The sequence below is a fragment of the Pseudomonas sp. Pseusp49 genome (assembly GCF_059491875.1).
The window spans coordinates 4940001-5170686 of sequence record NZ_CP168514.1 but is presented as its reverse complement, the minus strand read 5'-3'; the positions used below and the strand labels follow the sequence as shown (position 1 = coordinate 5170686).

Below are 230686 nucleotides of genomic sequence, written 5' to 3'. Positions count from 1 at the left end.
AACCGCCAAAACGGTGAGCAGCAGGGTGGCCATGCCTTGCTCGACGATGATTTTCCCGGCCAGCAAGGGGAAGCCGAACACTCCGATGAAGTACGACAGGCTGAACAGCAGCAGGGATTGCGCGGTGGTGCCAGTCGGCGCTTCATTGGCGGCCAGGCCGTTGATCACCGAGTAGGTCAGGCCGTAACCGATCCCGAGCATCACCGCCGCGAGCACGTAGCTGAAGCTGCTGTCGACGACAAAACCGAACATGACGATCGATGCCAGCATCAGCCCCGAAAGCAGGCACGAGGCACGCAATGGGTCGCGCTTGACCACGAACCCGGCAATCAGCATCCGGCCACTGATCGCCGCGCTCATGAAGCCGAGGAAGAACAGCGAGTAGTCGAGCGAGTGCGCTGCGGCATAACTGGTTTGAAAGCTCGACAGCCCGCCGAACACGCAGCCGCCAAGACCGACCATGATGATCGGGAAGACAGCTCTGGACGACAGCACCTGACCTGCTGCTCGCCAGGAAATGCGCGACACGCTGGTCGATTGGGTGTGTGCCTGTTTCAATTTTCGATCCAGGCGCCAGAACAGCAACACACCGATCAGGCTGGCCAGCGCCGCCAGATAAAACGCAGCGGTCACCGGATACCCGAGGGCACTCGCCGCGCGGCCGAGCAGCGGGCCACTGCCGATCCCGGTCATCATGCTGCCCGACAGGAGGGCGAAGTATCTGGCGCGCTGTGCGGGTGTCACCAGGCTTGCCACGATGATCGGCCCGAGGGTGTAGAACACGCCCCAACCCAGGCCCAGCAGCAGGCCAAAAAACAACAGCAGAGGGCCGAAGCCCGGGGTCAGGGCGAAGCCCAGGCTGGCCGCTACCAGCAACACACCGAACAGCGCCACCGACCGGGCGGCACCGAGCAGGTCGGACAAATGACCGGAAACGATCACCGCCGCAAAGGTGCTGAGCATCGCCGCCGAAATCACACTGCCGGCATCGTGTTCATTGCCGCCACGCGCGCTGATCAACAGCGACAGCAGGAAGGTCGAGCCGTAGGACAACGACAACAGGTAACTGGCAAGGCAAAACAGGCCGAACAACTTGCTTGAGACAGGGGGTGTTGCGGTAGACATGACACGGTTCCTTGACCGGATGAGTGAGCAGCGCCGCTATCTAACCACGCAGGGCCCGAATGTCAGGTCCAAGGTTATCGATGCCAGGGTTAGTGGCGACCGGAGTGAAGCCTCTGCGCTGTGGTGGCGATCCAGCTTTTGTGGCGAGGGAGCTTGCTCCCGCTGGCCTGCGAAGCAGGCCCTGTCGCGACCTGCTCTGTTTTTCCAGATAGATCGCATTGCCTGCTTTTGGGGCTGCTGCGCAACCCGGCGGGAGCAAGCTCCCTCGCCACAGGCAAGCCCCCTCGCCACAGGCCACGCGTCGCCTTAGTATGGCGTTTTCAACTTTAGACAAGGCACGTCCATGACGATCGAAATCCGCCCGGCGACCCCCAGTGATGCACCGCAAATCCTCGCGTTCATCACTGAACTGGCCGACTACGAACGTGCCCGCCATGAAGTCATCGCCAGCGTTGCCGATATCGAGCGCAGCCTGTTCAGCGAAGGCGCCACCGCCCATGGCCTGATCTGCCTGCGCGACGGTGCAGCCATCGGTTTCGCGGTGTTCTTCTTCAGCTATTCCACCTGGTTAGGTAGCAATTGCCTGTACCTCGAAGACCTTTACATCACGCCGGAACAGCGAGGCGGTGGCGCGGGCAAGACCCTGCTACGGCATCTGGCGAAAATCGCCTGCGCCAACGACTGCGGTCGTTTCGAGTGGAGCGTGCTGGAGTGGAATACGCCGGCCATCGACTTCTACAAATCCCTGGGCGCGCAGCCGCAGGAGGAGTGGGTTCGGTATCGGATGGACGGGGCCGTTTTGAGGGATTTTGCTGCGGGTAATTGATAGCCCTTAAAAGATCGCAGCCTTCAGCAGCTCCTACACCGGGACGAGCGTTCACCTTGTAGGAGCTGCCGAAGGCTGCGATCTTTTTTTGTTTTGTCTCATAATATGGGATTGATATTTATATATTGAGATTTCCCGGCATCCGGGTTTATAGTCCCGCTCACTCACTGCCAAAAACCAAAACAGGTGAAGCGATGCAGGCGCAATTGATCGCGCTCGACTGGGGGACAACCTCATTACGTGCTTACAAACTGGCTGAAGGCGGGCAGGTGCTCGAACAGCGTTCGCTGGCGTCGGGGATCATGCAGTTGCCCAAGGCGTCGCGAATCATCGGCGGCCGGGAATGCACCGATGGTTTTGAACTGGCCTTCGATGAGGCATGCGGTGACTGGCTCGATGCCCAGCCGCAATTGCCGGTGATTGCCTGTGGCATGGTCGGCAGTGCCCAGGGCTGGTGCGAAGCGGCGTACCGCGACACGCCGGCGAACGTCGCCACGCTCGGCACTTCCTTGCAAACCGTGCGCAGCCTGCGTGGCGTCGATGTGCACATCGTGCCCGGCGTCATCGAGCGTTCACGTTTGCCGAACGTGATGCGCGGCGAAGAAACCCAGGTGCTCGGTGTGCTGCAAAACCTGCCGGGCGAGGCGAGCGCGGACCTGCTGATCGGTCTGCCGGGCAGTCATTCGAAATGGGTGGAAGTGGCCGACGGCTGTATCGTGCATTTCGATACCTTCATGACCGGCGAAGTCTTCGCCGTGCTCAGCGAGCACAGCATTCTCGGACGCACCCAGCAACGTGGCGGGTCTTTCGATGGCGACGCGTTTGATCGCGGCGTGCAGGTCGCGTTGTCGGCGGACGCTGAAACCGGTCCGCTGTCGACCCTGTTCAGTGCCCGCAGCCTGGGCCTGACCGGCGAATTGAGCGCCACCGCTCAGGCGGACTATCTGTCCGGCCTGCTGATCGGCCACGAGTTGTCGGCCCTGGCCAATGTCCAGCGGCGTCGGCGCAACAGCGTGCACCTGCCGTCGATCATCCTTATCGGCAACACCCAACTCTGTTCCCGCTACCGCCGTGCGCTCGACGCCTGCGGTTTTGCCCGGGTGACCCTGGCCGAACAGGCCACCGAACGCGGCTTGTGGCAACTGGCGCTCGCCGCCGGTCTGCTCACGTCCACCGCATCCCGTTAAACCTGCTGGAGGTCTGACATGCTCAAACAAGCGCTGGCGCAAAACGGCCTGATCGCGATCCTGCGCGGCTTGCGTCCACAGGAAGCTGCCGCGATCGGCGAAGTGCTGTACGCCGCCGGATTTCGCGTCATCGAAGTGCCGCTCAATTCCCCTGACCCGTACGACAGCATCCGCATCCTGCGCAGTACCTTGCCTGCCGATTGCCTGATCGGTGCCGGCACGGTGCTGACGCCGGAACAGGTCGAGCAGGTGAAAGCGGCCGGGGGGCAGGTGATCGTCATGCCCCATAGCGATCCGAAGGTCCTGCGTGCGGCGAAAGCGGCGGGGCTGTCTCTGTCGCCCGGTGTCGCCACGCCAACCGAAGCCTTCGCGGCGCTGGCCGAAGGCGCGGACATCCTCAAGCTGTTCCCGGCCGAGCAAATGGGGCCGGCAGTCGTCAAGGCCTGGCTGGCGGTACTGCCGGCCGGGACGATCCTGGCGCCGGTCGGTGGCATCACCCCGGACAACATGCAGGTGTTTATCGACGCGGGCGTCAAAGGTTTCGGCCTCGGCTCCGGTCTGTTCAAACCGGGCATGACGCCTGCGCAAGTGGCGGCCAATGCCAAGGCCTATGTCGCTGCCTGGAAAGCCCTTCGCTAAGACTTTTTGGCGCTGCGAGCGCTGCATCCATAAGAGAGACAACAGATGAAAATCACCAAACTGACCACCTTCATCGTTCCGCCACGCTGGTGCTTCCTCAAGGTCGAAACCGACGAGGGCGTCACCGGTTGGGGCGAGCCCGTGGTCGAAGGCCGTGCCCACACCGTTGCCGCTGCCGTTGAAGAATTGTCCGACTACCTGATCGGCAAGGACCCGCGCAACATCGAAGACATCTGGACCGTGCTTTATCGCGGCGGCTTCTACCGTGGCGGTGCGATCCACATGAGCGCCCTGGCCGGTATCGACCAGGCGTTGTGGGACATCAAGGGCAAGGCGTTGGGGGTGTCGGTCAGCGACCTGCTGGGTGGTCAGGTGCGGGACAAGATTCGCGTGTATTCGTGGATCGGCGGCGACCGACCGGCGGACACGGCGCGTGCAGCCAAAGAAGCGGTCGAGCGCGGTTTCACCGCGGTGAAAATGAACGGCACCGAAGAACTGCAATTCCTCGACACCTTCGACAAAGTCGACCAGGCCCTGGCCAACGTCGCTGCCGTGCGCGATGCCGTCGGCCCGAATGTCGGCATCGGCGTGGACTTCCATGGCCGGGTGCACAAGCCCATGGCCAAGGTGCTGATGAAGGAGCTTGATCCGTACAAGCTGATGTTCATCGAAGAGCCGGTGCTCAGCGAAAACTACGAAGCGCTGAAAGAGCTGGCGCCACTGACCAGCACTCCGATCGCCCTCGGTGAGCGCCTGTTCTCGCGCTGGGACTTCAAGCGCGTGCTCAGCGAAGGCTACGTCGACATCATCCAGCCGGATGCGTCCCACGCCGGTGGCATCACCGAAACCCGCAAGATCGCCAACATGGCCGAAGCCTACGACGTGGCGCTGGCGCTGCATTGCCCGCTGGGTCCGATTGCCCTGGCGGCTTGCCTGCAACTGGACGCGGCTTGCTACAACGCATTCATCCAGGAGCAGAGCCTGGGCATCCACTACAACGAGAGCAACGACCTGCTCGACTACGTGAAAGACCCACGGGTGTTCGACTACGACCAGGGCTTCGTGAAGATCCCGAACGGCCCGGGCCTGGGCATCGAGATCAACGAGGAGTACGTGATCGAACGCGCCGCCATCGGCCACCGCTGGCGCAACCCGATCTGGCGCCATGCCGATGGCAGTTTTGCCGAGTGGTGATCCGGTTCTGATTCACCAATAACCCTGTGGGAGCTGGCTTGCCAGCGATGACGGCAGCACATTCAACATTGATGTGACAGTTCCACCGCTATCGCTGGCAAGCCAGCTCCCACAGGGTTCGGTGCAAGGCCACAGGCCGACCTCAATAACCATAAGAAGAGGCACCCCCCCATGCAACCGCAAACCCTCACCGGCCAGGCGTCGTTGGTGGCGCCCAGCCGCAAGCGTTTTTTCATCATGGTGCTGTTGTTCATCACCGTGGTGATCAACTACCTGGACCGCAGCAACCTGTCGATTGCCGCCCCAGCATTGACCAGTGACCTGGGCATCGACCCGATTCATGTCGGCCTGATCTTCTCTGCCTTCGGCTGGACCTACGCCGCCATGCAGATCCCTGGCGGCTGGCTGGTAGACCGGGTACCGCCACGCGTTCTTTACACGGTAGCGCTGTTGCTGTGGTCGATTGCCACCGTGATGCTCGGCTTCGCCGGCAGCTTCATCGCGCTGTTCGTGTTGCGCATGGCGGTCGGCGCCCTGGAAGCGCCGGCCTATCCGATCAACAGCCGCGTGGTCACCACCTGGTTCCCCGAGCGCGAGCGCGCCACGGCCATCGGTTTCTACACCTCCGGGCAATTCGTCGGCCTGGCCTTCCTGACGCCGGTGCTGGCCTGGCTGCAGCACGAATTCGGCTGGCACATGGTGTTCGTCACCACCGGCGCGGTAGGCATTCTGTGGGCAGTGATCTGGTACGCGGTGTATCGCGAGCCCCGGGACTTCAAAGGCGCCAATCAGGCGGAGATCGACTTGATCCGCGAGGGCGGCGGGCTGGTGGATATCCAGGCCGAACAGGCCAAGGTCAAAGCCAAATTCAGTTGGACTGACCTGGGCATTGTCCTGACCAAACGTAAACTCTGGGGCATCTACCTCGGGCAGTTCTGCCTCAATTCGACCCTGTGGTTCTTCCTCACCTGGTTCCCGACCTACCTGGTGAAATACCGCGGCATGGATTTCATCAAGTCCGGCCTGCTGGCGTCGCTGCCGTTTCTCGCCGCGTTTATCGGTGTGCTGTGTTCCGGTTTCTTCTCGGACTTTTTGATCCGTCGCGGTTACACGGTAGGTTTCGCCCGCAAGTTGCCGATCATCAGCGGCTTGCTGATTTCCACCTCGATCATCGGCGCCAACTTCGTTGAGTCGACGCCGTTGGTGATTGCCTTCCTCGCGCTGGCATTTTTCGGCAACGGCCTGGCGTCGATCACCTGGTCACTGGTGTCGACGCTCGCCCCGGCGCGTTTGCTCGGGCTGACCGGCGGGGTGTTCAACTTCATCGGCAACCTGTCGGCCATTGCCACGCCGATCGTGATCGGCTTCCTCGCCACGGGTGATTCCTTTGCCCCGGCGATCACCTACATCTCGGTGCTGGCATTGATTGGTGCACTGTCCTACATCTTGCTGGTGGGCAAGGTCGAGCGTATCAAGTTGTAGTCGTGGTATCCGGGCGACCATAATGCCGCCCGTTCCCTCGCTCAACGGTAAAGGCTGGATATGCAGGAAGACGCCCCAAAAATCGCCAAGGACGCCGCACCGACCGGCACCCAGACCCTGCTTCGCGGTTTGGGTGTGGTTCATGCCGTGGCCAGCGGCGCCCGCGACCTCAAGGAAATCGCCCGGTTGATCGGTACCACGCGCAGCACCACCCATCGCCTGGCCAGTTGCCTGGTGGACGAGCGTTACCTGCGGGTGGTGCCACAAGTCGGTTATCTGCTGGGGCCGAAGCTGATCGAGTTGGGGTTTCAGGCCCGTGAAGAGTTGCCGTTGGTGACCCTGGCCGGTCCGTATCTGGATGAGTTGTCGGCGTTGACCGGCGACACCATTCATCTGGCGATTCGTGAAGGCGACGAAGTGCTGTACCTGCACAAGAATCCGGGGCGCAATGGCCCCGAAATGCGTTCGCGGGTCGGCCATCGCATGCCGCTGGCGCGCACCGGGATCGGCAAGGCGCTGATGCTCGACGATTCGCCGCAAGAGTGGCAGCGCCTGTACCAAGTCAGCCTGCCGGTGGGTGGAAAAAACCAGTTCTGGCCGCAGCACCCGGAGCAATCCTGGGAGCAGTTCGAGCAGCGCATGGTCGAGTACGTGGCCGGTGGCTATGCCTTCGATCTGGAAGATAACGAGCCGTCGATCCGTTGCGTGGCGGCGCCGGTGCGCGATGCGAGCAAGCGCATTGTTGCCGGCATCAGCATCGCCAGTACCGTGCCGTACATGCCGCTGGAAAAAATGGCCGAGCTGATTCCGTTGATCAAGGGTGTTACGGCGCGGCTCTCGGCGGAGCTGGGTCTCAAGGTTTAAACGCAGAACACTGTGGGAGCGGGCTTGCCCGCGATAGCGGTGGGTCAGTCGACGGCAATGTTGAATGATGAACCGTCATCGCTGGCAAGCCAGCTCCCACAGGGAGTGGTGTTATGCCCTGGATCGCTGGCAACAAAAAGGCCCCCATTTCGGGAGCCTCGATGTTCAGCGGTCGGCTTACATGTTCGGGTAAGTCGGGCCGCCAGCGCCTTCCGGCGTTACCCAGGTGATGTTCTGTGCAGGGTCCTTGATGTCGCAGGTCTTGCAGTGAACGCAGTTCTGGGCGTTGATCTGGAAGCGCTTCTCGCCGTCTTCCTTGGTGATCACTTCATACACGCCGGCCGGGCAGTAACGCTGTGCCGGTTCATCGTACAGCGGCAGGTTCTTGGCCAGCGGGATGCTTGGATCGGTCAGCTTCAGGTGGCACGGCTGCTCTTCTTCGTGGTTGGTACCGGAGATGAACACCGAACTCAGTTTGTCGAAGCTGATCTTGCCGTCCGGTTTCGGGTAGTCGATCTTTTTGCAGTCGGCCGCCAGTTTCAGGCAAGCGTAATCCGGCTTGGTGTCGTGCAGGGTGAACGGCAGTTTGCCGCCGAAGATGTTCTGGTCCAGCCAGTTGAAGCCGCCACCGACGATGGCGCCGAACTTGTGGATCGCCGGGCCGAAGTTGCGGCTGGCGAACAGTTCGTCGTAGAGCCAGCTCTTCTTGAACGCGTCGACGTAGGTGGTCAGTTCTTCGCTGCCGTCCTTTTCAGCGAACAGTGCGTCAGCCACGGATTCGGCGGCGAGCATGCCGGACTTCATCGCGGTGTGGCTGCCCTTGATCTTGGCGAAGTTCAGTGTGCCGAGGTCGCAACCGATCAGCGCGCCGCCTTTGAAGACCATCTTCGGCAGCGAGTTCAGGCCGCCCTTGCAGATGGCGCGAGCGCCGTAGCTGATGCGCTTGCCGCCTTCCAGGTACTGCTTGAGCACCGGGTGATGCTTGAGGCGCTGGAACTCGTCGAACGGCGACAGGTAGGTGTTGCTGTAGGACAGGTCGACGATCAGGCCGACCACTACCTGGTTGTTTTCCAGGTGATAGAGGAACGAGCCACCGGTGTTCTCGGTGCCCATGATGTCCATCGGCCAACCGGCGGTGTGCACCACCAGGCCTGGCTGGTGTTTGGCCGGGTCGACTTCCCAGATTTCCTTCAGGCCGATGCCGTAGTGCTGGGCATCGGCATCGCTGTCGAGGTTGAAGCGCTTGATCAGCTGCTTGCCGATGTGGCCACGGCAACCTTCGGCGAACAGCGTGTATTTGCCACGCAGTTCCATGCCCGGGGTGTACAGGCCTTCTTTCGGGTTGCCTTCGCGGTCAACGCCCAGGTCGCCGGTGATGATCCCGCGCACCACGCCGTTCTCGTCGATTAGCGCTTCCTGAGCGGCGAAGCCCGGGTAGATTTCCACGCCCAGGTTCTCGGCCTGCTGGGCCAGCCAGCGGCACAGGTTGCCCAGGGAGATGATGTAGTTACCTTCGTTGTGCATGGTCTTGGGCACAAAGAAGTCTGGAACTTTCTGCGCGCTTTCAGCGTTCTTCAGCACGAAGATGTCGTCACGGGTGACGGGGGTGTTCAGCGGCGCGCCGAGTTCTTTCCAGTCCGGGAACAGTTCGTTCAGGGCGCGTGGTTCGAACACGGCACCGGACAGAATGTGAGCACCGACTTCGGAGCCTTTTTCGACCACGCAGACGCTGATTTCCTTACCGGCTTCGGCGGCCTTCTGCTTCAAGCGGCAGGCGGCGGAAAGACCAGCGGGGCCGGCACCGACGATGACGACGTCGAATTCCATGTATTCGCGTTCCACAGGTTATCTCCTACTCAAGGCTCAACAGTTTTTTTTCTAATTTGGAGGTTGGGTGTCGCATCCATGAATTCCGGCGCAACGCCGAAAGCGGACAATCGATTGACCACCTTTCTCTTTGGGTGGCGCATTATATCTACACCACTCTCAGCGTCCAATACAAACGTTTGTTTGAATTGGCTCAAAGCCAGAGAAATCAAAGTCACGCGGCTTATGAACGGCCATTTTGGCGTATTGACCGGAATAGGCGTTCCGGTCAAGATACGGGCGGTTTTGCGCTCGCCGTAGGCTGGCAGTTGGTTTCAAGAGCACCTCTAAAGACAGGGCGATGGCAGTAGAGAGTGATGCGCTGCGCGGGTTTGATGTGCAGTTTACACGCCGCGATGTTGAATGACTCGTCAGTCACCACTGACGAACGGTCATGCAGATCATGAGCGCTGGTCACTTGACACCTTTGCCGGCGTTTTTGGAGGTGCCCTTGCGCCCGATGAGCATCAACCGCCAGGTTCGCCTAGGCGACTTTCTTTTCACCGGAGAGTAACGAGGAATCCATGAAGGTTCTTGTAGCTGTCAAACGCGTTGTGGATTACAACGTCAAGGTTCGCGTCAAGGCGGACAATTCCGGCGTCGATCTTGCCAACGTCAAGATGTCGATGAACCCGTTCTGCGAGATCGCCGTGGAAGAAGCCGTACGCCTGAAAGAAAAAGGTGTTGCGACTGAAATCGTCGTCGTCTCCGTCGGCCCGTCCACCGCTCAAGAGCAACTGCGCACCGCGCTGGCTCTGGGTGCCGACCGCGCCATCCTCGTCGAGTCCGCCGAAGACCTGACTTCCCTGGCCGTTGCCAAGCTGCTGAAGGCCGTTGTCGACAAGGAACAGCCTCAGTTGGTGATCCTTGGCAAACAAGCCATCGATAGCGACAACAACCAGACTGGCCAGATGCTCGCAGCACTGAGCGGCTACGGTCAGGGCACGTTTGCTTCGAAAGTCGAAATCAGCGGCGACAGCGTTGCCGTGACTCGCGAAATCGACGGCGGCGCGCAGACAGTTTCCCTGAAACTGCCGGCCATCGTCACCACCGACCTGCGTTTGAACGAGCCGCGCTACGCGTCTCTGCCAAACATCATGAAAGCCAAGAAGAAGCCTCTCGAAGTGCTGACTCCGGACGCTTTGGGCGTTTCCACCGCCTCCACCAACAAGACCCTGAAAGTCGAAGCGCCGGCTGCACGCAGCGCGGGTATCAAGGTCAAGTCGGTGGCTGAACTGGTCGAGAAACTGAAAAACGAAGCGAAGGTAATCTAAATGACTATCTTGGTTATTGCTGAACACGACAACAAAGTGCTGGCCCCGGCCACGCTGAACACCGTTGCTGCTGCTGCCAAAATTGGTGGTGACATCCACGTTCTGGTTGCAGGCCAGGGCGCTGGCGCCGTGGCTGAAGCCGCTGCGAAAATCGCTGGCGTGAGCAAAGTCCTGAACGCTGACAATGCCGCTTACGCGCATCAGCTGCCGGAAAACGTAGCTCCTCTGGTTGCTGAATTGGGCAAGGGCTACAGCCACATCCTGGCTGCCGCTACTTCCAACGGCAAAAACATCCTGCCGCGCGTTGCTGCTGCCCTGGACGTTGACCAGATCTCCGAGATCATCTCGGTAGAAAGCGCCGACACCTTCAAGCGTCCGATCTACGCCGGTAACGCCATCGCTACCGTTCAATCGAACGCTGCGGTCAAAGTGATCACCGTGCGTGCCACCGGTTTCGACCCGGTTGCCGCTGAAGGTGGTTCGGCTGCTGTTGAAGCGGTTGCTGCTGCCCACGACGCTGGCATCTCCAGCTTCGTCGGCGAAGAACTGGCCAAGTCCGATCGTCCGGAACTGACCGCTGCCAAGATCGTCGTTTCCGGCGGCCGCGGCATGCAGAACGGCGACAACTTCAAACACCTGTACGCCCTGGCCGACAAGCTGGGCGCTGCTGTGGGTGCTTCGCGCGCCGCGGTCGACGCAGGTTTTGTTCCGAACGACATGCAGGTCGGTCAGACCGGCAAGATCGTTGCTCCACAGCTGTACATCGCCGTCGGTATCTCCGGCGCGATCCAGCACCTGGCCGGCATGAAAGACTCCAAAGTGATCGTTGCGATCAACAAGGACGAAGAAGCGCCGATCTTCCAGGTGGCCGATTACGGCCTGGTGGCGGACCTGTTCGAAGCCATCCCTGAGCTGGAGAAGCTGGTCTAAACCGGCTGCTTCACTTATAAAGAGCCCGGCCTTTTGGTCGGGCTTTTTTTTGCTCTCTGTAGGAGCGAGCCTGCTCGCGATGGACTTCAATGCGCCGCGTTTTTCCAGAATGAACGCGTCATCGTTAACGTCCATCGCGAGCAAGCTCGCTCCTACAGGGGAGGCATAACCGGGTATGAGTGGAGTGTGAAGCCATGGATCTGCGCCTTGTGTGGAGCTTGCTGGGGTTGACGCTGTTGCCGGCGCTGTCTTTCGCCGCAGGCAAATGTGAACGCCTGGTGGTCACCGGCAGCCCCGACGCGCCGCCGTACCTGTGGCAAGACCCGCAGAATCCCAAACACCTGATCGGTGCCAGCGCCGATTTGTTGCAGCAAGTGGCGGGGGAGTTGGGGCTCAAGGTTGAACTGCTGTATGCCGGCAAACGCGCCCAGGCCCTGGACGAAGTGCGCAGTGGACGCATGGACATGCTGGCGGACGCGACGTTGACCGTCAGTGAGCTGGAAACCCTGGATTACATCCATCCACCCTTGCTGGAAAACGACTACCTGGTCTGGACGCGCAAGGATTCGACACTGGTCTACAACCAGGCACCCGATCTGCACGGCCATCCGGGTGCGGTGTCGGAAAAGGCTCGATTGACCCCGCAATTCAGCATCTTCGCCGCACAGCAATTGACCCTCACGCGCACGTCCAACCTGACCCTGGCCTTTCAGAAACTATTGTTGGGTGAAGTCGAATTTGTCCTGGCCGGACGTTACTCGGGCATGGCGACTGCACAGGCACTGGGCATGGCTGGTGATCTGAGCGCGCGTTCGCAACCGGTCGACAAGCCTGGCCTGTTCCTGGCGATTTCCCACAACTCGGCCTGCAACGATCCGTGGTTGCGCGGACAGTTGGCCAAAAAGATGACAGAATTGCCCGCGTCCGGACTGACGGAAGCCGTGCTGCTGCGCAGTATCGAACGTTGGAAGGCACAACGCTCACAACCGCAGCAACCCTCGCAACAACCCGTCAGTACCCCAAAACAGTAGGGATATTTAGTGAGTATTCGACCTCTTTTCGCTGCCGTGGCCATTGTTGCCCTGGCCGGTTGTGCAACCGATCCGGCGCCGAATGAACAAATGCGCCTGACCGAACAGGCACTCGAACAGGCCAAGGCCGTGGGTGCCACCGCCGACGATGTGCCGGAAATGAAACTGGCCGAGGACAAGTACAACCGCGCCAAGGGCAACATGACTGACCAATCGTTCAAGAACGCGCGCATGCGCGCCGAACAGGCCGAACTGGATGCGCGCCTGGCTGAAGCCAAGGTGCTGACGGCCAAGAGCGAAGAACAGTTGAACGTGCTCAACACCCGCATCGCCCGTCTGCACAAGCAATTGGGAGATGCTCAATGAGCCTCAAGCGCAAAACCCTTGGCGGTTTGATCCTGGCCGCCAGCTTGACCGGTTGCGTCAGCCAGCACAGCGAGAACGCGTTGCAGCAGGCCGGAACCGACTTTCAGAAGGTCAAGGAAGACTCCAATGTGCTGCGAATCGCCCCCAAGGATGTGATCCGTGCCGGTGAGTCCCTGGCCCGTGCCGATCGCCTGTCCAGCTATTGGGGCAGTGGTTCGGACGTGGTGCATTACGCCTACCTGAGCCAGCGCTATAGCGCCATTGCCCGGGAACACACCAATCAGGCGCTCAATGAAGAGCAAGCGGCAAAACTCGAACTGGAACGCCAGCGCCTGCAACTGGCATTGCGTGAGTCCAAACTGTTCAGTGTGCAGCAGCAAGGCAAATGGCTCGAAGAGCAGATCCTGGCATTGACCACCTCCCAGACCGACCGCGGTCTGGTGATGACGTTGGGCGACATGCTGTTCGACACCGGCGAAGCGGAATTGAAACCTTCGGCCAACCGCGTGGTGTTGAAGATCGTGCAGTTCCTGCAACTCAACCCCAAGCGTGTGGTGCGCATCGAAGGTTACACGGACAGTACCGGGGGCAAGCAGGAAAACCTCAAGCTGTCTCGCGACCGCGCACAGTCGGTGGCTGACGTGCTGATGGACCTGGGCATCGACGACAAGCGCATCCAGGTCGAAGGTTATGGCGACGAGTATCCCGTGGACGCGAATGCGTCGGAACGGGGCCGTGCGCAGAACCGTCGGGTGGAAATCGTGTTTTCCGACGAAAACGGCCAGCTCGGCGCCGCCCGCTAAAGCTGCTCCAGGGTGACGCTATGCACCCTGTAGGAGCTGTCGAGTGAAACGAGGCTGCGATCTTTTGATCTTGCTCTTGATACTCAAGTGGGGCTGGAAAGATCGCAGCCTCGTTTCACTCGACAGCTCCTACAGCCCTAAAACCCGGCCTGCCATGCAGTGCCGGGTTTTTTTACGCTCCTGGTAGGAGCTGGCGGAGCCTGCGATCTTTTGATCTTGCTCTTGATACTCAAGTCGGCCTGGAAAGCCTGCCGATTACCGCACAAAACAGTACAGATTTTGCTGACACTGCACTGTACGGTCGACTATTGTGGTAACTGTCCCCGTACACTTCTAAACTGTTCCGGTATTGTTTCACACAAGAATAAAATGCCCGTGAAATCGAGTGCTGCGTCATGACCAATCTTTTGCTCTATCAACGTATTGCTCAACAACTGGCCGAAGACATCCGCCGTGGGGTCTATCAGCCGGGAGAGCGCGTGCCTTCGGTGCGCAAGATGAGCTCGCAGCTCAATGTCAGTCATGCGACGGTGTTGCAGGCGTATGCCAATCTCGAAGATCAGGGGCTGATCCGCGCCCGGCCGCAGTCGGGTTACTACGTGCACCAGACGCCGGCACTCACGGCGCCGACGCCGGATATCGCCCGGGTCGAGCGCCCCGGCCTCGTCACCCGTAGCAGCATCATTCAACAAGTGCTGGTCGAATCCCGTCGTGAAGGTGTCTTCCCGCTGGGCGCTGCGGTGCCGAGTGTCGACTATCTACCGGTGCGGGCGCTGCATCAGCAATTGGCCAAAGTCACTCGTTTCCATAGCCCGCGGGCCTTCAGTTACATGTTCAGCCCCGGTTTCGAGCCATTGCGCCGGCAGGTGGCGATTCGCATGCGCGATGCCGGCGTGGTGGTCGATCCGTCGGAAGTGGTGATCACCCACGGCTGCGTCGATGCGCTGCAGATGTCCTTGCGTGTGCTGACCCGTCCGGGCGATCTGATCGCAGCCGAGTCGCCGACCTATTACGGGTTGCTGCAACTGGCCGATCTGTTGGGCCTCAAGGTCATCGAGATCCCCAGCGATCCGGCCACGGGCATGAGCCTGGAAGCCCTGCAACTGGCAGCCAACCAGTGGTCGATCAAGGCGTTGGTGCTGACCACCCGGCTGAGTAACCCGTTGGGTGGCACCATGCCTGAAGAACGGCAGAAACAACTGCTGCGTCTGGCGTCGGACTTCGATATCCAGATTGTCGAAGACGATATCTACGGTGAGCTGATGTTCGAGCAAGGGCGCACCAAATCCCTCAAGGCCTATGACCGGCTGGACCGGGTGATCTATTGCTCGAGTTTCTCGAAAACCCTGTCGCCCGGGGTGCGGATCGGCTGGATGATTGCCGGCAAGTATCAGCAGGAAATCCAGCGCTTGCAGACCTTCAGCACGCATTCAGCGTGCAGCGTGACCCAGATGGGTATCGCCGCTTACCTGGAAAATGGCGGGTACGACCGGCATTTGCGCTTCATCCGTCAGGAGTACCGCAAGAACCTCAGTGCCTTCCAGCTGGCCGTGCAGCAGTATTTCCCGGAAGGCACGCAGATGACCCGGCCTACCGGTGGCTTCATTCTGTGGGTCAGTCTGCCGGGGCGGGTCAACACCCAGGAGTTGCACGTGCGGGCATTGCAGCAGGGCATCAGTATTGCGCCCGGGCTGATCTTCAGTAATACCGAGCAATTCAATCACTGCATTCGCCTCAATTGCGGCACGCCCTGGAATCGTGAAGCCGAGCGCGCGTTGATGACCCTGGGCATGCTGGCCACCCAACTCTGCCAGGAGATGGCTGGCGGTTTGTAACAGTCTGCTACTGCGCTTGTCTTGTGGGCTGCAACAGGCGAGCATAGGCACCTCTGCCGTTTGCACCCACCGTTGGATACATGAAACCGATTTTTCCTGCCGCCTGGCTTTTGCTCTGCCTGATTGCGAGTATTCAGCCGGTATCCTTCGTTGCGGCCGCCGAGCAGGATCAGCAGGCCACCGGCAGTTTCCACGTCGCACCGATAGAAACCGCACCCGCAAAAAAAGCCTCGCCGGCCAGTAAACCGGCGACGCCCGCGAAAAAGCGCCCACCCATTGCTTCCAAATCGAAAGCGGCCAGCGAAGTGGTAAAGACCGAGCTTCCATCCGCCAAGCTGGACCTGAGCTTGCCCAAGGATATGGTTCAGGAACTGAAACCCGTCGGAACGGTGCCGTTGTCCAAGCGCGAAGCGCTGCTGCCCCAGATGTTCGGTGACAAAAGCGGCAGCAGCCCGTTCCAGCTCAACGGCCGCCTGCTCAGCAATGAAATGCAGCTGCAACTGCGCAATGAAGAGCGCCGCGAGGTTGAAGGCGCGGCACTGGATTTCGAATTCAAGCAGTAACACCAACAAGATTGGCAAGCCGCAGAACAGACGCTTTGTCGGAGACTGGTCGGTCATGCCCGTTTGCGCGGAAAAACCCGCTCGCAGGTATTTTAAAACAACTGTTTTAGCGGGTACTCTGTGCCCCGTCCTTTTACACATTGCTCGTCGCGAGGAGCTTGTCGTCATGAAATGCCGTGAGGGCTGTGGCGCTTGTTGCATTGCCCCGTCCATCAGTTCACCGATTCCCGGTATGCCTAACGGCAAGGCCGCGGGGCAGCGTTGCCTGCAACTTTCCGCCGATAACCTGTGCAATATTTTCGGCCAGCCGGAACGGCCGGCGGTGTGTTCTGCCTTCGAGGCCGACCCCGAGGTGTGCGGAAGCAGCAGCGAAGAGGCCATCCGGTTGATTGGCTGGTGGGAGCAAATGACGGCGGCGTGATGTGTAGGCTCGCACCTGCGATCACCTGCGAAAGACCTGAAGGTGATCGCGGGTGCAAGCCCAACGAACGGAACTTCAACAATAAGGAATAAGACTATGGGTTCGCTGCATCGTATGGCTGTGCTGTGTGGTTTGACGGTTGTGCTGGCTACCTCGACGGCCCAGGCCGAAGACTGGAAAGTCAAGAAAGACGAAGACGGCATCAAGATCTCCCTGAGTGAAGTGGCCGGGTCCGACTACAAGGCCTACCAGGGCGTTACGCTGATGAAAACCACTATGGCCAAGCTGCGTGCATTGCAGGATGACGTGTCCGGAGCCTGCGCCTGGATTCACGAATGCAAAACCCAGAAGCTGCTCAAGCACGAAGGTGACCAGAGCTGGACCTACACTCAGTTCAACACCCCATGGCCGGTGACTCCGCGTGATTCGGTGCTGCACATCACCACCACCGAAGGTGCCGATGGCAGCCTGACCCGCAAGCTCGAAGGCGTACCGAAATACATTCCTGAAGAAAAAGGCTTCGTCCGGGTCGCCAAGGTCGACGGTTTCTGGAAGTTCGTACCCAAGGGCGACCAGATAGAAGTGACCTATCAGGTGCACACCGAGCCGGGCGGCAGCGTGCCGTCGATGGTGGCCAACAAGTTCGTGGTGGATGCCCCGTTCAATACCTTGAAAGCCCTCCGGGAGCGCGCCGAGAAGTAACGGCGTGTTGCTTTAAAGGCGACTTCGCAGCGCCCCGACCGGTTCGGGGCGTTTGCGTTTTTGGCCGGGCAGGGCGCTTTAATTTGTTTCCGGATATGCGTTGCACGAAATTTTCACCAAGTCTCCAAGACAATTCGCCGGCTCTCCCGCCACACGCAACGTATTCCTGAGTGCAGGATGAAACAGTCGGGATGAGGGTAGTAATCAATGGCAATACAGCCGTTGATCGTGCAACATTTGCGCACCGCGCAAACCCCCGGGCCTGGTACGGGCCGAAAAGAGGGCCAGGCGCAGCTGTATTTTTGAAACTTCAACTTCCAATGGGTCCTAAAACGACATGGCAATCCCGGACGCCCTGAATCAGCAGCGAGCTTCTAGTCGCCTGCTGCAACCGACCGTCAAATCGCATCTGGCCTACACGCTGTTGTGTGCCCTGGTCATGATGGTCATGTTCAGCCTGCTGCGCGTCGCGCTGCTGGTCTACAACCGCTCGATGATCCTCGATACACCGGCTTCGACCTTCCTCGAGGCATTCGCCAACGGTCTGCGTTTCGACCTGCGCCTGGTGGTGTATCTCAGTATTCCGTTGCTGCTGGCATTGTTCAGTGCCCGGGCCATGGCCGCACGCGGGCTGTTCCGCCTCTGGCTGACGGTCGTGTCCAGCATTGCGCTGTTCCTGGGCCTGATGGAGATGGACTTCTATCGTGAGTTTCACCAGCGCCTCAACGGCCTGGTCTTCCAGTACGTCAAGGAAGATCCGAAAACCGTGATGAGCATGCTCTGGTACGGTTTCCCCGTGGTCCGCTACCTGCTGGCATGGGCCGTGGGCACCTGGATCCTGAGCCTGGCATTCAAGGGCGCCGACCGTGCGACCCGCCCTCGTGGCCCGTTCAGTGGCGGCAGCATCGGTACTCGCCAGGTTGCGCCGTGGTACGCACGTATTGCGGTATTCGTGGTGTGCCTGCTGATCTGTGTGGTCGCCGCGCGCGGCACGCTGCGCCAGGGCCCGCCGCTACGGTGGGGTGACGTCTATACCACCGACTCGAATTTCGCCAACCAGTTGGGCCTCAACGGCACGCTGTCGCTGGTCGCCGCTGCCAAGAGCCGCATGTCCGAGGAACGCGACAATATCTGGAAGGCGACCCTGCCTCAGCCACAAGCCCAGCAAGTGGTGCGTGACATGCTGGTGGTACCGGCCGATAAACTGGTGGATGCCGACACCGCAGCGGTACGTCGCGATTACACACCGCCGGCCGACAAGACCCTGCCGATCAAGAACGTCGTTGTGATCCTGATGGAAAGCATGGCCGGTCACTCGGTGGGCGCGCTGGGCGGGCCGGGCAACATCACGCCGTACCTCGACAAACTGTCAAAGGAAGGCTTGCTGTTCGACCGTTTCTTCTCCAACGGCACCCATACCCACCAGGGCATGTTCGCCACCATGGCGTGCTTCCCGAACCTGCCGGGCTTCGAATACCTGATGCAGACCCCGGAAGGCAGCCACAAGCTGTCGGGTCTGCCGCAGTTGCTCAGTGCCCGTGACTTCGACGACGTGTATGTCTACAACGGCGATTTCGCCTGGGACAACCAGTCGGGTTTCTTCAGCAACCAGGGCATGACCAACTTCATCGGTCGTAACGATTTTGTGAACCCGGTGTTCTCTGATCCGACCTGGGGCGTATCCGACCAGGACATGTTCGACCGTGGCCTGGTCGAGCTCAAGGCACGGGAAAACGGCAAGCCGTTCTATGCCTTGCTGCAAACCCTGTCCAACCACACGCCTTATGCCTTGCCGACGCCATTGCCGGTCGAGCGCGTCACCGATCGGGGCAGCCTGAACGAACACCTGACCGCCATGCGTTACTCGGACTGGGCACTGGGTCAGTTCTTTGAAAAGGCCCGCAAGGAGCCGTACTTCAAGGAAACCCTGTTTGTCATCGTCGGTGACCACGGTTTTGGTAACGAACAACAGATCACCGAGATGGACCTGGGCCGCTTCAACGTGCCGATGCTGATGATCGCGCCGGGCATCCAGGAAAAATTCGGCCAGCGTGACCACACCGTGGGCACCCAGATCGACATCGTGCCGACCATCATGGGCCGCATCGGTGGCGAAGTGCGCCATCAGTGCTGGGGACGCGATTTGCTCAACCTGCCGCAAGGCGACCTCGGCATTGGTGTGATCAAGCCGTCGGGCAGCGAGCAGACCACGGCCATCCTCACCGCCGACCAGATTCTGGTTCTGCCGAAGGACAAGGACATGGCGCCGAAGTTGTATCAGTATGAATTGGGGGCCACGCCTCGCGCCGAAATCATTGCTGACGCGCCGCGTACCGCCGAGTTGAAACTCAAGCTCGAAGCGTTCCTGCAAACAGCGACCAAGAGCCTGCTGGACAACACCGCAGGTGTCGTTGACGGCACGCCGGACTAAGTTGTGACGCAATAGAAAAGAGGCCCTTTGAGGGCCTCTTTTTTTTGCCTGGCGGTTTTTATATTCGGCCGAGCAAGAGCAGGATCAACAGCACCACCAATACGACGCCGATGATTCCGGACGGGCCGTAACCCCAACTTCTGGAGTGCGGGAAGACCGGTAAACCACCGATCAGTAACAGGATCAGAATGATGATCAGTATTGTGCCCATGTCTATTTCCTTGTCGAAATGCAGTGGAATGACCATGCCAATCAGGTCAGCGGGAATGAAGTAAATTCGAGCTGCTTAAAAAATCCGACTCTCGCGCCTGCAGGAAAATTCCAAGTTTTTTTGAAGTATTTCGGACAGGTTCTTATTTCTTTTGTGATTGCCTTAGTTGCTTGTCACGCGCCCGCGGTTTGCTCGGGCCATTCAGCAATCTGATGGAGCGTGGGTCGGGCAATTTCCTTCGCTACACTCGATGCATCTTCCGAGAACAACAAGGCTGTTTGCTATGCAAAATCGCATGATGATCACTGGTGCAGGCTCTGGCCTGGGTCGCGAAATCGCGCTGCGCTGGGCGCGTGAAGGTTGGCAACTGGCCTTGTCGGACGTCAGCGAGCCCGGTTTGCAGGAAACCCTGAAGTTGGTCCGTGAAGCCGGTGGCGATGGTTTTATCCAGCGCTGCGACGTACGCGACTACAGCCAATTGACGGCGTTCGCCCAGGCCTGTGAGGTCAAGTTCGGCGGCATCGATGTGATCGTCAATAACGCGGGTGTAGCCTCTGGCGGCTTCTTCAGTGAGTTGTCCCTGGAGGACTGGGACTGGCAGATCGCGATCAACCTGATGGGCGTGGTCAAGGGCTGCAAGGCTTTCCTGCCGCTGCTGGAACAAAGCAAAGGCAAGATCATCAACATCGCCTCCATGGCCGCGCTGATGCAAGGCCCGGCGATGAGCAACTACAACGTGGCCAAGGCGGGCGTGGTGGCGTTGTCCGAAAGCCTGCTGATCGAGTTGGCGCATCAGGAAGTCGGCGTCCATGTGGTGTGCCCGTCGTTCTTCCAGACCAACCTGCTGGACTCCTTCCGCGGCCCGACCCCGGCCATGAAAGCCCAGGTCGGCAAGTTGCTGGAAAGCTCGCCGATCAGTGCCGCCGACATTGCCGACTACATCTACCAACAGGTCGCAGCCGGCGAGTTCATGATCCTGCCCCACGAACAGGGCCGCATGGCCTGGGCGATAAAGCAGAAGAACCCGCAATTGCTCTACAACGAAATGACCGTCATGGCCGACAAAATGCGCGCCAAGGCCAGGCAATCCGCAAGCTGATCTTGCCCGCAGCCAACGCTGTGGTTAGGGTGGCCGCCATCGGCCATCCTTGCGAGACGCTTGCATGCTCAATTACCTGTGGTTTTTCCTCGCCGCGCTGTTCGAAATTGCCGGTTGCTTTGCCTTCTGGATGTGGCTGCGCCAGGGTAAAAGCATGTGGTGGGTGGTGCCGGCGCTCCTCAGCCTGACCCTGTTCGCGCTGCTGCTGACCCGTATCGAGGCCACCTACGCCGGCCGCGCCTACGCTGCCTACGGTGGCATCTACATCATTGCCTCGATTGGTTGGCTGGCCGTGGTCGAGCGGATTCGTCCGCTGGGTTCGGACTGGCTCGGCGTGGCGTTGTGTGTGATGGGCGCGAGTATCATCCTGTTCGGGCCGCGATTCTCCGCATCCTGACAGCTCGTCCCTACAATCAACCTGCTTGTCAGACTTTTCCGTCAGCGGCGTGGCTCAGGGGCTGTCAGTCCGGTCCGGTTTGCTGTCGGAGCATTGTAGGCGTACGCCGGGCCGGGCATCTTCAGGGGCCAATAACCCCTGAAGGACACTCCTTATGCTCGTACTCAGTCGCGTTGTGGGCGAAACCATTTCCATCGGTGACAACATTTGCGTGCGCGTTCTCGCGGTCAACGGGAACCACGTTCGCTTTGGCGTCGAGGCTCCTCAGGACGTCAATGTGCACCGCGCCGAAATCTATGAACGCATCCAGAACAAACTGGCGAAAACCAAAGAACGCTGAAGCTTCAGTCAAACAGGTGCTTGGGCACGTCATGCTTGAGCATCAGTTGGCATTGCTCGCTTTCCGGGTCGAAGACAATCAGTGCCTGGCCCTTGGTCAGCGCCTGGCGCACGCGCAGTACGCGGGTTTCCAGCGGCGTGTCGTCACCATTGTCGGTGCCGTCGCGGGTCACGAAATCCTCGATCAGGCGGGTGAGGGTGTCGACTTCAAGTTGGTCGTGGGGGATCAGCATAGGCACCTCGGTTGGATCAATGGCGCGATGCTACGGTGAATGCGCTGTTGCGGCTAGCCTGGGCCATATGTGTGGTCAGTCAGGCCCCTTCGCGAAAAAGCCCGCTCCCACATTCGACCGCATTTTCATGGAAGTAACTCGGTCACTGTGGGAGCGGGCTTGCTCGCGAAGGCGATCTGTCAGGCAATGAAGAGTCTGACTTAGTTCTCCGACCGCTGCCCCACCAGGCTGTCCACCGACGGCACCCGCGTATCGCTTTCCATCTGTGTGTCATGTTCGAGCTGATGGCTGAACCGGTCCAGTGAGCCCTTGGCCGGTTGCGCATCGCTGGCAAACACCGGCGGGCTGAGGATGTACGCACCGAGCAGGCGGCTCAGGGCGGCGAGGCTGTCGATGTGGGTGCGTTCGTAACCGTGGGTGGCGTCGCAGCCGAAGGCAAGCAGGGCCGTGCGAATGTCGTGGCCGGCGGTGACCGCCGAATGCGCGTCGCTGAAGTAGTAGCGGAACAGGTCGCGGCGTGCCGGCAGCTCGTTGTCGCTGGCCAGGCGCAAGAGGTGGCGCGACAGATGATAGTCATACGGCCCGCCGGAATCCTGCATCGCGATGCTTACCGCATGTTCGCTGGAGTGTTGGCCGGGCGCGACCGGTGCGATGTCGATGCCGACGAATTCACTGACGTCCCAGGGCAACGCCGCCGCGGCACCGCTGCCGGTTTCCTCGGTGATGGTGAACAACGGATGGCAGTCGATCATCAGCTCCTGGCCACTGTCGACGATGGCTTTGAGGGCCGCCAGCAACGCGGCCACTCCAGCCTTGTCATCGAGGTGGCGGGCGCTGATATGGCCGCTTTCGGTGAACTCCGGCAACGGGTCGAAGGCGACGAAATCGCCGACGCTGATGCCCAGCGACTCGCAGTCGGCGCGGGTGGCGCAGTAGGCGTCCAGGCGCAACTCGATGTGATCCCAACTGATCGGCAATTCATCCACGGCGGTATTGAACGCGTGCCCGGACGCCATCAACGGCAAGACGCTGCCGCGGATCACGCCGTTGTCGGTAAACAGGCTGACTCGGCTGCCTTCGGCAAAGCGGCTGGACCAGCAGCCGACCGGCGCGAGGGTCAGGCGGCCGTTGTCCTTCACCGCACGCACTGCCGCGCCGATGGTGTCCAGGTGGGCGGAAACGGCGCGGTCGGGACTGTTCTTCTTGCCCTTGAGCGTGGCGCGGATGGTGCCGCGCCGGGTCAGCTCGAAGGGAATGCCGAGTTCTTCAAGGCGTTCGGCGACGTAACGCACGATGGTGTCGGTGAACCCGGTGGGGCTGGGAATGGCGAGCATTTCCAGCAGGACTTTTTGCAGGTAAGCGAGGTCCGGTTCGGGGATTTTGCTGGTCATGGAAACTCCTGATGAGTTGAGCGCATCGATGGTTTCGATGAGGGATTTGTGTTGTTTGTCAGTCCGTCTTCGTGAGCAAGCCCGCTCCCACAATTGACCGAGTTACTCCATGCAAATGCGGTCGAATGTGGGAGCGGGCTTGCTCGCGAAGGGGCCGGTCCAGGCAACGCATAGCTAAGAGACCGCCGGCTGGCTGTGCGGAAACAACAAATCCACAAAACGCTCCGCCGTGGGCTGTGGTTCGTGATTGGCCAGCCCGGCCCGTTCGTTGGCTTCGATAAACACGTAGTCCGGCTGGTCAGCGGCGGACACCATCAGGTCGAGACCGACCACGGGAATGTCCAGCGCCCTAGCAGCCCGTACAGCCGCATCCAGCAGCGTCGGATGCAGGATCGCCGTGACGTCCTCGAGAATGCCGCCGGTATGCAGATTCGCCGTACGTCGTACGAACAGATGCTCGCCGGCCGGCAGAATGCTGCTGTAGTCGTATCCGGCCGCCTGCAAGGTGCGAAGGGTTTCCGCGTCCAGCGGGATCTTGCTTTCGCCACCCGTGGCTGCTTGTCGGCGCCGACTCTGGGCTTCGATCAACTCGCGGATGGAGTGTTGGCCATCGCCGACCACTTCGGCCGGCCGGCGAATCGCGGCCGCGACCACTTCAAAACCGATCACCAGGATTCGCAGGTCGAGACCCTGGTGGAAGCTTTCCAGCAGCACGCGACTATCAAACTGGCGGGCCGCCTCGATGGCGTGCTGCACCTCCTCGATGGTCTGCAGGTCGACCGCCACGCCTTGGCCCTGTTCGCCGTCCAGCGGTTTGACCACCACGCGCCGGTGCTCATCAAGGAACGCCAGATTGTCATCGGCGTTGCCGGCCAGTTGCTGCACGGGCAGGTTCAACCCGGCAGCCTTGAGCACCTTGTGGGTCAGGCTCTTGTCCTGGCACAGGGTCATGCTGATGGCGCTGGTCAGGTCACTCAGGGATTCGCGGCAGCGTACCCGGCGTCCGCCATGGCTGAGGGTGAACATTCCGGCATCGGCGTCATCGACTTGTACATCGATGCCGCGACGGTGTGCTTCTTCGACTATGATCCGGGCGTACGGATTAAAGGCGGCTTCGGGGCCAGGCCCGAGAAACAGCGACTGGTTGATGCCGTTCTTGCGCTTGATGGCGAAGGTCGACAGGTTGCGAAAACCGAGCTTGGCGTACAGGTTCTTCGCCTGGCGGTTATCGTGCAGTACGGACAGGTCGAGGTAAGCGAGACCGCGACTCATGAAGTGTTCGATCAAATGCCGCACCAGCACCTCGCCGACGCCCGGCCGCGCACAATGCGGGTCGACCGCCAGGCACCAGAGACTGCTGCCGTGTTCCGGATCGTTGAAGGCCTTTGCATGATTGAGGCCCATGACGCTGCCGATGACCGCGCCGCTGTCATCGTCTTCCGCCAGCCAGTACACCGGGCCGCCCAGGTGGCGCGCAGTGAGCAGGGTGGCATCGATCGGCAGCATGCCGCGCGCCTGATACAGCTGGTTGATGGCCTGCCAGTCGGCGTCGCTCTGCGCGCGTCGAATGCGAAATCCACGAAACACCCGGGTCGCCTGGCGGTAGTCGCTGAACCACAGGCGCAAGGTGTCGGACGGGTCGAGGAACAGCTGCGCCGGCTCCAGCCCCAGCACCTGCTGGGGCGCGGCGACGTACAGCGCGATGTCCCGTTCGCCGGGCTGCTCGTTGAGCAACTCCGCGGCGAGGCTCGCCGCATCGGCAAAGGTGTGGCCGATCAACAGGCGGCCCCAACCGCAATGCACGGCAATCGGCGCGGCGCCGAGTTCACTGCCATCCTCGGCCAGACGTGCCTGCAAACGTTCGTAGGAAGGCGACTGGCCGCGCAACAGGCGTTGGCTGAAAGCCGTGGCGTGAGGTTTCATCGGTCAGATTCCTTGTTCACTGAGCCACAGGTTGAGGGCCGCCAGTTGCCACAGCTTGGAGCCGCGCAACGGCGTCAATTGTCCCTGCGGATCGGTCAGCAGACGGTCGAGCATTGCCGGGTTGAACAGGCCGCGATCCTGGCTCGGATCGAGCAGCAATTCACGCACCCACTCCAGCGTATCGCCCTGCAAATGCTTGAGACCCGGCACCGGGAAGTAACCTTTCTTGCGGTCGATCACTTCACTGGGAATCACTAGGCGCGCGGCTTCTTTCAAGACTTGCTTGCCGCCGTCCGGCAGTTTGAAACGCCCCGGAATCCTGGCCGACAGCTCGACCAGGCGGTAGTCGAGAAACGGCGTGCGCGCTTCCAGGCCCCAGGCCATGGTCATGTTGTCGACGCGTTTGACCGGGTCGTCCACCAGCATCACCGTGCTGTCCAGACGCAAGGCCTTGTCCACCGCTGCATCGGCACCGGGCTGGGCGAAATGGGCTTTGACGAAGTCACCGGCGGCGTCATTGGCGGTCAGCCATTTTGCCTGCACGGTCGCTGCGTAGTCGTCGTAACTGCGGTCGAAAAACGCGTCGCGGTACGCGGCATACGGATCGCTCGCACCGTCCACTTGCGGATACCAGTGGTAGCCGGCGAACAGTTCGTCGGCGCCCTGGCCGCTCTGGACGACCTTGCAGTGTTTGGCCACTTCGCGGGACAACAGGTAGAAGGCGATGCAGTCGTGACTGACCATCGGTTCGCTCATGGCGCGGAACGCGGCGGGCAGTTGTTCGATGATTTCTTTTTCATCGATGCGCAATTGGTGATGCTGCGTGCCGTAGTGCCGGGCGATCAGGTCGGAGTACTGGAACTCGTCACCGCGCTCGCCGCCGGCATCCTGGAAGCCGATGGAGAAGGTCGACAGATTATCCACGCCGACTTCCCGCAACAGGCCCACCAGCAGACTCGAGTCGACACCGCCGGACAGCAGCACGCCAACATCGACCGCCGCACGTTGACGAATCGCGACGGCTTCGCGGGTGCTGTCGAGTACCCGGTCGCGCCAGTCTTCAAGGGTCAGGTTTTTCTCGTCGTCGTGGGGGCCGTAGGCCAGGGTCCACCAGGTTTTCTGCTCGGTGCGACCATCGGCTTCGATGCGCATCCAGCTGGCAGGCGGCAGTTTTTCGATGCCCGCCAGCAACGTGCGCGGAGCCGGGACCACGGCGTGGAAATTCAGGTAGTGATTGAGCGCCACCGGATCGAGGACCGGATTGATGTCGCCGCCCTTGAGCAATGCCGGCAGTGCGGAGGCAAAGCGCAAACGCTGGCCGGTGCGCGACAGGTACAAGGGTTTTACGCCAAGACGGTCGCGGGCGATGAACAGGCGTTGGGCATCGCGCTCCCAGATGGCAAAGGCAAACATGCCGTTGAGTTTCGGCAGCAAGGCTTCGCCCCAGGCGTGATAGCCCTTGAGCAAGACTTCAGTGTCGCCACCGGAATAGAAGGTGTAACCCAGGGTTTCAAGTTCGGCGCGCAGTTCCGGGAAATTGTAGATAGCGCCGTTGAAGGCCAGGGACAGGCCCAATTGCGGGTCGATCATCGGCTGCGCCGAGCCGTCCGACAGGTCCATGATTTTCAGGCGCCGATGGCCCAGGGCAACCGGCCCCTGGCTATGAAACCCCCAGGCGTCGGGGCCGCGAGGGGCCAGGTGATGGGTGATTCGTTCAACGGCTGCAAGGTCTGCAGGTTGATGATCAAAACGTAACTCGCCAGCTAATCCGCACATAAATTCCTTACCGGTTTTTCCGTTGGGGAGGGTCAATCGCTACCGCGCCAAAATGGCGGGTACTCAGAAACTGACCCGCCTCGGCAAGGGGAGTTTTATATCGATGAGTTATAAGGGGGCGAAGCCGGGGCCGAGAGCGGCTGTGCGGGCGCTCTCGACGGCGGTATCGGCTATTTGCCCCGGATCAGGCGCCGTAACGCAAACCGGTTGGGATGACAGGCCTCGGCCACGCTTCTGGGCAACGGCAGGGGTTCGTTGTCCAGCCAGGCGGCCAGCAGTTCTCCGGACAGCGGCGCGGTGATCAGGCCGCGCGAGCCGTGGCCGCTGTTGACGTACAAGCCGTGGAGCCACGGGCATTCGACGTCCGGCACCTGTCGGGCGTCCTTGCCCAGCGCGGCATAGGCCTGAGCGAAGGCCTGAGTGTCGGCCAAAGGGCCGACGATTGGCAGGTAGTCGGGGCTGGTACAGCGAAACGCGGCGCGCCCCTGGAGGCTCTCGGGGTCGAGGCGGTCGATCTCCAGGCGTTCGACCAGATCGTGGGAAATCTCCTCGAGCATGGCCAGGTTGCCCAGGTGTTCAGCCGTGGTCGGCGTCAGGTCATCGCTGTTGAAATCGAAACTGGCCCCCAGGGTGTGTTCGCCCAAGCGTGCAGGGGCGACATAACCTTCGGCGCACACCACTGTGCTCAGGGCCTGGCTTTGCGGCGTTTGCGCCAAGCGGGTGATTTGCCCGCGAATGCGTTTGAGCGGCAACCCGGTACTCTCGGGGAAACGCTGGATTTCGGCGGCACCGGCGAGGACCACCACGGGTGCGCAGGCAAGCAATTGTTCGCCGCTCCAGGCTTGCCACTGATCTTCGACCTTGCGCAGTTCCAGCGCATCGCAATGCGTGAGCAGTTGGACCTGCGGATGTCCGGCCTGCCACTGGCACAGCGCCGGTGGGTGGACCCAGCCGCCTTGCGGATAGAACAGGCCCCCGTGTTCCAGCCCGATCCCGGCCACGGCCTGGGCCTCGGATTGATCCAGCAGGTGCAACAGGTCCGGCGCAAACGCCGCGGCCAATTGCGCCTGGCGTTCGGCTTCCTTGGCATTGAAGGCCAGTTGCAACACACCGCAATCGTCCCAGTCGCGGCCCCGTTGCAAGTGTCCGAGCAGTCGCCGGGTGTAGCCGAATCCGCTGACGATCATTTGCGACAGCGTCGTGCCATGGGCCGATAACTTCAGGTAGAGCACGCCCTGAGGATTGCCCGAAGCTTCCCGGGCGATGTCGTCGTGACGCTCCAGCAACGTCACTTGCCAGCCGCGTGCGGCCAGGCTGGCGGCGCTGGCACAACCGGCCAGCCCGGCGCCGATCACCAGTGCCCGGCGTTCGCCGCTCGGCGGTGCAGGTCGGGCAAACCAGGGCTTGTCGGGCGAAGGAGCGGGTGCGTCGTGGGGCCAGCCGAGGAACTCGCCACGCAGTATTTCCCATTTGTGGCCGATGCCCGGGGTGCGTTTCATCTTGAAACCGGCGGCGTTGAGCAGGCGCCGCACCCATCCCGTACTGGTGAAGGTGCTGATGGAGGCACCGGGCGCGGCCAGGCGCGCCAGTTCGGCAAACAGTTCGGCGGTCCACATGTCAGGGTTTTTCGCCGGAGCGAAACCGTCGAGGAACCAGGCGTCGATCCGGGCGTCGAGTTGGGGCAGTTGTTCCAGCGCGTCGCCGATCAGCAGGGTCAGGGTGACGCGGCCGTGGTCCAGCGTCAGGCGCTGAAAGCCCTGATGGATGGCCACGTACTGCTCAAGCAGTTGATCGGCAAACACCTTGAGTTCCGGCCACAGCGCCAGGGCTCGTTGCAAGTCGGCCGGGCTCAACGGGTACTTTTCGACGCTGACAAAATGCAACCGCGCACCGGTCGCGGCGTGTTGCTCGAACACCTGCCAGGCGCACAGGAAATTCAGCCCGGTGCCAAACCCCGTTTCACCGATGACCAGCCGCCCGCCGTCGGGCAAGGCCGCAAAGCGCTCCGCCAAACGGTTCTGCTCGATGAAGACGTAGCGGGTTTCGTCCAGCCCCGATTTGTCGGAGAAATACACATCATCGAACACTCGCGAATACGGGCGACCTTGGTCGTCCCAGTCGAGTTGGGCGTGGGGCAATACAGGTTTCATGGCAGGCTCGGCAACGGCAAGGGCGCCATTCTAGCCGATTGACCGCGTGGCCAAGCTCTTTGTGGCGAGGGGGCTTGCCCCCGTTGGGTCGCGAAGCGGCCCTGAAATCAGCCAACCGGGTCTGTCAGGTAAATCCGGTTGGCTGGTTTTACGACTGCTTCGCAGCCGAACGGGGCGGTGCGGCGATCCGACAAGCCCCCTCGCCACAGGTGTTGGTGGCGTTAGGTAAAAACTCTGCTGGCCTTCAGTTCAATCCGCTAGTCTTGCTCACATCTGGAAGGGAGCCATCCATGTTCGAATCCGCCGAAATCGATCACGCCATCGACAAAGAAACCTATGACGCCGAAGAGCCGGCCCTGCGCGAGGCGTTGCTCGAAGCACAGTTCGAATTGCAGCAGCAACGCCGCTTTCCGGTGATCATTTTGATCAATGGCATCGAAGGTGCCGGCAAGGGCGAGACCATCAAGTTGCTCAACGAGTGGATGGACCCGCGCCTGATCGAGGTCCGTACCTTCGATCAGCAAACCGACGAAGAACTGGCGCGTCCGCCGGCCTGGCGCTACTGGCGGATGCTCCCGGCCAAGGGGCGCATGGGGATTTTCTTCGGCAACTGGTACAGCCAGATGCTGCAGGGGCGGGTCCATGGCGAGTTCAAGGATCCGCGCCTCGACCAGGCAATCAATAGCGCCGAGCGCCTGGAAAAGATGCTCTGCGATGAAGGTGCGCTGATCTTCAAGTTCTGGTTTCACCTTTCCAAGAAGCAAATGAAGGCACGTCTCAAGGCGCTGGCAGACGACCCGCTGCACAGCTGGCGCATCAGCCCGCTGGACTGGCAGCAATCGGAAACCTACGACAGGTTCGTGAAGTATGGCGAGCGGGTGCTGCGCCGTACCAGCCGCGACTATGCACCCTGGCATGTGATCGCCGGGGCGGATGCCCATTATCGCAGTCTGGCCGTGGGGCGGATTCTGCTCGCGGGCCTGCAGGGCGCATTGCAACGGCCAACGATCCATCCGGAGAAGGTCAGCGCGGCGCCAGTGTTCCCCAGTGTCGATCAAGTGAACCTGCTCGACAGCCTGGACCTGAGCCTGCACCTGGAGAAGGAGGATTACGAAGAACAGCTGATCACCGAGCAGGCGCGTTTTTCCGGGTTGATGCGTGACAAACGCATGCGTCGCCATGCGTTGGTGGCGGTGTTCGAGGGCAACGACGCGGCAGGCAAGGGCGGGGCGATCCGCCGGGTGGCGGCGGCACTTGATCCGCGCCAATACAGCATCGTGCCGATTGCCGCACCCACTGAAGAGGAGCGGGCGCAACCCTATCTGTGGCGCTTCTGGCGGCACCTCCCGGCCCGGGGCAAGTTCACCGTGTTCGACCGCTCCTGGTATGGACGGGTGTTGGTGGAACGCATCGAAGGGTTTTGCAGCCCGGCAGACTGGCTGCGTGCCTACGGTGAAATCAACGACTTCGAGGAACAACTCGTCGACGCCGGTGTGATCGTGGTCAAGTTCTGGCTGTCCATCGACAAACAGACGCAACTGGAGCGCTTTGAGGAGCGCGAAAAGATTTCCTTCAAGCGCTTCAAGATCACTGAAGATGACTGGCGCAACCGTGAAAAATGGGATGACTATCGCGCAGCGGTCGGCGACATGGTCGACCGTACCAGCACCGAGATTGCGCCATGGACCCTGGTGGAAGCCAACGACAAGCGCTGGGCGCGAGTCAAAGTCTTGCGCACCATCAACCGGGCACTGGAGGAGGCTTTTGAAAAATCCGACCGGCATGAGCGCAAGAAGCAGAAGGACAAGGATTGAGGCGATGGTTGCGCATACGCGGGGTGAATGATTGTCGCGGTCGGTGAAGGGCTGGACTTATGCTCGGTCCACTCTCAACCGACAACAACAATGAGGTATGCCATGCGTGAAGTGGTGATCGTCGACAGCGTGCGGACCGGCCTGGCCAAATCCTTTCGCGGCAAATTCAACATGACCCGCCCGGACGACATGGCGGCACACTGCGTCGATGCCCTGTTGGCGCGCACCGGTATCGATCCGGCAAGCGTCGAGGACTGCATCGTTGGCGCCGGTTCCAACGAAGGCGCCCAGGGTTTCAATATCGGGCGCAATGTCGCGGTGCTGTCGCGCCTGGGCATCGGCACGGCCGGCATGACCCTCAACCGCTTCTGTTCCTCGGGCTTGCAGGCGATCGCCATCGCCGCAAACCAGATCGCTTCGGGTTGCAGCGACATCATCGTCGCCGGTGGCGTCGAGTCCATCAGCCTGACCATGAAAAGCGTCAACACCGACAACCTGATCAACCCGCTGCTCAAGGAGCAGGTGCCGGGCATCTATTTCCCGATGGGCCAGACGGCTGAAATCGTCGCGCGTCGGTACAACGTCAGCCGCGAAGAGCAGGACCTGTACGCGCTGCAAAGCCAGCAGCGCACCGCCGAGGCTCAGGCTGCCGGGCTGTTCACTGATGAAATCGTGCCGATGGCGGTGAAGTACCGCGTCGATGACAAGGCGACCGGCCAGGCACAGATCCTCGACGGCATTGTCGACCGCGACGACTGCAACCGCCCCGACACCACCCTGGAAAGCCTGGCCGGCTTGAAACCGGTGTTCGCCGAAGATGGCTCGGTCACGGCCGGCAACTCTTCGCAGTTGTCGGACGGCGCGTCCATGACCCTGGTGATGAGCCTGGAGAAGGCACTGGCGCTGGGGCTCAAGCCGAAAGCGTTCTTCCGCGGTTTTACCGTGGCCGGTTGCGCACCGGACGAGATGGGCATCGGCCCGGTGTTTTCGGTGCCGAAACTGCTCAAGGCCAAAGGCTTGCAAGTTGCCGACATCGATCTGTGGGAACTCAACGAGGCGTTCGCTTCGCAGTGCCTCTATAGCCGTAATCGCCTGGAAATCGACAACGCCCGGTACAACGTCAACGGCGGCTCGATTTCCATCGGCCACCCGTTCGGCATGACCGGTTCGCGTCAGGTCGGGCACCTTGTGCGTGAATTGCAGCGGCGCAATTTGCGGTACGGCATCGTCACCATGTGTGTGGGGGGCGGGATGGGGGCTACGGGGTTGTTTGAAGCGGTGAGGTAAGCCTCGGGTTTTGGTGTTGTCTTTCAGATAGCTTTCGCGAGCAAGCCCGCTCCCACATTTGACGGCATTCACCGTTCAATGTGGGAGCGGGCTTGCTCGCGAATGCAGGCGCCTCGGTCTTTCACATTGCGACCCGCACAGTTTCAATCGCGGCCAGAAGGCAACTGTGCCTGTGTACGCCACAGCTCTGCGCCTAGAATGACGGCTCCTGTCAGTTGGCTTCGGGGTTCACATGCACATTTCATCGGGTCGCTGGGTTTACGGTCTGTTCCTGGCCTTGCTGACCGCGTTGTTGTGGGGAATCCTGCCGATCAAGCTCAAGCAAGTGTTGCTGGTGATGGACCCGGTGACGGTGACCTGGTTTCGCCTGCTGGTGTCTGGCGGTTGCCTGTTCATTTACCTGGCGGCTACCAGGCGCCTGCCCAGCCGCAAAGTGCTCGGTCCTCGCGGTGGCTGGCTGGTGCTGATGGCTGTGCTCGGCCTGGTGGGCAACTATGTCCTGTATTTGATGGGCCTGAACCTGCTCAGCCCCGGCACCGCGCAACTGGTGGTGCAGATGGGGCCGATCATGCTGCTGATCGCCAGTCTGTTTGTGTTCAAGGAACGCTTCAGCCTGGGGCAGGGGATTGGCTTGCTGGTGCTGCTGATCGGCTTTGCGCTGTTCTTCAACCAGCGTTTGAGTGAATTGCTCACGTCGCTGACCGACTACACCGCCGGCGTGCTGCTGGTGCTGCTGGCGTCCACGGTCTGGACCTTCTATGCCCTGGGGCAGAAGCAATTGCTGACGGTGTGGAACTCGCTGCAGGTGATGATGGTGATCTACCTGTTTTGCGCGGCGCTGCTGACGCCCTGGGTGCATCCGCTCGAAGCGCTGCAACTGAACCCCTTGCAGGGTTGGTTGCTGCTGGCGTGCTGCCTCAACACCCTGATTGCCTATGGCGCGTTTGCCGAGGCCCTGGCCCACTGGGAAGCTTCCCGGGTCAGCGCGACGCTGGCCATCACGCCGTTGGTGACTTTTGCCGCGGTTGCCATGGCGGCATGGCTGTGGCCCGACTATGTGCATGCCGAGACGATCAATGGGTTGGGTTATGGCGGTGCGGTGCTGGTGGTGCTGGGGTCAGCGCTGGTGGCGTTGGGGCCGTCGTTGATTGCCGGGTTGAAGGCGCGGAAAGTGCGGATGGCAGCCAGTTAGACTGCGTCATCGTTCATCGCGGGCAAGCCACGCTCCCACAGGTTTTGCGTCGTCCACAATGTTCATGGAAGACTCGAAACCTGTGGGAGCGGGCTTGCCCGCGAAGACGGACTATCAGGCGCTACAGATTCAGCCCTTGGCCCCGGCCTCCAGCATGTTCTCCGGCCTCACCCACGTATCGAACTCCTCATCGGTCAGATACCCCAACTGCAACGCCGCCTCACGCAAGGTCAACCCTTCGCTGTAGGCCTTCTTGGCGATCTCCGCCGATTTGTCGTAACCAATGTACGGGTTCAGCGCCGTCACCAGCATCAAGCCACGTTCCAGGTGTTCAGCCATTTTTTCCGCATCCGGCTCCAGGCCGGCCACGCAATGCTGCTGGAAGTTGCTGCAGCCATCACCGAGCAATCGGATCGATTGCAGCAGGTTATGGATGATCACCGGTTTGAACACGTTCAACTGCAAGTGGCCCTGACTGGCCGCAAAGCCGATAGCGACGTCATTGCCCAGCACCTGGCAGGCCAGCATCGATAGCGCTTCGCACTGGGTCGGGTTGACCTTGCCCGGCATGATCGAACTGCCCGGTTCATTGGCCGGGAGCCTGACTTCGGCAAAGCCGGCGCGGGGCCCGGAGCCCAGCAGGCGCAGGTCGTTGGCGATTTTCATCAGGGTCACGGCGAGGGTTTTCAGTGCGCCGGACAGCGTGGTCAGCGGCTCATGGCCGGCCAGTGCGGCGAATTTGTTCGGCGCGGTGATAAACGGCAAGCCGGAGAGGGCGGCCAGTTCGGCGGCGATGGCTTCACCGAAACCGTGGGGCGAATTCAGCCCGGTACCGACCGCAGTGCCGCCCTGGGCCAGCTCGCAGACCGCAGGCAGTGCGCTGCGGATCGCCCGCTCGGCGTAATCGAGTTGCGCAATGAAGGCGGAGATTTCCTGGCCGAAGCTGATCGGTGTCGCATCCATCATGTGGGTGCGACCGGTCTTGACCAGCTTCATATGACGAGCAGCCAGCTCGGCCAGGCCGCCGGACAGCTCGCTGATCGCCGGCAGCAAGTGCTGTTGCACCGCCTGGACGGCGGCGATGTGCATGGCGGTGGGGAAGCAGTCGTTGGAGCTCTGGGAGCGATTGACGTGATCGTTGGGGTGCACCGGGGACTTGCCGCCACGGGGGTTGCCGGCCAGCTCGTTGGCGCGACCGGCGATCACTTCGTTGACGTTCATGTTGCTCTGGGTGCCACTGCCGGTTTGCCAGACCACCAGCGGAAACTGGTCGTCGTGGTCGCCGGCGAGCACCTCGTCGGCGGCCTGCTCGATCAGACGGGCGATATCGGCGGGCAGGTCGCCGTTGCGATCATTGACCCGCGCCGCGGCTTTCTTGATCAGCGCCAGGGCATGCAACACCGCCAGCGGCATGCGTTCGTTGCCGATGGCGAAGTTGATCAGCGAGCGTTGCGTCTGAGCACCCCAATAGGCTTCATCCGGGACTTCAACCTGGCCGAGGCTGTCGGTTTCGATACGGCTCATCTTGCTCACTCCTGTAGGTCCGATTGCGCAGTTTAGGCCGTGATCGACGGCCGTGGTTCCATCAGTCTGAATTTGACCATTCAACCCCTCTAAATCAGGTGCGACAAGGCTTGGGGTTGAGCGACACACTTTTTTAGGCGCAGAATGGAGGCCCTTGGGGTCTTACCTCGCCAGCTAGAAAAGGAAACTCGATGACTCGTCTTCGTGCCATCTGTACCGCCGTTGCTTTGGTCTGCGCCAGCGGCCAGGTTCTCGCCGACACCGCCAGCCATAACGCCAGTGCCGAGGCTTTCCTGACCATGGCGCACGCTGACAAACTGGGCACCCCGGTGTACATGCAAGTACAGCAGATGTTTGCCCAGCGTTTCGAACAGACCAAAGCCCCTGAATCGAAAAAAGCCGTACTGGAAACCTACCAGGCCAAGGCTAACGCCGCTCTGGACCAGGCCATTGGCTGGAACAAGCTGAAGCCGGACATGGTCAAGCTGTACACCAGCAACTTCAGCGAATCCGAGCTCAAGGACCTGGTTGCGTTCTACCAGTCGCCACTGGGCAAGAAAGTCATGGAAAAAATGCCCCAGCTGACCCAGCAATCGGCCCAGATGACCCAGTCCAAGCTGGAAAGCGCGGTGCCGGTGGTCAACAAGCTGCTGGCTGACATGACCGCCGAGCTGACCCCGAAAGACGCGGCTGCACCCGCCAAGAAAAAGCCTTAAGCGGAGTTCGGTATGACTATGCAACAACGCATCGAATCGACGCTGGCCCTGCTTCAGCCCGAGCATCTGCAAGTGCTGGATGAGAGCCACATGCACAGCCGTGGGCTGCAAACCCATTTCAAGGCCGTGGTGGTCAGCGCGCAGTTCGATGGCCTGAATCGGGTCAAGCGTCACCAGAAAGTCTACGGCACGCTCGGCGAGCTGATGGGCGAGTTCCATGCGTTGGCGCTGCATACCTACACGCCAGAGGAATGGGCACAGATCGACGCGGCTCCGGCCTCGCCGACCTGTGCGGGCGGAGAAAAGCAGTAAAAACAGCGGCAAGCTGCAAGCCGCAAGATTGACACGATCTGATTTTATCTTGCGGCTTGAAGCTTACCGCTTGAAGCTGTCTTTTTGTTAGAATGCCCAACGCGCCGCTCACCCGGCGCGTTTTTTTTCGCATCCGGTTCACCCCTTACGAGGGTAGCCACCTGGAGATTTACCCATGACACAACAGATTGTCGTGGCGGCACTGTATAAGTTCGTCACCCTGGAAGATTACGTCGCCCTGCGCGAGCCCCTGCTGCAAGCGATGATCGACAACGGCATCAAAGGCACCCTGCTGATTGCCGAAGAAGGCATCAACGGCACCGTGTCCGGCAGCCGCGAAGGCATCGACGGGCTGATGGCCTGGCTCAAGAACGATCCGCGCATGGACGACATCGACCATAAAGAGTCGTACTGCGACGAGCAGCCGTTCTACCGCACCAAAGTCAAACTCAAGAAAGAAATCGTCACCCTTGGCGTGGAAGGCGTGGACCCGAACAAGAAGGTCGGTACCTACGTCGACCCGCAAGACTGGAACGCGCTGATCAGCGACCCGGAAGTGCTGTTGATCGACACCCGTAACGATTACGAAGTCTCGATTGGCACCTTCGAAGGCGCCATCGACCCGAAAACCACCAGTTTTCGCGAATTTCCCGACTACATCAAAGCCAACTTCGATCCGGCCGTGCACAAGAAGGTCGCGATGTTCTGCACCGGCGGCATCCGCTGCGAGAAGGCGTCGAGCTACATGCTCAGCGAGGGCTTCGGTGAGGTCTACCACCTCAAGGGCGGTATCCTGAAGTACCTCGAAGAGGTGCCCCAGGAAGAAACCAAGTGGCAGGGCGACTGCTTCGTGTTCGACAACCGCGTGACCGTGCGTCACGACCTGAGCGAAGGTGACTACGATCAATGTCATGCCTGTCGCACACCGGTCAGCATCGAAGACCGCGCGTCCGAGCATTACGTGGCCGGCATCAGTTGCCCGCATTGCTGGGATAAGCTGAGTGATAAGACCCGTCGCAGTGCCATCGACCGGCAGAAGCAGATCGAGCTGGCCAAGGCTCGTAACCAGCCTCACCCGATCGGCTACAACTACAAGCAAGCATCCACCGAGGCCTGAACCATGTCTGCGCGCCTGCTCTATGTGATGGATCCGATGTGTTCCTGGTGCTGGGGGTTCGCCCCGGTGGCCAACGCGCTGGTCGAGCAGGCGCAAGCCGCGGGTGTGGATGTGCATCTGATCGTGGGTGGTTTGCGCACCGGTAGCGGTGCGGCGCTGGAGCCGACCACCCGACGCTATATTTTTGAGCATTGGCAGGCGGTCAACGAGGCCACTGGCCAGCCGTTCAAGCTCGATGGCGCGCTGCCCGACGGTTTTGTCTACGATACCGAGCCTGCCTGTCGGGCCTTGGTGACGGCGCGCAGCCTGGCGCCGGATTGCGCGTTGAAACTGCTCGGGCTGATTCAGCACGCATTTTATGCCGAAGGCCGTGATGTCACCCAGGCCGGTGTGTTGGTCGAGTTGGCAGAACAGGCCGGTTTGCCGCGCATCGAGTTTGCAGGTGCTTTCGATCGGGCTGATATGCACGCAGCCACCGCCGCTGACTTCACCTGGGTCCAGGACCTGGGCATCGCTGGATTTCCTACATTGCTCGCTGAGCGCAAGGGTCAATTGGCATTGCTGACCAACGGCTATCAGCCTCTGAGTGTGCTGTCCCCGCTGCTCGGCCGCTGGCTGGAGCGCGCTGCCTGTGCATGACCTGCCTGATGACGTCGCCACCGCTAAACGTGTCGACCGTCTGAGTTGGGCGGAAATCCGTCGTCTGGCCCTGCATCACAAGAAATCCCTGTGGATCGCCAACGGCGTGGCCGTGCTGGCGACCTTGTGCAGCGTGCCGATTCCCTTGCTCCTGCCATTGCTGGTGGACGAGGTGTTGCTGGGGCACGGTGACGCCGCGCTGAAGATCATGAACCATGCGCTGCCCGAAGGCTGGCAAAAAGCGGCGGGCTACATCGGCCTGATGCTGCTGGTGACCTTGACCCTGCGTTGCACGGCGTTGCTGTTCAACGTGGTGCAGGCGAAATTGTTCGCCGGGTTGGCCAAGGACATCGTCTACCGCATTCGCATACGCCTGATCGAACGGCTCAAGCGTATCTCGCTGGGTGAATACGAAAGCTTGGGCAGCGGCACGGTGACCACGCATCTGGTCACCGATCTGGACACGCTGGACAAATTCGTCGGTGAAACCCTCAGCCGTTTCCTCGTGGCCATGCTGACCCTGGTCGGTACGGCAGGCATTCTGATGTGGATGCACTGGAAACTGGCATTGCTGATCCTGCTGTTCAACCCGCTGGTGATCTACGCCACGGTGCAGTTGGGCAAACGGGTCAAGCACCTGAAGAAACTCGAGAACGACAGCACTTCGCGCTTTACCCAGGCGCTGACCGAAACCCTCGATGCCATCCAGGAAGTTCGCGCCGGCAACCGTCAGGGTTTTTTCCTCGGTCGCTTGGGGCAACGCGCCCGTGACGTGCGCGACTATGCGGTGAATTCGCAATGGAAAACCGATGCGTCGAACCGGGCCAGCGGTTTGTTGTTCCAGTTCGGCATCGATATTTTCCGCGCAGCGGCCATGCTCACGGTGCTGTTCTCCGACCTGTCCATCGGCCAGATGCTCGCGGTGTTCAGCTACCTGTGGTTCATGATCGGTCCGGTCGAACAGCTGCTGAACCTGCAATATGCCTACTACGCTGCCGGTGGTGCGCTGTCGCGGATCAATGAGCTGCTGTCGCGCGCGGATGAGCCTGAATACCCGGGCGGCGTCGACCCGTTCATCGGGCGCGAGACGGTCGGGCTGGAAGTACAAGGGTTGAGCTTCGGTTATGGCGATGAACTGGTCCTGAACCAGATGAACCTGTCCATCGCCCCCGGCGAAAAGGTCGCGATCGTCGGCGCCAGTGGCGGGGGCAAGAGCACGCTGGTGCAACTGCTGCTGGGCTTGTACACGCCGTTGGCCGGAACCATTCGCTTTGGCGGTTCGACCCAGCAGGAGATTGGTCTGGAAACCGTGCGGGAAAATGTTGCCGTGGTCCTGCAACATCCGGCGCTGTTCAACGACACTATCCGGGCCAACCTGACCATGGGTCGCGAGCGCAGTGACGAGGCTTGCTGGCATGCACTGGAAATCGCCCAATTGCACGGCACGGTGCGGGATTTGCCGAATGGCCTGGACAGCGTCGTCGGGCGCTCCGGCGTGCGTTTGTCCGGCGGACAGCGCCAACGCCTGGCCATCGCCCGGATGGTGCTGGCCGAGCCCAAGGTGGTGATCCTCGACGAAGCCACCTCTGCGCTGGATGCCGCCACCGAATACAATCTGCACCAGGCCCTGGCGCGGTTTTTGAGCAACCGCACCACATTGATCATTGCCCACCGCCTGTCGGCGGTGAAACAGGCCGACCGAGTGCTGGTGTTCGACGGCGGCCAGATCGCAGAAGATGGCGATCATCAGCAACTGATTGCTGACGGTGGTTTGTACGCCAAGCTATACGGTCACTTGCAGCGGTTGTAGCCGGATGTCATCAATATTATAAAAAAAAATCGTCGCGGCCGAATTCAGTGGCCGCGATACACCCTCCGGGCATAGCTTGTCGCTTGCCGGGATCGGAATCGCAACCTAGTCTAGCGTTAGCGATTTCGTCCGGAAGACGAGCAAGCAGTGCTAATGCAAGGGACCTCATGAATCAAACGCGGACTCTCGGAACGCCACGGTTGTTGGGCATTGTCTGGCCATTTATCGCCGTTGTGTTGTTTCAAGCCTTGCTGGGCGGCGTTAGCCTTTATGTGCTGTCGGCTGTTCGCGGCTATGTTGCCGGCGAAAGCCTTTGGTCCAAGGGCCAGAAAGATGCCATCTATTACCTCAACCTTTACGCCGACAGCGGCGACGAAGGGACATTTCATAAGTACCAGAACGCCATTTCCGTGCCCCAAGGCGGGCATGAATTGCGTGTGGCGCTGGATCAGCATCCGCCGAACATCGAAGCGGCGCGCCTGGCGATTCTCAAGGGGGGCAACCACCCGGACGACGTTTCCAGCCTGATCTGGCTGTACCTCAACTTTCGTCACTTCAGTTACCTCGAAAAAGCCATCGATCTGTGGACCGTGGGTGATGCCTATCTGGCCAAGCTCGACGACGTTGCCAGGGACATGCATCAGCACATCAATGCCAGGCCTGCCTCTGTTGCGGATATCCAGCGCTGGAAGGAGCAGATCTTCGCGATCAATGATGAAGTGACTCCGGCTGCGAAAGCCTTCAGTGATGCGCTGGGGGAAGGGTCGCGGGTCATTCTTCGTCTGCTGTTGCTGACTAACCTCGCCACTGCGCTTGGATTGATTGCACTGGCTCTGATGCGCACCCACAAGCTGCTCAAGCAGCGCCATGCCTTCGCCGATGCGCTGCAGCTTGAGAAAGAACGGGCGCAGATCACCCTGCAATCGATTGGCGACGGCGTGATCACCACGGATGTTTCCGGTGCGATTGCCTACATGAATCCGGCGGCCGAGGCATTGACCCACTGGAAGGCCGAGCAGGCGACAGGCTTGCCGCTGGCGGCGCTGTTCAACCTGTTGGACGAAGAGGCCCAGACCGATGGCTTCACCCTTATCGAGCATATTCTCAGCGGCCAGCTCAGTGGCGGCAGCGAGCACTCCAGGCTGATTCAACGCCTGGACGGCAGCACGGTGTCGGTCACGCTGGTGGGCGCGCCCATCCGCAATGCCGGCAAAGTCAGCGGGACTGTGCTGGTGCTGCATGACATGACCCAGGAGCGGCAATACATCGCCAATCTGTCATGGCAGGCGACGCACGATGCCTTGACCGGACTCGCCAATCGCCGTGAGTTCGAATATCGCCTGGAACAGGCGCTGCACAACCTGACCCGCTACTCGGGGCGCCATGCGCTGATGTTCCTCGATCTGGATCAGTTCAAACTGGTCAACGATACCTGCGGCCATGCGGCGGGCGACGAACTGTTGCGGCATATCTGCGCCTTGCTGCAATCGGGGCTGCGCGAAGGCGATACCCTGGCGCGCCTTGGCGGTGACGAGTTCGGCATCCTGCTGGAAAACTGCGCGCCGGAAGCGGCGGAGAAAATTGCCGAAAGCCTGCGCCAGACTGTGCAAAATCTGCATTTTGTCTGGAAGGGCCGACCTTTCGTCACCACTGTCAGTATCGGGCTGGTTCATGTCGCGCAGAATCCGACGACGCTCGAAGTCTCGCTGCGTGCTGCTGACATGGCGTGCTACATGGCCAAGGAAAAGGGCCGCAACCGGGTCCAGGTCTATCATCCGGATGACTCGGAACTGTCCCTGCGTTTCGGCGAAATGGCCTGGGTGCAACGTTTGCACATGGCGCTGGAGGAAGATCGATTCTGTCTGTACGCCCAGGAAATCGTCCCCTTGGGTCATGTCGAGCGGGACGGCGGGCATATTGAAATTCTGCTGCGTTTGCATGATGAAGCCGGGCGGATGATCTTGCCCGACAGCTTCATTCCGGCTGCCGAGCGTTATGGCCTGATGAGCTCGCTTGATCGTTGGGTGGTGCAGAACGTGTTCAAGATCATTGCCCAATGCCGGGCCGAGCAAGGCCAGGGCCCGCTGGCCATGTGTGCGATCAATCTGTCAGGCACGACGATCGGGGATGAAGCGTTCCTGGACTTCCTGCGTGAACAGTTTGTGACGCATTCGATTCCGCCTGAAATGATTTGTTTTGAAATTACTGAAACCAGTGCTATTTCAAATCTTGGCAGTGCCATTAGATTCATTAATGAACTCAAAGGCTTAGGATGCCATTTTTCACTGGACGACTTTTGTGCCGGAATGTCCTCATTCGCGTACCTGAAACATTTGCCTGTAGACTTCTTGAAGATCGACGGGAGTTTCGTAAAGGATATGCTGGACGACCCGATTAACCGCGCCATGGTCGAGGTGATCAATCACATCGGCCATGTCATGGGTAAACGCACGATTGCCGAGTTTGTCGAAACGCCCCAGATCGAGCAGGCATTGCTGGAGATCGGGGTGGATTACGCTCAAGGGTATGTGATTGAACGCCCGCATCTGTTTACCAGCGATAGCTTGTTGAGTCGTCCTGCCAGGCCACAGCCGATGTTGTTCAAGGCCCCTGGCACGTTCCGTTGAAATTCCTGCCGGTCTTACAATCACAATCAAAAGGAGCTCGACAGTGATCGACACATTCAACCGAACCGGACCGCTCATGGAAGCTGCAAGTTACCCTGCCTGGGCCCAGCGCCTGATCCAGGATTGCAGCGAGAGCAAGCGCCGGGTTGTCGAACACGAACTGTACCAACGCATGCGAGACAACAAACTCAGTGCGAAGACCATGCGCCAGTACCTGATCGGTGGCTGGCCGGTGGTCGAACAGTTCGCGTTGTATATGGCACAAAACCTGACCAAGACCCGCTTCGCTCGTCATCCCGGCGAAGACATGGCCCGTCGCTGGCTGATGCGCAACATCCGCGTCGAATTGAACCACGCCGATTACTGGGTGCACTGGAGTCGCGCGCACGGTGTCAGCCTGGAGGACCTGCAGGCACAGCAGGTTGCACCGGAGCTTCACGCGTTGAGCCATTGGTGCTGGCACACCAGTTCGGCCGACTCGCTGATCGTTGCGATTGCCGCCACCAACTACGCCATCGAGGGAGCGACCGGTGAATGGTCGGCGGTGGTTTGTTCCAACGGTATCTACGCCGCCTCGTTCCCCGAGGAGGATCGCAAGCGGGCGATGAAGTGGCTGAAGATGCATGCCCAGTACGACGATGCCCATCCGTGGGAAGCCCTGGAAATCATCTGCACATTGGCGGGCACCAACCCGAGCAAAGCCCTGCAGGTGGAACTGCGCCAGGCCGTTTGCAAGAGTTACGACTACATGTACCTGTTTCTCGAGCGTTGCATGCAATTGGAGCACGCAGAGCGGGCACCGGTCGTGCGTGAGCGGATGGCATTGGCCGAAGGCTGATTCAGCTATCACGCAATAAAACTGTGGGAGCGGCGGTGCGACGATTCGACTTGCTCGCGAAAGCGGAGTGTCATTCAGCTTAGATGTCAGCTGATACGCCGCCTTCGCGAGCAAGCCCGCTCCCACATTGTCTTGTGTCGCAGCTAATGACTCAGCCCGCCATCTCCAGCCGGTTACGCCCTTCGCGCTTGGCCACATACAGCGCGCTGTCTGCCCGTCGCAACAGGCTGTCGGCGGACTCGCCTGGCAACAGGGTCGAACAGCCGAGGCTGACTGTCAGCAAGATCGTCTGCCCGTCGACCAGGTACTCTTCGGATTGCACCGCAAACCGCAGCCGTTCACCCACCATGGCCGCGGCTTCGCGGCTGGTATTGGACAGCAGTATCAGGAACTCTTCACCGCCATAGCGGAACACCATGTCGACGTTGCGTAGCTGGTTTTTGATCGAGGCGGCAACCGCCTTGAGCACGTGATCGCCAGTGCTGTGGCCATGGGTGTCATTGACCAGCTTGAAATGATCGATGTCCAGCATCAGCACCGATAACGGTTGCAGATGGCGCCGGGACAGCTCGATTTCCCTCTGCAGCGTCTGGTCCATGGCGATGCGGTTACCGGTGCCCGTTAGCGGGTCGCGCAGTGCGCTCTGGGTGGCAGTACGGTAAAGCAGCGCGTTGCGCATCGGAAACAGCAGCGCGGCCAGCAGCGATTCGAGATTGCCCTGTTCCTGTTCGCTGAAACGTTGATTGCGGCGGAAAATCAATTCACCCAGGTGTTCGCCATCGTGGCTGAGGTTGTAACTGATGGAATGGTGGCCACGCTGGCCGAATTCCAGGCGCAGATCACTGCTTTTGTGCAGGTAACACAAGGCGTCCAACGGCACCAATCGCTGAATCTCGCGGTAGAAAGTCCCAAGAATGCGTTGCGGTTCCAGACTGGTTTGCAGTTGCAGGCCCAGTTGCTGGCGCATTTGCGCAAGGCTGACGGGTCGTTCCAGAAGAGGCGGCTGCTGACCAAAGCCCAGGCGCTGCAATTTGGCGCTATCGAAGTCAATTGCGTTGGTCTGGGAAGGTGGTTTCATTAGGCGTGCGCCCCTGAGCAGTAAGGCTGTCTTACAAGCAGGGTGAGAGCGGCTTAGGGCTGCGCGTCGTACTGGTCCATCAGTCCCGTAGGACATTTCGTACAAGTTTAATCTGCTTTCTGGAAGATGAGTAACGACTGCACTCACGCTTCACCCCGTCTGCTTTCACGTTGCGTGTCTGAGCAAACTTAGAGCGAAAGTCGTGCCATTCGGTTCATCAAAATAAAATTCGTATTAAATCAAATGGTTGTGCTTCGACTACTACCGGTATGGCGCAGCGTGTGACGGTTGTTTGACAGGTGCCGGGGTGTCTTCGAGTGCCGCGGCGGGAAGCCGGCGCGGCACCGATAAGCGACGTATGGTCGTTATTGGGCGTTGAAGGCCTGACCATTGATACCCGTGCTGTCCGGGCCCATCAGGTAAAGGTAGACCGGCATGATCTCCTCGGGCGTCGGGTTGTTCAGCGGGTTTTCCCCCGGGTAGGCCTGGGCGCGCATGCTGGTGCGGGTAGCGCCCGGGTTGATGCTGTTGGAGCGCACCGGGGCCACGGTATCGACTTCGTCAGCCAGAGTTTGCATCAGGCCTTCGGTCGCGAATTTGGAGACGCCGTAAGCGCCCCAGTACGCACGCCCTTTGCGGCCGACGCTGCTGGAAGTGAACACCACCGAGGCGTCCTGCGACAGCTTGAGCAACGGCAGCAATGTGCTGGTGAGCATGAACATGGCATTGACGTTGACTTGCATGACCCGCATGAAGTTTTCGCCGGAAAGCTGCTCGATCGGCGTGCGCGGGCCGATGATCGAGGCATTGTGCAGCAAGCCGTCGAGATGCCCGAATTCGTTTTCGATCATCGCCGCCAGCTCATCGTACTGATGGGGCAGGGCGGTTTCGAGGTTGAACGGGATCACTGCCGGTTGTGGATGCCCGGCGGCTTCGATTTCGTCGTAGACCTGGGTCAGGTTGGCTTCGGTCTTGCCCAGCAGCAGCACGGTTGCGCCGTGGGCTGCGTAGGTCTTCGCCGCTGCGGCGCCGATGCCGCGTCCTGCGCCGGTGACCAGGATGACCCGATCCTTGAGCAGTTCGGGGCGGGCGGAATAATCAAACATAAAAAACCTCTACATAATCCATCAATAGAGCTGAAAAGATCGCAGCCTGCGGCAGCTCTTACGCCGATCGCGGTCCCCTTGTAGGAGCTGCCGAAGGCTGCGATCTTTTGACGTTAATCAGCAGCCACAGAGGGCGCTATCCAAAACCTTGCGCAACTCCAGCGGATGATCCACCACCACGTCCGCACCCCAGTGACGCGGGTTATCGTCAGGGTGGATGTAGCCGAAGGTCACCGCAGCTGTCCGGGTGCCGGCATCACGGCCCGACTCGATGTCGCGCAGGTCGTCGCCAACGAACAGCACGCTGGCCGGGTCCAGGTCGAGCATCTTGCACGCCAGGATCAGCGGCTCCGGATCCGGCTTGCTGTTCTTCACGTGATCCGGGCAGATCAGCAGCGCCGAACGCTCGGACAACCCCAGTTGTTGCATGATCGGCTCGGCGAAGCGCAATGGCTTGTTGGTGACCACGCCCCAGATCAGGTTGGCTTTCTCGATATCGGCGAGCAACTCGGCCATGCCTTCGAACAGCTTGCTGTGTACCGCACAACCGACGAGGTAGCGCTCCAGGAACTCCAGGCGCAAGGCTTCGAAACCCGGCGATTCCGGATCCATGGCGAAGGTCACGGCGACCATTGCCCTGGCGCCGCCGGAAATCTCGTCGCGGATGTGCTTGTCGTTCATCGGGGGCAAGCCGCGGTCGGCACGCATCGCCTGACAGATCGCAATGAAGTCTGGCGCGGTGTCGAGCAGGGTGCCGTCCATGTCGAAAAGAACTGCTCTGATTCGCATCGGCTTACTCCTCGCGCAGGGTCTGGATCATGTAGTTGACGTCCACATCGGCGGCCAGCTTGTAGTGCTTGGTCAGCGGGTTGTAGGTCAGGCCGATGATATCCTTGACGGTCAGGCCGGCCATGCGACTCCAGGCACCGAGCTCGGAAGGGCGGATGAACTTCTTGAAGTCGTGGGTGCCACGCGGCAGCAGCTTCATGATGTATTCGGCGCCGACGATGGCGAACAGGTACGCCTTGGGGTTGCGGTTGATGGTCGAGAAGAACACCTGGCCGCCGGGCTTGACCATGCGGAAGCAGGCGCGGATGACCGAAGACGGGTCTGGCACGTGCTCAAGCATTTCCAGGCAGGTGACCACGTCGAACTGCTCGGGCATTTCCTCGGCCAGGGCTTCGGCGGTGATCTGCCGGTATTCGACGTTGACGCCCGACTCCAGTTGATGCAATTGGGCAACCGCCAGCGGCGCTTCGCCCATGTCGATACCCATCACGGTTGCGCCGCGCTGGGCCATGGCTTCGCTGAGGATGCCGCCGCCGCAACCGACGTCGAGGACTTTCTTGCCGGCCAGATTGACCCGCTCGTCAATCCAGTTGACCCGCAGCGGGTTGATGTCGTGCAGCGGTTTGAATTCGCTTTCGCGGTCCCACCAGCGATGGGCCAGGGCCTCGAATTTGGCGATTTCGGCGTAGTCGACGTTGCTCATGGTTTAAGTCCTCTGAAACTTGAAAAATCCTGTTGCCCCGGATGCGTTCCGGGGGGCTTACGATTCGGTACGGCCGCTGATGCGCTGGCCCCAGGCCTTCGCGACAGCGCCAAGCCGTTGTTCATCCAGGCGAGTCAGACGACGGTCGTCGAGCAGCTGCCTGCCAGCCACCCAAAGGTGTTTCACGCAGTCCCGACCGGTGGCGTATATAAGCTGGGAAACCGGGTCGTAGACCGGTTGCTGGGCCAGGCCTGAGAGATCGAACGCCACCATGTCTGCGGCCTTGCCGATTTCCAGCGAGCCGGTTTCGGCCTCGATACCCAGGGCACGGGCGCCATTGAGGGTGGCCATGCGCAAAGCGCGATGGGCATCCAGCGCGGTGGCCGAGCCGGCGACAGCCTTGGCCAGCAGGGCCGCGGTGCGGGTTTCGCCGAGCAGGTCCAGGTCATTGTTGCTTGCGGCGCCATCGGTGCCGACCGCGACATTGACCCCGGCCTCCCACAAGCGCTCGACCGGGCAGAACCCGCTGGCCAGCTTCAGGTTCGACTCCGGGCAATGAATCACGTTGCTGTTGCTTTCTACCAGCAGCGCCAGGTCTTCGTCGCTGATCTGGGTCATGTGGACTGCCTGGAAGCGCGGCCCGAGCAAGCCCAGGCGTGCCAGGCGGGCCAGCGGGCGCTCACCGCGCTGCTCGACCGATTGCTGCACCTCAAAGGCGGTTTCATGCACGTGCATGTGGATCGAGGCGTCCAGTTCCTCGGCGATCACCCGGATTTTTTCCAGGTTTTCGTCGCCCACGGTGTAGGGGGCGTGGGGGCCGAAGGTGATTTTGATGCGCTCGTGGTGCTTGAGATCGCCAAACAGTTCAACGCCCTGACGAATGGCTTCGTCCGCCGTAGCGGCGCCCGGAATAGGGAAATCGAGGATCGGAATCGCGATCTGCGCGCGAATGCCGCTGTTGTGCACGCGCTCGCTGGCAACCTTCGGGAAGAAGTACATGTCAGAGAAGCAGGTGATGCCGCCTTTGATTTGCTCGGCGATGGCAAGGTCGGTGCCGTCGCGCACGAAGTCCTCGTCGACCCACTTGGCTTCGGCGGGCCAGATGTGGTTTTCCAGCCAGGTCATCAATGGCAGGTCATCGGCCAGGCCGCGGAACAGGGTCATCGCCGCGTGCCCGTGGGCATTGATCAGGCCGGGGCTGAGCAGCATGTCGGGCAATTCGCGGATTTCGGTTGCGTTAAGCTTCAGTGCGGCGGAACGTGGGCCGATAAACACGATGCGTCCATCACGGATGCCCACGCCATGTTCCTTGAGGACGACACCAGCGGGTTCGACGGGTACCAGCCAGGTCGGCAGCAATAACAGGTCGAGCGCAGCGGCAGTGTTCGGCATCGAGGGTCGGTTCCAGTGCTTTTGTAAAGGATGGCGAAGTATACCCGAGCGTCTTCGCGGGGGGATCGCTATAATCGGCGGCTTTTGTTCATGAGTGCGGGGTGAGGGATGCGCGATCGACTGTTGGCTGCGGAAAAGGTAAAGGCCATCGATTGGCGTGATGGCGCTCTCCATCTGCTGGATCAGCGTGTTTTGCCGTTCGAGGAAACCTGGATCGCCTACACCAGTGCAGCCGGTGTGGCCGAGGCCATTCGCTCGATGGTGGTGCGTGGCGCGCCGGCCATCGGCATCAGTGCCGCTTATGGCATCGTGCTCGCGGCCCGTGCCCGGATTGCCGAAGGTGGCGACTGGTATGCGGCGCTGGAAGAGGATTTCATGCTGCTGGCCGACTCTCGTCCTACGGCGGTCAACCTGTTCTGGGCGCTGGGCCGCATGCACGACCGGCTTGATCGCCTGAAAGACAATGCCGATCCGCTGGAGGTGCTGGAGGCCGAGGCCATCGCCATTCACGAAAGTGATCGCGAAGCCAACCTGACCATGGCGCAACTGGGTGTCGACCTGATCCGCAAGCACCAGGGCAATGCCCAGGCGATCCTGACCCACTGCAACACCGGCGCGCTGGCCACGGGCGGCTTTGGCACAGCGCTGGGGGTGATTCGTGCTGCATTCATCGAGGGGATGGTCGAGCAGGTCTATGTCGACGAAACCCGCCCATGGCTGCAAGGCTCGCGACTGACCGCATGGGAGCTGGCCAATGAAGGCATTCCCGTGACCCTCAATGTCGACTCCGCCGCCGCGCATATCATGAAGACCAAAGGCCCCACCTGGGTCATCGTCGGCGCTGACCGGATCACCGCCAATGGCGATGTGGCCAACAAGATCGGCACTTATCAACTGGCCGTCAACGCCATGCACCACGGCGTGCGCTTCATGGTGGTGGCGCCGAGTTCGACCATCGACATGAACCTGGCCAGCGGCGACGACATTCCGATTGAAGAGCGTGATGGTCGCGAGTTGCTGGAAGTCGGTGGCAAGCGCGTCGGGGCCGATGTCCATGCCTTCAACCCGGTGTTCGACGTGACGCCGGCGGACTTGATCGATGCGATCGTTACCGAAAAAGGCATTGTCGAACGCCCGGATACGGCGAAGATGGCGCAGTTGATGTGCCGCAAGCGCCTGCACTAGGTCAAGGCAATCCCTGTAGGAGCTGCCGAAGGCTGCGATCTTTTGACTTTGATTTTTAAAAAACAAGATCAAAAGATCGCAGCCTGCGGCAGCTCCTACAGGTCCGTGTTTGCAAGTGAAAAATGCGCTTGATTGCCTGCTGATCGAAGCTCTAAGCCCCTCTCGTCCCCTTCAAGCCTGTCACCGGTCAACTAACTACTCTCCATGCGCATCTGGGGGATAGGTGCGTGGCGGCTCTTGTGATAACATCCGGCGGTTTCCAAGGTTGCCCTGCGGGGTGATCTTTACTGCGCAGATCCATGGCATAACTCGTTGATTTGTCGTAAGCCAATGCATGGCACCTAGCCTGCAGCGGCGAGCTTCGTTGGTCCTGACGAAGTTTCACCAGAAAAAGGAATCAGGCTTCTCATGGGCGAACTGGCCAAAGAAATCCTCCCGGTCAATATCGAAGACGAGCTGAAGCAGTCCTACCTCGACTACGCGATGAGCGTAATTGTCGGGCGGGCACTGCCGGATGCGCGCGATGGCTTGAAGCCCGTGCACCGGCGCGTGCTGTTCGCGATGAGCGAGCTGGGCAACGACTTCAACAAGCCGTACAAGAAATCTGCCCGTGTTGTCGGTGACGTGATCGGTAAGTATCACCCGCACGGTGATACCGCGGTGTACGACACCATCGTTCGGATGGCACAGCCATTCTCCCTGCGCTACCTGCTGGTAGACGGCCAGGGCAACTTCGGTTCGGTGGACGGCGACAACGCCGCGGCCATGCGATACACCGAAGTGCGCATGACCAAGCTGGCGCACGAGCTGCTGGCCGACCTGCACAAAGAAACCGTGGACTGGGTGCCGAACTACGACGGCACCGAAATGATCCCGGCGGTCATGCCGACCCGTATTCCCAACCTGCTGGTCAACGGTTCCAGCGGTATCGCCGTGGGCATGGCGACCAACATTCCGCCGCACAACCTCGGTGAAGTCATCGACGGTTGCCTGGCGCTCATCGACAACCCCGAGCTGACTGTCGACGAGCTGATGCAATACATCCCCGGTCCGGACTTCCCGACCGCTGCGATCATCAACGGTCGCGCCGGCATCATCGAAGCCTACCGCACTGGCCGTGGCCGCATTTACATGCGCGCCCGCTCGATGATCGAAGACATCGACAAGGTCGGTGGCCGCCAGCAGATCGTCATCACCGAACTCCCTTACCAGTTGAACAAGGCGCGTCTGATCGAGAAGATCGCCGAGCTGGTAAAAGAGAAGAAGCTCGAAGGCATCACCGAGCTGCGCGACGAGTCCGACAAGGACGGTATGCGCGTCGTGATCGAGCTGCGTCGTGGCGAAGTGCCTGAGGTGATCCTCAACAACCTCTACGCCCAGACCCAGCTGCAAGCGGTGTTCGGCATCAACATCGTCGCGCTGATCGACGGCCGTCCGCGGATCCTGAACCTCAAGGACCTGCTGGAAGCCTTCGTGCGTCACCGTCGCGAAGTCGTCACTCGCCGTACCGTGTTCGAACTGCGCAAGGCCCGAGAGCGTGGTCACATTCTTGAAGGTCAAGCGGTTGCCCTGTCGAACATCGACCCTGTCATCGCCCTGATCAAGGCGTCGCCAACGCCGTCGGAAGCCAAGGAAGCGCTGGTCAGCACCCCTTGGGAGTCCTCGGCCGTGGTGGCGATGGTGGAGCGTGCCGGCGCCGATTCGTGCCGTCCGGAAAACCTCGATCCGCAGTACGGCCTGCGTGACGGCAAGTACTTCCTGTCGCCGGAACAGGCGCAAGCCATCCTGGAACTGCGTCTGCACCGCTTGACCGGTCTGGAACACGAAAAACTGCTGGCCGAGTATCAAGAGATCCTCAACCAGATCGGCGAGCTGATCCGCATCCTCAACAGCGCCACGCGCCTGATGGAAGTGATCCGCGAAGAGCTGGAAGTGATTCGCGCCGAATACGGCGACGTGCGTCGCACCGAGATCCTCGATGCCCGTCTCGACCTGACCCTGGGCGACATGATCCCGGAAGAAGAGCGCGTCGTGACCATCTCCCACGGCGGCTATGCCAAGACCCAGCCTTTGGCTGCGTACCAGGCCCAGCGTCGTGGCGGTAAAGGCAAGTCGGCGACCGGCGTCAAGGATGAGGACTACATCGCTCACCTGCTGGTTGCCAACAGCCACACCACGCTGCTGCTGTTCTCCAGCAAGGGCAAGGTGTACTGGCTGAAGACTTACGAAATCCCTGAAGCATCCCGCGCGGCCCGTGGTCGTCCGCTGGTCAACCTGCTGCCGCTGGATGACGGTGAATACATCACCACCATGCTGCCGGTCGAGGAATACACCGAAGGTCACTACATCTTCATGGCCACCGCCAACGGCACCGTGAAGAAGACCCCGCTGGAATCCTTCAGCCGTCAGCGCAGTGTCGGCCTGATCGCGCTGGAGCTGGACGAAGGCGACGTGCTGATCTCTGCTGCCATCACCGATGGCGAGCGTGAAGTGATGCTGTTCTCCGACGGCGGCAAGGTTACCCGCTTCAAGGAATCCGACGTTCGCGCCATGGGCCGTACCGCCCGCGGTGTGCGCGGCATGCGCCTGCCGGAAGGTCAGAAGCTGATTTCCATGCTGATCCCGGAAGAAGGCAGCCAGATCCTCACCGCTTCCGAGCGTGGTTTTGGCAAGCGCACGGCGATCACCGAGTTCCCTGAGTACAAGCGTGGCGGTCAGGGCGTTATCGCCATGGTCAGCAACGAGCGTAACGGCCGTCTGGTTGGCGCCGTCCAGGTGCTCGACGGCGAGGAAATCATGCTGATTTCCGACCAGGGCACCCTGGTTCGTACCCGTGTCGACGAAGTGTCCAGCCTGGGTCGTAACACCCAGGGTGTGACCCTGATCAAGCTGGCCAAGGATGAAACCCTGGTCGGACTGGAGCGGGTTCAGGAACCTTCGGAAATCGAAGGTGAAGAACTGGAAGGTGAAGAGGGGGCTGTGTTCGAGGGTGAAGTCGTGATCGACGACGTTGCCGAAGACCAGCAACTCGACGCCGCTGCTGACGAAGAGCCACAGGAATAAGCGGGTAAGCAGGGGGCGGATGAAAATTCGCCCCCTTGTTGTTTGAATTGTCGAATTGTTCTCATGTAGGAGTTGTCGAGCGAAGCGAGGCTGCGATCTTTTGATCTTGCCTTCAGGAATAAAGATCAAAAGATCGCAGCCTCGCTTCGCTCGACAGCTCCTACAGATCAAATAGATTGATTGAAATCAGAGCGAGATTGGATGTGAGCAAGAGAGCCTATAACTTCTGTGCCGGTCCTGCGGCGCTTCCCGAAGCTGTCCTGCAGCGCGCCCAGGGTGAACTCCTCGACTGGCACGGCAAGGGTCTGTCGGTCATGGAAATGAGCCATCGCAGTGATGAGTTCGTGTCCATCGCCACCAAGGCCGAGCAGGATCTGCGTGATCTGCTGAATATCCCCTCGAACTATAAAGTGCTGTTCCTGCAAGGTGGCGCCAGCCAGCAATTCGCGCAGATTCCTCTGAACCTGCTGCCGGAAAACGGCTCGGCCGACTATATCGACACCGGTATCTGGTCGCAGAAAGCCATCGAAGAAGCTTCGCGCTACGGCCACGTCAACGTTGCCGGCACCGCCAAGCCCTACGACTATTTCGCCATTCCCGGTCAGAACGAGTGGAAGCTGTCGAAAGACGCGGCCTACGTTCACTACGCGCCGAACGAAACCATCGGTGGTCTGGAGTTCCAGTGGATTCCGGAAACCGGTGACGTTCCGCTGGTGGCTGACATGTCCTCGGACATTCTGTCGCGCCCGGTGGATGTTTCGCGTTTCGGCATGATCTACGCCGGTGCCCAGAAAAACATCGGCCCGAGCGGTATCGTCGTCAACATCGTTCGCGAAGACCTGCTCGGCAAGGCCCGCTCCCTGTGCCCGACCATGCTCGATTACAAGGTCGCGGCCGACAACGGCTCGATGTACAACACCCCGCCGACCCTGGCCTGGTACTTGTCCGGCCTGGTGTTCGAGTGGCTGAAAGAGCAGGGCGGCGTCGAGGCCATCGGCAAGCTCAACGAAGTCAAGCAGCGCACGCTGTACAGCTTCATCGATGCCAGCGGCCTGTACAGCAACCCGATCAACAAGTCGGACCGCTCGTGGATGAACGTGCCGTTCCGCCTGGCTGACGATCGTCTGGACAAGCCGTTCCTGGCCGGTGCCGACGAGCGTGGCCTGTTGAACCTCAAGGGGCACCGCTCCGTGGGCGGCATGCGCGCCTCCATCTATAACGCCGTCGACATCAACGCCGTCAACGCGCTGGTTTCGTACATGGCAGAGTTCGAGAAGGAACACGGCTAATGTCTGAGCAAGAACTCAAGGCACTGCGCCTGCGCATTGATGCCCTGGACGAAAAGGTCCTGGAGCTGATCAGTGAACGTGCGCGCTGCGCCCAGGAAGTCGCGCGAGTAAAGATGGCCTCGCTGGCCGAAGGCGAAGTGCCGGTGTTCTATCGTCCTGAGCGTGAGGCTCAGGTGCTCAAGCGTGTCATGGAGCGTAACCAGGGGCCGCTGGGTAACGAAGAGATGGCGCGGCTGTTCCGCGAAATCATGTCTTCCTGCCTGGCACTCGAGCAGCCGTTGAAAGTGGCTTATCTCGGCCCTGAGGGTACCTTCACCCAGGCGGCGGCCATGAAGCACTTCGGTCACGCGGTGATCAGCAAGCCGATGGCGGCGATCGACGAGGTCTTCCGTGAAGTGGCGGCCGGGGCGGTGAACTTTGGAGTGGTGCCGGTGGAAAACTCCACCGAAGGCGCGGTCAACCACACCCTCGACAGCTTCCTCGAACATGACATGGTGATCTGCGGCGAAGTCGAGCTGCGTATCCACCATCACCTGTTGGTCGGTGAAAACACCAAGACCGACAGCATCAGCCGCATCTACTCCCACGCCCAGTCCCTGGCCCAGTGCCGCAAGTGGCTGGACGCCCATTACCCGAATGTCGAGCGCGTGGCGGTGTCCAGCAACGCCGAAGCGGCCAAACGGGTCAAGGGCGAGTGGAACTCGGCGGCGATTGCCGGTGACATGGCGGCCGGCCTCTACGGCTTGACCCGTCTGGCCGAAAAAATCGAGGACCGCCCGGATAACTCCACGCGCTTCCTCATGATCGGTAACCAGGAAGTGCCGCCGACCGGCGACGACAAGACCTCGATCATCGTCTCGATGAGCAACAAGCCGGGTGCACTTCATGAGTTGCTGGTGCCGTTCCACGACAACGGCATCGACCTGACGCGAATCGAGACCCGTCCGTCGCGCAGCGGCAAATGGACCTACGTGTTCTTCATCGATTTTGTCGGCCACCACCGCGATCCGCTGGTAAAAGGTGTGCTGGAAAAAATCAGTCAGGAAGCAGTGGCACTCAAAGTGCTGGGTTCCTACCCGAAAGCAGTTCTCTAAGGGCGGTAGCAAATGAGTGGCAATTTCCTCGCTCTGGCACAGCCGGGCGTGCAACAACTTTCGCCTTACGTTCCGGGCAAGCCCGTGGACGAACTGGCTCGCGAGCTGGACCTCGATCCAGCCAGCATCATCAAACTGGCGAGCAACGAAAACCCGCTGGGCCCCGGCCCCAAGGCGCTGGCGGCCATCCGTGATGCGCTGGCCGAGCTGACCCGTTATCCGGACGGCAACGGCTTTGCGCTCAAGAGTCTGTTGGCCGAGCAGTGCCGCGTCGAACTTGATCAGGTTACGTTGGGCAATGGTTCCAACGACATCCTGGAACTGGTCGCGCGTGCCTATCTGGCACCGGGCCTGAACGCCGTGTTCAGCGAGCATGCGTTCGCTGTCTACCCGATTGCCACCCAGGCAGTCGGCGCACAGGCCAAGGTGGTTCCGGCCAAGGATTGGGGGCATGATTTGCCTGCCATGCTGGCGGCGATCGATGCCAACACCCGTGTGGTGTTCATCGCTAACCCGAACAATCCGACCGGGACCTGGTTCGACGCCGAGGCGCTGGACGAATTCCTGCAGGATGTTCCGGAGCATGTGCTGGTCGTACTGGACGAGGCTTACATCGAGTACGCCGAAGGTAGCGACCTGCCGGATGGCCTGGACTTCCTGGCGGCTTATCCGAACCTGCTGGTTTCCCGCACCTTCTCCAAGGCCTATGGCCTGGCAGCTCTGCGCGTGGGTTATGGCTTGTCCACGGCGGTAGTCGCAGACGTGCTGAACCGTGTTCGCCAGCCGTTCAACGTCAACAGCTTGGCCCTGGCCGCGGCCTGTGCGGCGTTGAAGGACGACGAGTATCTGGCACAAAGCCGTCAGTTGAACGAGTCCGGCATGCAGCAGCTGGAAGCCGGTTTCCGTGAGCTGGGGCTGAGCTGGATTGCGTCCAAGGGCAATTTCATTTGCGTCGATCTCGGTCAGGTGGCGGCCCCGGTGTTCCAGGGCTTGCTGCGTGAAGGTGTGATCGTGCGCCCGGTGGCCAACTACGGCATGCCGAATCACCTACGCGTCACCATTGGTCTGCCGGCAGAGAACAGCCGCTTCCTGGAAGCGCTGACCAAGGTTCTGGCTCGTGGTTGATGTCACTGCACTGCAATCTGCTGAACCTATGATCGGTCGCCTGGTGGTGGTCGGTCTGGGGTTGATCGGCGGTTCGTTTGCCAAGGGTTTGCGCGAAAGCGGGATGTGTCGCGAAGTGGTCGGGGTCGATCTCGATCCACAATCGCGCAAGCTCGCGGTCGAGTTGGGGGTGGTGGATCGCTGCGAGGAAGATCTGGGCGTTGCTTGTCAGGGCGCCGATGTCATTCAGCTGGCAGTGCCGATCCTGGCCATGGAGAAAGTGCTCGCGCGTCTGGCTGGCATGGACCTGGGGCAGGCGATCCTGACCGATGTCGGTAGCGCCAAGGGCAACGTTGTACGCGCTGCCACCGAGGCTTTTGGCAAGATGCCGCCATGCTTCGTGCCGGGGCATCCGATTGCCGGTTCCGAGCAGAGTGGGGTCGAGGCCTCCAATGCCGAACTGTTCCGTCGGCACAAGGTGATCCTGACGCCGCTGGATCAGACCGATCCGGCTGCTTTGGCAGTGGTCGACCGTTTGTGGCGCGCGCTGGGTGCCGATGTCGAGCACATGCAGGTCGAGCGTCACGACGAAGTACTGGCTGCGACCAGTCATCTGCCGCACCTGCTGGCGTTCGGCCTGGTCGATTCGTTGGCCAAGCGCAATGAAAATCTTGAGATCTTCCGTTACGCTGCGGGCGGTTTCCGCGATTTCACAAGAATCGCCGGAAGCGACCCGGTCATGTGGCACGACATCTTCCTCGCCAACCGCGAAGCTGTCCTGCGCACACTCGATACATTTCGCAGCGATCTCGACGCCTTGCGCGACGCGGTCGATGCAGGGGATGGGCACCAATTGTTGGGCGTTTTCACTCGCGCCCGGGTTGCCCGCGAGCATTTCAGTAAAATCCTGGCCCGCAGGGCCTATGTGGACGCTATGAATTCCAACGATCTGATTTTCCTGGCTCAACCTGGTGGCCGCCTGTCCGGTCGGATTCGCGTACCGGGTGACAAATCGATTTCCCACCGTTCGATCATGCTCGGTTCCCTCGCTGAGGGCGTCACCGAAGTCGAAGGCTTCCTCGAGGGCGAAGATGCCCTGGCGACCTTGCAGGCGTTCCGTGACATGGGCGTAGTCATCGAAGGTCCGCACCACGGTCGCGTGACCATTCACGGCGTTGGCCTGCATGGCCTGAAGCCGGCGCCGGGCCCGATCTACCTGGGCAACTCCGGTACGTCGATGCGTCTGCTGTCCGGCCTGCTGGCTGCGCAGGACTTCGACAGCACCCTGACCGGCGACGCCTCGCTGTCCAAGCGCCCGATGAATCGCGTGGCCAATCCGCTGCGTGAAATGGGCGCGGTGATCGAGACTGCTGCAGAGGGTCGTCCACCGATGACCATCCGTGGTGGCAACAAGCTCAAGGGCTTGACCTACACCATGCCGATGGCCAGCGCCCAGGTTAAGTCCTGCCTGCTGCTGGCCGGTCTGTATGCCGAAGGCAAGACCACCGTGACCGAGCCGGCTCCGACTCGCGACCATACCGAGCGCATGCTGCGCGGTTTCGGCTACCCGGTAAGCGTTGACGGTGCCACGGCATCGGTTGAGTCCGGTGGCAAGCTGGCCGCGACCCACATCGAAGTGCCGGGCGACATTTCGTCGTCGGCGTTTTTCCTGGTCGCTGCATCGATCGCCGAAGGTTCGGACCTGGTGCTCGAGCATGTCGGCATCAATCCGACCCGTACCGGTGTGATCGACATCCTGCGCCTGATGGGCGCGGACATCACTCTGGAAAACCAGCGTGAAGTCGGCGGCGAGCCCGTGGCTGACCTGCGTGTGCGGGCAGCTAAACTCAAAGGTATCGAGATTCCGGAAGCGCTGGTTCCATTGGCCATCGACGAATTCCCGGTGCTGTTCGTGGCCGCTGCCTGTGCCGAGGGGCGCACCGTGCTGACCGGCGCCGAAGAGCTGCGGGTCAAGGAGTCGGATCGCATCCAGGTCATGGCGGATGGTCTGCTGGCACTGGGCGTCAAATGCGAACCGACCCCGGACGGCATCATCATCGACGGCGGCCAGATCGGCGGCGGTGAAGTGCACGGTCATGGTGATCACCGTATCGCCATGGCGTTCAGCGTTGCTTCGCTACGCGCCAGTGCACCGATCCGCATTCATGATTGCGCCAACGTCGCGACGTCGTTCCCGAACTTCCTGGCGCTGTGCGCGCAGGTTGGCATTCGTGTGGCACAAGAGGCGCAGTCGTGAACAACATTGCACCGGTCATCACCATCGATGGGCCAAGCGGTTCGGGCAAGGGCACGGTAGCCGGGATTCTGGCCAAGCGCCTGGGCTGGAACCTGCTGGATTCCGGTGCGTTGTACCGCCTGCTGGCTTTCGCCGCGCATAACCATGGTGTCGACCTGACCAACGAGGAACTGCTGAAGAAACTTGCCGCTCATCTGGACGTGCAGTTCATCGCGGCGACGGACGGTCAGCTGCAACGCATCATCCTGGAAGGTGATGAAGTCAGCGATGTCATTCGCACCGAAAGCGTCGGTTCCGGCGCTTCCCAGGTGGCTGCGTTGCCCGCTGTGCGCGAGGCGTTGCTGCAGCGCCAGCGTGCTTTTCAGGAAGCGCCGGGCCTGGTGGCGGATGGGCGCGACATGGGAACGGTGGTTTTTCCTGATGCGCCGCTGAAGATTTTTCTGACCGCCAGTGCTGAGGAGAGGGCGCGCCGTCGATATTTGCAGTTGAAGGGCAAAGTCGAGGGTGTTAGTCTGTCGAGTCTGCTAGATGAGATACGTGCACGCGATGAGCGTGACACCCAGCGAGCGGTAGCCCCGCTCAAACCGGCGGCTGACGCCATACAGCTGGATTCCACGGAATTGTCCATCGACCAGGTGCTGGAACGCATCATGAGCGAGATCGCCATTCGCGATATCGCCGGGTGACCAAGAGGGCCGCAGGGGACCAGTCATAGTCCTGCGGTGGCTTCTTTTAAATGAAACTAACCCACACCGTCTGGGGTGTGGAGATGGGCGTTTTCTTCGCCCTCATCAACAGGAATTAAAATGAGCGAAAGCTTTGCGGAACTCTTTGAAGAAAGCCTAAAAACCCTGAACCTTCAGGCAGGCTCCATCATCACCGGTGTTATCGTTGATATCGATTACCAGGCTCGCTGGGTAACCGTTCACGCTGGCCTGAAGTCTGAAGCACTCATCCCGCTTGAGCAGTTCTACAACGACGCTGGCGAACTGAACATCAACGTCGGTGACGAAGTTCACGTTGCTCTGGACTCGGTTGAAGACGGCTTTGGCGAAACCAAGCTGTCCCGTGAAAAAGCCAAGCGCGCTGAATGCTGGATTGTTCTGGAAGCAGCCTTCGCAGCCGAAGAAGTGGTCAAGGGCGTTATCAACGGTAAGGTTAAAGGCGGCTTCACTGTCGACGTTAACGGCATCCGTGCGTTCCTGCCAGGTTCTCTGGTTGACGTCCGTCCAGTGCGCGACACCACGCACCTGGAAGGCAAAGAGCTGGAATTCAAGGTCATCAAGCTGGACCAGAAGCGCAACAACGTTGTCGTTTCCCGTCGCAGCGTCCTGGAAGCCGAGAACTCCGCCGAGCGCGAAGCTCTGCTGGAATCCCTGCAGGAAGGCCAACAAGTCAAAGGTATCGTCAAGAACCTCACCGATTACGGCGCATTCGTCGATCTGGGTGGCGTCGATGGCCTGCTGCACATTACCGACATGGCTTGGAAGCGTATCAAGCATCCTTCCGAAATCGTCAACGTTGGCGACGAGATCGATGTCAAGGTTCTGAAGTACGATCGCGAGCGCAATCGTGTTTCCCTGGGCCTGAAGCAGCTGGGCGAAGATCCATGGGTTGCTATCAAAGCCCGTTACCCAGAAAGCACTCGCGTTACCGCGCGTGTAACCAACCTGACCGACTACGGCTGCTTCGCTGAGCTGGAAGAAGGCGTTGAAGGTCTGGTGCACGTTTCCGAAATGGACTGGACCAACAAGAACATCCATCCTTCGAAAGTCGTACAAGTCGGCGACGAAGTGGAAGTCATGGTTCTGGATATCGACGAAGAGCGTCGTCGTATCTCCCTGGGCATCAAGCAGTGCAAATCCAACCCATGGGAAGATTTCTCTGGCCAGTTCAACAAGGGCGATAAAATCTCCGGCACCATCAAGTCGATCACCGATTTCGGTATCTTCATTGGTCTGGACGGCGGCATCGACGGTCTGGTTCACCTGTCCGACATCTCCTGGAACGAAGTGGGCGAAGAAGCCGTACGCCGCTTCAAGAAGGGCGACGAGCTGGACACCGTTATCCTGTCGGTTGACCCAGAGCGCGAGCGCATCTCCCTGGGTATCAAGCAACTGGAAAGCGATCCGTTCTCCGAGTACGTTCAAGAGAACGACAAAGGCGCCATCGTTAAAGGCATCGTGAAGGAAGTTGACGCTAAAGGCGCCATCATCACTCTGGCCGACGATATCGAAGCGACTCTGAAAGCCTCCGAAATCAGCCGTGACCGCGTTGAAGACGCGCGCAACGTTCTGAAAGAAGGCGAAGAAGTAGAAGCCAAGATCATCAGCGTTGACCGCAAGAGCCGTGTAATCCAGCTCTCGATCAAGTCGAAAGACGTTGAAGACGAGAAAGAAGCAATCCAGAGCCTGCGCGACAAGCCAGTAGCTACTGATGCTCCTGTGGCCACCACTCTGGGTGACCTGCTGCGTGCACAAATGGAAAAGCAGAACTAAGTTCTGACTTTCTGTAAAAAAGGGCGACTTCGGTCGCCCTTTTTTTGTATGCTAATTTTGATGCGTCCCGTGTAAATGTCATTAGCTCGCAAAATTATAGGCGCTATGAATTCAATCCTTCGACTCTCGGAGCAGCATTCTTGACTCCCTCACAAAAGATACTGATCACCGGAGCTACCGGCTTTATCGGGCAGGAGCTTCTGCAGCAACTCATAACAAAAAAGAATGCGGATCTCATTGCGCTGGTACGCAGTCAGAGTCAGAAAGTTCCGAGCGAAGTAGCTCAAGTCATAATCAACAGTAATGTATCCTGGGCTGATGCGCCTTTTCCTGAGGGGGTCACCACGCTGATCCACCTTGCCGGTCGCGCGCACGTATTGAAAGAAACCTCGAGTTCGCCTCTCGATCTCTATCGCGCAGACAATGTTGAGTTCACATTGAATCTGGCTCGAAAGGCACTGGCCACTGGCGTGAAGCGCTTCATTTTTATTAGCTCCATTGGCGTGAACGGATCAAGCACAACAAGCACGCCATTCGATGAGTCCTCAATACCTGCCCCCAAGGCGGACTATGCGATATCCAAGTGGGAAGCGGAACAAGGTCTGCGTGAGCTTCTGAAGGGTTCTGATATGGAACTCGTAATCATTCGTCCACCGCTTGTGTATGCTGGCCACGCCCCTGGAAACTTTCGGCGTTTATTGAAACTGGTTGCTACTGGCCTGCCGTTGCCACTTGCATCGGTCGATAATTGCCGCAGCATGGTGTCATTGCGAAACCTGGTGGATTTCATTTCTCTGTGTATTGAGCATCCAGCGGCTGCTAACGAAACGTTCCTGATTTCTGATGGGGTAGATCTTTCCACGCCCCAGATAGTCAAGCGCTTGGCGGAAGGAATGGGTAAGCGGATCTCGCTCGTGCCTATGCCGCCAGGACTTATGCGTTGGGGCGCTCGCGTTGCGGGGTTGGGAGGTGCCTTTGAACAGCTCTGTGGTTCTCTGGTAGTGGACTCCAGTAAAGCCTGCAATCTTCTCGGATGGCGCGCACCGCTCGGTGCAGATCAGGCGGTGATCGAGTCGGGCCGGGATTTCAAAACGATGCACACGAAGGGCGGGTGAGCGGTACTGGTTTCGCCTTCTGTGGATGATGTGACGGTTTCCTTGGGGCCCTTGGCTGGCCTCCTTGTTTTTCTTCAGCCGTGAAACTAGTGCCCATGGCAAGTGGTCCCTTTCTACATCAGCATGAATCGTTTATTTGCAGCTAGTCTTTTGCTTGAGGCGAGCGACAGTCGGGCGGCGTGCCTGACCTAAGGAAGCGAATGAGCAAGCTCATCGTAGTAATAGCGGTACTGATACTGGCTGGCTGCGGTACTAATGCCAAGACTCACGCGGTGCATGGGGTCAGTGGTATCGAGATTGATTGTTCGGGGCTGGGGTCGGGATGGGAGAAATGCCGCAAGCGAGCGAGCGAAGAGTGCAAGGCGGGCAGCTACAAAGTTGTAGCCAGGTCCGATGATGCCAAAGATGAGGATGGGGGCCTCTTTGGCTTCAACCCTGCAGGCTATTTGACGCGCACCATGTTGGTTATCTGTAGGTGAGCGTGAGAGTGCACGATCAGTGTTCCTCTGCTTTGGAAACGGGTATGCCTTTGCTGGTGGAAAATGTCAAAAACTCGGGCTGTTCAAATTGGTCGGGGCGTGCTAAAACCTTTGAAGCGCTTGATCTAGCTGCTTGAAAAAGAAGGGAAAAATATGACGAAGTCGGAGTTGATCGAACGAATAGTCACCCACCAAGGGCTGCTCTCATCCAAGGATGTGGAGCTGGCCATCAAGACCATGCTTGAACAAATGTCCCAATGTCTGGCTACCGGTGATCGCATCGAGATCCGTGGGTTTGGCAGCTTCTCCTTGCACTACAGAGCGCCGCGTGTCGGTCGCAATCCGAAAACTGGTCAGTCAGTCAGTCTCGATGGCAAATTTGTTCCTCATTTCAAGCCGGGGAAAGAGTTGCGTGATCGGGTGAATGAAGAAGAGGAAGGTTACGTTGAGGAGTAGTTGGCGTGCCGGGAGTCGCTTCATGCGGTTTGCGATCACGGGACTGGTGCTGTTGGTAGCGGTCGCGTGTTTACTTTTTGTGTTGGAAAATCAGCAGCTTGTTGTCGTTTCCTTTTTCGGTTTTTCATCCCCCGAGCTGCAGGTATCAATCGTTGGAGTCGTCGCATTCCTGGCCGGAATGATCATGGGCGGGTTGATGGTAGCCGTTTATGCCTTGAGATCCAGGAGGAGAGTGCGGCAAGTTTCTCATTAAGATTGAGGCTAGGTGTTCGAGTGCTCAGTCGGGGTTTTGCTAAGTCGTGTGCTGCGAACGCTCTTTGAGAGGGGGCGCGGTGCGGTTGCAGCTTGAGACCTAGAGTTTTACGTTGATGGTTCTCAATGTCTGTGGTCGTGGAATGTAAAATAATTTTATAAGTAAAAGGCTATCAGTATATGCAGGGCTACTCCAAAGAAAAAAATAATGCAGGTGATTTTGAGTTTCAACGGTTTGTTCGCGCTATTTCACGTCAGAAGTTTATCATTTTAGCTTTTGTTGTCCTTGGGGCTGTCGCTGCAGCGAGCTACGTTTTTCTCGCTACTCCAATTTATGAGGCGAAGGCTTTCGTAATTCCGCCAACTCAAAATGATATTGCCAACTTTAACTACGGGCGAACGAAAGATACGGAGTTGGCGCCTTATAGTGTTAAAGATGTCTACGAGATATACATTCGTCGTTTGCAGGCAGAGTCGCTGCGTCGGGATTTTTTTTACAAGGTCTATCTACCAAGTTTGTCCGAGGATCAGCGTAAAAAGTCCCAGGATGTTTTGTATGCCGATTTCTCTCAGGTGCTACGTGTCGTTTCTCCCATCAAGGAGGCCTCAGACAGATATTTGGTTGTCGTACAGACCAGTAACCCTGAGCAGGCCAGAAATTGGGCCGCAGCGTACATTGCCCAGGCCGGCGATCTGGCTAAAAATGAAATGATCAGGAATCTTTCGATCGAGTCTGAGGTTCGTGCTCGTAATTTGGAGCAGCAGATTAGCTCCGCAAGAGATGCCAGTCGCGTCGCGAAAGAGGACTCGATTGCCAGATTGGCTGAAGCCTTGCGCATTGCCGAGTCGATTGGATTGGCGAAGCCGCCCGCCATTACGCTGAGTCAGTCTGTTATTGCAGGTGGTGAGTCTGGTCAGCTTACGTACATGCGTGGCTCGATAGCGCTGAAGGCGGAAATCGAGAATATGCAGGCCCGCACGTCGGATGACCCGTTCACGGATCGTTTGCGTGAGCTTCAGGGTAAATACAACTTTTTCAAAGGGTTGAAAACTGACGCGGCGGCGGTGTCTGTCTATCGGCAGGACGGAGATGTCGAGCTGCCAGATACCCCGGTCAAGCCTAACAAGGCATTGATCCTTGTCTTGGGTATTATTTCAGGCTTTATTCTGGGTTTGGCGGTCGTATTGTTGCGTGGGTTCTTTGCAGTGAAATCGGAAGATTAAGCTTGATACCCTCTGTCAGTGATATTTCAGTGCCCTGTCGCCGAGCGATAGGGCATTAATTTAGCCCTCGAGCGAAGCTGGGTCCTGTTTCCTGGCGGGCAGTGCCAGGTGGATCGATTTTCGATTTGCCTGTCTGTCCGGATTCGACGAAATCAGGCGTGATATGTTTCTTGGCTCGTATTCGCCCGGCTCAGCGTTTTTTTCGATGGGTGGGGTCGAGCTTTGCTCCGCGGTGTGATATGCAGCGATGGTCGCGGATTGATCGTCGGCAGTTTCCAGTCGTTTCATTGGTGGCTATTATCCCGGACGGCGTGCTGCTCCTCGCAGTTACGCCAAGGGGGGGATATTCTTTCCCGGGCTGCTGAAAATGATTGTGGTTCCCTGCGGAGCTTTCGGTATAATTTCCAGTTTGCGCAGCTATGCCGTACGTTTCTGACGCGCGAGATGTGAAGTGGTTTAACGATCGACTTAATATTGATGAATGGCAAGGGAAAACAATGCTTAAACTCGAAGATGTAAAGTTGGCCATAGTGGGTCTCGGTTATGTGGGCTTGCCGCTGGCGGTTGAGTTTGGCAAAAAAATGCAAGTGGTTGGTTTTGATATCAGCCAGCGACGAATTGAAGCGCTGAAAGCCGGTCATGACGCTACTCTCGAGGTGTCTGATGAAGAGTTGCAGTCCGCATCAGGATTAAGCTTTAGCTCCGCGCTGGATGAGTTGTCTGCCTGCAACGTATTTATTGTTACCGTGCCTACGCCGATCGATGAACACAAGAGACCGGACTTGACGCCCTTGGTTAAAGCGAGCGAGTCCATTGGTCGTGTTCTGAAGAAAGGCGATATCGTTATTTATGAATCAACGGTCTATCCTGGCGCTACCGAGGAAGACTGTGTTCCGGTATTGGAAAAAGTATCCGGTCTCGAATTCAATGTTGATTTTTTTGCAGGCTATAGTCCGGAGCGCATAAACCCGGGCGATAAAGAGCATCGCGTAACTAATATTAAAAAAGTTACAGCGGGTTCAACTCCAGAAGTCGCCGATCTTGTCGATGCGCTGTATAACACGATCATTATTGCTGGCACTCACAAGGCCAAGAGCATCAAAGTTGCCGAAGCTGCAAAAGTTATTGAAAATACACAGCGCGATTTGAATATTGCGCTGATCAATGAGTTGGCATTGATTTTCAATAAAATGGGTATTGATACCGAGGCCGTTTTGGAGGCCGCCGGGACGAAGTGGAACTTCTTGCCATTTCGTCCGGGTCTGGTAGGCGGGCATTGCATCGGTGTAGATCCTTACTACCTGACGCACAAGGCTCAGTCTATTGGTTACCACCCTGAAATCATTCTGGCCGGTCGCCGTTTGAACGACAGTATGGGTGCCTACGTCGTCTCTCAACTAGTCAAGGCAATGCTCAAGCGCAAAATTCATGTTGATGGTGCACGAGTGCTGATTATGGGGTTGACGTTTAAAGAAAACTGCCCTGATCTGCGCAACACCAAAATCATCGACATCGTAAATGAACTCGCTGAATTCAATATTGTTGTTGATGTGTACGACCCGTGGGTAGATGCGGCTGAAGCAGTTCATGAGTACTCGATTACTCCTATCAGTCAACCAGAGGTCAATTCCTACGACGGTATTATTCTGGCTGTGGCACATAACGAGTTTTCCGCGATGGGCGCTGAGAGCATCCGGAGCCTGGGTAAAGCCGAACACGTTCTCTATGACCTCAAGTATCTGCTGGATGCCTCTCAGTCAGATCTGCGTCTGTGATCCTCAGGGTCTGTGAGGACCCTGATTCGTTATCACTGACATAAAAATGCCAAGTCGAGAATTACATGATCCGTTTCGAGAAAGTCAAAGCTGAAATTCAACAGTCTCCCAAGGTTTGGTTGATCACAGGTGTCGCCGGATTTATCGGCTCCAATCTATTGGAGACGCTGCTGCAGTTGGATCAGCGGGTTGTTGGGCTCGATAACTTTGCGACCGGGCATCAACGTAATCTCGACGAAGTGCAGTCGGTAGTGAGCCCGGAGCAATGGGCGCGATTCGTACTGGTGACCGGCGATATCAGAAATATTGAAGACTGCAGAAGGGCGATGACTTTTGATGCGACCACTGGTATCCCGGTGGACTACGTACTGCATCAGGCGGCGCTTGGGTCCGTCCCTCGTTCCATCAATGATCCAATTACCACGAACAGCACCAATATTGATGGCTTTCTGAATATGCTGGTCGCGGCGAAAGACGCGCAGGTGAAGAGTTTTACTTACGCAGCCTCCAGCTCTACGTATGGCGATCACCCGGGACTGCCTAAAGTTGAGGATGTTATCGGAAAACCGCTTTCTCCTTATGCCGTCACGAAATATGTAAACGAACTGTACGCTGAAGTTTTTTCCAGTACCTACGGTTTCAAAACCATTGGTCTTCGTTACTTCAACGTGTTCGGCAAGCGTCAGGATCCAAATGGCGCCTATGCAGCAGTTATTCCCAAGTGGACTGCGGCCATGATCAACAACGAGGAGGTTTTCGTTAATGGTGATGGGGAAACGAGTCGCGATTTCTGCTTTGTAGAGAATGCGGTCCAGGCCAATATTCTGGCTGCCTGTGCGAGTCCTGAAGCAAAAAATAATGTTTATAACGTCGCCGTTGGAGACCGCACGACATTGAATCAGGTCTTTGCTTGTATCAAGGGTGCTTTGTCCAATGTTGATGTCACAACTACGTCTGAAATGGTGTATCGGGATTTCCGTGCCGGTGATGTAAGGCATTCGCAAGCCAATATTGACAAGGCAAAGAATCTGCTGGGCTATCAACCTCTCTTCAATGTTGGCGAAGGTATGTTGAAAGCAGCTGACTGGTACGTTTCGTTCTTCGCAAGAAGTTAACTCTTGTGATTAAAGAGATCTGTGCTATTACAGTTTTGGCAAACAAACTTTGCATGTTTGTTTTGCTGTTCAGCTTGGCCCGAATGTTAGGGGTTGAGTTGTACGGCGTATTCTCTTACCACTACGCGATCGTAACAGGCATCGCGACTGTGGTGGGTGAGTGCTTGAGTGTGGCGCTAAGTCGCTATGCGGTAATGAATGCCGAAAATGTAAACTACAGGACTTCCTTGAGTCTCATGGCATGGGGCGGCATCGTTGTGGGTGCCCTCTGTGTCATTGTTTTCTCAGTGTTCCCGGCCCCCGCGTCCTCCTATGAGCTGAGTGCTGGCTACTTGATGGTCGGCGCGTTTTTCCTCGGGTTTGCCTGTGTTTGCAATTTGACCATAACCGGACTGATGTTCTCGCTTAACACCTCTGGAAGGTGGGTGGCTGCGTTGGCCGCTCATGGTCTGCTCGGATTGCTCCTGGTGCTGGCTATCGCGAAGGTTGAAGGGCGTATAGAGGGTGTCATTTTGACACTTGCACTCTGCACGTTGATCGCTCCTGCGTTCGGTTTTTTTATGATAAAGGCGAGCAGGTTCAGCCATGAAAACGGGGGAGGGCGTGAGTACTTCTCCTTTGCAAAGATGGCAACTCTGCTCTTCCGTTCTGGTGCGCCTGCCATCGCTGGAAGCATGCTTCTGGGGGCACCTGTTCATATCATTTGTCTGATGATATTTGCAAATTCAAGTTTGAATGTTTCTGAAGTGGGCTATTTCAACCTCTTTTTTCTTTTTTATATTCTGGTCACGGTTCTTCCGAGTTCGCTTGCTTCATATGCCATCGTCAAACTGGCCGGCCACGGCAAAAATTCCAGCAAGTTGTATTTGATGCTTGGTGCTGCAGTTTCGATTTGTTTGCCTTTGTTCATGGTTCTGACGCAGAGTTACTGGTTATGTATTCTGGGTAGTAATTTGTGCAGTAAAACCGACCTTCTGGCTTATGCAGTGTTGGCGGGAGGGCTTGGCCTTGTGACTACTATCATTACTCAGATCCTGCACAGCAAAAACCTGACCAAGGTTGTTTTTCTGGCTAGTTGCGTTTATGCGATCGTCTATCTGTCGTCGACGGTTTTTACGGGTATGAAGGGCGATATGTTGGCGATTGATCTTTTCAGGTCATTCATACTGGCCCTGGCTGCACAAATTGTAGTGCTTGCGTCCTTGGGTGGACGTAAGTTGCTGCAATGAAAAATATATTCGATTTGAGACATGCTCACGCTATGCGCATGACGGTAAGTGATGTTGGGGCCAGTGTTGGACCTGGTGGTCGGTTCTGTTGCTTTAATTTTTTGAGTTGGGTTCATGGTTATATTACTGGTTTCGACATGCATGCTGATTTTGATCGTTCAAATCATTTTGTGCCTGATATCCAAAAAATATCTGGTTGCGTTGTACGCAGTCTGCTATTCGGTGCCCTTCCTTGGGCTGGTAAGCAGTCTGTGGAGCGAGACCGTTACGCTTTGGCCGATCGGAGACTATAGTTTTTACCTTGATGAGCAGTTCGTATTCAGACTTTCGCTTGTCTGGTTTCTAGGCGTCGCGGGCGGGCTGACTGCCTACCTGTTGGGCCTTTTGGTGCCTGCCGAAAATTCTTCCTCGCGCCGCAATGCTTTTTTCTCGCCAATCGACTTCAAGTTGGCAGGACTGGTGTTTCTTTCAGTCTCGGTCTTCTTTGTTTTGTTCAGACTGATAAATGTGGAAGCGATGCTCGAGATGTTTGCGGGTGTTGAGGCTGTGGTGGTTTTTTCTATCATTGCGGTTACTGCATTGGCGTTTGCCTATCCATCATGGTACATGCTTACCTTGTCGGCGCTGCTGGTGATGACTTATTCCGTTGCCAACGCGATGACCGGAGATCGGGATTTTGTTGTGTTGGTAGTCGCCTATGTGCTGGGTTTGATGTTTCGCTACAGCCATCTCATCAAATTCAAAACATTGTTGTGTGTTGCGGCTTTTATGCTGGTAGTTCTGAGCAGTGGCGTTATCGTTTCAATGGTGCGCATGGACGTTGATTTAACTACGGATAATATTGAACAATTCTTTTTGTTCAATTCCTGGAATGCAATCATCCTGCCGCTCGTCCAGCAGTTGACAGGCTTCTGGGATGGGGAGCACCTGCGGTACGGTCAGACCTATCTCGATATGTTTCTTTCGCTGGCACCTTCTCCTATCTATACGGCTTTCGGTGTAGTGAAGCCCATTACGGTGGATAACCCGGCCTACTGGTACTTCATTACCGGGATGGGCGGGATCCATGCCGCTGGTGTGGCGTTCGAAAACTTCGGCTTGTTTGGTGTATTCTTCAATGGGTTCATCAGCGTCTGTTTCTTGCGTTTTGTCGATTCGCGCTGGCGCGAAGAAGACTTCTTGCAGCTTTTTCTGTATATGCTTTGTGCTGCATCGGTTATGCACTGGGTTTGGTATGGTGAAATAAGCTTGCTGAATGCGATGGTTTTTTATGTATTGTCATTTGGATTATTCTTCGCGATGAAACTCGTCCGGGTTTTGAAGTGAGTTTAAATATTTTCACTGGAGTGAGAGCGTAGGTATGTGCGGAATTGCGGGAGTTGTCGGGTGGAAGTTGGATCAGCAGAGCGCCTTTGCCGTTGGCAAAATGGTGGATGCGCTGATACATCGCGGGCCCGATGACGGAGCAGTTTGGTCAGATGCCGATAGTGGAGTTTCGCTGGGCCATCGGCGGCTTTCTATTCTGGAGTTGTCGGTACACGGAAGTCAGCCAATGGTGTCCGATAACGAGCGTTTCGTTATTGTGTTCAATGGTGAAATCTATAATTTCAATGAGTTGCGACAAAAACTGATTGACTCCGGTTTGACACGTATCTGGCGTGGTCACTCTGACACGGAAGTACTGCTGGCCGCGATCGAGGCGTGGGGTGTACAAACTACGCTCGAAAATCTGGTCGGCATGTTTGCATTCGCTGTCTGGGACAAAGTCAGCAAGACAATTACGTTAGCCCGGGATCGTATGGGGGAAAAACCCCTGTATTACGGTATTGTCGGTAACCGGTTTGTTTTCTCCTCCGAATTGAAGGCAATCAAGGCGGCCTTTACTGATGATCTGCGCATTGATCGTCATGCACTGGCGAAGTTCGTCAGATTTGGCTATGTTCCAGCCCCTGAGTCTATCTACGAAGGTATCAAGAAACTGGCGCCAGCCCATTATCTTACGATGGACTCTTTTTCTTCCCGGCAGACACCTGTTTCTTACTGGTCGCTGGCGCAATCCAGTGCATTAAGGGATGAGTTGTCGCAGGCTAGTGATAAAGAAGTGGTGGACGTTGTCGGTGAAAGGTTGTCGGCTGCGGTGAAGTCGCAGATGATTGCGGATGTTCCACTCGGTGCGTTCCTGTCCGGTGGGGTGGACTCAAGCCTGATTGTTTCGTTGATGCAGTCGCAAAGTAGTTCAAGTATCAACACTTACACCATCGGCTTCAACGAGCCTGAGTTTGATGAAGCCCCTTATGCGAAGGCGATCGCCAAGCACTTGGGGACGAATCACACTGAATTTTATCTAGGTGCGGACGACGCCGTTTCGATCATTCCGCATTTGCCGGAAATTTACGACGAGCCTTTCGCCGACTCCTCGCAGATACCTACAATCCTGGTTTCCAGGATGACCAAGCAACATGTATCTGTTGCGCTGTCCGGGGACGGCGGTGATGAGCTTTTTGCCGGGTATCCCCGCTACCAGATCACTGCCGGCTTATGGGCGCGTATAGAAAAGCTTCCATTGCCTGCACGCCGTGTCATGGCTTACTCACTTCGGTCACTTTCCTCAAAAGGGTGGGACAACGTCTGCTCTATTTTACCGGGTACGGTACGAGCAAAAGTGAATGGTCGCCGTATCTACAGAATGTCCGAGTTGTTGGCGTCCGAGAGTCTGGCACAGATGTACACCGGTTTGATGTCGCAGTGGCAGCCTGATGACAACGTCGTGCTGGGAGTTGGCGGTCAAGGTCAGGGCGTTGTTTGCTGGGAATCGGCGGACGATTATATTGAGGAAATGCGTCGGTGGGACGTGTCCCAATATTTGCCTGACGATTTGCTGGTTAAAGTAGATCGCGGCGCCATGAGCGCGAGCCTCGAAACCCGCGCGCCATTGCTCGATCATCGAGTTGCGGAACTGGCGTTTTCCTTGTCTTCAGACCAATTGATCAAAAATGGTGTTGGGAAATGGCCGCTTCGTGAGTTGCTGAAACGCTATGTACCCAATTCATTCTTTGATAGGCCGAAGGCGGGCTTCTCCATTCCCCTGGCGCAATGGCTGCGTGGGCCGCTCAGAGAATGGGCGGAAGAATTGTTGACGGAAGAGCGAATCAAGAGAGAGGGTTATTTTAATTGTCAGAAAATTCGTTCGGCATGGGTCCAGCATCAAAACGGAACCTACGATCGCAGTCTTCATTTGTGGAATATTCTAATGTTCCAGTCTTGGCTTGATAAAAATAGTCGTTAATTATATTGAGCAAAGGTGTTCAATGAAGATAGTTTTCAACGCGCTCTCTGCCCGACTTGGCGGAGGTCAGACATACCTGATCAATCTTTTTCAATTTGTTCCCGTCAACGAAGATCTTGAGATTGTTGTCTTCGCCCCGGCTTCACTGAAGCTGCCGGATCATCCCAGGATCCGTCGGGTCGAACCGGCCTGGCCCACAGAAAACCCGATTCTCAGGGCGTTCTGGGAAAAACTGGTGCTGCCCGGTATCTTGAAGGCGGAAAAAGCCGACGTACTGTTTTGCCCCGGTGGGGTAGTCGGCACTCGTGCGCCTGCAGGCTGCAAGGTTGCGACGATGTTTCGGAACATGATCCCGTTTGATCTGCGCGTACGCAAAAGTATCCCGTTGGGGTTACAGCGCCTGAGGAACTGGTTGTTGAACCGCATCATGCTCAAGAGCATGTCGGAAGCTGATTTGACAATCTTCATCTCTAATTACGCACGGAGTGTAATCGAGTCGCTGACCAAGGTGAAAAATGCCGTCACTATCCCCCATGGTATTGGTTCGGTGTTTCGAACTCACAGCGACAGCCCCGTTCGCCCTGATTTTCTTCCGGCGGGTGATTACATTTTATATGTGTCGAGATTTGATGTTTACAAACATCATTATGAGGTTGTCAGTGCCTACGCGAACCTCCCTCAGGAGCTTCGTCAAAGGTTTCCGCTGATTTTCGTGGGTGAAACACATCTGCCAGAGGCCGAGCGCGTAAAAGCGCTGATTTCTACACTTGGGCTGGAAAGTCAGGTGCTGTTATTGGGCGCTATTCCTTATCAGAGCCTTCCTCCTCTGTATCATCACGCCTATCTGAATCTCTTTGCTTCGTCCTGTGAGAACTGTCCGAATATTCTTCTTGAGGCTCTGGCTTCCGGTAGGCCAATGATCTGTTCCAATGTAATGCCAATGCCGGAGTTTGGAGCAGAGGCTGCACTTTATTTTTCGCCGTTTGATTCAAAAAACATAAAAGACGTTCTCTCCGAGGCGTTAACGAGTCCAGATGTTTTGAAGAGATTGTCCACAGCGGCAGTAGCGCAAAGTGAAAAGTTTGACTGGGAAAACACCTCGAGAAAAACGTGGTTCGAGTTGCTGGCTTTGGCCGGGCGCGCAAAGGGAAGTGTTTGAAAGATGAAGATTCTTGTGGTGTCGCAATATTTTTGGCCGGAATTTTTTATTATTAATGATCTGGTCAGGAATTTAACTGCTCAGGGGCACGTCGTAAAGGTTCTCACCGGGAAACCAAACTATCCGGAGGGAGTTGTATTCGACGGTTACAGTGCTACTGGATACCAGGAAGAAATCTACGACTCTTCGGTCAGGGTTTGTCGCGCACCGCTCAGGCCGCGTGGTTCATCGGGCGCAAAAAACCTGCTGTTGAATTATTTGTCTTTCGTTGTGAATGGGCTGAGATACTACCCGCGTGCAGTCAAAGGCGAAAATTTCGATGCGATCTTTGTATTTGCAATGTCTCCTATTACGGCGGCCATCCCAGCCATTTATCTGAAATGGAAGCTCAAGAGCCATCTGGCTGTATGGGTTCAAGATCTGTGGCCGGAGAGCCTGAGTGCAACGGGATTCATCAAGAACAAAACAGCGCTGCGTCTCGCCGGCTGGATGGTGAGAGGCATTTACGCGTTCACCGATACGCTTCTGGTTCAGTCGCGAGCATTTCGTGAGCCGGTTTCCCGCTATGCTGACCCGGGTAAAATTGTGTATTACCCAAACTCCTATCAGGACGTGCCTCCAAGCACTGAGCAAACCCGGATTCCTGCGCCCTTGCTTGCAGAGCTCGAGAATCATTTCTGCCTCGTTTTCGCCGGAAACCTGGGGACTGCCCAGTCGGTTGAAACCCTCGTTGAGGTAGCGGACAAGCTTCGCGGTTTACCCGGCCTTAAAATTGTTCTGGTCGGCAGCGGCAGCATGTTGAGCTGGATCGAAAGTCAGAAGCAATCACGAGCATTGGACAACCTCATCCTTGCCGGACGATTCCCGGCGAGCGAAATGCCGCATTTTTTCAGTCGGGCAGCGGGTTTGTTAGTGACGTTGAAGCAGAATGAGGCGTTCTCCTATACCATCCCCAGTAAAGTCCAGGCTTACCTGGCAGCAGGGAGGCCCATCATTGCTGCACTGGATGGCGAGGGCGCTCGCATCGTTCAGGAGGCCGGGGCTGGTCTGACGAGTCCGGCGCAGGACGCCGAAGGCATGGCGAACAGCATTGAACAACTTTTCCGCATGACTCTGGAACAAAGGGAATCGTTGGGGCAGTCAGGGCGAGCGTACTACCTCGAGCATTTCGAAATGGAGCGGCAAAGCCAGCGCCTGGTCGAGATTCTCTACAGCAGGATTAACGAATTGAAAGGTAGGTCAAAATGAAGGTTCTTGTGTTAGGGATCACCGGAATGCTGGGTAGCACGGTGTTCAGGCAATTCCACGGAAACCCGCACCTTGAGGTGTGGGGCACATTGCGCAACCCGAATGGCGCCAAATACTTCTCTGAAGATACCCACGGTTCGTTGATCAGTAACGTTGACGTGCTTGACCATGATTCCCTGGTTTCGGTGCTGGCACGGGTCAAGCCGGATGTGGTCATCAACTGCGTCGGATTGATCAAGCAGTTGGCCGATGCCAAGGATCCTCTGTCGGCTCTGCCTATCAATGCGATGTTGCCGCACCGCATTGCCAAGCTGTGCGCGCTGTTCGGGGCACGCCTGATTCACATCAGCACCGATTGTGTGTTCTCCGGTCGCAAGGGGTCGTACACCGAAGAGGATATCTCCGACGCGGAAGATCTCTACGGTAAGTCGAAGTATATTGGCGAGCTTCATGCCGAATCGAATGCGATCACCCTGCGGACCTCCATCATTGGTCACGAATTGGGAAGCCAGTATTCGCTGGTGGACTGGTTTCTTTCCCAGAATGGCGCCGTTAAAGGCTATGAAAAGGCCATTTTTTCGGGGTTGCCTACCGTGGAGCTGGCACGTGTCATTCGCGACTATGTAATACCGAATCCGGAGCTTCATGGCCTTTACCATGTATCGGTGGCTCCGATTGACAAGTTGTCTCTTCTGAAGCTGGTAGCGGAAGTTTACGAAAAGGAAATCGATATCATCGCGGACAGTCAAGTTTCCATAGATCGGTCACTGGACTCCTCGAAGTTTCAGGCTGCAACCGGTTACGTTCCACCTTCATGGTTGGAATTGGTTAAATCGATGCGCTCGTTGCGTTGATCATTAAATTCAATCAGGTTTGGGTAGGTAGATATGTTTGATAATAAGGTTTTGATGATCACGGGCGGTACGGGCTCGTTTGGCCATACGGTGTTGAAGCGTTTTCTGGATACCGACGTAAAAGAGATTCGCGTATTCAGCCGTGACGAGAAAAAGCAGGAAGACATGCGCATTGCTTTGTCCAATGACAAAGTGAAGTTCTACATCGGTGACGTACGTGATCGCGATAGCCTTGATCAGGCCATGGTGGGTGTGGATTACATTTTCCACGCCGCGGCCCTGAAACAGGTACCTTCCTGCGAGTTTTACCCGATGGAAGCCGTGCGTACCAACGTCATGGGTACCGAAAACGTTTTGAATGCGGCCATTGCTTCGGGTGTGCAGCGTGTCGTTGTACTGAGTACCGACAAGGCTGTCTATCCGATTAATGCCATGGGTATTTCCAAGGCCATGGCTGAGAAGCTGATGGTTGCCAAGTCGCGGATGATCCCGGCTAAAGGCCCGGTGATCTGCGCAACCCGTTACGGTAATGTCATGGCTTCGCGCGGTTCGGTGATCCCGTTGTTCATCAACCAGCTGCAGAGCGGCGAGCCGCTGACTGTTACCGACCCGAACATGACGCGTTTCCTGATGTCGCTCGAGGATTCTGTCGACCTGGTTCTGCACGCATTCGAACACGCCGAGCAAGGTGATATTTTCGTCCAGAAAGCACCTGCCTCGACAGTGGCGGATCTGGCGCAAGCGCTCAAGGAGCTCTTTGCCCGCGACAATACCGTCAAGGTCATTGGCACCCGTCATGGCGAAAAACTTTACGAGTCGCTGATCTCTCGCGAAGAAATGGCCAAAGCCCAAGACATGGGGCGTTACTACCGCATTCCTTCGGACAATCGTGATCTGAACTACAAGAAGTTCTTTGTTGAAGGCGAGCAGGAAATTTCCGATCTGGACGATTACACCTCGCACAATACTGAGCGTCTGGATGTTGAAGGCGTGAAGAAACTTCTTTTGAACCTGGAATACATTCAGGAGCAACTTGATGCTTAAGGTCATGACGCTGGTCGGTACGCGACCAGAACTTATCAAGATGAGCCGCGTCATTGCCGAGCTTGATAAGCAGGTTAATCATGTGTTGGTTCACTCGGGTCAAAACTATGACTTCGAATTGAACCAGGTTTTTTTCGATGACCTTGAAATTCGCAAGCCTGATTACTTCTTGGGTGCGGCAGGCGATACCGCAGCCAAGACCATCGCCGAAGTGATTTCCAAGGCGGATGAAGTATTTGAGGCCGAGAAGCCTGATGCGCTTTTGCTCTACGGCGATACCAATACCTGTCTGGCCGTCATTGCCGCCAAGCGCCGCAAGATTCCGGTGTTCCATATGGAAGCCGGCAACCGCTGCTTTGATCAGCGCGTGCCTGAAGAACTGAATCGCAAGGTGCTCGATCACCTCAGCGATATCAACATGGTCCTGACCGAGCATGCCCGGCGTTACCTGATTGCTGAAGGGATTCGTCCAGAAACGATCATCAAGACCGGATCGCACATGGAGGAGGTACTCGACTATTACATGCCGAAAATCCTCACATCCGACGTGTTGGCGCGAGAAGGCCTGGAGCAGGACAAGTTCTTCATCATCAGCGCTCACCGAGAGGAGAACGTCGATACGCCGGAAAACCTTCGCGACTTGCTCAAGACGCTGCGAGCCCTGGCCGACAAGTACCAGTACCCGATTATCGTTTCCACGCATCCTCGTACCCGCAAGCGTCTGGAAGCGATTGGTGAATCCCTCGATCACCCATTGATTCGCTTCTCGAAGCCATTCGGTCTACTCGACTACATCAAGTTGCAGATGTCGGCGTTCTGCGTGCTGTCCGATAGCGGCACCATCACCGAAGAAGCTTCTCTTCTGAATCTGCCCGCCATTACCATTCGTAATGCGCACGAGCGTCCGGAAGGGATGGATGAAGGCACTCTCATCATGAGCGGTCTGAAAGTGGAAGGCGTGCTGGATGCCGTACGTGTCGTGACCAGCCAGCATGATCGCAGCCAGCGGGTTATCCCGGTCGTGAGGGATTACCAGGCAGGTCCTGTGTCGAAGCAGGTAGTCCGGGTCGTGTTGAGTTATACCGACTACATCAATCGTACTGTCTGGTCCAAATCCTGAGCGTCGTCCAGGTTTGAAAAGTGCGTGTTTTATTGACTGGTGCTACGGTTTCGTAGATTGCGCGGTTTTGGGTCGTTTTGCGGCCTCTGACGATCTGGAACCGGTGGCAGCTATTCGTGGGCACGCCTTGCCTGACTGTGCGGTTCGTTGCACGTCAATATAAGCAAGACTCGAGAATTGCTGGGCTGGACTCCTCCGATCAGCGTCGATGAGGCGCTTGTCTCGGCTGCTAACTACTACAAGGAAAGGCAGCGCTAAGCTGGCTTATGACAGTGCTGGTTCAATTGCAGAATTGATTGTGGCTGTTTCAGGAAGTTGACCTTTGAACACGATATGGTTGTTGGCGTTGGTGGTGGGTGTTTCATTCTTGGGCACCGGTGTATTGCGCAAATACGCGCTGGCACGCAGCTTGATTGATATTCCTAATGCACGTAGCTCACATTCGGTCCCGACCCCCCGGGGTGGTGGTGTGGCTATCGTCCTGAGCTTTCTGATCGCCTTGCCAGTCCTGGCCTGGACGGATGCGGTCGCCTGGCCGATGGCGCTGGCTCTGCTGGGGGCCGGCGGCTGGATCGCGATCATCGGGTTTCTCGACGATCATGGGCATATTGCCGCGCGTTGGCGCCTGCTTGCGCATTTCGCGGGTGCCATCTGGGCATTGATCTGGATTGGCGGGATGGCGCCGATCAACCTGTTCGGCTACGAGTTCAGTCTCGGCTGGTTCGGGTATGTCATCGGCGCGTTCTATCTGGTCTGGATGCTCAACCTCTACAACTTCATGGATGGTATTGACGGCTTGGCCAGCGTCGAGGCGATTTGTGCCTGTGTCGGAGCTTGCCTGGTCTACTGGATCGCAGGTCACACCAGCCTTGCGATTGCTCCGCTGGTGCTGGCGATGGCCGTATCGGGTTTCCTGGCCTGGAATTTCCCGCCAGCGAAGATTTTCATGGGCGATGCCGGCAGTGGTTTTCTGGGCATAGTGCTGGCGGTGATGTCGCTGTATGCGGCATGGACGAATCCGCTGTTTCTCTGGGCCTGGCTCATTTTGTTGGGCGTCTTCATTGTGGATGCCACCTTTACCCTCATTCGTCGGCTATTGCGTGGGGATAAGGTCTATGAGGCCCATCGCAGCCATGGATACCAGTATGCTTCACGGCAATATGGCAGCCATCGGGTGGTCACGCTGACAATTGCTGCGATCAATTTGTTGTGGTTAGTACCAGTGGCTATATTGGTCGTCATGCAATATATCGATGGCGTGGCAGGTGTGGTCCTGGCCTATGTGCCTCTGGTGTTGCTGGCTTTCAAGTTTCACGCGGGCGAATTGGAAATTGCCGGCAAGGCGTGATGAACGCATTGGTTTTTGAGTATTGCTTTGTCGGTAAATGAGTTACCGAAAGCTGCAGTTGCTGTATCAATGCTAGGAGCTTCGACAGGTGTTTAGAGGGGTTATGGATAAGATTCGGGCAAAGTTGTTAAGTCTGCCAAGACGACATAAACGCATTCTGCAGGTCCTGACTGATATTTCGCTGGTCTGGTTTGCCCTGTGGATGGCTTTTGTCGTGCGACTTGGTGTGGACGAGCTGGTCAACCCGTTCACTCAGCACGTCTGGCTTTTTGTCAGTGCACCTGTCATCTCCATTCCTCTTTTCGTTCGCTTTGGCATGTACCGTGCGGTCATGCGCTACTTTGGAAATGACGCGCTCATTGCCATTATCAAGGCGGTGACACTATCGTCCCTGATACTGGGCGTCGTGGTGTACTGGTACAGCAATCATCAAAACGTCGTTCCGCGCTCGATCATTTTCAACTACTGGTGGTTGAGCCTGATCATGATCGGCGGTCTGCGCCTGGCCATGCGTCAGTACTTTATGGGCGACTGGTTCAGCGCTGCCCAGCACGTCCCGTTCACCAGCCGGGATGACGGTCTGCCGAAAGTGGCGATCTACGGGGCAGGGGCAGCGGGTAATCAACTTGTTGCAGCCTTGCGGATGGGGCGCGTCATGCGACCTGTTGCCTTTATCGATGACGATAGCGGGATCGCCGACCGGGTGATTTCCGGATTGCAGGTGTACAAGCCCAAGCACATCCAGCAGATGATCGATAACACCGGTGCCCAGGAAATCCTCCTCGCTATTCCGTCGTCAAACCGTGGACGCCGTCGCGAGATTCTCGGGTTTCTCGAAGGCTTTCCGCTGCACGTTCGAAGCGTCCCGGGTTTCATGGATCTGGCCAGTGGCCGGGTCAAGGTCGACGATATCCAGGAAGTAGACATTGCCGATCTGCTCGGGCGTGACGCAGTCCCGGCCCAGGCTGATTTACTCGAACATTGCATCACGGGGCAGTCCGTGTTGGTCACGGGCGCCGGGGGGTCAATTGGCTCCGAGCTTTGCCGGCAAATTCTGGCGCTGCGCCCGACAACGCTAATTCTGTTTGAACACAGCGAGTTCAATCTCTACTCCATCCTGTCTGAGCTGGAGCAGCGGGTCGCTCGAGAGTCGCTGTCCATCCGTCTCTTGCCGATTCTCGGGTCGGTTCGCAACCCGGACAAATTGCTGGATGTCATGAAAACCTGGCGTGTAGACACGGTGTATCACGCCGCCGCCTATAAGCATGTGCCCATGGTCGAGCACAACATTGCCGAAGGCGTACTCAATAATGTGATAGGCACGCTGAATACGGCCCAGGCCGCACTTCAGGCAGGAGTAGCCAACTTCGTCCTGATTTCGACGGACAAGGCCGTGCGGCCTACCAATGTCATGGGCAGCACCAAGCGCCTTGCGGAGTTGACGTTGCAGGCGCTGAGCCGTGAGTTGGCTCCGGTGTTGTTCGGCGATACGAGCAATGTTTCACGCGTGAACAAAACACGCTTCACGATGGTGCGGTTTGGTAACGTCCTGGGGTCGTCGGGTTCGGTCATTCCGTTGTTTCACAAGCAAATCAAGTCGGGCGGCCCGCTGACGGTCACGCATCCGAAGATCACTCGATACTTCATGACCATCCCGGAAGCGGCGCAGTTGGTGATTCAGGCGGGTTCCATGGGGCAGGGCGGTGATGTCTTTGTCCTCGACATGGGTGAGCCCGTGAGGATCGTCGAGCTGGCAGAGAAGATGATCCATTTGTCCGGCCTGAGCGTGCGTTCGGAAAAGAACCTGCATGGCGACATCGCTATCGAGTTCACCGGGCTACGACCGGGTGAGAAGCTTTACGAAGAGCTGCTGATTGGTGACAACGTGGCGGCCACCCAGCATCCGATGATCATGACGGCCAACGAAGATCACCTGTCCTGGGATGTGCTGAAGGTCAAACTGACCGAGTTGCTTGCTGCGGTGGATCAGGACGACTATGCGCGCGTCCGTCAATTGTTGCGCGACACCGTCAGCGGCTACACCCCGGACGGTGAGATTGTCGACTGGATCTACCAGCAGCGCCGCCTGGAACCCTGATTGTTTCATATCCGGTAACGTACACATTTTTGACAGCTCGATGTCATGGCCTAAGTTTGGAGAGCAGCTGCGGAAAAGCTGCTTTCTCAAACAACGGCATGGAGCTTCACTAATGCGTACAAGCAGTTTCCATTCTCTGGTTTTTGCCCTTCTCGTCAGCACCTCTCTCACGGCAATCGCCGCCCCTGTCAACGCCCCTGAGGTCAAGAATGCGCCGTTGGTGCAGGATGTCGCCGCCAAGGCGCAACCAGGCAAAGTCGATCTCAATAGTGCTGATGCACCTACGCTGCAACGTGAGTTGACTGGAGTGGGCGAGGCCAAAGCCAAGGCGATTGTTGCTTATCGTGAAAGTAACGGTGCGTTTGCGTCCGTTGACGAGTTACTGGAAGTGACGGGCATCGGCAAAGCGATTCTGGACCGAAACCGCGACAGGATCGAAGTGAACTGAGGTGATATAGAAACGACAAAGGCCGATCATTGATCGGCCTTTTTCTTTGGAGAAACTAATGCCCGATGGGCTGATCACCCGAACTCAGGCAAACAACATGTCGGTATCGCCCAGCAAGGTCGTCTGGCCAAGTAGCGTGATATTGCCACCGTGAGCGCCATCGCCGGCGGTGTCGAAAGTCACAACCAGCCCGTTGTCTTGCAGCGTTTGCGTCACAGCCTTGGTAGAAGCCGTCCAGCCGTAGATATACAGGGTGTCTTCACCTTGTTTGAAGTCCTGGATAATGTCTGAGCCCGAGCCCGCAGTGAATGTGAAGAAGTCGTGACCGTTTCCGCCGATCAACAGGTCGTTACCGGTACCGCCGACGATGAAGTCGCTTCCGTTACCTCCAATCACTACGTCGTTGCCATCGTGACCGTTCAGCGAGCAATTTGCATCCGAACGAGACTGGATGACGTCATTGCCGCTGTTTACGCCGCTGACACTGCCAGCCAGTATGGCGCCTGAGGTGCCGGTGTAGAGGATCTTGTCGGCCGAGCTGCCGCCGAAGATTTGTTCGGCGTACCCGTAACCAGGATTGCTAGCGACAGAAATGGTGGTGAAGTCTTTGAGCGGGTCAGCGTTGAAAATAAAAGTAGCGTCGCTAGCGGTGAGCAGAGTCGTACGGCCTTCGAGCAACATCCCTCCATCAAAACGTACATCGCCATCGATGTCATAACGAAGATAGACGCCGTCATCGGTTATTGTCTGATCGACCCGCAAGTTGAAATCACTTTGCGAAATTTGTGTGCGGCCTGTACCGCCGGCACCGCTGACGCCGAGGAAAACGAGTTGATCTGCTCCTACGCCGAAACTATCGACGACGTCGTTGAAGCCGTCGCCCTTGGAAAACGCATACTGGTCTGCACCGGCTCCGCCGGACATGTAGTCATCACCTGTACCGCCGACCAGGAGATCCGCTCGCTGTCCGCCAATCAGGACGTCATTGCCCGCATTGCCATAAAGTTGACCAGCGGAAAAATGTAGGGCAAGCGTGTCATTACCCTCTCCTCCGATCAGATTGGCGAACACCGGGCTGATCGAACTGCCGTCATATGAAATGAAGTCCGCGCCTGCGGTCCCTGTGATCGTGGCTCGTGAGTTTTCGGTGGTTGCGTTGCTATCTGTAAAGTGCGTGACGGCTGGATTGCCCGGAGCGGCTACTACCGTATAGTCAAAAACTCCACCAAGGGAGTTGGCAATGCTGGCCAGCAAGGTGTCGCTCAGACTGTCGCTACTGGTATAGAGCTTATGCTCTGTAGTGATTACTTGCGCTGCATAGAGATTGGCGAGGCGCAAGCCTTCTGCGCCGGTGTCCGACCATCCGGAAACACTGGCATTATGAGGAATGAAATTTTCAGTATCGTCTGCGTTCATCATGTCTTTGACACCGACACGTTCGCCCGTGCGAACGTCGGTGTAATAGACGTTATAGTCCGCGTCCTGGATTTCCCACTTGTTGGTTGTGGTATTGAAAATTTCAAGGTACGTATGTCCCTGGAAGAATCCCTGGGAGTCTGAGTACGTCCAGATGGTGCGTTTTTGCAGGCCAAGCTCCGCGCAGAGGCCGCTGAATACGTTAACCATGTTGCCGCACAGAAGTTCTGCGCGTTCGGCAGTCGGGTCGCCTGTGACGGTTTTATAAATTTGCTCGGCGCTATAGTAAGGGTCATTGCCGTGGAGTGCCCACCAGGCGCCATCCGAGTGAGTTGTATTGTTGGACAGTAGTTCTCGGGCGACATCCTGGAGCAGCATGCCCGTTGCAGCTGCTTCTTGTCGGACGATATTGGCGAGTAAAGAAAAATAGTTGGTCAAAATTGACTCCGCAATGATTGGGTGGCCGCTCCCTATATCCGAATCGTTCTATAAACGGCGTTGCAGGCCAATAATTTCACATATATTACAGTCATTTGGCCGCCGCGTTAAATAACCCATACTGACTATAGCGGAATTATGACGCTTCAGAGCGTCACGACCAGCGCTGGTCGTCGACTACATCGCAAAGCCAGGATACTGGCGATTTCATTCTGCGAACGTTGCTCAGGTGATACACTCGCGCGCCCCGCAATCCCCGATCAACACGCCAGGTTGTCAGTTCCCAGATGATACGCAGTACACCCGAAAACAGCTTGCAGGAAGCCCTTAGGCTCTGCAGGAGCAGTTTCATGTCGGTGGGTTTTTTCAGCCTGTTCATCAACGCACTGATGTTGGTCCCGACCTTCTACATGCTTCAGGTCTACGGGCGGGTCGTCACGGGCGGTAGCCTGACGACGTTGGCCATGCTGACCATCATTCTGACCTTTCTGCTCGTGACGATGGGACTGCTGGAGTGGGTACGCTCGCGGATCATGGTTCGTGTCAGCACCAGGCTCGACGTGTTGCTGGGCCGGGATATCTACAGGGCCAGTTTCAAACGGGCCCTGGACAGCGCTGGCCAGGACGCGTCGGCCCAGCCGCTCAGCGATCTGACCGGGCTGCGCCAATTCATGTCCGGGAACGGCCTGTTCGCTTTTTTCGATGCGCCGTGGCTGCCCATCTATATCGCGGTGCTGTTTCTGTTTCACCCTTGGTATGGCTGGACGGCAATCGGTTGTGCGCTGATCCTGCTGGCGCTGGCCTGGATCAATGAGCAATCCACGGGCAAGGTTCTGGCGGAGGCCAATAAAGAGAGCATCGGTGCGACGCTGCAAACCAACAAGAATTTGCGCAATGCCGAAGTGATCGAATCCATGGGCATGCTTGACTCTCTCATGTCACGCTGGAGTCTGAGCCACAAGAAGGTGCTGCAGTTGCAATCCCGAGCCAGCGATCGCAGCGGGATCATCACGTCGATATCAAAGACTTTCCGTCTGCTTGTTCAATCACTGATTCTCGGCCTCGGGGCTTATCTGGCGGTTAGCCATGAGATCAATCCCGGGCTGGTAATCGCAGGTTCAGTGCTGTTGGGACGAGCCCTGGCCCCCCTGGACTTGATGATCGGCAGTTGGAAAGGATTCATTGCTGCCCGTTCACAATACGCACGACTGAACGGCATTCTCGACCAGCTAAAAGCCGAACCCGAGCGTATGCCATTGCCCGCTCCAATCGGTCATGTGACGGTGGAGAACCTCACCCTGGGCGCTCCCGGAGCAAAGACCGCGATCATCAAAGGCATCGGTTTCAACGCGCCGGCTGGCGCGATGATCGGTGTCGTCGGGCCAAGTGCCTCGGGCAAGTCGACGCTTGCCAAGGCCTTGGTGGGCGTATGGAAACCACAGCACGGCGTCGTCCGTCTGGATACTGCCGATATTGCCAATTGGGACAAAAGCCAATTGGGACCACACCTCGGGTATTTGCCGCAGGACATTGAATTGTTCGAGGGCACTATCAGCGACAACATTGCGCGTTTTGGTGTCGTGGACCCGGATAAAGTCGTGCTGGCGGCCAGGACCGCGAGTGTCCACGAAATGATTCTGATGCTGCCTGATGGCTACGATACGGTCATCGGCGAGGGGGGCATCAATCTGTCGGGTGGGCAACGGCAACGTATCGGGTTGGCCCGGGCAATCTATGGCAGCCCGCGGCTTATCGTGCTGGATGAGCCGAACGCTCACCTGGACGAGGTCGGTGAACGAGCGCTGGCGTTGGCCCTGCAACAGATAAAACTCACCGGGGCAACGGTTTTCGTGATCGCCCACCGGACCTCGATTCTGGCCCAGCTTGACCGCTTGCTAGTGATGAACGCCGGCACGATCAGTTTGTACGGCCCGCGGGATCAGGTCCTGGCGCAACTCAACGCGAATCAATTGGCCGCCCAGCAAAAGCCTGCCGCACGGGCAGGCACAGAAGTCGCTTCGACCGAAGTTTGACAGGAAGTTATCGATGAACCGCACGCTCACTACTCCTGCCGATACTTTCGCAGATCTGCCAATGTCCGACAGATCCGTACGCCGTAAAGGATTTCTCATTGTATTCGTGACGTTCGGGCTGTTTGGCGGATGGGCGGCGTTTGCTCCGCTCGACGGTGCGGCTTACGCGCCGGGTGTCGTCACCGTGCAAACGTATCGCAAGACGGTGCAGCATCTGGAGGGCGGCATCGTCAAGGATCTGCTTGCCCATGATGGCGATGTCGTGAAAAAAGGCGACCCCATCATCGTGCTCGACGACGCTCAACTGCGCTCCGAATACGAAATGACCCGCAGCCAGTTGATCGCTGCCAGGGCAATGGAGGCGCGCTTACTGGCCGAGCGTGATGGCCTGCCGATGATCGCGTTCCCCAATGACCTCAATTCCGACAATCAGCGCAGTTCCGAATCGCGTTACGGCGAGATTCAGGTGTTCAACGCACGACGCAGCTCGCGACTTGGACAAATATCGGTCCTGCAAGAGCGTATTGGTCAGTTGAATCAGCAAATCAAGGGAACCGACACCATGATCGGTACCAAGACCAGCTTGCAGGAATCCTATAGCGGCGAAATTGCCGAATTGAAAGAATTGCTGGCCCAGGGTTTTGTCGACAAGCAGCGCATGCTCGAACAGGCACGCAAGCTGGATTTGCTCAAATCCGAAGTGGCGGATCACCGCTCGACCAACATCAAGACCAGGTTGCAGATCAACGAAACCCAGTTGCAGATCCTGCAGATCGACAAGGACTTCAGCGCCGACGTTACCAGGCAGTTGGCAGAGACCCAGACCAAGGCCTATGACTTGCAGGAAAAAGCCTCGGCGCTGGAGGATCGCCTGAGCAGAGTGGTTATCCGCGCTCCGGATGACGGGATGGTGATCGGCATGACGGTTCACACCATCGGTGGCGTCGTGCGACCCGCGACGCCCTTGCTAGATATCGTTCCATCGGTTTCCGATCTGGTGGTCGAGGCGCAGGTCTCACCCAATGACATCGACCGAATCGCCGTCGGCAAGTTGGCGGATATTCGTTTCAATGCCTTCAACACGGCCACGACTCCTGTCATCGAAGGTCGAGTGACCAGTGTTTCCGGCGACCGCCTGATCAACGAAAAGACCAGTGCGCCGTATTACCTTGCCCGGATCAGCGTGACCCGCGAAGGCGCGCGCAAGCTGGGTGATCGCAAGCTGTTGGCGGGCATGCCGGCAGACGTATTGATCAACACTGGAGAGCGCACCATGCTGCAGTACCTGATGCAGCCGGCACGTAACGTTATCGCCCAGTCGATGATCGAGGAGTGATCGTGCGTCTGTTTCCCTGCCTCGTATTGGGTTCGATGGCATTGCCTGTCCACGCCGCCGAAGCGCCGGTCGCCCGCTCCTCTATTGCGACACCGCCAACGGCTTCGGTCAGTAAACAGAGCTACTCGGTTGACTTGATGCAGTTGTATCGCGAGTCACGCCTGGAAGACCCTCGGGTGATCGCTTCCTACTCCAAGGCTCAATCCGGGGTCGAACAGCAAAACCAGGCATTTGGCAGTCTGTTGCCTTCGGTGACGGCTAACGCCGGTTTCAACCGGATCAAACAGACCAACCTTCAGATCGACGAGGCCTACAACAGCCGCAATTATTCGGTGGGGTTGACCCAGCCTTTGTATAACAAGGCTGCCTGGGAAAACTACCAGCACTTCAAGAGCCTGGCAAAGCAGGCGGACTCCGAATCTAAGGAGGCTCAGGCCGAGGCCACGGTGGATCTTGCGCAGCGTTACTTCGCTGCATTGGCTGCCGATGATGAACTTGAACTGGTGCAGGCCGAGCGCAGGGCTACCCAGAAAAACCTCGACAGGGTCAGTGCGCTCTACAGCAAACAGTTGGCAATGGTGACCGATTTGCTGGATCTCCAGGCTCGAGTCGATTCGCTGGCCGCCCAGGAAGTCGATGCACGGAACCAGTCCAGTCTGAGCCGAGTCGCGTTGTCGGAGATTATCGGACGGCCGGTCAAAGAGAAGCTGAGCCGTGTACGTAATGACGTCGAATTGAAGGTGTCCGCCGAAAGCCTGGAGAGTTGGGTGAATTTGGCGATCGCCGACAATCCGGCGATCAAGGCCAGTGAAAATGCGCAGGAGGCTGCGGAGGCTGCCCTGCGCGCTGGTAAGGGCGGGCACTATCCCACGGTCAATCTGAACCTGAGCGCACAGCAGACGAACGAGGGTTACAACAATTCGTTGGCGCCGCAGACCGACAGCTATGTCGCGGGTGTTGGGGTACAGATTCCGATCTATAGCGGTGGTGCGACGTCCGCACGGGTCAGGCAGTTGTATCAGGATCAGCTCACCGCGGAACAGCAGTTGGTGGCGACACGTCGTCAGGTGGTCAAGGAAACGACTAACGCGTATTTGACTGCAGATTCAAGCGTGGAAAAGATTCGTGCCAATCGCAATGCACTGGCTTCGGCCGAGCAGTCACGCATAGCCGCGGAAAAGGCATTCACCTACGGCGTGGTTAATGCCGTGGATGTATTGACGGCGGTGCAGAATGAGTTCACGGCACGTCGCGATCTGCTCAAGACCCAATACGATTTTATAACCAACCTTTTTATTCTGAATCGCTGGGCCGGAAAGTTGTCGCAAGAAAGTGTCGAGAACGTCAATGTCTGGTTGAGCGGGAATGATCAGGTGATCACTTCACCCGAGACATTGCGCGAATAAGTGGTCGCCTGTTAGCCAAGTCGGCTGCGCTTGCAGAGCAAACGCAGCACTCGACATTTAGCGACGAGATGTCTGCAGTGAAAACAGGGCGCGACGAAGAATCGCGACACCCACGCCGAGCATGAGTCCAAAGATCAGACCAAATCCAACGATCAGGGCCTTCTTCGGTTTTATCGGCGCTTGAGGTGGTGTGGCATCTTTATCAACTTGAACCAGGTTGAACTGATCGAAGTTTACATCCACTTGTTTCAAGTGAGTCAACTCTCCGCGGATATCCGCGAACTCCTTGAGAAACAGTTCAGGATGATTCCGATCTTTGAGCAGTGCCGCTTCGCGGTTGGTGGCCAGCAGGCTGAGTTCTTTTTGAATTTCATCGATACGCGGCTCGGTGAAGTCATCGGAATTACGAGCTACCAGGGTGGCGCGTTCCGCTTCCAGTGCCGCCTGTCCCAGGAAATACAGCGGTATTTTCTGATTGTTGACTTCGGTGCGGATCATGTTGCCCTGATGTGTCTGCTCTCCATCTCCCAGCGCCGAAGGCGTCGTGGGTTTTACGATGCCGAGTTTCTTGGCGATGACGATGGCTTCATCAAGCTCTTTGATGCGGTTCTGGCGACGGCTTTGCAGTTGTTGACGCAGCGCTTTGAGTTCGTCTTGAAGTACTTGTTTCTTTAATTGATCTTTTTCCAGCAAGTGCGCGATTCTGGAGTCTTTTTCCGCCTCATAGATAGATTTTTTTGACTCCAGCTTTTTTTCTACATTCTCGATGCGGTTGGCAATCAGTGTTTTCAGGTTTGCAGCGACTTTTTCCTTTTCGACTTTGACGACGTAGTCGGTAAAACCTTTCAAGATACCTACACCATCTACACCCTGAGGGTATCTGAGACTAAGACCAACGGCTTCGGTAAGGCTGGAGCTCTTTCTAGGATCGATTTTTTCAAGCGAAAATGCTTTTTCGTTGAACTTCTCAAATGTTTCTTCAATGGATTGCCCTGGTGTCTGCAAGGGTGCAAGGAATTGCGGGTTGGCCTGGAAGAACTTCAGGCGGACATCATAAGACTGCATGGCCGAGCCGATGTTGTTCAGCGCTTCATTTGGCTGGATTCTGTAAAGTCCGGCTTCATTTAACTCGTCAAGATCTGCCATTGGAACAGGTCGAACAGTCGTTTCGACTTCATATTCCGGAGTTGCCAATAGAGCATAAGCAATGGCGGCGGTAACAGTCAGTGCAGTAAATAGTAAAATAATCGGCCGCTGGCTCCAGAGGCTACCAATAAGCTCCTTTACTTCAGCAACATCGTGTCCGGGAGTATTAATTGTATTTACTGGAATGTTCATTACGCGCTCTGAAAGTTTGGACAGACGCTCCAAAAGTGTTTCTTGAAAATATCGTCATCCAGGGTTGAAAATTTTACATCTGGTTAAATTTTTTTGGATTTTCCTGCATTTGAAACCAAACAGCAAGGGTGAGAAACAGTCGCAAATACGTATGCAAGGCCGGTCTGGCATCGCTTCGATGGCTCAAGGACTGGTTCTACTCATGCCCCCCCTGTCCCCAAGGTACCCTTAAAGCGCGTTGTTCATCCCCCACCATTGATCGGTCAGCCCGCAATACCATTCATTCCATCGCACAGGGCCGGCGCGGTTTCATGTTCATTCAGGGTCTACTCTCATTCTGGCAGGGTCACCGACGAGAGCCGAGCGTTTTTCGAGAAGTAAAATTACGACTATCATATTGCCTTTAAATTATGTCTATAATGAATACGGCTTGCGCCAGTGTGCGTTGGTGTCAGGCGTCCCTCAGCATCTTTCAGGAGCACTGTCATGAATTCAGTTCAGTCCCAAGGTACGGCCCTTGTCACCGGTGCTTCCTCAGGTATCGGGGCGGTTTACGCCGAGCGGTTGGCGGCCCGTGGTTTTGATTTGTTGCTGGTGGCTCGCGACGAGCAGCGGCTGGAAGCGGCCGCGAGCAAACTGCGCTCGGAGCATGGGATCAAGGTTGAAGTTCTGAAGGCGGACCTGACTCAAAAAGCAGACGTGCTGCAGCTCGAACAACGGTTACGCAGCGATTCGAGTATCAGTCTGTTGCTCAATAACGCCGGTGTGGCGGCGGATGGGCTTTTGGCCAATGCCGATCTCGACCAACTGGAGCGAATGATTCAGTTGAACATCACCGCTGTCACGCGATTGGCCGCGGCGGCCGCAGCCGGTTTTACCAAGGCCGGACGCGGCACAATCATCAATATTGCGTCGGTGGTGGCCTTGTTTCCCGAGCGTTTCAATGCGACCTACAGCGCCAGCAAGGCCTATGTATTGAGCCTGACTCAATCGTTGAACGCCGAACTGGACGGCACCGGGGTGAAGATCCAGGCGGTGCTGCCCGGTGTGACCCGAACCGAGATCTGGGAGCGCTCCGGCATCGATGCGTCACAAATTCCTGCGGACATGGTGATGGAGGCGGGTGAGATGGTCGATGCTGCATTGTCGGGTCTGGATCAGGGTGAATTGATCACTATTCCTTCATTGCCCGATGCGGCGGATTGGAATGCGTTCGTGGCGGCGCGTCTTGTGATGGCGCCTAACCTGTCGAAAAGCAAGGCTGCTGCCCGTTATCGGTAAGTGACATCAAACAGATCGAGGTGTGAGCGGTATGAGTGATCGTCGTGTGGTTGTAACAGGCATGGGCCTGGTGTCGCCGCTGGGGAGCGGTGTCGAAGTGGTCTGGGAGCGGCTGCTGGCCGGGCGTTCCGGGCTGCGCAATCTGCCGGATGCGGTGGTTGCCGATCTGCCGGCCACGGTCGGCGGTGCGGTGCCGACGCTGGCTGATGATCCCCAGGCGGGTTTCGATCCGGACCGGGCTACCCCACCCAAGGAACAGAAGAAGATGGACCGCTTCATTCTGTTCGCCATGGAAGCCGCGCGTCAGGCACTGGAGCAAGCCGGCTGGCAAGCGCTGGATGCCAATGCCCAGGAGCGCACGGCCACCATCATCGGTTCAGGTGTGGGTGGTTTCGGCGCGATTGCCGATGCGGTGCGTACCACCGATAGCCGTGGTCCGAGGCGTTTGTCGCCATTCACTATTCCTTCATTTCTGGTCAACCTCGCGGCCGGTCATGTGTCGATCCAGCATGGCTTCAAGGGGCCATTGGGCGCGCCGGTCACCGCATGCGCTGCCGGGGTTCAGGCCATTGGCGACGCGGCGCGAATGATTCGTGCGGGTGAGGCGGATATCGCGGTGTGCGGCGGTGCGGAAGCGGCGATCGATCGGGTCAGTCTTGCCGGGTTCGCGGCTGCTCGCGCCTTGTCCAGTGCTTACAACGACACGCCTGAGCGCGCTTCACGACCTTTCGACAGTGGTCGCGATGGCTTTGTCATGGGTGAAGGGGCCGGGCTGCTGGTCATCGAGTCTCTGGACCATGCGCTGGCCCGGGGCGCCCAGCCCCTGGCGGAGCTGGTCGGCTACGGCACCAGCGCCGATGCCTATCACCTGACTGCCGGTCCCGAGGACGGCAGCGGTGCGCGGCGAGCGATGTCGTTGGCATTGGCACAGGCCGGTGTTTCACCGGCTCAGGTGCAGCATCTGAATGCTCATGCGACCTCGACTCCGGTGGGGGATCTGGGTGAGCTGGCGGCGATCAAGGCATTGTTCGGGGCGCAAAATGGCATTGCCGTGACATCAACCAAGTCGGCGACCGGGCATTTGCTCGGTGCTGCGGGTGGGCTCGAAGCGATCTTTACGCTGCTGGCGATCCGTGACCAGGTCGTGCCGGCGACCCTCAATTTCGAGAACCCGGACCCTGCCACTGAAGGCGTGGACATTGTTCATGGCAGCGCACGGCCGATGGTCATCGAATATGCGTTGTCCAACGGCTTCGGATTTGGCGGGGTCAATGCCAGTGTATTGTTCAAGCGTTGGCAGGATTAATCCTGCGGGTGTTTGAGGTGTTCGCGTGCGGCGTCGAGAATCTGTTGGGCAAACCCGGCGTCGGCCACGCTGCGCGATAACAGCAAGGCGCCGACCAGCGTAGACATGATGACGATGCTGCGCTCGGCGGTGCGCTCTCCGTCAAGGGTGTGCCGAATCTGATCGAGTCGCGCCTGGAGCACGACGTCGCTGGTCGGGCTCGGTTGGCCACGCAGCCCCAGTTCCGAAGAAATGGTCAACAGCGGGCAGCCTTCGTGGGGTGAGGTTTGATGCCATTCGGAAAGGTAAGTGTCGATGAAGGCTTCGAGTGGATGCTCCTCGGCGAAGATTTGCGCGCACAACTCGTCGACTTGTGCACCAGCCTCTTGCAAGGCTTTTTCCACCAGTTCGTCTTTGGACTTGAAGTGCGAGTAAAAGCCACCGTGAGTCAGGCCCAGTGCTTTCATCAGGGGTTGCAGCCCGGTCGCGCCGATACCGTCGCGTCGAAATCGTGCTGAAGCTTCCTTGATTATGCGTTGGTGGGTCTGGGCTTTATGGTCCTGCGAGTAACGCATCTGATATCTCCGCATCAATGCGGCCCATATTAACCAATGAAAATTGCATGGTGACTGTACTTCTACGTCTAAAAAGCATGCAGATGCTTCGATATGGGTACAAAGCGGCATGATTGCAGGGCAAGCCACGCAAAAACAAACCCCGCCGTTCAAGGCGGGGTTTTCATTCAGCGGTCCTGCGCTTCCTTGGCGTCCATTTCCGCATTGCGTTCGGCGACGCGCTTACGTTGCTCTTCGGTCAGTTCGACCTTGTTGGCGGTGTCGCGCAGCATCATCAGACCACCAACGATCGAGCCGATGGCAACGACCAGAATCAACCAGGCATACCAGGGCATAGGACTCTCCTTGAAAGCAGGCGGGTCGACGAGGGTTCGTCAACCAATCGCGTATAGCACTTTGAGTGACGGGGTTTCGTCGCAGTTCCATCGCTATCACCCCCATTCTATGCCTGTTATCCAAGGTTCACTTGAACGCTTTCAATGTCCGGTCAGCATCGCGTCCGCCGGTGCGTCGGCGCGCAATTGCGCGGTGAGCGTGAAGTACACGAAACCTGCGGCCATGAAGCCCAGGAAGATCAGGCCGATCAAGGTGTTGAACCAGGCCATCGCCACCAGGCACACCACCGCCAGCATCAGCGCAATGAACGGCACCAGCGGGTAGCACGGGGCGCGGAAGGTGCGCTCCAGGTTTGGTTCGGTTTTGCGCAGTTTGAACAGGCTGAGCATGCTCATGATGTACATGACGATGGCGCCGAACACCGCCATGGTGATCATCGCCGCCGTCAGCGTCATGCCGCCGAGGTTGATCAAACCGTCGCTGTAGATCGCCGCGATGCCGATTGCGCCGCCGGCGATGATCGCCCGGTGCGGCGTCTGGAAGCGCGACAATCTGGCCAGGGACGCCGGCAGGTAGCCGGCGCGGGCGAGGGCGAAGAACTGGCGCGAATAGCCAAGGATGATGCCGTGGAAGCTCGCCACCAGGCCAAACAGGCCGATCCACACCAGCATGTGCAGCCAGCCCGAGCTTTCGCCGACCACGGTTTTCATCGCCTGGGGCAGCGGGTCGTTGATGTTCGACAGGGTGCGCCAGTCGCCGACGCCACCGGCGAAGAACATCACGCCCATCGCCAGCAGCACCAGGGTCAAGATACCGCTGATGTAGGCCTTGGGAATGGTGCGTTTCGGGTCCTTGGCTTCTTCTGCGGCCATGGCGGCGCCTTCGATGGCCAGGAAGAACCAGATGGCAAAGGGGATCGCCGCGAACATTCCGGCGATCGCCGGAGCGCCGAACACGTCGCTGCCGGCCCAGCCATTGAGGGCGAAGTTGCTGAAGCTGAACGCCGGCGCGACCACGCCCATGAACACCAGCAGTTCAGCGACCGCCAACACGCAGACCACCAGTTCGAAGGTCGCCGCCAGTTTCACGCCGAGGATGTTGAGACCCATGAACAGGATGTAGGCACCGACTGCCGCGTGTTTCGGGTCCAGGGCTGGAAACTGGACATTGAGATAGGCGCCGATGGCCAGGGCAATCGCCGGCGGGGCGAAGACGAATTCGATCAGTGTCGCCAGGCCGGCGATCAATCCGCCTTTTTCCCCAAAGGCGCGACGACTGTAGGCAAAGGGACCGCCAGCGTGAGGAATGGCGGTGGTCAGCTCGGTGAAACTGAAGATGAAGCAGGTGTACATGGTGGCGACCATGAACGAGGTCACCAGAAAGCCCAAGGTCCCGGCCACGCCCCAGCCATAACTCCAGCCGAAATATTCCCCGGAAATCACCAGCCCGACCGCGATACCCCACAGATGCAACGTGCCCAGTGTAGGTTTGAGTTGTGTGTTCATGCGCTTGCTCCCTGAGTGGTTTGGAACGCTCGGGGGGAAGCCGGTGCAGTGGGCGTGCCATTTCGCCAGGGTGCGTCGTAATGGGCAAAAAGGCGTCGTATCGGAGATGTTCGCGTCTGATTGTGCGGATTTTGTGCGTCAGTCGGGGGCGTCGTTGCTGCAAATGCCGCTTTCGCGAGCAAGCCCGCCTGTCTGCTACACGACGCCGCTGCGATGCGGATACGTTGTGTTTCAAGGCAGGTGCGGGCTGCCGTTGATGTTCAGGTTTGTTCGGTAAGGCACTCGCGCAGCGCCGTCTGCCAGTCAGGTTGGCTGACGCCCCAATCCCGTTGCAAGCGACTGCAGTCCAGGCGCGAGTTGAGCGGCCGGGCGGCAGGCGTCGGGTAGTCGCTGGACGGGATCGGTAACAGGGCGGCGCAGGGTTTGCCCTGCTGTCGCAATGCTTCACCGATTGCCTGGGCGAAGCCGAACCAGGAAGTCTCACCTTGTGCGCTCAGGTGATAAGTGCCCCAGTTGGCCACTTCGTTCGCCTGCCAGTGTTCAATCAGGGCAAGGGTGCTGTTGGCGATTGTGCCGGCCCAGGTAGGGGCTCCGATTTGATCGGCGACTACACGCAACTCCGGTTTCTCTTGCAGCAAGCGCTGCATCGTCAGCAGAAAGTTGCGGCCATGGGTTGAATAGACCCAACTGGTACGCAGGATCAGGTGTTTGCCTTGCACCTCCTTGATGGCCTGTTCACCGGCCAGCTTGCTCTTGCCGTATACCCCGAGCGGATTGGGCGTGTCGTCCTCGCTGTAGGGGCCGGCTTTCAACCCGTCGAAAACATAGTCCGTGGAGTAATGTATCAACGGGATGTCCAGGGCCAGCGCCTCTTCGGCGAGGATGCCGGGTGCGATCGCGTTGATGGCAAAGGCTGCTTGCGGCTCGCTTTCTGCCTGGTCGACCGCTGTATGGGCTGCCGCGTTGATGATCAGGTCGGGCCTGAGGATTTGCACCTGGCGGCGAATCTGATCGGGTTGCGCGAGATCGAGCTGATCGCGACCCAATACGATCAGTTCGCCGACAGCCCCCAGCCGCCGTTGCAGCTCATGTGAGACTTGGCCGTTGCGGCCATTGATGAGTACTTTCATGGCTGCAGCCCAGCCTCCTCACGAGGCAAATCGGGCTCACACAGGTTCATGGCTCTTCCCCTGCCAGTTTAGCCAAGTACTGGCCATAACCGGTCTTGCCAAAGTACCGGGCGCGTTCCAGCAGCTGTTCGCGGTCGATCCAGCCGTTTTCATAGGCTATTTCTTCGAGACAGGCGACTTTGAGGCCTTGGCGGTGTTCGATGGTCTGCACGTATTGAGAGGCTTCGAGCAAGCTGTCATGGGTGCCGGTGTCGAGCCAGGCGAAACCCCGACCAAAACGCTCGACCTGCAGGTCGCCGCGTTGCAGATAGGCGTTGTTGACATCGGTGATTTCCAGCTCGCCGCGAGGCGAAGGTTTGACCGCCTTGGCGATCTCGATCACGTCGTTGTCGTAGAAATACAGGCCGGTAACGGCATAGCTGGATTTCGGTTTTTTCGGTTTTTCCTCGATCGAAAGCGCACGGCCTTCGCTGTCGAAGTCGATGACGCCGAAGCGCTCGGGGTCCTTGACCCAGTAACCGAACACGGTGGCGCCGGAGCAGCGTTGTGCCGCGTTCTGCAACTGTTCGCCAAAGTGCTGACCGTGGAAGATGTTATCGCCCAGGATCAGGCACACAGGGTCATCGCCGATGAACTCCTCGCCAATCAGGAAAGCCTGGGCCAGACCGTCCGGCGAGGGCTGTTCGGCAAAGCTGAAGTTCACCCCGAACTGGCTGCCGTCACCCAGTAGATTGCGATATTGCGGCAGATCCTGCGGGGTGGAGATCAGCAGGATGTCCTTGATGCCGGCCAGCATCAGCACCGAGATCGGATAGTAGATCATGGGCTTGTCGTAGACCGGCAACAGCTGCTTCGACACGCCGAGCGTAATCGGGTGCAGGCGCGTGCCCGAGCCACCCGCCAAAACGATGCCTTTCATCATGCGAGCAGCTCCTTGGGATTGATGGCGCCAAGGCGTTCACCTTGATAGCTGCCGTCCTGGACACGGCGGCACCACTCCAGGTTGTCCAGGTACCATTGAACGGTTTTGCGCAGGCCGGTTTCGAAGGTCTCTTCGGGCACCCAGCCCAGTTCGCGTTCAATCTTGCTGGCGTCGATTGCGTAACGTAAGTCATGACCAGGGCGGTCCTGGACGAACGTGATCAGGTCGGCGTAATGCGCAACGCCCTCAGGCTTGTGCGGTGCCAGTTCTTCGAGCAGGGCGCAGATGCCGCGCACCACGTCGATGTTCTTTTGTTCGTTGTGCCCGCCGATGTTGTAGGTCTCGCCGACGGTGCCGGTGGTCACCACCTTGAGCAATGCCCGGGCGTGATCTTCGACGAACAGCCAGTCGCGCACTTGCAGGCCATTGCCATACACCGGCAGCGGCTTGCCGGCCAGGGCATTGAGGATGACCAGCGGAATCAGTTTCTCGGGGAAGTGGAAAGGCCCGTAATTGTTCGAGCAATTGGTCAGCAGCACCGGCAAGCCATAGGTTCGCTGCCAGGCGCGGACCAGATGGTCGGACGCAGCCTTGCTGGCGGAGTAGGGTGAGCTGGGTGCGTAGGGCGTCGTTTCCGTAAACAGGTCGTCGACACCGTGCAGGTCGCCGTAAACCTCGTCAGTGGAGATGTGATGAAAGCGGAATGCGCTTTTCTCGGGCTCCGGGAGGGCTTGCCAATAGGCACGGGCAGCTTCGAGCAGGCTGTAGGTGCCGACGATGTTGGTCTGGATGAATTCCGATGGCCCGTCGATGGAACGATCGACGTGGGACTCCGCTGCCAGGTGCATGATCGCGTGAGGCTGGAAGCGGGCCAGCACAGCACTGACGGTGGCCTGGTCGACAATATCGGCCTGAACGAACTCGTAGCGCGTGTCGTTGGCGATGCTGGTCAGCGATTCGAGATTGCCGGCATACGTCAGTTTGTCCAGGTTGAGCACTTCATGCCCGGTGTGTTGGATCAGCTCGCGAACAAGGGCCGAGCCGATGAAGCCGGCTCCGCCGGTAATGAGGATACGCACGTTGGGCCAGCCTTTTTCAGTAATGCGAATGGCGGTAGCTTGCAGGCGCGAGCGGGGAGGTGCAAGAGCTCTTGACCCATTTGGTTGCGTCGCGCCGATCAGGTTCGATTATCCATGAGTTGCTGCCGTCACTCACTACTCTTGCGCACAATTTGGAGTTCCAGGTACGACCCTCGCGGTTTTTTGCGTACCGGAACGCCATCGCGCACCCCGTAACCCCAGCGTAAACACACTCTTTACGCATTCTTTATGCCCGGCCCGCACCCTCGGTCTCGTTCCTTTACAGCCTCTTTTCCGACAATGACTCCACACGCGGCAATACGCCGTAACACGGAGAACTTCCATGAGCGTTCTGGACGGGGTGTCACTGCTGTTGGCAGTGGGGCTGTTCACTTATCTGTTGGTTGCGCTGTTGCGCGCGGACCGGAACTAGGAGCGGCTATGCACAGTTATGACTATTGGCTGATCCTCGGGTTTTTCGCCCTGGTATTGGTCCCGGCGCCGTTTCTCGGGCGCTTCTACTACAAGGTAATGGAGGGGCAGCGCACCTGGCTTTCGCCGGTCCTGGGCCCCGTCGAACGCGGTTGCTATCGCCTGGCCGGCGTCGATCCGCACGCCGAACAGAGCTGGCAGAAGTACGCGCTGGCCTTGCTCGCCTTCAACCTTGCGGGTTTCCTGCTGCTGTTCGCGATCCTGTTGTTCCAGGACCATTTGCCGCTGAACCCGCAAAACCTGCCGGGCCAGGAGTGGACGCTGGCGTTCAACACCGCCGTCAGTTTCATGACCAACACCAACTGGCAGGCTTACAGCGGCGAGGCGTCCCTGAGCTACCTGAGCCAGATGGCCGGCCTCACCGTGCAGAACTTCGTCAGCGCCGCCACCGGCCTGGCCGTACTGGTTGCGCTGTGCCGCGGCATCGGGCGCAAATCCACTGCATCGCTGGGCAACTTCTGGGTCGACATGACCCGCGCCACTCTCTACGGCCTGCTGCCGTTGTGCCTGTTGCTGGCGCTGTACCTGGTCTGGCAGGGCGTGCCGCAAACCTTCGCGCAGTACGTGAATGCGGTGACGGTGCAAGGCGTCGACCAGGTCATTCCACTGGGCCCGGCTGCCAGCCAGATTGCGATCAAGCAATTGGGCACCAACGGTGGCGGCTTCTTCGGCGTCAACTCGGCGCATCCGTTCGAGAACCCGACGGCCTGGAGCAACCTGTTCGAAGTGGCCTCGATCATCCTGATCCCGGTGGCACTGGTATTTACCTTCGGCCACTACGTAAAGGACCTGCGTCAGAGTCGCGCAATCATTGCCTGCATGCTGGCGCTGTTCCTGATCGGCGGCGCGACCTCGCTGTGGGCTGAATACCAGCCGAACCCGATCCTGAACAACGTCGCCGTCGAGCAGACTGCGCCGCTGGAAGGCAAGGAAGCGCGTTTCGGCACTACCGCCACGGTGCTCTGGTCGGTGACCACCACGGCCGCGTCCAACGGTTCGGTCAACGGCATGCACGACAGCCTCAACCCGCTGAGCGGGATGGTCGCGCTGGTCAACATGATGGTCGGCGAGGTGATCTTCGGCGGCGTCGGTGCCGGGCTCTACGGCATGTTGCTCAACGTGCTGATCGCGGTGTTCCTCGCCGGCCTGATGATCGGTCGTACGCCGGAGTACCTCGGCAAGAAGCTGCAAGCCAGGGAGGTGCAATTGCTGGTGCTGACCCTGATGGTCATGCCGATTGGCGTATTGGTGCTCGGCGCGATTGCCGCCAGCCTGCCAGGCCCGGTGGCCTCGGTGAGCAATCCCGGCGCCCACGGTTTCAGTCAGTTGCTCTACGCCTACACCTCGGCCAGTGCCAACAACGGTTCGGCGTTCGGTGGTTTCGGTGCCAACACGCCGTTTCACAACCTGATGCTGGGCCTGGGCATGTTGATCGGTCGCTTCGGTTACATCCTCCCGGTTCTGGCCCTGGCCGGCAGCCTGGCGATGAAGAAAACCGCACCGATCGGCCAGAACAGCTTCCCGACCCACGGCCCGCTGTTCGTGACCTTGCTGACCGTGACCATTTTGCTGGTGGGCGGCCTGACATTCCTGCCGACCTTGGCGCTGGGCCCGATTGCTGAACATCTGAGCATGGCCTTCTGAGGAAGTTGAAGATGAATATGCCCGTATCCAAAACCGTCGCCGTCAAGGCGCCGGAACAACCGAAAACCGCGATCTCGGCCCTGTGGCGCCCGGCGCTGGTGCAAGCCTTCGTCAAGCTCGACCCACGGCAATTGCAACGTGCGCCGGTGATGCTGGTGGTCGAACTGACCGCGATCCTGACCACTGTGCTGTGCTTCATTCCCGATACGGCCGTACCGACCTTCGTCGCCGCGCAAATTGCCGTGTGGCTGTGGTTCACCGTGTTGTTCGCCAACTTCGCCGAAGCCTTGGCCGAAGGTCGTGGCAAGGCTCGCGCCGACAGCCTCAAGGCCGGTAGCGAAGGCTTGAGCGCCCGGCGCAAAACCAGCATTGGCACCTTTCAGGTCGTGCCGGCCACCAGTCTGCGCAAGGGCGATGTGGTGCGTGTCGAAGCCGGGGAGATGATTCCCGGTGACGGCGAAGTGCTCGAAGGCATCGCAGCGGTCAACGAAGCGGCGATTACCGGTGAGTCGGCACCGGTGATTCGTGAGTCCGGCGGCGACCGCTCGGCCGTCACCGGCAACACACGGCTGGTGTCCGACTGGCTGCTGGTAAAGATCACCGCCAACCCTGGCGAGTCGACCCTGGACCGCATGATCGCCCTGGTCGAGGGCGCCAAACGCCAGAAAACCCCGAACGAAGTGGCGCTCGACATCCTGCTGATCGGTCTGACCCTGATCTTCCTGCTGGTGGTCGTCACCCTGCAACCGTTCGCCCACTTCGCCAATGGCAGCCTGCCGCTGGTGTTTCTGGTGGCGCTGTTGGTCACCTTGATTCCGACCACCATCGGAGGTTTGCTGTCGGCCATCGGTATCGCCGGCATGGATCGTCTGGTGCGGCTGAACGTGATTGCCAAGTCCGGGCGTGCGGTGGAAGCGGCGGGGGACGTGCACGTCCTGCTGCTGGACAAGACCGGCACCATCACCTTCGGTAACCGTCGCTGCTCGGCGGTGTATGCCGCGCCAGGCGTGACAGCCAGGGAATTGGCCGAAGGCGCGTTGCTGGCGTCGCTGGCCGACGACACCGCTGAAGGCAAGTCGATCGTCGAGTACCTGCGTGGCACTCACCCGCAACCGGAGCCGTCCGCCGACGTGCTGACAGCCGTGCCATTCAGTGCCGAAACCCGCTTGTCCGGTGTCGACTATCAAGGGCGTGTGTACCGCAAGGGGGCGGTGGATTCATTGCTGGCCTTCGTCGGCCTGAAACGTGCTGACCTGGCACCGGCATTGTCCCGCGAAATCGACAAGATCGCGCAAAGTGGCGGCACCCCCTTGCTGGTCTGCGCCGACGGCAAGTTGCTCGGCGCGATCCACCTCAAGGACGTGGTCAAGCCCGGTATCCGCGAGCGTTTTGCCGAGTTGCGCAAGCTGGGCATTCGCACGGTCATGGTCACTGGCGACAACCCGTTGACTGCAGCCGCCATCGCCGCTGAGGCCGGTGTGGACGATGTGCTGGCGGAAGCCACGCCGGAGAAAAAACTGGCGCGCATTCGTCACGAGCAAAACGACGGTCGCCTGGTCGCCATGTGCGGCGACGGCGCCAACGATGCCCCGGCACTGGCCCAGGCGGACGTCGGCATGGCAATGAACGACGGCACGCAAGCGGCACGTGAAGCGGCCAACATGGTCGACCTCGACAGCGACCCGACCAAGTTGCTGGACGTGGTGCAGATCGGCAAGGAATTGCTGGTTACCCGCGGTGCGCTGACGACCTTTTCCATCGCCAACGACGTGGCCAAGTACTTCGCGATCCTGCCGGCGCTGTTCGCCGCGATCTACCCGCAACTGGGTGTGCTCAACGTGATGCACCTGAGCAGTCCGCAGAGCGCGATTCTGTCGGCGATCGTTTTCAACGCGTTGATCATTGTGGTGCTGATTCCCCTGGCATTGCGCGGCGTGCGCGTGCAGGCGGCGAGTGCGGCGGCGCTGTTGCGACGCAATCTGCTGATCTATGGCCTGGGCGGGATCCTGGTGCCGTTCGTGGGCATCAAGGCGATCGACATGCTCTTGACGGCGTTGCATCTGGTTTGACCTGCGCGGGGTGCCAGATGCACCGCCTTCGCGAGCAGGCTCGCTCCCACATTTGAAATGCTTTCGCCCTGTGGGAGCGAGCCTGCTCGCGAAGAATGCGACACGGTCCAATTGATTGAATTACGAATTCGAGGATCTTGAAATGTCCACATTGATACGCCCGGCCCTGAGCCTGCTGGTCCTGATGACGCTGATCACCGGCGTCGCCTATCCACTGGTGGTCACAGGCGTCGCCCAGGTCGCGTTCCCGGACCAGGCCAACGGCAGCCTGGTGCGCGATGCCGAAGGCAAGGTCCGCGGTTCCTCGCTGATCGCCCAGGATTTCGTCGGCGACGCCTGGTTCCACCCGCGTCCTTCGGCCGGTGCCTTTGCCACCGTATCGAGCAGTGCCAGCAACCTGTCGCCGAGCAACCCGGCCCTGGCCACACGGGTGATCGACGATGCCGCCAAGCTGCTGGTGCCCGGCCAGGGGCCGGTGCCGTTGGCGCTGGTCACTACCTCCGGCAGCGGTCTCGATCCGCACTTGCCACCGGCGGCGATTGCCTATCAACTGGCGCGTGTCGCCGCGGCGCGCAACCTGCCGGTCGCGTCACTGCAACAGCTGCTGGACGCGCACATCGAGCAGCCATTGGTAGGCCCGCCAGTGGTGAATGTGCTTGAGTTGAATCTGGCACTGGAAAAGCTGTAGATCAAAAGATCGCAGGCTTCGGCAGCTCCTACAGGTTCCACGCCAACCCCTGTAGGAGCTGCCGAAGGCTGCGATCTTTAAAGGCAACACCCCCCAATTCAAAGTCAAACAAGGCAATTACAGATGAGCAACTCCGGCCGCGCCGACGCGCTGTTAGCAGACCTGCCCCACGATGGCCGTGGCCGGCTCAAGGTATTTCTCGGCGCCGCCCCCGGAGTCGGCAAGACCTACGCTATGCTCCAGGCGGCCCACACCCAGCTGCGCCAAGGCGTGAAGGTCATTGCCGGCGTCGTCGAAACCCACGGCCGCGCCGAAACCGAAGTACTGCTCAGCGGCTTGCCGCAGCAGCCGTTGGTACGCTCGGAATACCGTGGTGTGTTGCTCGAAGAAATGGACCTGGACGGATTGCTTGTCGCCAAACCGAAGCTGGTGCTGGTCGACGAACTGGCGCACACCAACGCACCCGGCAGCCGTCACGAAAAACGCTGGCAGGACATTCAGGAACTGCTCGCCGCCGGCATCGATGTCTACACGACAGTCAACGTCCAGCACCTGGAAAGCCTCAACGATCAGGTGCGTGGCATCACCGGCGTGCAGGTCCGTGAAACCCTGCCGGACTGGGTGCTGCAAGAAGCCTACGAACTGTTGCTGATCGACTTGCCGCCACGGGAACTGCTCGAGCGCCTGCGCGATGGCAAGGTCTATGTGCCGGAGCAGGCGCGAGCGGCCATCGACGCGTTTTTTTCCCAGACCAACCTGACCGCCCTGCGCGAACTGGCGATGCAAACCGCGGCGGCTCAGGTCGATAACGATCTGGCCCTGGGCTATCGCCAACTCGGACAAGCGGCGCCAGCGGTGCGCGGGCGTTTGCTGGTAGGGGTGGACGGCGATGCCCAGGCCGAGCGTCTGGTACGGCATGCCAGTCGCGTGGCCCAACGGCGGCACCTGCCCTGGAGCCTGGTGCACGTGGACAACGGGCGAGTGCGTGACGAGCAGTCCCGCCTGCGCCTGCAGAGCGCCCAGCAACTGGCCGAACGCCTGGGCGGTGAAGTGGTGTTGCTGCGCGCCGGTGAAGTGGCGAAAACCCTGATCCAGCATGCCGCCGAGCGTCGTGCCAGCCTGGTGCTGGTCGGCCAGTCCCGACCGAGATTGCGCCGACGCCTGTTCGGTGGCGGGTTGGCGGCGCGGCTGCTGCGCAATGCGCGCGGACTGGAAATCAACGTTCTCGATAGCGATCACGAACAGCATCAACCCCATCAACGGTCGATGGGGGCACTGGTCTGGTTCGACTACGCGTTGGCCCTGGTCGCGACGGTGCTGGCCAGCGCCCTGGCCTGGGCCGTGGCGAGTGTCCTGCCACTGCCCAATATTTCACTGGTGTTCCTCGCCGCCGTGCTGCTGGTGGCGGTGCGCAGCAGTCTCGGGCCGGCGCTGGCCTGTGCGGCGCTGTCGTTCCTGACCTATGACTTCCTGTTCATTCCACCGAATTTCTCTTTCAGCATCCAGCGCGAAGAAGACGTGCTGACCTTGCTGTTTTTCCTGTTGATGGCAGCCCTCACCGGCAACCTCGCGGCGCGCCAGCGCAGGCAATTGCAGGCACTGCGCGATACCCAGGAAGAGACCACTGAACTGCTCGACCTGTCACGCAAACTGACGGCCGCCACCGACCGCCAGGCCGTGGTCAGTGCGGCCGCCCAGCACCTCAACGGTTGGAGCGACGTGCAACTGTGTCTGCTCAACCGCGACGGGCAGAGCGGCTGGAAAGTCGAAACCGGTGGCCCGCTGGAATTTACCGAAGCTGAGCGCGCCGCCGCCGATTGGGCCTGGCAGCACGATCAACCGGCAGGTGCGGGCACCGGCACCTTGCCGTTTGGCCGCTGGTGGTGGTGGCCGTTATCGGTCGAGGACGGCCCGCTCGCGTTGCTTGGCGTATGCGCCAAGGAGGGCCAGAGCCTGAGCGGCCAGCGCCGCCGATTGTTGACCGCGCTGAGCCAGCCGCTGGCCCAGGCACTGGCCCGGGCGCAACTGGCCGATGATCTGGAAGCGGCGCGGCTGCACGGTGAAACCGAGCAGTTGCGCAGTGCCTTGCTGGCTTCGGTGTCCCACGATTTACGCACTCCCTTGACGTCCATGCGCGGCAGTATCGATAGCCTGCTGGCCCTGGGAGAAGCGATCCCGCTGGAGGACCGGCGTGAACTGCTCGAAGGCACCCGCGATGAAGCCGAGCGCCTTGATCGTTATATCCAGAATCTGCTCGACATGACCCGCCTCGGCCACGGAGCCCTGAAGCTGGCGCGGGACTGGGTGTCACCGGCCGATATCGTCGGCAGTGCGCTCAATCGCCTGCGCGCAGTCCTTGCGCCGCTGCAAGTCAGCACCGACGTGCCGGCCGAGTTGCCGCTGCTGTATGTGCACGCCGCGCTGATCGAACAGGCATTGGTCAACGTGCTGGAAAACGCCGCGCGCTTTTCGCCGCCCCACGGGCGTTTGCAATTGCGCGCCGGGGCCGACGACGGTGAGCTGTTCTTTTCGGTCAGCGATGAGGGCCCGGGGATTCCGGAGGAAGATCGGGCGAAGATTTTCGACATGTTCTACACCGCGGCGCGGGGGGATCGTGGCGGGCAGGGCACCGGGCTGGGGCTGGCGATCTGTCAGGGCATGGTTGGTGCCCATGGCGGGCGCATCAGCGTCGCCGACGGCATCGAGGGGCGCGGCACCTGCATCACGTTGCACCTGCCGCTACAGGCTCAGCCGGGATACGAGAGTGAAGCCTGATCGTGCTTGCGCTACTCTCTTGCCACTTCTTTGTGTTGATGTGAACTCATGAGCCAGACCGCGACCATCCTGATCATCGACGACGAACCGCAGATCCGCAAATTCCTGCGTATCAGCCTCGCTTCCCAGGGCTACAAAGTGCTGGAGGCCGGCACGGGCAGTGAAGGCTTGGCCCAGGCTGCATTGAACAAACCGGACTTGCTGGTGCTCGACCTCGGCTTGCCGGACATGGACGGCCAACAGGTATTGCGCGATTTTCGCGAGTGGTCGACGGTTCCGGTGCTGGTGCTCTCCGTGCGCGCCGGTGAAGGGCAGAAAGTCGAGGCCCTGGATGGCGGCGCCAACGACTACGTGACCAAGCCGTTCGGCATCCAGGAATTCCTGGCGCGGATTCGTGCGTTGCTGCGCCAGGCGCCTGTGGGCGAAGCCCAGCCAGCGGCGCTGAGCTTCGGTCCATTGACGGTCGACCTGGCGTATCGCCGGGTGCTGCTCGACGGTATCGAAGTCGCGTTGACTCGCAAGGAATACGCTGTGCTGGCGCAACTGGCGCGGCATCCCGGGCGGGTGATCACCCAGCAGCAATTGCTCAAGGACATCTGGGGGCCGACGCACACCGAAGACACTCACTATCTGCGCATCGTGGTCGGGCACTTGCGCCAGAAACTGGCGGATGACCCGACCCAGCCAAGATTCATCGTGACCGAGGCGGGGGTGGGGTATCGGTTGTTGAGTGAGTAGTTTTGAAATTTTGTGGTGACTGATCTGACGCTTTCGCGAGCAAGCCCGCTCCCACATGGGATTTTGTGTTCACCAAAGATTCACTGTGGGAGCGGGCTTGCTCGCGAAGAGGGCATTACATTCAATCGAGAACTTTCAGACTTTCAATTCTGCTCATTCTCATACCGATCCAGCGTATCCCGCGCAATCTCCCGTCCCAGCGCGATCAGCTCAGGCGCCTTGTAGAACTCGAAAAACCGGCACACGCGCTTGGGCACGTTGATCAGGATGTCCGGCGGATATCCGGCAATCTTGTACTGCGCCAGCGACGTCTGCATCACCTCGAAACTCTGGTTGATCAAGTCGAGCAAGGACGCCGGTCCGACGTTATCGATGATGAACGAACCGGTGGCGGAGCGGGGCGCGCCACTGGCTTCCGGGGCCGCCGCGGGTTGCTGGGCTTCGGGTTCGGCGGATTCGATCCACGGGTTGAAATCCGCCCCTTCGGCTTTCAACGCTTCCTGCTCCAGGATCAACAATTGTTCCGCCTGTTTACGCCGGAACGGCAACTTCGAGCCGACAGAGCTGATCAGGTTGTCGAAGCGGGTCTTGAACGCGGCGGGGCGCTGGATCACCGGCAATTGGTAGTGGCGCTGGTTGGTGGAGTTGAGGTTGACCGCGATGATCAGGTCGCAATGGCTCGACACTACCGGCACGATCGGCAGCGGGTTGAGAATGCCACCATCGACCAGCATGCGGTTGCCCTGCATCACCGGGGTGAACAGGCTGGGAATCGCTGCCGAGGCGCGCATCGCCTGGTGCAGGCAACCTTCCTGGAACCAGATTTCCTGCTGGTTGGTCAGGTCGGCGGCAACGGCGGTATAGGGGATGCGCAAGTCTTCGATGTTGATCTCGCCGACGATCTTGCGAATCTGCCCGAACACCTTCTCGCCACGAATCGCTCCCAGACGAAAACTGACGTCCACCAGGCGCAACACGTCGAGATAATCCAGGCTCTCGATCCAGTCGCGGTAATCGTTGAGTTTGCCGGCGGCATAGATCCCGCCCACCACTGCGCCCATGGAGCAACCGGCGATACAGGCAATGTCATAGCCGCGCCGTTCGATCTCTTCAATGACCCCAATATGTGCGTAACCTCGGGCTCCACCCGAGCCCAATACCAGTGCGACACGCTTTTTCATGAATCGCCCTCGTTTGAATGCTTCAACAATGCACCCATCGAGGGGCATGCTTCAATCGTCATGGTCGTTCGAGGGGACAAGAGCGTCGTATTTTCGACACTCCATGGCGGCACAGGGTTGTTCGCGTCAGCGCTATAGTTCGCACTGCGGACCAACGGCACTTTTCAGCTGCCACACCGTCTTACCTGCATGACTGTTGACCTATTTTTGAGGAGTAAGTGATGAAAGCCTGGATCTGCGTGCCATTGATTGCCCTGGCGCTCGCCGGTTGTGCCGGCAAAACCGCCTATCGCGACAGTTGCGGAAGTAACCTGGATGCGGCATGGCATGAACTGGACCTGGCTAAAGCCGAAGGTTTCGCCGGGACCGTCAGCTACTCCAAGGCCCTGTCGCTGTTGACCGCGGCCAAGACCCAGCAGCAATTCGAAGGGTTCGAAGGCTGCACCAGGAAAGCCGAGAAGGCCCGCTTCTATATTCGTGAGTCGCGCGCGGGGCGTTGAAAACTCTGCTAGTCCTGTAGGAGCCGGCTTGCCGGCGATAGGCCGTTGAACATTATGCGACCTGATGTCGCCATCGCTGGCAAGCCAGCTCCTACAGATGTAGGGCGTTGTCTACGGAGTAACCCCCATGATCGATCGGCTGGTGGCTCATGTCCTGGGCCTGGAAGTTCGTCTGCTGGCCTGTCAGGCCCGCTTGAAAGAGCGTACTGACCCTGAAGCTTTACACGATCTGCGCACCACCATGCGTCGGTTACGCAGCCTGTTGCGACCCTTGCAAGGTTTACCCGGTGTCGAACAACTGGAAGCGGCCGCCTCGCGGGTGGGCGATCTGACCACCCCATTGCGTGATCGCGAAGTGCTGGCGGCGTACCTGCTTCAGCACGGTCAACCCCAAGCTGCACAGTGGCGCATGGCGCAAATGGCCGAAGCCTATCCGGCCGTGGCGGCCAGTCCCGAGCTCGCCCGGTTGCTGATCGTCCTCGATGCGTTCCCGCGATTTCTGCGCGCTGCCCAGCGCCAGGGATTGCTCAAGGGCCTGCGCAAGCGCATCGAAAAACGCCTGGGCAAACAGTGGAAAAAACTCGACGAAGCACTGCACGACCCGGCCCACGACCGTCATCGGCTACGCCTGCTGATCAAGCGCGTACGCTATGGCATCGACGCTTACCCCGAGCTGGACCGTTTGCCGAAAGCGGCCATGCCCCGATTGAAATCGGCCCAGGGCGCGCTGGGTGACTGGCACGATTGCGTGCAATGGCTGGCCATGGCTGAGCAGGAGGCGGATTTGCAGCCCTGTGTTGCAGTGTGGAAAGCCACTATGGCCGAGGCTGAACAGTGTGCAGACCGGGTGCTGGAAAAACTCAGTCGCGATTGTTTTAAATCCTGAGAACACCACCGAACAAATGTGGGAGCAACTGTCTTCCCCCTGCCACTCGTCACCGCCATTCGGTGCCGTCCCGCAACATGGCATTCAGCCTAATCAGTAAGACCCGCATGCAGGCGATGAGCGCGACTTTCGCGCTCTTGCCTCGCTCCCGAAGAGCGTCATAACGTGCCTTGAAGTCTGGCTGATGACGGATCACGACCCAGCAAGACATGTAAAGCGCACGTCTGACACGGGCTCTGCCTCCATAGATTTGACGTTTTCCGCTGTGATTGCCGCTGTCGTCGTTGTACGGCGCAATTCCCGCCAAGGCCGCCACTTCACGACGATCAAGCTCTCCCAATTCAGGCAGGTAAACCAGCAAGCTGGCTGTGGCCACCGTACCGATACCTTTAACGGAAATGAGTCGCTCGGCTTTTTCGGCATCCAGTTCATGCATGCTCTGATGGATGGTTTTATCGAGCTGCTTGATCTGCACTTGCAGGTAGTGAACAAGACCTTTGATCGCCTCGATAACAACGGGTAGCTGGACTTGCTGAAGCCGGCGCTTGTTGTCGTCTCGTTGCTGAACAAACTGCTCGCGCAACTGGATCAGCTCGCGCAGCGCTTCACGTTCCGGCGAAATGATCTTGTCGCGGGATGCATGCAGCACTTCAGCGAAGTCCGCCAGCACGGCCGCGTCGATGGGGTCGGTCTTGGCATTCTTGCCCATCGCCACGGCGAAGGCTCTGGCCCGGCGGGGATTGATTCTGAGCACGTTGAAGTCGGCGCCCTGCAGTGCCGCCATGACCTTGCTCTCGTAACCACCGGTGGCCTCCAGCAGAACCCGGCCAACCTCGTACCGGCTCAGGCGCTCAATCAGCTCAACAAAGCCTTCTGACGTATTGGGAAGGTCAAAACCTTCACCCTGAGGTTGAACCCATACAACCAGGTTTGATTTGGAGATATCGATGCCGACCCAGGAAATCATGGCAAAACCCTCTTACACTCAGGAGTGAGAGTGCTCTGGCTTTGCCCACGCTTGTGATTCGAGTGGCGCTCGTCCAACTGTTCGGGCTTATGGGCCAGAGTGGAAAGGTGGATGGCAGCTTGGCTCCCACACGTGCTTTTAGCACCGCGGACTCACAGCTTGCCATCCACCCCTCTCACCTCGAAGTCTATTCCTGGATCTAGACACAAGCGGGCTTGCTCGCGAAGACGGTTTGTCAGTCACCATCAATGTCAGGGCTGAGGGCCTCTTCGCGAGCAAGCCCGCTCCCACAGGGTTTTATGTTCGACATGAAACCTGCACGGCTCATCTGTCAGTCAATTTGGCCGGAATGGGTGCTGTATAGCCATCGCTGGCTGGTTAAGATCCCTTCATCTTTTTCCGATCCCTGAGGTTTTCATGCGTTTTTCCGAACTGCTTGACGCTGTCCGTAGCCAGCCGCTGGAGATGTCCATTCCGGCCTCCTGGGGCCAGGGGCGCGCCAGTTTCGGTGGCGTGGTGGCGGCTTTGCAGTACGAAGCCATGCGTGCCCGGGTGCCGGCGGATCGCCCGGTGCGCTCATTGGCGATTACCTTTGTCGGCCCGGTTGAGCCTGAGGTTCCAGTCAGCTTTGAAGTCGACGTATTGCGCGAAGGCAAGGCGGTCAGCCAGGTGTTGGGTCGGGTGATGCAGAAGGGCCAGGTGGTGACGTTGATCCAGGGGAGTTTCGGCGCTTCACGCCCTTCGGAAGTGGCCGTGGCCGCTGAACCGGCACCTGAAATGAAGCACTGGGAAGAGTGCCAGGAATTGCCTTTTGTCGAAGGCGTCATCCCGGAGTTCATGCGGCACCTGGCGATGCGCTGGAGTGTTGGCGGGCTACCGTTCAGCGGTAGCACATCGCGGCAAATGGGTGGTTGGGTGCGCTTGCGCGGCGATGTCAAGGAAGAGGCCATCAGCGAGGCGCATATCCTCGCACTGGTGGACTCCTGGCCGCCGGCCCTGATGCCGTTTTTGAAGAAGCCGGCGATGGGCAGCACGCTGACCTGGACCATCGAGTTCGTGCAACCGCTGCTGGAGTTGACCACCCTGGACTGGTGCAAATACCTCGTCGAGACCGAGTACGCCGCGGATGGTTACGGGCATGCCGCCGCGAAAATGTGGAGCGCCGATGGCCGGTTGATCGCCATGAGCCGGCAGACGGTGACGGTGTTCGCCTGATTCAGTGACGGCGGTGGCGCTCACGCCAGGCGCGCCACCAGCCACCGCTGAGGAAGAACCGCGGAAAGGTCAGAAACTGCTCGACCAACAGGCGCGAAATTGCATCCTTGCGGTCACTGAACGGCTCGGCGGCTTGCGTCTCCATGCTGTGGCCGTGGCGTTGCAGGGCCAGCGCCGCAATCACGCCGATCACGCCAATGGCGATGTTGGCCAGGCTCAGGCTGAAGACCCCGGATACGATCAGCAGAAATGCCACGATGAACAGCGGCACCGCGATCAGGTGCAACACCAGATTGGTCGGGTGCTGATGATTGTTCGGGTACGCTCGCCATTGCCAGGCGGGAAGGTTGGGGTGACGTTTGCCCATGATGCTGATCCTCGATCCATGTTGAACACATGTAATGAAGAATAGGCCCGGTCAATGCCGGCGGCGAATCAAGGCTGGCTATTGGCTTGATAGGAGCCATGACTGGAAAAGAGGGTGCCAGTTCTGATGCCTTCGCGAGCAAGCCCGCTCCCACAGGGGAATGCATTTCAACTGTGGGAGTGGCGGTGCGGCGGTCCGACTTGCTCGCGAAGAGGCCCTTAAAGTTTGAGCTGACCTATCGCCTTGCTCAACTCTCCGGCCAGCGTCGCCAGTTCATTGCTGGTCGTCGCCGAAGACACCGTCTGCTGCACCGTGTTTTCAGTCACGTCACGGATGCTCACCACCGCCCGGTTCATCTCTTCCGCCACCTGGCTCTGTTGCTCGGCCGCCACGGCGATCTGTGTGTTGCTTTCACGCATCTGTGCCACTGCGCCAGTGATTTCGGCCAGTGCCGCGCCGGCTTCTTGCGCTTGTCGTACGCAGTCATCGGCCTTGAACGAGCTCTCTTGCATGAAATCCACGGCGTCCCGCGTCCCGGCCTGCAACGCCGACACCATGATCGTGATTTCATCCGTGGAGGTTTGCACGCGTTTGGCAAGGTTACGTACTTCATCGGCGACTACCGCAAAGCCGCGCCCCATCTCGCCGGCCCGGGCCGCTTCGATGGCGGCGTTGAGCGCCAGCAGGTTGGTCTGTTCGGCGATGCTGTGAATCACGTTGACCACGCCGTTGATCTTCTGGCTGTCCTCGGCCAGGCGTTGAATCATCTCGGCGGTTTGCTGCACGCCGGTGGACAGCCCGGCAATCGAGCGCTGCACCCGCGTCACCACTTCCTGCCCGCTACCGGCCAGGGTATCGGCCGATTGCGAAAGGTCACGGGTGGCACCCGCGTGCTGGGCGATGTGATAGACCGTGGCGGTCATTTCGTTGATCGCCGTGGCGGCCTGGTCAGTTTCGCTTTGCTGACCGAGCATGCCGTGGCGCACTTCATTCATGCTCGCCGCCAGCCGTGCAGCGCCGGTGTCCAGTTGCCGGGCGGTGCTGGCGACGGTGTTGACCACCCGTTGATAACCGGCCTGCATGGCGTTGAAGGCGTTGGCCATCTGCCCGACTTCGTCGCTGCAAGCCAATGGCACGCGGGTCGACAGGTCGCCGGTTTTCTCCACGTGCAACATGACGTCTTTCAAGGTGTTGAGCTGGCTGAGCAGGAAACGGATCAACAACTGCGATGCGCCGAGCATGGCCAGCATCAGGATGAACACCGCCACCGCGTAGTGGGCGAAGCGCTCGCTGAACACCTGGCTCAGGCTTGGACCATGGGCGATCACGGCGACCCGCTGCCCGTCGGCGTGCGCGAACACTTCGGCACCCATCAACGGGTTGTCACCGAACAATGGCATCGGGTTGATCTCGACCCAGCCATTGGCGTCGGCCAGTTCTTGCACGGGGCGCTCATTGAGCGTGGGGGCTTGCTCGCGGCTGAACACCAGCAGGTTGTCGGCGTGGGGCAGCGGTTGCCCGACGGGCCAGGCTTCGAGCAATCGCGCCTGGGCCTGGGCCGAAGCCTGGGCCGCTTGACTGCGAGCCTGCTGTTCAAGCTGCACCGCGTACAGCACCAACAACAGGGTGGTGACGAACGCGACGGCGTTGACCGCCCAGAATTTGTATTTCAGCGAGATATTGCTAAGCCAGGCACCCATGGAGGTCTTCTCTGATAGCGGAAGCAGTTTTGGCAAGGTGCCATTATTGTGCCGCTATGCAGGTGGCTGGTTCTTGATGCAGATCAATTTCAAACCTGTGGGAGCGAGCTTGCTCGCGATTGCGGTTTGTCAGTCACATCCGTACCGAATGTGTAGCCGCCATCGCGAGCAAGCTCGCTTGTATGGTAGGACTTGAAGGGAGGAGGAGGGACAAGGCTCGATTCTGACTGTTGACGCAGTACAGACCGTGGGAGATATCGCCCCTCCTCCTTTCACCCAAGCGCCGATAAAGAATGCATCTGGCTAGACCGACGATAGGAACAAGCCTGCGCCTCTGGGTGAGCCCTTCAAGTGCTCAAACCTTATCCCGGAGGAAATCCTGTGGCAATGCCGGTCTCTCTATCAAAACCGATCGTGGGTGTGGATGTCGCCAAGAATGAACTGGTGATTTATCAGTCTGATGGTGATTTTCTTGAAGAGATTGCCAACACCAAAACATCCATCAAGCAGTGGCTGAAGGCGTTGTCGGGGACGGTGGCTATTGCCATTGAGGCGACCAACATCTACCACCTGGACTTCGCTGATCTGGCCTATGAGGCCGGTTGCACGATTTACATGGTGGGAGGCTATGAACTCAAACATTATCGCGAAGGCGTGAAAATCCGCGCCAAAACCGACGCGCTGGATGCCAAGCTACTGGCTCGTTACCTGAAGAACGAAGCCGAGGAGTTGCGTCCTTGGACCCCGCCCTCACCGCTGTACCGCCAGCTCCTGAGCCTTTTCCGCCGTCGCGCAGCCTTGGTCCAGGCCAGGGTCGGCCTGGTGCAGAGCTGGTCGAATGAGCCGCTGCTCAAGGCGGCTTTTGCCGAGCAAGTGAAGTCCATGCAGCAGCTTGAGACGCTGATCGAAAAGACGATCAACGATCAGCTCAAAGAAGCCGGTTTGCTCGGTCAATTGAAGCGCTGCCTGAAAGTTGAGGGTATTGGTTTTTTGACTGGGGCCCGCTTGATAACCGCATTTCAGCGAGGGGATTTTAGAAACGCGGATGCATTTATCGCCTTCCTGGGCATGGATTTACGGGTGGCGAAATCAGGACAGAAAGACGCTCGCCGCAGTTTGACCAAGCGCGGTGACCCCGAGGCCCGCCGACTTCTGCACAATGCAGCGATGTCGGCTAGCCGTACGAAAGCCTGGAAAGGGTATTACGAAGAACAAAGAACTCGGGGGTTCAGCACCACTCAGGCGTTGGTGATGCTGGCTCGCAAGCTTGCTCGGGTGGTATTCGCCTTGCTGAAAGGGCAAAGCGAATATCAACCAAAAAGCCAGTTGAGGGCTTTCCCTCAACCATAGAATCTCCCACAGGGATTTATGGTGAACAGGAGATCAATGGCAGGCCATAAAACGCGCGTGCACAGGCTGTCGTGTGCGCCGCCAGATCTTCCTGGCTTTCCCCGCGATGCAGTGCCACTTCGCGCAATACTTCGGTCAGGTATGCCGGCTCGTTTCGTCCGTTTTTCGGCTTGGGGCGCAGGCTGCGTGGCAGCAGGTACGGTGCATCGCTTTCGAGCATCAGGCGTCCGCGCTTGATCTCCTTGACCAGCGGATGCAAATGCGTACCCCGGCGCTCGTCGCAGATCCAGCCGGTAATGCCGATGTGCAGGTCCAGGTCGAGATAGCTGAACAGTGCCTTCTGTTCGCCAGTGAAGCAGTGCACCACCGCGGCCGGCAATTGGTCGCGGAAGTCGCGCAGGATTTCCAGCAAACGCTGGCTGGCGTCACGTTCGTGCAGAAAAACCGGCAGCTGCAATTCGACGGCCAAGGCCAGATGTTCCTCGAGGACCTTTTCCTGCTGCGGGCGCGGCGAGAAATCACGGTTGAAATCCAGCCCGCATTCACCCACGGCCACCACATTCGGCTCGTTGAGCAAGCTGCGCAGACGGCGGGCGCTGTCGGCGTTCCAGTCGCTGGCGCAGTGAGGGTGAATACCGGCGGTGGCGAACAGGCGCTGATTGCTTGCGTCCAGTTGCTGGCACAGCTCAAGGGCCTGTTCACTGCCTTCGATACTGGTGCCGGTCAGCACCAGTTGGCACACGCCGGCCGCGTAGGCGCGGTCGAGTACGGCCTGGTGTTTGTCGGCAAAACTGGCGTTGGTCAGGTTGACGCCGATATCGATGAGTTGCATGGTGCTACCTCGGCCCAAAGGCCGGAAAGCATATCAGAGCCGTGGATTTATAAGAAAAGCCAAGAACTACAACGGGTTAACGCTGTCTCTTGAGCCGCGGACCAGGCTGGGTTGGTAGTTTTGCCATCATTGTGCCAGTCTTTCGTGCGTTGTCAGCGCCCTGGGCGCTCTGTTTTTGTCGCCGCGCGTCATTGAAGCGGCCTCATATTCTTTCCGGAGAGTGGATGATTCGTCCCTCGGTTTTGCTACTGCTGTGCTGTTCGCTGCTACTGCCGATGACGGCGGTCGCGCGTCTGCCCGGGCCGCTGCAAGCCGTACCGGCCAGCGAGGTGCGCGACCTGGCGCAGATTCGCAGCAGTCGTGTGCTGCGGGTGCTGGTCAACCAGAGCCGCAACAGTTCCGGCGAAGTCCAGGGGCAGGCGATCGGGGTTGAATACCATCGCCTGAGAGCATTCGAGCAATACCTCAACGGCCACGCCCGTGACGGTCAGGAAATCACCCTCAAGATCATTCCCAAGGCCAAGGATCAACTGCTTGGCGCCTTGCAGCGCGGGGAGGGCGATCTGGTGGCGCCAGGTGAGTTGCTCGACCTGCAACCGGGCTTCGCCGTCAGCAGCAGTGAGCCGATTGCCAGCAACATCCCGCTGGTCCTGGTGGGCATCAAGGGCGAACGCCGCTACACCCGGCTTGAACAGCTCTCCGGCAAGACCCTGGCGCTACCCGCCGGCAGCGCCGCCGGGGATGCCATCAGCCAGATCAATCAAAAGCTCGCCCTGCACAAGCTGCCGCCGGTCAACATCGAGTGGGTCGATCCGAGCCTTGCCGTCGAGGACGTACTGGAGATGGTCCAGGGCGGTATCTTTCACCTGACCATCGTCGAGCAACCGATTGCCGAACGCTGGGGCAAGATCCTGCCCAAGCTGCGTTTCGACAAGCAGGTCGTCATCAGTGAGCCGGGCGAAGAGTTCTGGTTCGTGCGCCGCGATGCATCGATGCTGCGGGCCAGCATTGATCGCTTCCTCACCGTCTACAAAAAACCGTCGGATCAGGACGCTGCATTCCTGCGCATTTATCGTCGTCTCTATCAAGTGCACTATCCACTGGCCAAGGCGGACCGCCAGCGCCTGGAAAAACTGCGTCCGGTGCTGCAGAAACACGCCGATGCCCAGGGCATGGACTGGCTGAACCTGGCGGCGCTGGCCTTCAAGGAGTCAGCGTTGCAGCCCACCGCCCGCAGTGGCGGCAGCCCGACCGGCCTGATGCAGATCACCCCTTCTGCGGCGCAGCGGGTGGGAGTCAGCAATATTCAGGACGTAGACGGCAATGTGCAGGCCGGGGCCAAGTACCTGGCGATGATCCGGCGCAAGTTCTTTGCCAGCCCGAAACTCAACGAGCGCGAACGCATGGCCTTCGTGCTGGCGGCCTACAACATCGGGCCGGAGCGGGTTCAGGGCATGCGCACCGAAGCCCGGCGGCGAGGCTTGAATCCCAACCAGTGGTTCTTCCAGGTCGAACGCGTGGCCATGGAGCAGGTGGGTATGGGACCTGTCAGCTATGTTAATAGCGTGAACAAGTATTACCTGGCGTTCGACCGGGAGCGGGAGTCGTTGGAGCCTCAGGGACAAAAGGTTGTCTCTCGCAAATGATCAACTAATCTGATTGTAATTGTGGGTTTTTTCCGCTTTTAACATGTGATTTGTTGATTAATATGGCGCCCAACCCACACACACTGACAAGGATTGAAACAGCATGAGCACTCTGATCAACAAGGTACTGTTTACCCGCGCCGGCTACGGCCTGACCGTTCTGCGCATCGTGGTCGGTATTGTTTTCGCCGCTCACGGCTCGCAAAAACTCTTCGGGGCATTCGGTGGTCATGGTCTGGCCGGAACCGCGCAGTACATGGAAAGCCTCGGACTGACGCCGGGTTACCTGATGGCGGCACTGGCGGGCGGCACCGAATTCTTCGCTGGCCTGGCGCTGATCATCGGCCTGCTGGTTCGCCCGGCTGCGTTGGGCTTGATCTTCCTGTCGCTGGTCGCGATTTTCACGGTGCACATCAGCAACGGTCTGTTCATGGCCAACAACGGTTATGAATTCGCCCTGGCCCTGCTCGGTGGCAGTATCGCGGTATTGATCGAAGGTGCGGGCAAACTCTCGGCGGACCGTGTCATCGCCGGTTGACCGCTCTGGCTCAACAAAAAAGGCCCGCATCGTGCGGGCCTTTTTTGTTGAGCGTCATTCTTGACACTGTCCAGTCAGCTTCTCTAGGATGTGCTCATGCGCCGATTTAAACAGCTACTTGCGGGGCGCCAGGTGACTCATCCAGTCGCCGATAGAAGCCGGAACAGGCTTCGAAATACCGCTAAAGCGCTGGTTCGGTGTTGCCTCTCACCTGCCATGCAGACTTTTGAGGCAGAGACACGACACAATGAATGCACTAAACCCGGTTGTACGTCCCGCGCCGATCACGGCACATCTCACCCAGCGCAATCCAAAAATCCTGCTTGGCGGCAAACATCAGCCGACGCTCTTGCGTTATCTCGATGGCTGGCCACGTCGTACCGGCGGTCCTGCTGCCTTTCTGATCCAGTTTGTCGAAGACGGTGAGTCCCTCGCGCGTTTCGCCGACGACAGTTTTGATCTGGCAGTGATTCAATCTCCCAGCCTCGAAGACGCTCCCGAGGTGATCAGGCAACTGACCCGCGTTGCCCGGCAAGGGCTGATCACCCGCCCTTGAGTTTTACGGATAGTCGATCGCCACGATATAAACACACTGCTCACCGGTCGGTGTCTGGACCCGGACTTCGGCGTCCAATGCCTTGCCGATCAGGGCTCGGGCCAATGGTGAGTCAATGCTGATCAGGCCTTGTTTGAGGTCCAGCTCATCCGGCCCGACAATCCGGTAGCGCGACTCCTTGCCATCCTCGTCCTCGATCGTGACCCAGGCGCCGAAATAGACCTTGTTCGGATCGCTGGGTTTTTCGCTGACAACTTTGAGCGCTTCCAGGCGTTTGGTGAGAAAGCGCACGCGGCTGTCGATCTCTCGCAGCATCTTTTTGCCATAGGTGTACTCGGCGTTCTCCGAGCGGTCACCCTGTGCCGCGGCTTCGCTGACCGCCTGGGTCACCTGGGGCCGACGCACATGCCACAGCTCATGGAATTCGGCGCGCATCCGCGCTTCACCCTCGGGGGTGATCAGCGCGGTGCCGGCAGTGCGGGGAGGGCGGTAACGGCTCATGGCAACTTCTTGTGGTGGAGACGGCTGGAGTCTATCAACCCTCGCGCAAGACTGTCAGCGGGCTGGCGTTCAATGCCCGACGAGTGCCGAACACCCCGGCACCGCCGATCAGCACTGCGCCCAGCAGTGGCAGCAGCAACAGCCATGGATGCGGATGCCACGGCAGGTCAAAGGCATAGCGGTAGAGCACCAGGCTCACCAGTTCCGAGCCCAATGCCGCCAGCAAACCGCTGACCGCCCCCAGCAAACCGAACTCGATGCGCCGCGCCTTGACCAGCAATTGCCGTTCAGCCCCCAGCGCACGCAGCAGCGCGCCCTGGCGAATGCGTTCGTCCAGCGTCGCCTGCAGGCCGGAAAACAGCACCGCCATCCCCGCGGCCAACACAAACAACAACACGTACTCCACCGCCAGGGTGACCTGGGCGAGGATGCTGCGCAGTTGTTCCAGCAAGGCTTCGACCTGCAGGATCGTCACCGCCGGGAAGGCGCGGGACAGGTCGACGATCTGTTGGTCATGTCCCGCTGCCAGATAGAAACTGGTCAGGTAAGTCGCCGGCAGATCCTTGAGGGTGCCGGGTTGGAAGATCATGAAAAAGTTCGGCTGGAAGTTGTCCCAGTTGATCTCCCGCAGACTGGTGACTTTCGCCTCGCGATTGACCCCGCCCACGCTGAAGACCAGGTGGTCGCCGAGCTTGAGTTTCAGGCTTTCAGCGACCTTGCCTTCCACCGACACGCCGGGAACATCGTCTGGCGTTTGTTCGTTCCACCAATTGCCCGCCGTGAGCTTGTTGCCCTCCGGCAGGTCCGCGGCCCAGGTCAGGCTCAGGTCGCGCTGGATCGCCCGGTCGCCGGCCGATTCCTTGGTGACGATCTGCTGCACCGGTTCGCCGTTGATACTGATCAAGCGCCCAGGCACCACCGGGTACAAGGGGGCCGATTTTGCCGACACGGCGATCAGGTGATCGGTGAAGGCCTGTTTATCCGCGGGCAGGATGTTCAGGGCGAAGTAATTGGGGGCGTTTTTCGGCAGCTGGTTCTGCCAGGTGTCCAGCAGTTCGCCGCGCAGCAGTGCAATCAGTGCCATCGACAACAGGATCAGGCCGAACGCCAGGGACTGGCCCGCGGCAGCGAGCGGATGTCGCAGCAATTGCCCGAGTCCCAGGCGCCAGGGCAAGGACGCACGCGCGAGCAAGCGCCGCAGACTCTTCAACAGCAGCAGTAACAAGCTGCCCAGCACCAGCGCTGCAATCACGCCACCGCCTAGCAGGGCGAAGGTCAGCACCAGGTCCAGGCTCAGGCGCCACATGATCAGGGCGAGGGCGCCCAGCGCTGCACCGTAGACCATCCAGGTGCTGGAAGGGATCGGCAGCATGTCCCGGCGCAGCACGCGCAATGGCGGAACCCGGCCCAGAGCCGCCAGTGGCGGCAAGGCGAAACCGGCCAGGGCCACCAGTCCGGTGCCGATCCCGGCGACGGCTGGAAACAGTCCGCCCGGAGGTACGTCGGTCGGCAGCAAGTCGCGCAGCAGGGCAAACAACCCCAGCTGTGCGAGCCAGCCGAGGAGGGCACCGCTGATGCTGGCCAGCAGCCCGAGCACAGTCAGTTGCAGGCTGAACAAGACCATTGTTTCCCGACGTGACAGCCCGAGGCAGCGCAACAACGCGCTGGCATCGAAGCGGCGGGTGGCGAAGCGGGTCGCCGACAACGCCACCGCCACGCCGGACAGCAGCACCGCCACCAGACTGGCCATGTTCAGGTAGCGTTCGGCCTTGCCCAGGGCGCCGCCGATCTGCCGGTTGCCATCCCGGGCATCCTGCAAGCGTTGGTTGGCGGCGAGCCCCGGCTTGATCAGTTGCCGATACGACTCGAGTGCCTGGGCATTGCCTCGCCATAATTCGCGATAGCTGACCCGGCTGCCGGGTTGCACCACGCCGGTTGCCGCAAGATCGTCGAGATTGATCAGCACCCGCGGCGTCAGGCTGTAGAAATTGCCGGCGCGGTCGGGTTCGTACGTCAGCACCCGCGCCAGTTTCAGGGTTTTCATGCCGACATCGATGCTGTCGCCGATCTTCAGGTCCAGGGCGGTCAGCAGGCGTGCCTCGACCCAGGCTTCACCGGGTTGCGGTCCGCCACCGGCGCTTTCCGTGGCGAACGGGGCGGGCGCGCTTTTCAGTTCGCCGCGTAGCGGGTAGGTGTCATCGGCCGCCTTGATGCTGGACAACTGGATGCCGTTGTCTGTGGCAATGACGCTGGAAAACTCCACCACCTGCGCATGTTGCAGTCCCAGGTCTGTGCCGCTTCTTATCTGTTCGGGGCGCGCGGGCGAACTGCCTTCGAGGAGCAGGTCGGCACCGAGAAACTCAGTGGCGCGCAGCATCATGGCGCCATTCAGGCGGGCGCCGAAATAGCCAATGGCAGTGCTCGCGGCCACGGCCACCAGCAAGGCAAAAAACAATACGCGCAATTCACCGGCGCGGGCGTCGCGCAGCAATTGGCGGATGGCGAGACTGAATAGGCGCAACAGCGGCAGGCGTGCCATCAAGGCTCCACAGGGGCGACCAGCAGGCCGGCTTCAAGACGGATCAGGCGCCGGCACCGATGGGCCAGGCGTTCATCGTGGGTCACCAGCACCAGGGTCGTGCCGCGTTCCTTGTTGAGTTCGAACAGCAGGTCGCTGATGCGCTCACCGGTGTGGCTGTCGAGGTTGCCGGTCGGTTCGTCGGCGAACAGCAAATCGGGTTCGGCGGCAAACGCGCGGGCAATCGCCACGCGTTGTTGCTCGCCCCCGGAGAGCTGGCGCGGCGAATGCGTCAGGCGCTGGCCGAGTCCTACACGCTGGAGTAACTCGGTGGCGCGTTCGCGGGCGTCTTTGCGGCCATCGAGCTCCAGCGGCAGCATGACGTTTTCCAGGGCATTGAGGCTATCGAGCAGCTGAAACGATTGAAAGACAAAACCCACGTGCTCGGCGCGGATGCGCGCACGCTGGTCTTCATCGAGGTTGCTCAGACCCTGCCCGGCGAGGGTGACTTCGCCGCTGCTCGGCAGGTCGAGACCTGCGAGCAGGCCCAGCAGGGTGGATTTGCCGGAACCGGAAGCGCCGACGATGGCCAGGCTGTCGCCCTGGTTCAGTTCCAGGCTGAGTTCGTGCAGGATGGTCAGTTCACCTTCCGCGCTGGGAACCACTTTGCTAAGGTCCTTCGCGATGAGAATGCTTGCGCCCATGGAGAGTCCGATGCGTGTCTGGTTTTTGAGTGCTGGCCTGGCCTTGATGTGCATGGCCCAAAACGCAGCGGCGGGTACAGTCCTGATCGTTGGCGATAGTATCAGCGCCGGTTTCGGACTGGATACCCGGCTGGGGTGGGTGTCGCTGCTTGAACAACGGCTCAGGCGCGAAGGTTTCGACGACAAAGTGATCAATGCGTCCATCAGTGGCGACACCAGTGCTGGAGGCCAGGCGCGCCTGCCCGCGCTGCTTGCAGAGCATAAACCGGAACTGGTGATCCTCGAGTTGGGGGGCAATGACGGCCTGCGCGGCTTGCTGCCAACTCAATTGCAACAAAATCTTGCCTCGATGATCGACAGCTCCCGGGCCAGCGGTGCCAAGGTGCTGTTGCTCGGCATGCAACTGCCACCCAATTACGGTGCGCGATACACCAAGGCGTTCGCCGAGGTCTACAGCAACCTGGCCGATGAGAAAAAGATTCCGTTGGTGCCGTTTTTCCTCGACGGCGTGGGCGGTCATCCGGAGTTGATGCAGGCCGACGGCATACACCCGGCCGCCGGGGCCCAGGACAAGTTGCTGGAAAATGTCTGGCCTACTCTAAAACCGCTGTTATGACACTTTTCTAGACGCAGGCTTTCGGCTAAGGTGGCGCCCCCGATTTGGAGCCCCCGATGCCGCGTCCCGCCTGGTCACTCTTTGCCTATCAACTGATCGAGCCTGACGAACAGCTGGATCTGTTCGCCTGCCAGGAAGTGCGGGTGCATCTGGTGACCCGTCAGCTGGAGTTGGGCGGCTCGGCGGACCGGACCCTTTGCGGCAGCCTGTTGCCGGCGCAACCGCGCTGGTCGAGTGTTGATCGCCGGGTGTTTCAGGATCAGCGGCTGTGTTCGTTGTGCAGGGCCATTCTTGAGTCGCAGAAGCGGGGGACGTCGCCGATCTGGCCTGAATTGCGGTTTGAGCTTTAGTCTGTCGTCGCGCACCAGCCCCGTTGTTTTGTGTACATATCCGTTGTTGAGGTAACGGCGGCTTATGGTTTCACCCTTGCCGCGGGTTACTTTTGGCAAGCGCCGACCCACTGTAGGAGCTGCCGCAGGCTGCGATCTTTTGATCTTGATCTTGCGCCCCTTCGACATTGTCACAAATCAAAATCAAAAGATCGCAGCCTGCGGCAGCTCCTACAGGGAAACACGCACGCACCAGGACCACGTTCCGAGCGGCCATTACCGCCTTGCACTGCCTGCAATCGGGCCATCTCCCCGAAATAACGGGCGGCAGTGTACAATCGCGTCCTTATACCCTCAGTTGATCATGCGAAGGATTTTCCGGATGTTGCCGCGCTTTCCTGCCGTCACCCGCTGCCTGACCCTTGCCGCCCTTTTTGTGGCCGGTCCTGTTGCAGCATTGGAGTTTCCCCTGCCACCGCCTGGTGAGGACATCATCGGCCAGGTGCAGGTGATCAAGGCCAAGTACGAAGACACCTTCGCCGACCTTGGTACTGCCTATGACCTGGGCTACACGGAAATGGTCGCGGCCAACCCGGGTGTCGATGCATGGTTGCCGGGCGCCGGCACGGAAATCATTCTGCCGACCCGCTTCATCCTGCCACCAGGCCCGCGTGAAGGCATCGTGATCAACCTGGCTGAATATCGCCTCTACTACTACCCGAAAGGCAAGAACGTGGTGTACACGTTCCCGCTGGGTATCGGTCGTGAAGGCTGGGGCTCGCCGATTGCCCACACCAGCATCACCGCCAAGACGCCTAACCCGACCTGGACGCCTCCGGCGTCGATCAAGGCCGAGCACGCGGCAGACGGTGATCCGCTGCCCAACGTCGTGCCGGCAGGCCCAGACAACCCGCTGGGCCCATTCAAGTTCACCCTGGGCACTCCGGGCTACCTGATCCACGGTTCGAACAAGAAGTTCGGTATCGGCATGCGCACCAGCCACGGTTGCTTCCGCATGTTCAACAACAACGTGCTGGAAATGGCAGGCATGGTGCCGGTCGGTACTTCGGTACGGATCATCAACGACCCGTACAAGTTCGGCATGAGTGGCGGCAAGGTCTATCTGGAGGCGCACACGCCGCTGGACGACAAGGGCAACCCGTCGGTGGTCGACAAGCACACAGCGGTCATCAATGCGATGCTCAAGCGTGAAGACATCACCAACAACCTGCGCATGAACTGGGATGTGGTGCGGGACGTGGTGGCCGCTGAGGACGGTCTGCCGGTAGAGATCGCAGTGCCGGGCAACGGCGTCGCGCCGATGGTGTCGAGCACGCCGATCGATCCGCTGCAGTAACGCTTGCAAAGAGCCCGTCGACGCAGACCGCGTCGACGGGTTTTTTATTGCCTGGAGAAACGCCGGGCAATAAAAAAGCCGACCCAAAAAATGGGTCGGCTTGATAACAATCCCGAGGGATTATTACTTGCGGCTAGCTTTGTCCAGCATGCGCAGAGCACGCTCGTTAGCTTCGTCAGCAGTCTGTTGTGCTTTTTGAGCAGCAGCCAGAGCTTCATCAGCTTTACGGTAAGCTTCGTCTGCACGAGCCTGGGAGCGAGCAGCTGCGTCTTCAGTAGCGGTCAGACGTGCTTCGGTTTCTTTCGATGCGCTGCTGCAACCGGTAGCCAGAACTGCGGCCAGAGCCAGAGCAGAGAATTTCAGAACGTTGTTCATCGTGTTCCCCTTCAAGGACTTTCTATTAAGTAGCTATCTCCTCCGATTGAGGAAATAGCCGGCGTACATACTACCCATTACTTGTAGTAAGTAAAACTGACGTGAAGCAAGAAGCAAAAAAAATTGTAGGCGTTGATTCTTTTTCGAGCAACTTTTAACTGAATTGTTTAAAAAATATCCAGCTGCAAGGCCCGTGGCTGAGCGAACTGCCGAGAAAAAGTTCCTTCGGCACAGCGCTCTTTTTCCCCGGCTGGCTAAAGTCCGCCTATATGGATTCGTCTACACTTTTGTTCGGCTTTTGCGTGGCGCCTCTCACTATCTTTCTCGATGTTCAGGTGACTTTAACAACGGGCGCTCGTCTTAAGTCTCAACATCCGGCAATGTTCAGGCTATCGACCCGGAGTGACCTTCGGTCGAGCCATTCCTGCGTGATTACGGAGCAGCACCCGCCAACGGGCATGATGACGAGCGTACCTTGAGCATTTCTGTCAATGGTGCCTACTATTTGTACGTGCTCGGTAGCGCGAGATCGGTGCAGCTCTTCTCGGTGTCCATTCAGGCACGGGGTGGCGTAGATGTTCCTTCGCCGGAAAAACATCGGTAAGGTAGGGGTCGGAATTCCAGACCCGCGAGGAGTAGTGATGAGCGAGGCGTTGTCCATCCACCATGACCAGGCTGGTCATCAGTTCGAGACCAATGTGGACGGTCATCGTGCCTATCTGACCTATATGGATCTGGGGAAACAGACCCTGGATATCTATCGCACCTTCGTGCCCAACGCATTGCGTGGTCGAGGTATTGCGGCAGCCTTGACCGAGAAGGCGCTGGAGTACGCTGACGAAATGGGCTACACCGTCATTCCATCGTGCTCCTACGTCGAGCGCTACATGGAGCGTCACCAGCGGCATGCGGCCAAGCTGAGTCAGTGACTTTCAGTCAAACGAATGCATAAAAAAAACGCCGGGTTCTACCCGGCGTTTTTTTGTGCGCTTTTTGAACAGGCCGTCAGGCGATCAGCTGCGATCGCGTTTAGGCAGCACATCCTTGAGCTTGGCATGCATGCTGCGCAAGGTGTTTTCGGTCGCGGTCCAGTCGATGCAGGCGTCGGTGATCGACACGCCGTACTGCAGGTCGGCGAGGTCTTTCGGGATCGCCTGGGCGCCCCAGTTCAGGTGGCTTTCAACCATCAGGCCGATGATCGACTTGTTGCCTTCGAGGATCTGGTTGGCGACGTTTTCCATCACCAGCGGTTGCAGGGCCGGATCCTTGTTGGAGTTGGCGTGGCTGCAATCGACCATGATGTTCGGCTTGATCTTCGCCTTGTTCAGCGCCTGCTCGCAAAGCGCAACGCTGACCGAATCGTAGTTCGGCTTGCCGTTGCCGCCGCGCAGCACCACGTGACCGTAGGCATTGCCCTTGGTTGTCACGATGGAGACGCCACCTTCCTGGTTGATACCCAGGAAGCGGTGCGGGCTGGAAACCGACTGCAGGGCGTTGATCGCCACGGTCAGACCGCCGTCGGTACCGTTCTTGAAGCCGACGGCCGAGGACAGGCCGGACGCCATTTCACGGTGAGTCTGGGATTCGGTGGTGCGTGCGCCGATGGCCGACCAGCTGATCAGGTCCTGCAGGTACTGCGGGGAGATCGGGTCGAGGGCTTCGGTGGCGGTCGGCAGGCCTTTTTCGGCCAGGTCCAGCAGCAACTGGCGACCGATGTGCAAGCCATCCTGGATCTTGAACGAGTCGTCCAGGTAAGGGTCGTTGATCAAGCCTTTCCAGCCGACGGTGGTACGCGGCTTCTCGAAATACACGCGCATGACCAGATACAGGGTATCGGACACTTCGGCAGCGAGAACCTTCAGGCGCTCGGCATATTCGTGGGCGGCCTTGATGTCGTGGATCGAGCAAGGCCCGATGACGACAAACAGGCGGTGGTCGGTGCCATCCAGAATGTTGCGAATGACTTCGCGGCCCTTGGTGACGGTGCGCAGTGCGGCGTCGCTCAGGGGAATATCGCGCTTGAGCTGGTCAGGAGTGATCAGCGTCTCGTTGGAGGCGACGTTTAGGTCGTTGATCGGTAAATCAGCCATCGTTTACTCGTCAGGTCACGGGTGCCGGCCGCCAGCGAACCCGCGCGGCGGAGCACAGCAAATTAAGCGCGTCGGGGAGCCGAACCTTAGCGCGTTACACCGTGGCTCGACAATGGGCAGACGCCGGTTTGGTGGGCTTTCGCAGTCAGTTTCCCTGCCGTGAGGGCCAAACCGATCAAGTACGCCCCTATTCCGGCACCGGCTGCGCAAAAGCCTTGCGCACCGATTCGTGGGAGAACTCGTCGGCATGCTCCTGGACCCATTCGAGCGCCAGGGCCTGAACATCCTGCAAGTCTTCGTGGGACTCATGCAGGCGGCAGTAGCGTTCGATCTGGCACACCTGCTCACCCATTCGGGCGCTGAACAGCGTTTGTTCGTCGACGAAAGCGATGCCCACCAGATAACCGCGTTTGCGCCGCAGGCACCAGGCGACATAGCCCAGGTAACGCATGTCCGGGTTCACGGTCGGCATGCGTACTTCCAGTGCCGTGCCGTAGCGCCACGCGCGGTGATAATTGCAAGCCATGCCCCCGAGGCTGATAGTGTGCAGCTGCCGTCGCGAAATACACTCAGGTTTGAGCAAGGTTAATTCGACAGGCACATCGTCAGGGTGAGGAATGAATCGTCCCATGAACACAGACTCCATGTGTCGGCCATCTGACATTGTTCTCCCCAGTATAGTGGTCGAATTGGAACTGACCGATTTTGACGCCGACCAACGGCTACTGGCGATGAGCGGTGTTTCGCTGGTCATTTTCACCAGTGTCGGCTGCGCCAGCTGCCGTTTTGCCCGCGAGCAATTACCGACACTCGATCTGGCCGTCGATCGACTGTGCTGGATCGATGCCGGTAATAACGGCGGGCTGGTCGAGCGTTATCAGGTCTTTCATTTGCCGGCGCTGTTTGTCGTTCGCGACGGCGAGTTTTTCGGAGCACTGAAATCGCGCCTGACCGACACAGAGCTCAATCGAGCAGTGCGCCAGGCGTTGAGTCGAACAGCAGAGGAGTTGCCATGATGGGGACAGTTGCCAGGCCGACAATCGGCATTATCGGGACCGGCGCAATCGGCGGTTTCTACGGGGTGATGCTGGCGCGTGCCGGTTTTGATGTGCATTTTCTGCTGCGCAGCGAGTTTTCCGCCGTGGCCGAGCACGGTTTGCAAGTCGATAGCGCGCCCCACGGTGCGCTGAAACTGAACCCGGTACAGGCTTACTCGAAGGCTGAAGACATGCCGCCCTGCGATTGGCTGCTGGTGGGCGCGAAAACCACCAGCAACGCAGATCTGGCACCGGCCATCCTGCAGGCGGCGGCACCGGATGCCAAAGTGCTGCTGTTGCAAAATGGCCTGGACGTGGAGGACAGCCTGCGCGAGTTGCTCCCCGATTCGCTGCATGTGCTCGGCGGACTCTGCTACATCTGCGTCCATCGCGAGGCGCCGGGCGTCATCACCCATCAGGCGCTGGGTGCGGTGCACGTGGGTTATCACAGCGGTCCCGCCGATGGGCCGACACGCACTGCGATAGTCGAGGAGGGCGTCGGCCTGTTCCGCGGCGCCGGCCTCGATTCCCAGGCCATGGCGAATCTGCATCAGGCGCGCTGGCAAAAACTGGTCTGGAATATCCCTTACAACGGTCTCTCGGTTTTGCTCGGGGCGAGCACCACACCGTTGATGGCCGATGCCGACAGTCGCGAACTGATCAAGGCGCTGATGGCTGAAGTGGTGCAAGGCGCAATTGCCTGCGGGCACGACGTACCGGCAGGGTATGCCGAGCACCTGTTCATGGTGACCGAGAAAATGCCCGACTACTGGCCGAGCATGTACCACGATTTCCTGCACAGGCGGCCGCTGGAGCTGGCGGCGATCTACGCTCGACCACTGGCGGCCGCCCGGGCCGCGGGATGTGAAATGCCGCGCATCGAGGCTTTGTATCGCAGCTTGAGTTTCATTGATCGACGCAACACCTGAGTCGACCGACCTGAGGGGGAAGGGCATGCCAAAGGCAATTGACGACAAGCTGGTGCTGGCGATTTCTTCGCGGGCGCTGTTTGATTTGAGCGAAAGCCACAAGGTCTATCTGTCGAGCGGCGTCGAAGCCTACCGGCAGTATCAGATCGAGCACGAAGACGAAATCCTTCAGCCCGGCGATGCTTTTCCGTTGGTGCAGAAACTCCTGAACCTCAACAATAGTCTGGGCCGCGCCCGGGTCGAGGTGATTCTGGTGTCGCGCAACAGCGCCGACACCGGGCTGCGGGTATTCAATTCGATCGACCATTACGGACTGGCGATTTCCCGTGCGGCATTCGTCGGCGGGCGCAGTCCGTATCCCTACCTCAAGGCCTTTGGCTGCGATCTGTTTCTCTCGACCCACGCCGAAGACGTACGCAATGCCCTGGATGCCGGATTCGCCGCGGCGACCATTCTGTCTGGCGGTGCCAGTCGTGCGGCCAGCGACGAGCTGCGCATTGCCTTCGACGGAGACGCGGTGCTGTTTTCCGATGAGTCGGAGCGCATTTATCAGGCCGGTGGTCTGGAGGCGTTCCAGGCCAGCGAGCGTGAGTCCGCTCGCGAGCCGTTGCGCGGTGGGCCGTTCAAGGGCTTTCTCGCGGCCCTGAACCTGTTGCAGCGTGAGTTCCCGGAGGACGCCTGTCCGATTCGTACCGCGCTGGTCACGGCGCGATCGGCGCCCGCCCATGAGCGGGTGATTCGCACGTTGCGCGAGTGGGATATCCGTCTCGACGAATCGCTGTTCCTTGGCGGCCTGACCAAGTCCGCCTTTCTCGAAGCCTTTGCGGCCGACGTGTTTTTCGATGATCAGGCCGGCCACTGCGAATTGGCCCGTGAAGTCGTCGCCACCGGTCATGTGCCCCACGGCATAAGCAACGAGCAAAAGGTTTAAGCCCGCCGTTCAATGTGTTGCGCCGGACGTCGTAGTCGCCAAGGCACTGCTAAGCTGAATCAAATGTCCGCCATGTTGGCAGTCGAGGAGGTCATATGATTCGTTCGATGCTGTACGCCACTGACCTTGGCCTGTACGCGCCCGTGGTGATGCAGCATGCCCTGGAGCTGGCCCGGACCTTCAATGCCAATTTGTACGTCGTGCATGCGGTTGAGCCCATGGGGTTGTTTGCCGAATCGGTGCTGCAAAGTTATCTCGATGAACAAGCGCTGAACGAGTTTCACAGCCAAGGCCTGAATACGGTGATTGCCAGTATCGAGCAGCGGGTGCTCGACAGTTTTCGTGAGGAACTGGGGGACGAAGGGGAGCACGACCTGGAACGGATTCAGGCAGTCAGGGTGCTGCAGGGCGACCCCTCGCAGGTGATTCTGGACCAGGCGCAGAAACTCTCCGTGGATTTGTTGATCGTAGGAAGTCACAGCCACGGTGCGGGTGCGGAAACGCCTTTGGGCCGGACCGCCGCCCGTGTGTTGCAACTGTCCAAGGTGCCGGTCTATCTGGTGCCGCTGGTGCAACGTCGTCGTCAAGGGGACCGCTAGGACACGAATAATGGCAATCTGATAAAAAAGTTCTAGATTTATTCTTCGAACCATTAATATAGTTATATATCGTCGCTGATGCCCGTGGCGTCTACCTGCTTTGAGGGATTCATATGAAGCTTCAACAATTGCGCTACATCTGGGAAGTGGCGCACCACGACCTCAACGTTTCCGCTACAGCCCAAAGCCTCTACACCTCTCAACCGGGCATCAGCAAACAGATCCGCCTGCTGGAAGATGAACTGGGCGTCGAAGTCTTTGCCCGCAGCGGCAAGCACTTGACCCGGGTCACCCCGGCCGGTGAGCGCATCATCACCACCGCCGGCGAGATCCTGCGCAAGGTTGAAAGCATCAAGCAGATCGCCCAGGAATTCTCCAACGAGAAGAAAGGCACCCTGTCGATTGCCACCACTCACACCCAGGCGCGTTATGCGTTGCCGCCGGTGATCAGCAATTTCATCAAGCAATACCCGGACGTTGCCCTGCATATGCATCAGGGATCGCCGATGCAAATCGCCGAAATGGCCGCTGATGGCACCGTGGATTTCGCCATTGCCACCGAAGCGCTCGAACTGTTCGGTGATCTGGTGATGATGCCGTGCTACCGCTGGAACCGCTGCGTGGTCGTGCCTCAGGGCCACCCGCTGACCAAACTGTCGAAACTGACCCTCGAAGCGCTGGCCGAATACCCGATCGTCACTTACGTGTTCGGTTTTACCGGTCGTTCGAAACTCGACGAAGCGTTCAGCCATCGAGGCCTGACGCCGAAAGTGGTATTCACCGCCGCCGACGCCGACGTGATCAAGACCTATGTTCGTTTGGGCCTGGGCGTGGGCATCGTGGCGAAAATGGCCGTCGACACCAAACTCGACAGCGACCTGGTCGTACTTGATGCCAGCGAACTGTTCGAGTCCAGCGTGACCAAGATCGGCTTCCGTCGCGGCACCTTCCTGCGTGGCTTCATGTGCGACTTCATTGAGAAGTTCGCGCCGCACCTGACCCGCGAAGTCATGGCCAAGGCCATTCAATGCCACAACAAGCAGGAACTGGAAGAGCTGTTCGAAGGTGTCGAACTGCCAGTCCATTAAGCCCGTTTAAACGACCTCGGTGACAGCGAACTGTTGCCGAGCGCCCGCCACCGAAATTTCCACCTCGTCGCCCTCGAACTTGCCCAGCAGGCTTTTGCCCAGCGGCGAGCGCGGGGTGATGACGGTGACCAGTTGCCCCACCAGGTCGACTTTCAACCCGGCTGCATCAGGGGCGAGGAACAGCCATTGTTCGCGCCCGTTTTCGTCTTCGAGCCCGAGCAGCGCGCCGACTTCGATGCCCCGCTTTTCGTCATACGGGCGCAGGGCCAGGTTCTGGCAGAGGCTCAGTGACTGGCGGATTTCCTCGACCCTTTTGGCTTGCCCGGCCGCGAGATAGGACGCCTCGAGTCCCAGGGTGTCGTATTTGTTCTCGGCGATGTTTTCTTCGTGGGTCGCCGTTTCGTAGGCGGTTTGCGCGGCCCGTTCGGCGATGTCGAGATCGATCTGCAGCTTGTCGAGAATCAGTTGGTGGACGGTGTGCTTATTCATGATCAATCACAGAATTGCAGAACGTTGGCGCGACTTTTTTCGCTGGGTGCAGTCCGGTCCTGTTGCAGCCAGAACTGACAGTTCGGGTTGGCCAGGTTGCGAGTGCTGCTGCGTGCCTGATCGAGCCGTTGTGCCTGCTCGCTCTTGCGCAGGTTTTCTTCATATTGCTCGAACAGCGGGCTTTGTGGCGGGATGTCCGGCACCGGTTGAGTCACCACCGGTGGCTTGGCCAATTGCTCCACAGCTGCTGCTACGGGTGCCAATTGTTCGCTGAAAAGCAGGCGTGAAGCGAGCCAGCAGGTCAGCACGATGGCAATGAATCCCAGCCACATGCCGAGGGCGATGCTGCCGGTCAGTTGCAGGGCATTGAGGCTGATCGGGAAGGATCGGCGCGGAGCGGGGCGGTGGGGCATGGTTGCCTCCTGGCGAAAGGTCACTGGCGGGTGGCGATTGTCGCATGAAGAATAATCGTCGTCGGCTCTTCTGCACGGGGTAATTTATGCGGACAATCGGCGCCTTTGCCAACGGGAGCCTGGAATGCCTGAACTGAAAACCCGCTGGGATATTTTTTGCACCGTGGTCGACAATTTCGGCGACATCGGCGTGACCTGGCGACTGGCCCGGCAACTGGTGGCCGAACATGGGCTGGCGGTGCGTCTATGGGTCGATGATCTGCGAGCGTTCGAGCGCCTGTGTCCGCCAATCGACATCCACGCTGCGCAGCAATGGCAGCAAGGCGTCGAAGTGCGCCAATGGCCAGCCGAGTGGCAACGGACCGAAGCTGCCGATGTGGTGATTGCTGCATTCGCCTGCCAATTGCCGAGCGCCTATATGGATGCCATGGTCGAACGGGAAAAGACTCCGCTGTGGATGAACCTCGACTACCTGAGTGCCGAGGACTGGGTGATCGGCTGTCACGGATTGCCCTCGGTGAAGTACAAAAACGTACAGAAGTTCTTTTTCTTCCCGGGTTTCCAGAAGGGCACTGGCGGATTGTTGCGCGAGCACGGATTGCTTGAGCGTCGTCGGCAATTTCAGCAGGACCCGCAAACTCAAAGAGAATTCCTGCACGGTTTAGGGATTGATCCTGCACCTGGCGCACAGTTGATCTCATTGTTTGCCTACGAAAATACCGGGCTGGCCAGTTGGCTCGATGCGATGGCTGGCGATTCGACGGCCACTCATCTGCTGGTCCCGGAAGGGCGGATTCTCGGCGATGTCGAGCGTTGGCTCGGTGTGCAGGGGTTGGCGGCCGGTGCCGTGCATGTGCGTGACGCCTTGACCGTGCAAGTGCTGCCATTCGTCCGCCAGGACCAATACGACGGGTTGCTGTGGTGCTGCGATTTCAATGCCGTGCGTGGCGAAGATTCCTTTGTGCGCGCTCAATGGGCGGGCCGGCCATTTCTCTGGCACATCTACCGGCAGGAAGAAGATATCCATCTGGACAAGCTCGAAGCCTTCCTCGAACTCTATGTGAAGGGGCTATCGGACCCTGCGCGGGAGGCGATCAGCGGTCTCTGGCGGGCCTGGAACGCCGGTGAAAAAATGCCCGACCACTGGCAATCCACCCGTAAACACTGGCCAGAGCTGGAAAAACACGCCGAGGCGTGGTGTCTGGAACAGGCCTTGCAGGCCGATCTTGCCACGGCGCTGGTACAGTTTTATGGAAATTGGATATGATACGCGGCCTAGATTTTTGTAAATCCCATCCAAATTCGGATATTCGCAATGAAAACTGGTAAAGAACTCAAACCCGGTACCGTGATCCGTATCGACAACGATCCTTGGCTGGTTCAGAAAGCTGAATTCACCAAGTCCGGTCGTAACAGCGCGATCATGAAGACCAAGCTGAAGAACCTGCTGACCGGCTACAAGACCGAAACCGTATACGGTGCGGACGACAAGCTGGACGACGTGATCCTCGACCGTAAGGAAGCGACCCTGTCCTTCATCAGCGGCGACTCCTACACGTTCATGGACACCACCGACTACACCATGTACGAGCTGAACGCCGAAGACATCGAAAGCGTTCTGCCATTCGTGGAAGAAGGCATGACCGACGTTTGCGAAGCCGTGTTCTTCGAAGGCCGTCTGGTTTCCGTAGAGCTGCCGACCACCATCGTGCGTCAGGTTGACTACACCGAAGGTTCCGCTCGCGGCGACACTTCCGGCAAGGTCATGAAGCCTGCCAAACTGAAGAACGGTACCGAGCTGTCGGTTGCTGACTTCATCGAAATCGGCGACATGATCGAGATCGATACCCGCGAAGGCGGTTCCTACAAAGGCCGTGCCAAATAAGCACTGCTTGAGGAATGAAAAGCCCGACCATTGAGTCGGGCTTTTTTGTGCCTGGAAGATCAAGGGATCGCAGCCTGCGGCAGCTCCTACAGGTTTGATGTACATGAACACCTTCAAGGTAGGAGCTGCCGCAGGCTGCGATCTTTTGCTTCTATTTCAGGTGTTGCTTGAGTTCTTCAGACGCCTGCAACATCGCCGAACGCACCGCTGGCACCTGGCTCACCACGTTGAGCAAACCGTAGTCGTGGATCATGCCGTTGTAGCGCACCGAGGTCACCGGCACGCCGGCTTCATCGAGTTTGCGGGCGTAGGCTTCGCCTTCGTCGCGCAACACGTCGGCACCGGCGGTCTGTACCAGCGCTGGCGGCAACCCTTTCAGCTGGGCGGTGGTGGCGCGCAACGGTGAGGCATAGATCTCGTTACGCTGTTTGGCGTCGGTGGTGTAGTTGTCCCAGAACCACTTCATCGCATTTTTGCTGAGGAAGTACCCTTCGGCAAACTGGTTGTAGGACGCGGTTTCGAAGTTGGCATCCGTTACCGGCCACAGCAACACCTGGAACTTGATCGCCGGGGTTCCCTTGTCCTTGGCCATCAGTGCAACCACGGCCGCCATGTTGCCGCCGACACTGTTGCCGGCTACTGCCAGGCGCTTGCCATCGACGTTGATCTCCTTACCGTGCTCGGCCACCCATTTTGTCGCGGCGTAAGCCTGGTTGATCGCCACCGGGTAATGGGCTTCCGGCGACGGCGTGTAGTTCACGAACACGGCCGCTGCCCCAGAACCGGTCACCAGGTCACGCACCAGCCGCTCGTGGGTCGGGAAGTCCCCCAGTACCCAGCCGCCGCCGTGGAAGAACATGAACACGGGCAGCTCACCCTTGACCCCGGCCGGCCGGACGATGGTCAGGTTCAGCGGTTGGCCGTCGACTTGAATGGTCTTCTGGCTGACATCGGCTTTTGGCAGAGTCAGTTTCACCCCGGCCTGCGCGCCCGTCAGCACGGCGCGGGCGTCTTTCGGGCTGAGTTGTTCAAGCGGCTTGCCGGTACCGGCATTCAGCACATCGAGGAACGCCTGGGTATTGTGTTCAACCCCATCACTTGCGAACGCACCGTTGATCGACAGAGCGAGAAGGGTACCGGTCAAGACTTTGCTGAAAGTGTTCATGTTCGTTTCCTGTTCGGGCCTGGGAAGTCGGCGCTTAGACGGTTACGTGCAGGCGCACATCGACGTTGCCACGGGTGGCATTGGAGTACGGGCAGACCTGGTGGGCAGCGTCGACCAGTGCCTGGGCATCGGCTTGTTCAAGACCCGGCAGGCTGATGTGCAGGTCGATGTCCAGGCCGAAACCGCCAGGGATCTGGCCGATGCCGACATGGGCGGTGATCGAAGCGTCGCTCGGGATGCTGCGCTTGGTCTGGCTGGCGACGAATTTCAGGGCGCCGATGAAGCAGGCGGAGTAGCCGGCGGCGAACAGTTGCTCAGGGTTGGTGGCTGCGCCGCCGGCACCGCCGAGTTCTTTCGGCGTGGCGAGTTTGACGTCGAGGATGTTGTCGCTGGAAACCGCGCGACCGTCACGGCCACCGGTGGAAGTTGCGATTGCGGTGTAGAGAGTTTGCATGGTGAAAGCCTCGTTCGGGGTTTGGTGTGCTTGCGCTAAATGTTTGCGCGCTAAGTAAGTGCGAAATGAATGTATCGTGCTAATGTTTGGCGCGCAAGATAAAAACAAAATAAATTTGCCAGGGCCGACGAGCGGTTGAACGAGGTTGGCTGAAATTATTGAGTTAGAGCGGATGGAGGTTTTGCGGGCGATTTTTTGTGGGAGAGGATCGGATTCTATGGCGCCGCACAACGCAATTGTGGGAGCGGGCTTGCTCGCGAAAGCGGTGTGTCATTCGAAATTTACGTCGACTGACACACCGCTTTCGCGAGCAAGCCCGCTCTCACACTGGTTTCGTGGTGGGCTTGAAATTACAGGCTGTCTTGCAGATGACGACGCAGCGCTTGCAGCTCCGCTTGCAGGTTTTGCAGGCGCTCCAGTGTCATCCCGCTGGCGCCGAGGATGCATTGGGGAATATCACGAGCCTTGTCGCGCAAGGCCCGGCCCTGTTCGGTGAGCTCGACGATCACCACGCGTTCATCTTCGCGGCTGCGGGTTCGGCTGAGCAGGCCTTCGGCTTCCAGGCGCTTGAGCAGCGGCGTCAAGGATCCAGGGTCGGTCAGCAATCGAGTGCTGATTTCGCCTACCGTCAAACCGTCTTTTTCCCACAACACCATCATCGCCAGGTATTGCGGGTAGGTCAGGCCCAGCGCTTGCAGCAGGGGCTTGTAGACCTTGGTCATCATCAGCGAAGTGGAGTGCAGGGCGAAGCAGGCCTGATTATCCAGCAGCAGGTTGTCGCAGTTGTCCGGGGTGTTGCGCTCGGTGCTCATGTCGAAGCCTTGATCTGTGATCTTTGGAATCTAGCGGGCGAATCTTTAATGCGCCAGATAATTTTGATCAGTGCCGTTGCAAATGGGTTTGCAACAGCAGATCCCAGGGCGGAACCGGGCTGAAGCGGGTTTTCAGGTACTCCAGCAACAAGCGGCTTCGGGAGTTGGGTTGTTGTTCCAGGCGCAAGGCATAGATGCCGGCGTTTTCCGGTTTTGGCAGGTCGCTGTCGCAGAACAGCGGCAGCAACTCACCCCGCAACAGGTACTCGCTGGCCAGCCAGGTCGGCAGGTGCGCAATACCCAATCCGGCCAATGCGCCGCATACCAGCGCCTCGGCATTGTTGGCGCTCATGCGCACCCGCGCCGGCCGATGCAACTGCATTTGCCCGTCCCGTTCGAAACGCCAGGCGAAGGGCGGGGCCAGGCCATCCCAATCGAGTCCGTCGTGTTCAATCAGCTGCGACGGATCGGTCGGCACGCCGCGTCGGCGCAAATAGTCAGGACTGGCACAGGCAATACGCACCATGCTCGCCAGTGGCGTGGCCACCAGCCGGGTGTCGGCCAATTGCCCGGCGCGCAGCACCAGATCGACCTTGCCGAGGTTCTGGCCCTGCATGTCGACGAAACTGTCGATCAGGTGCAGTTGCACATCGAGTCCCGGATAGAGCATGAGGAAATCGGCAATCACCGGTGCCAGGTGCCGGCGCCCAAAGGCTGCTGGCGCATCGATACGAATGAGGCCTTCCGGCGCGCTGCTCAAGGACACGGCCTCGGCCCGGGCCAGACGCAATTCGGCGACGATCCGCCGTGCTCGCTCGGCGAAGGCCAATCCTGCCGGGGTAGCGCGCACCGCATGCGTACTGCGGATGAACAGCTGACTGCCGACCGCGTTTTCCAGGCTGTCGATACGCCGTGCCACGGCCGATGGGGTCATCGGATGACGGCGCGAGGTGGCGGAAAAACTGCCGGTTTCCAGTACATCGAGGAATAAAGCCAGTTGGTCGGTCAGTTGGTTGGGGTTCATGGCAAGTCTGCGCTTGTGCGAATTTGGCACAGCCATTGTGCGTCGCTGTGCGTTTCCGTGCCATAAGCAACTGCGTAGGATCAATCGCGTGATGTGAGGAGAAATCGGCCGTGATTGAGTTTCTGATGTACCTGGTGTTCGGTGCCGCCCTGGGCACGCTCGGCGGTTTGTTCGGCATCGGCGGTGGCCTGATTGCCATTCCGCTGTTGGGCGTGCTGTTCGGGCTCGATCAGCAGATTGCCCAAGGCACGGCATTGGTGATGGTCGTGCCGAACGTGATGCTGGCGCTGTGGCGCTACCATCAGCGCAACCGGATCGAGCTGCGCCACGCGCTACCGTTGGCCCTCATGGGGTTCTGCTTCGCCTGGCTCGGGTCGATCTGGGCGGTGGGCATCGATGCGCGAACCATGCGCATAGGTTTTGTGGCGTTTCTGATCGCACTGTCGGCGTACAACCTCGTACGCATGTTCGCCGCCAACGCCTCCGCGGCGTCACGGATGAACTACTCATGGCCCTGGCTGGGCGTGCTGGGCGCTGCATCCGGCACGATGGGCGGATTGTTCGGCGTGGGAGGCGCGGTGGTGGCGACACCGGTGCTGACCAGTCTGTTCGGCACCAGTCAGGTGGTTGCGCAGGGGTTGTCGTTGGCGCTGGCCCTGCCGAGCACGGGGGTGACGCTGGTGACTTATGCCGTGCACCATCAGGTCAACTGGGGGATCGGCTTACCCTTGGCGGTCGGTGGGCTGATGAGCATCAGTTGGGGCGTGAAGGTTGCCCACGCCTTGCCGGAGCGGCTGCTGCGCGGGCTGTTTTGCGGGTTCCTGGTGTTCTGTGCGGTGACGCTCGCCTTTAAAGTTTGAAGCCATCAATGATGTGGTCGGCCAGGCACTCGGTGATCGGTGACGGGTTATGCAGGTTGCGCACGAGCATGATGCTGGCCTCGGGCAGCAACGGCAGATCCTCGGCTTCACCCAGAATGCGCATGTCCGCGGTGATCAGGCTTTCAAGCTGTGCGGTCACTGCCAGGCCGGCGCTGACCACGGCCATGATCGCTGACAGGCTGTCGCTGTTGTACGCCACCCGGTAATCGCGCCCCCGGGCATCCAGGGCATTGCAGGCCCATTGGCGGCAGAAGCAATCGCTGTTGAACATCGCCAGCGGCAGCGGCGTCTGTTCGTGGGCGCTGTAGCATTGCGCCTCGGCCCAGACAAAACGTTCCTTGCGCAACAACTGGCCGATTTCGCTGCCCGGCTCGCGGGTCACGATGGAAAGGTCCAGGTCCTGGCGCATCAACAGCTGTTTCGATGATTCGCAGTGCACTTCGATCTGGATCAGAGGATAGGACTGGGCAAACCGGCGCAGAATCCCCGGGAGAAAACGCATCACATAATCGTCCGGCGTACCGATGCGCACCATGCCGACCATGTCGGGTTCACGCAGGGTATTGAAGACCTCGCTGTGCAGCTTGAGGATCCGCCGCGCATAGCCCAGCAGCACCTGGCCTTCGGCCGTCAGTCGCACCTGCCGTCCGTCGCGCTGGAACAACTGACGCTGCAGCACATCTTCTTCCAGTCGTTTCATCTGCATGCTGACGGCTGACTGGGTGCGGTTGACCATTTCGCCGGCGCGGGTAAAACCGCCCTGGTCGGCGATGGCGACGAAGGTGCGCAGCACTTCGGTATCGATACTCGGGTAGGCCGACATTCATCAATCTCCGAGATATGTGACATCAGAAACATTCGTTGGATTGATCTTAGACCCGGCGCGAGACTGGAGCCATCCAAACGGAGGGCAACAAGATGAAAGGTCAACATGAGTTCCACGGTGCGGAAAAACACTCCATTCACCTGATATCCGATCTGCTGCACAAGGTCGGCCGCTGGTACGAACTGCATCGCGAGCGCGAATTGCTGGCGAGCTTGAGCGACGAAGCACTCAAGGACATCGGCATGAGTCGTGCGGATGTGGAGAACGAGTCGATCAAGCCGTTCTGGAGTGACCCGATGCATAAATGATCCGATCAATAAATGATGAATCCCACGCTACACAAACCCCTTACCGGTGAGGTAGGTTGCGAGCAGACAAGGAGATGCCCATGCCCGCAACATTGTCCTTTACCCTCAAACAGGCTCGGCGTCTGGCGCTGGCCGCCCAAGGGTTCAACGGGCGGCAGTCGCCAGCGGCGATCAAGGCTGTTGCGCTCAACCGACTGATCGAGCGGCTGGGCATTTTGCAGATCGATTCGGTCAATGCAGTGGTGCGTTCGCACTACCTTCCGCTGTTTTCCCGCCTCGGCCATTATTCCTCCGACTTGCTCGACCAGGCTGCCTGGAGCCAGGGCCGGCGTCGGACACTCTTTGAGTATTGGGGTCATGAAGCCTCGTTGTTACCGCTTTCCCTGTACCCGCTGATGCGCTGGCGCATGCAGCGGGCGAGCCGTGGCGAAGATATCTATCAGCAACTGGCGCGATTTGGGCGTGAGCAGCAAGACACGATTCGTCGCGTGCTGGCTTCGGTCGAGCAGCAGGGCGCGCTGGGTGCCGGGAGTCTGTCGACCCGTCAGGAGCGTGCCGGGCCCTGGTGGGACTGGAGTGCGGAAAAGCATGCGCTGGAATGGTTGTTCGCTGCTGGTGAAGTGACCGTCGCCGGACGGCGCGGGTTCGAAAGGCTCTACGATTTGCCGGAGCGGGTGATTCCCTCGGCGGTGCTTGCGCAGCCCGTCCTGGATGAAGCTGACGCCCAGCGCGGCCTGTTACGGCATGCGGCAACGGCCTTGGGTGTCGCTACGGAGAAGGACTTGCGTGACTACTTCCGCCTGAACCCAGCGGACAGTCGTCCACGTTTGGCCGAGTTGGTCGAGGCCGGTGAATTGCTGACCTGCGAAGTCCAGGGCTGGCGACAACCGGCCTATTGTCTGCCCGAGCCGAAGGTGCCGCGCAAAGTCGCGGCCAGTGCCTTGCTCTCGCCGTTCGATTCGCTGATCTGGGAGCGCAGCCGTACGGAGCGGCTGTTTGATTTCCGTTATCGGCTGGAAATCTACACGCCGCAGGACAAGCGCATTTACGGCTATTACGTGCTGCCGTTTCTGCACAACGAACGGATTGCCGCACGGGTCGATCTGCGTGCCGAGCGGGCGGCAGGTCGTTTGGCTGTGCATGCGGTGCATGAAGAGGAAACGGGACTGGATGAGGAGGGGATGCTGGCGTTGGCGGTCAATCTGCGGCAGATGGCGGGTTGGCTGGGGCTGGCGCAGGTTCAGTTGAACTGCCCGCGGGCGAGTGCGGCACGGTTGCGGGTGGCATTGGCACAAATTGAGGCTCACTGAACCACTGCTTTTGTAGGAGCTGCCGCAGGCTGCGATCTTTTGATCTTGAAAAATCAAAAGATCGCAGCCTGCGGCAGCTCCTACAGTTATCGTTTATCGACGAACCTGCTTCAGGGTTTCAGCAATCAAAAACGCCAGTTCCAGCGACTGATCGGCATTCATCCGCGGGTCGCAATGGGTGTGGTAGCGATCCGACAAACCGTCCTCGGTAATCGGCCGTGCACCACCGATGCACTCGGTAACGTTCTGCCCGGTCATTTCGATATGGATCCCACCGGCATAACTGCCTTCGGCTTCGTGCACCTGGAAGAACTGCTTCACCTCGCCAAGGATCTGCGCGAAGTCGCGGGTCTTGTAGCCGCTGCTGGCCTTGATGGTGTTGCCATGCATCGGGTCGGAACTCCACAGCACCTGCTTGCCTTCTCGCTGGACGGCACGGATCAGTTGCGGCAAGTGATCGCCGACCTTGTTCGCGCCCATCCGTGCGATCAGGTTCAGGCGGCCCGGATCGTTGTCCGGGTTGAGCACATCGATCAGGCGAATCAGGTCGTCGGGGTTCATGCTCGGGCCGACCTTGACCCCGATCGGGTTGTTCACCCCGCGCAGGAATTCGACGTGGGCGCCGTCGAGCTGGCGGGTGCGGTCGCCGATCCACAGCATGTGCGCCGAGCAATCGTAGTAATCGTTGGTCAGGCTGTCGCGACGCACGAAAGCTTCTTCGTAGTTCAGCAGCAGCGCTTCGTGGGCGGTGAAGAAACTGGTTTCGCGCAGCTGCGGCGAACTGTCCATGCCGCAGGCGCGCATGAACGCCAGGGTTTCATCGATGCGATCGGCTAGGTGGCTGTATTTTTCCGCCAGCGCCGAGTTGGCGATGAAGTCCAGGTTCCACTTGTGCACCTGATGCAGATCGGCAAAACCGCCCTGGGCGAACGCGCGCAGCAGGTTCAGGGTGGCGGTGGACTGGTGATACGACTGCAACAGGCGCTCGGGGTCCGGCACGCGGCTTTTTTCGTCGAAACCGATGCCGTTGACGATGTCGCCACGGTAGGCGGGCAGCGTCACGCCATCGATGGTTTCGTCGTTGGCCGAACGCGGCTTGGCGAACTGCCCGGCCATGCGCCCGACCTTGACCACCGGACAACCGGCGGCAAAAGTCATCACGATGGCCATCTGCAGCAACACCTTGAAGGTGTCACGGATTTTCGCCGCGGAGAACTCTGCGAAGCTTTCGGCGCAGTCGCCACCCTGCAGCAGAAACGCGCGGCCCTGGGTCACCTCGGCAAACTGACGGCGCAACTCACGGGCTTCACCGGCAAACACCAGCGGCGGATAGCTGGCCAGGGTCTGCTCGACCTGCTGCAAATGCGCGGCGTCGGGGTATCGGGGTTGTTGCTGGATCGGCAGGGCGCGCCAGCTGTCAGGGCTCCAGGGTTGGCTCATCACGGTCTCTAGTGTTTTCGCTCGGACGTCCATGTTATCAGCAAATTAGTGCGTGACCTGTTCCCGTCGCATCGCTGACAATCTCGCCTTTGCCGCTCTCTACACGCGGTGTTATTGCGTTGCCGGCCCCGGTGACGGTCAGGAGATGAAATGACTGAGGAACGCGTCGAGCATCTGCTCGCCGAGGTACAGGACGAGTTCGGTGTGATTCGTGTGCTGGAAGTGGCCGATTACCGTTTTCTCGAGTTCGGTGATGCCATCGAGCAAAGCTGCGTGTTCACCGCCGATCCGAGTTGGCTCGAGTACGACTATACCCGGGCGATGCTGATCGGCGCGCTGTGCCATGAACGACCCGAAAGCGCACTGTTTCTCGGTCTCGGCGCCGGTACGCTGACCCAGGCCTGCCTCAAGTTCCTGCCGCTGGAAGATGTCGAAGCCATCGAGCTGCGCCCGGACGTGCCGCGCCTGGCCATTGAGTATCTGGGGCTGGATGACGATCCGCGTCTGTACATCCGCGTTGGCGATGCGCTGGAATTGCTGGATAGCGCAGAATCGGCGGACCTGATTTTCGTCGACCTTTATACCGATGTCGGCCCGGGTGTCGGGCATCTGGCCTGGAGTTTCCTGGAAAACTGTCAGAAGCGATTGAATCCGGGTGGCTGGCTGGTGATCAATCAGTGGGCGACCGACGATGGCAAACCCCTGGGCGCCGCCTTGTTGCGCGGTTTGTATCACCGCCACTATTGGGAACTGCCGGTGAAGGAGGGCAACGTGATCCTGATCGTGCCTTCGGAGCTGGATCAGGAGCTGGACATGGACGGCCTGATCAACCGCGCCGAAGCGCTGGCGCCGCGGCTGGGGTATTCGTTGCAGTCGTTGATCAAGGCGATTCGCCCGGCGACCTGAGGAACACTGATCCCCCTGTAGGAGCTGCCGGAGGCTGCGATCTTTTGATTTTGTTTTTCAAGATCAAAAGATCGCAGCCTCCGGCAGCTCCTACAGGGATTTTCAGCAGCCTTTGAAAATACCGGGCCGTCGCTCCACCATCGACCGCACACCTTCCTTGACGTCCTCGCTAGCCATCAACTTCTTCACCAGCAGCGGCAACGCCTGTGCCGCTGCGGTTTCCCCTTCATAGCGGGCCTGTCGTGCAGACATCAGTGTCGCTTGAACGCCGAGCGGCGCCTGACGGGCGATCCGCTCGGCCAGTTCAATCGCCCGGGGCAGCAAGTCCTCGCTGGCCATGACCTCCTGCACCAGACCCAGGTGCAAGGCGTCGCGGGCGTCGAATTCATCCCCGGTCAACAACCAGCGCATGGCATTGCCCCAGCCGGCCACTTGATGCAGGCGCAGGGTGGCACCGCCGAACGGGAAGATCCCGCGTTGCACTTCCATCTGCGCGAACCGGGTGTTGCTGGCGCACAGGTTGATGTCGGCGGCCAGCATCAACTCGATGCCGATGGTCAGGCAATAACCCTGGGCGGCGACAATCACCGGTTTGCTGACCCTGGGACCGGCGAACACCGCCCACGGATCACAGCCGCCGGGCGGAACCTGCCAGCCATCTGCCAGTGCCACACTGGCATTGACCAGATCGAGCCCGGCGGTAAAGTGTTCGCCATGAGCGAACACCACCGCCACCCGCACCTCGCTATCGGCCTCGAATTCGCCATAGGCCAGGCTCAGCGCGTTGAGCAGGTCGAGATCGAAGGCGTTGCGCTTGGCCACCCGATCCAGACCAATCAGGAACACATGGCCGCGCCGTTCGCGGCTGACTCGACTGGAACTGGGCTGATTCATGGAGCGGTCCTCGGGGTAGGAGAGGCGTGCGGGGACCTGCGGTCTGCACGGTAAGGGGTGAACCGTTTTAGCGCCATCACCCGCAAGGCCGGGCCTTTGAAAAATAGACGGCTGACCGATTATTCGCAAAGCCTGTGACACAACGGTGTATCCGGTGGATTTCCGATAAAAAAAGCTCCCTTTTTTGACGAATTCCGGTATAGTGCGCGCCGGCCTTTAACCGGGCCGCGTTTAGGTAGCGCAATTCCCCGAAGCCAGCTTCGGCTGCACGTCCGCCCAGCGGACTCTTCCTTGACGATTCTTTTCATTCATTCGTTTTCGCAAATCCCCGCCGACAAAGCTGCCAGGGCGACTCTTGAGTCTCAACACGGCATGTGCAGCTTTGGAGCATGGGTCTTTGCGGATGCACTTAGAGGCAGACCCATGACCCAGGAAATCGGCGGCTTCGCCGCTCTTGAACTTCATCCAAATATTGTCGCTGCAGTAGTCGCTACCGGCTATGAAGAGCCTTCGGCCATTCAGCAGCAGTCGATCCCGATCATTCTCGCCGGTCACGATATGATTGGTCAGGCGCAAACCGGTACCGGTAAAACCGCTGCCTTTGCCTTGCCAATTCTGCACCGCATTGATCCGTCCAAGCGCGAGCCGCAAGCTCTGATCCTGGCCCCAACTCGTGAGTTGGCGCTACAAGTTGCAACCGCTTTCGAAACCTACGCCAAGCAAATGCCAGGCGTGACTGTTGTGGCTGTCTACGGCGGCGCGCCGATGGGCCCACAACTGAAAGCAATCCGTAATGGCGCACAAATCGTTGTCGCCACTCCGGGCCGTCTGTGCGACCACCTGCGTCGCGACGAAAAAGTACTGGCGACCGTGAACCACCTGGTTCTCGACGAAGCCGACGAAATGCTCAAGCTGGGCTTCATGGACGACCTGGAAGTCATCTTCAAGGCCATGCCGGAAACCCGTCAGACCGTACTGTTCTCGGCAACCCTGCCTCAGTCGATCCGTGCCATCGCCGAACGCCACCTGCGCGATCCGAAGCACGTCAAGATTCAGAGCAAGACCCAGACCGTTACCGCGATCGAGCAGGCTCACCTGCTGGTTCACGCTGACCAGAAGACTTCGGCCGTTCTCAGCTTGCTGGAAGTGGAAGATTTCGACGCCCTGATCATGTTCGTGCGCACCAAGCAAGCGACCCTGGACCTGGCCAGTGCCCTGGAAGCCAAAGGCTACAAAGCCGCTGCGCTGAACGGTGACATCGCCCAGAACCAGCGTGAGCGCGTGATCGACTCCCTCAAGGATGGCCGTCTGGACATCGTTGTGGCGACCGACGTTGCCGCTCGTGGCCTGGACGTTCCGCGCATCACTCACGTATTCAACGTTGACATGCCGTACGATCCTGAGTCCTACGTTCACCGTATCGGCCGTACCGGCCGTGCCGGTCGCGAAGGTCGTGCACTGCTGCTGGTGACTCCGCGTGAGCGCCGCATGCTGCAAGTGATCGAGCGTGTAACCGGTCAGAAGGTTGCTGAAGTTCGCCTGCCGGACGCTCAAGCCGTTCTGGATGCGCGCATCAAGAAACTGACCAACAGCCTGTCGCCGCTGGTGGCCGAGGCCGAATCGACCCACGGTGATCTGCTCGATCGCCTGACCGCCGACATCGGTTGCAGCCCGCGTGCCCTGGCCGCAGCCCTGCTGCGCAAGGCAACCAACGGTCAAGCGCTGAACCTGGCCGCTATCGAGAAAGAGCGTCCACTGGTGCCGAACAATGCACCGCGTGGCGATCGTCCAGAGCGTTCCGGTGATCGTCCTGAGCGTGGCGACCGCGAGCGTCGTGCTCCGATGCCACTGGGCGAAGGCCGTGCACGTTGCCGTACCGCGCTGGGCGCGCGTGACGGTATCGCTGCCAAGAACCTGCTGGGCGCCATCCTCAACGAAGGTGGTCTGGCGCGTGAAGCGATCGGTCGCATCCAGGTGCGTGACAGCTTCAGCCTCGTCGAGCTGCCGGAAGATGGTCTGGAGAAGTTGCTGACCAAGCTGAAGGACACTCGCGTTGCCGGCAAGCAGTTGAAGCTGCGTCGCTACCGCGAAGATTGATCCGCTCTCGAGCTGATTGATCGAACATGAAAAATCCCCGACTGGTTCGGGGATTTTTTTTGCCTGTAAAAAAGATCGCAGCCTGCGGCAGCTCCTACAAGGGATCGCATTCCTCCGTAGGAGCTGCCGAAGGCTGCGATCTTTTGCTTTATTGGTCAGCCGAAACGATAGATGTCCATGCCCAGTGCGCCCATGGTAAATCCCTGATGGGCAATGCTGAACGGCCCACCGGCGGCGCGGGCAAAGTACAGCGGCAACAGGTGTTCGTCGCTGGGGTGGTTGCGCACGGCATGCGGTGCCTGCGCGCGATAGTCATGCAGTGCGGTTTCGTCGTTCGCTGCGAGTTTCTCGACCATCCAGTCGCGAAACGCCAGCGCCCAGGGCTCAACGCTCTCGGGGCCGGCGTGCCAGTCCAGCTCCCGCAGGTTGTGAGTGATGCTGCCGGAGCCGATCAGCAGGACGCCGTGCTCGCTCAGGCTGGCCAGCGCGTGGCCAACGCGGGTCTGCAGAGCGGGGCCGGCCCGGGTGGGCAGTGAAACCTGGACAATCGGGATGTCTGCTTGCGGGTACATCAGCGATAAAGGCACCCAGACGCCATGGTCGAAAGGCCGATTGCTGTCGATACGCGCAGGAAAGCCGGCGGTTTTCAGTAGCTCGGTAACCTCTGCGGCGAGTCGTGGGTCGCCGGGTGCCGGGTACTGGACCTCGAACAGGGCTTTGGGGAATCCGCCGAAGTCATGCCAGGTTTCAGGCTGCGGATTACCGCTGACCAGCAGCTCATTGCTTTCCCAATGTGCAGACACAATCACGATGGCTGTGGGCCTGGGGATCTCGGCGGCCAGGCGGGCGAGTGCCGGTCCGCTGGCGCCGGGTTCCAGGGCAAGCATGGGGGAGCCGTGGGATATGTACAGGCTGGGGAACATGAATGAGCTCCTGAGAGTTAAGATGCAACATCTTCAGTCAGATCATTAATCTAAATCTAATATAAGTTTTAGGGTGTTTTGATCGAATTTTCGGGGTTATTTATGCAGCCGGAGTTTTGGCACAAGAAATGGGCGGCGAATCAGATCGGCTTTCACCTGCCGCAGGTGAACCCTCATCTGAAGCGGTTCTGGCCAGCGTTAAGCCTTGAAGAGGGGGCGCGCGTGTTGGTGCCCTTATGTGGAAAAAGCCTGGATTTGCTTTGGCTCGCCCATCAAGGCCATGAGGTCCTGGGAGTCGAATTGTCGGAAAAAGCCATCGAGGAGTTTTTCAGCGAGCATGGCTTTGATCCGGCCGTCAGTGAGCAGGGGCCGTTCAAGGTCTATCGGGCAGGCTCCATCGAACTTTGGTGCGGCAATTTCTTTGAGCTGACGGCCGGTGACACGGCTGATTGCTCCGCGCTCTATGATCGCGCCGCGTTGATTGCGTTGCCGGCGGAAATGCGAGAGCGCTATGCCGCTCACTTGAAGCGGATACTGCCGAAGGAGTCCCATGGTCTGGTGATCACCCTGGACTATGATCAGGCGCAAATGCCCGGTCCCCCGTTTGCTGTGCTCGATGATGAGGTGCGGCGGTTGTTCGGGGACTCATGGGCGCTGAAGATCCTGGAAGATCAGGATGTGTTGAGCGACAGCGGGAAGTTTCTTGATGCAGGGGTCACGCGGCTGGAGGAGCGGGTATATCGGATCTCCAGTCAGTAATTAGTTGTTAGTCCAGGCCTCTTCGCGGGCAAGCCCGCTCCCACAATGATCTGAGGCGTTCACAGATCCTGTGGGAGCGGGCTTGCCCGCGAAGGGGCCCTGAAAGGCACTGAAGCTTTTGAACAGACAAAAAAAAGGCCCGCATCGCTGCGGGCCTTTTCATTTGCGGTGGAACCTCTTAGCCGCGGCGACGAGCCAGGGCGTCGATACGCTCTTCCAGTGGCGGGTGGCTCATGAACATGCGGGCGAACCCTTGCTTGATGCCACCATTGATGCCGAAGGCGTTCAGGGTGTCGGGCATATGCACCGGCAGGCCTTGTTCCGCCCGCAGGCGTTGCAGGGCGCCAATCATCGCGGCGGTGCCGGCCAGGTTTGCACCGGCTTCGTCGGCACGGAATTCGCGCTTGCGCGAGAACCACATGACGATGGCGCTGGCCAGGATGCCCAGAACCAGTTCGGCGAAGATGGTCGCCACGTAGTAGGCAATGCCCTGGCCTTCTTCGTTCTTGAAGATCACCTTGTCGACGAAATTGCCGATGATCCGGGCGAAGAACATCACGAAGGTGTTCACCACGCCCTGGATCAGTGCCAGGGTAACCATGTCGCCATTGGCCACGTGGCCGATTTCGTGGGCCAGGACGGCTTTCACTTCATCGGGTGAAAAGCGCTCGAGCAAGCCCTGGCTTACGGCGACCAGTGCGTCGTTCTTGTTCCAGCCGGTGGCGAAGGCGTTCGCCTCGTAGGCGGGGAAAATACCGACTTCGGGCATCTTGATCCCGGCTTCGCGGGACAGTTGCTCGACAGTTTGCAGCAGCCATTGCTCGTGACGGGTGCGTGGCTGGGTGATGATCTGGGTGCTGGTGCTCATCTTCGCCATCCACTTGGAGATGAACAGCGAGAACAGTGAACCGGCGAAACCAAAGACCGCACAGAAAATCAGCAGCTGATTGAGGTTGAGGTCAACCCCATTGGCCGCCATGAACCCGTTGAAGCCGAAAAGGCTCAGGGTGATGCTGGCAATCAGCACGACCGCCAGGTTAGTGGCCAAGAACAGCAGGATGCGCATCATGGTTGTAGAAATCTCCTCATGCTAAAGATGTAGCGTACTGCGGGGTATATAAGGTGCTGCACCGGGGTATTCAACCGGGTGACTATTTCAAACTGTGTCCTACGGCAATAGTCTAGCTGCTTGCAGGGCGTTTCCGACGCGAGTGCAGGAAGTGTTTGTCAGTCAATTCATGTCGAAGGCCCCGCCTTTGTTAGGCGCGAGCAGGCACGGCGTTGTCCGGCAGCGGGCAAGACGACTGCTTGTGACGCAATGCAAACAAATGTTGCCGGATGAAAGTCACCGTGCGACGGGCAGGCGTGTCGCACGGTGGTGGGCGCTTACTGGCGGTAGGACTTGAGGAAGCCGCCGATGCGTCCGATGGCCATCTCCAGGTCATCGACACGTGGCAGGGTCACGACGCGGAAGTGGTCTGGCCATGGCCAGTTGAATGCAGTGCCTTGAACCACCAGCAGCTTTTCGGAGAGCAGCAGGTCGAGGACGAATTTCTCGTCGTTGTGGATCGGGCAGACTTTCGGGTCGATGCGCGGGAAAGCGTACAGCGCGCCCATCGGCTTGACGCAGCTCACGCCCGGAATGTCGTTGAGCAGTTCCCAGGTGCGGTTGCGCTGTTCGAGCAGGCGACCTTGCGGCAGCACCAGGTCATTGATGCTCTGGTAGCCGCCCAGGGCGGTCTGGATCGCATGCTGGCTCGGCACGTTGGCGCACAGGCGCATGTTCGCCAGCATGTCGATGCCTTCGATGTAGCTCTGGGCGTGGTGTTTCGGACCGGAAATGGCGATCCAGCCGGAACGGAAACCGGCCACGCGATAGGACTTGGACAGACCGTTGAAGGTCAGGCACAGCAGGTCCGGCGCCAGGGAGGCGGTGCAGATGTGCACGGCATCGTCGTAGAGGATCTTGTCGTAGATCTCGTCGGAGAACACCACCAGGTTGTGCTGGCGGGCCAGTTCCAGCATGCCCAGCAGCACTTCCTTCGAATACACGGCGCCAGTCGGGTTGTTCGGGTTGATGATCACCAGGGCCTTGGTGTTCGGGGTGATCTTGGCCTTGATGTCGGCCAGGTCCGGCCACCAGTTGGCTTGCTCGTCGCACAGGTAATGCACCGGATTACCGCCGGACAGGCTCACGGCGGCGGTCCATAGCGGGTAGTCTGGCGCAGGCACCAGCACTTCGTCGCCATTGTTGAGCAGGGCCTGCATCGACATCACGATCAGTTCGGAAACACCGTTGCCCAGGTAGATGTCTTCAATGCCGACGCCTTCTACCTGCTTTTGCTGGTAATACTGCATCACGGCCTTGCGCGCACTGAACAGGCCCTTGGAGTCGCTATAACCCTGGGCGGTCGGCAGGTTGCGGATCACGTCCTGGAGGATCTCATCCGGCGCTTCGAAACCAAAAGGCGCCGGGTTGCCGATGTTCAGCTTGAGGATGCGATGGCCTTCCTCTTCCAGGCGCTTGGCGTGCTTGAGCACCGGGCCGCGAATGTCGTAGCAGACGTTGGCGAGCTTGTTCGATTTGCTGACCTGCATGGCGATGTGTTCCCGAAAATGAACGATCCAGACGGCGTTTGGACAGCCGTGCTGGGAATCCTGCGTATTCACACAGGCCCGGCGCCTTGAGATGCAGCACCCATATTTCCGTTTGAATGCGCGTGGTCTGGCTGCCAGACTGGCGTTTGACGAGGCGCAATCATACGTGCCGCCCGATCCGTGGAAAAGGTACAGATCGGGCTTTTTCAGCCGCTGAGGTGTGATGATGGAAAAGTTGGAAAAAACCCTGGAAGAATGGAAGGCGATGCTCGATCCAGAGCAGTACAACGTGTGCCGCCTCAAAGGCACCGAACGTCCGTTTTCCGGTAAATACAACGCCACCAAAACCGACGGTGTCTACCACTGCATCTGCTGTAGCGAACCGCTGTTCGACTCCAGGACCAAATTCGATTCCGGCTGCGGCTGGCCGAGTTTCTACGCGCCGATCGGCGACAGTGCCATGACCGAGATCCGTGATGTCAGCCACGGCATGATCCGCACCGAAGTGGTCTGCGCCAAATGCGACGCGCACCTTGGCCACGTGTTCCCGGATGGCCCACCGCCGACCGGCCTGCGTTATTGCATCAACTCGGTGTGCCTGGACCTCGTTCCCCGCGACTGATCCGAAGCGAACGGACCATGCGCTGAACCTGTAGGAGCTGCCGCAGGCTGCGATCCTTTGATCTTGATCTTCTGCGATCCAGAAAAAACAAAATCAAAAGATCGCAGCCTGCGGCAGCTCCTACAGGGTTGCGTGCCGGACAGCTGGCCTGAGCTGATTAATTAAATTGCACACAATTCAATTGCTCGCTATTTTGTTGGCTCTGGCATTCACTCGGAACTTCAAACATGAGCGACAACCTGCTGAGCATCCCTTGCACCACGATCAAGGGAGAGCAAAAGACCCTGGCGGATTTCGCCGGCAAGGCCGTGCTGGTGGTCAACACGGCCAGCAAGTGCGGTTTCACTCCGCAATACAAAGGCCTGGAGGAGTTGTGGCAGACCTACAAGGACCAGGGCCTGGTGGTGCTCGGTTTTCCCTGCAATCAGTTCGGCAAGCAAGAGCCGGGCAATGAAGGGGCGATCTCCGAATTCTGCGAACTGAACTTCGGTGTCAGCTTCCCGCTGTTCAAAAAGATCGACGTCAACGGCGCCGGCGCCCATCCCCTGTTCGTGCAGTTGAAAAAGCGCGCTCCGGGTGTACTGGGTTCCCAGGGCATCAAGTGGAACTTCACCAAGTTCCTGATCGGCAAGGACGGGCAACTGGTCAAGCGCTTCGCCCCGGCGACCAAGCCGCAGGACCTGACCCGCGAGATCGAAGCCCTGCTCAAATGAACACCTTGTCCGTCGATTCCCTGAAGCTCGACAGCCAGCTGTGTTTCAAGCTGTACGCAGCTTCCCGTGCGGTCATTCGCGCCTACAAGCCAATGCTCGATCAGTTGGGCCTGACGTACCCTCAGTACCTGGCGATGCTGGTGCTGTGGGAGTGGCAGGAAGCAGCCCCCGAGCAACCGACCGTGAAGGCACTGGGTGAGCGCCTGGCCCTGGATTCCGGCACGCTGACACCGTTGCTCAAGCGCCTCGAACAACTGCAACTGGTGCAGCGTCAGCGTTCGGCGCGTGATGAGCGTGAAGTGCACCTGAGCCTGTCGCCCGCCGGAACGGCCTTGCGCGATCAGGTCGGGCCACTCAAGGCGCGGTTGTTGTGCGACAGCGGGGTCGACCTGAATCGTCTCAACGACTTGCGCGATGGTCTCGACCACCTGTTGGGACAGATCAGGGCGCTGTCGTAGCGGGGATCCACAAATCCAGCAGGGCGGCCAGTTCTTCGCGCCGGAACGGTTTGGCCAGGTAGTCGCTCATGCCCGCGGCACGACAGCGTTCGCGCTCCTCCGACATGGCGTTGGCCGTCAGGGCGACGATGGGCAGTTGGGGCCAGCGTCCGCTGCGGCGGATCTGCCGGCTGGCTTCATAGCCGTCCATCACCGGCATGTTGCAGTCCATCAGCACCAGGTCGAACTCCCGTTGTTCGAGTTGATCCAGGGCCTCGGCACCATGGGCCGCGGTGGTCACCTCGCAGCCGAGTTTGCCGAGCATGCCTTTGGCCACCAGTTGGTTCACCGGATTGTCTTCCACCAGCAACACGCGTCCGCGGCGTAGCGGGCTCTGCGTTTCGTGCCGGACATCGTTGATCGGGTGGATTTCCGGTTGCAGGATCCGCCGCAAGCACTGATAGAGCGTATTGCGGGCCAGGGGGCGTGCCTGTTGTTGCAAGGGGGCGAGGGCGTTTACCTCTTCGCTGGGCATGAAATTGCCATACGCGGTGATCAGCAGGATCGGCGCGCTGAGGGCCGGGCGCAAATTGAACAGGCATTCGGGGCAGTCGGTGATGAGCACGTCGGCTGCCAGGCCAAGCAGTGAGTCATCCATGGAGCGCCGTTCATAGTCCAGCCCCCAGCCAGGCAACAGGCTGTTCAGCAGTTCACTCAGCCCGCTGCTGGCGGCCGTGATGGCGATGACTTTGCCATTGAGCGCAACAGCAGGCATTGCGCGGGTATGGCTGGGTAATGGCAGATCGGCGCAGAACTGACTGCCAAAACCCGCTTCGGAGCTGATCGTCAGGCGCCCCTGCATGGCTTCGCAAAGGTTGCAGGTCAGCGCCAGGCCCAGCCCGGTGCCGCCAAATTGGCGGGTAATACCGGCACCGGCCTGGGTGAAAGGCTGGAAGATCCTGGCCTGGGCTTCCTGAGGGATGCCGATGCCGGTGTCGCACACTTCGATTCTGACGCCGTCCCCGAACGTTGACAGGCGCACGTCGACACGCCCGAATCGGGTGAACTTGAGGGCGTTGGACAGCAGGTTACTGACGATCTGCCGCACCCGGGTCGGATCGCCGAGCACCAGTGCCGGGAAATGCGGATCGATCAGGCAGGTCAGTTCGACGCTGGGGGCGGCGTTTTGCGACAGCAGGTTGGCGGTGTCCTCGATCAGCGATCCGAGATCGAAGGGGATGTGCTCGAGCTCGAGCTGACCGGCATCGAATTTCGATAAATCGAGGATATCGTTGAGCAGTTCCACCAGTACCTTGCCCGAGTCATGGGCGATCGACAGCTGTTGCTGTTGTTCGGCATTCAGCGGTCCGTCGAGGGACAGCGCGATCATCCCGAGCAAGCCATTGAGGGGCGTGCGGATTTCATGGCTCATGTTGGCCAGGAACACCGAGCGGGCTTCGGCCATGTCGAGGGCGGTGCTGCGCGCGGCTTCCAGTTCCTCGTTGGATTGGCTCAGCCGGGCGTTGATCGCCTTGAGTTCGGCGGTGCGGGCCGAGACGATGTTTTCCAGCTGGCCAAGATATTCGGTCAGGCGGTTTTCCGCGTTGCGCCGCTGCCGGATTTCAGTGGCGATGTTTTTGAATTGCTGGTTGGCAACCTTGACCAGTACACCGATCTCATCGTTGGCGTGCCCGGCGGGACACTCCAGCGACGTCGGTTCGGTGTTGCCCGGGTCGCGACCGCTGAGCTCACGGATCACCCGCACCAGGGGTTTGGTCAGCATCACATAGAACAACGCCAGCAGGATGCCGGACAGCAGCAGGCTGCGGGCGAAGCCATTGATCAGGGTCACTTCGGCCCGGCGCAGGAACCGATTGCCGAAGGCATAGGTATCGACCTTCAGCCGCAGCGTACCCAGAGATTCGTTGGGTAAATGATCCAGGTAAAGCCGGTCTTCGAACTGGCGGCTTGCACCGAACAGGAAGTCACTGAGCATCCGGTAGCCGTTTTGCACCTCGGGTCGCTTGGCGTTGGCCAGCACGGTGCCGTTGTTGTCGGTCAGTTTCGCGCCGATGATCGCCGGCGAGCGCAGCAGGCCCTGGGTCAGCTCCTTGGCGAGTTCGGCGTCGATGTTGTAGGCGATTCGCGAGGCCGGGTTGTGGCTGATTTCCAGTAATGAAAGGATTTCACGATTGATGGAGGCGTCTTCACTGGCATAATCGATGCCAATTTGCAGCAGGCTGAGCAGCGTGCCCAGAATGAAACCGACCAGCACGGTCAGCCGGGCTTGCTTGAATGACAGCCGGTTGGTGAATTTGATGTCCATGGGAGGGTGAACCACTTCCGTTTCCTTTCGCTGCTCAAGCATAGTCGATCATGCCTGCCTGTTGATGTTCTCGCGAGGCCTGTACCGCGGGGGCAGCCGCTTGTGTGACGCTGTGTTTCGTCGCTGTATCACCATCATTACTGTGAACGTGCCCGAGGAGAAGTCGTGGATTCCCGATTGAATGCTTTTCTTGAACGCGCCGATGCCGTTCTGGCCCGTATCGAGCCGTTGCTGCCGGCACCCCGGCCAGCCATCGACTGGACGCAATGCCTGGCGGCGCGCTGGCAGCGTGAGTCTCGCGGCGGTTATCTGATGCCGCTGCAGGTCAGCCTCGACATGCGCCTGTCGGACCTGATCGGCGTCGACCGGCAAGTTGAGCAACTTGGGCGCAACACCCAACAGTTCCTCGATGGCATGCCCGCCAACCACGCCTTGCTGTGGGGCTCGCGCGGCACCGGCAAGTCGTCGCTGGTGCGCGCCTTGTTGGCCGAGCACGCTCAAGCCGGTTTGCGCCTGATCGAGATTGAACGCGATCACCTGGCAGACCTGCCGCGCGTGGTCGAACAGATCGGCAAACTGCCCCAGCGTTTCGTGCTGTTTTGCGATGACCTCTCGTTCGAGTCGGGCGAGGGCGATTACCGAGTGCTCAAAAGCGTACTCGATGGCTCGCTGGAACAGGCGCCGGACAACGTCCTGCTGTACGCCACGTCGAACCGTCGCCACCTGGTGCCGGAAAAGGAAAGTGACAACGAGAACTGGAAGCGGGTCGACGGTGAGCTGCATCCGAGCGAGGCGGTGGAGGACAAGATCGCGCTGTCGGACCGCTTCGGCCTGTGGCTATCGTTCTATCCGTTTACCCAGGAACACTTCCTCGACGTCGTCGAGCACTGGATCGGCCAGTTGGCCGGCAAGGCCGGACTGACATGGCAGCGCAGCGAAGAGCTGGACATCCTGGCGGTACGCTGGGCCACCGGCAGAGGCAATCGCAATGGACGTTGCGCTTATCAATTTGCCCGTTACTGGGTCGGGCTGAAACTGTTGGAGCACAAGGCATGATCGATTTACAAAAGAGCGGCCAGGGCCTCGAAGGCTACGGCATGCTGCACGCGCAGCTGGAGTCCTTGCTGGCGGACGAGCGGGACTTCATTGCCAATGCCGCGCAGTTCTCGGCGTTTCTGTTCAATCAGCTCGATGACCTGAACTGGGCCGGTTTCTACCTCAACCGCAATGAGGAGTTGGTGCTGGGCCCGTTTCAGGGGCAGATCGCTTGTGTGCGGATTCCGTTCGGACGTGGCGTCTGCGGAACGGCAGCCGCTACCTTGCAGACCCAGTTGGTCGAAGATGTGCACGCATTCCCAGGTCACATTGCCTGTGACAGCGCCTCGAACAGCGAACTGGTAGTGCCGCTGGTCAAGGACGGCCGATTGATCGGCGTGCTCGACCTCGACAGCCCGAAACTGGCGCGGTTCACCCCGCAGGACCAGGCCGGTATCGAGCAACTGGCGGCGATTTTCCTGCGCCTGACCGACTGCTGATCAAGACGCCAGGCCCGCCTTGACCAGCAGGCCCGGTGCGTCCACCGTATCGATCTGCGCAGGGTCGAGGAAGCGCCTGGCGTACTGCAAATAGATCTGTGCCCTGATGAACAGCCCGAACAGTTCCGGGTCGATGTGGGCATCACGGCACATGAACGCCATGATGCCCAGCGCCTCGCTCAAGGTCTTGGCTTTTTTGTAGGGGCGGTCGGCGGCCGTCAGCGCTTCGAAAATATCGGCAATCGCCATCATTCGCGCCGGCAGGCTCATGTCTGCTCGCTTCAAGCGTTTCGGATAACCACTGCCGTCCATTTTTTCGTGATGCCCGCCGGCTATTTCCGCGACGCTGCGCAGGTGCCCGGGGAATGGCAGATGGTTGAGCATCAGGATCGTCTGAACGATGTGGTTATTGATGACATAACGCTCCTCGCTCGTCAGGGTGCCCCGGACAATGCTCAGGTTGTACAGCTCGCCCCGATTGTATTTGTGGGGCGGAACGTCGAGTTTGAAACCCAGGGGATTGTCTTGCGGTATCACTTCGTTTTCGCTGCGTTCGAACAGGTGCTCGGGTTTGTCCGCCAGTAAGGGTTCGCTGACGGGCAGGGTGGGGGCGGGTGTTCGGGCCTGACGCCGGTTCTCTTCCCAGGACACGCCCAGCCGGTCATCCAGGGTCCGGGTCCAGGTGCGTTCAGCCACGCTGCGCAGGCGGTGCAGATCAGCGTCGGCCATGGCTTCGCCACCCAGATTGCAACGGGCAATGAAGGCGAAATCATCATCCAGCCCGGCCAGGCTGGCATCACGCAGTTCTGCCAGGGCTTGCTCGTCACCGCCCAGGGCAATGGCCTGCCAGTAGCTGATCCAGGCATCGCGCTTGAGTACCTCGAAGCGGGTGCGGATTTCGTGGATGCGATCGGTGAGGGTTTCCAGCTTCGTGGCTTTGTCGACGACGTATTCCGGTGTGGTGATCTTGCCGCAATCGTGCAGCCAGGCAGCGATGTGCAGTGCCTCCCATTCATCGTCGGTCGGCCGATAGGCGCTGAAGGCGGGGTCCTGGCTGGCCGCCGCCGCCCGGGCAAGCATCAGGGTCAGTTCCGGCACGCGCTGGCAATGGCCGCCGGTATAGGGGCTTTTGGCGTCGATGGCACCGGCCAGCAGTTGAATGAAGGCGTCCAGCAACTGTTTTTGTCGGGCTTGCAGACGCTGGCTTTCGATGCACACGGCCGCCGCGCCGGACACCGCCTGGAGAAACGCAATGCGGTCCGGCCGCAGTTTTTCCAGATCGCTTTGCTCGCCGCTGTCGGCCAATAGCAACACCAGCAGGCCCACGGTTTCGTTGTGACGATTATGCAGGCGGATTCCGATCAGATGGACCCGGGGACTTTCCAGCGCGAGCAAGATTTTCTGCAGATCGCCCGCTTGCTCGAACCCCAGGTTACTGACGACGTTGTCGACGTTTGCCAGCTGCTGCAGCCATGGGGGGCTTTGCGGGTTTTCCAGTGAATGTCCGCGGATGTCGAAGGATTGCAGGTTTTCGGTGGTGTCATTGATGATCAGTCCGTGGGGTTCCATGTGCCCGCCATCACCTTCACGCAGATAGATCAGGCCGGCCTGGGCCTGACCGATTTTCACGGTTTCAAACAACACGCGTTCCAGCAGGGGGGCGAAACGGGTTTCGGCGCTGAGGCTGTCAGTGATCTGGAAGAAGCTCGCCAGCGTGTCTTTCATCCGTGCCATCGACACGCTCAGTTGGTCGACTTCGAGCACCGGCGAGCGACGGGAAAGCGGAAAATTGAAATCGAAACTGCGAATCGCATCGGCCTCCTGCACCAGGGCGCGCAAGGGTTTGACCAGGACTCTGGAGGTCAGCCAACCCAGCGGCACGCATAACAGCAGCGTTGCCAGGGTAATGAGCGCACCTTGCCAGCGCATCCGGTAAGCATCGACGAGCAACTCGTCTTCCGGTACCAGCAGCGCCAGTTGCAGGCCTTGGGGGCCGCCTTCCTGCATGCTGCTGCGGGCCACGATCCACTGCCGGCCGTTGGCATCCAGGCGATTGCCCTCAGAGGGGTTGTTGAGTAACGCACCCAGGGGGAGGCTCAGGTCCGCGGCCTTGATCAGGCGGGATGTCTGATCATTGATGATCAGCCTGCGGCTGTCGGGGTAGGCGATGGCATTGCCTTCGGCATCGAACAGCACGATTTCGGTATGGGGGGTCACGACGTGCTTGGCCAGGGTCGCGCTGAGTTCGGCCAGGGTCAGGTCGGCGGCCATGATTGCCTTGTCGCCACTGCGTCGTGCCAGCGTCGTGCCAATGTCATGGGTGGAAAAAAAGATATAGGGTTCGGTCGTGATCTGTTCATTATCGCTACGGGCGCTGGTAAACCAGGCACGGCTGCGAGGGTCGTAGGTGTCGTTCAGGTTGTCCTGGCGACTGACGAGGGCCAGGTTGCGGTCGAAAAACAAAGACTGGGAACGAGCCTGGCCGCTGCTGTCGTGCTCAATGCTCCAGACCTGGTAAGCCGCCATGTCCGGAGCCTTGACCAGGGCTTTGACCTCTGGGGTATGCAGTGGGCGGACCATGAAAAAGTCGCCGTTGTCGTAGCCCAGGTACAGCGACGCCAGATTGGGGTTGTCCTCGAGTGACTGGCTGAACGGTTCGAGCAGTGCCAGGCGGTGTTCCAGATCAGCGGACTGGCCCGCCGGATTGAGTGCCAGCAGGCTCAACAGGTGGCGAATGGGTTGATAGGTGGCGTGCAGGTCCAGCCGGACATCCTGCTCGATACGGTTGAAGAGTTTTTCACTGCTGGACAGTATGATCTGGGTCGTTTGCCGGTAGTTGAAAAGACCCAGCAGCACTCCGGTCAGCAACAACAGAAAGGTGAACATCACACTGATATGGACATGCAGTGGAAACCGGCGTGGATCCGTGCGCAGTGGGTCAGGCATTGCGGGTTTCTCCATGAGGGTCAACACCCTGCCGAGGGTCCAAGCATAGTTAAGGCTCTGTCATTTTGCCTTCGTCGTAATGCTTGATCTGACGTAGTAACGCGTCCTCCAGCTCAAGCAGGGTGCGCTCCATGGATTGGCAGCATCCGGCCACTTTTTCGCGATCGAAATCCTCATGGCAGGCGGCTTCAAGCGCCTCGCAGCGGTCGATCAGGGGTGAGGCTTGCACTATTCGGGCTGCGCCTTTGATTTTGTGGGCAATGTCCTGCAGCGCCTGCGTATCCCCGAAGCTGGATAGCGACATCAGCGTTTGCAGATCCTGGCGGTTGCTGTTGACCAACTCGTTGAGCAATCGGCGGTTCAATATGGGGTCGCCTCCGGTCAGCAGTTTCAGCCCGTGCAGGCTGAACGCCGGGGCTGCATGGGTGGGCTCAATGTTTTCCATCCACTGGCTCAAGGCTCCGAGGCTAAGGGGTTTGAACAGACAGTCATCCATTCCGGCCTGTTTGCAGCGTTGTATTTCTTCCGGTTGGGCGTTGGCGGTGAACCCGAGTACGGTGCAGGGAGGGCGATGATTTTGACTTTCATGCCGGCGAATGGCACGGGCCAGCTCGTAACCGTTCATGAGCGGCATGTTGCAATCGGCGATCACCAGATCAAACGGTTGGTCTTTCCATGCCTCCAATCCCTCCTGGCCATCGGCCGCGACAGTAAATCGATGGCCTAGAAACTCCAGTTGCTGGCAGGTGAGCAAACGATTGGCCGAGTGATCGTCGACGACCAGAACATTCAGTGGGGTTGTGGCGACGACAATTTGCGTCTCGGCCAGCTGGGCAGATTGTTGCATCGGCAACGCTTCCAGGTGCAGCAATACCTCCACTTGAGTGCCGACCCCCGGCTCGCTGCGCAATTGCAGACTACCGCCCATCATCTCGCAGAGATTGCGGCTGATGACCAGCCCCAGCCCTGCGCCCCCCCTGGCCGATTGAACGGCGTTGTCGGCCTGGGCGAAGGGTTCGAACAGCCGGTATTGATCCTGTTCGCTGATCCCGATACCACTGTCGTGAACCTGCACCCGCATTTGCACACGATCAGGCTGCATTGCTGGCTGCAGGTCGACAATGACCCGGACCTGGCCTTGCTCGGTAAACTTGATGGCATTGCTGATCAGGTTGGACAGCACCTGCTTGAAGCGCAAAGGGTCCAGCAACACATCGAAGGTCGGGTTGGCCGAAGAAAACTCCAGCTTCAGTTCGAGTTCCTTCTGTCGGGCAAGGCCATCGAAAATCCGTACGACCGAGGCCACCAGTTCACCCGGATTAACGCGCTCCGGGCTAAGGCTCAAGCGCCCGGATTCGATTCTGGCAATGTCGAGGATGTCGCCAATCAGTTCCAGCAACCCTTTCGCCGAGTTGTACGCGACATCGATGGCCGGACGCTCCGGGTGCCGATGATCAAGACGCTTGAGTGTCAGTTCAAGCATGCCGATGATTGCATTCATCGGCGTGCGGATCTCATGGCTCATCGTGGCCAGAAACGTGCTTTTGGCGCGGTTGGCGTTATCGGCGTGTTCTTTCGCGCAGCGCAGATCATCGAGCAGTTGCCGACGTTCGCTGATGTCTATCCAGCCACCGATAATGCCTTGCACTTTCGCGCTGGAATCTCGGTAGGGGAGAATCCAGTGATAGATCGTCAGCCGCCGGCCACCAATGTGCAGTTCGCGATCGACGATCAACGGTCTGCCCTCGGTCACCACACGCTGGTAGTCAGCCTGGTACTCCCGGGCTTCGAACACATTGCTCATCGACCCCTGCATGACGCTTTTGCCGATGACATCTTCACGCCTGGCGCAGAACGCTTGCAGGTAACTGTCGTTGCAACTTTGCAGTAGCCCCTGGCGATCACGTACGTAGATCGGATGGGGCGTGCCATTGACCAGCGATCGCATGAACTCGAACTGATCGTTCAATGCACGCTCGGCGGCCTTGCGCTGCTTGATCTGGCGTCGCATGTAGTCGTTCCACGCAATGGAAATCAGCAATAGCGCACCGGCACCGATGACGATTTGGTAGAACAGTCTTTGATAATTGCGCCAGGTGCTTTGCGAGGACGCCGAATAGCCGCGCCATCGACTGTTGATGATGCCCAGTTCCTCCGGCGAGATGCTCAGCAGCGCCTTGTTCAGAATGGCGTTCAGCTCTTTGGCGTCCCGTGCAGTGGCAAGGGAGAACGCTGCCTGCTCGGTGCCGATGGTGGTGCTGATTTGCAAAGTGTGTTCGAACAACCGCGACGAAATGAAGTAGTTGGCAATGACCAGTGAGTTCACCACGCCTTCGGCCTGACCTTCGGCGAGCATCTCTACGGCGCTGAAAGTGTCCGGGGTTTCGATCAGCTTGATCCGGGGAAACTCTCTGCGCAGGTAATCCCTGAGTGGATTGCCGCGGGCAATGGCCAGGCGCTTGTCCTGCAACTGCTCGAGGTTGGTCGGACTGTCGGCGGCTTTACGGGTCAGCAGGACGTAGGAATTTTCCAGAAAGGGGCGGGTAAAGTTCAGCTGGGACTGACGTTTGGCGCTGGGGAGCAACGCGGCGATCACATCGGCCTGGCTGTTTTTGATCTGTTTGATCATCTCGTCATCGTTTCGACTGCGCTGGATGTCAAAGCGCAAGCCGGTGCGCAGCCTGATCAGCTCAAGCAAATCCGCACTGACCCCGCGAAAGTTGCCATTGCTATCGAAAAACGTCAGTGGCGCAAAGGCTTCGTTGACGACGACGCGCACTATCGGGTGTTGGGCCAGCCAGCGTTCTTCCCGGTCAGTGAGTTGCAGCTTTTGATCGGTCAGCAGAATGTCGCTGCCGGCGCTCCAGCGTTTGGCGATGTTTTCTCGCTCACTGGAGGGAATGGCCTTGATCATCGCGTTGATGATGCCGAGCAGTTCGGGGGCGTTCCTGTTGACGGCAAAGCTGAAACCGTGGGCTTCATGTTTGCCGAAGTTGGCCATCCGGATGTTGTTCAAGTACCCCTTGTTGATCATGTAGTGAGTTGAAATCGTGTCACCGAGAAACACATCCGCCTGATCGAAGGCAACGGCATTGATCGCATTCTGGTAGGACGGATAGGACGTGATGATCGCCTTTGGGTACAACGCCTTGACTTCCGCCAGCGGCAAATAGTGATACACCATGCTCAGGCGCAATCCGGCCAGGCCATCGGTGAGAGATCGGGTTTCCCCTTCGCGGGTCACCAATACGGGTTGGTCGACGGCATAGGGTATGGACAGTGCAATCCCGGCAATGCCAGCCTCGAATCCATTGGCAGTGCCAAGCAGATCGACATCGCCGTTCTGTAGCGCAGCGATCGCGGCTCCTCGGGATTCGAAACGCTGAACCTTGACCGGCAATCCGGTTGCTGTTTCCAGAAGGCCAGCGTAATCGGCGGTAAAGCCTTCATAGTCCTGACCACTGGTGGTCAGGTCGAAAGGGGGGTAGTCCGGGGCCGACGTGCCGAGCGTCAGTTGATTTTTGTTGTTTATCCATTGTTGCTGGGATTCATCCAGTCGAATCTCCAGCGCGCCGACCTTCGAGCGACTGAGCAGCGTGTAGAGTTCATTGTCCGGTGCTCCGAATAACGACGTGCTCACACATAGACCTGCGGTCACTTGAATCAGATAGACCTTCAAACGGCTGGGCATCCAGGTTCTCACACGAGTGCGTTACGTTTTGCCATCTCGATCAGTTCAACCAGGGATTTGGCTTTGAGTTTCTGCATGAGGCGCTTTTTGTAGGTGCTCACGGTCTTGTTGCTCAGAAACATGCCCTTGGCGATTTCCTTGTTTGTGCGACCTTGGGCAAATAGTTGCAGGACCATCAGTTCCCGGTCGTTTACGGACTTGAACAGTTCCAATTCGATACAACGTGTTTCATCTCCGTGGATGGGGTTCAAGGCCTCACTCGGGAAATAGTTGTAACCTGAAAATACCGCTTTTATGGAACTCACCAGTTCACTGATGTCCTCTTGTTTGCAGACATAACCCGAGGCTCCGGATTGCATGCAACGAATACCGAAGAGTGTCGGGCATTGTGCGGTCAGTACCAGTGTTTTAGGAGGATTGCTCATTGCGTTGAACCGGGACAGCACTTCCAGGCCATCCAGTTTTGGAATGCTGATATCGAGAATGACCAGGTCCGGCATACATTCGCGAACCATTTGCATGGCGTCGACCCCATTGTCAGTTTCGCCGACGACTTTGTAACCTTCGTGTTCCAGCAACATTCGAACGGCAAGGCGGATAACCGGGTGATCGTCGACAATAAAAACGGAGTTCATAATCAAGTCCCATGCGAGCTCAAATAAAGCGCGCACCTTAGCTCAGTTACTTGAAGGGACGCATGAACGGACCGGGCTGTAGCAGCAATATAGGAGAAATCCTACAAATTAAGAGGAATGGGACTACGTATTAACTAGGTTTCTTGTTAGGAAGTCCGGGGAAGTCCGGCGGTTTTGTGCACTTTTCAAGGAAGTTGTTTGTAGGTTTTACGTTGTGCATTTGTCGGTTTTTATATGTGTTTTTTGATTATGTTGGTGCCAGGCTCAACAGGTCTCTAAATTCAGAATGTTTCAATGGTTTTATCAAGTAACCCAATAATGGCAGCCCGTGTTCGTTGGCCGTTTTTACAAGTTCATCCAGTTCAGACGTCGTCAGGCTGCTCAGTATGATCGCCTGCCTGATCAGCCCTCGCTGACTGGCGAACCGGACCAGATCGAGCCCTGTCAGATCGGGCAGGCATTGATCGCATAAAAGGATGTCGAATGGCTGTTTAACTCCGAGCATCTGCTGCATGGCGCTTCTGGCGCTGTCGGCGGCAGTCAGTCGGGTGAAGCCATAACTTTCCAGCAGGCATTGAGTGGCTATCAGTTGGAAGGGGTGGTCCTCCACCACGAGGATGCGTAGATCGTCTTCGGCCATGGTGCACACTTCGTCTGTCGAACAGAGGGAGGGCGATTGTTTCGCGAGAGCGTCGGACAGGCGATCAGTTCGCTCGCCATGTGTTGTAGGGCGATTCGACGAGACTTGAGTGCTGTTGGAGGTTGAAGGGGGATCAGCCAAAACGAACGCCGTAATGGCTGATCAAACGAAGCCCCTCAGTGGCTGGCACGGCCGGTCATTTCCAGGGCCATGTCACTGGCATAGCTGTCGGTCATGCCGGCGATGAAATCAATCATGCGCAAAAACGACGTGTGCAGCGGGCCGTGAGGATCGGGTGCATTGTTACCCAGCAGATCAAGGATGCGGCGGCTTTTGAATGACGGGGTCCGACCGTTGTGTTGCTCCAGTGCTGCACCGCAAAAGGCGTTGAGGAGGATTTCCAGCGTGGTGTAGGCGCCAATCTCGTGCAGGGTCTTGCGCTTGTCCTGGAAGATTTTCTTGCGGGCCATGTCCTTGGCGTTCAGCACGCAACGCTTGGCGGGCCCGTGCATGTGCTCCACCAGGTCACCGGGCAATGTGCCGGCCAGCAGCGCGTCCTGTTGCTCGACGAAGGCGCGGGCCGCGGCATTGGTCAAGTGTTCGATGGCCTTGCCGCGCAGGATCGCCAGTTTGCGTCGGCGCGAATCTCCGGGACCGAGCTGGCGGTAGGTCTCCGGCAAGTCGTCGCCCACCAGGTCCAGCAGCAGGGACTCGACTTCGGCGTATTCCAGCAACTCCATTTCGAGGCCGTCTTCCAGGTCGATCAGCGCATAGCAGATGTCGTCGGCGGCCTCCATCAGGTACACCAGCGGATGCCGCGCCCAGCGTTGCTCTTCAAGTTGTGGCAGGCCGAGTTTATGGGCGATCTGCTCCAATAGCGGCAGCTCGCTCTGATAACAGCCGAACTTGTGTTTCTTGTAGCCCAACGAATCGGCGTGCCTGGCCGTCCATGGATACTTCAGGTAGGTGCCCAGGGTTGCATAGGTCAGTCGGGTGCCGCCGTCGAACTGGTGATACTCCAGTTGCGTGAGTACCCGAAAGCCCTGGGCGTTGCCTTCGAAATTCAGGAAGTCATTGCGCTCGGCTTCACTCATCGCATCCAGCCAGCCGCGGCCAGCGGCTTGCTGGAACCAGTGGCGGATCGCGTCTTCACCGGAATGGCCGAAAGGCGGGTTGCCGATGTCGTGTGCCAGGCAGGCCGATTGCACCACCATTCCCAGGTCGCTGGGTTCGCACCAGTCGGGCAGGGCGTTGCGGATGGTTTCGCCGACCCGCATGCCCAGCGAGCGCCCCACGCAACTGACTTCCAGCGAGTGGGTCAGGCGCGTATGAATGTGATCATTGCTGGATACCGGATGGACCTGGGTCTTGCGCCCGAGGCGGCGGAAAGCCCCCGAGAAAATGATGCGGTCGTGGTCTTTGTGAAAAGGGCTGCGGCCGAGTTCTTCAGGGCTGTGCAGAGGCTTTCCGAGGCGTTCGCGGGTAAGCAGGGTGTGCCAATCCAAGGCGGGACTCTCCGTCAGGTGACTGATGGCCTAGCTTCCCGTTTCGCGTCATGACCTGCAAGCGGAACTACAACCCGGCGGCGTCGATATCGAGGCCTCCTTGCAAGAACTTTTTACGGAGGGGAGCAATTGACCGGATAGGCGCCCAGGATTGCCCCCTCGATAGAGGGGGCATCCCGTCGACACTGCAAGAGCGTAGCCAGAAGGAAACTGATCAGTCTTTGCGCGAAGAGCCCTGCATGATCAGTTTGATCAGCGGCCCCAGTGTGGTGCCGAGGCGGATCAGCCGGGTCAGGCTGCTGAGGCCGCCACCGTTCTTAGCGCCCTTGCCGGTCAGAAAGCCCAGCAAGGTGACGGCGGCCACGCCCCAGAGTGGAGCGTGTTTGATGCCGAAACCGTCCTGCAGGTTCTGCGTCATCCCGCGCACGCGTTGCAAAGGTTGCAGCAGTTGCGCGGATTCGTGGCGGATTTCCTGGCGGTGCATTTCCATGCGCAGGCGAATCAGCGCCTTGCGCATTTCCGTGCGTGAGCTGTTGTGTGGCAATTCAGGCAGGTTCATGGCAGCAGGCGCTCCCGATCGTTGGCCAGCTCTTCCAGCGTACCGTGGAAGGGCGAGGACTCATCGAAAATCGCTGCCCTCAAACGCATCGCGCAGAATATGGCGGCGAGGGTGTAGAACACGCAGAGCCCGATGATGGCGGTCAGGCGATAGGTGTCCCAGAACACGATCAGCACCAGCGTCGACAGCCCTACCAACAGCAGCAACGCAAACACCAGCGCCAGACCGGCAAACAGCAACAGGCTGACGGTGCGGGCTTTCTGTTCCTGCAACTCGATGCCGAACAGTTCGACATGGCTGTGCAGCAACCCCAGGAAGGCAGCACCCAGGCGCCGCGATGAGGAGCTTGTTCCCGTCGCAGACGGGTCGGATTCACCGATCGACATATCAGCGCCGGCTGGCCAGCAGGCCGATCAGGAAACCCATGCCGGCCGCGATCCCGACCGATTGCCAAGGGTTGGCCTGGACATAGTCTTCGGTGGCGGTGACAGCCGCCTTGCCGCGTTCGCGCAGGGAGTCTTCGGTCAGCTTCAGGGTTTCACGGGCACGCAAGAGACTGTCGTGAATCTGCTCGCGCAACTCGTCGGCCTGGTCGCCGGCCAGGGTCGCGGTGTGCTCCAGCAACCGTTCGGTGTCACTGACCAGTGTCTGAAAGTCGTTCATCAGGATTTCTTGAGCAGTCTTTGCCTGGATGCGGGCCATGGTGGATCTCCATAAGTGGCTTTCTGATGCGTTCGAGTATGAGCCTTCGGCGAAGGTTCAGTACAAATGACTGGTACAACTTTTGCTGTGTCGTGGTGCGCCGGTCCGCACCATTGCGCTATAGCCGGGCATGATTTCAGTAAAACCGTAGGACCAACAATCAAAAACTCGCGCAAACGTCCGGGTCACGTTTTTCCCGGGCGGTGTCCGTGCACCAAGGCGGTTCAACGAGATCAGTCCTCTGATGCTTCGAAGCTGCAACTTGGTGCATGGGCAGTCATCGCGAACTGCTTTGGTGCTTTTTTCTGCCATAAGGTCTGCCCATCCCATGGAAAATCTGCAAAGCGCCGTGGACACCCTGGTCCATAGCTCCAACACGCTGTTCATTCTGATCGGTGCGGTCATGGTACTGGCCATGCACGCCGGTTTTGCCTTTCTCGAAGTCGGAACCGTGCGACAGAAAAACCAGGTCAATGCCTTGTCGAAAATCCTCAGCGACTTCGCCGTATCGACACTGGCCTACTTCTTTATAGGCTATTGGATTTCTTATGGCGTGACGTTCATGCAACCGGCGGCCGTGCTCAATGCCGACCATGGTTATGGACTGGTGAAGTTTTTCTTCCTGCTGACCTTTGCCGCGGCGATTCCCGCGATCATTTCCGGAGGAATCGCCGAACGCGCCCGGTTTGTCCCGCAGCTGTGTGCAACCGCGTTGATTGTCGCGTTCATCTATCCGTTCTTCGAAGGCATGGTCTGGAATGGCAACCTGGGTTTGCAAGCCTGGCTGCTGGAGCGCTTTGGCGCCGGTTTCCATGATTTCGCAGGTTCGGTGGTGGTGCATGCCATGGGCGGTTGGCTGGCACTGGCGGCGGTGCTGTTGCTCGGGCCGCGAAATGGCCGCTATCGCGAAGGTCGGCTGGTGGCGTTCGCGCCTTCGAGCATCCCGTTTCTGGCGTTGGGCTCGTGGATCCTGATTGTTGGCTGGTTCGGCTTCAACGTCATGAGCGCGCAAACCCTGCAAGGTGTCAGTGGACTGGTGGCGGTGAACTCATTGATGGCCATGGTGGGCGGTACGGTGGCCGCGCTGATCGTCGGGCGCAACGACCCCGGATTTCTGCACAACGGCCCGTTGGCGGGGCTGGTGGCGATCTGCGCCGGTTCCGACCTGATGCACCCGGTAGGGGCGCTGGTGACCGGCGCCGTCGCGGGGGCGTTGTTTGTCTGGTGCTTTACTGCCGCTCAGGTCAAATGGCGTATCGACGATGTACTGGGTGTCTGGCCGCTGCACGGCTTGTGCGGCGTGTGGGGCGGTATTGCCTGCGGCATTTTCGGCCAGAGCGCTTTGGGCGGGCTGGGTGGGGTCAGCCTGATCAGCCAGTTGATCGGCACGGCACTGGGCGTCACCGTGGCACTGGCCGGCGGGTTTGCCGTGTATGGCGTGATCAAGGCTCTGCATGGATTGCGCCTGAGTCAGGAGCAGGAGTATTACGGCGCGGACCTGTCGATCCACAAGATCGGCGCCGTGAGCCAGGACTGACACAGGTCTCATCATCGTCGGTGGCATCAGGCAGGAGACTCAATGGCTCGACGGTTTTTCGGAGCAGGCCTAGAATGGTCACTTCATTTTCTGGTTGAGCGCTCATGCTTCCCGAATGTCAGCTGTTCGGCACCCTTGGATGCCATCTCTGTGAAGTAGCCGAAGCCATGTTGATGGAGTTTGTCGAGCGCGGTCTGCTGGTGGAACTGGTGGATATCGCCGACGATGAAACCTGGTTCGCCGCCTACAGCCTGCGTATTCCGGTGTTGCGGCGGGTCGACACCGGCGCTGAACTGGGCTGGCCGTTCAGTGCCGATGAGGTGGTGGCGTTCTTGCGTTAAGTGGCTTTTGCGCCGATGTTACTTCCCGCCTGTCGAACTTTGCGATTGATCCCCTTGGCTTATCCGGTACTGATCGGATACTGTATGCGCATACAGTTATTCGTGGTGCCTGCATTGCCGCTGCTGATTTTCGGCAGCGAGCAGACAAGCCCGGGCGTGAGAGGGATGAATCGTGGTCAATGTCGAACAGTTGAAGAGCAGCGTGAACCGGATGTCTGCAGACGTCGTGAGTGAAGCCGTTCTTGAGTTGCGTCTGGATGGACTGGTGACCGAGGGCAAGACACCCTTCAACAAAACGCATTTCAATACCTGTTTCGCAGAAATCGAAGCCTTGTTTCAACGCGCGGGGTATCACCGGCAACTCGATGTCGTGGGTTATCAGGGGTTGTTGTACGCCCTCTATGACCCCGCTCGCTGGGAGGCGGTCGATGTATTGCGCTGGCTCAAGGAATACACTGAAGCGGCGGCGCGTACACGGATTCCGGCTTGAGGCTAGGTTCATTCCCCGTGCTGTTGGATAATGCCGCTCTGCACTGAGGGTTAGAGCTTTCGTATGTCCACTTCTTCTTTTTCCGCCGCACACAGCCAGGCCAGTACGCTGTACTTGCCACCTGGTCCGTGGCAGACCGTTGTCGATTGCCTGTGCGAGCATTTCAGCGCCATCGGTCGTGAACAATGGCTGGACAGAATCGCCCGTGGTCGAGTCCTCGATGGGCAGGGCATGCCGATAGCCCTCGATCTGGCCTACAGGGAAGGTTTGCGGATACATTATTTTCGCGAAGTGCCGGATGAAAAGCCGATCCCGGTGATCGAGTCGATTCTGTACGCGGACGAGCATCTGGTGGTGGCCGACAAACCGCACTTTCTGCCGGTGACGCCGGCTGGCGAATACGTCGAACAGACGCTACTCAGGCGCTTGATCCGTCGCCTGGACAATCCGCATCTGGTGCCATTGCATCGCATCGACCGGCATACCGCAGGGCTGGTACTGTTTTCCGCCAATCCGCAGAGTCGTTCGGCTTATCAGTCGTTGTTTCCAACCCGGCAGATCGAAAAGCGCTACGAGGCCATCGCAGCGGCGTTGCCTGAACTTGCTTTCCCGCGGGTTCATAAAAGCCGGCTGGTCGATGGCGAGCCGTTCTTCCGCATGCAGGAAGGGCCTGGGGCCTGCAACACCGAGACGGCGATCGAAGTCAGGGAGAAGCAGGAGAAACTCTGGCGGTATGCTCTTTACCCGGTGACAGGCAAGAAACATCAGCTGCGGGTACACATGGCGGCGTTGGGCGCCGCTATCTGCAACGACCCGTTTTACCCCGAGGTGCTCAAGGATGCGCAGGATGACTACGCCAATCCTTTGAAACTGCTGGCTCAGGGGTTGAGGTTCATCGACCCGGTCACGGGCCAGGCGCGTGAGTTCGAGAGTGAAATCACCCTGCAATGGTGATCCTGAACGGCGCCCCTGAAGTGCTGTTCTTCAGGCATGAAAAAGCCCGCATCAAGCGGGCTTTTCTGTATCCGGCGGCACCCGATTACAGCTCCTTGACGGTACGCACCTGATCTTTGTTGATGCGGGTCTGTTTGCCATCGAGCTGTTCGAATTCGTAGAAGCCGGAATCCTTGTCGAACTCTGGTGTGTCGACGGCCTGGATTTCGCGACCGTCATTCAAGGTGATCACCGTAGGCGACGCGCAACCGGCGAGGGTGGCGAGGCCAAGTGCGAGCATGAAAGTGGCGAGGGTCCGTTGCATCATGAGTGTGTCTCCGAATAAGAATTCTTTGGTTAGTGAACTTGAGACGTGAACCGTCCGCGCAAGTTCCTGATCAATGTCAGTCTGACACAGTGTCATGACCGCTTACATGACCGCTTAATAGTTCCGGCGTATTGAGATTGGCCAGCCGAGGGTCCTTGTCGGGGCATTGCAGCGCGGTCGCGCCGAGCTTGCGCATCAACCGGCCAGGGCTGCGCTCACCCTCGTTCCAGGCCTTTTCAAAGGCTGCCCGGTGCAGCACCGGAATCACACACAACAACGGCTCCCAGTGGTCATCGTGCCGCACCATCAGCGGCTTGTCCGGATTCAGGTTGGCGGTCTCGCGCATGGTGCCGATCAGCGCTGCATCGATGCCCGGAACGTCACAGGGCAGGACCAGCATATGAGTATGGCGAGCGGCTTCCAGGCCCGCCCGAATTCCCGCCAGGGGGCCGGGGAAGTCACCTTCATCGTCGTGGACCAACTGGTCGGCGTAGGGCGCATACTTCTCAAGGTTGCGGTTGCAGGAGATGATCAGGTCATCGGTCAGCGGGCGGGTCTTGCGATGCAAGTGAGCAATCAGCGGTTCGCCGCGCCAGTCCAGCAATCCTTTGTCCCGCCCCCCCATGCGTTGGCCGCGACCGCCCGCCAGGAGCAGAATGGAGCAGGGTGGCAATTGTGAATTCATGGTCATGGCAGGTCTCCATGGGAGCGGCGAAAAAACGGAGCGCTGTGATATAACACCGGGCTGTTTCTCCTACAACTGGACGAGCCTATGAAAGCCAAGGCTGATGTACCTTTCGCACCGCTGAACATTGCAGTGCTGACTGTGAGCGATACCCGCACGCTGGACACCGACACCTCGGGCCAGCTCTTTGTCGACCGCTTGACCGCTGCCGGTCATTACCTGGCTGCCCGGGTGTTGCTCAAAGATGACCTCTACAAAATTCGTGCGCAAGTCGCCAACTGGATTGCCGACGATGTCGTGCAGGTAGTGCTGATCACCGGCGGAACCGGTTTTACCGGGCGTGACAGCACACCGGAAGCCGTCAGCTGCCTGCTGGACAAGCAGGTCGATGGATTCGGTGAGCTGTTCCGCCAGATCTCGGTTGCCGATATCGGTACCTCGACCGTTCAGTCCCGGACGTTGGCCGGCCTGGCCAATGGCACGCTGGTTTGCTGCTTGCCGGGTTCGACCAATGCCGTGCGCACCGGTTGGGACGGCATTCTGGCCGAACAGCTGGATTCGCGACATCGCCCGTGCAATTTCGTGCCTCACCTGAAACAGGCAGCGCCTTGTGAATCCCGTGGGTAAGCCGGGCAAGACCGGCAGCCTGATGCCCGTCGAGGAGGCATTGGCACGCTTGCTGGAAATGGCCGAGGCCACGCGGATTGTCGAGCGTGAACGCTTGCCATTGGCGCAGGTGCAGGGGCGTGTACTGGCTGAAGACCTGCTGTCGACCCTTGATCTGCCGCCCTGGCCCAACAGTGCCATGGACGGGTATGCCTTGCGCCTGGCTGACTGGACGGGAGAGCCGTTGGTGGTCAGCCAGAAGGTGTTTGCCGGCCAGGCCCCCGATCCGTTGCAACCTGGAACCTGTGCACGCATTTTTACCGGCGCGCCTGTACCCGCCGGTGCCGATTGCGTCGAAATGCAGGAAAACGCCGAGGTCCAGGCGGATGAGCGAGTGCGTTTCACGCAAGCCTTGAGCCAGGGCCAGAACATCCGCCCGCAAGGCCAGGAAACAACCGTCGGCGAGTTGATTCTGCCGGCAGGCACGCGCCTGGGGCCGATCGAGCAAGGGCTGGCTGCCTCATTGGGCTGCGCCGAGCTTGAGGTCGTTCGCAAGGTCCGTGTGGCGGTGCTGTCGACCGGCGACGAATTGATTGAACCGGGCCAGCCTCTGGGGCCGGGACAGATCTACAACAGCAACCGCGTGTTGCTGTGCAGCTGGTTGCAGCGTCTGGGCTGTGAGGTCGTCGACGCGGGCATTCTCCCGGACGATCTGCAAACTACTCGTTCCCGATTGGGTGAGTTGAAAGATGTCGACCTGATCCTCTCGACCGGTGGCGTGTCGGTGGGAGAAGCTGATTTTCTGGGTATCGCCTTGCGTGAAGAAGGCGAGTTGACGCTATGGAAACTCGCCATCAAGCCCGGCAAACCTTTGACGTTCGGGCATTTCCGCGGTGTACCCGTGATCGGCTTGCCGGGCAATCCGGCATCGACCCTCGTGACCTTTGCCTTGTTGACCAGGCCCTATCTCCTGCGTCGTCAGGGTGTAAAGGACGTCGAGCCGTTGAAGGTGCAGGTGCCTGCAGGGTTTGACTGGCCCCAGCCTGGCAATCGGCGGGAGTATTTGCGTGGACGGCTGGAAAACGGCAGGGCGACGATCTACAAAAACCAGAGCTCCGGCGTACTGCGCAGCGCTGCCTGGGCTGATGGACTGGTAGAAGTCCTGGAAGGTCGCACGCTGGTTCAGGGCGATAGCGTTTTCTTCATTCCGTTGAGCGAAGTCCTGAGCTGACCGCTTCGGCGGATTGGCCAAGCAAGAGCCCGGTTGATTGAACCGGGTTTTTGCTTGATGGCCATTCAATGTGCCAGGAACAATGAAATGACCTGCTCGAAACGGCTATTGGCGATCCAGCCAAGGAGACCGAGGATCACGACCGTTCCGCAGGCGGAGTAGGCGAGCCTGTGCTTGATGGATTTGACGTCACCGCGGATGTCGTCCAGGTCCCTGCGTATGTGCTTGAGGTGTGTTTCCAGCTCGGTGACGCGAGGTTCCATATCTTTTTCTCCCGTGGCTTTTGTGCTGGCCGGTGATCCAGGGTTTTGACCATGCATGGCACGTCCCTGTGATGTCCTGCGCAAGCCCCAAGGTCTACCAATTCGGATTTCCGGTCAATTGAGCAGATTCCTCACGTTTTGTAAGAAAAATCCCGCCTTGGGGGGATCAAGTTGCCTGACTGGAAATAATTGGTTTTCTGGCGACCTTTAACGGCGCCTGCGCGGTCAACATCTCCCAGATGCCATCCAAACCGGGGAGTGAAGCAATGAGCGATCGCAAGGCACTGTTGATTCTGCATGGCAAACAGGCACTCAACGAGGCGGTTCGCGCCGCCGTCGAAAGCCGGCGTGAGCAAGGCTGGGAGCTGGTTGTTCGATTGACCTGGGAAGCCGGTGATGCGCAGAGACTGGTGGCCGAAGCGTTGGCGGCCGGTTATCGACAGATCATTGCCGGTGGCGGCGATGGCACCTTGCGCGATATCGCCGAGGCCATGGCGGAGCACTCGAAAAAAGCCAGCCTGGTACTGATGCCGCTGGGCACCGCCAACGATTTTGCGCGTGCGGCGGGCGTACCCCTGCAGCCTGATCAGGCGCTGGCCTTACTTGATACCGCGCCGACCGCCATTGATCTGGGGGAAGTCGACGGGCAGATATTCCTGAACATGGCGACTGGTGGGTTTGGCAGCCATGTCACGGCGAACACCCCGGAGGACTTGAAGAAAATCCTCGGCGGTGCGGCGTACCTGTTCACCGGCCTGTCACGCTTCAATGAGCTGCATACCGCCTACGGTGAGTTGCAGGGACCGGATTTCCACTGGAGCGGCGATCTGCTGGCACTGGGTATCGGCAACGGCCGTCAGGCCGGTGGCGGGCGGGAATTGTGCCCACAGGCCCTGGTCGATGATGGTTTGCTCGACATCAGTATCCTGCCGGCACCGCAGGAGGTGGTCGGTACATTGAAAAACCTGCTGACCGAAGGTTTTGGCATCGACAACATGTTTGTCCGTGCGCGCCTGCCCTGGGTCGAGATCAAGGTTTCGGAAGGGTTGTACATCAACCTGGATGGTGAACCGCTGGAAGGGGACAACCTGCGTTTTTCGGTGCGTCCAGCGGCGTTGCTCGTGCATCTGCCTGAGGATTCGCCGCTGCTACGGGCCAGTGAAGTGTCTAGTCATCAAGGCTGATGATGTGTTCACGCACGGCGAACAACACCAGGCCGGCTACATCGTAGATCTGCAAACGCTTCATGATCTGCGAGCGGTGGGTTTCGACGGTCTTGACGCTCAAACCCAGGCCGTTGGCGATCTCTCGGGTGGATTTGCCGCGAACGATCAACCGCAGGATTTCCAGCTGGCGTGCCGTCAGGTTGTGCGAGTCGGCAGGTTCGGGCTGTTGCTTCTGATTTCGGGTCAGGGCCTGGGTGATCACCGTGTGGGCAATGGCCGGGCTCAGATAGCGTTCGTTGTTGCGCAAGGCGTCCAGCGCGTGCTCGAGTTCGGTCGCCGTGGTGTCCTTGAGCAGGTAGCCGTGGGCGCCGGACTCCAGGGCCTGCATGATGAGGGCCGGGTCGGTGTGCATCGACAGGATCAGGACCTTGCTCTGCGGGCGCACCCGCTTGAGCTGTTGCAAGGCTTCGAGGCCGCCGGTCTGGCGCATCGAAATATCCAGCAGGACTATATCCGGGGACAGATGCCCGACCATTTCGAGCAACTGCGAGCCGTCATTGGCCTCACCGATGACGGCGTAGCCGGGCAGGTCCATTACCAGGGCGCGCACGCCAGCCCTGATCAGCGAGTGGTCATCCACCAGTAGTAAATTACAAGTCAATGCATAACCTTATTCGAACTGGCCCGTTCGAGCGCACGGGGCGCCCAGGGAAATAGAGCTTCGATTTGAGTGCCTTTGCCCGGCTCGCTGGTAACGGTCAGCGTGCCGCCCAGTTGATCGATCCGTTCCGACATCCCGGCCATACCCCGTTGCCCTTCGCGACCTGGGTCCGTTGCGGGGGCGAAGCCCTGACCATCATCGCTGATCTGCAATCTCAGGCCTTGGGGCAAGCGCTGCAGGCATATCAGCAGGTTCTTGGCCTGGGCATGTCGCAGGATGTTGGTGACCGCTTCCTGGGTAATGCGAAAAGCCGCCACGGCCATTTCCTCCGGTATGCCGGTCAAGCGTTGCTGGCATTCCAGGCTCCAGTGCACCGGGGTGTTGGCCAGGGTCTTGAGCAGGTGTGCCCGCAGACTGGCTTCCAGCCCGAGGCTGGTCAACTGCCGGGGATTGAGAATGGCGGATACGTCACGAACTTTGGCCAGGGTTTCTTCCAGCGTGTCGCACAGGACCGTGCATTGTCCCTGGAGCTCTTCGGGCATCCGTCGTTTGAGCCAGTCACTTTGCAATTTTGCGGCGGTCAGCAATTGACCGATGTCGTCATGCAGTTCGCGGCTCAGTCGGTGACGCTCGTTTTCCTGGACCTGTAACAGCCGGTCGGCCAGCTCCTGAGGCTGGAATTTGATCGACTTGCGCGAGAGGCAGTACTGCACGGCAACACTGGTCAGCGCTGCAATGTTGAGCACCAGCAATGACAGGGGCAACGGAATGGACAATCCATGGACCAGCAAACTGCCGAGGGTCGAGCAGGCGCATAGCAACAGCGTGAATCTGCGGGCATTTTCCCGGGAGGGCGGCCACTTGGCGATTGACTTGAGGCTGGCGTACATAGCGGATGGAGCCAATGGATGTTCGCTGCGGGCTGACCGGTCATGCTGGCTGACAGGCCCCTGTTTTTTATGTGGAGCGCCGACGAGTTCGACTGCGATCACACAGCCATAAATTGGCGTCAACTAACAGGCGGCATAGTAGCACTTAAGATACCGTTGGTCGCGTCCGTATAGATGTCCGAAAAGACAGGAATCAAGTCGTTTAGACAATGCTTCCCTAATGGAACGCGTTGGCTGTTGCCATCGCAAAATGCCGATAGCCCAAGGGAGTTGCTGTTGATACCAGGCACTACCTGATCAAGGCGGGCGCGCAAATGTCGATCGACAATGGTGGTTGTTTTAAGAATGTCGCTTATAGCTATGAAATACTCATTTGCGACATATGCGCACTCAAGTAACAGCGCGGTACTGATAACCAAACCACGCCATACGGCATCGTTGGATCAGTTCAGGCCCGTCGTTCCGAATAGGGCACGAGGGTGAGTGGCCTGGAATTGACCGGTGGCTGAAACCGGCTTTGCCCGACCTGGAAGGCAAAGGCTTCGATAAGGGTGACCTGCTCGCTGTCGTCGAGGCTGAGCTGCCCGGTGGTCTGGTCGATGAGTTCGAGTTGCCAGGCAATCAGGGTCAGACAGTCTTTCAGGGCGCTCAGCGCCTCGTCGTGCAGGCTCATGGTGTGCTGCGCGTGGTTCAGCAACCCATGAATATGCAGCGAAAACTCAGACACGGCCGCCAACGCCAGGGCATCGGCCTTGTTGGCCAGCTTGAGCAGCGTGCTCAGCATGCAGTCGATGGCGTCCTTGTCATTGCTGATCAACTGCAGATGGCTCAGGCATTCCTCGGTCTTGGCCAGGAGTGTTTCAGCCTCGACGAGAAACTCCGGGAGCCGCTGGGCCCACTCTTTACGGTCGTTCGGCATACTTATCTCCACAACGTCATGTCAAATGAGGGGATAGCGTGTGTGTCGACGAGGGCGTTCGGAACCCCGGCATTGCCGAGTCGTCGGGTGAACGAACGGCGGCTGGCCCGGAGACAGGCTGGGAAACCGAGAAGGTGGTTGGCCACTGGCTTGCGATCGCACACAAAAGCCTGACTCCGTTCATGCAATGAGAATGGCGTCACATTAATGGCTATTGGATATTGCGAATATCAGGTTGCACCTGATTGTTGATAGGGGAATCCCTTACGCAGCGGAACCTTTCGCAAGAACCGGGGTCGCGGCGCAGAAGTGCAGCAGATGTAATCACACCGCCAGTAAAGCATGATGTTAATGTGACATCAATGCCTGTGCGTGGCATTTTAGAGAGGGTCAAGCTTCGGCAAAAACAGCCGATAACCTTCTCTAAGTGAATTCATCCGAACAAGACCAGGAGTCATTGATGGCCGGCATTCTCGACACGGTAGACCAACGCACGCAACTGGTGGGTGAGAATCGCCTGGAAATTCTCATGTTCCGGCTCGCCGGACGGCAATTATTCGCGATCAACGTCTTTAAAGTACAGGAAGTCCTGCAGTTGCCAAAGCTGACGCTGATGCCGCAGCGCCATCCTTTTGTCTGCGGCGTGGTCAATCTGCGCGGCCAGACCCTGCCGGTGATCGACCTGTCCCAGGCCATCGGCATGCGTCCGTTGGTGCCGGGGCCTGGCAGCACGATTATCGTCACCGAATACAACCGTTCAGTTCAGGCCTTCCTGGTTGGTGGCGTGGACCGGATCGTCAATATGAACTGGGAAGCCATCCTGCCGCCACCGAGCAGTGCCGGTCGCCAGCATTATCTGACCGCCATCAGCAAGGTCGATGATCAACTGGTGGAAATCATCGACGTCGAGAAAGTCCTGGCCGAAATCGTCCCGTACAACGCCAAGGTCTCCCGTGACAAGCTCGAAGATCCGGTACTGGAGCGCGCCCGTGGCCGTGAGGTGCTGCTGGTGGATGACTCGAACGTGGCCCTGGCGCAATTGCGCGATACCCTGGGACAGCTGGGCGTGAAGATGCACATCGCCAGCGACGGATTGAAGGCCTTGAACATGCTCAAGGCCTGGGCCGACACCGGCGTGGACATGACCGAGAAACTGCTGATGGTCTTTACCGATGCGGAAATGCCGGAAATGGATGGCTATCGCCTGACCACCGAAATTCGCAACGATCCGCGTCTGCGTGGCTTGTACGTGGTGCTGCACACCTCTTTGTCCGGCAGCTTCAACGATTCGATGGTGAAAAAGGTCGGCTGCGACAATTTCCTCTCCAAATTCCAGCCGGACAAACTCGTCGACGTGGTACGCCAGCGCCTGATGCTTGACGAAGTACCGGCCTGAGCGGGGCCTGCACAACCTGTGGGAGCGGGCTTGCTCGCGAAGGCGGTGTGACAGTTGGCATAGTGATCGACTGACACTCCGCTTTCGCGAGCAAGCCTGCTCCCACAGGGTTTGTGATGTTTGGTTGTCAGTCTTTGATTCGATCATCAAGCTCGTATAGTGTGGCGTTTTGCCTGACAGGGAGCTGGCCATGTTGCGTCTGAGCGCGCTGTATCGTTATCCGTTGAAGTCCGCCAAGGGCGAGACGCTGCAACAGATCGGTCTCGATAAACTGGGTCTGGACGGCGATCGCCGCTGGATGCTGGTGGATGAAGCCAGCGGTCGTTTCCTGACCCAGCGTGCGGTGGCGCAGATGAGCCAGTTGTCGGCGTTGTGGAATGCCGAAGGCGGCTTGACCCTCCGTGCGCCGGGCCATTCGCCGATCGACATTGCCTTGCCTGGTAGCGATGCAGAACTGCGTGGCGTGACGATCTGGCGCGATACTTTGCGGGTCCCCGATGCAGGCGATGCAGCCGCAGCCTGGGTCAGCGAATTTATTGGTAAACCGACACGCCTGGTGCAAGTGCCGCTGGATCGGGCGCGGATGACGGAGGCGGGCTACGGCAAGGATGACGACCAGGTGGCGTTCGCCGATGGCTATCCGCTGTTGCTGATCGGCCAGGCCTCTCTCGAGGACTTGTCGAAACGGGTCGGGCGTCCGTTGGAGATGCTGCGTTTCCGGCCCAACCTGGTGATCGAAGGCAGTGAAGCCTTCGCCGAGGACGGCTGGAAGCGTATCCGCATCGGCGATGTCGAGTTCCGCGTGGTCAAGTCCTGCTCACGTTGCATCCTGACCACCATCGACCCGCAAACCGGCGAGCGCAGCGACGACCGCGAACCCCTGGCAACCTTGCAGAAATACCGTTCGCAGGTGGACGGCGCGATGTTTGGCCAGAACCTGGTCAACGACGGCAACGGTCGACTCGAGGTCGGCATGCCGGTGGAGATCCTCGAATAATTTTGCGCAGAGCAAAAAAATGCCCGTGTCGAAAAACACGGGCATTTTTATTGTGCTGACCTTTATTTCGGCAAAGCCTGCGGGTTTAGCCGCGGTATTCACACAGGTAAGCGGTGTCGACGGCCACTTTCAACTGAAACTTGCTGTTGGCCGGCACGTTGAACTGGCTGCCGGCGGCGAAGGTTTCCCAGTCGTTGCTGTCTGGCAGTTTGACGGTCAATGCGCCGCTGACCACGTGCATGATTTCACGCTGGCTGGTGCCGAATTCGTATTCGCCCGGAGCCATGACGCCGATGGTCGCTGGACCTTCTGCGGTGCCAAAGGCGATCGACTTGACGGTGCCGTCGAAGTACTCGTTGACTTTAAACATGGGCGATTCCTCGAAAAGGGCTAAAAAGGGCCGGCCAGTATGCACAAGGCCCTGAGTGTCGTCACCTGTCTAAAGCGGAAGAACCAGTGGCAGCAGGCGTGCGGTATTGCGCGCATCTTCCAGCGCCCGGTGTTGCTGGCCGGTGAACTGCAGTCCGGCCAGTTGCAGGGCGCCGTTGAGCCCCAGCGGGCGTTCCAGGCGCCTGGCCTTGGCAAAGCGCTGTTTGAGGTTCATGTGGGGCACGTTGGCCAGCACACTGGCGAGCCCCAGTCGCTGCCATTCCTGAAGCAACTGTTTGCGATCGTAGTCGCCCCAGCTGACCCAGCCTTCAAGTCGCGTTTGGTGATGGCCGAGCCAGCGTTCAAACGCCGGCCAGACTTCGCCCAGCGGTTGCGCCGCATCGATGTTGGCTTGGGTGATGTGCGTCAGCTCGCGGCAAAATGGCGTCAGCAACGGCCGCCGCAAGGGGCGGACGAAGCGCTGGAACTGGTCCAGTTCGCGTCCCTTGCGGTCCACCAGGGTGGCGCCGATTTCAATGATTTCCATATCCGTTACGGGCCATCCACCCTCATCGGTGGTGGCCTCCAGATCAATGACCAGCCAATGAGGCATTGCAGGGTTCCTGGTATCCGCGTCCTGTAGGGTTTGAGCGTAGCCAAACCCGGCGGTTCCGCCTAGCGCCTTATTCGACCTCCAACAGTATCTGCCGGTTTTTCACCTGATCCCCGACTTTGACCTGCAAGCGTTTCAGGACACCGTCGATGCCTGATTTCAAGGGGTGCTCCATTTTCATCGCTTCCAGTACCACCAGCAGCTGACCCTTGGTGACCGGGCTGCCTTCATTGACCAGGACGTCGACAATCGCACCGTCCATCGGGGCCTTGAGGGTGCCGCAACTGACACTGGCCCGGCTGGAAACCTGCGCCTGAGTGCGATCGGCAAACTGCAAGCTGCCCGGCCGGCTGAACAGCCAGAGTTGCCCTGCCTCCAGGCGATAGGCGTGGCGCTGGCGGATGCCATCGATTTCGAGGGTGGCCCGGCGTCCGTCGCAGTGGAGGACCTTCAGCTCGAGGCAGCGTTCGGCGACCTGAATGCGCAATGGTTCACCCGGGATTGCCTGCAACGTCACCACCCAGTCCTGATCCTCAAGGCCGATGCGATAGTGCAGGGGCACGCTGGCATTGTTGCGCCAACCGCCCAGCGGGGCGGGATGAGCCTGTGCCGAATCTTGATAGAAGAGGGCGGTTGCGATGGCCAGGTGTTGAGCGTCCGGGGTATGTGACTGCAGACAGGCAGGGTCGGCAAAGTGCTGCGCGATGAACCCGGTACTGAAGTCACCGCTGGCGAACTGCGGGTGCTCCAGCAGGCTTTCGAGCAAACGCTGATTGCATTGCACGCCCAGCAGCACGCTGTCCTGTACCGCTCGCAGCAATTTGCGCCGGGCCTCCTCGCGGGTGGCGCCGTGGGCGATGAGCTTGCCGAGCATCGGGTCGTAGAAGGGACTGATGAGCTGACCTTCGATCAGGCCATGGTCGATCCGCACGCCCTCCTGCAATCCCGGTTCCCAGGCCACGACGCGACCGGTTTGCGGCAGGAAACCCTGGGCCGGGTCTTCGGCATACAGGCGCACTTCCATGGCGTGGCCCGTGAGTTGCACCTGTTCCTGGCGCAAGGGCAGTGGTTGCCCTTCGGCGATGTTCAGTTGCCAGGCCACCAGGTCTAGCCCGGTGATCAATTCGGTCACCGGGTGCTCGACTTGCAGTCGGGTGTTCATCTCCAGGAAATAGAACTGCCCCTGGGCATCCAGCAGAAACTCCACGGTGCCCGCGCCGACGTAATGTACTGCCCGGCCGGCCTTGAGCGCTGCTTCGCCCATGGCCTGCCGCAGTTCAGTCGTCATCACCGGGCAGGGGGCTTCCTCGATGACTTTCTGGTGCCGGCGCTGCACCGAACAATCGCGCTCGCCGAGGTAAATCAAGTTGCCATGCCGGTCACCGAACAGCTGAATCTCGACATGACGGGGTTCGATCAATGCCTGTTCGAGAATCAGTTCGTCGCTGCCAAATCCGTTCAGGGCCTCGGAGCGCGCCGTGCGAATCTGTTCCAGCAGGTTGCCGGCTTCGTGCACCAGGCGCATTCCGCGTCCACCGCCACCCGCGCTGGCCTTGATCATCAAGGGATAGCCGATGCGCTCGGCTTCGCGGCTCAGGGTGGCGTCGTCCTGTTCGGCGCCTTGATAGCCTTTAATGCAGGGCACACCGGCTTCGATCATGGCGATCTTCGACAGGCGCTTGCTGCCCATCAGTTCGATGGCCTCGGGGCTGGGGCCGATGAAGGTGATGCCGGCGTCCTGGCAAGCGCGGGCAAACCCGGCGTTTTCCGAGAGGAAACCGTAGCCCGGATGAATCGCATCCGCGCCCGTACGCCGGGCGGCTTCGAGGATGGCCGGGATGTTCAAATAAGACTGTTGCACCGCGGCCGGACCGATGTTGACCGCCTCGTCGGCCATCTGCACATGCAATGCATCGGCGTCGGCATCGCTGAACACCGCAACCGTGCGATAGCCCAGCGCCTGGGCCGTGCGCTGGATGCGGCAGGCGATTTCACCGCGGTTGGCGATGAGGATTTTCTTGAGTCCGGGCATGGGAGGTGTCTCTCAGGTTGTGCGGTGTTTGTTCGGGCCTCTTCGCGAGCAAGCCCGCTCCCACATTTGAAATGCATTCCAGTGTGGGAGCTGGCTTGCCAGCGAAGCTTTTCAGGAGGCCCAGCCCGGTTTGCGTTTTTGCACGAAGGCCATCGTTCCCTCGACGCCTTCTGCTCCGGTCACCGCTTCGCTGAACCATTCGGCAGCCTGATCCAGCAGGGCATCCGACGGTTGTCCGGCACTCGCCAGCAGAAGTTTCTTGGTCGCCGCATTCGCCCCCGGCGCACAACACAAGACATGGGCCAACACCTCATCGAGACGCTCGGCCAGGGCCTGCGGATCATGCTCGACAAAATGCACCAACCCCATGCGCCGTGCCTGGTGACCATCAAACCGGGCCGCAGTCAGGGCCAGTCGCCGGGTCTCGGTCAGGCCGATGCGCTGGACCACGAATGGCGCGATCTGCGCCGGCAGCAGACCCAGGCTGGTTTCCGGCAGGCCGAATTGCGCCTGGTGATCAGCCAGGGCGATATCGCTGACGCAGGCCAGGCCGAGACCACCGCCGAGTACCGCGCCTTGCAGCACCGTGATCACCACTTGCGGTGCGTGTTGCACCTCTTGCAGCAGTGCGCCGAACACCCGGTTCAGGTCCCGGTGCGCAGTGGGGCCTTGAGCGCGGGCATTGGCCATGTCCTTGATGTCGCCGCCAGCACAGAAGTGCCCGCCGACGCCACCGATCACCAGTGCGCGAACTCCCGGTTTATCGCGTACCGCCGCCAGCACCGCGCGCAACTCGGCGACCATTTGCAAGCTCATCGCATTGCGGCATTCCGGGCGGTTGAGGGTGACGTGCAACACGCCGTTGTGCAGTTCCAGCAGCAGGGTCTGGCAAACCGGCAGGTTGTTCATTTCTTTTTCCCCGGCAGGATGCCCATCAACTTGCAAATGATCCCCAGCATGATTTCGTCGGCGCCGCCGCCTATCGACACCAGCCGCACATCGCGGTAGGCGCGGGCCACCGGGTTGTCCCACATGAAGCCCATGCCACCCCAATATTGCAGGCAGCTGTCGCTGACTTCGCGGCCCAGCCGCCCGGCCTTGAGCTTGGCCATCGAGGCCAGGCGCGTGACGTCCTGGCCTTTGACGTATTGCTCGGTGGCCTGATAGACCAGCGCCCGCAGGCATTCGATCTCGGTTTGCAGCTCAGCGAGACGGAAGTGGATGACCTGATTGTCGATCAGCGCATTACCGAAGGTTTTGCGTTCCTTGCAGTATTCGATGGTGCTGTCGACGCAATACTCCAGGCCCTTGATCATGTTGGCCGCGCCGAACAGGCGCTCCTCCTGGAACTGCAGCATCTGCATCATGAACCCCGCGCCCTCATGGCCGATGCGGTTGCGTTGCGGCACGCGCACGTTGTCGAAAAACACCTGGGCGGTTTCCGAACTGCGCATGCCGAGCTTGTCCAGGTGCGAGCTCAAGCTGATGCCCGGCGTCTTCATCGGCACCATGATCAGCGACTTGTTGATGTGCGGCTTGTCGTCCGACGTATTGGCCAGCAGACAGATGAAGTCGGCGCTCGGCGAGTTGGTGATCCACATCTTGCTGCCGTTGATCACATAGTCGTCGCCGTCCTTGCGCGCGGTGGTTTTCAGCCCGGCGACGTCGGAGCCGGCACCGACTTCGGAAACACCGATGCAGCCGACCTGCTCGCCGCTGATGGCCGGGCGCAGGAATTCCTCGCGCAATTCATCGGAGCCGAACCGGGCCAGTGCCGGGGTGCACATGTCGGTCTGCACGCCGATGGACATCGGGATGCCGCCGCAATGAATGGTGCCGAATTCTTCGGCGGCGACGATCGAATAGCTGTAGTCGAGCCCCATGCCACCGAATTTTTCCGGTTTGGAGATGCCCAGCAAGCCGAGATCGCCGGCCTTGCGGAAGATGTCGTGGATGGGGAAGCGCCCGGCCTTTTCCCATTCCTCGACGTGCGGGTTGATCTCGTGCTCGACGAATTGGCGTACGGTGCGGCGCAGTGCTTCGTGTTCCTGGGTGAAGATCATTTTTATTGTTCTCCTTGAGCCGGCCTAGAGCCGGGCTACGCCAAAACTGTTGGCTTGCAATGGCCGCACCTCGGCCTCGTGACAGATATCCAGCAAGTAACCGAGCAAGGTTCGGGTATCGCGCGGGTCGATCAAACCGTCGTCCCACAGATTGGCGCTGCCGTAGAGCGCCGTGGACTGGCTGTCGAGTTTCTGCGCGGTGACTTGTTCCAGCATGTCGAGCATCTTCGGATCGGGCACCAGGCCGTCCTTGGCCTGTTTGGCCTCGGTGACGATGCGCAGTACCTTGCCGGCTTGCGCGCCGCCCATCACGGCGGTGCGGCTGTTGGGCCAGGCGAAGATGAAACGCGGGTCGAGACCGCGTCCGCACATTGCATAGTTGCCGGCACCGTAGGAGCCGCCAACGACTATGGTCAGCTTCGGCACTCGGGCGTTGGCCACCGCTTGAATCATCTTCGCGCCGTGTTTGATCACGCCCTGCTGTTCGGATTCGGTGCCGACCATGAACCCGGTGGTGTTGTGGAAAAACAGCAGCGGCGTCTGGCTCTGGTCGCACAGCTGAATGAATTGCGCAGCCTTGCTCGCGCCCTTGGGCGTGATCGGGCCGTTGTTGCCGATGAAGCCACAGGCGCGGCCCTGAATTTTCAGGTGACCGCAGACGGTCTGCTGATCGAACTCGCCCTTGAACTCAAGAAAGTTCGAAGCGTCGGCAAGCCTGGCGATGATTTCGCGTACGTCGTAGGGTTTTTTCGGGTCATCCGGGATCAGGCCGAGCAGTTCGTCGATAGGGTACAGCGGCTCCTCCCAGCGTCGTTCGGGCGGTTTGGGCAACTGCTCGTTCCACGGCAGCAGGCTGACGATCTCGCGTACCTGTCGCACTCCGTCGGCGTCGTTTTCAGCCAGGTATTCGGCGGTGCCGGCGATTTGTGCGTGCATCTCGGCGCCGCCCAGCTCTTCATCGGTCGCGACTTCGCCGGTGGCGGCCTTGAGCAGGGGCGGCCCGGCGAGAAACAGCTTGGCCTTGCCGCGCACCACCACCACGTAATCCGACAAACCCGGCTGATAGGCACCGCCCGCCGTGGCCGAGCCGTGCACCACAGTCACCTGGGGCAAACCCATGGCCGACATCCGCGCCTGATTGGCAAAGCTGCGCGCGCCTTCGACGAAAATCTCTGCCGCGTAATTGAGATTGGCGCCGCCGCTTTCGGCGAGGGTGATCACCGGCAGTTTGTTTTCCATGGCGATCTGTTGCAGGCGCAGGGATTTCTTCAAGCCGCTGGGGGAGATAGTCCCGCCCCTGATCGCGCTGTTGTTCGCCACCACCAGCACACGCACGCCAGACACATAGCCGATGCCGGCAATCAGGCCGCCACCGGCAGAGCTGCCGTCCTTGTCGTCGTGCAGCTTGTAGCCGGCCAGGCTCGCCAGTTCGAGAAACGGCGCGCCAGGGTCCAGCAGCAGATTGAGGCGTTCGCGGGGCAATAACTGACCGCGTTTTTCGAACCTGGGTTTGGCTTCGGCGGCCTTGTCCAGCAGGTTCTGTTCGAGCACGCGGATTTGTTCGATGGCGCTCAGCATCGCCGTACGGTTCTGGGCGAACGGTTCGCTGTGGGGATCGAGTTGCGACTGGATCACCGGCATGGGTTATTCCTTATCCTTCAACACGTCGGGAATGTAGGCGCGGTGGAAACCGTTGTACGACTCACTGTTGGTCGCTTTATGGATCGGCCAGGCACGCCCGCCGAGGCTGGCGGCGCCGTCGATGCGCAGGGTGCTGCCGCTGACGAACGCCGCTGCCGGGCTGAGCAGGAAAACGATCGCCGCGCTGACTTCCGATTCGGTGCCGATGCGCTTGAGCGGTACGTGTTCGCGCAGGGTCGGGATCACGGCCTTGAAGGCGCCTTCGTAGGTATCCATGCCGCTGGAGGCAACCCAGCCCGGCGCCACGGCGTTGACCCGCACGCCGGCATGACCCCATTCGTACGCGGCGGTCTTGGTCAGGTTGTCCATGCCCGAACGTGCCGCGCCGGAGTGGCCCATGCCGGGCATGCCGCCCCACATGTCGGCGAGCATGTTGACGATGGCGCCGCCGTGCTGGCTCATGGACTGGTTGAACACTTCCCGGGCCATCAGGAAGCCGCCCACCAGATTGGTGCGCATAACGGTTTCGAAACCCTTCTGGTTGATCGAGGACAACGGCGACGGGTACTGCCCGCCGGCATTGTTGACCAGGCCATGGATCGGACCGTGCTTGCGAATCAGTTCGCTGACCAGGTGCTGCACCGATTCTTCCTCGCGGATATCGCAAACGGCCCAGTCGGCCTTGCCACCGTCTTCGGCGATTTCCGCTGCAACGGTTTTGAGCTTGTCGGCCTTGCGCCCGACCAGCAGCACATGGGCGCCGAGGGCCGCCAGTTCGTGGGCGGTGCAGCGGCCGCTGCCGCTGCCGCCACCGGTGACGATGATGTTTTGGCCGGCAAACAAATCGGCTTTGAAAATCGAATCGTAGGCCATGGCGACAATCCTCTAGTTGAACTGGTCGGCGATGCGCTGCGGCACCGGGATCTGGATTTCCAGCAGTTGCTGGGCGAAGGCTTTGCCCTGCGGGTCGATGCGCAGGCTGGCGACACCGCCGCCGCCGAGGGCGTTTTCCAGCAGGAAATTCAGGCTGTGGCTGGCGGGCAAGTACCAGCGTTCGACCCGCCCGTGAATGGGATCGAGGACGTGGCCCATCCAGTCGACGATCACTTCCGGGGTCAGGGCTTCGGCGATCCATGGCAGGAATTCGGGATCGCGGGCCATGACGCCGATGTTGCTGTGGTTGCCTTTGTCGCCGGAGCGGGCGACCGCCAGCTTGACCAGGGCCACGCTGGCGTCGGCCTGGCCGGTCGGCTTTGGTGCAACGAACGGGGCTGGCAGGTCCAGCGGGTCGAGCGTATCGAGGGCGGGCAGGGCACAGGGGTGGAGCCGGCCCATGAAATCAATGTCCAGCGTGCAGGCGGTTTTGTCGATGAGGAACGAGAACAGTCGGATCAGCGGATACACCGTCGGCCGGCCACCGACAATGCCGGTCAGCCCCGGCGCCATGCCGGTGGCCGCCTGGGCAATCTCCCGGGAAAACAGGATCAAGGCCTGCTTGTCCGGATGGCGCACGGCGAGTTTGATCACCACCTCGCGGCTGTCCTGCCGCTGGCCGTGGGGGCCATAGGTGGCCTCGCTGCCCAGCAACTCGATATTCACATCGCTGTACGGTGCCCAGCCGCGCTGGCTGAACATTTCCGAGGTCTTGTCGATGATCGCCGCGCTGACTCGGCGCGCCTTGTCGACGGCATCGATGCCGGCAATCAGGCAACTGGCGGTACAGCGGAAACCATCGGGATACGTGGCGCTGACCTTGTATTGAGCCGTCGGCGGCAGGCCTTTGGCGCCGTGCACCTGCACCGCGTTCTTGCCTTGTTGCAGCAGTTTGACCTGAGTGAAGTCGCACACCACGTCGGGCAGCAGATACGCGCGCGGATCACCGATTTCATACAGCATCTGTTCGCCCACCGTCAGCGGTGTGACCAGCCCGCCGGTACCTTGCGGTTTGCTGATGATGAACTGGCTGTCGGCGCTGACTTCGACGATGGGAAAACCGATGTGTTCGTAGTCGGGCACGTCGCGCCAATCGGTGAAGTTGCCGCCCGTGCACTGGGCGCCGCATTCGATGATGTGCCCGGCCAATGCGGCCTGCGCGAGCTTGTCGTAGTCGTGCCACGACCAGCCGAACTCATGCACCAGCGCAGCGCTGACCACGGCACTGTCGACCACGCGCCCGGTGATCACGATGTCCGCGTCCAGACGCAGGGCTTCGACAATGCCGGGTGCGCCGAGGTAGGCATTGGTCGAGACGCACCTCGATGGCAGGGGCGCACCGCTGAACATTTCATGAATGCCTTGGCTGCCCAGCTGTTTGAATTGCGGTTGCAAGTCATCACCCAGCAGCACGGCGATTTTCAACGCCACCCCGGCCTTGTCACAGGCCGCTTGCAGGGCGGCGGCGCAGGCTTGGGGATTGACCCCGCCGGCATTGCTGATGACCCGGATGTTGTGCTGCGCGAGCTGCGGCAGCAAGGGCGCGAGCACTTCGATGAAGTCGCCCGCATACCCGGCCTGGGGATCTTTCATCCGTGCGCCGGCCATGATCGACAGGGTGATCTCGGCCAGGTAATCGAAGACCAGATAGTCCAGATGCCCGTGTTCCACGAGTTGCGCGGCAGCGGTCGAGGTATCGCCCCAGAAGGCGCTGGCGCAACCGATGCGAATTGATTTTGGCGCAGTCCGTTCCATAGGCACCTCCAACTCAAGTGCGTCGACATTACCAAGCAAGCGCTTGGTTTGTAAATGACCGGGTTATCTTCTGCCAAGCGCTTGCTTGGTTGCATCCATGAGCTTAAATTGCCCGCGCAACCCCGTTGTTTTCGGGGTGATCGGCGTTATCGATTGATCGACTGTAGGAGAGAACGGGTGGACGAGCAAAAAGCCCTGAGGGTCATGCGTGAATTGGTGGACGACGGCCAATTGACCGACCCGGACAGCGCCCGTGGCAAGCTGCTGCAAGTGGCGGCCCACCTGTTCCGTAACAAAGGCTATGAGCGCACCACCGTGCGCGATCTGGCGGGTGCCGTGGGCATTCAGTCCGGGAGTATTTTCCACCACTTCAAAAGCAAGGACGAAATCCTGCGCGCCGTGATGGAGGAAACCATCCGCTACAACACCGCGTTGATGCGTGCGGCCATCGCCGAGGCCGGCAATGTGCGCGAACGGGTGCTGGCGCTGATCCGCTGTGAATTGCAGTCGATCATGGGCGGCAGCGGCGAGGCCATGGCCGTGCTGGTCTACGAATGGCGCTCGCTGTCCGAAGAGGGCCAGGCCAAGGTCCTGGCACTGCGCGAAATCTACGAAGACATCTGGCTGCAGGTACTGGGCGAAGCCAAGAGCGCCGGGTTTATCCGCGGCGATGTGTTCATTACCCGCCGCTTCCTGACCGGCGCATTGTCCTGGACCACCACCTGGTTTCGCGCCGGCGGTAGCATGAGCCTTGATCAGTTGGCCGATGAAGCGTTGATTCTGGTGCTGGAAGACCGGCAATAAACTTGTGTTGGCCAGCATTAAACTGGCTAACTTGACGAAAACGCCTAGCTTGAAGTCATCGATGCCGTTTTATTGGGGAGTGAGCTTGTTTTGAGGGGGTCGCCAATTCGGACAGCTTCGCGGCTTTTGCTCGCGACGCTTGCGGTGTTTACGATGCTGCCATCCCAGGCTGCGCAACTGGTGCGCATTGGTGCCGCGCATTTTCCGCCCTACACCGTGCGCCCGGAATCCGGCGCCGATACCGGGTTGCTGCCGCAGCTGGTCGAGGCCCTGAACGCCGCGCAAAGTGACTATCAGTTTGTCCTGGTGCCCACGTCCATTCCACGGCGTTTCGGTGACTTGAAGCAGGGCCGGGTCGACATGGCCATCTTCGAAAATCCGGCCTGGGGTTGGGAAGACATTCCCCATACCGCCGTCGACATGGGGCTGGAAGACGCCGAGATTTTTGTCGCGCAACGCCTGCCCGATCGGCAGCAAAGCTATTTTGCCGACCTGAGCGGCAAGCGCCTGGCACTCTTCAGCGGTTATCACTACGAGTTTGCCAACTTCAATGCCGAGCCCCAGTACCTGCAAAAAAACTACAACGCCACGCTGACCTATTCCCATGACAGCAATCTGCTGATGGTGTTACGCGGTCGCGCCGACATCGCCCTGGTCACGCGTTCTTATCTGAACGATTATTTTTTGCGCAATCCGAATGTCGCCAAGGAGTTGTTGGCATCCGATCGCATCGATCAGGTCTATCACCATTACGCCATCCTGCGCCCGGCGGCCCCCATCAGCGGCGAAGCCTTTGGCAAGTTGTTGCAGGGCTTGCGCGACAGTGGCCAGATGCTGAGGATTTTCGATCCGTACAAGATTGCGGTGGTGCCGGTCCCGCACAACGAACCGCTACCTCACGTCGTCAATTGACGTTCTTTTCCTAAATTTCCCGCCGTGGCTGACGTCACCTCGTTGAACTGTCGACGATTATCGTGAGCCCGCCCCATGTCCAATCTCAATGACCTGACTGCCCTGTGCCTGCCGACCGGCAGTCGTCTTGCCGCTGATGAAACGCAAGGCCGCCTGAGCCTCAGCCTGGAAGGCCAGCCTTTGCTCACCCTGCGGCTCAATCCTGGCCCCGAGTTGCACGCGCAATTGCTGGAGCGCTTCAGTCACCCCGAAGGGCAAGCGATATGGGCGGCCTGTTACTGGCTGTTCGCTCGCAACCCCGACTGTCAGCGCCTGGTCTGGCAACTGCAAGAGGTGCCGCACGAAGCCGTGCTCAGTGGTTTGCTGATTCCGACTTCCGTCAACGGCCAGTATTGCTGCGAGCGCACCTTGTTCTGGCAGTTGCCGCAGCCATGGCTGGGGTATTCCCTGACCGGCAGCTACCCACAGCAAATGGTCATCACCGGCGGCAAGCGTCACCCACTGCGAGCGGTGAAACCCCGTGGTGAGGTGTATCGACGATTCGATGCGCGGCTGGGCGCCTGGGTTTCCCTGCGTACCCTGGAAATCGAGCAAGACCTGGCGCGTTTCAATCGTTGGCAGAACAGTCCGCGCGTCGCCAGCTTCTGGCAGGAGCAGGGCAGTCTCGAACAGCATCGCCAATACCTGAGCAAACTCGAGGCCGATCCGCACACCCTGACGCTGATCGGGTGTTTCGACGATCAGCCGTTCGCTTACTTCGAAGCCTATTGGGCCAAGGAAGATCGCATCGCACCCTTCTATGATGCCGACGATTACGACCGTGGCATTCACATGCTGGTGGGGGAGGAAAACCATCGCGGTCCGCACAAAGTGGCGAGCTGGTTATCGGCGCTGGTGCATTACCTGTTTCTCGATGATCCACGCACGCAGCGCGTAGTGGCGGAGCCGCGTGCCGATAACGCGAAGATGATCGGGTATATGCACAACCAGTGCTTTCACTGCGAGAAGGAGTTCGACTTCCCGCACAAACGCGCGGCCTTGATGGTATTGGGGCGTGAGCGGTTTTTCGATCGGTGCAGTCTGGCCTGAAAAAAAGATCGCAGCCTTCGGCAGCTCCTACGGGGGGAACGTAATTCCATGTAGGAGCTGCCGAAGGCTGCGATCTTTTAGAGCGGACAACACAAATTCAACGATGGGAAAAACTGTCCGCCCGATTCCCCGACACCTTGCGGCAGTGCACCAGCGCATCGCGAATCATGAAGTTCACCAGGGTCGGCGAGACGCCGAGTTCCTTGGCGATGTCTTTTTGCGGTACGCCGTGCAGGCGATACATCTCGAAGGCGTAGCGGGTGCGGCTCGGCAATTCGGTCAACGCATCGGCAATGTGCTCCAGCGTCGAGAAATTGATGTGCGAGGTTTCCGGTGACGCACCCTGGATCACCACATTCAGCCCTTCCTCTTCAGGGCCGGAATACTTCTGCTCCAGCGCCTGCTTGCGGTAGTGGTCGATCGCCAGGTTGCGCACGATCTGGAACAGGTAGCTGAGCTGGGCCTTGATCGAACTGGTGATGGGCGGGGCCGATTGCAACCGGAAGAACGCGTCCTGCACAACATCTTCGGCACGTGAGCGGCAACCGGTAATACGGGCTGCGATCTTCACCAGAATCAGTCGATTATCGACGAATGCCTGAAGTAGCGGTGTATCGCACCTGCTTGTGGATACTGGTTCCATCATGGAAATCACCTTGCTGCAAAAGGTTAGTGGGACGGGGATAAACCGGGGGGCCGTCCTGCACAATCGAGCGACAAATTAGGCTTAATGATAATGATTGTCAAATGAGAAAAAGAATTGATGCGCGGCAATGGGGCAGAGTGCGAACTGCGACACATTGACGCCCCCTTCAGCCCGCCTGGCGCTGCAACCTGGCGACTAATTATTTCAAGACGTCATCCGTTCTCATTGGTGAATTGCACAGCGCAACCCTCATCACCCCGTAGGAGCGAGATCGCTCGCGATGGTCGTCAACGATGACGACGGGCGCCTGACACCCCGCGGTGTTCTCCGGATTTTCGCGAGCAGGCTCGCTCCTACCAAGCCGAATTCAGGCAGGAAACCTCATGACCGACGCATTCGAACTCCCCAGCACAATGGTCCAAGCCCTTCAGCGCCGCGCGGCCCTGACGCCGGATCGGGTGGCCCTGCGTTTTCTTGCCGAGACCCCGGAACAGGCTGTGGTGCTCAATTATCGCGAGCTGGATCAGCGGGCGCGGACGATTGCCGGCGCCTTGCAGGCTCAAGCGGATGTTGGCGACCGCGCCGTGCTGTTGTTCCCCAGCGGCCCGGATTACGTCGCGGCGTTCTTCGGTTGCCTGTACGCCGGGGTGATCGCGGTCCCGGCCTACCCGCCGGAGTCGACGCGCCGTCATCACCAGGAGCGCCTGCTGTCGATCATCAGCGATGCCGAGCCGCGCCTGCTGCTGACCAGCGCCGGGCTGCGCGATGCATTGCAGCAAATCGACGGGGCGCCGCCGTTGCTGTGTGTCGACACCCTCGACGGTGCACTGGCCGAACGCTGGGTCGCGGCGGATTTGCAGGACGATCACATCGCCTTCCTGCAATACACCTCCGGCTCCACCGCACTGCCCAAGGGCGTGCAAGTCAGCCACGGCAATCTGGTGGCCAACGAATTGCTGATTCGTCACGGCTTCGGCATCGACCTCAACCCCGAAGACGTTATCGTCAGCTGGCTGCCGCTGTACCACGACATGGGCCTGATCGGCGGCTTGCTGCAGCCGATTTTCAGCGGCGTGCCTTGCGTGTTGATGTCGCCGGCGTACTTCCTCGGCCGGCCGTTGCGCTGGCTGGAAGCGATCAGCGAATACGGCGGCACCATCAGCGGCGGGCCGGATTTTGCTTATCGCCTGTGCAGCGAGCGGGTCAGCGAATCGGCCCTGGAGCGGCTGGACCTGAGTGGCTGGCGCGTGGCGTATTCCGGTTCCGAACCGATTCGCCTCGACACCCTGGAACGCTTCGCCGAGAAGTTCGCGACCTGCGGTTTCACCGAGGTCAGCTTCATGGCCTCTTACGGCCTGGCCGAAGCCACCTTGTTCGTGGCCGGCACAGCGCGCGGCGAAGGCATCGGCAACCTGCGGGTGGACGATCAGGCCCTGGCGCAGAACCGGGTGGAAGCGGGCGAGGGCAGCCCGATCATGAGTTGTGGCATCAGCCAGCCGGCTCACGCCGTGCTGATCGTCGACCCGGTCTCTCTCAGCGAACAGGCCGACAACGCCGTCGGTGAAGTCTGGGCCAGCGGGCCGAGCATCGCCCTCGGTTATTGGCGCAACCCTGAGGCGTCAGCCAAGACGTTCGTGCGGCACGCCGGCCAGACCTGGCTGCGAACCGGTGACCTGGGTTTCATGCGCAACGGCGAGCTGTTCATCACCGGCCGCCTGAAGGACATGCTGATCGTGCGCGGGCACAACCTGTACCCGCAGGACATCGAGCAGACCATCGAGAGCGAAGTGGAAGTGGTGCGCAAGGGCCGCGTTGCCGCCTTTGCCGTCACGGTCGATGGTCAGGAGGGCATCGGCATCGCCGCCGAAATCAGCCGCAGCGTGCAGAAAATCCTGCCGCCCGAGGCCCTGATCAAAGCCATTCGCCAGGCCGTTGCCGAGGCGTATCAGGAAGCACCGAGCGTGGTGGTGCTGCTCAATCCGGGTGCGCTGCCCAAGACGTCCAGCGGTAAATTGCAACGCTCGGCGTGCCGCAGTCGACTGGCGGACGACAGCCTCGACAGCTACGCGGTGTTCCCGTCTGCCAGCACCGAAAGTGCAAGCCAGGTCGAGTCGGGCTCTGAGCTGCAAAGCCTGATCGGCCGGATCTGGTGCGAGCAATTGCAGGTCGGGCAGGTGGGCGCCGACGATCATTTCTTCCTGCTCGGCGGCAACTCCATTGCGGCGACGCAAGTGGTGGCGCGCCTGCGTGAAGCGCTGGGGCTGGAGTTGAACCTGCGCCTGCTGTTCGAAGCCCCGACCCTTGGCGCATTCGCCGATGCCGTGGCCCGCCGGCAACAGGACGGTGGCCTGGCCCAGGGCGCGATCACGGCGCTGTCGCGCCAGCAACCGATGCCGCAATCGCTGGCACAAAACCGTTTGTGGATCACCTGGCAACTCGACCCCCACAGCAGCGCCTACAACATTCCGGGTGCCTTGCGCTTGCGTGGCGAGCTGGACGAGGACGCATTGCGCGCCAGTTTCCAGCAGTTGATCGAGCGCCACGAATCCCTGCGCACGCGTTTCTTCGAGCGTGATGGCGTGGCCCTGCAGCAGGTCACTGCGGGTGCTGGGTTCAACCTGCAAATGATCGACATCAGCGACCTGCCGGCCGCCGAGCGTGAAGCCCGTGCGCTGCAAATCCGCGAGGATGAAGCGCGTACCCGGTTCGATCTGGAGAAAGGCCCGCTGCTATGGGTGACGCTGGTTCGCCTTGACGACGAAGACCATCAGTTGTTGGTGACGATGCACCACATCATTGCGGACGGCTGGTCGCTGAATGTGCTGATCGACGAGTTTTCGCGCCTGTATGCGGCGGCCTCCCAGGGCCAGCAAGCGCTGCTGGCGCCATTGCCGACGCAGTACGCCGATTACGCCAGCTGGCAGCGCCAATGGCTGGCGCAAGGGGAGGGCGAGCGGCAACTGGCCTACTGGAAAGCCCGTTTGGGCGATGAGCATCCGATTCTGAGCCTGGCCACCGATCATCCACGTTCCACACAGCAACTGCACAGCGCCGCCCGCCATACCGTACGTCTGGGTGCAGCCCTCAGCGATGGGATTCGCCAGACCGCCCAGGCCCACGAATCGACCTCCTTCATGCTGCTGCTCGCCGCGTTCCAGGCCTTGCTGCATCGCTACAGCGGTCAGCGTGACATCCGCATCGGCGTGCCGAACGCCAACCGTCCGCGCCTGGAAACCCAGGGCCTGATCGGCTTTTTCATCAACACCCAGGTGCTGCGCGCCGAGGTGGATTCACGGCTGCTGTTCACTGAACTGCTGGGGCAAACCCGTCAGGCAGCGCTGGGTGCGCAAGCGCATCAGGACTTGCCGTTCGAACAGCTGCTTGAAGCCTTCCCGCAGGCCCGTGAACAGGGTTTGTTCCAGGTCATGTTCAACCACCAGCAGCGCGACCTCAGTGCCTTGAAACGCCTGCCGGGGTTACTTGCCGAAGAGCTGCCGTGGCACAGCCGGGAAGCCAAGTTCGATCTTCAATTGCACAGTGAGGAAGATCGCAATGGTCGCCTGAGCCTGTCCTTCGACTACGCCAGCGAGTTGTTCGATGCGGCGACCATCGAGCGTCTGTCCGAGCATTACGCCAACTTGTTGCGTGAAGTCTGCGAGCGTCCGCAAACGGCCCTCGGCGATCTGCAACTGCTCACTGAGCCTGAGCACAACCAGCAAGCGAACTGGTCCGTTGCACCCTGCACACCGGCCAGTCAATGGCTGCCGGAACGGCTCGACCAACAAGCCCGATTGACGCCGCAGCGCACGGCGCTGCTGTGGGACGGCGGTCAGCTGGACTTCGCCGGACTGCACAGCCAGGCCAACCGCCTGGCCCACTACCTGCGCGAAAAGGGCGTCGGCCCGGACGTCTGCGTGGCCATTGCCTGCGAGCGTTCGCCGCAACTGCTGATCGGCCTGCTGGCGATCCTCAAGGCCGGTGGTGCCTATGTACCGCTGGATCCGGACTACCCGGCCGAGCGCCTGTCCTACATGCTCAGCGACAGCGGTGTCGAATTGCTGCTGACGCAAACCGGGTTGCTCGATCATTTGCCGGCCAGCCAGGGCGTCAGTGTGATCGCCATGGACACCTTGCACCTGGACAACTGGCCAAGCCAGGCGCCGGGTCTGCATCTGCAAGGCGATAACCTCGCCTATGTGATCTACACCTCGGGATCCACCGGTCAACCCAAGGGCGTCGGCAACACCCACGCGGCGCTGGCCGAGCGCCTGCAATGGATGCAGCAAACCTATCAGTTGAACGAAGCCGATGTGCTGATGCAAAAGGCGCCGATCAGTTTCGACGTGTCGGTGTGGGAGTGCTTCTGGCCGCTGATCACCGGCAGTCGCCTGTTGCTTGCCGGCCCCGGCGAACACCGCGATCCGCATCGCATCGCGCAGCTTGTGCAAGCGTACGGGGTGACCACGCTGCACTTCGTGCCGCCGCTGCTTTCGTTGTTCATCGACGAACCGCTCAGCGCGAAATGCACGAGCCTGCGCCGCGTATTCTCCGGCGGCGAAGCCTTGCCTGCGGAGCTGCGCAACCGCGTGCTGGCGCAACTGCCGGCCGTACAGTTGCACAACCGCTACGGCCCGACCGAAACCGCGATCAACGTCACCCATTGGCAGTGCTCCAGCGCCGATGGTGAACGCTCGCCGATTGGCCGGCCACTGGGCAATGTGATCTGCCGCGTGCTCGACAGCGAACTCAATCCGGTGCCGGCCGGTGTGCCGGGCGAGTTGTGCATCAGTGGCAGCGGTCTGGCGCGTGGCTATCTGGGCCGTCCGGGTCTGACGGCCGAACGTTTTGTCGTCGATCCATTGGGCGAGCACGGCGCGCGTCTGTACCGCACCGGAGATCGTGCACGCTGGACTGGCGATGGCGTGATCGAGTATCTCGGTCGCCTCGATCAGCAGGTCAAGCTGCGCGGCTTCCGTGTCGAGCCGCAAGAAATCGAAGCCCGTCTGCTGGCGCAGGAGGGTGTCGCCCAAGCGGTGGTGCTGGTGCGCGAAACGGCGGCGGGTGGACAACTGATCGGTTACTTCACCACCACCGACACTGCTGAATCCATCGATGCGCAAACGACTCGCCTGAAAGCGGCGCTGACGGCGCAGCTACCGGAATACATGGTCCCGGCTCAGCTGATGCGGCTGGACCAAATGCCCCTCGGCCCGAGCGGCAAACTCGACCGTCGCGCCTTGCCGGAACCGCAGTGGCAGGTTCGCGAACACGTTGAGCCCGTGACCGAACTGGAGCAACAGATCGCCGGCATCTGGCGCGAAGTGCTGGGCCTGACACCAGTCGGCCTGCGCGATGATTTCTTTGCCCTCGGCGGCCACTCGCTGCTGGCCACGCAAATCATCTCCCGCACCCGTCAGGCCTGTGACGTCGAGTTGCCGCTGCGGGCGCTGTTCGAACACAGCGAACTGGGTGCATTTGCCGAACAGGTCCGCTTGATCCAGGCCGGCGGCAGCACCAACAAACAGCCGCCGATTGAAACAATCGACCGCCGTCAGGCGGTGCCGCTGTCCTATTCTCAGCAGCGCATGTGGTTCCTCTGGCAGATGGAGCCGGACAGCCCGGCCTACAACGTCGGCGGCATGGCGCGGCTGCGCGGCGTGCTGGATGTCGCGCGTTTCGAAGCGGCGCTGCAAGCCTTGATCATGCGCCATGAAACCCTGCGCACGACGTTCCCGAGCGTTGACGGCGTCGCTCGCCAACAGGTGCACATGGAGACCGGCGTGCGCATGGCCTGGAAGGATTTCACCGCGCTGGATGCCGAAGGCCGCGAGTGGCAGGTCCAGCAACTGGCCGACGATGAAGCGCACCAGCCGTTTCATTTGGAAACCGGACCGCTGTTGCGTGCGTGCCTGGTCAAGACCGCCGAGCAGGAACACTACTTCGTTCTCACCTTGCACCACATCGTCACCGAAGGCTGGGCGATGGACATCTTTGCCCGGGAACTCAGCGCGCTGTACGAAGCCTTTGTCGACGACCGTGAGTCGCCGCTGGCGCCGTTGCCGGTGCAGTACCTGGATTACAGCGTGTGGCAACGGCAGTGGCTGGAGTCGGGCGAGCGTCAGCGTCAGCTCGATTACTGGACCACGCAACTGGGCCATGAACATCCGCTGCTGGAGTTGCCGGCCGACCGTCCGCGTCCGCCGGTACAAAGCCATCAGGGTGAGCTGTATCGCTTTGACCTGAGCGACGAGCTCGCGGCACGGGTCCGTGCCTTCAATGCACAGCACGGCCTGACCCTGTTCATGACCATGACCGCCGCACTGGCGACCCTGCTGTACCGCTATAGTGGCCAGACCGATTTGCGCATCGGCGCGCCTGTGGCCAACCGCATTCGTCCGGAAAGCGAAGGGCTGATCGGCGCATTCCTCAACACCCAGGTGCTGCGCTGCCAGCTCGACGGCCAGATGTCTGTCGGCGAGCTGTTCGAGCAGGTGCGGCACACGGTGATCGAAGGCCAGTCCCATCAGGACCTGCCGTTCGATCATCTGGTGGAAGCCTTGCAACCGCCGCGCAGTGCGGCCTACAACCCGTTGTTCCAGGTGATGTGCAACGTGCAGCGCTGGGAGTTCCAGCAAAGCCGCACCCTGGCCGGCATGACGGTCGAGTACCTGGCCAACGATGCCCGCGCGACCAAGTTCGACCTCAACCTGGAAGTCACCGACCTTGACCATCGCCTGGGCTGCTGCCTGACCTACAGCACCGATCTGTTCGACGAACCGCGCATCGCTCGCATGGCCGGGCATTGGCGCAACCTGCTGGAGGCGCTGATTGCCGATCCGCAACAACGCTTGAGCGAACTGCCGCTGCTGGCGTCCGGCGAGCAACAGCTTCTGCTCGACAGCCTCGGCGTCGAGGCGGGCGAGCATCGGCTGGATCAGTGCATCCATCACCTGTTTGCCGAGCAGGCCCTGGTGCGCCAGGACGCACCGGCCCTGACCTTCGCCGGGCAGACCCTGAGCTATACCGAACTCGATAGCCGCGCCAACCGCCTGGCCTGGATGCTGCGCGAGCGTGGTGTCGGACCACAGGTTCGCGTGGGCCTGGCACTTGAGCGTTCGCTGGAAATGGTGGTCGGCCTGTTGGCGATCCTCAAGGCGGGCGGCGCCTATGTGCCGCTGGATCCGGAATACCCGCTGGACCGCTTGCATTACATGATCGAAGACAGCGGCATCGGTTTGCTGCTCAGCGATGCGGCGATGTTCAAGGCCCTGGGCGAGTTGCCAGCGACCGTCGGCCGCTGGTGTCTTGAAGAAGACGCCGCTGCGCTGGCCAATTTCCCGGCCACCGAGCTGCCGTCGATCAGTCTGGCACAGCATCAGGCCTACCTGATCTACACCTCGGGCTCGACCGGGAAACCGAAAGGCGTGGTGGTGTCCCACGGTGAAATCGCCATGCATTGCCGCGCGGTGATCGAGCGTTTCGGCATGCGCCCCGACGACTGCGAACTGCACTTCTATTCGATCAACTTCGACGCCGCCACCGAGCGTTTGCTGGTGCCACTGCTCAGTGGCGCGCACGTGGTGTTGCGAGCGCAAGGGCAGTGGGGCGCGGAAGAAATCTGCGGCCTGATCCGTCGTCACCGGATCAACGTACTCGGTTTTACGCCGAGCTATGGCAGCCAGTTGGCGCAATGGCTGGCGACCCAGGACCAGACCCTGCCGGTGCGCATGATCATCACCGGCGGCGAAGCGCTGACCGGTGAGCACCTGGCGCGTATTCGTGCAGCGTTCAAGCCGAGCCGGTTCTTCAACGCCTACGGCCCGACCGAGACCGTGGTCATGCCACTGGCCAGCCTTGCGCCTGAAGTGCTGGAAGAGGGCGCCGGCAGCGTGCCGATCGGCAGTGTGATCGGCGACCGCGTGGCCTACATTCTCGATGCTGACCTGGCGTTGGTGCCGCAAGGCGCAACGGGCGAGTTGTACGTCGGCGGCGCGGGCCTGGCCCAGGGTTATCACCAGCGTCCGGGCATGACGGCGGAGCGCTTTGTGGCCGATCCGTTTGCCGCCGATGGCGGGCGTATCTACCGCACCGGTGACCTGGTGCGCCAGTGTGCCGATGGCCTGGTGGAATACCTTGGACGCATCGACCATCAAGTGAAGATTCGCGGATTCCGCATCGAGCTCGGTGAAATCGAAACTCGCCTGCTGGACCATGACTCAATTCGTGAGGCGGTCGTGCTGGCGCTTGACGCACCGAACGGCAAGCAACTGGTCGGCTATCTGGTGACGGATGTCGCCGAGCAGGGCGAAGCGCAGCAATCGATGTTGCGCGAAGCCCTCAAGGCGCATCTGAAATCGCAACTGCCGGACTACATGGTGCCCACGCACCTGATCCTGCTAGCGAGCATGCCATTGACCGGCAACGGTAAACTCGACCGCCGTGCGCTCCCGCCACCGGACGCGGAGCTGAATCGCCAAGACTACGTGGCGCCGACCAACGAGCTCGAAGTCACGCTGGCGCAGATCTGGTGCGAAGTGCTGAACGTCGAGCAGGTCGGTCTCAACGACAACTTCTTCGAACTGGGCGGCGACTCGATCCTGTCGATCCAGGTGGTCAGCCGGGCGCGGCAGCAGGGCATTCACTTCAGCCCTCGCGACCTGTTCCAGCACCAGACAGTGCAGACCCTCGCCGCCGTGGCCACCCGCAGCGAGCAGGTCAACGCCGAGCAGGGCTTGATCATGGGCGAGTCGCGCCTGACACCCATCCAGCACTGGTTCTTCGACACCGATATCGCGCAACGCCAACACTGGAACCAGGCGTTGTTGTTGCAACCGACGGTGGTGCTGGAATCTCATCGCCTGGAGCAAGCGTTGCTGGCGGTGATCGAACAGCACGACGCCTTGCGCCTGCGCTTTGACCAGGTTGCCGGCCAGTGGCAGGCCTTGCACCAGCCGATTTCCGATGCGCCGGTGTTGTGGCAAGTGCGTGTTTCGTCCATGGATAAATGCGCGGCCTTGTTCGCCGATGCCCAGCGCAGTCTCGACCTTGAACAAGGCCCCTTGCTGCGCGTGTTGCTGGTCGATGGTCCTGAAGGCCAGCAACGCTTGTTTATCGCCATTCACCACTTGGTGGTGGACGGTGTGTCGTGGCGGGTGCTGCTGGATGACCTGCAAAGCGTGTATCGCCAACTGGAGGCACGGCAGTCGGTGGGACTGCCGGCGAAAACCAGCGCCTTCAAGGACTGGGCCGCACGCTTGCAGGCCTACGCCGGCAGCGAGTCCCTGCGCGAAGAGCTGGGCTGGTGGCAGACGCAACTGGCCGGGCCAAGTGCCGATTTGCCCTGCGATCACCCTGAAGGCGGACGGCAAAACCGTCATGCGCAAACCGTCAGCGTGCGTCTCGACTGCGAGCGTACGCGGCAGTTGCTGCAACAGGCGCCAAGTGCCTATCGCACCCAGGTCAACGACTTGCTGTTGACCGCCTTGGCCCGCGTGCTGTGCCGCTGGAGCGGTCAGTCATCGGCGCTGATCCAGCTGGAAGGTCACGGCCGCGAAGCGCTGTTCGACGACATCGACCTGACCCGCACGGTGGGCTGGTTCACCAGTGCCTATCCGTTGCGCCTGACGCCGTCGAACATCGAAGAAGCCGCCGGGCAGGGGGCCTCGATCAAGGCGATCAAGGAACAGTTGCGTGTCGTGCCGCACAAGGGCCTGGGACATGGCGTGCTGCGTTACCTCGCCGATGAGCCGAGTCGCCACAGCATGGCGGTGTTACCGCAGGCACCGATTACCTTCAACTACCTTGGCCAGTTCGACCAGAGCTTCGGCGCGGACGCGCTGTTCCATCCGCTGGATGAAGCCGTCGGCGCGGCCCACGATGCCGATGCACCGTTGCCCAACGAGCTGAGCGTCGACAGTCAGGTGTATGGCGGTGAACTGGTATTGCGCTGGACGTTCAGCGCCGAACGCTTCGATCCGTCAACCATCGGCGAGTTGGCCGATGCCTACCTCGGTGAGCTGAGCAGTCTGATCGAGCATTGCCTGCGCGACGACGCCGGCGGCCTGACGCCGTCGGACTTCCCGCTGGCGCAGCTCAATCAGACGCAACTGGATGCGCTGCCGGTGCCGGCCGCTGTTATCGAAGACGTCTACCCGTTGACCCCGATGCAGGAAGGCATGCTGTTGCACACCTTGCTGGAGCCGGGCACCGGCCTGTACTACATGCAGGACCGCTACCGCATCAACAGCGAGCTGGATCCGCAGCGTTTCGCCCAGGCCTGGCAAGCCGTCGTCGCCCGCCACGAAGCATTGCGCGCGTCGTTCTGCTGGAACGTCGGCACAGACATGCTGCAGGTGATCCACAAACCGGGCAGCACACCGATCGAGTACCTCGACTGGCGTGATATCGCCGAAGCCGAGCAAGAACCGAAGCTGCAAACCTTGCTCAAGACCGAACGCGAAGCCGGGTTCGATCTGCTCAACCAGGCGCCGTTCCACTTGCGTTTGATCAGGGTCGGCGCGGCGCGCTACTGGTTCATGATGAGCAACCACCACATCCTCATCGATGCCTGGTGCCGCTCGCTGCTGATGAACGATTTCTTCGAGATCTACAGCGCCCTCGGCGAAGGCCGGGAAGCGCAGCTTGGGCCTGTGTCGCGTTATCGCGACTACATTGGCTGGCTGCAACGCCAGAGCCTGGACGAAGCGCGGCACTGGTGGAAAACCAACCTGCAGGGGTTTGAACGGACCACGCCGATCCCGAGCGACCGGCCGTTCCTGCGTGAACATGCCGGCGACAGTGGCGGCATGATCGTCGGCGACCGCTACACCCGGCTCGATGCCCGTGACGGTGCGCAATTGCGCGAACTGGCCCAGGCTCATCAGTTGACCATCAACACCTTCGCCCAGGCGGCGTGGGCGCTGGTGCTGCGACGCTTGAGCGGTGATTGCGACGTGCTGTTCGGCGTCACCGTGGCCGGGCGTCCGGTGGAGATGCCGCAGATGCAGCGCACCGTCGGTCTGTTCATCAACAGCATCGCGCTGCGGGTGAAGATGCCCGAGGACGGCCAGCGATGCAGCGTGCGCCAGTGGCTCAGCGGTCTGCTCGACAGCAACATGCAACTGCGTGAATACGAATACCTGCCGCTGGTGAACATCCAGGAGCAAAGCGAGCTGCGCAAGGGCCAGCCGCTGTTCGACAGCCTGTTCGTGTTCGAAAACGCCCCGGTGGAAGTCTCGGTGCTGGACCGTGCGCAGAGCCTCGACGCGACCTCGGATTCGGGCCGCACCCACACCAACTTCCCGCTGACGGCCGTGTGCTATCCGGGGGATGACCTGGGCTTGCACCTGTCCTACGACCAGCGCTACTTCGATGAAGCCACGGTCGAGCGCATGCTCGGCGAGTTCAAGCGTTTGCTGCTGGCGCTGGTGGAAGGTTTCCACGGCGACATGGCCGACCTGCCGTTGCTGGGGGCCGAGGAGCAGGACTTCCTCCTCCATGGCTGCAACCGGAGCGAACACGAGTATCCACTGGAGCAGAGCTACGTTTCATTGTTTGAAACGCAGGTCGCCCGACACCCGCAGCGCATTGCCGCCAGTTGTCTTGACCGTCAGTACAGTTATTCGGAGCTGAACCAGCGCAGTAACCGCCTCGGTCATGCGTTGATCGCCGCCGGTGTCGGACGCGATCAACCGGTGGCATTGCTGGCCGAACGCAGCCTCGATTTGCTCGGCATGATCATCGGCAGCTTCAAGGCCGGCGCGGGTTACCTGCCGCTGGACCCGGGCCTGCCGAGCCAGCGTCTGAGCCGGATCATCGAACTGAGCCGCACGCCACTGCTGGTGTGCACGCAAGCGTGCCGTGAACAGGCGCAGGCCTTGCTTGACGAGTTTGGCTGCGCCAGCCGGCCACGGCTGTTGGTCTGGGAGGAGGTCCAGGCCCTTGCGCTGTCGGCGGACAATCCCGGCATCTACAGCAGTGCGGACAACCTGGCCTATGTGATCTACACCTCCGGCTCCACCGGCTTGCCCAAAGGCGTGATGGTCGAGCAGCGCGGCATGCTCAATAACCAATTGAGCAAAGTGCCGTACCTGAACCTGAGCGACGCCGACGTGATCGCCCAGACCGCCTCGCAAAGCTTCGACATTTCCGTGTGGCAGTTCCTCGCCGCGCCGCTGTTCGGCGCACGGGTGGACATCGTGCCGAACACCATCGCCCACGATCCGCAGGGTTTGCTGGCGCATGTTGCGGCCCAGGGCATCACCGTGCTGGAAAGCGTGCCATCGCTGATCCAGGGCATGCTCGCCCAGGAGCGCATGAGCCTCGACGGCCTGCGCTGGATGCTGCCGACCGGTGAGGCGATGCCGCCGGAGCTGGCGCATCAATGGTTGCTGCGCTATCCGCAGATCGGCCTGGTGAATGCCTACGGTCCGGCGGAGTGCTCGGATGATGTGGCGTTCTTCCGTGTCGACCTGGCCTCGACCCGCGGCAGCTATTTGCCGATTGGTACGCCGACCGACAATAACCTGTTGTATGTGCTCGATGGCGCACTGGAACTGGTGCCGCTGGGTTCCGTGGGTGAACTGTGTGTCGCCGGCACCGGGGTCGGGCGCGGTTATGTCAGCGACCCGCTGCGCACGGCTCCGGTGTTTGTGCCGAACCCGTTCGGCGCACCGGGCGAACGCCTGTATCGCACCGGCGACCTGGCCCGCCGTCGCAGTGACGGCGTGCTGGAATACGTCGGGCGCATCGACCATCAGGTGAAGATTCGCGGCTACCGCATCGAGCTGGGTGAAATCGAGGCTCGCCTGCATGAACAACCGGAAGTCCGCGATGCGGCGGTGGGTGTGCAGGAAGGCGCGAACGGCAAGCATCTGGTGGGCTATCTGGTCGCGGCGGATGTGGCGTTGAGTCCGGCCGAGGGATTGGAGCGGATCAAGCAACGCCTGCGCGCCGACTTGCCGGAATACATGGTGCCGCTGCACTGGCTGTGGCTGGACAGGATGCCGCTCAATGCCAACGGCAAACTGGATCGTAAGGCCCTGCCGGCGCTGGAGATCGGCCAGATGCAGAGCCAGGATTACCAGGCACCGCGCAATTACCTGGAGCAGACCCTGGCGGACATTTGGGCTGAGGTACTGAAGGTCGAGAAGGTGGGTGTTCGCGACAACTTCTTCGAACTCGGCGGGCATTCACTGCTGGCCACGCAGATCGCCTCACGGGTGCAGAAAACCCTGCGACGGGACGTGCCGTTGCGGGCGATGTTCGAGTGCAGCACGGTGGAGGAGTTGGCCGGGTACATCGACGGATTGGCGGCCAGCGAGATCACCGAGGAGAAGGTGGATCGCCTGAATGACCTGATGGCGGAGCTGGAAGGGTTGTAGATCTCCATTACTGTTGAACGGGCCACGCTGACAGTACGTCGATGCTCACTGCATCGACGTACTGTCGGATGCTCAGACGGGATTGGGGTCGCCCTTATGCCAGATGGTCAGGTTATCGATAGATCCGTGCTTTAGACTTTCCACTTCGATGCAATGGAGCAGGTGACCTTGCGGGGCCTGAAAATTCACCCATTTCCGGCTTTCAACCCAGCGCTCCTCAAGCAATAAATCACCCTCGCCCATGAACTTGAAGGTCGCGCCTTCGCCGGTTGTCGCGTAGGCAAACCTGATGCGGCTACACTTCCATTTGAGCGGTAAGCGTGCTCGCCGCAATTGTTCCGATGCACCTCCGCAGCACAGCGCCAACGCCTTTCCCTTAAGCATTTCCGGGAAGTCTTCGGGTTCTGTTCGCACGATATGGAGCCCGATGCCCGTGTGAGAGTCTTGAGGCAGTTCGAGCTTTAAAAGACGTGTGTCGATAGTACTGCCAGGTCTGAGAAACTCCTTTTTTGGATAGCTTTCAAAGTCGTCGAACTCCTCAATTTCAGTCACCCGTAGCTTGGCGGTCGTGTGAAGCAACTCATGGCCGTTTTCCGGCAGGAGAGAAACCGAAGGATCTAACGGCGGTGTACCGGGCGCACCGTCGAACGTCACGGCCACATTCAAGGTGACGGAGGAATAGTCCTCACAACCGGCCAGCCAGGTGCGCGAGAGTTCCAGTTCAAACCTGTCTTCAGCGTCAGCCTCTTGCGTCGTTACAACATGGTTTTCCATCACCCAATCGAAACGGTAGTGGCCAATCTGGTGCTCATTGCCGACGGCAAGGATCCACAAACGCTGTCCAGCGGCAATGAGGGGCCACTTTGGCAGGGCGATCCGGGCATTGCCGGCAAACCAACGCATGTCGAGCCACCAATCGCCTTCAACCCATTGCAGGTCGCGGAATACAGGTGCCGGCAAATCCTCGGGATGAATCATTTCGACCGTCAGTTCCAGTCGGTAAGACTCTAGCGTCTGATCGTCCAGTGTCGCGGTGTACCAAACGGGAATGGTTTTACCGACACAGGCACCGATGACTGACGCATCGATCGCAATCACCACACTGCCACTGGCACGGCCATCGACTACCGGCAGTGTTGGCCTGCCTGCACCTGAGGGCCCGTCCCAATGCAATTGAATCCTGTGTCTTTTGCTCATGCCTTCAAAGGCAACCGTGACCTTGGTGCCATTCATGGCATCGAGGGGATAGAGCAGGTTCTCACTGGTTGCGTACTTGACATTGGGGTAAGGCAATTCCGGCAATTGTTTTTTAGCCACGGTAACCACTCCTGTCGGTATATCGGCGATTTTGGCAGTGGTTAGGTATGCACTCGAAACAGGGGCGCGGCTACTGTCAGAGTTGACAGTTTTACTGGGGTAAAAAGGTGATTCCGACCAATGGCTCCGAGCGCCAGCCGGTGGTGACGCTTATACAAACGCATACATTCTGGCGATTGACTGCGACCGGTGAGCCGCTCAGTCTTTCGGATCAATTTTCCCCGCGGAGACAGTCGATGCCCTTCGTAACGATAGACGGACAAGCCCTTCACTACATCGATCAAGGCACCGGCCCGGCGGTGCTGCTGGCCGGTAGTTACCTGTGGGATCAGAACATGTGGGCGCCGCAGATTGCCGCGCTGGCGCAACAGTATCGTGTGATAGCCCTGGACCTGTGGGGGCATGGTCAATCCGGGCCGTTGCCTGTCGGCACTGTATCGCTGGATGACCTGGCGCGTCAGGCATTGGTCTTGCTCGATCATCTGGGCATCGAGCGGGTCACGCTGGTCGGTTTGTCGGTCGGTGGCATGTGGGGCACGCGCCTGGCCTTATCGGCTGCACAGCGGATCAACGGGCTGGTGCTGATGGACACCTACGTCGGCGCTGAACCTGAGCCGACCCGCCAGTATTACTTTTCACTGTTGAAGCAGATCGAAGAGGCGGGTGTCATCACTCCTGCGCTGCTGGATATCGTGGTGCCGATCTTCTTTCGCCCTGGTATCGACCCGCAATCGGCGCTGTATCGGAACTTCCGTGCTGCGTTGGCTGCCTTGCCCGCCGATCGCCTGCGTGAAAGCATCGTGCCGATGGGGCGCATTACCTTTGGCCGTGATGACTGTATGAACCGGCTGGGCGAGCTGGACGGTGCCAGCACACTGGTGATGTGCGGCGATCAGGACATTCCGCGTCCGCCGGAGGAAACCCGTGAAATGGCTGAGCTGATTGGCTGCCCGTGGGTGCTGGTGCCGGAGGCGGGGCATATTTCCAGTCTGGAGAATCCGCAGTTTGTCAGCCAGGCGCTGCTGGAGTTCTTGGCTGAGCGCAATCCGGCGTAGGTTTTTCGAAAAAAGATCGCAGCCCTGTAGGAGCTGCCGAAGGCTGCGATCTTTTGATCTTGCTTACTTCGGCCCGAGAATTTTCTCCAGTTTGTCCGGTGACGGCGCGCCTTGCTGTTGTTGCAGGTTACCTTTGTCGTCCATGTAGAAAATCGCCGGGGTCGCCTGCAACTCCAGCTCTTCCATCAATTGCATGTTGGCCGCGAACTTTGCCTGAATCGCTGGCGGCACTTCCTTCAAGGCCTTGAGCGAGCTGCCCTTGCCGGCGGCTTCGTGATCCTGCAGGGCTTTTTCCGGGTCTTTGGCGGCGAGCAGTGCGGCGGATTTCCCCGGGCTGTCTTCGCGGATGATGCCCACCATGATGTGGCGCAACTGCACCTTGCCGGCCTTGACCCACGGCCGGGCCTGTTCCCAGAACATGTTGCAGTACGGGCAGTTCGGGTCACTGAACAGGTACACCACGCGCGGCGCATCCTTCTTGCCGTCACCGATCCAGTTACTGGTTTCGAACTTGGCCCAGACTTCCTTGGCCATCGGCGCGTACACCAGTTTCTGCAGTGGCGCGCTGCTCAGGTCATTACCCTCGGCGTCATACAGGTTGCCCAGCAACACGTGTTTGCCATCCGGGGTCAGGTACAGCGCCATGCCGCGGCCCTGGTATTGCGCGGCATACCCGCGCAAGCCGTCGGGAGCGTCGAACTGGCCGACGATTTTCGCGCCCTTGGCCTCGATTTTCCTGATCGCATCGGGCAACTCTTCGGCCTGCACCGATGGCAGGTGCAACAGGGCAGCACCGAGGCTCAGGGTCAGCAGGTGGCGGAGGCGGGGCATGGCAGTTTCCTTGAAGAGGTGACGGGAACGGTGTCGAAGTTTTCCAGCGCGCGAGCCAGGCTGGCGTTTGACAGCTCACCCAGATGGCTGCCCAGCAGGCGACCTTCGGGGCTGTAGAACAGCGTAGTCGGCAATGCCATGGAACCGACGGCCTGGCTCAGTCGCCCGCCGCCGTCGAATAGCACGTTGGACAGGCTCAGGCCCTGGGTTTCCAGAAAGGTCGCGACGCTTTGCATGCTTTCCGCCTGGTTGACGAACAGGAATGTCAGGTCCGGACGTTGTTGCTGGGCGCTTTCCAGCACCGGCATTTCCCGGCGGCACGGCGGGCACCAGGTGGCCCAGAGATTGATGACCAACGGGCCGCCCTTGTAGTCGGCCAGTTGCACGGTTTCGCCAGCGGCGTTGCGCAGGGTGATTTCCGGCAGGCGTGTGCCTTGTTCATAAATCGACAGGGAGAACGTTGCCAACAACCAGAACGCCAGGCCGCTGGCCGCGCCAAAACCCAGTGGGCGGCGCAACCCCGGGCGACGCCAGCCGCGATACAGCGTAGCGAGCAGCACGACAATCACCCCCGGCCAGGCGAGAAAACCGCCATCGCGCAGGTCGATGATCTGCCACGGATCATTGCGGTAGTGCGCCCAATAGACCGCCACGAAACCGATCCGGGCCGCCAGCATGCCCAGCAGGAACAGGCTGAACAGCGCGGATTCGGGGTTATCTCCGCCGCGCTTGGCCACCCGCCAGCCGACAAAAGTGGCCAGCGCCAGCGCACTGATCAGCAGCAGGTGATTGAGCGCGATGGCAAAGGTGCCGAGGGTGAAGGTCAGCATTAACGGGCGTCTCGGGTGGTAATCCAGCGTTGCAGGAAAGTGTCGGCATCGACCTCGCCGGTGATGCGCTGGCTGCGCCGTTCTTCACCGTCGGCGCCAATCCACAGAAGGCTTGGAGGCCCTGGCACCTTGTAACGGCCGAGCAACTCGCGGCTGGCGGCATTGTCGGCGGTGACATCCAGGCGGAGCAAGCGCACTTCGTTCAAGGCTTCAAGCACTTGGGGTTTGCCAAACACTTGTTTTTCCATGACCTTGCACGACACACACCAGTCAGCGTAGTAGTCCAGCAGCACCCATTGGCCCTGCGCCCGCGCGGCGTCGAGCTCTCGTTGCAATGCCTGCGGATCCTTGATGGTGGTGAAGGCATCGTGGCCAACCGGCACGGCGGCCACCGCCTGGTTCGAGGCGCGGAAGACTTGCAACGGTTTGAACGGATCGTCACTGCCTCCGGCCGCCCCGATCACCAGCAGGCTGCCCCACAAACCGAGCAGCAACGAACTGGCGCCAAACAGGTGGGCGATGCGGCCGAAACCTTCCGACTGTTTCCAGGCACTATACGCCGTGATCAACAGCAGCGTACCGCACAAGCCGACCCACAGGGATTCGTCCAGTACCGGGCGCAACATCAGCAACGCCGTGGCGAGGAACAGGAAGCCGAAAATGCCTTTGACCAGGTTCATCCACGCGCCCGGCTTGGGCATGAAGCGATTGCCCACGGTCACCAGCAACAGCAGCGGTACGCCGATGCCGATGCCCATGGCAAACAGAATCAATCCGCCATGCAACGCGTTACCGCTTTGCGCGATGTAGAGCAGGGCGCCGGCCAGCGGTGCGGTCATGCAGGGCCCGACCAGCAGACCGGACAGGGCGCCCAGCACCCCGGCGCCGATCAGGCTGCCGCCGCGCTGATTACGCGAAACGTTTTCCAGGCGATCCCGCACAGCCACCGGCAGTTGCAGCTCGAAGTAGCCGAACATCGGCAGCGCCAGCAACACGAAAATCGCCGCGAAACTGCCCAGCAGCCAGGGGTTTTGCAACCAGGCTTGCAGGTTCGCACCCAGGGAGGCGGCCAGGACACCCATCGCCGCATACACCAGCGCCATGCTGACCACGTAACTGCCGGCCAGGGCAAAGCCGCGCTTGGGCGTGGCGCCGCTGCCGACGATCAATCCCGCCAGAATCGGCAGCATCGGCAATGAACAGGGGGTGAAAGCCAGCAGCAGGCCCAGGCCGAAGAACAGCACAAGGCTCCAGCCCAGCGCCCTTTGTTGCAGGCCGCTGGCCAGCGCCTGGTCCGGTGCTTCAGTGAGGGTGTTCGCCACAAGGGCATCGCCCAGATCGACGATTCTGGTCTGCGGTGGATAACACAAACCTGCGTCGGCGCAACCCTGGTAACTGACTTTCACCTGACCACTGGCCCCGGCTGGAATCTTCAGTTCCAGGGCCTGGCGATAGACTTGTTGCTGACCGAAGAACTCATCGCTGTGCTCCTCGCCTTGGGGCAAAACGGGATGCTGCGCGACAGGTAAACCGTCGAACTTCAAACGTTTTTGATACAGGTAATAGCCGTCGGTAATTTGCCAGAATAGCTGAGTCTCGCCGGACTCCAGGCGTTCGGAAGTAAAGGCAAAGGCCTTGTCGACTGGAAGAAATTCAGGTTTTGTTTCAAATGGATTGTTGCCGGCCTGGGCCTGCCCCAGGCCGGCAAACAATGCCAGCAGCAAGAAAACGAAGTAACGCATCGACAACACCTGGCTTATTTAATTCGTCCACGATGATGGCCATCGATTAACCGGGTGTTAACGCAGTGAAGTCGAGCGTTTGCAGTGACAGATGCAGCGTGGTGTCGTTGCCAGGTTCGATCAGTTGACCGCGCTATAGGTCAGCCTGTACTCGGACATTGGCGGATGATCGGCTTCCCACTGCCGGGCAAAGACTTTCGCCGCATCGATCTGAGCGCTCGTCATGTCTTTGGCAATGGTCTGCAGGTCCTGCGCGGCCAGGGCATGTACGGACAGCTCCCGGGTGGTTTCGGTGATCAGCCAGAACAATCCGTAACTTTTGACCAGATCCTCCGTGAAGCCATATTCGTCAGAGCCATCTTCAGCGGTGTAGAAACCACCGAGGGCACGGCCATAGTTCAGCAATCCGTAGACATCATTGCGCTGCGCGCGTTTTTCAACCCATTGACGCCTGACAGGGAGATCCCGGAGGATTGGCGGTCGATTGGCGGACCAGTGCATGGCCCTGGAAAAGCCACTGTCGGCGGCTTTTTTCAGCAAACCGTTGATTGCGATATCCCGCTCGGCTTTGTCGACAATGAGCGTCTTGTCCTCCTCGTATTTGATCGCGAGAATGTACTGGGCCTCCATCGATCCGGCATCGGCCGCTTTTTTTAGCGTCGCAATGTCCTGGTCCAGTTCGTACAGCTCCAGCATGGCGTCGGCATTGCCTTTATCCGCCTCTGCCTGAGCCAGTTCCCTGGCCGTTTTCAGGGACTCATCGTCGCCCAGCCGCATCAGGGCATACACGTGATTTTGCGCCGCGGCCAGTCCATACCACTTTTTGGCATCATCGGTCAGGCCCTTTGCCTGACGCCTGAAGACTTCGCCCAAGGCGTATTGCGCATCCCGATTGCCCGCTGTTGCGCCAATGGTCAGGTAGGTTTGTGAATGAGTGAATTCGCCCAGGTTGTACAATGTCAGGCCCTTGGTCGTGGCTTGTATTTGCAGTTCGGTCACCTGGGTGGTTTGCATGACCAGCCCGTCACGCAGGTTGAAAAGTGTCGTTAGCGCAGATTCGTGGGTATACATGGTGTGTGCCTGTGTTGAATTGAATTTGAGTACTACCCGACACAGACTATTGAGATGCAGGGGGATGGATGCGGTACATATGTATTGCATTCAATCAATCCTGGGGCGCCATTGTCCCACTCCGGGTTGCAGGCATAATCCGGAGTTAATCGACGGTGTATTCAATCGTCATATTTGCGAAGGTTTCACCATGCACGTACTGGTTTGCGAAGACGATGAACTGATCGCCAGTGGCATCGTCGCCGGCCTGTCCGCCCAGGGCCTGACCGTGGAGCACGTGGCCACGGCGTCCGCTGCCCGGGCGATGCTCAAGGTGGCGGAGTTCGATGTCATGGTGCTCGACCTTGGGCTGCCGGACGAAGACGGCCTCAAGCTGCTGCAGCAATTGCGCCATCAGGGCCTGGAGTTGCCGGTTTTGATCCTCACCGCGCGTGATTCGGTCACCGACCGCGTCGATGGCCTGCAAGCCGGTGCCGATGATTACCTGCTCAAACCCTTCGACCTGCGCGAGCTCGCTGCGCGCCTGCATACGCTGTTGCGACGGGTGGCGGGGCGCAGTGTCAACCTGATCGAACACGGCGCCCTGACCTACGACCCGAGCAGCCGCGAAACCACACTCGCCGGTCAGCCGGTCGACCTCTCGCGTCGCGAGCAGTCCCTGCTGCAAGCCTTGTTGCATAACCGTGGCCGGGTGCTGTCCACCGAGCAACTGAAGGACAGCGTCTACGGTTTCAACGACGAACTGGAAAGCAACGCCCTGAACGTTCATATCCATCACCTGCGGCGCAAGCTCGGCAATGGCATTGTCGAGACCGTGCGCGGCCTGGGTTATCGCCTGGGGCCGGCTGATGGCGGAGAAGAATCGAAGTGATGAGTCTGCGTTTGCGCCTGAGCCTGACGCTCGGCGCTGCGTTTGCGCTGATCTGGGCCCTGGCCGCGGCCTGGATGCTCAGCGATTTGCGCAATCAAATGATGTTTTCCCTCGACCAGCGCCTGGTGGCGTCGGCACGCATGGTCGCCGGCCTCATGGAGCAACTGCCGCCCGTGCCGAGCAAGGGCGAGGGCACCCACTTCAGCGCCGAACAATTGAACATACCGGGTGGCATGGCGTGCCAGGTCAGTTCGTTGCGCGGTGAAATCCTGGCCCGCAGTCACACCGATCCGCAGCAGACTCTGGAGGCCGAGAAGCTGGGCTTTCACGATCAGATGATCGACGGCGCGCCGTGGCGCAGTTTCACGCTGGCCCGGGGTGATCTGCGCATCACCACCGCCGACCGGCAAATCGAGCGTGAGGCGTTGAACATGTCGATCCTGCTGGCCGCTTCGGTACCGGTGGGCGTGGCGCTGCTCGGTTGCCTGTGCCTGCTCTGGCTGGGCATCGGCCAGGGGCTGGCACCGCTCAACCGCATGCGCGACGCCTTGATGCGCCGCAGCGCCGACTCCCTGGAACCCTTGCAGATCCGGCCATTGCCCAGCGAGCTGCAACCCTTGCTGGAAACCCAGAACCAGTTGCTCCAGCGCATCGGCAAGACCATCGAGCGCGAACGTCGCCTGACCGGCGACGCGGCCCACGAGTTGCGCAGCCCGCTGACCGCCATCAAGACCCACCTGCAAGTGGCGCGCATGACCGACGGTAGCGCCCGGGACCAATCCCTGGCGCGCGCCGAAGAAGGGGCGGATCGCATGCACCGCACCCTCGAGCAATTGCTGTTGCTGGCGCGGGTCGAGGGCAGCCTGTCGTTTGACGACGGTGTGCAGTGCAACGCCGAGCAAGTGGCAAAACTGGCGATCCAGGATGCGGCGAGCGGCGATCGCCAGCGCATCAGGTTTCAGGCTCCGGGCAAGGTCTCCGCTGCACCAGTACAAATGCCCGCCGTGCTGTCGATCGCCGCGTTGCGCAATTTGCTCGACAACGCACTGCGCCATACTCCCGCCGACAAAGCGGTGGAGTTGAGCCTGGAAACCACCGGCAATCGTGTGCAGTTCGTGGTGCGCGACCATGGGCCGGGGATTGCCGAAGAGGATTTGCAGCACTTGACCCAACGCTTCTGGCGCAACGGCCAGAGCACGGGTTGTGGCCTGGGGCTGGCGATTGTCCAGGCGATCGTTCAGCGTTGCGGTTGTACGCTGCAATTCGATAGCCGACCGGACGGCTTGCGGGTTGAGCTGACGATGCCGCTGCAACCAGCCTGAAAAACACCACAACCCCCTGTAGGAGCGAGCTTGCTCGCGATGGTCGATAACGATAACGCGTGCTTTCTGAATGCACGCGGTGTTCTTGAGTCCATCGCGAGCAGAGCTCGCTCCTACAAAGGTTTCCGTGTTACCACCTAAATCTCTCAAGCGCTGATGCGTTTCCAGAACAGGAAAACCGTATTGAGGGGTCGAGAGATGTCAGTCGCTACCAGCCTTATCGAAGATCAGCCGGCCCGGGTCGCTCCGACGTCTGCCGAGACACTTTATCAATTCAACGAATCGCCATTGCTGACCCGCCAGAGCCAGCAGGAGTCAAACGCCCGCAGCTATCCGCGACGCATTCCCCTGGCGCTCAAGCGCGCCAAGGGTATTTACGTCGAAGACGTCGAAGGCCGCAGGTTCATCGACTGCCTGGCCGGTGCCGGGACCCTGGCCCTGGGGCACAACCACCCGGTGGTGATCCAGGCCATCCAGCAAGTGCTCACCGATGAGCTGCCGCTGCACACTCTGGACCTGACCACCCCGGTCAAGGATCAGTTCGTCCAGGACCTGTTCGGCCTGCTGCCGCCTGCCCTGGCCGCTGAAGCGAAGATCCAGTTCTGCGGTCCCACGGGCACCGACGCCGTGGAAGCCGCCCTGAAGCTGGTGCGTACCGCCACGGGCCGCAGCACCGTGATCTCGTTCCAGGGCGGGTATCACGGCATGAGCCAGGGCGCGCTGAGCCTGATGGGCAGCCTCGGGCCGAAAAAACCGCTGGGCGCCTTGCTCGGCAGCGGCGTGCAGTTCATGCCGTACCCTTACGATTACCGCTGCCCGTTCGGGCTGGGCGGTGCGCAAGGGGTGAAAGCCAACCTGAGTTATCTGGAAAACCTGCTCAACGACCCCGAGGCCGGGGTGCAATTGCCGGCGGCGGTGATCGTGGAAGTGGTGCAGGGCGAGGGTGGAGTGATCCCGGCCGACCTGGACTGGTTGCGCGGTGTGCGGCGGATCACCGAAAAGGCGGGCGTCGCCCTGATCGTCGATGAAATCCAGAGCGGATTCGCCCGTACCGGCAAGATGTTTGCCTTCGAACACGCCGGGATCATTCCCGATGTCGTGGTGATGTCCAAGGCCATCGGCGGCAGCCTGCCGCTGGCGGTGGTGGTCTATCGCGACTGGCTCGACACCTGGCTGCCGGGCGCCCACGCCGGGACCTTCCGGGGCAACCAGATGGCCATGGCCGCCGGTTCCGCAGTGATGCGTTATCTGGTCGAACACAAGGTTTGCGAGCATGCCGCCGCCATGGGCGAACGCCTGGCCGAGCACCTGCGCATTCTGCAACGGGACTTCCCGCAACTGGGTGATATTCGTGGGCGTGGCTTGATGCTCGGTGTCGAACTGGTCGATCCGACGGGCGCACCGGATGCCCAGGGCCACCCGCCGGCCTTCGCCCGCCTGGCACCCCTGGTGCAGCGCGAATGCCTAAAGCGTGGCTTGATCCTGGAACTCGGTGGCCGCCATGGCGCGGTGGTGCGCTTCCTGCCACCACTGGTGATCAGCGCTGCGGAAATCGATCAGGTGGCCGGGATTTTCGGCCGGGCCCTGGCCGCTGCCACCCGCGATCAGTAAATATTTCGCGCCGCGCAACGTTCCTTCTACATAACGGCTGCGCACAGGGCGCAGCCCGCCCAACACCGATGGAGAGACAGCATGACTTCAGTATTCGACCGCGAGGACATCCTCTTTCAGGTCGTGGTCAACCATGAAGAGCAATACTCGATCTGGCCCGATTACAAAGCCGTGCCGCAGGGCTGGCGCACCGTGGGCAAAAGCGGGATGAAAAAGGAATGCCTGGCCTATATCGAAGAGACCTGGACCGACATGCGTCCGTTGAGCCTGCGCCAGAAGATGGATGAGCAGGCGGCTGAGAAGACCGCTTGAATCAGCGGGCTTCCTGGTAAAAGATCGCAGCCTTCGGCAGCTCCTACAGGATACGCAATACCTGTAGGAGCTGCCGAAGGCTGCGATCTTTTGATCTTAGGCCGAAGGCCCGTTGCTCAACCCCTCGATCACCCTGTCCACATTCCCCTCCAGTTCACCCACCGGGTCTTCAGCATCGGTACTCAACACCACCAACCCTATCGAAGAGACCTGGACTGACATGCGTCCGTTGAGCCTGCGCCAGAAGATGGATGAGCAGGCGGCTGAGAAGACCGCTTGAATCAGCGGGCTTCCTGGTAAAAGATCGCAGCCTTCGGCAGCTCCTACAGGATGCGCAATACCTGTAGGAGCTGCCGAAGGCTGCGATCTTTTGATCTTAGGCCGAAGGCCCGTTGCTCAACCCCTCGATCACCCTTTCCACATTCCCTTCCAGTTCACCCACCGGGTCTTCAGCATCGGTACTCAATACCACCAACCGACTCCCCGCCTCAGCAATCGCGGCTTTCACCGTCTCCGAAGGCTGCCGGTGATGCAACACCACCGCCACATCATTGTCCTTGAGCATCGCGCTTAACGCCTTGAGCGCTTCTGGTGTCCATTGCGCATCCGGTCGCGCATCCAGCCCCACCAGCTCCAGATTGAGCCCACCGATCAGGTAGCCGAAATGATCGCTGAGGCTCATCACACTGAGGTTATCGGCCGTCGCCAGCCGCGCTTCGCTGTCAGCACTGAGCTTGAGCAAGCGTTGCTTGAGGGCTGCCAGGTTGGCATCGATTTTCGGCTTGGCCTCAGGGGCCAGGCGTACCAGGTCCGCCGCCATCACGTCGGCCATGCGGCCCATGTTGTTGCTGGAAAACCACGGCCGGCTGTTGAGGCCGTCGACCCTGTTGCCCGGCTGCACGGCGATGCCGGGCAGGGCACCGTCCACCGGGCGGGCGGCATCGACTTCGACGATACGGATATTGCTGCGCCGGGAGATCGGGTACAGCGGGTCATCCGGCCAGAGTGAACGCAGGCCGATCACCGCATCGGCATCCTTCGCCAGCTGGGCCAGCGCCGGGGCACCTCGGCCGGTGAAGTAGGCAGTCTGGCGGCTGCCGGGCAGATTGGCCGGCGCGGCGCGTTCGAGGCTGACATCGGTGTCTTTGAGCAGCAGTTCACCGAGACGATAAGTAATCGGCAAAGAGGCCAGCACGCGCAGCGGTTTGCCGCTATCTGCGGCGAAGGTCGTGGCGGTCAACCCGCACAGGGCCACCGCGAGGGTCAGTTGGCGCAGAGAAAAAATCATTTATCCAAGGTTCCCTTTCAGGCTGGGGACGATGCCGCGCGCAATGGCGGCCAGGGCGAAGGCGATACCGGCCACGAGGATTATCGCGGCACCGGACGGAATCGGCAGGTCGAAGACGATCGGCGCGAGAATCCCGCACAGCGTGCTGACGGTGGCGATCAGCACCGAACACCAGAAAAAGCCCTTCAGCGATTGGCTGAGCAAACGCGCCGCCGCTGCCGGAATCACCAGCAGCGCGCCGACCAGAATCGCACCGATGACCTTCACCGCAGCGACGGTGATCAGCGTCACCAGAATCACGAACAGATAATCCAGGGCCTTCACCGCCACCCCGCGCACCGCCGCCAGTTGCGGATTGAAGCTGGCGAGCATGATGCGGTTGTACAAAGGCAAAGCCAGGGCCATCACCAGCGAACCGACGATGGCCAGCACCAGCAGGTCATTGCCGTTGACCGTCAGCACCGAACCGAACAGCACGTTTTCCAGGATGTGCACGTTGATCTTGCCCGCCAGAATCAACAGCAGGCTGGCGCCCAGGGCGAGCGACACCGAGAGGAACACGCCGATCAAGGTGTCCGGCGCCAGGCCGGTACGGTTACGCAGGTAGTTGAGCAGAATGCCGAACAGCAGGCAGTAGCCGAACAGGCTGCCGTAGGGACCGGTGTAGGGTTCACCGAGCAAAATGCCGATGGCCACGCCGGTCAACGCGGCATGGCCGACGGCTTCGGAGAAAAACGCGAAGCGCTTGACCACCACCAGCGTACCCAGGCCGCCCAGCACCGGGCCGATCAGCAGGCCGGCGAGCAGCGCATTGACCACGAATCCATAGGCCAGCGCCTCGGGCAGATAACCCGACGATGCCCAACCCTGGACCATCAGGCGAAAAGCTTCGTAACTCATCAGGCAAGGCTCCGTGGGTGAGTCGAGAACAGCGTCAGCAGGCGCTCCGGCGTCAGTGCCTGTTGCGGCGTGGCGTCGAACAGCACGCGGCGATTGAGGCCGGTGACGTGATCGGCCAGGCGCCCGACCGCTTCCAGGTCGTGCTCGATCCACAGCACGGTGATGCCCGCCGCTCGCCAGTCGCCGAGCAGGCGTTCGAACACCCGGATCCCGGCTTCATCGAGGGCCGACATCGGCTCGTCGAGCACCAGCAGTTGCGGAGACGGGATCAGCCCCTGGGCCAGCAATACCCGCTGGCGTTCGCCGCCGGACAACGCGCCCATGCGGCGCTTGCGCTTGTCCTGCATGCCGACCCGTTCAAGGGCTTCGCCAATCGCCGCCGTGTAATGTTTGCTCAAACCGAGAAAGGCCGGGCGACGCTGGCACATGGCAGCCATGAAATCGTCGACGGTCATCGGCAAACCCCGGTCGAATTCCAGCGCCTGTGGCACATAGCCAATCGTCCCCGGTTCGGCCGACCACTGCAGGCTCAAGCGGCCCTGATGCGGCATTTGCCCGAGCAGGGTCTTGATCAGCGAACTCTTGCCGCCGCCGTTGGGGCCGACCAGCGCATGCACGCTGCCGGGACGGACCTGGAAGGTCACCTTGTCGAGGATCGTCGTGCGCCCGAGGGTCAGGCTGATGTCGGCAAAATCCAGGGTCGGGCCGGGAACCTGTGGGAGCGGGCTTGCTCGCGAAAGCGGTGGGTCAGTCAGCATCATTGCCAAATTACAGTCCGCCTTCGCGAGCAAGCCCGCTCCCACAATGGATTCGGATTCACTTGGAACGGGGCTTTGTGCACTGATGATATCCTTGGCAGTCATGCCCCCGACTCCTGAATCGCCCGCACCACGGTGTCGAGGTTGCCGGTCATTTCCTTTTCGTACTTGTCGGCGGTGTATTCGCCGTAGGAAATATGCGACAGCGGATACAGCTTCACGCCGGATTCGCGCTGGATGGTGTCGACGTAAGTGGAGGGAAAATCCATCTCCGAGAAGATCACCTTCACGTCCAGCTCACGCAGTTGGTCGATGGTCTTTTTCAACTGGCTCGGACTCGGCTCGATGCCGTGGGCCGGCTCGACCACGGCTGTCACTTCCAGACCGAATTCGCGCAGCAGGTAGTCGTAGGCGGCGTGCACCGTGGCTACGCGCAACTCGGCGTTCGGCGCCTGGGTCAGTTTGGCCAGGGCATCGGCGCGCATCTTGCGCAGGCGCTTGCCGTAGGCGCGGGCGTTCTCGGTGTAGGTTTTGGCATTGGCCGGATCGAGCTTGCCCAGCTCCCGGGCGATGTTGTTGACCTGGGCGATCGAGGCGCTGATCGACAGGAAGGTATGCGGGTTCACCACTTTGCCGGCACCCCGGGCGGCAACACCGGTGGCGGCAAGCAGCGGCACGTTTTCATTGGCTTCGATCACCGGCACGTTCGGGGTTTCGCTGGCGGCGATCATGCGGTCGGCGAAATCATCATGGCCTACGCCGTTGAGCACGATCACGTCCAGCCCGCTGATGCGCTTGATGTCTTCGGCGCGGGGTTCGTAGGCATGCGGGTTGAAACCGGCCGGAATCAGCGGCACCACTTCGGCCTTGTCGCCGACGATGTTCGCCACGTAGCTGTAATACGGGTGCAGGGTGATGCCGATGCGCAGGCGCTTGGCTGCCTCGGCACTGGCAAGGGATGGCAGCAGGCAGGCCAGCAGGCCGATCAGCAGCACGCGCAAGATAGAGCGTTGAGATGGAATGGGCATGGGAAAGCGGTCTTCTCTCGGGTGAGGGCGAGGGTTCAATGCCGGTGCTGGCGGGTCACGCCGGCATCGAATTGCGCGACGATCTGTTGCCAGCCGGCACTTTCGAGCGCGCTGTCGCTGAGGTCGGCCGGAGCGGTGAGCGTGCCGGCGCGGTTGAGCCAGATGTCCGGAGCGTCATCGGTGGCGGTCAGGCGCATCAGGAATGAACCAGCTACCGTCGGCGTCTTGCTCAGGCCGAAGTAGGCCTTGGCGTTGAGCAATTGCCAGGCATGGCTGCCACGGCTGACGGAGCTGGCATCCCGGGCAAACGGGGCAAAACCCTCGTCGGCGAGGGCCTCGGACGTCGGCAGGGTTTGCTGTTCCTGGCGCAGTAAATGAATCTCGTCCAGGGTCACCCGCAAGTCGGCGTAGATGCCTTGCTCGGCAGCGCTGAGGTCGCGGCGGGCATCCAGTTGGTGGCTGTTGACGCTGCCCGCCTCATGGGATTCCCCGCGCCAGAGCACCACCGAACCGGCGACCGCAAGGATCATCAGGCACAGCAGCAGGACGTAGAGGGTTTCGTGACCGGCACCGGCCGGGCGTACGACTTGGGTCGTTGAAGTATTCATGGCGCCTGGATGTCCGCCTGGTCGATTTCCACCACGTGACCGGGGCCTGCGTCGAACAGCACATAGAACTCGGCGCCGGGTTTCTTGAACGTCAGGGTCGAATCGGCTCCGAGTTTGCCAGGCACCAGGATGGTCTCGTCGTAGCCGATCACATCGAGGGTCACGCCCGGAGCGCCGCTGCCGTCGGAAAAGCCGCCGGTGCATTTGATCTGCTCGGCGTCGATGGCCTTGCATTCGCACATCGGGTTGTGGGCCAGGGCGCTGGCGCTGAAACCGGCGCAGAGCAGCAACAGGGTGTTGAGTGGACGAAGCGGGTTGATCATGGTTTGCCTCCTTGTTTGTTCAACCAGGCGATGGTGGCGGGGGAGGCCTGGCTCAAAGGAATGGATGCCTGATGCATGGCGCCGTCCCAGCCTTCCATGGTGATCCACAGCTCGGCGTCGGCCGTGGTCTTTTCCGGGACGGGCAGTGAAGCGCCCATGCGGTACGGCGTGCCGAAGAAAATCACGCCGGCGGCGCGCAGGCTGCGGGGTTTGCCGATGCGCAGGTAGGTGGCCTTGACCTGTCCGATACAGGCCTCGCACAACGCCGCGTTGAAACCCTTCATGTAGCCGGCCGGGCCATCGAGCGTGGGGGCGGCGTTGCGCAACTCCGCCAGGAGCAGGCTCCAGGGGCCGACCTGGACTTCGCCGACTTCGCGTTCGCCCAGGCCACTGTCGCCACGCATCAATGCTTCATCCGCGAAGTACTTGGGCATGAAACCGAGTGGAATCAGCAGCAACAGGACGTTCAGGTGAAAGCGCCATTTGTGCCAGAGCACGCTCAGGCGCGAGGGTTGTGAGACCGCGATGTCTTTGCTCACAGGTTGGCCTCCGAAGTTTCCTTGCGGGTGGCCGGTTGCGCCGTGGCGCCGCGCGATGTCCTGTTGCTGCGCTTGAAGGCATTGGCCGTCGCCAGTGCCGTGCGCTTGGTCCAGATCAGCAAGCCGCTGAGCACCATCATGCTCAGCAACAGGCCGAAGAACGCCCAGATCAGCTTGATCCACAAGCCACCGAAGTCGCCGGTGTGCAGTGGGCGCATGGACTCGGTGACGAACTCCAGGGCCGAACGGTCCGAAATCAGGCGAGAGGCGGCGATTTCGCCAGTGTACGGGTTGAGGGTCGCGGTCTGGAACATCAGTGGATACCAACCGCGTCCTCCGACATCCAGATGGCTGTAGGCATTACCCGGCAGGCTGACGAAGCTGGCTTCCAGCCCGGAGATTTTCTGCGTGGCGATTTCAATCGCGCGATCAAGGTCGATGCGCGGCGGGGGCGATCCATCGGGCGACAGCGGTACCGCTTCGCGGGACATCGCCGGAATGATCTTTTCCGTGGAGATGGAAATCTGGTTATCGAACAGCAAGGCCTGGATCAGGAACCAGGTGCCTGTGATGGAAATCACCGCGATGAACCAGATCGACCAGATACCGCTCAGGCGATGGAAGTCGCCCCAGAAAATCCGCGCGCCGTGGCGAATCCGCAGGGTCGGGCGGAAAAAACCTTTCCAGAAGCGTTTGTAGACCACCAGCCCGGTGACCAGCGAAGCCAGCAGCGGCAAGCCGAGAAACGACACCAGGTACCAGCCCCAGCTGTAGCCGTTGGTGAACGGCACCAGCCACCAGCCGTGCAGCGCCCGGGTGAAGGCGCGGAAGTTGAACTCCGGCGCGACGCCCTGGATCACGCCGCTGTATGGATTGACATAAATCACCACCGAGCGTCCGTCGGGATAGCTGACTTCGACATCCAGCGCGAAGTGCGACTCGTCGGGCCGACTGATGCTCTGCACCACGGTCTGCGGTTCGGCCTTGTTGATGGCCTCGATGACCTGCTGATAACTGAGCAGTGGTGCATCGTCCGAGGGCTGGCTGGCGCGCATGGGCGGGTTGGCCAGCCAGACGATTTCCTGGCTGATCACCGCCAGGGTGCCGGTCACGCAGACGATCAGCACGAAAAACCAGATCGGCAGCGCCAGCCAGCTATGGACCAGGAACCAGATTTTTGAACGGGATTTCTTCGACATATTGAAGGTCTTGCCTGGATGAGAGGCTGCTCGGCTGCGGGCTTCGCAGGGATGAGCGCCCTGAAGGTCCAGTCGTGGCTTTTGCCTACGCGACAGGACTGCATCTAGGTAAGACGGATGAGCAAAGGAAATCCCGAAAGGGGAAGTGAAAGAAAATGTTTCTCGATAGGCAGAAAGGCAGAGCAACCCGCGCACGGCCGGCCGCAGGATTCACATTCACTGAAGATCAAACGGTGGAGCGGGCTTGCTCGCGAAGGGGACGGCACATTCAAAGTCAATGTTGCCTGACACACCGCCTTCGCGAGCAAGCCCGCTCCCACAGATTCCGAGCAAGCCTGCTCGCGAAGATTTCAACCCTGCTGAAACATCTCCTTCGCCCGTTGTTCAATCTGTTCCTGAGTCAGGTCTTCCTTGCGCGTCGCCAGGAACCACAGGTGCCCGTAGGGATCCTTCAAGGTCCCCGAGCGATCGCCGTAAAACTGATCCTTGACCTCGGATACAACGGTGGCACCGGCATCGATGGCCTGTTTGTAGGACTTGTCGACATCGGTGACATACAAATGCAGACCCACGGACGGCGAATTGTCCGGATTGCTCAACGGTCCCTGATCGCACGGCGTGCCCAGCATGATCGGGCAATCGCCGATGCGCAGTTCGGCGTGACCGATGCCACCATCGGGCATGGCCAGGCGCATGACCTCAATGGCGCCGAAGGCTTTCTTGTAGAAATCGATGGCTTCGGCAGCTTTGTGGATACCCAGATAGGGGGTGATGCTGTGATACCCCTCCGGAATGGGTTTGACGCTCATGATGGATCTCCCTGTTCTTGTTCTGTGAGTGGAAAGTACCTGCTTCGTTGTACAGCCGAATAAATATAGGCCAGCCGCTTTCGTCTCACCGAGCGCCCGACGAGCAGCAACGCCACACAAATGCCATCAGGTCGGCTCCAGCCAATGCGCTCCGGGCCTGTGCTCTGGACAAGTGTTGATAAGGACAATGATCGTCATTTCCTGATAGCCACTATTGAAAGCGTTGATTTCTGCTACCCGGAACGCGCGGGTAGCCTGTGTTCATTGCCTCGAACCCAGTCGCCAGGACGCCAGAAATGAAACCGATGATCGCCACTTTGCTGATGCTCGCCGTCTCCGTACTCGCCGGGTGTGCCAGCCATGTTTCCCCGGAGCTTCGGCCTTACACGGCTGAAGAAAGCAAGGAACTGGCGCTGGAGGCGCTGAACCGCCGGGGATTGTCCTTCGACGAATACCACGCGAAGAAAGCCGAATTGCTCGGCCAGCCGCAAAAGTCGTTCAGCTACGACAATCAGGGGGAAATGAACGCCGGGCGATCTGTACAGCTTCACGGTCGTCCAAGCTGAGGCAAAACTGTACTGCTCCAAGTTTCGCGTAACTGTCCATGGGTTTCGCCCAAGGTGTGCGATAGGGTCAACACCTGACCGACCCTGACGGACTGCCACCCATGACGCTCTCACTCGACCTGCTGCTGGGCTTTGCCCTGTTCGCCCTCGTCACCTCGATCACACCCGGTCCGAACAACACCATGTTGCTGGCATCCGGCGTGAACTTCGGCTTCAACCGCACGATTCCGCACATGCTCGGCATCACTTGTGGCTTCTTTGTACTGGTGGTGGCGGTCGGTTTCGGACTTGGCGCGGTGTTCCAGGCTTACCCTTTGCTCTACACCGTGCTGCGTTACGTGGGGGCGGCGTATCTGCTGTATCTGGCGTGGAAAATCGCTCATTCCGGGCCCATGTCGGAGAGTCAGCAGAGCGAGGCGAAACCGATCAGCTATCTGGGCGCCGCCGCGTTCCAGTGGGTCAACCCCAAGGCCTGGATCATGGCCATTGGCGCCATCAGCACCTACACGCCGATGCAGGGTTACTTCGTCAATGTGATCGTGATTGCAGCCGTCTTTGCCATCATCAACCTGCCGAGCGTTGGTGTCTGGGCCGCTTGCGGCACGCTGTTGCGCAACGTTCTGAAGGATCGCCGCTGGCTGCGCCTGTTCAATTGGGGCATGGCCGCGCTGCTTGTGGGATCGCTGTATCCGCTGCTGCTCGAAGGCTTTAGCTGACGCATTGCTTCAATCGGTTGCCCGATGCCTGTTAAGCTGACTTTTCAGGAGCGTTCCTACGCACTATTAAATGAAGTAGTCCTTCTTTAACGGCATCCGATCAGGTATTGGTAACGTTCTGAAAACAGCGCGCAGCTCACAAGGCTGCGCTTTGCCGTTTACAGTCATGAGCTTCCTGATCCCGGAACACGCTCTGCGAGTCATTTATGAACAAACGTCCGTTGTATTTCGATTACGCCGCCACCACGCCGGTGGATGAGCGGGTCATCAAGGTGATGGTCGAGTGTCTGGGTTTTACCGGCAATTTCGGCAACCCGGCCTCAAGCTCTCATGTCTTCGGCCAGCAGGCCCGGCAATCGGTTGAGCAGGCGCGACGCCAGGTCGCCGAACTGGTCGGCGCGACAGCTGAACAGATCGTCTGGACCTCAGGCGCCACCGAATCCAACAACCTCGCGCTCAAAGGCGTAGCCCAGGGCCGCGGCACTGGCGGTGGCCATATCATCACCAGCCAGATCGAACACAAGGCCATTCTCGATACCGCCAGGCAACTGCAGGATGCCGGTGTCGCCGTGACGTACCTGGTGCCGGATGCCGATGGGCTGATCACCGCGCAAGCGGTCAGCGACGCCATGCGCGAGGACACTTTCCTGGTGTCGCTGATGTTGGTCAACAACGAGTTGGGCACGCTCAACGATATTCCCGCCATCGGTCAGGTGGTGCGTGAACGGGGGGCGTTGTTCCATGTCGACGCCGCACAGGGTGCGGGCAAAGTGGCGATAGATCTCGCGCAGTGGCCGGTGGACCTGATGTCGTTTTCCGCGCATAAACTGTACGGCCCCAAAGGCATCGGTGCGTTGTACGTCGGTCCGCGTGCCCAACAACGATTGCAGGCGCAGATCCATGGCGGCGGGCATGAGGGCGGATTGCGTTCGGGCACCCTGGCGACCCATCAGATCGTGGCCATGGGTTCGGCCTTTGCACTGGCGGCGGCTGCGTTCGATGAAGAGAAAGCCACCATCGTGCGTCTGCGTGAACGCTTGCTCGAGCAATTGCAGGGCATTCCCGGCGTGCGTCTCAACGGCAGCCCGACCCGGCGCATTCCCCATACCCTGAGCCTGACCTTCGCGGAAGGCGAGTTCAACCCGGCGGCGTTGCTGACCTCGATCGCGTTTTCCGCGACCTCGGCGTGCAATTCCGCGAGTAATACTCCATCCCATGTGCTGCTGGCCCTGGGGCATGATGCCCGCTCGGCCAGCCGCACCATGCGCTTGAGCCTCGGGCGTTTCACCACCGAGCAGGACATCGACCAGGCGGTTCAACTGATCAAGGCAGCCTGCGCCAGTGCTCCGGCATTCTGGCAATAGGGCGACGAAGCGCCGACGTTGATCGGCACTCAACAATAATGATGAAGTGGTTAGCAGGAGACACGATGAATACGCAGCTTTCGATCAATGGATCGGTGCCCCGGCGCCTGGCGCAAACCCGCGAACTGATGAGCCGGGAGGGCATTCACGCCTTGCTGGTGCCGTCGGCCGACCCGCACCTGTCCGAATACCTGCCGGGTTACTGGCAGGGGCGCCAGTGGTTGTCGGGTTTCCATGGTTCGGTCGGCACCCTGATCGTGACCCCGGATTTTGCCGGCGTCTGGGCCGACAGCCGTTACTGGGAGCAGGCGACCAAGGAACTCAAGGGCAGCGGCATTGACCTGGTCAAGCTGCAACCGGGTCAACCCGGGCCACTGGAATGGCTGGCCGAGCAAACCCCCGAGGGTGGCGTCGTCGCGGTCGATGGCGCGGTCATGGCCGTGGCGTCGGCACGGACCCTGGGCGCTAAACTCGAAGAGCGTGGCGCCCGTCTGCGCACCGACATCGACCTGCTTGGCGGCGTCTGGAGCGACCGCCCAAGCCTGCCGAACGAACCGATCTATCAGCACTTGCCTCCACAGGCGACCGTCAGCCGTGGCGAAAAACTCGCCAAACTGCGTGAAACCCTTCAGGCCCGCGGTGCCGACTGGCATTTCATCGCCACCCTCGATGACATCGCCTGGCTGTTCAACCTGCGTGGCGGCGATGTGTCGTTCAATCCGGTATTCGTTTCCTTCGCCTTGATCAATCAGCAACAGGCCACGCTGTTTGTCGCCCTGAGCAAAGTCAGTGCCGAACTGCGCGCCATCCTTGAACAGGACGGCGTGACCTTGCGCGACTACAGCGAAGTCGCTGCCGCGCTGCGCGCCGTGCCGAGCGGCGCGAGCCTGCAAGTCGACCCGGCGCGGGTCACGGCGGGGTTGCTGGACAACCTCGACAGCGGGGTGAAACTGATCGAGGGCCTGAACCCGACCACCCTGGCCAAGTCGCAAAAAAGCCTGGCCGACGCCGAACACATCCGTCAGGCCATGGAGCAGGACGGTGCAGCACTGTGCGAATTCTTCGCCTGGCTGGACTCGGCGCTGGGCAATGAGCGCATCACCGAACTGACCATCGACGAAAAACTCACTGCTGCTCGTGAGCGCCGTCCGGATTATGTGTCGCTGAGCTTCAATACCATTGCCGCCTACAACGCCAATGGCGCGATGCCGCACTACCACGCCACCGAAGAGGAGCACGCGGTCATCGAAGGGGACGGTCTACTGTTGATCGACTCCGGCGGCCAGTACCTGGGCGGCACCACTGACATCACGCGGATGGTTGCGGTGGGCACCCCGACCGATGAGCAAAAACGCGATTGCACCCGCGTGCTCAAGGGCGTGATTGCCTTGTCCCGTGCGCAGTTCCCGAAAGGCATTCTGTCGCCGCTGCTCGATGCCATCGCCCGTGCGCCGATCTGGGCGGAAAGTGTCGACTACGGTCACGGCACCGGTCATGGCGTCGGTTACTTCCTCAACGTCCATGAAGGTCCGCAAGTCATCGCCTATCAGGCTGCGCCTGCGCCACAGACGGCGATGCAGCCGGGCATGATCACGTCCATTGAGCCGGGCACCTATCGTCCGGGCCGTTGGGGCGTGCGGATCGAAAACCTGGCGATGAACCGTGAGGCAGGCAAAAGCGAGTTCGGTGAGTTCCTGAAGTTCGAAACGCTGACCCTGTGCCCGATCGACACCCGTTGCCTGGAAACCTCGCTGCTGAGCGAAGACGAAAAGCAGTGGTTCAACACCTACCATGCCGAAGTGCGCGAACGCCTGAGCCCATTGGTCGAGGGTGCAGCCCTCGAGTGGCTGAACACCCGTACCGCGGCTATTTGATTGCTTTCAGTTCGGGCGCTGTCTCCAGCGCCCGGCTCATGTAGTCAACAAAGGCTTTGACCCTGGCGGATTGGCGACGATTCGCCGGGGACACGGCATGAATCGGTAGTGACTGCGCCGTGTAGTCCGGAAGTATCGTCGTCACGCTCCCGGCTTTCAGATCCTCGCTGAACAACCACACCGGCGACAGCGCAATCCCCAATCCCCCCAGCACCAGTTCGCGGATCGCCTCGGAATTGTTGCTCTGAGCATTGCCCTTGATCCGCACCTCATGACGCTGCGCATCTTTTGTATAAACCCACAGGTTTTGACTGCTCAGCAGGTTGAACATCAGGCAGTTGTGCCTGCCCAGCTCCTGCGGTGTTTGCGGTTGGCCGTATTGCCTGAGGTAGTCAGGTGATGCGACGGTCACCCGATGGGTCGTACCCACCAGACGAGCGATCAGGCCACTGTCGTTCAGGGCACCGATCCGGAAGGTGACGTCCAGCCCTTCGCTGACCAGATCCTGGTTCTGATCGTTCAGTTGCAGGTCTATCTGTACGTCAGGGTAGTGCCTGAGAAAGTCCGGCAATCGGGGGGCGATCTGCAAGCGGCCGAAACTGACCGACGAACCGATTTTCAGAGGCCCTGCAACCCGCTCTCGGCCGGACTGGAAGCTGTGTTCCGCCGCATCCACGGCAGCGAGGATGATCCGGCATTCGTTGTAGTAGCGCTGACCTTCGTCCGTCAGCGATAGCTTGCGGGTACTGCGGGCAATCAGCTTTCCGCCCAATCGGGTTTCCAGCGCTTGCAGCACCTTGCTAATGGTTGGCTGACTGGTCTGCAACTCCCGGGCAACGGCGGAAAAGCTGCCACGCTCAACCACCCGTACGAAAATCGCCATTGCATTGAGTGTGTCCACGGTATTTCTCATTGATGCTGTATCGGCATGATCACTATAGAGACATAGCGTCTTATCGGCATGTATAGGGCGAGGCAAGATTCACCCTGTATTCACTTCTGATGGGAGATGGCGAAATGACTGACTCACTGAACATGCGCGCTTTGATGATCGACTCGGCCAATGCGCCGTTACGCCTGGTTTCCATCGCGCGGCCCGTGCCACAGGCCGGGCAGGTATTGGTCAGGATCAAGGCCAGCGGTGTGAATCCACTGGATGGAAAAATCCGCTCCGGGCAGGCGACTCATGCGGGGCAACCACTGCCGGCGATCGTGGGAATGGATCTGGCCGGGACCGTAGAGGCGCTGGGCGAGGGCGTCAGTGGGTGGCTGCCGGGGGATGAGGTATACGCCATGGCCACCGGTATTGGTGGTATTCAAGGTTCATTGGCCGAATACGCGGCGGTCGATGCCCGCCTGTTGGCTCGCAAACCGCACAACCTGAGCATGCGCGAAGCGGCCGGATTGCCACTGGTGCTGGTCACCGCTTGGGAAGGCCTGGTGGACCGGGCTCGTGTTCGACCCGGGCAGAAGGTATTGATTCATGGCGGTGCCGGGGGCGTCGGACATGTAGCGGTACAAATCGCCCGCGCTTTTGGTGCTGAGGTTTTTGCCACGGGCTCGGCCGGGCAGCAATCGATCATCGAAGGGTTCGGCGCGACGTTTATCGATTACCGCAAGTCTTCGGTCGAAGACTATGTGGCCGAGCACACGGCCGGTGAGGGTTTCGACATTGTCTATGACACCGTGGGGGGCGAAACGCTGGATGCGTCATTCAAGGCTGCCCGGGTGTATCACGGTCATGTACTCAGTTGCCTGGGGTGGGGCCAGCACAGCCTGGCACCGCTGTCTTTTCGCGGGGCGACTTATTCCGGTGTCTTCACCCTGCTGCCATTGTTGACGGGCCAGGGACGCGAGCATCACGGCGAGATTCTGCGCGAGGCAGCGCGGTTGATCGAGGCGGGCAAGCTCGTGCCGTTGCTTGACCCGCACTCGTTCACACTGGAGTCGGCAGAAGCCGCCCATGCACTGCTCTTGTCGGGAGCGGCAAAGGGGCGGTTGGTCATCGAGGTCTAACTCAGGGCTTCGAGCACGAAGTCCAGTCGATCCTGGCCGAAGTACAGCTGGTTGTCGACAAACATGCTCGGAGCTCCGAATACGCCTCGCTGTACGGCTTTTTCGGTGTTGTCCTTGAGCGCCGTCTTGATTTCTTCATCGGCGGTCAGGGCCAGTACCTCCTGTGGGTTAAAGCCGTTTTCGCTGAGCACTGCCGCGACGGTTGCCGGTTCGTCCAGGCTGCGACCCTCTACCCAGATGGCCTTGAACAGGCAGTCGAGGAAGGCGGCAAAGCGTTCCGGGTGGCGCAATTGCATGCCCGTTACGGCGCGCATGAGCATCAAGGTGTTGATCGGGAAGTGCGGATTGAACTTCAGGGGCACGCCGTAGCGCTTGGCGTAGCGGTCCAGGTCCTGAAACATGTAGCGGCCCTTGGCCGGGATAGTCGCTGGAGAAGCATTGCCGGTGGCTTTGAATACGCCGCCCAGCAAGAACGGAATGTAGACCAGCCGGGTATCGGTCAGTGCGCAAATCTTCGGTAGCTGGGTATAGGCCAGATAGGTGGCGGGGCTGCCGAGGTCGAAGTAGAACTCCACGGTTTTGCTCATGTTCAAGGCGCTCGTCTTATTGTTGTGTGTGGGCGATTACCAGCGTTCGCTCCAGGGGCGAAGGTCCAGCTCGAAGGTCCAGGCATCGCGGGGCTGGCTGTGCAGGTACCAATAGTTTTCGGCGATGTGCTCGGGATTGAGGATGCCATCCTGATCCTTGGTAGCGTATTTCTCGGGGAAACTTTCACGGATGAAATCGGTATCGATGGCGCCATCGACGATGACATGGGCAACGTGAATGTTCATCGGCCCGAGCTCCCGGGCCATGCTTTGCGCCAATGCCCGAATGCCGTGCTTGGCACCGGCAAATGCGGCGAACCCGGCAGCGCCACGCATGCCAGCGGTGGCACCGGTGAACAGGATCGTGCCGCGCTGGCGCCTGGCCATGCGCTTGGCCACTTCACGGGCATTGAGAAAACCGGAAAAACAGGCCATTTCCCAGATCTTGAAATACTTGCGGGCGGTTTCTTCGAGAATGCTGCACGGCACGTTGGCGCCGATGTTGAAGACAAATGCTTCGATGGGGCCGATCTGGCTTTCGATCTGCTCGACCAGCGCGATCACGTCTTCTTCTTTACGTGCATCGCAGGCAAACCCGTGGGCCTCGCCGCCATCGGCCTTGATGGCCTCCACCAGTGGCTGGAGCTTGTCCGCGCTACGGCGAGTGACGCAGGCGACAAAGCCTTCCTGGGCAAACCGCTTGGCAATGGCGCCGCCCGTGGCATCACCTGCACCGACGACCAATACGACCTTCTTGTTATTCATGGGTTGATCCCTTTGGTAAACGATCGTTAACTAAACGAACGTTATGCTATGATTCGACAGACGTCAAGGTGAGCAATTCAGGGGAAAGGCAATGCGTTATTCGGCCAGTCACAAGCTGGAAACCAGGCAAAGGCTGCTGGAAAGCAGTGCGTTGTCGGCCAAGAAGT

At 59.7% G+C, this 230686-nt stretch carries 207 protein-coding genes and 1 pseudogene (2 of these 208 only partly in view); 121 read left to right on the top strand and 87 right to left on the bottom strand.

The annotated features are described in order from the left end of the window. Positions 1 to 1125, bottom strand: the 5' portion of a protein-coding gene (locus tag ACEN83_RS22900; RefSeq protein ID WP_495578521.1) for an MFS transporter. Its footprint begins 81 nt before the window's first position; 1125 of the gene's 1206 nt are visible here — the first part of the coding sequence; it begins with the start codon at positions 1123 to 1125; its stop codon lies off the left edge, out of view. A 343-nt stretch (positions 1126 to 1468) separates the two neighbouring features. On the opposite strand from ACEN83_RS22900, the gene ACEN83_RS22895 reads away from it, so the two are divergent. The 6 genes from ACEN83_RS22895 (at position 1469) to ACEN83_RS22870 (ending at position 7317) form a co-directional block, all read left to right on the top strand. Then, positions 1469 to 1951, top strand: coding sequence for a GNAT family N-acetyltransferase (locus ACEN83_RS22895; protein ID WP_085724875.1), 483 nt, complete (start codon positions 1469 to 1471; stop codon positions 1949 to 1951). A gap of 194 nt (positions 1952 to 2145) precedes the next feature. Then, positions 2146 to 3138 carry a 2-dehydro-3-deoxygalactonokinase gene (locus ACEN83_RS22890; protein ID WP_495578520.1) on the top strand — a complete coding sequence of 331 codons (993 nt, stop codon included), beginning with the start codon at positions 2146 to 2148 and terminating at the stop codon, positions 3136 to 3138. 18 nt (positions 3139 to 3156) lie between these two features. Continuing rightward, a complete protein-coding gene (locus ACEN83_RS22885) occupies positions 3157 to 3777 on the top strand; it encodes a 2-dehydro-3-deoxy-6-phosphogalactonate aldolase (RefSeq protein ID WP_495578519.1) in 621 nt (206 codons plus the stop codon). A gap of 45 nt (positions 3778 to 3822) precedes the next feature. Then, on the top strand, positions 3823 to 4971 hold the full coding sequence (dgoD, locus tag ACEN83_RS22880; RefSeq protein ID WP_007977010.1) for a galactonate dehydratase: 1149 nt from the start codon (positions 3823 to 3825) through the stop codon (positions 4969 to 4971). A 171-nt stretch (positions 4972 to 5142) separates the two neighbouring features. After that, entirely contained in the window at positions 5143 to 6453 is a 1311-nt protein-coding gene (locus tag ACEN83_RS22875; protein ID WP_495578518.1) for an MFS transporter, read from the top strand. A 60-nt stretch (positions 6454 to 6513) separates the two neighbouring features. Beyond that, the gene (locus tag ACEN83_RS22870; RefSeq protein WP_429398333.1) at positions 6514 to 7317 is read left to right on the top strand and encodes an IclR family transcriptional regulator; all 804 of its coding nucleotides are present in this window, start codon (positions 6514 to 6516) and stop codon (positions 7315 to 7317) included. A 177-nt stretch (positions 7318 to 7494) separates the two neighbouring features. On the opposite strand, the gene ACEN83_RS22865 is transcribed toward ACEN83_RS22870, so the two are convergent. Then, positions 7495 to 9159, bottom strand: a complete 1665-nt coding sequence (locus ACEN83_RS22865) for an electron transfer flavoprotein-ubiquinone oxidoreductase (protein WP_495578517.1) — start codon at positions 9157 to 9159, stop codon at positions 7495 to 7497. Between the two features lie 548 nt (positions 9160 to 9707). Here ACEN83_RS22865 and ACEN83_RS22860 point away from each other — a divergent pair. The 10 genes from ACEN83_RS22860 to ACEN83_RS22815 all read left to right on the top strand — a co-directional run bounded on the left by ACEN83_RS22860 (position 9708) and on the right by ACEN83_RS22815 (position 19539). Further along, positions 9708 to 10457, top strand: coding sequence for an electron transfer flavoprotein subunit beta/FixA family protein (locus tag ACEN83_RS22860; protein WP_015093946.1), 750 nt, complete (start codon positions 9708 to 9710; stop codon positions 10455 to 10457). Continuing rightward, a complete protein-coding gene (locus ACEN83_RS22855) occupies positions 10458 to 11387 on the top strand; it encodes an electron transfer flavoprotein subunit alpha/FixB family protein (protein ID WP_116579999.1) in 930 nt (309 codons plus the stop codon). A 194-nt stretch (positions 11388 to 11581) separates the two neighbouring features. Then, positions 11582 to 12418 (top strand): substrate-binding periplasmic protein, encoded by an 837-nt coding sequence (locus tag ACEN83_RS22850; protein WP_495578516.1) that lies wholly within the window; start codon positions 11582 to 11584, stop codon positions 12416 to 12418. A gap of 9 nt (positions 12419 to 12427) precedes the next feature. After that, positions 12428 to 12784 carry a DUF4398 domain-containing protein gene (locus ACEN83_RS22845; protein ID WP_165824753.1) on the top strand — a complete coding sequence of 119 codons (357 nt, stop codon included), beginning with the start codon at positions 12428 to 12430 and terminating at the stop codon, positions 12782 to 12784. Then, positions 12781 to 13587, top strand: a complete 807-nt coding sequence (locus ACEN83_RS22840) for an OmpA family protein (RefSeq protein ID WP_116580002.1) — start codon at positions 12781 to 12783, stop codon at positions 13585 to 13587. Before ACEN83_RS22845 ends, ACEN83_RS22840 begins: the two co-directional genes overlap by 4 nt. 395 nt (positions 13588 to 13982) lie before the next feature. Beyond that, a complete protein-coding gene (locus tag ACEN83_RS22835) occupies positions 13983 to 15422 on the top strand; it encodes an aminotransferase-like domain-containing protein (RefSeq protein ID WP_007973699.1) in 1440 nt (479 codons plus the stop codon). 80 nt (positions 15423 to 15502) lie between these two features. Further along, on the top strand, positions 15503 to 15985 hold the full coding sequence (locus ACEN83_RS22830) for a translation initiation factor 2 (RefSeq protein ID WP_495578515.1): 483 nt from the start codon (positions 15503 to 15505) through the stop codon (positions 15983 to 15985). A 166-nt stretch (positions 15986 to 16151) separates the two neighbouring features. Next, positions 16152 to 16406, top strand: coding sequence for a YkgJ family cysteine cluster protein (locus ACEN83_RS22825; RefSeq protein ID WP_007973695.1), 255 nt, complete (start codon positions 16152 to 16154; stop codon positions 16404 to 16406). A 96-nt stretch (positions 16407 to 16502) separates the two neighbouring features. Next, entirely contained in the window at positions 16503 to 17108 is a 606-nt protein-coding gene (locus ACEN83_RS22820) for an START domain-containing protein (RefSeq protein ID WP_495578514.1), read from the top strand. 337 nt (positions 17109 to 17445) lie between these two features. Continuing rightward, positions 17446 to 19539: an LTA synthase family protein gene (locus ACEN83_RS22815; RefSeq protein ID WP_495578513.1), complete on the top strand. Its 2094-nt coding sequence runs from the start codon at positions 17446 to 17448 to the stop codon at positions 19537 to 19539. Positions 19540 to 19597: 58 nt separating this feature from the next. On the opposite strand, the gene ACEN83_RS22810 is transcribed toward ACEN83_RS22815, so the two are convergent. Continuing rightward, positions 19598 to 19756, bottom strand: coding sequence for a DUF3309 family protein (locus ACEN83_RS22810; RefSeq protein ID WP_172435350.1), 159 nt, complete (start codon positions 19754 to 19756; stop codon positions 19598 to 19600). Positions 19757 to 20033: 277 nt separating this feature from the next. On the opposite strand from ACEN83_RS22810, the gene ACEN83_RS22805 reads away from it, so the two are divergent. The 3 genes from ACEN83_RS22805 (at position 20034) to csrA (ending at position 21586) form a co-directional block, all read left to right on the top strand. Beyond that, positions 20034 to 20849, top strand: a complete 816-nt coding sequence (locus tag ACEN83_RS22805; protein ID WP_007973687.1) for an SDR family oxidoreductase — start codon at positions 20034 to 20036, stop codon at positions 20847 to 20849. Between the two features lie 64 nt (positions 20850 to 20913). Beyond that, positions 20914 to 21246, top strand: a complete 333-nt coding sequence (locus ACEN83_RS22800; RefSeq protein ID WP_007973686.1) for a YnfA family protein — start codon at positions 20914 to 20916, stop codon at positions 21244 to 21246. A 154-nt stretch (positions 21247 to 21400) separates the two neighbouring features. Beyond that, complete coding sequence (gene csrA / locus ACEN83_RS22795) at positions 21401 to 21586, top strand: carbon storage regulator CsrA (RefSeq protein ID WP_102700867.1); 186 nt, start codon at positions 21401 to 21403, stop codon at positions 21584 to 21586. A gap of 4 nt (positions 21587 to 21590) precedes the next feature. Here the strand turns inward: csrA and ACEN83_RS22790 are convergent, their stop codons facing one another. From ACEN83_RS22790 to mnmC, 5 genes are all read right to left on the bottom strand, one after another. Beyond that, positions 21591 to 21818: a YheU family protein gene (locus ACEN83_RS22790; protein ID WP_003199186.1), complete on the bottom strand. Its 228-nt coding sequence runs from the start codon at positions 21816 to 21818 to the stop codon at positions 21591 to 21593. A gap of 200 nt (positions 21819 to 22018) precedes the next feature. Continuing rightward, the gene (locus tag ACEN83_RS22785; RefSeq protein ID WP_495578512.1) at positions 22019 to 23209 is read right to left on the bottom strand and encodes an osmoprotectant NAGGN system M42 family peptidase; all 1191 of its coding nucleotides are present in this window, start codon (positions 23207 to 23209) and stop codon (positions 22019 to 22021) included. Between the two features lie 174 nt (positions 23210 to 23383). After that, positions 23384 to 25132, bottom strand: coding sequence for an N-acetylglutaminylglutamine synthetase (gene ngg, locus ACEN83_RS22780; RefSeq protein WP_258682108.1), 1749 nt, complete (start codon positions 25130 to 25132; stop codon positions 23384 to 23386). A 3-nt stretch (positions 25133 to 25135) separates the two neighbouring features. After that, positions 25136 to 26908: an N-acetylglutaminylglutamine amidotransferase gene (locus tag ACEN83_RS22775; RefSeq protein WP_495578511.1), complete on the bottom strand. Its 1773-nt coding sequence runs from the start codon at positions 26906 to 26908 to the stop codon at positions 25136 to 25138. A 170-nt stretch (positions 26909 to 27078) separates the two neighbouring features. Then, complete coding sequence (gene mnmC / locus ACEN83_RS22770; protein ID WP_495578510.1) at positions 27079 to 29058, bottom strand: bifunctional tRNA (5-methylaminomethyl-2-thiouridine)(34)-methyltransferase MnmC2/FAD-dependent 5-carboxymethylaminomethyl-2-thiouridine(34) oxidoreductase MnmC1; 1980 nt, start codon at positions 29056 to 29058, stop codon at positions 27079 to 27081. Between the two features lie 290 nt (positions 29059 to 29348). Here mnmC and pap point away from each other — a divergent pair, with 290 nt between their 5' ends. The 3 genes from pap to ACEN83_RS22755 all read left to right on the top strand — a co-directional run bounded on the left by pap (position 29349) and on the right by ACEN83_RS22755 (position 33351). Then, positions 29349 to 30872 carry a polyphosphate:AMP phosphotransferase gene (gene pap / locus ACEN83_RS22765; RefSeq protein WP_218482775.1) on the top strand — a complete coding sequence of 508 codons (1524 nt, stop codon included), beginning with the start codon at positions 29349 to 29351 and terminating at the stop codon, positions 30870 to 30872. A gap of 102 nt (positions 30873 to 30974) precedes the next feature. Next, complete coding sequence (locus tag ACEN83_RS22760) at positions 30975 to 32159, top strand: thiolase family protein (protein WP_495578509.1); 1185 nt, start codon at positions 30975 to 30977, stop codon at positions 32157 to 32159. A gap of 232 nt (positions 32160 to 32391) precedes the next feature. After that, positions 32392 to 33351, top strand: coding sequence for a DMT family transporter (locus tag ACEN83_RS22755; protein WP_116580014.1), 960 nt, complete (start codon positions 32392 to 32394; stop codon positions 33349 to 33351). A gap of 129 nt (positions 33352 to 33480) precedes the next feature. On the opposite strand, the gene ACEN83_RS22750 is transcribed toward ACEN83_RS22755, so the two are convergent. Then, positions 33481 to 34875: a class II fumarate hydratase gene (locus ACEN83_RS22750; RefSeq protein ID WP_495578508.1), complete on the bottom strand. Its 1395-nt coding sequence runs from the start codon at positions 34873 to 34875 to the stop codon at positions 33481 to 33483. A 191-nt stretch (positions 34876 to 35066) separates the two neighbouring features. Between ACEN83_RS22750 and ACEN83_RS22745 the strand changes: the two genes are divergently transcribed. From ACEN83_RS22745 to ACEN83_RS22715, 7 genes are all read left to right on the top strand, one after another. Then, positions 35067 to 35591, top strand: a complete 525-nt coding sequence (locus ACEN83_RS22745; RefSeq protein WP_007973670.1) for a DUF2059 domain-containing protein — start codon at positions 35067 to 35069, stop codon at positions 35589 to 35591. 12 nt (positions 35592 to 35603) lie between these two features. Further along, a complete protein-coding gene (locus ACEN83_RS22740; RefSeq protein WP_095966338.1) occupies positions 35604 to 35903 on the top strand; it encodes a BolA family protein in 300 nt (99 codons plus the stop codon). A gap of 175 nt (positions 35904 to 36078) precedes the next feature. Then, complete coding sequence (trhO, locus tag ACEN83_RS22735; RefSeq protein ID WP_495578507.1) at positions 36079 to 37020, top strand: oxygen-dependent tRNA uridine(34) hydroxylase TrhO; 942 nt, start codon at positions 36079 to 36081, stop codon at positions 37018 to 37020. Positions 37021 to 37023: 3 nt separating this feature from the next. Further along, positions 37024 to 37659 (top strand): DsbA family protein, encoded by a 636-nt coding sequence (locus tag ACEN83_RS22730; protein ID WP_218482784.1) that lies wholly within the window; start codon positions 37024 to 37026, stop codon positions 37657 to 37659. Continuing rightward, complete coding sequence (locus ACEN83_RS22725) at positions 37652 to 39469, top strand: ABC transporter ATP-binding protein (RefSeq protein WP_007973661.1); 1818 nt, start codon at positions 37652 to 37654, stop codon at positions 39467 to 39469. Before ACEN83_RS22730 ends, ACEN83_RS22725 begins: the two co-directional genes overlap by 8 nt. A 167-nt stretch (positions 39470 to 39636) precedes the next feature. Beyond that, positions 39637 to 42096, top strand: coding sequence for an EAL domain-containing protein (locus tag ACEN83_RS22720; protein WP_116580018.1), 2460 nt, complete (start codon positions 39637 to 39639; stop codon positions 42094 to 42096). A gap of 76 nt (positions 42097 to 42172) precedes the next feature. Then, positions 42173 to 42934, top strand: a complete 762-nt coding sequence (locus ACEN83_RS22715) for an iron-containing redox enzyme family protein (protein ID WP_256356713.1) — start codon at positions 42173 to 42175, stop codon at positions 42932 to 42934. 151 nt (positions 42935 to 43085) lie between these two features. Here the strand turns inward: ACEN83_RS22715 and ACEN83_RS22710 are convergent, their stop codons facing one another. The 5 genes from ACEN83_RS22710 to ACEN83_RS22690 form a co-directional block, all read right to left on the bottom strand. Continuing rightward, complete coding sequence (locus ACEN83_RS22710) at positions 43086 to 44012, bottom strand: GGDEF domain-containing protein (protein ID WP_116580020.1); 927 nt, start codon at positions 44010 to 44012, stop codon at positions 43086 to 43088. A 365-nt stretch (positions 44013 to 44377) separates the two neighbouring features. Further along, a complete protein-coding gene (locus ACEN83_RS22705; protein ID WP_015093975.1) occupies positions 44378 to 45118 on the bottom strand; it encodes a YciK family oxidoreductase in 741 nt (246 codons plus the stop codon). Positions 45119 to 45235: 117 nt separating this feature from the next. After that, a complete protein-coding gene (gene mupP / locus ACEN83_RS22700) occupies positions 45236 to 45907 on the bottom strand; it encodes an N-acetylmuramic acid 6-phosphate phosphatase MupP (protein WP_495578506.1) in 672 nt (223 codons plus the stop codon). Between the two features lie 4 nt (positions 45908 to 45911). Continuing rightward, positions 45912 to 46610 (bottom strand): bifunctional 2-polyprenyl-6-hydroxyphenol methylase/3-demethylubiquinol 3-O-methyltransferase UbiG, encoded by a 699-nt coding sequence (gene ubiG / locus ACEN83_RS22695; protein WP_007985381.1) that lies wholly within the window; start codon positions 46608 to 46610, stop codon positions 45912 to 45914. A 57-nt stretch (positions 46611 to 46667) separates the two neighbouring features. Continuing rightward, complete coding sequence (locus ACEN83_RS22690; RefSeq protein WP_495578505.1) at positions 46668 to 48002, bottom strand: TRZ/ATZ family hydrolase; 1335 nt, start codon at positions 48000 to 48002, stop codon at positions 46668 to 46670. Between the two features lie 108 nt (positions 48003 to 48110). Between ACEN83_RS22690 and mtnA the strand changes: the two genes are divergently transcribed. From mtnA to ACEN83_RS22625, 13 genes are all read left to right on the top strand, one after another. Beyond that, entirely contained in the window at positions 48111 to 49187 is a 1077-nt protein-coding gene (gene mtnA, locus ACEN83_RS22685; protein WP_007973650.1) for an S-methyl-5-thioribose-1-phosphate isomerase, read from the top strand. Between the two features lie 408 nt (positions 49188 to 49595). Beyond that, positions 49596 to 52250: a DNA gyrase subunit A gene (gene gyrA / locus ACEN83_RS22680; protein ID WP_495578504.1), complete on the top strand. Its 2655-nt coding sequence runs from the start codon at positions 49596 to 49598 to the stop codon at positions 52248 to 52250. Positions 52251 to 52453: 203 nt separating this feature from the next. Further along, complete coding sequence (gene serC / locus ACEN83_RS22675) at positions 52454 to 53539, top strand: 3-phosphoserine/phosphohydroxythreonine transaminase (protein WP_495578503.1); 1086 nt, start codon at positions 52454 to 52456, stop codon at positions 53537 to 53539. Continuing rightward, complete coding sequence (pheA, locus tag ACEN83_RS22670; RefSeq protein ID WP_007939916.1) at positions 53539 to 54633, top strand: prephenate dehydratase; 1095 nt, start codon at positions 53539 to 53541, stop codon at positions 54631 to 54633. The genes serC and pheA overlap by 1 nt, the downstream gene beginning before the upstream one ends. 12 nt (positions 54634 to 54645) lie before the next feature. Continuing rightward, complete coding sequence (hisC, locus tag ACEN83_RS22665; protein ID WP_495578502.1) at positions 54646 to 55758, top strand: histidinol-phosphate transaminase; 1113 nt, start codon at positions 54646 to 54648, stop codon at positions 55756 to 55758. A 28-nt stretch (positions 55759 to 55786) separates the two neighbouring features. After that, positions 55787 to 57994 (top strand): bifunctional prephenate dehydrogenase/3-phosphoshikimate 1-carboxyvinyltransferase, encoded by a 2208-nt coding sequence (locus ACEN83_RS22660; protein WP_007973643.1) that lies wholly within the window; start codon positions 55787 to 55789, stop codon positions 57992 to 57994. Then, the gene (cmk, locus tag ACEN83_RS22655) at positions 57991 to 58680 is read left to right on the top strand and encodes a (d)CMP kinase (protein WP_007973641.1); all 690 of its coding nucleotides are present in this window, start codon (positions 57991 to 57993) and stop codon (positions 58678 to 58680) included. The genes ACEN83_RS22660 and cmk overlap by 4 nt, the downstream gene beginning before the upstream one ends. A gap of 120 nt (positions 58681 to 58800) precedes the next feature. Beyond that, complete coding sequence (rpsA, locus tag ACEN83_RS22650; RefSeq protein ID WP_007973639.1) at positions 58801 to 60492, top strand: 30S ribosomal protein S1; 1692 nt, start codon at positions 58801 to 58803, stop codon at positions 60490 to 60492. A gap of 140 nt (positions 60493 to 60632) precedes the next feature. Then, a complete protein-coding gene (locus tag ACEN83_RS22645) occupies positions 60633 to 61607 on the top strand; it encodes an NAD-dependent epimerase/dehydratase family protein (RefSeq protein WP_495578501.1) in 975 nt (324 codons plus the stop codon). A gap of 200 nt (positions 61608 to 61807) precedes the next feature. Further along, positions 61808 to 62086 carry a hypothetical protein gene (locus ACEN83_RS22640; RefSeq protein WP_495578500.1) on the top strand — a complete coding sequence of 93 codons (279 nt, stop codon included), beginning with the start codon at positions 61808 to 61810 and terminating at the stop codon, positions 62084 to 62086. A gap of 153 nt (positions 62087 to 62239) precedes the next feature. Then, complete coding sequence (gene ihfB, locus ACEN83_RS22635; RefSeq protein ID WP_102700288.1) at positions 62240 to 62542, top strand: integration host factor subunit beta; 303 nt, start codon at positions 62240 to 62242, stop codon at positions 62540 to 62542. 22 nt (positions 62543 to 62564) lie between these two features. Beyond that, a complete protein-coding gene (locus tag ACEN83_RS22630; protein WP_173900816.1) occupies positions 62565 to 62795 on the top strand; it encodes a lipopolysaccharide assembly protein LapA domain-containing protein in 231 nt (76 codons plus the stop codon). Between the two features lie 179 nt (positions 62796 to 62974). Next, positions 62975 to 64018 carry an LPS O-antigen chain length determinant protein WzzB gene (locus ACEN83_RS22625; protein ID WP_495578499.1) on the top strand — a complete coding sequence of 348 codons (1044 nt, stop codon included), beginning with the start codon at positions 62975 to 62977 and terminating at the stop codon, positions 64016 to 64018. Positions 64019 to 64078: 60 nt separating this feature from the next. On the opposite strand, the gene ACEN83_RS22620 is transcribed toward ACEN83_RS22625, so the two are convergent. Then, positions 64079 to 64306 (bottom strand): hypothetical protein, encoded by a 228-nt coding sequence (locus ACEN83_RS22620; RefSeq protein WP_495578498.1) that lies wholly within the window; start codon positions 64304 to 64306, stop codon positions 64079 to 64081. A gap of 209 nt (positions 64307 to 64515) precedes the next feature. On the opposite strand from ACEN83_RS22620, the gene tviB reads away from it, so the two are divergent. The 14 genes and pseudogenes from tviB to ACEN83_RS22550 all read left to right on the top strand — a co-directional run bounded on the left by tviB (position 64516) and on the right by ACEN83_RS22550 (position 80742). Beyond that, positions 64516 to 65793: a Vi polysaccharide biosynthesis UDP-N-acetylglucosamine C-6 dehydrogenase TviB gene (gene tviB / locus ACEN83_RS22615; protein WP_495578497.1), complete on the top strand. Its 1278-nt coding sequence runs from the start codon at positions 64516 to 64518 to the stop codon at positions 65791 to 65793. A 65-nt stretch (positions 65794 to 65858) separates the two neighbouring features. Further along, complete coding sequence (locus tag ACEN83_RS22610) at positions 65859 to 66908, top strand: NAD-dependent epimerase/dehydratase family protein (protein WP_495578496.1); 1050 nt, start codon at positions 65859 to 65861, stop codon at positions 66906 to 66908. 5 nt (positions 66909 to 66913) lie between these two features. Beyond that, positions 66914 to 68137, top strand: a complete 1224-nt coding sequence (locus ACEN83_RS22605; protein ID WP_495578495.1) for an MATE family efflux transporter — start codon at positions 66914 to 66916, stop codon at positions 68135 to 68137. Between the two features lie 141 nt (positions 68138 to 68278). Next, a complete protein-coding gene (locus ACEN83_RS22600) occupies positions 68279 to 69463 on the top strand; it encodes a hypothetical protein (protein ID WP_495578494.1) in 1185 nt (394 codons plus the stop codon). A gap of 34 nt (positions 69464 to 69497) precedes the next feature. Continuing rightward, complete coding sequence (gene asnB, locus ACEN83_RS22595) at positions 69498 to 71423, top strand: asparagine synthase (glutamine-hydrolyzing) (protein WP_495578493.1); 1926 nt, start codon at positions 69498 to 69500, stop codon at positions 71421 to 71423. 22 nt (positions 71424 to 71445) lie between these two features. Beyond that, positions 71446 to 72582: a glycosyltransferase family 4 protein gene (locus ACEN83_RS22590; protein ID WP_495578492.1), complete on the top strand. Its 1137-nt coding sequence runs from the start codon at positions 71446 to 71448 to the stop codon at positions 72580 to 72582. A gap of 3 nt (positions 72583 to 72585) precedes the next feature. Then, positions 72586 to 73830 carry a glycosyltransferase family 4 protein gene (locus ACEN83_RS22585; protein WP_495578491.1) on the top strand — a complete coding sequence of 415 codons (1245 nt, stop codon included), beginning with the start codon at positions 72586 to 72588 and terminating at the stop codon, positions 73828 to 73830. Then, a complete protein-coding gene (locus ACEN83_RS22580) occupies positions 73827 to 74684 on the top strand; it encodes a dTDP-4-dehydrorhamnose reductase family protein (protein ID WP_495578490.1) in 858 nt (285 codons plus the stop codon). The genes ACEN83_RS22585 and ACEN83_RS22580 overlap by 4 nt, the downstream gene beginning before the upstream one ends. Positions 74685 to 74717: 33 nt before the next feature. Further along, on the top strand, positions 74718 to 75728 hold the full coding sequence (locus tag ACEN83_RS22575) for a polysaccharide biosynthesis protein (RefSeq protein WP_495578489.1): 1011 nt from the start codon (positions 74718 to 74720) through the stop codon (positions 75726 to 75728). Further along, positions 75721 to 76848: a non-hydrolyzing UDP-N-acetylglucosamine 2-epimerase gene (wecB, locus tag ACEN83_RS22570; RefSeq protein ID WP_015093996.1), complete on the top strand. Its 1128-nt coding sequence runs from the start codon at positions 75721 to 75723 to the stop codon at positions 76846 to 76848. Before ACEN83_RS22575 ends, wecB begins: the two co-directional genes overlap by 8 nt. A gap of 135 nt (positions 76849 to 76983) precedes the next feature. Next, positions 76984 to 77106: pseudogene (locus ACEN83_RS22565) on the top strand (NAD-dependent dehydratase); the annotation flags it as partial. Between the two features lie 64 nt (positions 77107 to 77170). Continuing rightward, on the top strand, positions 77171 to 78196 hold the full coding sequence (locus ACEN83_RS22560; RefSeq protein ID WP_495578488.1) for an MraY family glycosyltransferase: 1026 nt from the start codon (positions 77171 to 77173) through the stop codon (positions 78194 to 78196). A gap of 103 nt (positions 78197 to 78299) precedes the next feature. Continuing rightward, entirely contained in the window at positions 78300 to 80294 is a 1995-nt protein-coding gene (locus tag ACEN83_RS22555) for a polysaccharide biosynthesis protein (protein WP_495578487.1), read from the top strand. Between the two features lie 112 nt (positions 80295 to 80406). Next, the gene (locus ACEN83_RS22550; protein ID WP_218479665.1) at positions 80407 to 80742 is read left to right on the top strand and encodes a ComEA family DNA-binding protein; all 336 of its coding nucleotides are present in this window, start codon (positions 80407 to 80409) and stop codon (positions 80740 to 80742) included. A gap of 84 nt (positions 80743 to 80826) precedes the next feature. On the opposite strand, the gene ACEN83_RS22545 is transcribed toward ACEN83_RS22550, so the two are convergent. Continuing rightward, positions 80827 to 82596, bottom strand: coding sequence for a calcium-binding protein (locus ACEN83_RS22545; protein WP_495578486.1), 1770 nt, complete (start codon positions 82594 to 82596; stop codon positions 80827 to 80829). A 290-nt stretch (positions 82597 to 82886) separates the two neighbouring features. Between ACEN83_RS22545 and ACEN83_RS22540 the strand changes: the two genes are divergently transcribed. Genes ACEN83_RS22540 through ACEN83_RS22530 form a run of 3 tightly spaced genes read left to right on the top strand, consistent with a single transcriptional unit; the run spans position 82887 to position 87371 of the window. Continuing rightward, complete coding sequence (locus tag ACEN83_RS22540) at positions 82887 to 84629, top strand: type I secretion system permease/ATPase (RefSeq protein WP_495580905.1); 1743 nt, start codon at positions 82887 to 82889, stop codon at positions 84627 to 84629. 13 nt (positions 84630 to 84642) lie between these two features. Then, positions 84643 to 85965: an HlyD family type I secretion periplasmic adaptor subunit gene (locus ACEN83_RS22535; RefSeq protein ID WP_116580042.1), complete on the top strand. Its 1323-nt coding sequence runs from the start codon at positions 84643 to 84645 to the stop codon at positions 85963 to 85965. Positions 85966 to 86000: 35 nt separating this feature from the next. Then, a complete protein-coding gene (locus ACEN83_RS22530; protein WP_116580132.1) occupies positions 86001 to 87371 on the top strand; it encodes a TolC family outer membrane protein in 1371 nt (456 codons plus the stop codon). Positions 87372 to 87428: 57 nt separating this feature from the next. On the opposite strand, the gene ACEN83_RS22525 is transcribed toward ACEN83_RS22530, so the two are convergent. Continuing rightward, positions 87429 to 88709 carry a Wzz/FepE/Etk N-terminal domain-containing protein gene (locus ACEN83_RS22525; RefSeq protein WP_495578485.1) on the bottom strand — a complete coding sequence of 427 codons (1281 nt, stop codon included), beginning with the start codon at positions 88707 to 88709 and terminating at the stop codon, positions 87429 to 87431. A gap of 486 nt (positions 88710 to 89195) precedes the next feature. Here ACEN83_RS22525 and ACEN83_RS22520 point away from each other — a divergent pair, with 486 nt between their 5' ends. Further along, positions 89196 to 89990 carry an SDR family NAD(P)-dependent oxidoreductase gene (locus ACEN83_RS22520; RefSeq protein ID WP_218479669.1) on the top strand — a complete coding sequence of 265 codons (795 nt, stop codon included), beginning with the start codon at positions 89196 to 89198 and terminating at the stop codon, positions 89988 to 89990. A gap of 31 nt (positions 89991 to 90021) precedes the next feature. Further along, positions 90022 to 91296, top strand: a complete 1275-nt coding sequence (fabF, locus tag ACEN83_RS22515) for a beta-ketoacyl-ACP synthase II (protein ID WP_495578484.1) — start codon at positions 90022 to 90024, stop codon at positions 91294 to 91296. Here the strand turns inward: fabF and ACEN83_RS22510 are convergent. The 6 genes from ACEN83_RS22510 to rfbB all read right to left on the bottom strand — a co-directional run bounded on the left by ACEN83_RS22510 (position 91293) and on the right by rfbB (position 96822). Beyond that, complete coding sequence (locus tag ACEN83_RS22510; RefSeq protein WP_495578483.1) at positions 91293 to 91850, bottom strand: TetR/AcrR family transcriptional regulator; 558 nt, start codon at positions 91848 to 91850, stop codon at positions 91293 to 91295. The genes fabF and ACEN83_RS22510 overlap by 4 nt on opposite strands. Before the next feature lie 167 nt (positions 91851 to 92017). Beyond that, positions 92018 to 92185, bottom strand: coding sequence for a DUF2897 family protein (locus tag ACEN83_RS22505; RefSeq protein WP_079246726.1), 168 nt, complete (start codon positions 92183 to 92185; stop codon positions 92018 to 92020). Positions 92186 to 92326: 141 nt separating this feature from the next. Beyond that, a complete protein-coding gene (gene eat / locus ACEN83_RS22500) occupies positions 92327 to 93691 on the bottom strand; it encodes an ethanolamine permease (RefSeq protein ID WP_495578482.1) in 1365 nt (454 codons plus the stop codon). 260 nt (positions 93692 to 93951) lie between these two features. Continuing rightward, the gene (gene rfbD / locus ACEN83_RS22495) at positions 93952 to 94821 is read right to left on the bottom strand and encodes a dTDP-4-dehydrorhamnose reductase (RefSeq protein WP_495578481.1); all 870 of its coding nucleotides are present in this window, start codon (positions 94819 to 94821) and stop codon (positions 93952 to 93954) included. Positions 94822 to 94867: 46 nt separating this feature from the next. Next, positions 94868 to 95743 (bottom strand): glucose-1-phosphate thymidylyltransferase RfbA, encoded by an 876-nt coding sequence (gene rfbA / locus ACEN83_RS22490; protein WP_495578480.1) that lies wholly within the window; start codon positions 95741 to 95743, stop codon positions 94868 to 94870. Then, the gene (gene rfbB, locus ACEN83_RS22485; protein ID WP_495578479.1) at positions 95740 to 96822 is read right to left on the bottom strand and encodes a dTDP-glucose 4,6-dehydratase; all 1083 of its coding nucleotides are present in this window, start codon (positions 96820 to 96822) and stop codon (positions 95740 to 95742) included. The genes rfbA and rfbB overlap by 4 nt, the downstream gene beginning before the upstream one ends. Positions 96823 to 97165: 343 nt before the next feature. Between rfbB and kdpF the strand changes: the two genes are divergently transcribed. The 6 genes from kdpF (at position 97166) to ACEN83_RS22455 (ending at position 105228) form a co-directional block, all read left to right on the top strand. After that, complete coding sequence (gene kdpF, locus ACEN83_RS22480; protein ID WP_495578478.1) at positions 97166 to 97255, top strand: K(+)-transporting ATPase subunit F; 90 nt, start codon at positions 97166 to 97168, stop codon at positions 97253 to 97255. 8 nt (positions 97256 to 97263) lie between these two features. Next, the gene (gene kdpA, locus ACEN83_RS22475) at positions 97264 to 98958 is read left to right on the top strand and encodes a potassium-transporting ATPase subunit KdpA (protein WP_495578477.1); all 1695 of its coding nucleotides are present in this window, start codon (positions 97264 to 97266) and stop codon (positions 98956 to 98958) included. Between the two features lie 11 nt (positions 98959 to 98969). Beyond that, positions 98970 to 101027 (top strand): potassium-transporting ATPase subunit KdpB, encoded by a 2058-nt coding sequence (gene kdpB / locus ACEN83_RS22470; RefSeq protein WP_495578476.1) that lies wholly within the window; start codon positions 98970 to 98972, stop codon positions 101025 to 101027. A gap of 142 nt (positions 101028 to 101169) precedes the next feature. After that, the gene (kdpC, locus tag ACEN83_RS22465; protein ID WP_495578475.1) at positions 101170 to 101715 is read left to right on the top strand and encodes a potassium-transporting ATPase subunit KdpC; all 546 of its coding nucleotides are present in this window, start codon (positions 101170 to 101172) and stop codon (positions 101713 to 101715) included. A 123-nt stretch (positions 101716 to 101838) separates the two neighbouring features. Continuing rightward, positions 101839 to 104490 (top strand): DUF4118 domain-containing protein, encoded by a 2652-nt coding sequence (locus ACEN83_RS22460; RefSeq protein ID WP_495578474.1) that lies wholly within the window; start codon positions 101839 to 101841, stop codon positions 104488 to 104490. Between the two features lie 48 nt (positions 104491 to 104538). Further along, entirely contained in the window at positions 104539 to 105228 is a 690-nt protein-coding gene (locus ACEN83_RS22455) for a response regulator (RefSeq protein ID WP_495578473.1), read from the top strand. A gap of 143 nt (positions 105229 to 105371) precedes the next feature. Here the strand turns inward: ACEN83_RS22455 and ACEN83_RS22450 are convergent, their stop codons facing one another. Next, entirely contained in the window at positions 105372 to 106409 is a 1038-nt protein-coding gene (locus tag ACEN83_RS22450) for a patatin-like phospholipase family protein (RefSeq protein WP_116580055.1), read from the bottom strand. 221 nt (positions 106410 to 106630) lie between these two features. Between ACEN83_RS22450 and ACEN83_RS22445 the strand changes: the two genes are divergently transcribed. Together ACEN83_RS22445 and ACEN83_RS22440 are read left to right on the top strand one after the other, a co-directional pair. Continuing rightward, a complete protein-coding gene (locus ACEN83_RS22445) occupies positions 106631 to 106909 on the top strand; it encodes a hypothetical protein (RefSeq protein WP_007973587.1) in 279 nt (92 codons plus the stop codon). 127 nt (positions 106910 to 107036) lie between these two features. Further along, complete coding sequence (locus ACEN83_RS22440; RefSeq protein WP_495578472.1) at positions 107037 to 107795, top strand: CHAD domain-containing protein; 759 nt, start codon at positions 107037 to 107039, stop codon at positions 107793 to 107795. 49 nt (positions 107796 to 107844) lie between these two features. Here ACEN83_RS22440 and ACEN83_RS22435 read toward each other — a convergent pair whose 3' ends face one another. Beyond that, a complete protein-coding gene (locus tag ACEN83_RS22435) occupies positions 107845 to 108762 on the bottom strand; it encodes an IS110 family transposase (RefSeq protein WP_495578386.1) in 918 nt (305 codons plus the stop codon). A gap of 417 nt (positions 108763 to 109179) precedes the next feature. Here ACEN83_RS22435 and ACEN83_RS22430 point away from each other — a divergent pair, with 417 nt between their 5' ends. Continuing rightward, positions 109180 to 109977: an acyl-CoA thioesterase gene (locus ACEN83_RS22430; protein ID WP_495578471.1), complete on the top strand. Its 798-nt coding sequence runs from the start codon at positions 109180 to 109182 to the stop codon at positions 109975 to 109977. 1 nt (position 109978) lies between these two features. On the opposite strand, the gene ACEN83_RS22425 is transcribed toward ACEN83_RS22430, so the two are convergent. Continuing rightward, positions 109979 to 110344, bottom strand: a complete 366-nt coding sequence (locus ACEN83_RS22425; RefSeq protein WP_007973582.1) for an Mpo1-like protein — start codon at positions 110342 to 110344, stop codon at positions 109979 to 109981. Positions 110345 to 110562: 218 nt separating this feature from the next. Beyond that, positions 110563 to 112044 (bottom strand): methyl-accepting chemotaxis protein, encoded by a 1482-nt coding sequence (locus ACEN83_RS22420; protein ID WP_495578470.1) that lies wholly within the window; start codon positions 112042 to 112044, stop codon positions 110563 to 110565. Between the two features lie 387 nt (positions 112045 to 112431). Here ACEN83_RS22420 and ACEN83_RS22415 point away from each other — a divergent pair, with 387 nt between their 5' ends. Further along, complete coding sequence (locus ACEN83_RS22415) at positions 112432 to 113394, top strand: IS110 family RNA-guided transposase (RefSeq protein ID WP_495580838.1); 963 nt, start codon at positions 112432 to 112434, stop codon at positions 113392 to 113394. Between the two features lie 16 nt (positions 113395 to 113410). Here the strand turns inward: ACEN83_RS22415 and ACEN83_RS22410 are convergent, their stop codons facing one another. After that, positions 113411 to 114226, bottom strand: a complete 816-nt coding sequence (locus tag ACEN83_RS22410) for a TatD family hydrolase (RefSeq protein WP_495578469.1) — start codon at positions 114224 to 114226, stop codon at positions 113411 to 113413. Positions 114227 to 114450: 224 nt separating this feature from the next. Here ACEN83_RS22410 and ACEN83_RS22405 point away from each other — a divergent pair, with 224 nt between their 5' ends. The 3 genes from ACEN83_RS22405 (at position 114451) to ACEN83_RS22395 (ending at position 116966) form a co-directional block, all read left to right on the top strand. Further along, positions 114451 to 115872 (top strand): MltF family protein, encoded by a 1422-nt coding sequence (locus ACEN83_RS22405; protein WP_116580060.1) that lies wholly within the window; start codon positions 114451 to 114453, stop codon positions 115870 to 115872. Positions 115873 to 115975: 103 nt separating this feature from the next. Continuing rightward, positions 115976 to 116410, top strand: a complete 435-nt coding sequence (locus ACEN83_RS22400; protein WP_495578468.1) for a DoxX family protein — start codon at positions 115976 to 115978, stop codon at positions 116408 to 116410. A 247-nt stretch (positions 116411 to 116657) separates the two neighbouring features. Further along, positions 116658 to 116966 carry a hypothetical protein gene (locus ACEN83_RS22395; protein ID WP_007973571.1) on the top strand — a complete coding sequence of 103 codons (309 nt, stop codon included), beginning with the start codon at positions 116658 to 116660 and terminating at the stop codon, positions 116964 to 116966. A gap of 3 nt (positions 116967 to 116969) precedes the next feature. Here the strand turns inward: ACEN83_RS22395 and greB are convergent, their stop codons facing one another. From greB to ACEN83_RS22380, 3 genes are read right to left on the bottom strand one after another with little or no spacing between them, the layout of a single operon-like run. Then, complete coding sequence (greB, locus tag ACEN83_RS22390) at positions 116970 to 117467, bottom strand: transcription elongation factor GreB (protein ID WP_007973570.1); 498 nt, start codon at positions 117465 to 117467, stop codon at positions 116970 to 116972. 34 nt (positions 117468 to 117501) lie between these two features. Further along, entirely contained in the window at positions 117502 to 120006 is a 2505-nt protein-coding gene (locus ACEN83_RS22385; RefSeq protein WP_495578467.1) for an ABC transporter permease, read from the bottom strand. Next, positions 120006 to 120689, bottom strand: coding sequence for an ABC transporter ATP-binding protein (locus ACEN83_RS22380; RefSeq protein WP_495578466.1), 684 nt, complete (start codon positions 120687 to 120689; stop codon positions 120006 to 120008). The genes ACEN83_RS22385 and ACEN83_RS22380 overlap by 1 nt, the downstream gene beginning before the upstream one ends. 10 nt (positions 120690 to 120699) lie before the next feature. Between ACEN83_RS22380 and ACEN83_RS22375 the strand changes: the two genes are divergently transcribed. The 3 genes from ACEN83_RS22375 (at position 120700) to ACEN83_RS22365 (ending at position 122991) form a co-directional block, all read left to right on the top strand. Further along, a complete protein-coding gene (locus ACEN83_RS22375) occupies positions 120700 to 121305 on the top strand; it encodes an arylesterase (RefSeq protein ID WP_007973565.1) in 606 nt (201 codons plus the stop codon). 56 nt (positions 121306 to 121361) lie between these two features. Further along, a complete protein-coding gene (locus tag ACEN83_RS22370) occupies positions 121362 to 121655 on the top strand; it encodes a hypothetical protein (protein WP_003226812.1) in 294 nt (97 codons plus the stop codon). A gap of 361 nt (positions 121656 to 122016) precedes the next feature. Further along, entirely contained in the window at positions 122017 to 122991 is a 975-nt protein-coding gene (locus ACEN83_RS22365) for a L,D-transpeptidase family protein (RefSeq protein ID WP_007973563.1), read from the top strand. Positions 122992 to 123114: 123 nt separating this feature from the next. Here ACEN83_RS22365 and oprI read toward each other — a convergent pair whose 3' ends face one another. Beyond that, positions 123115 to 123366, bottom strand: a complete 252-nt coding sequence (gene oprI / locus ACEN83_RS22360; protein WP_003199355.1) for an outer membrane lipoprotei OprI — start codon at positions 123364 to 123366, stop codon at positions 123115 to 123117. Positions 123367 to 124007: 641 nt separating this feature from the next. Between oprI and ACEN83_RS22355 the strand changes: the two genes are divergently transcribed. After that, a complete protein-coding gene (locus ACEN83_RS22355; RefSeq protein WP_007973562.1) occupies positions 124008 to 124295 on the top strand; it encodes a GNAT family N-acetyltransferase in 288 nt (95 codons plus the stop codon). 84 nt (positions 124296 to 124379) lie between these two features. Here ACEN83_RS22355 and ACEN83_RS22350 read toward each other — a convergent pair whose 3' ends face one another. Then, entirely contained in the window at positions 124380 to 125456 is a 1077-nt protein-coding gene (locus tag ACEN83_RS22350; protein ID WP_007973561.1) for a 3-deoxy-7-phosphoheptulonate synthase, read from the bottom strand. A 187-nt stretch (positions 125457 to 125643) separates the two neighbouring features. Then, on the bottom strand, positions 125644 to 126087 hold the full coding sequence (locus ACEN83_RS22345) for a PilZ domain-containing protein (RefSeq protein WP_007973560.1): 444 nt from the start codon (positions 126085 to 126087) through the stop codon (positions 125644 to 125646). On the opposite strand from ACEN83_RS22345, the gene ACEN83_RS22340 reads away from it, so the two are divergent. The 5 genes from ACEN83_RS22340 (at position 126086) to cysB (ending at position 130040) form a co-directional block, all read left to right on the top strand. Next, a complete protein-coding gene (locus ACEN83_RS22340; protein ID WP_218479688.1) occupies positions 126086 to 126472 on the top strand; it encodes a thioredoxin family protein in 387 nt (128 codons plus the stop codon). The two genes, ACEN83_RS22345 and ACEN83_RS22340, sit on opposite strands and share 2 nt — an antisense overlap. Then, a complete protein-coding gene (locus ACEN83_RS22335) occupies positions 126469 to 127422 on the top strand; it encodes a putative 2-dehydropantoate 2-reductase (RefSeq protein WP_495578465.1) in 954 nt (317 codons plus the stop codon). Before ACEN83_RS22340 ends, ACEN83_RS22335 begins: the two co-directional genes overlap by 4 nt. 25 nt (positions 127423 to 127447) lie before the next feature. Next, positions 127448 to 128353: a 5'-nucleotidase gene (locus ACEN83_RS22330; protein WP_495578464.1), complete on the top strand. Its 906-nt coding sequence runs from the start codon at positions 127448 to 127450 to the stop codon at positions 128351 to 128353. Between the two features lie 95 nt (positions 128354 to 128448). Continuing rightward, positions 128449 to 128952: a universal stress protein gene (locus tag ACEN83_RS22325; protein WP_007973551.1), complete on the top strand. Its 504-nt coding sequence runs from the start codon at positions 128449 to 128451 to the stop codon at positions 128950 to 128952. A 113-nt stretch (positions 128953 to 129065) separates the two neighbouring features. Beyond that, on the top strand, positions 129066 to 130040 hold the full coding sequence (cysB, locus tag ACEN83_RS22320; protein WP_015094029.1) for an HTH-type transcriptional regulator CysB: 975 nt from the start codon (positions 129066 to 129068) through the stop codon (positions 130038 to 130040). 6 nt (positions 130041 to 130046) lie between these two features. Here cysB and ACEN83_RS22315 read toward each other — a convergent pair whose 3' ends face one another. Both ACEN83_RS22315 and ACEN83_RS22310 read right to left on the bottom strand, forming a co-directional pair. Then, the gene (locus ACEN83_RS22315) at positions 130047 to 130529 is read right to left on the bottom strand and encodes a GreA/GreB family elongation factor (protein ID WP_495578463.1); all 483 of its coding nucleotides are present in this window, start codon (positions 130527 to 130529) and stop codon (positions 130047 to 130049) included. 2 nt (positions 130530 to 130531) lie between these two features. Then, positions 130532 to 130942 (bottom strand): hypothetical protein, encoded by a 411-nt coding sequence (locus ACEN83_RS22310; RefSeq protein ID WP_217837547.1) that lies wholly within the window; start codon positions 130940 to 130942, stop codon positions 130532 to 130534. A 124-nt stretch (positions 130943 to 131066) separates the two neighbouring features. Between ACEN83_RS22310 and earP the strand changes: the two genes are divergently transcribed. Together earP and ACEN83_RS22300 are read left to right on the top strand one after the other, a co-directional pair. Further along, positions 131067 to 132209 (top strand): elongation factor P maturation arginine rhamnosyltransferase EarP, encoded by a 1143-nt coding sequence (gene earP / locus ACEN83_RS22305; protein WP_495578462.1) that lies wholly within the window; start codon positions 131067 to 131069, stop codon positions 132207 to 132209. Between the two features lie 48 nt (positions 132210 to 132257). Continuing rightward, the gene (locus tag ACEN83_RS22300; protein WP_007955690.1) at positions 132258 to 132827 is read left to right on the top strand and encodes an elongation factor P; all 570 of its coding nucleotides are present in this window, start codon (positions 132258 to 132260) and stop codon (positions 132825 to 132827) included. A 151-nt stretch (positions 132828 to 132978) separates the two neighbouring features. Here ACEN83_RS22300 and ACEN83_RS22295 read toward each other — a convergent pair whose 3' ends face one another. From ACEN83_RS22295 to ACEN83_RS22280, 4 genes are all read right to left on the bottom strand, one after another. Then, positions 132979 to 133992 carry an alpha/beta hydrolase gene (locus ACEN83_RS22295; RefSeq protein WP_495578461.1) on the bottom strand — a complete coding sequence of 338 codons (1014 nt, stop codon included), beginning with the start codon at positions 133990 to 133992 and terminating at the stop codon, positions 132979 to 132981. Positions 133993 to 134026: 34 nt separating this feature from the next. Continuing rightward, complete coding sequence (locus ACEN83_RS22290) at positions 134027 to 134446, bottom strand: organic hydroperoxide resistance protein (protein ID WP_007973539.1); 420 nt, start codon at positions 134444 to 134446, stop codon at positions 134027 to 134029. Positions 134447 to 134796: 350 nt separating this feature from the next. After that, positions 134797 to 135258, bottom strand: a complete 462-nt coding sequence (locus ACEN83_RS22285) for a MarR family winged helix-turn-helix transcriptional regulator (protein WP_007973537.1) — start codon at positions 135256 to 135258, stop codon at positions 134797 to 134799. 67 nt (positions 135259 to 135325) lie between these two features. Beyond that, positions 135326 to 136282 carry a LysR family transcriptional regulator gene (locus tag ACEN83_RS22280; protein WP_495578460.1) on the bottom strand — a complete coding sequence of 319 codons (957 nt, stop codon included), beginning with the start codon at positions 136280 to 136282 and terminating at the stop codon, positions 135326 to 135328. 125 nt (positions 136283 to 136407) lie between these two features. Between ACEN83_RS22280 and ACEN83_RS22275 the strand changes: the two genes are divergently transcribed. After that, complete coding sequence (locus ACEN83_RS22275; RefSeq protein ID WP_495580904.1) at positions 136408 to 137142, top strand: sulfite exporter TauE/SafE family protein; 735 nt, start codon at positions 136408 to 136410, stop codon at positions 137140 to 137142. Here the strand turns inward: ACEN83_RS22275 and ACEN83_RS22270 are convergent. After that, complete coding sequence (locus ACEN83_RS22270) at positions 137132 to 137986, bottom strand: LysR substrate-binding domain-containing protein (protein WP_007973533.1); 855 nt, start codon at positions 137984 to 137986, stop codon at positions 137132 to 137134. The genes ACEN83_RS22275 and ACEN83_RS22270 overlap by 11 nt on opposite strands. A gap of 95 nt (positions 137987 to 138081) precedes the next feature. Between ACEN83_RS22270 and ACEN83_RS22265 the strand changes: the two genes are divergently transcribed. After that, positions 138082 to 138297 (top strand): DUF1127 domain-containing protein, encoded by a 216-nt coding sequence (locus tag ACEN83_RS22265; protein ID WP_007973532.1) that lies wholly within the window; start codon positions 138082 to 138084, stop codon positions 138295 to 138297. 80 nt (positions 138298 to 138377) lie between these two features. Beyond that, a complete protein-coding gene (locus ACEN83_RS22260; RefSeq protein ID WP_495578459.1) occupies positions 138378 to 139607 on the top strand; it encodes a winged helix-turn-helix domain-containing protein in 1230 nt (409 codons plus the stop codon). Positions 139608 to 139700: 93 nt separating this feature from the next. Here the strand turns inward: ACEN83_RS22260 and ACEN83_RS22255 are convergent, their stop codons facing one another. Further along, positions 139701 to 141047, bottom strand: a complete 1347-nt coding sequence (locus ACEN83_RS22255; RefSeq protein WP_007973530.1) for a class II 3-deoxy-7-phosphoheptulonate synthase — start codon at positions 141045 to 141047, stop codon at positions 139701 to 139703. A gap of 150 nt (positions 141048 to 141197) precedes the next feature. Between ACEN83_RS22255 and ACEN83_RS22250 the strand changes: the two genes are divergently transcribed. Continuing rightward, positions 141198 to 141953, top strand: a complete 756-nt coding sequence (locus tag ACEN83_RS22250; protein ID WP_495578458.1) for a spermidine synthase — start codon at positions 141198 to 141200, stop codon at positions 141951 to 141953. Between the two features lie 102 nt (positions 141954 to 142055). Here ACEN83_RS22250 and ACEN83_RS22245 read toward each other — a convergent pair whose 3' ends face one another. After that, positions 142056 to 142847, bottom strand: a complete 792-nt coding sequence (locus ACEN83_RS22245) for a crotonase/enoyl-CoA hydratase family protein (protein ID WP_495578457.1) — start codon at positions 142845 to 142847, stop codon at positions 142056 to 142058. Positions 142848 to 143270: 423 nt separating this feature from the next. Between ACEN83_RS22245 and ACEN83_RS22240 the strand changes: the two genes are divergently transcribed. Beyond that, positions 143271 to 144944, top strand: a complete 1674-nt coding sequence (locus ACEN83_RS22240; protein WP_007973525.1) for a DEAD/DEAH box helicase — start codon at positions 143271 to 143273, stop codon at positions 144942 to 144944. A 155-nt stretch (positions 144945 to 145099) separates the two neighbouring features. Here ACEN83_RS22240 and ACEN83_RS22235 read toward each other — a convergent pair whose 3' ends face one another. Next, positions 145100 to 145867 (bottom strand): DODA-type extradiol aromatic ring-opening family dioxygenase, encoded by a 768-nt coding sequence (locus ACEN83_RS22235; protein WP_495578456.1) that lies wholly within the window; start codon positions 145865 to 145867, stop codon positions 145100 to 145102. Between the two features lie 102 nt (positions 145868 to 145969). Here ACEN83_RS22235 and ACEN83_RS22230 point away from each other — a divergent pair, with 102 nt between their 5' ends. After that, a complete protein-coding gene (locus ACEN83_RS22230) occupies positions 145970 to 146626 on the top strand; it encodes a thiopurine S-methyltransferase (protein WP_495578455.1) in 657 nt (218 codons plus the stop codon). Positions 146627 to 146804: 178 nt separating this feature from the next. Here ACEN83_RS22230 and htpX read toward each other — a convergent pair whose 3' ends face one another. Together htpX and ACEN83_RS22220 are read right to left on the bottom strand one after the other, a co-directional pair. Continuing rightward, a complete protein-coding gene (htpX, locus tag ACEN83_RS22225) occupies positions 146805 to 147695 on the bottom strand; it encodes a protease HtpX (protein ID WP_007973520.1) in 891 nt (296 codons plus the stop codon). Between the two features lie 317 nt (positions 147696 to 148012). Beyond that, complete coding sequence (locus ACEN83_RS22220; RefSeq protein ID WP_007973513.1) at positions 148013 to 149224, bottom strand: pyridoxal phosphate-dependent aminotransferase; 1212 nt, start codon at positions 149222 to 149224, stop codon at positions 148013 to 148015. 226 nt (positions 149225 to 149450) lie between these two features. On the opposite strand from ACEN83_RS22220, the gene msrB reads away from it, so the two are divergent. The 3 genes from msrB to ACEN83_RS22205 all read left to right on the top strand — a co-directional run bounded on the left by msrB (position 149451) and on the right by ACEN83_RS22205 (position 151017). Then, positions 149451 to 149846 carry a peptide-methionine (R)-S-oxide reductase MsrB gene (gene msrB, locus ACEN83_RS22215; protein ID WP_007973511.1) on the top strand — a complete coding sequence of 132 codons (396 nt, stop codon included), beginning with the start codon at positions 149451 to 149453 and terminating at the stop codon, positions 149844 to 149846. Positions 149847 to 150073: 227 nt separating this feature from the next. Further along, on the top strand, positions 150074 to 150559 hold the full coding sequence (locus ACEN83_RS22210; RefSeq protein WP_477775057.1) for a glutathione peroxidase: 486 nt from the start codon (positions 150074 to 150076) through the stop codon (positions 150557 to 150559). After that, on the top strand, positions 150556 to 151017 hold the full coding sequence (locus tag ACEN83_RS22205) for a MarR family winged helix-turn-helix transcriptional regulator (protein WP_007973507.1): 462 nt from the start codon (positions 150556 to 150558) through the stop codon (positions 151015 to 151017). The genes ACEN83_RS22210 and ACEN83_RS22205 overlap by 4 nt, the downstream gene beginning before the upstream one ends. Here ACEN83_RS22205 and ACEN83_RS22200 read toward each other — a convergent pair. Further along, a complete protein-coding gene (locus tag ACEN83_RS22200; RefSeq protein WP_495578454.1) occupies positions 151001 to 153322 on the bottom strand; it encodes a hybrid sensor histidine kinase/response regulator in 2322 nt (773 codons plus the stop codon). The two genes, ACEN83_RS22205 and ACEN83_RS22200, sit on opposite strands and share 17 nt — an antisense overlap. Positions 153323 to 153487: 165 nt before the next feature. Between ACEN83_RS22200 and ACEN83_RS22195 the strand changes: the two genes are divergently transcribed. Together ACEN83_RS22195 and ACEN83_RS22190 are read left to right on the top strand one after the other, a co-directional pair. Then, complete coding sequence (locus ACEN83_RS22195; RefSeq protein ID WP_495578453.1) at positions 153488 to 154378, top strand: ATP-binding protein; 891 nt, start codon at positions 153488 to 153490, stop codon at positions 154376 to 154378. Next, positions 154375 to 154857 (top strand): GAF domain-containing protein, encoded by a 483-nt coding sequence (locus ACEN83_RS22190; RefSeq protein WP_095966417.1) that lies wholly within the window; start codon positions 154375 to 154377, stop codon positions 154855 to 154857. The genes ACEN83_RS22195 and ACEN83_RS22190 overlap by 4 nt, the downstream gene beginning before the upstream one ends. Here ACEN83_RS22190 and ACEN83_RS22185 read toward each other — a convergent pair whose 3' ends face one another. The 8 genes from ACEN83_RS22185 to ACEN83_RS22150 all read right to left on the bottom strand — a co-directional run bounded on the left by ACEN83_RS22185 (position 154858) and on the right by ACEN83_RS22150 (position 165535). After that, the gene (locus ACEN83_RS22185; protein ID WP_495578452.1) at positions 154858 to 157803 is read right to left on the bottom strand and encodes an HD domain-containing phosphohydrolase; all 2946 of its coding nucleotides are present in this window, start codon (positions 157801 to 157803) and stop codon (positions 154858 to 154860) included. A 49-nt stretch (positions 157804 to 157852) separates the two neighbouring features. Beyond that, positions 157853 to 161494 (bottom strand): transporter substrate-binding domain-containing protein, encoded by a 3642-nt coding sequence (locus ACEN83_RS22180; RefSeq protein WP_495578451.1) that lies wholly within the window; start codon positions 161492 to 161494, stop codon positions 157853 to 157855. A gap of 8 nt (positions 161495 to 161502) precedes the next feature. Continuing rightward, positions 161503 to 162129, bottom strand: coding sequence for a response regulator transcription factor (locus ACEN83_RS22175; protein WP_007973494.1), 627 nt, complete (start codon positions 162127 to 162129; stop codon positions 161503 to 161505). A 247-nt stretch (positions 162130 to 162376) separates the two neighbouring features. After that, on the bottom strand, positions 162377 to 162769 hold the full coding sequence (locus tag ACEN83_RS22170; RefSeq protein ID WP_116580083.1) for a response regulator: 393 nt from the start codon (positions 162767 to 162769) through the stop codon (positions 162377 to 162379). 176 nt (positions 162770 to 162945) lie between these two features. Continuing rightward, positions 162946 to 164274 carry a deoxyguanosinetriphosphate triphosphohydrolase gene (locus ACEN83_RS22165; protein ID WP_102700815.1) on the bottom strand — a complete coding sequence of 443 codons (1329 nt, stop codon included), beginning with the start codon at positions 164272 to 164274 and terminating at the stop codon, positions 162946 to 162948. A gap of 214 nt (positions 164275 to 164488) precedes the next feature. Beyond that, the gene (locus tag ACEN83_RS22160; RefSeq protein WP_104448904.1) at positions 164489 to 164833 is read right to left on the bottom strand and encodes a hypothetical protein; all 345 of its coding nucleotides are present in this window, start codon (positions 164831 to 164833) and stop codon (positions 164489 to 164491) included. Further along, complete coding sequence (locus ACEN83_RS22155; protein ID WP_102700817.1) at positions 164830 to 165219, bottom strand: phage holin family protein; 390 nt, start codon at positions 165217 to 165219, stop codon at positions 164830 to 164832. The genes ACEN83_RS22160 and ACEN83_RS22155 overlap by 4 nt, the downstream gene beginning before the upstream one ends. 1 nt (position 165220) lies before the next feature. Next, entirely contained in the window at positions 165221 to 165535 is a 315-nt protein-coding gene (locus ACEN83_RS22150) for an ElaB/YgaM/YqjD family protein (RefSeq protein ID WP_495578450.1), read from the bottom strand. A gap of 328 nt (positions 165536 to 165863) precedes the next feature. Here ACEN83_RS22150 and ACEN83_RS22145 point away from each other — a divergent pair, with 328 nt between their 5' ends. The 4 genes from ACEN83_RS22145 (at position 165864) to ACEN83_RS22130 (ending at position 168857) form a co-directional block, all read left to right on the top strand. Then, the gene (locus tag ACEN83_RS22145) at positions 165864 to 167072 is read left to right on the top strand and encodes an ammonium transporter (RefSeq protein WP_007973484.1); all 1209 of its coding nucleotides are present in this window, start codon (positions 165864 to 165866) and stop codon (positions 167070 to 167072) included. 104 nt (positions 167073 to 167176) lie between these two features. Continuing rightward, a complete protein-coding gene (locus ACEN83_RS22140) occupies positions 167177 to 167413 on the top strand; it encodes a glutaredoxin family protein (protein ID WP_007973483.1) in 237 nt (78 codons plus the stop codon). A 172-nt stretch (positions 167414 to 167585) separates the two neighbouring features. Further along, positions 167586 to 167903, top strand: a complete 318-nt coding sequence (locus ACEN83_RS22135; protein WP_495578449.1) for a transcriptional regulator — start codon at positions 167586 to 167588, stop codon at positions 167901 to 167903. 63 nt (positions 167904 to 167966) lie between these two features. Next, the gene (locus ACEN83_RS22130) at positions 167967 to 168857 is read left to right on the top strand and encodes a pseudouridine synthase (protein ID WP_218482891.1); all 891 of its coding nucleotides are present in this window, start codon (positions 167967 to 167969) and stop codon (positions 168855 to 168857) included. Between the two features lie 85 nt (positions 168858 to 168942). Here the strand turns inward: ACEN83_RS22130 and ACEN83_RS22125 are convergent, their stop codons facing one another. Both ACEN83_RS22125 and mobA read right to left on the bottom strand, forming a co-directional pair. Continuing rightward, positions 168943 to 169164, bottom strand: coding sequence for a YgdI/YgdR family lipoprotein (locus ACEN83_RS22125; RefSeq protein WP_007973479.1), 222 nt, complete (start codon positions 169162 to 169164; stop codon positions 168943 to 168945). Between the two features lie 76 nt (positions 169165 to 169240). After that, positions 169241 to 169855: a molybdenum cofactor guanylyltransferase MobA gene (gene mobA / locus ACEN83_RS22120; RefSeq protein ID WP_007973477.1), complete on the bottom strand. Its 615-nt coding sequence runs from the start codon at positions 169853 to 169855 to the stop codon at positions 169241 to 169243. A gap of 81 nt (positions 169856 to 169936) precedes the next feature. Between mobA and moaB the strand changes: the two genes are divergently transcribed. Beyond that, entirely contained in the window at positions 169937 to 170476 is a 540-nt protein-coding gene (gene moaB / locus ACEN83_RS22115) for a molybdenum cofactor biosynthesis protein B (RefSeq protein WP_007973474.1), read from the top strand. Positions 170477 to 170498: 22 nt separating this feature from the next. Next, the gene (locus tag ACEN83_RS22110; protein ID WP_495580903.1) at positions 170499 to 171686 is read left to right on the top strand and encodes a molybdopterin molybdotransferase MoeA; all 1188 of its coding nucleotides are present in this window, start codon (positions 170499 to 170501) and stop codon (positions 171684 to 171686) included. Positions 171687 to 171751: 65 nt separating this feature from the next. Here the strand turns inward: ACEN83_RS22110 and ACEN83_RS22105 are convergent, their stop codons facing one another. Next, on the bottom strand, positions 171752 to 172006 hold the full coding sequence (locus ACEN83_RS22105; protein ID WP_495578448.1) for a hypothetical protein: 255 nt from the start codon (positions 172004 to 172006) through the stop codon (positions 171752 to 171754). Between the two features lie 209 nt (positions 172007 to 172215). On the opposite strand from ACEN83_RS22105, the gene yegS reads away from it, so the two are divergent. Further along, positions 172216 to 173133, top strand: coding sequence for a lipid kinase YegS (gene yegS, locus ACEN83_RS22100; protein ID WP_495578447.1), 918 nt, complete (start codon positions 172216 to 172218; stop codon positions 173131 to 173133). Here the strand turns inward: yegS and ACEN83_RS22095 are convergent. The 3 genes from ACEN83_RS22095 to ACEN83_RS22085 form a co-directional block, all read right to left on the bottom strand. After that, complete coding sequence (locus tag ACEN83_RS22095; protein WP_495578446.1) at positions 173117 to 173776, bottom strand: response regulator; 660 nt, start codon at positions 173774 to 173776, stop codon at positions 173117 to 173119. The genes yegS and ACEN83_RS22095 overlap by 17 nt on opposite strands. Next, on the bottom strand, positions 173773 to 174666 hold the full coding sequence (locus tag ACEN83_RS22090) for a sensor histidine kinase (protein ID WP_495580902.1): 894 nt from the start codon (positions 174664 to 174666) through the stop codon (positions 173773 to 173775). Before ACEN83_RS22090 ends, ACEN83_RS22095 begins: the two co-directional genes overlap by 4 nt. Positions 174667 to 175114: 448 nt before the next feature. Next, positions 175115 to 175585: a hypothetical protein gene (locus ACEN83_RS22085; protein WP_116580094.1), complete on the bottom strand. Its 471-nt coding sequence runs from the start codon at positions 175583 to 175585 to the stop codon at positions 175115 to 175117. A 460-nt stretch (positions 175586 to 176045) separates the two neighbouring features. Here ACEN83_RS22085 and ACEN83_RS22080 point away from each other — a divergent pair, with 460 nt between their 5' ends. Both ACEN83_RS22080 and ACEN83_RS22075 read left to right on the top strand, forming a co-directional pair. Beyond that, positions 176046 to 176981, top strand: a complete 936-nt coding sequence (locus tag ACEN83_RS22080) for a chemotaxis protein CheV (RefSeq protein ID WP_007973464.1) — start codon at positions 176046 to 176048, stop codon at positions 176979 to 176981. Positions 176982 to 177171: 190 nt separating this feature from the next. After that, positions 177172 to 177978, top strand: coding sequence for an MOSC domain-containing protein (locus ACEN83_RS22075; protein WP_495578445.1), 807 nt, complete (start codon positions 177172 to 177174; stop codon positions 177976 to 177978). Between the two features lie 85 nt (positions 177979 to 178063). On the opposite strand, the gene ppnP is transcribed toward ACEN83_RS22075, so the two are convergent. The 8 genes from ppnP to ACEN83_RS22035 form a co-directional block, all read right to left on the bottom strand. Further along, a complete protein-coding gene (ppnP, locus tag ACEN83_RS22070) occupies positions 178064 to 178348 on the bottom strand; it encodes a pyrimidine/purine nucleoside phosphorylase (protein WP_007973461.1) in 285 nt (94 codons plus the stop codon). A gap of 69 nt (positions 178349 to 178417) precedes the next feature. Beyond that, positions 178418 to 178960, bottom strand: a complete 543-nt coding sequence (locus tag ACEN83_RS22065; RefSeq protein WP_495578444.1) for a 3'-5' exonuclease — start codon at positions 178958 to 178960, stop codon at positions 178418 to 178420. Positions 178961 to 179030: 70 nt separating this feature from the next. Continuing rightward, entirely contained in the window at positions 179031 to 180992 is a 1962-nt protein-coding gene (locus tag ACEN83_RS22060; RefSeq protein WP_495578443.1) for an acetyl/propionyl/methylcrotonyl-CoA carboxylase subunit alpha, read from the bottom strand. A gap of 111 nt (positions 180993 to 181103) precedes the next feature. Further along, entirely contained in the window at positions 181104 to 181901 is a 798-nt protein-coding gene (locus tag ACEN83_RS22055; RefSeq protein WP_495578442.1) for an enoyl-CoA hydratase/isomerase family protein, read from the bottom strand. Continuing rightward, a complete protein-coding gene (atuD, locus tag ACEN83_RS22050) occupies positions 181898 to 183055 on the bottom strand; it encodes a citronellyl-CoA dehydrogenase (RefSeq protein WP_007973453.1) in 1158 nt (385 codons plus the stop codon). Before atuD ends, ACEN83_RS22055 begins: the two co-directional genes overlap by 4 nt. A gap of 24 nt (positions 183056 to 183079) precedes the next feature. Continuing rightward, the gene (gene atuC, locus ACEN83_RS22045) at positions 183080 to 184696 is read right to left on the bottom strand and encodes a geranyl-CoA carboxylase subunit beta (protein WP_495578441.1); all 1617 of its coding nucleotides are present in this window, start codon (positions 184694 to 184696) and stop codon (positions 183080 to 183082) included. 3 nt (positions 184697 to 184699) lie between these two features. Continuing rightward, positions 184700 to 185569, bottom strand: coding sequence for an SDR family oxidoreductase (locus ACEN83_RS22040; protein WP_495578440.1), 870 nt, complete (start codon positions 185567 to 185569; stop codon positions 184700 to 184702). A 12-nt stretch (positions 185570 to 185581) separates the two neighbouring features. Continuing rightward, a complete protein-coding gene (locus tag ACEN83_RS22035) occupies positions 185582 to 187384 on the bottom strand; it encodes an acyclic terpene utilization AtuA family protein (protein ID WP_495578439.1) in 1803 nt (600 codons plus the stop codon). Between the two features lie 177 nt (positions 187385 to 187561). On the opposite strand from ACEN83_RS22035, the gene ACEN83_RS22030 reads away from it, so the two are divergent. The 3 genes from ACEN83_RS22030 (at position 187562) to ACEN83_RS22020 (ending at position 190189) form a co-directional block, all read left to right on the top strand. Then, the gene (locus ACEN83_RS22030; protein WP_007973446.1) at positions 187562 to 188188 is read left to right on the top strand and encodes a TetR/AcrR family transcriptional regulator; all 627 of its coding nucleotides are present in this window, start codon (positions 187562 to 187564) and stop codon (positions 188186 to 188188) included. 153 nt (positions 188189 to 188341) lie between these two features. Continuing rightward, the gene (locus ACEN83_RS22025) at positions 188342 to 189100 is read left to right on the top strand and encodes a substrate-binding periplasmic protein (protein WP_495578438.1); all 759 of its coding nucleotides are present in this window, start codon (positions 188342 to 188344) and stop codon (positions 189098 to 189100) included. Between the two features lie 75 nt (positions 189101 to 189175). Next, a complete protein-coding gene (locus tag ACEN83_RS22020; RefSeq protein WP_495578437.1) occupies positions 189176 to 190189 on the top strand; it encodes a GNAT family N-acetyltransferase in 1014 nt (337 codons plus the stop codon). A gap of 97 nt (positions 190190 to 190286) precedes the next feature. Here ACEN83_RS22020 and ACEN83_RS22015 read toward each other — a convergent pair whose 3' ends face one another. Then, positions 190287 to 190835 carry an RNA polymerase factor sigma-70 gene (locus ACEN83_RS22015; RefSeq protein ID WP_102700836.1) on the bottom strand — a complete coding sequence of 183 codons (549 nt, stop codon included), beginning with the start codon at positions 190833 to 190835 and terminating at the stop codon, positions 190287 to 190289. 383 nt (positions 190836 to 191218) lie between these two features. On the opposite strand from ACEN83_RS22015, the gene ACEN83_RS22010 reads away from it, so the two are divergent. Continuing rightward, the gene (locus tag ACEN83_RS22010) at positions 191219 to 204217 is read left to right on the top strand and encodes a non-ribosomal peptide synthetase (RefSeq protein ID WP_495578436.1); all 12999 of its coding nucleotides are present in this window, start codon (positions 191219 to 191221) and stop codon (positions 204215 to 204217) included. Positions 204218 to 204289: 72 nt separating this feature from the next. On the opposite strand, the gene ACEN83_RS22005 is transcribed toward ACEN83_RS22010, so the two are convergent. Continuing rightward, on the bottom strand, positions 204290 to 205534 hold the full coding sequence (locus tag ACEN83_RS22005; RefSeq protein ID WP_495578435.1) for a hypothetical protein: 1245 nt from the start codon (positions 205532 to 205534) through the stop codon (positions 204290 to 204292). A gap of 236 nt (positions 205535 to 205770) precedes the next feature. Here ACEN83_RS22005 and ACEN83_RS22000 point away from each other — a divergent pair, with 236 nt between their 5' ends. Then, the gene (locus ACEN83_RS22000) at positions 205771 to 206589 is read left to right on the top strand and encodes an alpha/beta fold hydrolase (protein ID WP_495578434.1); all 819 of its coding nucleotides are present in this window, start codon (positions 205771 to 205773) and stop codon (positions 206587 to 206589) included. Positions 206590 to 206652: 63 nt separating this feature from the next. Here ACEN83_RS22000 and dsbG read toward each other — a convergent pair whose 3' ends face one another. The 4 genes from dsbG to ACEN83_RS21980 form a co-directional block, all read right to left on the bottom strand. After that, complete coding sequence (gene dsbG, locus ACEN83_RS21995) at positions 206653 to 207420, bottom strand: thiol:disulfide interchange protein DsbG (protein WP_116580105.1); 768 nt, start codon at positions 207418 to 207420, stop codon at positions 206653 to 206655. Beyond that, positions 207396 to 208250 (bottom strand): TlpA family protein disulfide reductase, encoded by an 855-nt coding sequence (locus tag ACEN83_RS21990; RefSeq protein ID WP_495578433.1) that lies wholly within the window; start codon positions 208248 to 208250, stop codon positions 207396 to 207398. Before ACEN83_RS21990 ends, dsbG begins: the two co-directional genes overlap by 25 nt. Then, a complete protein-coding gene (gene dsbD, locus ACEN83_RS21985; RefSeq protein WP_495578432.1) occupies positions 208250 to 209992 on the bottom strand; it encodes a protein-disulfide reductase DsbD in 1743 nt (580 codons plus the stop codon). The genes ACEN83_RS21990 and dsbD overlap by 1 nt, the downstream gene beginning before the upstream one ends. Before the next feature lie 120 nt (positions 209993 to 210112). Next, complete coding sequence (locus ACEN83_RS21980) at positions 210113 to 211063, bottom strand: tetratricopeptide repeat protein (RefSeq protein WP_495578431.1); 951 nt, start codon at positions 211061 to 211063, stop codon at positions 210113 to 210115. 190 nt (positions 211064 to 211253) lie between these two features. On the opposite strand from ACEN83_RS21980, the gene ACEN83_RS21975 reads away from it, so the two are divergent. From ACEN83_RS21975 to ACEN83_RS21955, 5 genes are all read left to right on the top strand, one after another. After that, positions 211254 to 211934 (top strand): response regulator, encoded by a 681-nt coding sequence (locus tag ACEN83_RS21975; RefSeq protein ID WP_495578430.1) that lies wholly within the window; start codon positions 211254 to 211256, stop codon positions 211932 to 211934. Continuing rightward, positions 211931 to 213256, top strand: coding sequence for an ATP-binding protein (locus ACEN83_RS21970; protein ID WP_495578429.1), 1326 nt, complete (start codon positions 211931 to 211933; stop codon positions 213254 to 213256). The genes ACEN83_RS21975 and ACEN83_RS21970 overlap by 4 nt, the downstream gene beginning before the upstream one ends. A 198-nt stretch (positions 213257 to 213454) precedes the next feature. Next, on the top strand, positions 213455 to 214867 hold the full coding sequence (locus ACEN83_RS21965) for an aspartate aminotransferase family protein (RefSeq protein ID WP_495578428.1): 1413 nt from the start codon (positions 213455 to 213457) through the stop codon (positions 214865 to 214867). Between the two features lie 81 nt (positions 214868 to 214948). Then, the gene (locus ACEN83_RS21960) at positions 214949 to 215179 is read left to right on the top strand and encodes an MbtH family protein (protein ID WP_495578427.1); all 231 of its coding nucleotides are present in this window, start codon (positions 214949 to 214951) and stop codon (positions 215177 to 215179) included. A gap of 112 nt (positions 215180 to 215291) precedes the next feature. Beyond that, a complete protein-coding gene (locus tag ACEN83_RS21955; RefSeq protein WP_495580923.1) occupies positions 215292 to 215459 on the top strand; it encodes a hypothetical protein in 168 nt (55 codons plus the stop codon). Between the two features lie 96 nt (positions 215460 to 215555). On the opposite strand, the gene ACEN83_RS21950 is transcribed toward ACEN83_RS21955, so the two are convergent. From ACEN83_RS21950 to ACEN83_RS21910, 9 genes are all read right to left on the bottom strand, one after another. Then, a complete protein-coding gene (locus ACEN83_RS21950; protein ID WP_495578426.1) occupies positions 215556 to 216467 on the bottom strand; it encodes a metal ABC transporter substrate-binding protein in 912 nt (303 codons plus the stop codon). Further along, the gene (locus ACEN83_RS21945) at positions 216468 to 217367 is read right to left on the bottom strand and encodes a metal ABC transporter permease (protein WP_095968106.1); all 900 of its coding nucleotides are present in this window, start codon (positions 217365 to 217367) and stop codon (positions 216468 to 216470) included. Then, positions 217367 to 218125, bottom strand: coding sequence for a metal ABC transporter ATP-binding protein (locus ACEN83_RS21940; protein ID WP_495580901.1), 759 nt, complete (start codon positions 218123 to 218125; stop codon positions 217367 to 217369). Before ACEN83_RS21940 ends, ACEN83_RS21945 begins: the two co-directional genes overlap by 1 nt. 101 nt (positions 218126 to 218226) lie before the next feature. Next, positions 218227 to 219153, bottom strand: coding sequence for a metal ABC transporter substrate-binding protein (locus ACEN83_RS21935; protein WP_495578425.1), 927 nt, complete (start codon positions 219151 to 219153; stop codon positions 218227 to 218229). A 35-nt stretch (positions 219154 to 219188) separates the two neighbouring features. Next, the gene (locus ACEN83_RS21930) at positions 219189 to 219761 is read right to left on the bottom strand and encodes a DUF6162 family protein (protein ID WP_495578424.1); all 573 of its coding nucleotides are present in this window, start codon (positions 219759 to 219761) and stop codon (positions 219189 to 219191) included. Then, positions 219758 to 220084: a hypothetical protein gene (locus tag ACEN83_RS21925; protein ID WP_495578423.1), complete on the bottom strand. Its 327-nt coding sequence runs from the start codon at positions 220082 to 220084 to the stop codon at positions 219758 to 219760. The genes ACEN83_RS21930 and ACEN83_RS21925 overlap by 4 nt, the downstream gene beginning before the upstream one ends. Continuing rightward, positions 220081 to 220623 (bottom strand): PA2404 family protein, encoded by a 543-nt coding sequence (locus ACEN83_RS21920; protein ID WP_495578422.1) that lies wholly within the window; start codon positions 220621 to 220623, stop codon positions 220081 to 220083. Before ACEN83_RS21920 ends, ACEN83_RS21925 begins: the two co-directional genes overlap by 4 nt. Continuing rightward, positions 220620 to 221822 carry a PepSY-associated TM helix domain-containing protein gene (locus ACEN83_RS21915; RefSeq protein WP_495578421.1) on the bottom strand — a complete coding sequence of 401 codons (1203 nt, stop codon included), beginning with the start codon at positions 221820 to 221822 and terminating at the stop codon, positions 220620 to 220622. Before ACEN83_RS21915 ends, ACEN83_RS21920 begins: the two co-directional genes overlap by 4 nt. 350 nt (positions 221823 to 222172) lie before the next feature. Continuing rightward, entirely contained in the window at positions 222173 to 222631 is a 459-nt protein-coding gene (locus ACEN83_RS21910; RefSeq protein WP_104448869.1) for a VOC family protein, read from the bottom strand. Positions 222632 to 222927: 296 nt separating this feature from the next. On the opposite strand from ACEN83_RS21910, the gene ACEN83_RS21905 reads away from it, so the two are divergent. The 4 genes from ACEN83_RS21905 to ACEN83_RS21890 all read left to right on the top strand — a co-directional run bounded on the left by ACEN83_RS21905 (position 222928) and on the right by ACEN83_RS21890 (position 227151). Further along, positions 222928 to 223197 (top strand): hypothetical protein, encoded by a 270-nt coding sequence (locus tag ACEN83_RS21905; RefSeq protein ID WP_007973410.1) that lies wholly within the window; start codon positions 222928 to 222930, stop codon positions 223195 to 223197. A 101-nt stretch (positions 223198 to 223298) separates the two neighbouring features. Beyond that, positions 223299 to 223913: a LysE family translocator gene (locus ACEN83_RS21900; RefSeq protein ID WP_495578420.1), complete on the top strand. Its 615-nt coding sequence runs from the start codon at positions 223299 to 223301 to the stop codon at positions 223911 to 223913. 206 nt (positions 223914 to 224119) lie between these two features. After that, the gene (locus ACEN83_RS21895; protein ID WP_495578419.1) at positions 224120 to 225277 is read left to right on the top strand and encodes a cysteine desulfurase family protein; all 1158 of its coding nucleotides are present in this window, start codon (positions 224120 to 224122) and stop codon (positions 225275 to 225277) included. A gap of 65 nt (positions 225278 to 225342) precedes the next feature. Further along, positions 225343 to 227151 (top strand): aminopeptidase P family protein, encoded by a 1809-nt coding sequence (locus ACEN83_RS21890; protein ID WP_495578418.1) that lies wholly within the window; start codon positions 225343 to 225345, stop codon positions 227149 to 227151. On the opposite strand, the gene ACEN83_RS21885 is transcribed toward ACEN83_RS21890, so the two are convergent. Continuing rightward, positions 227144 to 228064 carry a LysR family transcriptional regulator gene (locus ACEN83_RS21885; protein WP_495578417.1) on the bottom strand — a complete coding sequence of 307 codons (921 nt, stop codon included), beginning with the start codon at positions 228062 to 228064 and terminating at the stop codon, positions 227144 to 227146. The two genes, ACEN83_RS21890 and ACEN83_RS21885, sit on opposite strands and share 8 nt — an antisense overlap. A 104-nt stretch (positions 228065 to 228168) precedes the next feature. On the opposite strand from ACEN83_RS21885, the gene ACEN83_RS21880 reads away from it, so the two are divergent. Beyond that, entirely contained in the window at positions 228169 to 229167 is a 999-nt protein-coding gene (locus ACEN83_RS21880; RefSeq protein WP_495578416.1) for a zinc-dependent alcohol dehydrogenase family protein, read from the top strand. Here the strand turns inward: ACEN83_RS21880 and ACEN83_RS21875 are convergent. Together ACEN83_RS21875 and ACEN83_RS21870 are read right to left on the bottom strand one after the other, a co-directional pair. Beyond that, entirely contained in the window at positions 229164 to 229754 is a 591-nt protein-coding gene (locus ACEN83_RS21875) for a 2-hydroxychromene-2-carboxylate isomerase (protein ID WP_495578415.1), read from the bottom strand. The two genes, ACEN83_RS21880 and ACEN83_RS21875, sit on opposite strands and share 4 nt — an antisense overlap. Positions 229755 to 229790: 36 nt before the next feature. Next, on the bottom strand, positions 229791 to 230519 hold the full coding sequence (locus ACEN83_RS21870; protein ID WP_407800394.1) for an SDR family oxidoreductase: 729 nt from the start codon (positions 230517 to 230519) through the stop codon (positions 229791 to 229793). Between the two features lie 91 nt (positions 230520 to 230610). Here ACEN83_RS21870 and ACEN83_RS21865 point away from each other — a divergent pair, with 91 nt between their 5' ends. Further along, on the top strand, positions 230611 to 230686 hold the 5' end (the start) of the coding sequence (locus tag ACEN83_RS21865; RefSeq protein WP_495578414.1) for a TetR/AcrR family transcriptional regulator. 485 nt of this gene lie beyond the right edge of the window; 76 of the gene's 561 nt are visible here — the first part of the coding sequence; its start codon is at positions 230611 to 230613; its stop codon lies off the right edge, out of view.

Coding starts and splice junctions, on each gene's coding strand:
- ACEN83_RS22740 (WP_095966338.1), top strand. CDS start 35,604: ATGACTATGCAACAACGCATCGAATCGACGCTGGCCCTGCTTCAGCCC.
- ACEN83_RS22445 (WP_007973587.1), top strand. CDS start 106,631: ATGAAAGCCTGGATCTGCGTGCCATTGATTGCCCTGGCGCTCGCCGGT.
- ACEN83_RS22265 (WP_007973532.1), top strand. CDS start 138,082: ATGAAAGGTCAACATGAGTTCCACGGTGCGGAAAAACACTCCATTCAC.
- ACEN83_RS22410 (WP_495578469.1), bottom strand. CDS start 114,226: ATGCAACTCATCGATATCGGCGTCAACCTGACCAACGCCAGTTTTGCC.
- ACEN83_RS22575 (WP_495578489.1), top strand. CDS start 74,718: ATGTTTGATAATAAGGTTTTGATGATCACGGGCGGTACGGGCTCGTTT.
- ACEN83_RS22275 (WP_495580904.1), top strand. CDS start 136,408: ATGTACCTGGTGTTCGGTGCCGCCCTGGGCACGCTCGGCGGTTTGTTC.
- htpX (WP_007973520.1), bottom strand. CDS start 147,695: ATGATGCGCATCCTGCTGTTCTTGGCCACTAACCTGGCGGTCGTGCTG.
- ACEN83_RS22600 (WP_495578494.1), top strand. CDS start 68,279: ATGCTGATTTTGATCGTTCAAATCATTTTGTGCCTGATATCCAAAAAA.
- ACEN83_RS22040 (WP_495578440.1), bottom strand. CDS start 185,569: ATGGCCTACGATTCGATTTTCAAAGCCGATTTGTTTGCCGGCCAAAAC.
- ACEN83_RS22400 (WP_495578468.1), top strand. CDS start 115,976: ATGAGCACTCTGATCAACAAGGTACTGTTTACCCGCGCCGGCTACGGC.
- ACEN83_RS22745 (WP_007973670.1), top strand. CDS start 35,067: ATGACTCGTCTTCGTGCCATCTGTACCGCCGTTGCTTTGGTCTGCGCC.
- ACEN83_RS22295 (WP_495578461.1), bottom strand. CDS start 133,992: ATGAACACTTTCAGCAAAGTCTTGACCGGTACCCTTCTCGCTCTGTCG.
- ACEN83_RS22555 (WP_495578487.1), top strand. CDS start 78,300: ATGGATAAGATTCGGGCAAAGTTGTTAAGTCTGCCAAGACGACATAAA.
- ACEN83_RS22370 (WP_003226812.1), top strand. CDS start 121,362: ATGCCGCGTCCCGCCTGGTCACTCTTTGCCTATCAACTGATCGAGCCT.
- ACEN83_RS22610 (WP_495578496.1), top strand. CDS start 65,859: ATGATCCGTTTCGAGAAAGTCAAAGCTGAAATTCAACAGTCTCCCAAG.
- ACEN83_RS22715 (WP_256356713.1), top strand. CDS start 42,173: ATGGAAGCTGCAAGTTACCCTGCCTGGGCCCAGCGCCTGATCCAGGAT.
- kdpA (WP_495578477.1), top strand. CDS start 97,264: ATGCACAGTTATGACTATTGGCTGATCCTCGGGTTTTTCGCCCTGGTA.
- ACEN83_RS22805 (WP_007973687.1), top strand. CDS start 20,034: ATGCAAAATCGCATGATGATCACTGGTGCAGGCTCTGGCCTGGGTCGC.
- ACEN83_RS21915 (WP_495578421.1), bottom strand. CDS start 221,822: ATGTCGAAGAAATCCCGTTCAAAAATCTGGTTCCTGGTCCATAGCTGG.
- dgoD (WP_007977010.1), top strand. CDS start 3,823: ATGAAAATCACCAAACTGACCACCTTCATCGTTCCGCCACGCTGGTGC.
- ACEN83_RS21885 (WP_495578417.1), bottom strand. CDS start 228,064: ATGAGAAATACCGTGGACACACTCAATGCAATGGCGATTTTCGTACGG.
- ACEN83_RS22885 (WP_495578519.1), top strand. CDS start 3,157: ATGCTCAAACAAGCGCTGGCGCAAAACGGCCTGATCGCGATCCTGCGC.
- ACEN83_RS22755 (WP_116580014.1), top strand. CDS start 32,392: ATGCACATTTCATCGGGTCGCTGGGTTTACGGTCTGTTCCTGGCCTTG.
- dsbD (WP_495578432.1), bottom strand. CDS start 209,992: ATGCGTTACTTCGTTTTCTTGCTGCTGGCATTGTTTGCCGGCCTGGGG.
- ACEN83_RS22160 (WP_104448904.1), bottom strand. CDS start 164,833: ATGAACCTGCCTGAATTGCCACACAACAGCTCACGCACGGAAATGCGC.
- ihfB (WP_102700288.1), top strand. CDS start 62,240: ATGACGAAGTCGGAGTTGATCGAACGAATAGTCACCCACCAAGGGCTG.
- ACEN83_RS22870 (WP_429398333.1), top strand. CDS start 6,514: ATGCAGGAAGACGCCCCAAAAATCGCCAAGGACGCCGCACCGACCGGC.
- ACEN83_RS22875 (WP_495578518.1), top strand. CDS start 5,143: ATGCAACCGCAAACCCTCACCGGCCAGGCGTCGTTGGTGGCGCCCAGC.
- earP (WP_495578462.1), top strand. CDS start 131,067: ATGCCTGAACTGAAAACCCGCTGGGATATTTTTTGCACCGTGGTCGAC.
- ngg (WP_258682108.1), bottom strand. CDS start 25,132: ATGAAACCTCACGCCACGGCTTTCAGCCAACGCCTGTTGCGCGGCCAG.
- yegS (WP_495578447.1), top strand. CDS start 172,216: ATGAGCGATCGCAAGGCACTGTTGATTCTGCATGGCAAACAGGCACTC.
- ACEN83_RS21925 (WP_495578423.1), bottom strand. CDS start 220,084: ATGATCAACCCGCTTCGTCCACTCAACACCCTGTTGCTGCTCTGCGCC.
- ACEN83_RS22200 (WP_495578454.1), bottom strand. CDS start 153,322: ATGGACATCAAATTCACCAACCGGCTGTCATTCAAGCAAGCCCGGCTG.
- ACEN83_RS22430 (WP_495578471.1), top strand. CDS start 109,180: ATGCGTTTTTCCGAACTGCTTGACGCTGTCCGTAGCCAGCCGCTGGAG.
- ACEN83_RS22180 (WP_495578451.1), bottom strand. CDS start 161,494: ATGCCCAGCCGTTTGAAGGTCTATCTGATTCAAGTGACCGCAGGTCTA.
- ACEN83_RS22315 (WP_495578463.1), bottom strand. CDS start 130,529: ATGAATAAGCACACCGTCCACCAACTGATTCTCGACAAGCTGCAGATC.
- pap (WP_218482775.1), top strand. CDS start 29,349: ATGTTCGAATCCGCCGAAATCGATCACGCCATCGACAAAGAAACCTAT.
- ACEN83_RS22140 (WP_007973483.1), top strand. CDS start 167,177: ATGCTTCCCGAATGTCAGCTGTTCGGCACCCTTGGATGCCATCTCTGT.
- ACEN83_RS22230 (WP_495578455.1), top strand. CDS start 145,970: ATGCAGCCGGAGTTTTGGCACAAGAAATGGGCGGCGAATCAGATCGGC.
- csrA (WP_102700867.1), top strand. CDS start 21,401: ATGCTCGTACTCAGTCGCGTTGTGGGCGAAACCATTTCCATCGGTGAC.
- ACEN83_RS22060 (WP_495578443.1), bottom strand. CDS start 180,992: ATGCCCGGACTCAAGAAAATCCTCATCGCCAACCGCGGTGAAATCGCC.
- ACEN83_RS22170 (WP_116580083.1), bottom strand. CDS start 162,769: ATGGCCGAAGACGATCTACGCATCCTCGTGGTGGAGGACCACCCCTTC.
- ACEN83_RS21905 (WP_007973410.1), top strand. CDS start 222,928: ATGAAACCGATGATCGCCACTTTGCTGATGCTCGCCGTCTCCGTACTC.
- ACEN83_RS22260 (WP_495578459.1), top strand. CDS start 138,378: ATGCCCGCAACATTGTCCTTTACCCTCAAACAGGCTCGGCGTCTGGCG.
- ACEN83_RS22300 (WP_007955690.1), top strand. CDS start 132,258: ATGAAAACTGGTAAAGAACTCAAACCCGGTACCGTGATCCGTATCGAC.
- ACEN83_RS22255 (WP_007973530.1), bottom strand. CDS start 141,047: ATGAGCCAACCCTGGAGCCCTGACAGCTGGCGCGCCCTGCCGATCCAG.
- ACEN83_RS22280 (WP_495578460.1), bottom strand. CDS start 136,282: ATGAACCCCAACCAACTGACCGACCAACTGGCTTTATTCCTCGATGTA.
- ACEN83_RS22720 (WP_116580018.1), top strand. CDS start 39,637: ATGAATCAAACGCGGACTCTCGGAACGCCACGGTTGTTGGGCATTGTC.
- ACEN83_RS21960 (WP_495578427.1), top strand. CDS start 214,949: ATGACTTCAGTATTCGACCGCGAGGACATCCTCTTTCAGGTCGTGGTC.
- ACEN83_RS22290 (WP_007973539.1), bottom strand. CDS start 134,446: ATGCAAACTCTCTACACCGCAATCGCAACTTCCACCGGTGGCCGTGAC.
- ACEN83_RS22235 (WP_495578456.1), bottom strand. CDS start 145,867: ATGTTCCCCAGCCTGTACATATCCCACGGCTCCCCCATGCTTGCCCTG.
- ACEN83_RS22380 (WP_495578466.1), bottom strand. CDS start 120,689: ATGGGCGCAAGCATTCTCATCGCGAAGGACCTTAGCAAAGTGGTTCCC.
- ACEN83_RS22350 (WP_007973561.1), bottom strand. CDS start 125,456: ATGGCTGATTTACCGATCAACGACCTAAACGTCGCCTCCAACGAGACG.
- ACEN83_RS22535 (WP_116580042.1), top strand. CDS start 84,643: ATGAACCGCACGCTCACTACTCCTGCCGATACTTTCGCAGATCTGCCA.
- ACEN83_RS22240 (WP_007973525.1), top strand. CDS start 143,271: ATGACCCAGGAAATCGGCGGCTTCGCCGCTCTTGAACTTCATCCAAAT.
- ACEN83_RS21910 (WP_104448869.1), bottom strand. CDS start 222,631: ATGAGCGTCAAACCCATTCCGGAGGGGTATCACAGCATCACCCCCTAT.
- ACEN83_RS22190 (WP_095966417.1), top strand. CDS start 154,375: ATGATCGATTTACAAAAGAGCGGCCAGGGCCTCGAAGGCTACGGCATG.
- ACEN83_RS22000 (WP_495578434.1), top strand. CDS start 205,771: ATGCCCTTCGTAACGATAGACGGACAAGCCCTTCACTACATCGATCAA.
- ACEN83_RS22250 (WP_495578458.1), top strand. CDS start 141,198: ATGACTGAGGAACGCGTCGAGCATCTGCTCGCCGAGGTACAGGACGAG.
- atuC (WP_495578441.1), bottom strand. CDS start 184,696: ATGCCGGTGATCCAGTCGCAACTCGATCCCCACAGCGAACCGTTCGCC.
- ACEN83_RS22585 (WP_495578491.1), top strand. CDS start 72,586: ATGAAGATTCTTGTGGTGTCGCAATATTTTTGGCCGGAATTTTTTATT.
- ACEN83_RS22145 (WP_007973484.1), top strand. CDS start 165,864: ATGGAAAATCTGCAAAGCGCCGTGGACACCCTGGTCCATAGCTCCAAC.
- ACEN83_RS22340 (WP_218479688.1), top strand. CDS start 126,086: ATGAACACAGACTCCATGTGTCGGCCATCTGACATTGTTCTCCCCAGT.
- ACEN83_RS22330 (WP_495578464.1), top strand. CDS start 127,448: ATGCCAAAGGCAATTGACGACAAGCTGGTGCTGGCGATTTCTTCGCGG.
- ACEN83_RS22660 (WP_007973643.1), top strand. CDS start 55,787: ATGATCGGTCGCCTGGTGGTGGTCGGTCTGGGGTTGATCGGCGGTTCG.
- ACEN83_RS22550 (WP_218479665.1), top strand. CDS start 80,407: ATGCGTACAAGCAGTTTCCATTCTCTGGTTTTTGCCCTTCTCGTCAGC.
- ACEN83_RS22285 (WP_007973537.1), bottom strand. CDS start 135,258: ATGAGCACCGAGCGCAACACCCCGGACAACTGCGACAACCTGCTGCTG.
- ACEN83_RS22840 (WP_116580002.1), top strand. CDS start 12,781: ATGAGCCTCAAGCGCAAAACCCTTGGCGGTTTGATCCTGGCCGCCAGC.
- ACEN83_RS22760 (WP_495578509.1), top strand. CDS start 30,975: ATGCGTGAAGTGGTGATCGTCGACAGCGTGCGGACCGGCCTGGCCAAA.
- ACEN83_RS21870 (WP_407800394.1), bottom strand. CDS start 230,519: ATGAATAACAAGAAGGTCGTATTGGTCGTCGGTGCAGGTGATGCCACG.
- ACEN83_RS21930 (WP_495578424.1), bottom strand. CDS start 219,761: ATGAATACTTCAACGACCCAAGTCGTACGCCCGGCCGGTGCCGGTCAC.
- oprI (WP_003199355.1), bottom strand. CDS start 123,366: ATGAACAACGTTCTGAAATTCTCTGCTCTGGCTCTGGCCGCAGTTCTG.
- ACEN83_RS22425 (WP_007973582.1), bottom strand. CDS start 110,344: ATGGGCAAACGTCACCCCAACCTTCCCGCCTGGCAATGGCGAGCGTAC.
- wecB (WP_015093996.1), top strand. CDS start 75,721: ATGCTTAAGGTCATGACGCTGGTCGGTACGCGACCAGAACTTATCAAG.
- ACEN83_RS22110 (WP_495580903.1), top strand. CDS start 170,499: ATGCCCGTCGAGGAGGCATTGGCACGCTTGCTGGAAATGGCCGAGGCC.
- mupP (WP_495578506.1), bottom strand. CDS start 45,907: ATGCGAATCAGAGCAGTTCTTTTCGACATGGACGGCACCCTGCTCGAC.
- ACEN83_RS22530 (WP_116580132.1), top strand. CDS start 86,001: ATGGCATTGCCTGTCCACGCCGCCGAAGCGCCGGTCGCCCGCTCCTCT.
- ACEN83_RS21875 (WP_495578415.1), bottom strand. CDS start 229,754: ATGAGCAAAACCGTGGAGTTCTACTTCGACCTCGGCAGCCCCGCCACC.
- ACEN83_RS22450 (WP_116580055.1), bottom strand. CDS start 106,409: ATGAAAAAGCGTGTCGCACTGGTATTGGGCTCGGGTGGAGCCCGAGGT.
- ACEN83_RS22895 (WP_085724875.1), top strand. CDS start 1,469: ATGACGATCGAAATCCGCCCGGCGACCCCCAGTGATGCACCGCAAATC.
- ACEN83_RS21880 (WP_495578416.1), top strand. CDS start 228,169: ATGACTGACTCACTGAACATGCGCGCTTTGATGATCGACTCGGCCAAT.
- ACEN83_RS21940 (WP_495580901.1), bottom strand. CDS start 218,125: ATGCTGACTGACCCACCGCTTTCGCGAGCAAGCCCGCTCCCACAGGTT.
- atuD (WP_007973453.1), bottom strand. CDS start 183,055: ATGATCTTCACCCAGGAACACGAAGCACTGCGCCGCACCGTACGCCAA.
- gyrA (WP_495578504.1), top strand. CDS start 49,596: ATGGGCGAACTGGCCAAAGAAATCCTCCCGGTCAATATCGAAGACGAG.
- ACEN83_RS22510 (WP_495578483.1), bottom strand. CDS start 91,850: ATGCGTTACTCGCAGGACCATAAAGCCCAGACCCACCAACGCATAATC.
- trhO (WP_495578507.1), top strand. CDS start 36,079: ATGACACAACAGATTGTCGTGGCGGCACTGTATAAGTTCGTCACCCTG.
- ACEN83_RS22025 (WP_495578438.1), top strand. CDS start 188,342: ATGCTGCCATCCCAGGCTGCGCAACTGGTGCGCATTGGTGCCGCGCAT.
- ACEN83_RS22460 (WP_495578474.1), top strand. CDS start 101,839: ATGAGCAACTCCGGCCGCGCCGACGCGCTGTTAGCAGACCTGCCCCAC.
- ACEN83_RS22345 (WP_007973560.1), bottom strand. CDS start 126,087: ATGGGACGATTCATTCCTCACCCTGACGATGTGCCTGTCGAATTAACC.
- ACEN83_RS21895 (WP_495578419.1), top strand. CDS start 224,120: ATGAACAAACGTCCGTTGTATTTCGATTACGCCGCCACCACGCCGGTG.
- ACEN83_RS21975 (WP_495578430.1), top strand. CDS start 211,254: ATGCACGTACTGGTTTGCGAAGACGATGAACTGATCGCCAGTGGCATC.
- ACEN83_RS22335 (WP_495578465.1), top strand. CDS start 126,469: ATGATGGGGACAGTTGCCAGGCCGACAATCGGCATTATCGGGACCGGC.
- ACEN83_RS22085 (WP_116580094.1), bottom strand. CDS start 175,585: ATGCCGAACGACCGTAAAGAGTGGGCCCAGCGGCTCCCGGAGTTTCTC.
- ppnP (WP_007973461.1), bottom strand. CDS start 178,348: ATGTTTAAAGTCAACGAGTACTTCGACGGCACCGTCAAGTCGATCGCC.
- moaB (WP_007973474.1), top strand. CDS start 169,937: ATGAAAGCCAAGGCTGATGTACCTTTCGCACCGCTGAACATTGCAGTG.
- ACEN83_RS22150 (WP_495578450.1), bottom strand. CDS start 165,535: ATGGCCCGCATCCAGGCAAAGACTGCTCAAGAAATCCTGATGAACGAC.
- ACEN83_RS22705 (WP_015093975.1), bottom strand. CDS start 45,118: ATGTTTGATTATTCCGCCCGCCCCGAACTGCTCAAGGATCGGGTCATC.
- ACEN83_RS22010 (WP_495578436.1), top strand. CDS start 191,219: ATGACCGACGCATTCGAACTCCCCAGCACAATGGTCCAAGCCCTTCAG.
- ACEN83_RS22210 (WP_477775057.1), top strand. CDS start 150,074: ATGAGCGACAACCTGCTGAGCATCCCTTGCACCACGATCAAGGGAGAG.
- ACEN83_RS22105 (WP_495578448.1), bottom strand. CDS start 172,006: ATGCATGGTCAAAACCCTGGATCACCGGCCAGCACAAAAGCCACGGGA.
- mobA (WP_007973477.1), bottom strand. CDS start 169,855: ATGACCATGAATTCACAATTGCCACCCTGCTCCATTCTGCTCCTGGCG.
- ACEN83_RS22455 (WP_495578473.1), top strand. CDS start 104,539: ATGAGCCAGACCGCGACCATCCTGATCATCGACGACGAACCGCAGATC.
- ACEN83_RS22620 (WP_495578498.1), bottom strand. CDS start 64,306: ATGAAACGACTGGAAACTGCCGACGATCAATCCGCGACCATCGCTGCA.
- kdpB (WP_495578476.1), top strand. CDS start 98,970: ATGAATATGCCCGTATCCAAAACCGTCGCCGTCAAGGCGCCGGAACAA.
- ACEN83_RS22710 (WP_116580020.1), bottom strand. CDS start 44,012: ATGAAACCACCTTCCCAGACCAACGCAATTGACTTCGATAGCGCCAAA.
- ACEN83_RS22815 (WP_495578513.1), top strand. CDS start 17,446: ATGGCAATCCCGGACGCCCTGAATCAGCAGCGAGCTTCTAGTCGCCTG.
- ACEN83_RS22505 (WP_079246726.1), bottom strand. CDS start 92,185: ATGCCCTGGTATGCCTGGTTGATTCTGGTCGTTGCCATCGGCTCGATC.
- kdpF (WP_495578478.1), top strand. CDS start 97,166: ATGAGCGTTCTGGACGGGGTGTCACTGCTGTTGGCAGTGGGGCTGTTC.
- rfbA (WP_495578480.1), bottom strand. CDS start 95,743: ATGATGAAAGGCATCGTTTTGGCGGGTGGCTCGGGCACGCGCCTGCAC.
- mnmC (WP_495578510.1), bottom strand. CDS start 29,058: ATGAAACCTGTATTGCCCCACGCCCAACTCGACTGGGACGACCAAGGT.
- ACEN83_RS22355 (WP_007973562.1), top strand. CDS start 124,008: ATGAGCGAGGCGTTGTCCATCCACCATGACCAGGCTGGTCATCAGTTC.
- ACEN83_RS22440 (WP_495578472.1), top strand. CDS start 107,037: ATGATCGATCGGCTGGTGGCTCATGTCCTGGGCCTGGAAGTTCGTCTG.
- ACEN83_RS22800 (WP_007973686.1), top strand. CDS start 20,914: ATGCTCAATTACCTGTGGTTTTTCCTCGCCGCGCTGTTCGAAATTGCC.
- ACEN83_RS22385 (WP_495578467.1), bottom strand. CDS start 120,006: ATGGCACGCCTGCCGCTGTTGCGCCTATTCAGTCTCGCCATCCGCCAA.
- ACEN83_RS21980 (WP_495578431.1), bottom strand. CDS start 211,063: ATGTATACCCACGAATCTGCGCTAACGACACTTTTCAACCTGCGTGAC.
- ACEN83_RS22890 (WP_495578520.1), top strand. CDS start 2,146: ATGCAGGCGCAATTGATCGCGCTCGACTGGGGGACAACCTCATTACGT.
- ACEN83_RS22015 (WP_102700836.1), bottom strand. CDS start 190,835: ATGATGGAACCAGTATCCACAAGCAGGTGCGATACACCGCTACTTCAG.
- ACEN83_RS21945 (WP_095968106.1), bottom strand. CDS start 217,367: ATGAGTTACGAAGCTTTTCGCCTGATGGTCCAGGGTTGGGCATCGTCG.
- ACEN83_RS22850 (WP_495578516.1), top strand. CDS start 11,582: ATGGATCTGCGCCTTGTGTGGAGCTTGCTGGGGTTGACGCTGTTGCCG.
- ACEN83_RS22775 (WP_495578511.1), bottom strand. CDS start 26,908: ATGTGCGGATTAGCTGGCGAGTTACGTTTTGATCATCAACCTGCAGAC.
- ACEN83_RS21990 (WP_495578433.1), bottom strand. CDS start 208,250: ATGCTGACCTTCACCCTCGGCACCTTTGCCATCGCGCTCAATCACCTG.
- ACEN83_RS22125 (WP_007973479.1), bottom strand. CDS start 169,164: ATGATGCAACGGACCCTCGCCACTTTCATGCTCGCACTTGGCCTCGCC.
- ACEN83_RS22835 (WP_007973699.1), top strand. CDS start 13,983: ATGACCAATCTTTTGCTCTATCAACGTATTGCTCAACAACTGGCCGAA.
- ACEN83_RS22690 (WP_495578505.1), bottom strand. CDS start 48,002: ATGCCGAACACTGCCGCTGCGCTCGACCTGTTATTGCTGCCGACCTGG.
- ACEN83_RS22185 (WP_495578452.1), bottom strand. CDS start 157,803: ATGCCTGACCCACTGCGCACGGATCCACGCCGGTTTCCACTGCATGTC.
- cysB (WP_015094029.1), top strand. CDS start 129,066: ATGAAGCTTCAACAATTGCGCTACATCTGGGAAGTGGCGCACCACGAC.
- eat (WP_495578482.1), bottom strand. CDS start 93,691: ATGAACACACAACTCAAACCTACACTGGGCACGTTGCATCTGTGGGGT.
- tviB (WP_495578497.1), top strand. CDS start 64,516: ATGCTTAAACTCGAAGATGTAAAGTTGGCCATAGTGGGTCTCGGTTAT.
- ACEN83_RS22080 (WP_007973464.1), top strand. CDS start 176,046: ATGGCCGGCATTCTCGACACGGTAGACCAACGCACGCAACTGGTGGGT.
- ACEN83_RS21935 (WP_495578425.1), bottom strand. CDS start 219,153: ATGCCCATTCCATCTCAACGCTCTATCTTGCGCGTGCTGCTGATCGGC.
- ACEN83_RS22020 (WP_495578437.1), top strand. CDS start 189,176: ATGTCCAATCTCAATGACCTGACTGCCCTGTGCCTGCCGACCGGCAGT.
- ACEN83_RS22825 (WP_007973695.1), top strand. CDS start 16,152: ATGAAATGCCGTGAGGGCTGTGGCGCTTGTTGCATTGCCCCGTCCATC.
- ACEN83_RS22075 (WP_495578445.1), top strand. CDS start 177,172: ATGTTGCGTCTGAGCGCGCTGTATCGTTATCCGTTGAAGTCCGCCAAG.
- ubiG (WP_007985381.1), bottom strand. CDS start 46,610: ATGAGCAACGTCGACTACGCCGAAATCGCCAAATTCGAGGCCCTGGCC.
- ACEN83_RS22415 (WP_495580838.1), top strand. CDS start 112,432: ATGCCGGTCTCTCTATCAAAACCGATCGTGGGTGTGGATGTCGCCAAG.
- ACEN83_RS22375 (WP_007973565.1), top strand. CDS start 120,700: ATGCGTGTCTGGTTTTTGAGTGCTGGCCTGGCCTTGATGTGCATGGCC.
- ACEN83_RS22525 (WP_495578485.1), bottom strand. CDS start 88,709: ATGAACATTCCAGTAAATACAATTAATACTCCCGGACACGATGTTGCT.
- ACEN83_RS22155 (WP_102700817.1), bottom strand. CDS start 165,219: ATGTCGATCGGTGAATCCGACCCGTCTGCGACGGGAACAAGCTCCTCA.
- dsbG (WP_116580105.1), bottom strand. CDS start 207,420: ATGCCCCGCCTCCGCCACCTGCTGACCCTGAGCCTCGGTGCTGCCCTG.
- ACEN83_RS22365 (WP_007973563.1), top strand. CDS start 122,017: ATGTTGCCGCGCTTTCCTGCCGTCACCCGCTGCCTGACCCTTGCCGCC.
- ACEN83_RS22065 (WP_495578444.1), bottom strand. CDS start 178,960: ATGCCTCATTGGCTGGTCATTGATCTGGAGGCCACCACCGATGAGGGT.
- ACEN83_RS22325 (WP_007973551.1), top strand. CDS start 128,449: ATGATTCGTTCGATGCTGTACGCCACTGACCTTGGCCTGTACGCGCCC.
- ACEN83_RS22175 (WP_007973494.1), bottom strand. CDS start 162,129: ATGAACTCCGTTTTTATTGTCGACGATCACCCGGTTATCCGCCTTGCC.
- ACEN83_RS22405 (WP_116580060.1), top strand. CDS start 114,451: ATGATTCGTCCCTCGGTTTTGCTACTGCTGTGCTGTTCGCTGCTACTG.
- fabF (WP_495578484.1), top strand. CDS start 90,022: ATGAGTGATCGTCGTGTGGTTGTAACAGGCATGGGCCTGGTGTCGCCG.
- ACEN83_RS22860 (WP_015093946.1), top strand. CDS start 9,708: ATGAAGGTTCTTGTAGCTGTCAAACGCGTTGTGGATTACAACGTCAAG.
- ACEN83_RS22730 (WP_218482784.1), top strand. CDS start 37,024: ATGTCTGCGCGCCTGCTCTATGTGATGGATCCGATGTGTTCCTGGTGC.
- ACEN83_RS22785 (WP_495578512.1), bottom strand. CDS start 23,209: ATGACCAGCAAAATCCCCGAACCGGACCTCGCTTACCTGCAAAAAGTC.
- ACEN83_RS22820 (WP_495578514.1), top strand. CDS start 16,503: ATGGGTTCGCTGCATCGTATGGCTGTGCTGTGTGGTTTGACGGTTGTG.
- ACEN83_RS22420 (WP_495578470.1), bottom strand. CDS start 112,044: ATGGGTGCCTGGCTTAGCAATATCTCGCTGAAATACAAATTCTGGGCG.
- asnB (WP_495578493.1), top strand. CDS start 69,498: ATGTGCGGAATTGCGGGAGTTGTCGGGTGGAAGTTGGATCAGCAGAGC.
- ACEN83_RS22750 (WP_495578508.1), bottom strand. CDS start 34,875: ATGAGCCGTATCGAAACCGACAGCCTCGGCCAGGTTGAAGTCCCGGAT.
- ACEN83_RS22205 (WP_007973507.1), top strand. CDS start 150,556: ATGAACACCTTGTCCGTCGATTCCCTGAAGCTCGACAGCCAGCTGTGT.
- ACEN83_RS22090 (WP_495580902.1), bottom strand. CDS start 174,666: ATGTACGCCAGCCTCAAGTCAATCGCCAAGTGGCCGCCCTCCCGGGAA.
- ACEN83_RS22130 (WP_218482891.1), top strand. CDS start 167,967: ATGTCCACTTCTTCTTTTTCCGCCGCACACAGCCAGGCCAGTACGCTG.
- ACEN83_RS22630 (WP_173900816.1), top strand. CDS start 62,565: ATGCGGTTTGCGATCACGGGACTGGTGCTGTTGGTAGCGGTCGCGTGT.
- ACEN83_RS22220 (WP_007973513.1), bottom strand. CDS start 149,224: ATGCAGGTCAGCAAATCGAACAAGCTCGCCAACGTCTGCTACGACATT.
- kdpC (WP_495578475.1), top strand. CDS start 101,170: ATGTCCACATTGATACGCCCGGCCCTGAGCCTGCTGGTCCTGATGACG.
- ACEN83_RS22640 (WP_495578500.1), top strand. CDS start 61,808: ATGAGCAAGCTCATCGTAGTAATAGCGGTACTGATACTGGCTGGCTGC.
- ACEN83_RS22625 (WP_495578499.1), top strand. CDS start 62,975: ATGCAGGGCTACTCCAAAGAAAAAAATAATGCAGGTGATTTTGAGTTT.
- ACEN83_RS22270 (WP_007973533.1), bottom strand. CDS start 137,986: ATGTCGGCCTACCCGAGTATCGATACCGAAGTGCTGCGCACCTTCGTC.
- ACEN83_RS22055 (WP_495578442.1), bottom strand. CDS start 181,901: ATGAACAACCTGCCGGTTTGCCAGACCCTGCTGCTGGAACTGCACAAC.
- ACEN83_RS22245 (WP_495578457.1), bottom strand. CDS start 142,847: ATGAATCAGCCCAGTTCCAGTCGAGTCAGCCGCGAACGGCGCGGCCAT.
- greB (WP_007973570.1), bottom strand. CDS start 117,467: ATGAGCCGTTACCGCCCTCCCCGCACTGCCGGCACCGCGCTGATCACC.
- ACEN83_RS21890 (WP_495578418.1), top strand. CDS start 225,343: ATGAATACGCAGCTTTCGATCAATGGATCGGTGCCCCGGCGCCTGGCG.
- ACEN83_RS22520 (WP_218479669.1), top strand. CDS start 89,196: ATGAATTCAGTTCAGTCCCAAGGTACGGCCCTTGTCACCGGTGCTTCC.
- ACEN83_RS22830 (WP_495578515.1), top strand. CDS start 15,503: ATGAAACCGATTTTTCCTGCCGCCTGGCTTTTGCTCTGCCTGATTGCG.
- ACEN83_RS21900 (WP_495578420.1), top strand. CDS start 223,299: ATGACGCTCTCACTCGACCTGCTGCTGGGCTTTGCCCTGTTCGCCCTC.
- ACEN83_RS21950 (WP_495578426.1), bottom strand. CDS start 216,467: ATGATTTTTTCTCTGCGCCAACTGACCCTCGCGGTGGCCCTGTGCGGG.
- ACEN83_RS22855 (WP_116579999.1), top strand. CDS start 10,458: ATGACTATCTTGGTTATTGCTGAACACGACAACAAAGTGCTGGCCCCG.
- mtnA (WP_007973650.1), top strand. CDS start 48,111: ATGCGCGATCGACTGTTGGCTGCGGAAAAGGTAAAGGCCATCGATTGG.
- ACEN83_RS22435 (WP_495578386.1), bottom strand. CDS start 108,762: ATGATTTCCTGGGTCGGCATCGATATCTCCAAATCAAACCTGGTTGTA.
- ACEN83_RS21965 (WP_495578428.1), top strand. CDS start 213,455: ATGTCAGTCGCTACCAGCCTTATCGAAGATCAGCCGGCCCGGGTCGCT.
- ACEN83_RS22580 (WP_495578490.1), top strand. CDS start 73,827: ATGAAGGTTCTTGTGTTAGGGATCACCGGAATGCTGGGTAGCACGGTG.
- rfbD (WP_495578481.1), bottom strand. CDS start 94,821: ATGAAAGTACTCATCAATGGCCGCAACGGCCAAGTCTCACATGAGCTG.
- ACEN83_RS22310 (WP_217837547.1), bottom strand. CDS start 130,942: ATGCCCCACCGCCCCGCTCCGCGCCGATCCTTCCCGATCAGCCTCAAT.
- pheA (WP_007939916.1), top strand. CDS start 53,539: ATGTCTGAGCAAGAACTCAAGGCACTGCGCCTGCGCATTGATGCCCTG.
- msrB (WP_007973511.1), top strand. CDS start 149,451: ATGGAAAAGTTGGAAAAAACCCTGGAAGAATGGAAGGCGATGCTCGAT.
- ACEN83_RS22035 (WP_495578439.1), bottom strand. CDS start 187,384: ATGGAACGGACTGCGCCAAAATCAATTCGCATCGGTTGCGCCAGCGCC.
- hisC (WP_495578502.1), top strand. CDS start 54,646: ATGAGTGGCAATTTCCTCGCTCTGGCACAGCCGGGCGTGCAACAACTT.
- ACEN83_RS22395 (WP_007973571.1), top strand. CDS start 116,658: ATGAATGCACTAAACCCGGTTGTACGTCCCGCGCCGATCACGGCACAT.
- ACEN83_RS22790 (WP_003199186.1), bottom strand. CDS start 21,818: ATGCTGATCCCCCACGACCAACTTGAAGTCGACACCCTCACCCGCCTG.
- ACEN83_RS22590 (WP_495578492.1), top strand. CDS start 71,446: ATGAAGATAGTTTTCAACGCGCTCTCTGCCCGACTTGGCGGAGGTCAG.
- rpsA (WP_007973639.1), top strand. CDS start 58,801: ATGAGCGAAAGCTTTGCGGAACTCTTTGAAGAAAGCCTAAAAACCCTG.